This window comes from Geomonas oryzae (assembly GCF_004117875.1).
In the GTDB taxonomy this organism is placed as follows: Bacteria; Desulfobacterota; Desulfuromonadia; order Geobacterales; family Geobacteraceae; genus Geomonas; species Geomonas oryzae.
On sequence record NZ_RAHW01000001.1, the window covers coordinates 797,164 to 1,027,363 of the forward strand.

188 protein-coding genes, 2 tRNA genes, 2 other RNA genes, 1 pseudogene and 1 riboswitch (1 of these 194 cut by a window edge) are annotated in these 230,200 nt (G+C 62.7%); of the genes and pseudogenes, 115 read left to right on the plus strand and 78 right to left on the minus strand.

The annotated features are described in order from the left end of the window. The 4 genes from D6Z24_RS03595 to D6Z24_RS03610 form a co-directional block, all read left to right on the plus strand. Positions 1-119, plus strand: partial view of a glycine cleavage system protein R gene (locus D6Z24_RS03595; protein ID WP_129125158.1) — the 3' end only. The gene continues 448 nt to the left of window position 1, outside the view; 119 of the gene's 567 nt are visible here — the last part of the coding sequence; its start codon lies off the left edge, out of view; its stop codon occupies positions 117-119. Between the two features lie 7 nt (positions 120-126). Next, a complete protein-coding gene (gene def / locus D6Z24_RS03600) occupies positions 127-633 on the plus strand; it encodes a peptide deformylase (protein ID WP_129125159.1) in 507 nt (168 codons plus the stop codon). Between the two features lie 135 nt (positions 634-768). After that, positions 769-1,485: a cytochrome c biogenesis protein gene (locus D6Z24_RS03605; protein WP_129125160.1), complete on the plus strand. Its 717-nt coding sequence runs from the start codon at positions 769-771 to the stop codon at positions 1,483-1,485. Between the two features lie 69 nt (positions 1,486-1,554). Beyond that, positions 1,555-2,232, plus strand: coding sequence for a cytochrome c biogenesis protein ResB (locus tag D6Z24_RS03610; protein ID WP_129125161.1), 678 nt, complete (start codon positions 1,555-1,557; stop codon positions 2,230-2,232). Positions 2,233-2,266: 34 nt separating this feature from the next. On the opposite strand, the gene D6Z24_RS03615 is transcribed toward D6Z24_RS03610, so the two are convergent. Next, positions 2,267-2,848: a peptidylprolyl isomerase gene (locus D6Z24_RS03615; RefSeq protein ID WP_129125162.1), complete on the minus strand. Its 582-nt coding sequence runs from the start codon at positions 2,846-2,848 to the stop codon at positions 2,267-2,269. Positions 2,849-3,008: 160 nt separating this feature from the next. On the opposite strand from D6Z24_RS03615, the gene D6Z24_RS03620 reads away from it, so the two are divergent. From D6Z24_RS03620 to D6Z24_RS03630, 3 genes are all read left to right on the plus strand, one after another. Further along, complete coding sequence (locus tag D6Z24_RS03620) at positions 3,009-4,418, plus strand: phosphoglucomutase/phosphomannomutase family protein (protein ID WP_129125163.1); 1,410 nt, start codon at positions 3,009-3,011, stop codon at positions 4,416-4,418. A 94-nt stretch (positions 4,419-4,512) separates the two neighbouring features. Then, a complete protein-coding gene (locus tag D6Z24_RS03625) occupies positions 4,513-5,004 on the plus strand; it encodes a roadblock/LC7 domain-containing protein (protein WP_129125164.1) in 492 nt (163 codons plus the stop codon). Between the two features lie 26 nt (positions 5,005-5,030). Continuing rightward, positions 5,031-5,618, plus strand: a complete 588-nt coding sequence (locus D6Z24_RS03630; RefSeq protein WP_015722650.1) for a GTP-binding protein — start codon at positions 5,031-5,033, stop codon at positions 5,616-5,618. Positions 5,619-5,790: 172 nt separating this feature from the next. On the opposite strand, the gene uvrC is transcribed toward D6Z24_RS03630, so the two are convergent. The 4 genes from uvrC to D6Z24_RS03650 all read right to left on the minus strand — a co-directional run bounded on the left by uvrC (position 5,791) and on the right by D6Z24_RS03650 (position 10,173). Then, positions 5,791-7,626: an excinuclease ABC subunit UvrC gene (gene uvrC / locus D6Z24_RS03635; RefSeq protein ID WP_129125165.1), complete on the minus strand. Its 1,836-nt coding sequence runs from the start codon at positions 7,624-7,626 to the stop codon at positions 5,791-5,793. Positions 7,627-7,811: 185 nt separating this feature from the next. Then, positions 7,812-8,393, minus strand: a complete 582-nt coding sequence (locus D6Z24_RS21925; protein WP_129125166.1) for an RNA-binding protein — start codon at positions 8,391-8,393, stop codon at positions 7,812-7,814. 179 nt (positions 8,394-8,572) lie between these two features. Then, positions 8,573-9,775 (minus strand): c-type heme family protein, encoded by a 1,203-nt coding sequence (locus D6Z24_RS03645; RefSeq protein ID WP_129125167.1) that lies wholly within the window; start codon positions 9,773-9,775, stop codon positions 8,573-8,575. A 149-nt stretch (positions 9,776-9,924) separates the two neighbouring features. Beyond that, positions 9,925-10,173, minus strand: a complete 249-nt coding sequence (locus D6Z24_RS03650; RefSeq protein WP_129125168.1) for a cytochrome c3 family protein — start codon at positions 10,171-10,173, stop codon at positions 9,925-9,927. A 205-nt stretch (positions 10,174-10,378) separates the two neighbouring features. On the opposite strand from D6Z24_RS03650, the gene D6Z24_RS03655 reads away from it, so the two are divergent. From D6Z24_RS03655 to D6Z24_RS03715, 13 genes are all read left to right on the plus strand, one after another. After that, the gene (locus tag D6Z24_RS03655; RefSeq protein ID WP_129125169.1) at positions 10,379-11,152 is read left to right on the plus strand and encodes a ParA family protein; all 774 of its coding nucleotides are present in this window, start codon (positions 10,379-10,381) and stop codon (positions 11,150-11,152) included. After that, positions 11,145-11,984: a ParB/RepB/Spo0J family partition protein gene (locus D6Z24_RS03660; protein ID WP_129125170.1), complete on the plus strand. Its 840-nt coding sequence runs from the start codon at positions 11,145-11,147 to the stop codon at positions 11,982-11,984. The genes D6Z24_RS03655 and D6Z24_RS03660 overlap by 8 nt, the downstream gene beginning before the upstream one ends. A 495-nt stretch (positions 11,985-12,479) precedes the next feature. Next, the gene (locus D6Z24_RS03665; protein ID WP_129125171.1) at positions 12,480-12,905 is read left to right on the plus strand and encodes a F0F1 ATP synthase subunit B family protein; all 426 of its coding nucleotides are present in this window, start codon (positions 12,480-12,482) and stop codon (positions 12,903-12,905) included. Position 12,906: 1 nt separating this feature from the next. Next, entirely contained in the window at positions 12,907-13,503 is a 597-nt protein-coding gene (locus D6Z24_RS03670; RefSeq protein WP_129125172.1) for a F0F1 ATP synthase subunit B family protein, read from the plus strand. Continuing rightward, positions 13,500-14,042, plus strand: a complete 543-nt coding sequence (gene atpH / locus D6Z24_RS03675; protein WP_129125173.1) for an ATP synthase F1 subunit delta — start codon at positions 13,500-13,502, stop codon at positions 14,040-14,042. Before D6Z24_RS03670 ends, atpH begins: the two co-directional genes overlap by 4 nt. A 9-nt stretch (positions 14,043-14,051) precedes the next feature. After that, complete coding sequence (atpA, locus tag D6Z24_RS03680) at positions 14,052-15,560, plus strand: F0F1 ATP synthase subunit alpha (protein ID WP_129125174.1); 1,509 nt, start codon at positions 14,052-14,054, stop codon at positions 15,558-15,560. Between the two features lie 20 nt (positions 15,561-15,580). Next, on the plus strand, positions 15,581-16,444 hold the full coding sequence (gene atpG / locus D6Z24_RS03685; protein WP_129125175.1) for an ATP synthase F1 subunit gamma: 864 nt from the start codon (positions 15,581-15,583) through the stop codon (positions 16,442-16,444). A gap of 51 nt (positions 16,445-16,495) precedes the next feature. Next, entirely contained in the window at positions 16,496-17,908 is a 1,413-nt protein-coding gene (gene atpD, locus D6Z24_RS03690) for a F0F1 ATP synthase subunit beta (protein ID WP_129125176.1), read from the plus strand. A 94-nt stretch (positions 17,909-18,002) separates the two neighbouring features. Then, complete coding sequence (locus D6Z24_RS03695) at positions 18,003-18,419, plus strand: F0F1 ATP synthase subunit epsilon (RefSeq protein ID WP_129125177.1); 417 nt, start codon at positions 18,003-18,005, stop codon at positions 18,417-18,419. Positions 18,420-18,648: 229 nt separating this feature from the next. Further along, on the plus strand, positions 18,649-20,037 hold the full coding sequence (locus tag D6Z24_RS03700) for an MATE family efflux transporter (protein WP_129125178.1): 1,389 nt from the start codon (positions 18,649-18,651) through the stop codon (positions 20,035-20,037). Positions 20,038-20,147: 110 nt separating this feature from the next. Further along, positions 20,148-21,182: a retropepsin-like aspartic protease family protein gene (locus D6Z24_RS03705; protein WP_162605064.1), complete on the plus strand. Its 1,035-nt coding sequence runs from the start codon at positions 20,148-20,150 to the stop codon at positions 21,180-21,182. A 92-nt stretch (positions 21,183-21,274) separates the two neighbouring features. Further along, entirely contained in the window at positions 21,275-22,249 is a 975-nt protein-coding gene (locus tag D6Z24_RS03710) for a DMT family transporter (protein WP_129125180.1), read from the plus strand. After that, entirely contained in the window at positions 22,249-22,536 is a 288-nt protein-coding gene (locus D6Z24_RS03715; RefSeq protein ID WP_129125181.1) for a hypothetical protein, read from the plus strand. Before D6Z24_RS03710 ends, D6Z24_RS03715 begins: the two co-directional genes overlap by 1 nt. Positions 22,537-22,539: 3 nt before the next feature. On the opposite strand, the gene D6Z24_RS03720 is transcribed toward D6Z24_RS03715, so the two are convergent. The 5 genes from D6Z24_RS03720 to D6Z24_RS03740 are packed head-to-tail and all read right to left on the minus strand — an operon-like array spanning position 22,540 to position 27,784. Then, positions 22,540-23,610: a protein-glutamate methylesterase/protein-glutamine glutaminase gene (locus D6Z24_RS03720; RefSeq protein WP_129125182.1), complete on the minus strand. Its 1,071-nt coding sequence runs from the start codon at positions 23,608-23,610 to the stop codon at positions 22,540-22,542. Beyond that, on the minus strand, positions 23,607-24,518 hold the full coding sequence (locus D6Z24_RS03725; protein ID WP_129125183.1) for an HDOD domain-containing protein: 912 nt from the start codon (positions 24,516-24,518) through the stop codon (positions 23,607-23,609). The genes D6Z24_RS03720 and D6Z24_RS03725 overlap by 4 nt, the downstream gene beginning before the upstream one ends. 10 nt (positions 24,519-24,528) lie before the next feature. Next, the gene (locus tag D6Z24_RS03730) at positions 24,529-25,401 is read right to left on the minus strand and encodes a CheR family methyltransferase (protein WP_129125184.1); all 873 of its coding nucleotides are present in this window, start codon (positions 25,399-25,401) and stop codon (positions 24,529-24,531) included. Positions 25,402-25,411: 10 nt separating this feature from the next. Next, entirely contained in the window at positions 25,412-27,244 is a 1,833-nt protein-coding gene (locus tag D6Z24_RS03735; RefSeq protein WP_129125185.1) for a chemotaxis protein CheA, read from the minus strand. A gap of 42 nt (positions 27,245-27,286) precedes the next feature. Continuing rightward, positions 27,287-27,784: a chemotaxis protein CheW gene (locus D6Z24_RS03740; RefSeq protein ID WP_129125186.1), complete on the minus strand. Its 498-nt coding sequence runs from the start codon at positions 27,782-27,784 to the stop codon at positions 27,287-27,289. A gap of 313 nt (positions 27,785-28,097) precedes the next feature. Between D6Z24_RS03740 and D6Z24_RS03745 the strand changes: the two genes are divergently transcribed. Together D6Z24_RS03745 and D6Z24_RS03750 are read left to right on the plus strand one after the other, a co-directional pair. After that, on the plus strand, positions 28,098-29,504 hold the full coding sequence (locus D6Z24_RS03745) for a sigma-54-dependent transcriptional regulator (protein ID WP_129125187.1): 1,407 nt from the start codon (positions 28,098-28,100) through the stop codon (positions 29,502-29,504). 11 nt (positions 29,505-29,515) lie between these two features. After that, a complete protein-coding gene (locus D6Z24_RS03750; RefSeq protein ID WP_129125188.1) occupies positions 29,516-30,304 on the plus strand; it encodes a lytic transglycosylase domain-containing protein in 789 nt (262 codons plus the stop codon). Between the two features lie 196 nt (positions 30,305-30,500). Here D6Z24_RS03750 and D6Z24_RS03755 read toward each other — a convergent pair whose 3' ends face one another. The 3 genes from D6Z24_RS03755 to D6Z24_RS03765 all read right to left on the minus strand — a co-directional run bounded on the left by D6Z24_RS03755 (position 30,501) and on the right by D6Z24_RS03765 (position 32,601). After that, positions 30,501-30,998: a ferritin-like domain-containing protein gene (locus tag D6Z24_RS03755; RefSeq protein ID WP_129125189.1), complete on the minus strand. Its 498-nt coding sequence runs from the start codon at positions 30,996-30,998 to the stop codon at positions 30,501-30,503. 96 nt (positions 30,999-31,094) lie between these two features. After that, complete coding sequence (locus D6Z24_RS03760; RefSeq protein WP_129125190.1) at positions 31,095-31,883, minus strand: TatD family hydrolase; 789 nt, start codon at positions 31,881-31,883, stop codon at positions 31,095-31,097. A 4-nt stretch (positions 31,884-31,887) separates the two neighbouring features. Further along, positions 31,888-32,601 (minus strand): PilZ domain-containing protein, encoded by a 714-nt coding sequence (locus D6Z24_RS03765; RefSeq protein ID WP_129125191.1) that lies wholly within the window; start codon positions 32,599-32,601, stop codon positions 31,888-31,890. 129 nt (positions 32,602-32,730) lie between these two features. Here D6Z24_RS03765 and D6Z24_RS03770 point away from each other — a divergent pair, with 129 nt between their 5' ends. From D6Z24_RS03770 to D6Z24_RS03800, 7 genes are all read left to right on the plus strand, one after another. Beyond that, complete coding sequence (locus D6Z24_RS03770; protein ID WP_162605065.1) at positions 32,731-34,314, plus strand: peptide chain release factor 3; 1,584 nt, start codon at positions 32,731-32,733, stop codon at positions 34,312-34,314. 93 nt (positions 34,315-34,407) lie between these two features. Beyond that, complete coding sequence (locus D6Z24_RS03775; RefSeq protein WP_129125192.1) at positions 34,408-35,325, plus strand: DMT family transporter; 918 nt, start codon at positions 34,408-34,410, stop codon at positions 35,323-35,325. Between the two features lie 24 nt (positions 35,326-35,349). Beyond that, a complete protein-coding gene (locus tag D6Z24_RS03780; protein WP_129125193.1) occupies positions 35,350-35,652 on the plus strand; it encodes a Rieske (2Fe-2S) protein in 303 nt (100 codons plus the stop codon). Between the two features lie 116 nt (positions 35,653-35,768). Continuing rightward, positions 35,769-36,077: a 50S ribosomal protein L21 gene (gene rplU / locus D6Z24_RS03785; protein WP_129125194.1), complete on the plus strand. Its 309-nt coding sequence runs from the start codon at positions 35,769-35,771 to the stop codon at positions 36,075-36,077. A 72-nt stretch (positions 36,078-36,149) separates the two neighbouring features. After that, entirely contained in the window at positions 36,150-36,407 is a 258-nt protein-coding gene (gene rpmA / locus D6Z24_RS03790; protein WP_129125195.1) for a 50S ribosomal protein L27, read from the plus strand. 78 nt (positions 36,408-36,485) lie between these two features. Next, positions 36,486-37,502, plus strand: coding sequence for a GTPase ObgE (gene obgE, locus D6Z24_RS03795; protein ID WP_129125196.1), 1,017 nt, complete (start codon positions 36,486-36,488; stop codon positions 37,500-37,502). 210 nt (positions 37,503-37,712) lie between these two features. Further along, positions 37,713-38,648 carry an HD-GYP domain-containing protein gene (locus D6Z24_RS03800; RefSeq protein ID WP_129125197.1) on the plus strand — a complete coding sequence of 312 codons (936 nt, stop codon included), beginning with the start codon at positions 37,713-37,715 and terminating at the stop codon, positions 38,646-38,648. Between the two features lie 159 nt (positions 38,649-38,807). On the opposite strand, the gene D6Z24_RS03805 is transcribed toward D6Z24_RS03800, so the two are convergent. The 16 genes from D6Z24_RS03805 to D6Z24_RS03880 form a co-directional block, all read right to left on the minus strand. Continuing rightward, positions 38,808-40,202, minus strand: a complete 1,395-nt coding sequence (locus tag D6Z24_RS03805) for an NADH-quinone oxidoreductase subunit N (protein ID WP_129125198.1) — start codon at positions 40,200-40,202, stop codon at positions 38,808-38,810. 68 nt (positions 40,203-40,270) lie between these two features. Continuing rightward, complete coding sequence (locus tag D6Z24_RS03810; protein WP_129125199.1) at positions 40,271-41,752, minus strand: complex I subunit 4 family protein; 1,482 nt, start codon at positions 41,750-41,752, stop codon at positions 40,271-40,273. Positions 41,753-41,786: 34 nt separating this feature from the next. After that, positions 41,787-43,664 (minus strand): NADH-quinone oxidoreductase subunit L, encoded by a 1,878-nt coding sequence (gene nuoL, locus D6Z24_RS03815; RefSeq protein WP_129125423.1) that lies wholly within the window; start codon positions 43,662-43,664, stop codon positions 41,787-41,789. Between the two features lie 2 nt (positions 43,665-43,666). Next, positions 43,667-43,975 (minus strand): NADH-quinone oxidoreductase subunit NuoK, encoded by a 309-nt coding sequence (nuoK, locus tag D6Z24_RS03820; RefSeq protein ID WP_129125200.1) that lies wholly within the window; start codon positions 43,973-43,975, stop codon positions 43,667-43,669. Then, a complete protein-coding gene (locus D6Z24_RS03825) occupies positions 43,972-44,457 on the minus strand; it encodes an NADH-quinone oxidoreductase subunit J family protein (protein ID WP_129125201.1) in 486 nt (161 codons plus the stop codon). Before D6Z24_RS03825 ends, nuoK begins: the two co-directional genes overlap by 4 nt. Before the next feature lie 145 nt (positions 44,458-44,602). Then, positions 44,603-45,133 carry an NADH-quinone oxidoreductase subunit NuoI gene (nuoI, locus tag D6Z24_RS03830; RefSeq protein WP_129125202.1) on the minus strand — a complete coding sequence of 177 codons (531 nt, stop codon included), beginning with the start codon at positions 45,131-45,133 and terminating at the stop codon, positions 44,603-44,605. A gap of 126 nt (positions 45,134-45,259) precedes the next feature. Beyond that, the gene (locus D6Z24_RS03835) at positions 45,260-45,709 is read right to left on the minus strand and encodes an ankyrin repeat domain-containing protein (protein WP_129125203.1); all 450 of its coding nucleotides are present in this window, start codon (positions 45,707-45,709) and stop codon (positions 45,260-45,262) included. A 44-nt stretch (positions 45,710-45,753) separates the two neighbouring features. Then, entirely contained in the window at positions 45,754-46,743 is a 990-nt protein-coding gene (nuoH, locus tag D6Z24_RS03840) for an NADH-quinone oxidoreductase subunit NuoH (protein ID WP_129125204.1), read from the minus strand. Then, positions 46,740-48,695, minus strand: a complete 1,956-nt coding sequence (locus D6Z24_RS03845) for a 2Fe-2S iron-sulfur cluster-binding protein (RefSeq protein ID WP_129125205.1) — start codon at positions 48,693-48,695, stop codon at positions 46,740-46,742. Before D6Z24_RS03845 ends, nuoH begins: the two co-directional genes overlap by 4 nt. Positions 48,696-48,868: 173 nt before the next feature. Continuing rightward, complete coding sequence (locus tag D6Z24_RS03850) at positions 48,869-50,128, minus strand: complex I 51 kDa subunit family protein (protein WP_129125206.1); 1,260 nt, start codon at positions 50,126-50,128, stop codon at positions 48,869-48,871. A gap of 176 nt (positions 50,129-50,304) precedes the next feature. Then, the gene (gene nuoE, locus D6Z24_RS03855; protein ID WP_129125207.1) at positions 50,305-50,778 is read right to left on the minus strand and encodes an NADH-quinone oxidoreductase subunit NuoE; all 474 of its coding nucleotides are present in this window, start codon (positions 50,776-50,778) and stop codon (positions 50,305-50,307) included. A gap of 21 nt (positions 50,779-50,799) precedes the next feature. Further along, positions 50,800-53,184, minus strand: coding sequence for an NADH-quinone oxidoreductase subunit B/C/D (locus D6Z24_RS03860; RefSeq protein ID WP_129125208.1), 2,385 nt, complete (start codon positions 53,182-53,184; stop codon positions 50,800-50,802). After that, entirely contained in the window at positions 53,181-53,582 is a 402-nt protein-coding gene (locus D6Z24_RS03865) for an NADH-quinone oxidoreductase subunit A (protein ID WP_129125209.1), read from the minus strand. Before D6Z24_RS03865 ends, D6Z24_RS03860 begins: the two co-directional genes overlap by 4 nt. Positions 53,583-53,689: 107 nt before the next feature. Next, a complete protein-coding gene (locus D6Z24_RS03870; RefSeq protein ID WP_246014571.1) occupies positions 53,690-55,039 on the minus strand; it encodes a GspE/PulE/PilB domain-containing protein in 1,350 nt (449 codons plus the stop codon). A 170-nt stretch (positions 55,040-55,209) separates the two neighbouring features. After that, positions 55,210-55,617 carry a GreA/GreB family elongation factor gene (locus tag D6Z24_RS03875; RefSeq protein WP_129125211.1) on the minus strand — a complete coding sequence of 136 codons (408 nt, stop codon included), beginning with the start codon at positions 55,615-55,617 and terminating at the stop codon, positions 55,210-55,212. A gap of 149 nt (positions 55,618-55,766) precedes the next feature. After that, complete coding sequence (locus tag D6Z24_RS03880) at positions 55,767-56,300, minus strand: acyloxyacyl hydrolase (protein ID WP_129125212.1); 534 nt, start codon at positions 56,298-56,300, stop codon at positions 55,767-55,769. Positions 56,301-56,500: 200 nt separating this feature from the next. Here D6Z24_RS03880 and D6Z24_RS03885 point away from each other — a divergent pair, with 200 nt between their 5' ends. Next, positions 56,501-56,872: a hypothetical protein gene (locus D6Z24_RS03885; RefSeq protein WP_129125213.1), complete on the plus strand. Its 372-nt coding sequence runs from the start codon at positions 56,501-56,503 to the stop codon at positions 56,870-56,872. Between the two features lie 86 nt (positions 56,873-56,958). Here the strand turns inward: D6Z24_RS03885 and D6Z24_RS03890 are convergent, their stop codons facing one another. Continuing rightward, positions 56,959-57,432 (minus strand): peroxiredoxin, encoded by a 474-nt coding sequence (locus D6Z24_RS03890; RefSeq protein ID WP_129125214.1) that lies wholly within the window; start codon positions 57,430-57,432, stop codon positions 56,959-56,961. A gap of 135 nt (positions 57,433-57,567) precedes the next feature. Between D6Z24_RS03890 and D6Z24_RS03895 the strand changes: the two genes are divergently transcribed. Next, positions 57,568-58,098 (plus strand): hypothetical protein, encoded by a 531-nt coding sequence (locus tag D6Z24_RS03895; RefSeq protein WP_129125215.1) that lies wholly within the window; start codon positions 57,568-57,570, stop codon positions 58,096-58,098. An 81-nt stretch (positions 58,099-58,179) separates the two neighbouring features. Here D6Z24_RS03895 and D6Z24_RS03900 read toward each other — a convergent pair whose 3' ends face one another. Continuing rightward, complete coding sequence (locus D6Z24_RS03900) at positions 58,180-59,379, minus strand: protoporphyrinogen/coproporphyrinogen oxidase (protein ID WP_129125216.1); 1,200 nt, start codon at positions 59,377-59,379, stop codon at positions 58,180-58,182. A gap of 150 nt (positions 59,380-59,529) precedes the next feature. On the opposite strand from D6Z24_RS03900, the gene D6Z24_RS03905 reads away from it, so the two are divergent. Continuing rightward, positions 59,530-60,420, plus strand: a complete 891-nt coding sequence (locus D6Z24_RS03905; RefSeq protein ID WP_129125217.1) for a DnaJ C-terminal domain-containing protein — start codon at positions 59,530-59,532, stop codon at positions 60,418-60,420. Positions 60,421-60,500: 80 nt separating this feature from the next. Here D6Z24_RS03905 and D6Z24_RS03910 read toward each other — a convergent pair whose 3' ends face one another. From D6Z24_RS03910 to mfd, 3 genes are all read right to left on the minus strand, one after another. Next, positions 60,501-61,460 (minus strand): peptidylprolyl isomerase, encoded by a 960-nt coding sequence (locus D6Z24_RS03910; RefSeq protein WP_129125218.1) that lies wholly within the window; start codon positions 61,458-61,460, stop codon positions 60,501-60,503. Between the two features lie 95 nt (positions 61,461-61,555). Continuing rightward, complete coding sequence (locus tag D6Z24_RS03915) at positions 61,556-62,488, minus strand: peptidyl-prolyl cis-trans isomerase (RefSeq protein WP_129125219.1); 933 nt, start codon at positions 62,486-62,488, stop codon at positions 61,556-61,558. A gap of 57 nt (positions 62,489-62,545) precedes the next feature. Further along, entirely contained in the window at positions 62,546-66,019 is a 3,474-nt protein-coding gene (mfd, locus tag D6Z24_RS03920) for a transcription-repair coupling factor (protein ID WP_129125220.1), read from the minus strand. Positions 66,020-66,228: 209 nt separating this feature from the next. Between mfd and D6Z24_RS03925 the strand changes: the two genes are divergently transcribed. The 8 genes from D6Z24_RS03925 to D6Z24_RS03960 all read left to right on the plus strand — a co-directional run bounded on the left by D6Z24_RS03925 (position 66,229) and on the right by D6Z24_RS03960 (position 73,808). Beyond that, positions 66,229-66,567, plus strand: coding sequence for a hypothetical protein (locus tag D6Z24_RS03925; RefSeq protein ID WP_129125221.1), 339 nt, complete (start codon positions 66,229-66,231; stop codon positions 66,565-66,567). 123 nt (positions 66,568-66,690) lie between these two features. Then, positions 66,691-66,781, plus strand: a tRNA-Ser gene (locus tag D6Z24_RS03930). 33 nt (positions 66,782-66,814) lie between these two features. Further along, positions 66,815-66,913, plus strand: an RNA gene (ffs, locus tag D6Z24_RS03935) — signal recognition particle sRNA small type. A gap of 77 nt (positions 66,914-66,990) precedes the next feature. Further along, positions 66,991-68,769 (plus strand): DNA polymerase III subunit gamma/tau, encoded by a 1,779-nt coding sequence (dnaX, locus tag D6Z24_RS03940; RefSeq protein WP_129125222.1) that lies wholly within the window; start codon positions 66,991-66,993, stop codon positions 68,767-68,769. A gap of 49 nt (positions 68,770-68,818) precedes the next feature. Then, positions 68,819-69,133 (plus strand): YbaB/EbfC family nucleoid-associated protein, encoded by a 315-nt coding sequence (locus tag D6Z24_RS03945; protein WP_129125223.1) that lies wholly within the window; start codon positions 68,819-68,821, stop codon positions 69,131-69,133. A 141-nt stretch (positions 69,134-69,274) separates the two neighbouring features. Then, entirely contained in the window at positions 69,275-69,868 is a 594-nt protein-coding gene (recR, locus tag D6Z24_RS03950; protein ID WP_129125224.1) for a recombination mediator RecR, read from the plus strand. Positions 69,869-69,946: 78 nt separating this feature from the next. Further along, complete coding sequence (nifJ, locus tag D6Z24_RS03955) at positions 69,947-73,495, plus strand: pyruvate:ferredoxin (flavodoxin) oxidoreductase (RefSeq protein ID WP_129125225.1); 3,549 nt, start codon at positions 69,947-69,949, stop codon at positions 73,493-73,495. Positions 73,496-73,607: 112 nt separating this feature from the next. Beyond that, on the plus strand, positions 73,608-73,808 hold the full coding sequence (locus D6Z24_RS03960; protein ID WP_129125226.1) for a cold-shock protein: 201 nt from the start codon (positions 73,608-73,610) through the stop codon (positions 73,806-73,808). Positions 73,809-73,876: 68 nt separating this feature from the next. On the opposite strand, the gene D6Z24_RS03965 is transcribed toward D6Z24_RS03960, so the two are convergent. Beyond that, positions 73,877-74,560, minus strand: a complete 684-nt coding sequence (locus tag D6Z24_RS03965) for a pentapeptide repeat-containing protein (RefSeq protein WP_129125227.1) — start codon at positions 74,558-74,560, stop codon at positions 73,877-73,879. 221 nt (positions 74,561-74,781) lie between these two features. On the opposite strand from D6Z24_RS03965, the gene uvrA reads away from it, so the two are divergent. The 4 genes from uvrA to D6Z24_RS03980 all read left to right on the plus strand — a co-directional run bounded on the left by uvrA (position 74,782) and on the right by D6Z24_RS03980 (position 79,595). Continuing rightward, positions 74,782-77,619 carry an excinuclease ABC subunit UvrA gene (uvrA, locus tag D6Z24_RS03970; RefSeq protein ID WP_129125228.1) on the plus strand — a complete coding sequence of 946 codons (2,838 nt, stop codon included), beginning with the start codon at positions 74,782-74,784 and terminating at the stop codon, positions 77,617-77,619. Between the two features lie 23 nt (positions 77,620-77,642). Continuing rightward, a complete protein-coding gene (locus tag D6Z24_RS21595; protein ID WP_198419501.1) occupies positions 77,643-77,807 on the plus strand; it encodes a hypothetical protein in 165 nt (54 codons plus the stop codon). 75 nt (positions 77,808-77,882) lie between these two features. After that, entirely contained in the window at positions 77,883-78,452 is a 570-nt protein-coding gene (locus D6Z24_RS03975; protein ID WP_129125229.1) for a hypothetical protein, read from the plus strand. 156 nt (positions 78,453-78,608) lie between these two features. Continuing rightward, positions 78,609-79,595, plus strand: a complete 987-nt coding sequence (locus D6Z24_RS03980; RefSeq protein WP_129125230.1) for a serine/threonine protein kinase — start codon at positions 78,609-78,611, stop codon at positions 79,593-79,595. A 66-nt stretch (positions 79,596-79,661) separates the two neighbouring features. Here D6Z24_RS03980 and D6Z24_RS03985 read toward each other — a convergent pair whose 3' ends face one another. The 6 genes from D6Z24_RS03985 to D6Z24_RS04010 are packed head-to-tail and all read right to left on the minus strand — an operon-like array spanning position 79,662 to position 83,914. Continuing rightward, positions 79,662-80,162: a PCI domain-containing protein gene (locus D6Z24_RS03985; protein ID WP_129125231.1), complete on the minus strand. Its 501-nt coding sequence runs from the start codon at positions 80,160-80,162 to the stop codon at positions 79,662-79,664. After that, positions 80,159-81,502, minus strand: a complete 1,344-nt coding sequence (locus D6Z24_RS03990; RefSeq protein WP_129125232.1) for a GGDEF domain-containing protein — start codon at positions 81,500-81,502, stop codon at positions 80,159-80,161. Before D6Z24_RS03990 ends, D6Z24_RS03985 begins: the two co-directional genes overlap by 4 nt. A gap of 51 nt (positions 81,503-81,553) precedes the next feature. Continuing rightward, positions 81,554-82,066 (minus strand): shikimate kinase, encoded by a 513-nt coding sequence (locus tag D6Z24_RS03995; RefSeq protein ID WP_129125233.1) that lies wholly within the window; start codon positions 82,064-82,066, stop codon positions 81,554-81,556. Between the two features lie 56 nt (positions 82,067-82,122). Continuing rightward, positions 82,123-82,431 (minus strand): hypothetical protein, encoded by a 309-nt coding sequence (locus tag D6Z24_RS04000; RefSeq protein WP_198419502.1) that lies wholly within the window; start codon positions 82,429-82,431, stop codon positions 82,123-82,125. Positions 82,432-82,467: 36 nt separating this feature from the next. Then, positions 82,468-83,250, minus strand: a complete 783-nt coding sequence (locus tag D6Z24_RS04005) for a rhomboid family intramembrane serine protease (RefSeq protein ID WP_129125234.1) — start codon at positions 83,248-83,250, stop codon at positions 82,468-82,470. Further along, the gene (locus D6Z24_RS04010) at positions 83,237-83,914 is read right to left on the minus strand and encodes a hypothetical protein (protein ID WP_129125235.1); all 678 of its coding nucleotides are present in this window, start codon (positions 83,912-83,914) and stop codon (positions 83,237-83,239) included. The genes D6Z24_RS04005 and D6Z24_RS04010 overlap by 14 nt, the downstream gene beginning before the upstream one ends. Positions 83,915-84,085: 171 nt before the next feature. Here D6Z24_RS04010 and D6Z24_RS04015 point away from each other — a divergent pair, with 171 nt between their 5' ends. After that, positions 84,086-85,645, plus strand: a complete 1,560-nt coding sequence (locus tag D6Z24_RS04015; protein ID WP_129125236.1) for a hypothetical protein — start codon at positions 84,086-84,088, stop codon at positions 85,643-85,645. 13 nt (positions 85,646-85,658) lie between these two features. Then, the gene (locus D6Z24_RS21490) at positions 85,659-86,948 is read left to right on the plus strand and encodes a LysM peptidoglycan-binding domain-containing protein (protein ID WP_162605066.1); all 1,290 of its coding nucleotides are present in this window, start codon (positions 85,659-85,661) and stop codon (positions 86,946-86,948) included. Between the two features lie 6 nt (positions 86,949-86,954). Here the strand turns inward: D6Z24_RS21490 and D6Z24_RS04020 are convergent, their stop codons facing one another. From D6Z24_RS04020 to D6Z24_RS04040, 5 genes are all read right to left on the minus strand, one after another. After that, positions 86,955-87,674: a lytic transglycosylase domain-containing protein gene (locus D6Z24_RS04020; protein WP_129125237.1), complete on the minus strand. Its 720-nt coding sequence runs from the start codon at positions 87,672-87,674 to the stop codon at positions 86,955-86,957. A gap of 208 nt (positions 87,675-87,882) precedes the next feature. Next, on the minus strand, positions 87,883-89,232 hold the full coding sequence (gene gdhA / locus D6Z24_RS04025) for an NADP-specific glutamate dehydrogenase (RefSeq protein ID WP_129125238.1): 1,350 nt from the start codon (positions 89,230-89,232) through the stop codon (positions 87,883-87,885). 360 nt (positions 89,233-89,592) lie between these two features. Next, on the minus strand, positions 89,593-90,663 hold the full coding sequence (locus D6Z24_RS04030) for a type IV pilus twitching motility protein PilT (RefSeq protein ID WP_129125239.1): 1,071 nt from the start codon (positions 90,661-90,663) through the stop codon (positions 89,593-89,595). A gap of 33 nt (positions 90,664-90,696) precedes the next feature. Then, positions 90,697-92,424: a response regulator gene (locus D6Z24_RS04035; protein WP_129125240.1), complete on the minus strand. Its 1,728-nt coding sequence runs from the start codon at positions 92,422-92,424 to the stop codon at positions 90,697-90,699. Positions 92,425-92,550: 126 nt separating this feature from the next. After that, positions 92,551-93,387 (minus strand): triphosphoribosyl-dephospho-CoA synthase, encoded by an 837-nt coding sequence (locus tag D6Z24_RS04040; RefSeq protein WP_246014553.1) that lies wholly within the window; start codon positions 93,385-93,387, stop codon positions 92,551-92,553. 317 nt (positions 93,388-93,704) lie between these two features. Between D6Z24_RS04040 and D6Z24_RS04045 the strand changes: the two genes are divergently transcribed. From D6Z24_RS04045 to priA, 5 genes are all read left to right on the plus strand, one after another. Next, the gene (locus D6Z24_RS04045) at positions 93,705-96,203 is read left to right on the plus strand and encodes a penicillin-binding protein 1A (protein ID WP_129125241.1); all 2,499 of its coding nucleotides are present in this window, start codon (positions 93,705-93,707) and stop codon (positions 96,201-96,203) included. A gap of 218 nt (positions 96,204-96,421) precedes the next feature. After that, the gene (locus tag D6Z24_RS04050) at positions 96,422-96,706 is read left to right on the plus strand and encodes an HU family DNA-binding protein (RefSeq protein ID WP_015718556.1); all 285 of its coding nucleotides are present in this window, start codon (positions 96,422-96,424) and stop codon (positions 96,704-96,706) included. A 451-nt stretch (positions 96,707-97,157) separates the two neighbouring features. Then, positions 97,158-98,522 carry a DEAD/DEAH box helicase gene (locus D6Z24_RS04055; protein WP_129125242.1) on the plus strand — a complete coding sequence of 455 codons (1,365 nt, stop codon included), beginning with the start codon at positions 97,158-97,160 and terminating at the stop codon, positions 98,520-98,522. Between the two features lie 142 nt (positions 98,523-98,664). Beyond that, positions 98,665-99,852, plus strand: coding sequence for an FprA family A-type flavoprotein (locus D6Z24_RS04060; protein ID WP_129125243.1), 1,188 nt, complete (start codon positions 98,665-98,667; stop codon positions 99,850-99,852). Between the two features lie 169 nt (positions 99,853-100,021). Beyond that, a complete protein-coding gene (priA, locus tag D6Z24_RS04065) occupies positions 100,022-102,280 on the plus strand; it encodes a replication restart helicase PriA (protein ID WP_129125244.1) in 2,259 nt (752 codons plus the stop codon). Between the two features lie 193 nt (positions 102,281-102,473). Here priA and D6Z24_RS04070 read toward each other — a convergent pair whose 3' ends face one another. From D6Z24_RS04070 to D6Z24_RS04080, 3 genes are all read right to left on the minus strand, one after another. Then, on the minus strand, positions 102,474-104,324 hold the full coding sequence (locus D6Z24_RS04070) for a cytochrome c3 family protein (RefSeq protein WP_129125245.1): 1,851 nt from the start codon (positions 104,322-104,324) through the stop codon (positions 102,474-102,476). Positions 104,325-104,715: 391 nt separating this feature from the next. Beyond that, positions 104,716-106,572, minus strand: a complete 1,857-nt coding sequence (locus D6Z24_RS04075) for a B12-binding domain-containing radical SAM protein (protein ID WP_129125246.1) — start codon at positions 106,570-106,572, stop codon at positions 104,716-104,718. After that, on the minus strand, positions 106,569-107,129 hold the full coding sequence (locus D6Z24_RS04080) for an MXAN_5187 C-terminal domain-containing protein (protein WP_129125247.1): 561 nt from the start codon (positions 107,127-107,129) through the stop codon (positions 106,569-106,571). Before D6Z24_RS04080 ends, D6Z24_RS04075 begins: the two co-directional genes overlap by 4 nt. 151 nt (positions 107,130-107,280) lie before the next feature. Here D6Z24_RS04080 and glmU point away from each other — a divergent pair, with 151 nt between their 5' ends. The 14 genes from glmU to D6Z24_RS04150 all read left to right on the plus strand — a co-directional run bounded on the left by glmU (position 107,281) and on the right by D6Z24_RS04150 (position 122,819). Continuing rightward, entirely contained in the window at positions 107,281-108,654 is a 1,374-nt protein-coding gene (gene glmU, locus D6Z24_RS04085) for a bifunctional UDP-N-acetylglucosamine diphosphorylase/glucosamine-1-phosphate N-acetyltransferase GlmU (RefSeq protein WP_129125248.1), read from the plus strand. A gap of 88 nt (positions 108,655-108,742) precedes the next feature. Continuing rightward, positions 108,743-110,572, plus strand: coding sequence for a glutamine--fructose-6-phosphate transaminase (isomerizing) (gene glmS, locus D6Z24_RS04090; protein WP_129125249.1), 1,830 nt, complete (start codon positions 108,743-108,745; stop codon positions 110,570-110,572). Positions 110,573-110,745: 173 nt separating this feature from the next. Then, a complete protein-coding gene (locus D6Z24_RS04095) occupies positions 110,746-111,339 on the plus strand; it encodes a TetR/AcrR family transcriptional regulator (RefSeq protein ID WP_129125250.1) in 594 nt (197 codons plus the stop codon). Positions 111,340-111,761: 422 nt separating this feature from the next. Then, entirely contained in the window at positions 111,762-113,066 is a 1,305-nt protein-coding gene (locus D6Z24_RS04100; protein ID WP_129125251.1) for a multiheme c-type cytochrome, read from the plus strand. Between the two features lie 79 nt (positions 113,067-113,145). Continuing rightward, on the plus strand, positions 113,146-114,402 hold the full coding sequence (locus D6Z24_RS04105) for an OmpP1/FadL family transporter (protein ID WP_162605067.1): 1,257 nt from the start codon (positions 113,146-113,148) through the stop codon (positions 114,400-114,402). A 78-nt stretch (positions 114,403-114,480) separates the two neighbouring features. Beyond that, on the plus strand, positions 114,481-115,167 hold the full coding sequence (locus D6Z24_RS04110) for a hypothetical protein (RefSeq protein ID WP_129125253.1): 687 nt from the start codon (positions 114,481-114,483) through the stop codon (positions 115,165-115,167). 69 nt (positions 115,168-115,236) lie between these two features. After that, entirely contained in the window at positions 115,237-115,746 is a 510-nt protein-coding gene (locus D6Z24_RS04115; protein WP_129125254.1) for a DsrE family protein, read from the plus strand. Between the two features lie 159 nt (positions 115,747-115,905). Continuing rightward, on the plus strand, positions 115,906-116,319 hold the full coding sequence (locus tag D6Z24_RS04120) for a hypothetical protein (protein WP_129125255.1): 414 nt from the start codon (positions 115,906-115,908) through the stop codon (positions 116,317-116,319). Between the two features lie 219 nt (positions 116,320-116,538). Continuing rightward, positions 116,539-117,903 (plus strand): glycosyltransferase family 87 protein, encoded by a 1,365-nt coding sequence (locus D6Z24_RS04125; protein ID WP_129125256.1) that lies wholly within the window; start codon positions 116,539-116,541, stop codon positions 117,901-117,903. Between the two features lie 30 nt (positions 117,904-117,933). Continuing rightward, positions 117,934-118,452, plus strand: a complete 519-nt coding sequence (gene dcd, locus D6Z24_RS04130) for a dCTP deaminase (RefSeq protein ID WP_129125257.1) — start codon at positions 117,934-117,936, stop codon at positions 118,450-118,452. A gap of 228 nt (positions 118,453-118,680) precedes the next feature. Next, on the plus strand, positions 118,681-119,361 hold the full coding sequence (locus tag D6Z24_RS04135; RefSeq protein ID WP_129125258.1) for a response regulator transcription factor: 681 nt from the start codon (positions 118,681-118,683) through the stop codon (positions 119,359-119,361). Continuing rightward, on the plus strand, positions 119,358-120,716 hold the full coding sequence (locus D6Z24_RS04140) for a sensor histidine kinase (RefSeq protein ID WP_129125259.1): 1,359 nt from the start codon (positions 119,358-119,360) through the stop codon (positions 120,714-120,716). The genes D6Z24_RS04135 and D6Z24_RS04140 overlap by 4 nt, the downstream gene beginning before the upstream one ends. A 51-nt stretch (positions 120,717-120,767) precedes the next feature. Beyond that, complete coding sequence (locus D6Z24_RS04145; RefSeq protein WP_129125260.1) at positions 120,768-121,997, plus strand: hypothetical protein; 1,230 nt, start codon at positions 120,768-120,770, stop codon at positions 121,995-121,997. Positions 121,998-122,084: 87 nt separating this feature from the next. Then, entirely contained in the window at positions 122,085-122,819 is a 735-nt protein-coding gene (locus tag D6Z24_RS04150) for a LamG domain-containing protein (RefSeq protein WP_129125261.1), read from the plus strand. Here D6Z24_RS04150 and D6Z24_RS04155 read toward each other — a convergent pair. After that, positions 122,806-124,557, minus strand: coding sequence for a response regulator (locus tag D6Z24_RS04155; RefSeq protein WP_129125262.1), 1,752 nt, complete (start codon positions 124,555-124,557; stop codon positions 122,806-122,808). The two genes, D6Z24_RS04150 and D6Z24_RS04155, sit on opposite strands and share 14 nt — an antisense overlap. Before the next feature lie 186 nt (positions 124,558-124,743). Between D6Z24_RS04155 and D6Z24_RS04160 the strand changes: the two genes are divergently transcribed. The 8 genes from D6Z24_RS04160 (at position 124,744) to D6Z24_RS04195 (ending at position 132,307) form a co-directional block, all read left to right on the plus strand. Continuing rightward, positions 124,744-125,403, plus strand: a complete 660-nt coding sequence (locus D6Z24_RS04160; RefSeq protein WP_129125263.1) for a Crp/Fnr family transcriptional regulator — start codon at positions 124,744-124,746, stop codon at positions 125,401-125,403. 158 nt (positions 125,404-125,561) lie between these two features. Further along, positions 125,562-126,464, plus strand: a complete 903-nt coding sequence (locus tag D6Z24_RS22120; protein WP_129125264.1) for an NADH-quinone oxidoreductase subunit B family protein — start codon at positions 125,562-125,564, stop codon at positions 126,462-126,464. Continuing rightward, positions 126,461-127,177, plus strand: coding sequence for an NADH-quinone oxidoreductase subunit C (locus tag D6Z24_RS04170; RefSeq protein WP_129125265.1), 717 nt, complete (start codon positions 126,461-126,463; stop codon positions 127,175-127,177). Before D6Z24_RS22120 ends, D6Z24_RS04170 begins: the two co-directional genes overlap by 4 nt. Then, entirely contained in the window at positions 127,174-128,256 is a 1,083-nt protein-coding gene (locus D6Z24_RS04175; protein ID WP_129125266.1) for a hydrogenase large subunit, read from the plus strand. The genes D6Z24_RS04170 and D6Z24_RS04175 overlap by 4 nt, the downstream gene beginning before the upstream one ends. Before the next feature lie 9 nt (positions 128,257-128,265). After that, positions 128,266-128,619, plus strand: a complete 354-nt coding sequence (gene hypA / locus D6Z24_RS04180; protein WP_129125267.1) for a hydrogenase maturation nickel metallochaperone HypA — start codon at positions 128,266-128,268, stop codon at positions 128,617-128,619. Between the two features lie 168 nt (positions 128,620-128,787). After that, positions 128,788-129,354: a 4Fe-4S dicluster domain-containing protein gene (locus D6Z24_RS04185; protein WP_129125268.1), complete on the plus strand. Its 567-nt coding sequence runs from the start codon at positions 128,788-128,790 to the stop codon at positions 129,352-129,354. Beyond that, positions 129,351-131,258 carry an anaerobic carbon-monoxide dehydrogenase catalytic subunit gene (cooS, locus tag D6Z24_RS04190; RefSeq protein WP_129125269.1) on the plus strand — a complete coding sequence of 636 codons (1,908 nt, stop codon included), beginning with the start codon at positions 129,351-129,353 and terminating at the stop codon, positions 131,256-131,258. Before D6Z24_RS04185 ends, cooS begins: the two co-directional genes overlap by 4 nt. 143 nt (positions 131,259-131,401) lie before the next feature. Then, positions 131,402-132,307, plus strand: a complete 906-nt coding sequence (locus D6Z24_RS04195) for an ATP-binding protein (protein ID WP_246014554.1) — start codon at positions 131,402-131,404, stop codon at positions 132,305-132,307. 92 nt (positions 132,308-132,399) lie between these two features. Here D6Z24_RS04195 and D6Z24_RS04200 read toward each other — a convergent pair whose 3' ends face one another. Both D6Z24_RS04200 and D6Z24_RS04205 read right to left on the minus strand, forming a co-directional pair. Next, a complete protein-coding gene (locus tag D6Z24_RS04200; RefSeq protein ID WP_129125270.1) occupies positions 132,400-133,545 on the minus strand; it encodes an ATP-binding response regulator in 1,146 nt (381 codons plus the stop codon). Between the two features lie 45 nt (positions 133,546-133,590). Next, on the minus strand, positions 133,591-137,016 hold the full coding sequence (locus D6Z24_RS04205) for a CHASE domain-containing protein (protein WP_129125271.1): 3,426 nt from the start codon (positions 137,014-137,016) through the stop codon (positions 133,591-133,593). 391 nt (positions 137,017-137,407) lie between these two features. Here D6Z24_RS04205 and D6Z24_RS04210 point away from each other — a divergent pair, with 391 nt between their 5' ends. From D6Z24_RS04210 to D6Z24_RS04240, 7 genes are all read left to right on the plus strand, one after another. Further along, complete coding sequence (locus D6Z24_RS04210; RefSeq protein WP_246014555.1) at positions 137,408-138,091, plus strand: response regulator; 684 nt, start codon at positions 137,408-137,410, stop codon at positions 138,089-138,091. Positions 138,092-138,184: 93 nt separating this feature from the next. Continuing rightward, positions 138,185-140,392, plus strand: a complete 2,208-nt coding sequence (locus D6Z24_RS04215; protein WP_129125273.1) for an ATP-dependent helicase — start codon at positions 138,185-138,187, stop codon at positions 140,390-140,392. Between the two features lie 54 nt (positions 140,393-140,446). Beyond that, positions 140,447-141,181, plus strand: coding sequence for a glycine zipper family protein (locus D6Z24_RS04220; protein WP_129125274.1), 735 nt, complete (start codon positions 140,447-140,449; stop codon positions 141,179-141,181). Between the two features lie 133 nt (positions 141,182-141,314). Then, positions 141,315-142,283: a 4-hydroxythreonine-4-phosphate dehydrogenase PdxA gene (gene pdxA / locus D6Z24_RS04225; protein ID WP_129125427.1), complete on the plus strand. Its 969-nt coding sequence runs from the start codon at positions 141,315-141,317 to the stop codon at positions 142,281-142,283. 161 nt (positions 142,284-142,444) lie between these two features. Continuing rightward, on the plus strand, positions 142,445-143,419 hold the full coding sequence (locus tag D6Z24_RS04230; protein ID WP_129125275.1) for a transglycosylase domain-containing protein: 975 nt from the start codon (positions 142,445-142,447) through the stop codon (positions 143,417-143,419). 203 nt (positions 143,420-143,622) lie between these two features. Next, on the plus strand, positions 143,623-144,696 hold the full coding sequence (locus D6Z24_RS04235) for a response regulator (protein ID WP_129125276.1): 1,074 nt from the start codon (positions 143,623-143,625) through the stop codon (positions 144,694-144,696). An 18-nt stretch (positions 144,697-144,714) separates the two neighbouring features. Further along, a complete protein-coding gene (locus tag D6Z24_RS04240) occupies positions 144,715-147,138 on the plus strand; it encodes a diguanylate cyclase domain-containing protein (RefSeq protein WP_129125277.1) in 2,424 nt (807 codons plus the stop codon). Between the two features lie 339 nt (positions 147,139-147,477). Here D6Z24_RS04240 and D6Z24_RS04245 read toward each other — a convergent pair whose 3' ends face one another. Next, complete coding sequence (locus D6Z24_RS04245; protein WP_129125278.1) at positions 147,478-148,482, minus strand: hypothetical protein; 1,005 nt, start codon at positions 148,480-148,482, stop codon at positions 147,478-147,480. A 301-nt stretch (positions 148,483-148,783) separates the two neighbouring features. Here D6Z24_RS04245 and D6Z24_RS04250 point away from each other — a divergent pair, with 301 nt between their 5' ends. The 3 genes from D6Z24_RS04250 (at position 148,784) to D6Z24_RS04260 (ending at position 152,882) form a co-directional block, all read left to right on the plus strand. Then, positions 148,784-150,442, plus strand: coding sequence for a GspE/PulE family protein (locus D6Z24_RS04250; protein ID WP_129125279.1), 1,659 nt, complete (start codon positions 148,784-148,786; stop codon positions 150,440-150,442). A gap of 12 nt (positions 150,443-150,454) precedes the next feature. Then, positions 150,455-151,525, plus strand: a complete 1,071-nt coding sequence (locus tag D6Z24_RS04255; RefSeq protein ID WP_129125280.1) for a type IV pilus twitching motility protein PilT — start codon at positions 150,455-150,457, stop codon at positions 151,523-151,525. 181 nt (positions 151,526-151,706) lie between these two features. Further along, entirely contained in the window at positions 151,707-152,882 is a 1,176-nt protein-coding gene (locus D6Z24_RS04260; protein WP_129125281.1) for an aminotransferase, read from the plus strand. Between the two features lie 12 nt (positions 152,883-152,894). On the opposite strand, the gene D6Z24_RS04265 is transcribed toward D6Z24_RS04260, so the two are convergent. Further along, a complete protein-coding gene (locus tag D6Z24_RS04265) occupies positions 152,895-153,734 on the minus strand; it encodes an alpha/beta fold hydrolase (RefSeq protein ID WP_129125282.1) in 840 nt (279 codons plus the stop codon). A gap of 273 nt (positions 153,735-154,007) precedes the next feature. Here D6Z24_RS04265 and D6Z24_RS04270 point away from each other — a divergent pair, with 273 nt between their 5' ends. Genes D6Z24_RS04270 through D6Z24_RS04280 form a run of 3 tightly spaced genes read left to right on the plus strand, consistent with a single transcriptional unit; the run spans position 154,008 to position 159,017 of the window. Further along, positions 154,008-155,108 carry an ABC transporter substrate-binding protein gene (locus D6Z24_RS04270; protein ID WP_129125283.1) on the plus strand — a complete coding sequence of 367 codons (1,101 nt, stop codon included), beginning with the start codon at positions 154,008-154,010 and terminating at the stop codon, positions 155,106-155,108. Positions 155,109-155,125: 17 nt separating this feature from the next. Beyond that, a complete protein-coding gene (locus D6Z24_RS04275; protein WP_129125284.1) occupies positions 155,126-156,214 on the plus strand; it encodes an ABC transporter substrate-binding protein in 1,089 nt (362 codons plus the stop codon). Next, complete coding sequence (locus D6Z24_RS04280) at positions 156,207-159,017, plus strand: response regulator (RefSeq protein ID WP_129125285.1); 2,811 nt, start codon at positions 156,207-156,209, stop codon at positions 159,015-159,017. The genes D6Z24_RS04275 and D6Z24_RS04280 overlap by 8 nt, the downstream gene beginning before the upstream one ends. Before the next feature lie 229 nt (positions 159,018-159,246). Here the strand turns inward: D6Z24_RS04280 and D6Z24_RS04285 are convergent, their stop codons facing one another. Both D6Z24_RS04285 and D6Z24_RS04290 read right to left on the minus strand, forming a co-directional pair. Next, entirely contained in the window at positions 159,247-161,667 is a 2,421-nt protein-coding gene (locus tag D6Z24_RS04285) for a methyl-accepting chemotaxis protein (protein WP_129125286.1), read from the minus strand. A 161-nt stretch (positions 161,668-161,828) separates the two neighbouring features. After that, complete coding sequence (locus D6Z24_RS04290; protein WP_129125287.1) at positions 161,829-164,567, minus strand: phosphoenolpyruvate carboxylase; 2,739 nt, start codon at positions 164,565-164,567, stop codon at positions 161,829-161,831. Positions 164,568-164,729: 162 nt separating this feature from the next. Between D6Z24_RS04290 and D6Z24_RS21600 the strand changes: the two genes are divergently transcribed. Then, entirely contained in the window at positions 164,730-164,897 is a 168-nt protein-coding gene (locus D6Z24_RS21600) for a hypothetical protein (protein ID WP_198419503.1), read from the plus strand. 104 nt (positions 164,898-165,001) lie between these two features. Here D6Z24_RS21600 and D6Z24_RS04295 read toward each other — a convergent pair whose 3' ends face one another. The 8 genes from D6Z24_RS04295 to tsaA form a co-directional block, all read right to left on the minus strand. Then, the gene (locus tag D6Z24_RS04295; protein WP_129125288.1) at positions 165,002-165,421 is read right to left on the minus strand and encodes a hypothetical protein; all 420 of its coding nucleotides are present in this window, start codon (positions 165,419-165,421) and stop codon (positions 165,002-165,004) included. Positions 165,422-165,609: 188 nt separating this feature from the next. After that, positions 165,610-166,833: a multiheme c-type cytochrome gene (locus D6Z24_RS04300; protein ID WP_129125289.1), complete on the minus strand. Its 1,224-nt coding sequence runs from the start codon at positions 166,831-166,833 to the stop codon at positions 165,610-165,612. A gap of 102 nt (positions 166,834-166,935) precedes the next feature. Beyond that, positions 166,936-167,559, minus strand: a complete 624-nt coding sequence (locus D6Z24_RS04305) for a LysE/ArgO family amino acid transporter (protein WP_129125428.1) — start codon at positions 167,557-167,559, stop codon at positions 166,936-166,938. Positions 167,560-167,578: 19 nt separating this feature from the next. Continuing rightward, on the minus strand, positions 167,579-168,166 hold the full coding sequence (locus tag D6Z24_RS04310; protein ID WP_129125290.1) for a class I SAM-dependent methyltransferase: 588 nt from the start codon (positions 168,164-168,166) through the stop codon (positions 167,579-167,581). Between the two features lie 136 nt (positions 168,167-168,302). After that, on the minus strand, positions 168,303-168,719 hold the full coding sequence (locus D6Z24_RS04315; protein ID WP_162605068.1) for a cytochrome c3 family protein: 417 nt from the start codon (positions 168,717-168,719) through the stop codon (positions 168,303-168,305). A 95-nt stretch (positions 168,720-168,814) separates the two neighbouring features. Beyond that, positions 168,815-169,141, minus strand: a complete 327-nt coding sequence (locus tag D6Z24_RS04320) for a hypothetical protein (RefSeq protein ID WP_129125292.1) — start codon at positions 169,139-169,141, stop codon at positions 168,815-168,817. A gap of 183 nt (positions 169,142-169,324) precedes the next feature. Further along, complete coding sequence (locus D6Z24_RS04325) at positions 169,325-169,825, minus strand: chemotaxis protein CheX (RefSeq protein ID WP_129125293.1); 501 nt, start codon at positions 169,823-169,825, stop codon at positions 169,325-169,327. A gap of 336 nt (positions 169,826-170,161) precedes the next feature. Beyond that, complete coding sequence (gene tsaA, locus D6Z24_RS04330; RefSeq protein WP_129125294.1) at positions 170,162-170,680, minus strand: tRNA (N6-threonylcarbamoyladenosine(37)-N6)-methyltransferase TrmO; 519 nt, start codon at positions 170,678-170,680, stop codon at positions 170,162-170,164. Positions 170,681-170,995: 315 nt separating this feature from the next. On the opposite strand from tsaA, the gene D6Z24_RS04335 reads away from it, so the two are divergent. After that, a complete protein-coding gene (locus D6Z24_RS04335; RefSeq protein WP_129125295.1) occupies positions 170,996-171,856 on the plus strand; it encodes a PhnD/SsuA/transferrin family substrate-binding protein in 861 nt (286 codons plus the stop codon). Further along, complete coding sequence (locus D6Z24_RS04340; RefSeq protein ID WP_129125296.1) at positions 171,843-174,140, plus strand: ATP-binding protein; 2,298 nt, start codon at positions 171,843-171,845, stop codon at positions 174,138-174,140. The genes D6Z24_RS04335 and D6Z24_RS04340 overlap by 14 nt, the downstream gene beginning before the upstream one ends. Positions 174,141-174,145: 5 nt before the next feature. Here D6Z24_RS04340 and D6Z24_RS04345 read toward each other — a convergent pair whose 3' ends face one another. After that, a complete protein-coding gene (locus D6Z24_RS04345) occupies positions 174,146-177,115 on the minus strand; it encodes an ATP-binding protein (protein ID WP_129125297.1) in 2,970 nt (989 codons plus the stop codon). A gap of 367 nt (positions 177,116-177,482) precedes the next feature. Between D6Z24_RS04345 and D6Z24_RS04350 the strand changes: the two genes are divergently transcribed. After that, on the plus strand, positions 177,483-178,319 hold the full coding sequence (locus tag D6Z24_RS04350) for an FkbM family methyltransferase (protein WP_129125298.1): 837 nt from the start codon (positions 177,483-177,485) through the stop codon (positions 178,317-178,319). Positions 178,320-178,537: 218 nt separating this feature from the next. Then, positions 178,538-179,470 carry a DMT family transporter gene (locus D6Z24_RS04355; protein ID WP_129125299.1) on the plus strand — a complete coding sequence of 311 codons (933 nt, stop codon included), beginning with the start codon at positions 178,538-178,540 and terminating at the stop codon, positions 179,468-179,470. Between the two features lie 271 nt (positions 179,471-179,741). On the opposite strand, the gene D6Z24_RS04360 is transcribed toward D6Z24_RS04355, so the two are convergent. Further along, positions 179,742-180,884 carry a hypothetical protein gene (locus D6Z24_RS04360; protein WP_129125300.1) on the minus strand — a complete coding sequence of 381 codons (1,143 nt, stop codon included), beginning with the start codon at positions 180,882-180,884 and terminating at the stop codon, positions 179,742-179,744. Between the two features lie 349 nt (positions 180,885-181,233). On the opposite strand from D6Z24_RS04360, the gene D6Z24_RS04365 reads away from it, so the two are divergent. The 7 genes from D6Z24_RS04365 to D6Z24_RS04395 all read left to right on the plus strand — a co-directional run bounded on the left by D6Z24_RS04365 (position 181,234) and on the right by D6Z24_RS04395 (position 192,719). Next, positions 181,234-184,161, plus strand: a complete 2,928-nt coding sequence (locus D6Z24_RS04365) for a beta-propeller fold lactonase family protein (protein ID WP_198419504.1) — start codon at positions 181,234-181,236, stop codon at positions 184,159-184,161. A gap of 78 nt (positions 184,162-184,239) precedes the next feature. Beyond that, the gene (locus D6Z24_RS04370) at positions 184,240-185,709 is read left to right on the plus strand and encodes a metallophosphoesterase (protein WP_129125301.1); all 1,470 of its coding nucleotides are present in this window, start codon (positions 184,240-184,242) and stop codon (positions 185,707-185,709) included. Positions 185,710-185,954: 245 nt separating this feature from the next. Further along, complete coding sequence (locus D6Z24_RS04375; RefSeq protein ID WP_129125302.1) at positions 185,955-188,210, plus strand: nitric-oxide reductase large subunit; 2,256 nt, start codon at positions 185,955-185,957, stop codon at positions 188,208-188,210. A gap of 283 nt (positions 188,211-188,493) precedes the next feature. Beyond that, a complete protein-coding gene (locus tag D6Z24_RS04380) occupies positions 188,494-188,952 on the plus strand; it encodes a YaiI/YqxD family protein (RefSeq protein ID WP_407925405.1) in 459 nt (152 codons plus the stop codon). A gap of 209 nt (positions 188,953-189,161) precedes the next feature. Further along, positions 189,162-189,590 carry a hypothetical protein gene (locus tag D6Z24_RS04385; RefSeq protein WP_129125303.1) on the plus strand — a complete coding sequence of 143 codons (429 nt, stop codon included), beginning with the start codon at positions 189,162-189,164 and terminating at the stop codon, positions 189,588-189,590. A gap of 608 nt (positions 189,591-190,198) precedes the next feature. After that, positions 190,199-191,062, plus strand: coding sequence for an EamA family transporter (locus D6Z24_RS04390; RefSeq protein ID WP_281275015.1), 864 nt, complete (start codon positions 190,199-190,201; stop codon positions 191,060-191,062). 367 nt (positions 191,063-191,429) lie between these two features. Next, entirely contained in the window at positions 191,430-192,719 is a 1,290-nt protein-coding gene (locus tag D6Z24_RS04395) for a right-handed parallel beta-helix repeat-containing protein (protein WP_129125305.1), read from the plus strand. Positions 192,720-192,791: 72 nt separating this feature from the next. On the opposite strand, the gene D6Z24_RS04400 is transcribed toward D6Z24_RS04395, so the two are convergent. The 7 genes from D6Z24_RS04400 to D6Z24_RS04430 form a co-directional block, all read right to left on the minus strand. Continuing rightward, positions 192,792-192,868: transfer RNA gene (locus tag D6Z24_RS04400), tRNA-Pro, on the minus strand. 142 nt (positions 192,869-193,010) lie between these two features. Continuing rightward, entirely contained in the window at positions 193,011-195,617 is a 2,607-nt protein-coding gene (locus D6Z24_RS04405; RefSeq protein WP_129125306.1) for a DUF7933 domain-containing protein, read from the minus strand. A 128-nt stretch (positions 195,618-195,745) separates the two neighbouring features. After that, positions 195,746-202,561: an OmpA family protein gene (locus tag D6Z24_RS04410; protein WP_129125307.1), complete on the minus strand. Its 6,816-nt coding sequence runs from the start codon at positions 202,559-202,561 to the stop codon at positions 195,746-195,748. Between the two features lie 19 nt (positions 202,562-202,580). After that, positions 202,581-203,840, minus strand: a complete 1,260-nt coding sequence (locus D6Z24_RS04415) for a hypothetical protein (protein WP_129125308.1) — start codon at positions 203,838-203,840, stop codon at positions 202,581-202,583. Positions 203,841-203,893: 53 nt separating this feature from the next. Next, positions 203,894-205,357: a hypothetical protein gene (locus tag D6Z24_RS21930; protein WP_129125309.1), complete on the minus strand. Its 1,464-nt coding sequence runs from the start codon at positions 205,355-205,357 to the stop codon at positions 203,894-203,896. Positions 205,358-205,566: 209 nt separating this feature from the next. Then, positions 205,567-206,064 (minus strand): DUF11 domain-containing protein, encoded by a 498-nt coding sequence (locus tag D6Z24_RS04425; protein ID WP_162605069.1) that lies wholly within the window; start codon positions 206,062-206,064, stop codon positions 205,567-205,569. 191 nt (positions 206,065-206,255) lie between these two features. Then, positions 206,256-206,340: riboswitch (cyclic di-GMP riboswitch) on the minus strand. A 382-nt stretch (positions 206,341-206,722) separates the two neighbouring features. After that, positions 206,723-207,328, minus strand: coding sequence for a hypothetical protein (locus D6Z24_RS04430; protein WP_129125311.1), 606 nt, complete (start codon positions 207,326-207,328; stop codon positions 206,723-206,725). Positions 207,329-207,700: 372 nt separating this feature from the next. Here D6Z24_RS04430 and D6Z24_RS04435 point away from each other — a divergent pair, with 372 nt between their 5' ends. From D6Z24_RS04435 to D6Z24_RS04475, 9 genes are all read left to right on the plus strand, one after another. Then, positions 207,701-209,068, plus strand: coding sequence for a UbiD family decarboxylase (locus D6Z24_RS04435; RefSeq protein WP_129125312.1), 1,368 nt, complete (start codon positions 207,701-207,703; stop codon positions 209,066-209,068). A gap of 27 nt (positions 209,069-209,095) precedes the next feature. Next, positions 209,096-209,965 carry a 4-hydroxybenzoate octaprenyltransferase gene (locus D6Z24_RS04440; RefSeq protein WP_129125313.1) on the plus strand — a complete coding sequence of 290 codons (870 nt, stop codon included), beginning with the start codon at positions 209,096-209,098 and terminating at the stop codon, positions 209,963-209,965. Next, positions 209,962-210,573, plus strand: coding sequence for a UbiX family flavin prenyltransferase (locus D6Z24_RS04445; RefSeq protein WP_129125314.1), 612 nt, complete (start codon positions 209,962-209,964; stop codon positions 210,571-210,573). Before D6Z24_RS04440 ends, D6Z24_RS04445 begins: the two co-directional genes overlap by 4 nt. A gap of 90 nt (positions 210,574-210,663) precedes the next feature. Then, entirely contained in the window at positions 210,664-211,740 is a 1,077-nt protein-coding gene (gene mqnE / locus D6Z24_RS04450) for an aminofutalosine synthase MqnE (protein WP_129125315.1), read from the plus strand. A gap of 74 nt (positions 211,741-211,814) precedes the next feature. Beyond that, positions 211,815-212,879 (plus strand): cyclic dehypoxanthinyl futalosine synthase, encoded by a 1,065-nt coding sequence (gene mqnC / locus D6Z24_RS04455; protein WP_129125316.1) that lies wholly within the window; start codon positions 211,815-211,817, stop codon positions 212,877-212,879. A gap of 185 nt (positions 212,880-213,064) precedes the next feature. Then, positions 213,065-214,117 carry a histidinol-phosphate transaminase gene (gene hisC, locus D6Z24_RS04460; RefSeq protein WP_129125317.1) on the plus strand — a complete coding sequence of 351 codons (1,053 nt, stop codon included), beginning with the start codon at positions 213,065-213,067 and terminating at the stop codon, positions 214,115-214,117. A 169-nt stretch (positions 214,118-214,286) separates the two neighbouring features. Further along, positions 214,287-215,420 (plus strand): ribonuclease D, encoded by a 1,134-nt coding sequence (locus D6Z24_RS04465; RefSeq protein ID WP_129125318.1) that lies wholly within the window; start codon positions 214,287-214,289, stop codon positions 215,418-215,420. 164 nt (positions 215,421-215,584) lie between these two features. Further along, on the plus strand, positions 215,585-216,289 hold the full coding sequence (locus tag D6Z24_RS04470) for a DUF72 domain-containing protein (RefSeq protein ID WP_129125319.1): 705 nt from the start codon (positions 215,585-215,587) through the stop codon (positions 216,287-216,289). Between the two features lie 96 nt (positions 216,290-216,385). Then, entirely contained in the window at positions 216,386-216,712 is a 327-nt protein-coding gene (locus D6Z24_RS04475) for a hypothetical protein (protein ID WP_129125320.1), read from the plus strand. Positions 216,713-216,845: 133 nt separating this feature from the next. Here the strand turns inward: D6Z24_RS04475 and D6Z24_RS04480 are convergent, their stop codons facing one another. Together D6Z24_RS04480 and prmA are read right to left on the minus strand one after the other, a co-directional pair. Beyond that, the gene (locus D6Z24_RS04480) at positions 216,846-217,586 is read right to left on the minus strand and encodes a 16S rRNA (uracil(1498)-N(3))-methyltransferase (protein ID WP_129125321.1); all 741 of its coding nucleotides are present in this window, start codon (positions 217,584-217,586) and stop codon (positions 216,846-216,848) included. 3 nt (positions 217,587-217,589) lie between these two features. Continuing rightward, positions 217,590-218,510 carry a 50S ribosomal protein L11 methyltransferase gene (gene prmA / locus D6Z24_RS04485; protein ID WP_129125322.1) on the minus strand — a complete coding sequence of 307 codons (921 nt, stop codon included), beginning with the start codon at positions 218,508-218,510 and terminating at the stop codon, positions 217,590-217,592. Between the two features lie 270 nt (positions 218,511-218,780). Between prmA and D6Z24_RS04490 the strand changes: the two genes are divergently transcribed. The 3 genes from D6Z24_RS04490 (at position 218,781) to D6Z24_RS04500 (ending at position 221,849) form a co-directional block, all read left to right on the plus strand. Further along, positions 218,781-219,593: a pyruvate, water dikinase regulatory protein gene (locus D6Z24_RS04490; protein WP_129125323.1), complete on the plus strand. Its 813-nt coding sequence runs from the start codon at positions 218,781-218,783 to the stop codon at positions 219,591-219,593. A 35-nt stretch (positions 219,594-219,628) separates the two neighbouring features. Next, the gene (locus tag D6Z24_RS04495) at positions 219,629-220,303 is read left to right on the plus strand and encodes a response regulator transcription factor (protein ID WP_129125324.1); all 675 of its coding nucleotides are present in this window, start codon (positions 219,629-219,631) and stop codon (positions 220,301-220,303) included. Between the two features lie 166 nt (positions 220,304-220,469). Continuing rightward, entirely contained in the window at positions 220,470-221,849 is a 1,380-nt protein-coding gene (locus D6Z24_RS04500; RefSeq protein WP_129125325.1) for a DegQ family serine endoprotease, read from the plus strand. Positions 221,850-221,937: 88 nt separating this feature from the next. On the opposite strand, the gene D6Z24_RS04505 is transcribed toward D6Z24_RS04500, so the two are convergent. Beyond that, positions 221,938-222,981: a ribonuclease Z gene (locus tag D6Z24_RS04505; protein ID WP_129125326.1), complete on the minus strand. Its 1,044-nt coding sequence runs from the start codon at positions 222,979-222,981 to the stop codon at positions 221,938-221,940. A gap of 152 nt (positions 222,982-223,133) precedes the next feature. Beyond that, positions 223,134-223,315, minus strand: a non-coding RNA gene (gene ssrS, locus D6Z24_RS04510) — 6S RNA. Positions 223,316-223,470: 155 nt separating this feature from the next. Between ssrS and D6Z24_RS21775 the strand changes: the two are divergent. The 5 genes and pseudogenes from D6Z24_RS21775 to D6Z24_RS04540 all read left to right on the plus strand — a co-directional run bounded on the left by D6Z24_RS21775 (position 223,471) and on the right by D6Z24_RS04540 (position 229,599). Then, positions 223,471-224,064: pseudogene (locus D6Z24_RS21775) on the plus strand (DUF507 family protein). Between the two features lie 160 nt (positions 224,065-224,224). Next, on the plus strand, positions 224,225-224,515 hold the full coding sequence (groES, locus tag D6Z24_RS04525; protein WP_129125329.1) for a co-chaperone GroES: 291 nt from the start codon (positions 224,225-224,227) through the stop codon (positions 224,513-224,515). Positions 224,516-224,579: 64 nt separating this feature from the next. Then, on the plus strand, positions 224,580-226,223 hold the full coding sequence (gene groL / locus D6Z24_RS04530; protein WP_129125330.1) for a chaperonin GroEL: 1,644 nt from the start codon (positions 224,580-224,582) through the stop codon (positions 226,221-226,223). 237 nt (positions 226,224-226,460) lie between these two features. Further along, positions 226,461-228,146: a HEAT repeat domain-containing protein gene (locus tag D6Z24_RS04535; RefSeq protein ID WP_129125331.1), complete on the plus strand. Its 1,686-nt coding sequence runs from the start codon at positions 226,461-226,463 to the stop codon at positions 228,144-228,146. Between the two features lie 16 nt (positions 228,147-228,162). Beyond that, on the plus strand, positions 228,163-229,599 hold the full coding sequence (locus D6Z24_RS04540) for an HD-GYP domain-containing protein (RefSeq protein ID WP_129125332.1): 1,437 nt from the start codon (positions 228,163-228,165) through the stop codon (positions 229,597-229,599). Here D6Z24_RS04540 and D6Z24_RS04545 read toward each other — a convergent pair whose 3' ends face one another. Next, on the minus strand, positions 229,600-230,193 hold the full coding sequence (locus tag D6Z24_RS04545) for a hypothetical protein (protein ID WP_129125333.1): 594 nt from the start codon (positions 230,191-230,193) through the stop codon (positions 229,600-229,602). Positions 230,194-230,200: the final 7 nt, after the last annotated feature.

Sequence of the window (230,200 nt, forward strand, 5' to 3'; positions counted from 1 at the left end):
TCGAGGCCGCGCTCCCGCAGGGGCTCACGGTGGAGGATGCGTCCGCCCTCCTGGAAAAACTGAAAAAGGAGTTGAGCGTCGAGATCTCGGTCCGTCTCATAACACCGGTCTCCCTCTGATCTTTATATGGCAGTCAAAGAGATAGTTACCTACCCCGATCCCATTCTGAAGCAGGTCTGCGCCCCGGTGCAGGCCATAGACGATGAGGTCAAAACCCTCATCGAAGACCTGGTGGACACCATGCACGCCGGACCCGGTTCGGTCGGCGTCGCCGCGCCGCAGATCGGCGTGTCGATGCGGGTCTGCGTGATCGACGTCTCCAAGAACCGGCACGGCAAGGAGAACAACCACGGGCTCCTCTTGATGATCAACCCGGAGATCGTCGCGAAAAGCGGCGCCGCCGTGATGAGGGAAGGGTGCATGAGCGTCCCGGACTACACCGGCGACGTCGAGCGCGCCACCGAGCTCACCCTGCGTTTCACCGAGCCTGACGGCAAGGTGCGCGAGTTCGACGCCTCCGGTTTCGAGGCGGTCGCCATCCAGCACGAGATGGATCACCTGGACGGCTTTTTGTTCCTGGACCGCATCGCCTCGCTGAAGACCGGCCTGTTCAGGCGCAAGAATTACAAATAGAGCGCTGCCGCCACTCCTCCCCCTGGAGGGGGGAGGTCGGGAGGGGGGAAGCCTCAGAAAGACGCTGCGCGCCCCCTCCCTAGCCCTCCCCCTCCAGGGGAGGGTATGTCAACCGCATAAGCTCCTGGAACTTCCATGAAACCGCTTCTCATCACATCGGCGCTCTTGTTCGCCGCGTCGGTCCGGCGCCCGGTCTTCGTGGCGGGCCTTGCCTGCAGCCTCGCCTATCTTGCCTCGCGCGGCGTGGCGCTGGGGCGTCTGCCGCTCATCGGGCCGCAGGACACCCTCGCCTTCTTCTCCGGCTCGATCGGGCTCATGGCGCTCCCCTTCGTCTATGACCGCCGGCTCTCCGGCGTGCGCTGGTTTTGCTGGGGGTGCGGCGGGCTTGCGGCGCTCTTCGCCGCACTGGCGCTTCCCTTCCCGACCCTCAACATGCCGCTTCCCCCCGTCCTCGACACCTACTGGTTCGAGCTGCACGTGGCGCTCGCCTTCTTCGCCTATGCCCTGTTCGGCATCGCGGCGCTGCTGGGGGTGTTGTTTCTGCGCGGTGCGGGAAGGCCTGCGCTCGATCTGCAGTACCGGGCGGCGCTGGTCGGTTACAGCTTTTTCTCGCTCTCCATGGTTTGCGGCGGCATCTGGGGGTATTACGCCTGGGGCACCTACTGGCTCTGGACCGCGAAGGAGCTCTGGACCTCGATTCTCTGGATGTTCTACTCGCTCTACCTGCACCTGCGCCTGAAGGGACCGGCGTGGGAGCGCGGCTTCGCCTGGCTGGGGATCGCGGGGTTCGCCATCACGCTCTTCACCTATCTCGGCGTCAGCATGCTGATGAGGAGTTCGCACAGCTTTTAGTCGGACGGTCAGACCGGTCCTACTGGTCTGACTAGTCCGACTGGTCTGACAAGAAGAGGAAAAACGCCCTTGCTGAAAAAACTCTACGCCACCTTCTGCTCGCTGAACTTAGGCCTCTGGCTCATGACCGGCGTCATGGTCACCCTGGCCATAGGCTCCTTCTCGAGCGCAAGCTCCGAGGGGGGCGGGTTGAACGACATGCCGCTTCTCTTCTGGCTGCAGAGGGCACCGCTTGGCTACTCCTGGTGGCTCTGGCTCTGCATCGCCTGCATCGCCGTCCTCTTCGTGAACGCGCTGGTCTGCTCCATCGACGCCCTCAGGAAAAAGGGGCGCAGCGTGGCGCCGCACCTCATGCACGCGGGCTTCCTGCTCATCGTCCTCGCCCATCTGCTTTCCGCCTACGGGGGCTTCAAGCAGCAGCTGCAGCTGCCCCAGGGGGATTCCTTCGGCTTCCCGGACGGCGAGCGGGTCGTGGTTGAGCGGATCACCGGGGAGGTCGGGCCGATGGGGATGATGAGCGGCTACCGCGCCGACCTCAGGACCGCGGACGGGGTGCACGGCGTGCAGCCGAATCACCCCCTTTTCCATAAGGGATACGGCATCTACATAAAGGACGTGGCGCTCAGCCCGGTGCCGGTGGCGCTCTTCGAGGTGCACCGGGAGCCGGGGGCGCTTGCCGCGTTCGTGGGGGCTTTGCTCTTTACCGTGGGGAACTTGATGCTGCTCGCGCAGCGCAGGGGGAGATGAAACGGAAAGGGGCGCCTTGCGGCGCCCCTTTTGATTACTTGATCACCTTCATGTCCTTGATCACCATCGGCTGCACCGGGACGTCCGGCATGCCGTTCGAACCTATTCCGGTCCTCGTCGCAGCGATCTTGTCGACCACGTCCATCCCCTCGACGACCTTGCCGAAGACGGCGTAGCCGTAACCCATCGGGCCGGCCGTCGGGCGGTGGTTCAGGAAGTCGTTGTTCACCACGTTGATGAAGAACTGCGCGGTGGCCGAATCGACCACGTTGGTGCGCGCCATGGCGAGGGTGCCGCGCTCGTTCTTCAGCCCGTTGGCGGCCTCGTTCTTGATCGGTGCCTTGGTCTGCTTCTGCTCAAGGTCCTGGGTGAAGCCGCCCCCCTGGATCATGAACCCGGGGATGACGCGGTGGAAGATGGTCCCCTTGTAGAAGCCGCTCTTCGCGTAGTCGAGGAAGTTCTTGACGGAGATCGGCGCCTCTTTCTGGAACAGCTCGACCTTCACGTTCCCCTGGTTGGTCTCGATGAGCACTACCGGGTTCTTCGCTTCAGCTGCCATGGCACCGCCGGCGAGAAAGAGCCCGAGCACCAACGCATGGATGAATCTCTTCAGCATGTTTTCGTACCTCCTCTGGGATTGAAAAATGGGTGGCATCCTTATAAGCCAATAACCGGCGCCGGTCAACCCTTCCCGGCGGATTAGGACAAGTTAAAGGTTGACAGATCGGGCGGCGCCATGGAAAATGCGCAGTCATTAATATAAAGGGAGGATTCTCTTGCAGATACAATTCGGCACCGACGGTTGGCGCGGCGTGATCGCGGACACCTTCACCTTCGAAAACCTGTCGCTGGTGGCGCAGGCGACCATGGACTACATGCACCGGGAGGGGCTTGCCGGGAAGGGGCTGGTGATCGGCTACGACCGCCGTTTCCTCTCCAGGGAGTTTGCCGAGCGCGTGGCGGCCATTGCCGCCGGCAACGGCATCAAGACCTGGCTTGCCCAAGGCTACACACCGACCCCCGCCCTTTCCTGGGCCGTGCATGAGAAAAAAGCCGGTGTAGGGGTCATGATCACCGCGAGCCACAACCCCCCACGTTACAACGGCTTCAAGGTAAAAGAGTCCTTCGGCGGCTCAGCGCGCCCCTCGACCACCAAGGTCCTGGAGCAGATGGTTGCGGAAAACATCGCCGCGGAGCGCCCGGTGCAGGCGACGATGCTTGCCGAGGCGCTTGCTGCGGGACAGGTGGAGCAGTTCGATGCCGTCGCCCCCTACCTGATCCAGCTCGGGCACTACGTCGATCTGGAACTGATCCGTTCCTCCGGCATCAAGGCCGTGGTCGATCCCATGTTCGGCGCGGGATGCGGCGTGCTCCCCACCCTCGTCCCGGGCCTTGAAGAAATCCACGGCATCGAGAACCCCTCCTTCGGCGGACACCCTCCCGAGCCGATCGCCGAGCACCTGTGCGAACTGGCCGCGCTGGTGCAGGGAGGCGCCTTCCAGGTCGGCCTCGCGCTGGACGGCGACGCGGACCGGATCGGTGCCGTCGACGAGACCGGGGAATTCTTCTCCTCGCACCGCATCTTCACCGTTTTGCTGCGCCACCTCTACGAGAGGAAAGGGCTGCGCGGCGGCGTGGTGAAGACCGTGTCCACGACGCAGATGATCGACCTTTTGGCCCGGAAGTACGACCTGCAGCTTTTCGAAACCCAGATCGGTTTCAAGCACATCTGCGAGATGATGCTCGAAAACGACATCCTGATGGGGGGTGAGGAGTCCGGGGGGCTTGGCGTGAAAGGGCACATCCCGGAGCGTGACGGGATCCTGATGGCGCTTCTGCTCCTCGAGGCGATGGCGATGAGCGGGAAGGGGCTGCGTGCACTCCTCGAGGAGACGATGAACGAGATCGGGCACTTCCATTACTCGCGCATCGATCTGCCTATTGAGGCCGAGGCGAAGAAAGCGCTGCTGCAGAAGATGCAGACCGGGGAGATCACCAGCATCGCCGGTTTCGACGTAGCGGGGCGCAATTTCAGCGACGGTTTCAAGTTCATCTTCGAGGACGGCGCCTGGCTGCTCATCCGTCCTTCCGGGACCGAGCCGGTGCTGAGGCTGTACAGTGAGGCGGGTGATCCCGCCAAGGTGGCGCTGCTTCTGGACGCGGCCAAAGGTATTGCGAGCGTGTAAGGGGCGGTTATCGCTAAGGCAATTACCTTGAAATGGCTGAACGCTTCTGTTATAGATAAGTTCGCATCAACAGTACCTGCCCAAGGAGCCATTCATGTCGAATCCTCAGTTGATTATGTACGATGAGGAATTCAAACAGATAAACGTAGTGCTTGACAAGCTGCTGCGCGAAGCCAACGCCAAAGTCATCTTCCTGGTCGACAAGAACGGCCAGTTGATTACGGGCTGCGGTGAGACCGAGCGCTTTGACACTACCTCGCTCGCTTCGCTCACCGCAGGCAACATCGCGGCGACCGGTGGCCTCGCCAAGCTGATCGGGGAGAAGGAGTTCTCCATCCTCTTCCATGAGGGCGAGAAGGACAACCTGCACATCTCCATCGTGGCGGGAAGGGTGATCCTGGTGGTGCTCTTCGATACCAGGTCCTCTCTGGGACTCGTCAGGTTGAGGGTGAAGAAGGCGTCGGAGGAGTTGACGGCGATCTTCACGCGGCTTTTGGAGAAGAGCGAGGAGAAGGAGAAGACCGGCGACAGCGAGTTCCCCTTCGCCGAGATCACCGACGACGATATCGACAACCTGTTTAGCTAGGCAGTAACTATAAGAGGTAAAGCCGGATGTCTTTCATCAACTACGCTTCTCGAGAAATCAACTGCAAGATCGTCTACTACGGCCCGGGTCTCTGCGGCAAGACGACGAACCTGCAGTACGTCTACCAGAAGACCGCTGCTGACGCGAAAGGGAAGATGATCAGTCTTGCGACCGAGACTGAGCGCACCCTTTTCTTCGATTTCCTTCCCCTCGCCCTGGGCGAGATCCGCGGTTTCAAGACCCGCTTCCACCTGTACACCGTCCCCGGGCAGGTCTTCTACGATGCGTCGAGAAAGCTGATTCTGAAGGGTGTGGACGGCGTGGTTTTCGTCGCCGACTCGCAGGAAGAGAGGATGGACGCCAACATCGAGAGCGTCGAGAACCTGCGCATCAACCTGATCGAGCAGGGGTACGACCTGGACAAGATCCCCTACGTGGTCCAGTACAACAAGCGCGACCTTCCGAACGTGGTGAGCGTGGATGAGTTGCGCCGCGAGCTGAACCCGACCGGCGTCCCCGACTTCGAGGCCTGTGCCACCACCGGCGAGGGGGTCTTCGAGACGCTGAAGGCGATCGCCAAGCTGATCCTGTTCGACCTGAAGAAAGGGAAGTAAACCGGACCGCGAAGGCGGCGGTTGCGAGATAAAAAGAAGGGGGGCGCCGGTTGAACCGGCGCCCCCTTTTTGGTTTCAGCTCCCTCCCCCGGAGGGGGAGGGTTGGGGAGGGGGAAGAGGGCGCGGTTGTAGGCCTTCCCCCCTCCCAACCTCCCCCCTCCGGGGGGAGGAGCTAGTCGGACTCCTTCCGGGGTTCCAGTTTCTCTCGCAGCGCCTTTGCCGCGCTCTCGGTCATCCCCGGCGCGGCCATCAGTTCCTCCAGCGTCGCTCCCCGTACTCCTTTCAGACTCCCGAAGTGCTTCAAGAGCGCTTTCTTCCTTTTCGCGCCGATCCCCGGCACCTGGTCGAGCTCGGAGCCGGTCATGATCTTGCTGCGCACCGCCTTGTGGTAGGTGACCGCGAAGCGGTGCGCCTCGTCGCGGATGCGCGCGAGAAGGAGCAGCGGAGCGGAACTCTGCCGGAGCACGATCGGGTTCTTCCTCCCCGGTCGGAAGACGCGCTCGTCGCTCTTCGAGATCTCCTCGCTTTCCATGTCCCTGAAGGTGCGGCTCTTGGCGAGGCCCGCGGCCTCAACCCCTGAAACGCCAAGCTCTTCGAGCACCGCGTTCAAGACACCCAACTGCCCGAGACCGCCGTCGACCACGATGAGATCGGGCTGCTCCTCGGTGGTCTCCGCCTTGAAACGGCGCGACAGCACCTCACGCATCATGGCGAAGTCGTCGGACTGCAGCACCCCCTTGATCCGGTAGCGCCGGTACAGGTTCTTGTCGGCCTTGCCGTCGATGAAGACGACGCGGCTCCCCACCGCCATCTCCCCCTGGATGTTCGAGATGTCGTAGCATTCGATCCTTCTCGGGGGGCGGGAAAGGTGCAGCTTGTCGGCCAGTTCGCCTAGCAGGGTCTCGGACGAGCTCTCCTTCGCCAGACGCTCCTTGGCTGCCGTCTCCGCGTTCTTCTGCGCGAGCTTCACCATCTCCAGCTTGGGGCCGCGCTGCGGCGCCGCTATGCTCACCTTCTTTCCGGCCTTTTCGGAAAGGAGCTCCTCGAGCGGGCCCGGCTCGGGTATCGCCATCGGGATCAGCACCTGGGGGGGGATCGGTGCGTCCAGATCGTAGTACTCGTTCAGGAACGAGGCGAGCCCTTCCTCGGTTTCCATCTCCCACTCGAAGAGGAAGCTGCGTCCGCCGGTCACGGTGCCTCCGCGGATGTGCAAGAGGGCGATCTGCATCCGGTCCCCGTCGCGGTGCAGGCCGAATACGTCGCTGTCGCCCCCCTGCGCCACCATCTTCTGGCGCTCCACGGTAACCTCGATGGCGCGCACCAGGTCCCGGAAGCGGGCCGCGTCCTCGTAGCGCATCTCCTGGCTCGCCTGGTTCATCTTCGCGCGGTACAGGCGGGCGATCTCGGTGTTCTTCCCTTCCAGGAAGAGGGCGGCCCCCTCGGCAAGCGCCGCGTACTCCTCCTTGCCGATCATGCCGCAGCAGGGGGCGGAGCACTGCTTGATCTGGTAGTAGAGGCAGGGGCGCTTTCTGGCCATGCAGGTCGCCAGCGGGTAGTGGCGCAGCGGGAACATCTTGTAGAGCTGCTTCAGCACCTCTTTCGCGGCGGTGGCGGAGGAGTAGGGGCCGAAGTAGCGTGCGCCGTCGGAAGGGATCTTGCGCACCAGCGAGAGGCGGGGGAAGTCTTCCTTCATGTCCATGCGCAGCGAAAAGTAGGTCTTGTCGTCGCGCAGGTTGATGTTGTACTTCGGCCGGTGCTGCTTGATCAGCGTGTTCTCGAGGATGAGTGCTTCCTTCTCGGTGTCGGTGACCAGGTAGTCGACCGATTCGACGAGTTGCACCATGAAGCGGATGTGAACGCGGGAGTCGCGGGTGTCGCCGACGTAGGCCCGGACCCGGTTTCTCAGGTTGCGTGCCTTGCCGACGTAAATGACGGTGCCGTCCGAGGTCTTCATGAGGTAGACGCCGGGGGAGGTGGGGAAGTTCTTGATCATCTCCTGGGTAATCATGAGGCGTAGTATAGACGGTTGCTGATTAGAAGGGAAGGTGGGACGTGCGTAGGAGGGGATATGCTCCTCCCCCCGGAGGGGGGAGGCTGGGAGGGGGGAAGCTATCGGCTACAGGCATCCTCTTCCCCCTCCCCGACCCTCCCCCTCCGGGGGAGGGAGAGACTTAGAGAGCGGGGAGCAAGCGGCTAGCGCTTCCCACTCCTGCCGCCGGGCTTGGGACCGTTGCCGGGACGCGCGGCGGGCTTCGCTCCTGCGGGCCTTGCCGCTCCGGCTTTGGCTGACGCAGGCTTCGAACCGGCCGGTCTGGCCGACCCGGCTGCGGGCTTGGTCGTCGCGGGGCGTGTGGCGGGTTTCGCTGCGGCCTTCGCGGCAGGTTTCGCAGCCGGTTTAGCTGCAGGCTTTGCCGGAGCCGGTGTTGCCGCTGCCGCTTTCTTTTCAGCCGCCTTCTTTTCGGCCGCCTCGACGCGCCACCTCGGGAGCCCCTTGGCGCCGCCGCCGCCCGCCTTCATCTTCTGCGGGTTGGCGTAGGAGACTGTGATCTGCTTGTCGAGTAGCCATGCGCCGTCCAGGGAGTCGATCGCGTCCTTGGCTTCCGCCTCGGTGGACATCCTCACGTAGCCGCACCCTTTGAACTGGCCGGTCGTCGGATCGGTGATGAGGTGGATGGAGGTCACCTTGCCGGAGACGGAGAACAACTTATTGATTTCATATTCGGTGATATCGTAGGACAGGCTTCCCACGTAAAGTTCCTTGCCAGCTTTTGCCATTTAACGGTTTCTCCTTGATTTGGTCGGCACACTCTAGCACAACACGCCCCGGCGCCGCAAAGTTTCTCTCGCGCCGCCCCTTTAGCCGCTTGTCCGCTTGCTCCTTGCTTCCAGTTCTCCCCCTCCCGCAAGGGGAGGGGGACTTTACGATTGCGACATCGTCACCGGAAAACGGGAGTTCAGGCGTCGCGACGCTCCCTGAGGATCGCTGTGAAAAGCGGTTCACCATCGGTCTTCGAAGCCGACACCACCATCTCCACCGGGACGACTTTCCCCCCTGCGCTCACCACCCGTTGCCGCGTGGTCTCCTCCTTGAATTCGCCGGGTTGTTCGATGCGCGCCTTCAGCTCCTCTCCCCCCTCGAGGAAGTCGAAGACGGTTTCCCCGAGGAGCATCTGACGGTTCCGGCCGAGGAGAGCTTCCGCCTTCTCGTTGGCGATGACGATCTTGCCGTCCTTCAGGAAGGTGATCACGGCCGAGGCGGCGACCTCGATGAAGCGGCGGTAACGCTCGTCCGCCTCACGCGACTGCACCGTGCGGCGTGAAAGCTCGTCCATCAGGTCGTCGAAGGCCCCGATGAGCATGCCGATCTCGTCGTGAGACTTCTGCGGAAGTTTCTCCTCAAAGTTCCCCGTCCTGGTGACGTTGATGATCGCAGCGGAGAGAAGGCGGACCGGCTCGATGATGAGCCGGCTCATGATGAACGCCATGACGATGGTGACGATGAGGAAGACGGCGCCGCGCGCCATCATGTCGAGTTTCAGGTTCGCGCCGAGCTGGGCGTAGAGGTCCTTGACCGGTACGGTGACCGATACGGCACCGATCACCTCGCCCACCTTGTAGTTGTAGGAATAGTGGCCGGGGGGGAAGCGTTTTCTGACGAAGTCCGGGGCGCTTTGGTAGCTGCCGTGGCACTCGAGGCAGGAGGCGGTTGCGCGCATCGGCAGCAGGTAGCGGAAGACGCTGGAGTCGCCGCTTTCCACGATGCCGTAGGACTCGGCGGCGGGCTGGGTGATGAACTTGGTGAGTTGGGCGGTCTCGTAAGCGTCCGGGCGGTTTTCCGGGTTGCGGTAACGCAAGGAGACCTGGCGCACGTAGAACTTGCTGTTCTGGGTGACCCGTCTCGCCACCTGGGTTGCCACCACCTGCGGGACGAGGCCGTAGTTGCGTTCCGGTTCGTCCTTCACCACCGACGACATGTACTCCCGCGTTTCGATCAACTGAGTCGCCAGGCTGCGTGCGTTATCCACCGCGAAGCGGAGGATGAACTCTTTCTGGCGCTGGTAGGTGAAGATGCCGGTGGCGAGGAGGAGAGCTATCAGAAGCAGCGACATGAGTCCGAAGAACTTGCTGCGGATGGACAAATCTGAGGGGCGGGGCATGTATCCTCCTGAAATCCATGGCACTAAAGTCCCAAGTATAACGGAGGAGGTGCGAACTGCAAAAAAAAGCCCCATCCGCGGAGGGGCCGGACGGGGCAAAAAGAGTGTTTGTGGGGTTTTAACGTAGAACGCAGAACGTAGAACGTCCGTTATTTCTTGTGGCACTCGAAGCAGATCTCTTCGGTCTCGCGGCGCTTGATCTGGGCGGCCTTGTCCTTGGGGACCCCTTTGCCCATCAGCTTCTCGCCCATCTTGTGACAGTCGAAGCAGTTTCTCCCCTTCAGTGCCTTGTGCATCTTGACCATCGCCGGGTTTTTGCTGTGACAGACGTTGCACTCGAAGCCATAGGCGGCGCCGGCGCTGAGTGACAGCAGCAGAACGGGAATCAGTTTCTTCATGGGAGGCCCCTTCGTTTTTCAGGTTTCTATCCAGCTTCAGCGCGGGCAGCATAAACCCTTGCCTGCGTGGGCGCCTTGACCAAAGTCAAGGAAGCGGCGGCTTCGCTTCCTGAGAAAACGCTTTTCATAGCCCCGTCAGTATGGTAGTTTTCCATGCTTTGCATTGTGGGAAAGACTCGGATCATTCACAAATCGAGAAGAAATCATGGCTAAGATCATCTGTGTGGCGAATCAAAAGGGTGGGGTGGGCAAGACCACGACGGCGGTGAACCTGGCAGCATCTCTGGCCGTTGCCGAGCGGCGCGTCCTCCTGGTGGACATGGACCCGCAGGGGAACGCGGGAAGCGGCGTGGGCGCCGATAAGGATGTCCTCGAAGAGAGCATCTACGATGCCCTGATCAACGATGCACCCGCAGCGCGCATCGTGCTGAAGACGGAACTCCCCTACCTGCACCTGTTCCCGGCCACCTCCGACCTCGCCGGCGCCGAGCTGGAACTCGTGAGCGTGACCGACCGCGAGAGGAAGCTGAAGAAGATTCTCGATTCCCTCGCCGGCTCCTACGACTACATCTTCATCGACTGCCCTCCTTCGCTGAACCTCTTGACCATCAACGCGATGACCGCGGCGCACTCCGTGCTGATCCCGCTGCAGTGCGAGTTCTACGCGATGGAAGGGCTCTCGCAGATACTGAAGACCATCAACCTGATCCAGCAGGGGCTGAACAAGTCGCTCGCCATCGAGGGGATCCTCCTCACCATGTTCGACGCGAGGAACAACCTCTCGCGCCAGGTCGGCGAGGAGATCCGGACCCACTTCCCCAGGGAGACCATGCAGACCGTCATCCCGAGGAACGTGAGGCTCTCCGAGGCGCCGTCGCACGGCAAGCCGATCTGCCTGTACGACATCACCTCGAAGGGGGCGACGAGCTACATGGATCTGGCCAAGGAAATAATCGCGCGCGAGGTGTCGCATGGTTAAGAAAATGGGACTCGGCAAGGGGATGGGGGCGCTGCTCCCGGTCGTGGAGGACCACGGCAAGAAGTACTTCTCCTGCCCGATCGAAGAGATCAAACCGAACAAGGAACAGCCGAGAAAGACCTTCGTCAACGAGAAGCTTGAGGAACTGGCCGCCTCCATCAGGGAGAAGGGGATCATCCAGCCCCTCGTGGTGGTCAAGAAGGCGGGGCACTACGAGCTGATCGCCGGCGAGCGCCGCTGGCGTGCGGCCCAGAAGGCGGGGCTCAGGGAAGTCCCGGTGGTGATCCAGGACGTCTCCGAGGAGACTGCCCTGGAGATGGCGCTCATCGAGAACATCCAGCGCGAGGACCTGAACGCGGTCGAGGAGGCCGAGGCCTACCACGCCCTTTTGGAGCGTTTCTCGCTTTCCCAGGAGGAGCTTGCGAAGAGGGTCGGCAAGGAACGCTCGACCATCGCGAACGCCCTGCGTCTTCTGCGCCTTCCGGTGGAGATCAAGCGCGACGTCGCGGAGGACCGCATCTCCATGGGGCACGCGCGTGCGCTTTTGACCTTGGAGGACGCCGAGGAGCAGAAGGCGGTGCGCGACGAGATCGTGAAGGGGCATCTGTCGGTGCGCGAGACCGAGGCGCTCGTTAAGCGCAGGAAGGCGGGCCCGCCGAAGAAGGCGGCGAAGCCGTCGCTCGACCCGGACCAGAAGGATCTCGTCGAGCGCATGCAGCGCCATTTCGCCGCCAAGGTCGCGCTCAAGCGCTCCGGGCGCGGCGGGAAGCTGGAGATCAGCTTCGGCGACATGAAGGAGCTGACCCGCATCGTGGAGCTTTTGAACCTCTAAGTGGGTGTGGTCCCCATCTCCCAAATCCCCGCCCCCGGAGGGGGAGGGTCAGGGAGGGGGCGCGCAGCGGCTTTGTTCCGGCTTCCCCCCTCCCAACCTCCCCCCTCCGGGGGGAGGAGTTAGGGCGTGCCATGTGAGAAGTCGCTCCTTCCTTTTTCCTCAGTAGCACCTGCCGTACCTGTTTCAGATTCACTACCCATTGGGTAGCAGTTCCGAACGTCGTTCCAAATGTCATACACGATCCTGTCTACAAAACCCGCGCTAACTCTCGGTTCACGTCCTTGAGACCGCTTCCGGGTGGTCCGATTGGTCCAGTGGTACAGCCACAAGACATTGATGTTTGGCCTTGTCAAAGTGTATACAATTCTTCGCACAAACGGATAAATCGCTTGACACAAAAAGCATTTATGTGATAGCAATCACCTGTTTTGCGCGGACCCCAAACAGAGTCAAAGGCGTATACGCCTTTAAAAATGTTCGAATAGAGGTGGTTTGGTGATCAATTTAGACATCGCATTTGTATTCCAGCTGGTGAACTTCCTGGTGCTGGTACTGCTCCTGAACGTCTTCCTCTATAAGCCGCTCAGGAAACAGCTCGCCGACCGCGCCGCCCAGGTCGCCGGGGCGAAGCAGAAGAGCGCCGAGGTTGACAGGGAGGTCCAGGAGAAGCTGGCCGCTTACGAGGCACGCATGCGCGAGATCCGCGCCGGCGCCGCCGACGAGCGCGGGGCTCTGAAGAAGGAGGCCCAGCAGCAGGAGGCCGCCATCCTCGACAAGGCCCGTGCCGAGGCTACCGAGTCCCTGGCTTCCATCAAGGCGAAGGTCGCCAAGGAGGCGGAGGAAGCACGCCGCGTCCTGACCGCGAGCGCCGAGACCCTGTCCGCTGAAATCTGTGAAAAAGTTCTGGGGAGGAGCCTGTAGCATGAAGAAACGTACCCTGGTTTATACCCTCTCCGTCAGCGCCCTCGTCCTCGGCCTGGCCGCCATGGGCTTCGCCCAGGAGGCTGCCGAAGGCGGTCACCATGCGAACTCCGGCGCCCAGATGAAGGACTTCATGTGGCGCTGCATCGACTTCGCCGCCCTCGTCGCCATCGCCGTCTGGGCCCTCAAGAAGGCCGACGTGAAGGGGACCCTGGCCGCTCGCCGCGAAGGGATCGAGAAGACCCTCAAGGAAGCCGTCGAGGCGAAGGAAGCCGCCGAGAAGAAGTTCGCCGAGTACTCCACGCGTCTGGACGAGGCCAACAAGGAGATCGAGGTGATCTCGGCCAACATGAAGCGTGAAGGCGAACTCGAGAAGGAACGCATCATCGCCGAGGCTAAAGAGGCCGCCGCCCGCATCAAGGCTCAGGCCGAGGCCGCCGCCGAGCAGGAAGTCCTCAAGGCGAAAGACGAGCTCCGCGCCGAGGCCGCACGCCTCGCGGTCGAACTGGCCGAGCAGAAGATCAAGCAGAACATTGCAAAAGGCGACCAGGACAAGCTGGTGGGCGACTATATCTCGAAGGTGGTGACTCTACATTGAGTACTAACGCTATTGCCAAACGTTACGCCAAGGCACTCGTGCAGATTGGCTCGGAAGCAGGGAGCGTGGAAGGGTTCAACGGCGAACTGTCCCGCTTCAGCTCTGTCCTGACCGACAGCAACGAGCTTTCCGCAATCTTTGCGAACCCGGCCTACGGCATCGAAGAGAAGAAAGAGATCCTCAAGGACCTGGTGGCCAAGCTCTCCATCTCCCCGATGATCTCCAACCTGCTCATGCTCCTCCTCGAGCGCAGCCGCATCTCGGTGCTGCCGCAGATCGCGGAGAGCTACGGCGTCTTCGCCGACGAGCTTTCCGGCGTGATCCGTCCGACCCTCTCCTCCGGGCTGCCGCTCGACGCGGCGCAGGTCGAGGAGATCAAGGGGGCGCTCGCCAAGTCGACGGGGAAAAAGGTTGAACTGAAGGTTGTGGTCGATCCGGCGCTCATCGGCGGCGTGGTCACCCAGATCGGCGATAAAGTCTTCGACGGCTCGGTAAGGACACAGTTAGCTAACATTCAGGATATATTACAGAAGGGGTGAGACGGTTCTATGGAAATCAAAGCGGAAGAAATCAGCGAGATTATCAAGAAGCAGATCAAGGATTACGGCAAAGAGGTGGCGGTAGCCGAAACCGGTACCATCATCTCCATCGGTGACGGTATTGCCCGTATCCACGGTCTTGACAAGGCGATGGCAGGCGAGCTCCTCGAGTTCCCGCACGGCATCACCGGCATGTGCCTCAACCTCGAGGAAGACAACGTCGGCGCCGCGATCCTCGGTGAGTTCTCCGAGATCAAGGAAGGCGACACCGTCAAGCGTACCGGCAGGATCGTCGAGGTCCCGGTAGGCCAGGCTCTCGTCGGCCGCGTCGTCAACGCTATCGGCCAGCCGATCGACGGCCTCGGCCCGATCAACACCGACACCTTCGGTAAGGTGGAAGTGAAGGCCCCCGGTATCGTCAAGCGTAAGTCGGTTCACCAGCCGATGCAGACCGGCCTCAAGGCTATCGACTCCATGGTTCCGATCGGGCGCGGTCAGCGCGAGCTGATCATCGGCGACCGTCAGACCGGCAAGACCGCCGTCGCCATCGACACCATCATCAACCAGAAGGGCGGCGACGTCGTCTGCATCTACGTCGCGATCGGCCAGAAGCGCTCCACGGTTGCCCAGGTCGTTTCCAAGCTGAAAGAGCACGGCGCGATGGACTACACCATCGTCGTTGCCGCTACCGCTTCCGAGCCTGCTCCGCTGCAGTTCATCGCACCGTACACCGGCGTAACCATGGGCGAGTTCTTCCGCGATGCCGGCAAGCACGCCCTGATCATCTACGATGACCTCTCCAAGCAGGCCGTCGCTTACCGCCAGCTTTCCCTGCTGCTTCGCCGTCCGCCGGGGCGTGAAGCTTACCCGGGCGACGTCTTCTACCTCCACAGCCGTCTCCTCGAGCGTGCGTGCAAGGTATCCGACGATTGCGGCGCCGGTTCGCTCACCGCTCTGCCGATCATCGAGACCCAGGCAGGCGACGTTTCGGCGTACATCCCGACCAACGTCATCTCCATCACCGACGGCCAGATCTACCTGGAGAGCGACCTGTTCTACTCCGGCGTACGCCCGGCCATCAACGTCGGTCTGTCCGTGTCCCGCGTCGGCGGTTCCGCACAGATGAAGTCGATGAAGCAGGTTGCCGGTACCCTCCGTCTGGCGCTCGCTCAGTACCGTGAGATGGCGGCATTCGCCCAGTTCGGTTCCGACCTCGACAAGGCCACCCAGATGCAGCTCGCCCGTGGTGCCCGTCTGGTCGAGATCCTGAAGCAGCCGCAGTACAAGCCGCTCTCCAACGAGAAGCAGGTTCTCGTCATCTTCGCCGCCAACAACGGCTACGTCGACGATTACCCGGTCAACTCGCTTGGCAAGTACGAGCAGGAACTCTACGCGTTCTTCGACGCAAGGAAGGCGGACGTCCTCGCCACCCTGCGCGACAAGAAGGCGATCGACGACGACCTGAAAGCTCAGATCATCGCCGGCCTCGAAGAGTTCAAGAAGGAATTTACTGCCTAAACCAAGGACGGACTTAGCGAATGGCAAACCTTAAGAGCATCAAGAAACGGATCGTATCCGTAAAAAATACCCGGCAGATCACCAAGGCCATGAAGATGGTCTCGGCCGCCAAGCTGCGTCGCGCCCAGGAGAACGTGGTCGCTGCGCGTCCCTACGCGGGTAAGCTCGCTGAGGTGCTTGAGCGTCTCGCCAAGACCCAGGAGTCGGATGCCAATCCGCTCATGGTGAAGCGCGACGGCGGTCGCGCCCTCCTGGTGGTGGTGACCTCGGATCGCGGCCTGTGCGGCGGCTTCAACGCCAACCTCTCCAAGGCCGCCGACCGCTTCATGAAGGAGCGCAAGGGCGACTTCAAGGAAATGACCCTGATGACCATCGGCCGCAAGGGTTATGAGTTCCTGAGGAACCGCCACACGGTCCGCAAGCATCACGGCAACATCTTCTCCACCCTCTCTTACCAGACCGCGGCGCTTTTGGCTGGCGAGCTGATCGAGGGGTACCTGGCGGAAGAGTACGATGAAGTCTTCATCATCTACAACGCGTTCAAGAGCGTCATGAGCCAGGACATCACCCTGGAGCAGCTGCTGCCGATCGCGGCTAAGGCGGATGGAGAGGACGAAATCGGGACCGAGTACATCTACGAGCCGTCCAAAGGCGCGCTTCTTGACGAACTGCTTCCCAAGCACATCGAGGTACAGGTCTTCAAGGCCCTCCTCGAGTCGGTGGCTTCCGAGCACGGCGCCAGGATGACGGCGATGGATGCGGCCTCCAAAAACGCCACCGAGATGATCGCCAAGCTGACCCTGATTTACAACAGGGCTCGTCAGGCGGCCATCACGACCGAGCTGATGGAAATCATCTCCGGCGCTGAATCGATCAAGGGTTAACACTTATAAAAATATGTGGCCCTCTCGGCCGCAAAAGGAAGAGGTTTAAACATGAGTCAGAACTTCGGAAAAATTTCGCAGGTCATCGGCGCAGTTATCGACGTCGAATTCGAGCCGGGCAAGCTTCCCCCGATCTACCAGGCTCTCAGGGTAACCAACCCCGCGATCGACGACCAGGAGTTCAACCTGGTTCTCGAAGTCGCACAGCACCTGGGCGAGAACGCCGTCAGGACCATCGCAATGGACGGTACCGACGGTCTGGTTCGTGGCCAGCAGGTCCTCGACACCGGCAAGCAGATCTCCGTGCCGGTCGGTCGCAAGACCCTGGGCCGCATCCTCAACGTCATCGGCGAGCCGGTTGACGAGATGGGTCCGGTAGGCAACGAGAAAGAGTACGGCATCCACCGCGAGGCACCGGAATTCGTGAACCAGTCGACCAAGGTCGAGGCGTTCACCACCGGCATCAAGGTCGTCGACCTGCTCGCACCGTACGCAAGGGGCGGTAAAATCGGCCTCTTCGGCGGCGCAGGCGTCGGCAAGACCGTTCTCATCATGGAGCTCATCAACAACATCGCCAAGCAGCACGGCGGTTTCTCCGTCTTCGCCGGCGTCGGCGAGCGTACCCGTGAAGGGAACGACCTCTGGATGGAGATGAAAGAGTCCGGCGTTCTCGACAAGGCCGCCCTCGTGTACGGCCAGATGAACGAGCCCCCGGGGGCGCGTGCCCGCGTTGCTCTCTCCGCGCTCTCCATCGCAGAGTACTTCCGTGACGAGGAAGGCCAGGACGTGCTCCTCTTCGTTGACAACATCTTCCGCTTCACCCAGGCAGGTTCCGAGGTGTCCGCGCTTCTGGGCCGTATCCCGAGCGCCGTCGGTTACCAGCCGACCCTCGCTACCGAGATGGGTGAGCTGCAGGAGCGCATCACCTCGACCACCAAGGGTTCCATCACCTCGGTTCAGGCGATCTACGTACCGGCCGACGACCTTACCGACCCGGCTCCGGCAACCGCCTTCGCCCACCTCGACGCGACCACGGTTCTTTCCCGTCAGATCGCCGAGCTCGGCATCTACCCGGCGGTGGACCCGCTCGACTCGACCTCCAGGATCCTCGATCCGCAGGTCATCGGCGAGGAGCACTACGGCGTAGCCCGTCAGGTTCAGTACGTACTCCAGAAGTACAAGGACCTCCAGGACATCATCGCGATTCTCGGTATGGACGAGCTTTCCGAAGAGGACAAGCTGGTCGTTGCCCGCGCCCGTAAGATCCAGAAGTTCCTCTCCCAGCCGTTCCACGTTGCAGAGGCCTTCACCGGTTCCCCGGGCAAGTACGTCGAGCTCAAAGACACCATCAAGGGCTTCCAGGAGATCATCGCCGGCAAGCACGACGACCTCCCGGAGCAGGCCTTCTACATGGTCGGCACCATCGAGGAAGCCATCGAGAAAGCTCAGAAGCTCGCGGTGTAATTAATCTGGTACGGCTGAAGGTTGAAGGTTAAGGGGACCGGCTCCGCCAGGTGCCCGTCCCCCTCTCCCGCAACCTTTGCCTCAAGAGGTTTATATGGCTGAAAAACTGAAGGTTGAACTGGTAACCCCGTACAAGAAGGTCCTCTCCGAAGAGGTCGACGAGATCACCGCGACCGGTGCTCTTGGCGAGTTCGGCGTCCTTCCGGGCCACGCCCCGTTCCTCACCTCGCTGAAGATCGGCGAGCTGGCCTACAAAAAGGACGGCGTGCTGCATCACCTGGCGCTCAACTGGGGCTACTTCGAAGTGGAGAACGACCAGGTGACCGTGCTGGTCGAGACCGCCGAGCGTGCCGACGAGATCGACCTGGAGCGTGCGAAGGCCGCTCTCGGCCGCGCCGAGACCGAGCTCAAGTCGCTCACCCCGGAAGACAAGAACTTCCGCATCTACCAGGCCGCTCTCGAGCGCGCCCTGATCAGGGTGCAGGTGGCCGGCAAGGCGGGCGGGCGTTAAGCCTCACGCGACAAGAAACAAATGAAAAGAGCGGCTCGTCCGCTCTTTTTTTTTGTCCTGGGAGCGGGTAATCTTAAAGCTTTCCGGCTTGGCCCGGCCAAGCGTCCACCGGCGTCCACCGGCGTCCGACCCGTCCGACCCGTCTGACTGGTCTGACTTGTCTGACTTGTCTGACTGCCGGAGAAAGCCGGCTTGCCCGGACAAGCCCGCAGCAAAGTACGAGGCACCCATGCAAGAACCCGGCTACGACCTGCTCAAGAACCCCATCCCCGGGCTGATCCGCAAGATCGCCCTACCGACGAGCATCGGCTATTTCTTCAACACCATGTTCAACGTGGTGGACACCTTCTACGGCGGGCGGATCTCCACCGACGCCCTGGCGGCGCTCTCCCTTTCCTTCCCTGTCTTCTTTCTGATCATCGCCATAGGCGCAGGCATCTCCACCGGGGCCACCGCCCTTATCGGCCACGCTCTCGGGGCGGGAGACCGGGAAGGTGCGCGCCACCTCTCCGGCCAGACCGTCTCGTTCGGCCTCGTGCACGGGGTGCTCCTTGCCGTAGTCGGTCTTGTCCTGGCGCCCCTGCTCTTCGACCTGCTGGGCGCGAAGGGGGTCGTCAAGGACCTTGCCCTTCAGTACATGAACTGCATCTTCACCGGCAGCATCTTCTTCCTGGTGAACTACGTCCTGAACGCGATCCTGAACGCGACCGGGGACAGCCGCAGTTTCCGCAACTACCTGGTACTCGGCTTCTTCCTGAACCTGGCTCTCGATCCCTGGTTCATGTACGGCGGTTTCGGCATCCCAGCCATGGGACTCCCCGGCATCGCGTGGGCCACGGTGCTGGTGCAGGCTATCGGCAACGCCTACATGCTGGTGCGGGTGAAACGAGCCGGCATGCTCTCCCGCTTCCGGTTGCGCGAACTGCTACCGGACCGTCACGCCTACTTCATGCTGGCGAAGCAGGGGTTCCCCTCCAGCCTCAACATGATGACAGTGGCCATCGGCATCTTCGTGATCACCTGGTTCGTGGGACGCTTCGGCTCCGACGCGGTGGCGGCCTACGGCATCGCGACGCGCATAGAGCAGATCGCCCTGCTCCCGGTGATGGGGATGAACGTGGCGACGCTGGCGCTGGTCGCCCAGAACAGCGGCGCACGGCAGTATGAGCGGGTGGTGCTGACCATACGGACGGCGCTGCGCGCCGGCATCATCCTCATGACTTTCGGCACCGCGGCCGCCTACCTCTTTGCCGGACCGCTGATGCGGATCTTCAGCAAGGACGCGAAGGTGGTGGCCATCGGCGTCGGTTACCTGCATATCGAGTGCTTCGTCTTCATCGCCTACGTGATCCTTTACACAAGCGTTTCCGTGCTGCAGGGGCTGAAGCGCCCCGTTTTCCCGCTCGTTATCGGGCTCGCCCGGCAGATCGTCTTCCCGATCCCGGTTTTCTACCTCCTGGCGGATATGCTCGGACTTGGGCTCTCCGGTATCTGGTGGGGTATTCTGCTCGTCACCTGGGGAGCGGCGCTGATAATCATGGGGTACGTGGTGCGTCTGGCCGCGGCGATGGACGGCGAAAACCTGGAACTGCAAAAGGCTGACGCGCCGGGAGAGTGATCCATTATGGTCTCGGGACGGTAGGCGCTTATTGCGTTAGAATGTCCTGTCGTCACGCGGGTGACGGATGCGGTTCAAACCACTGGACGCGGCAGGTACGGGTGATCTCCATGGATATCGAGCATCTGTGCGCGGGGATAAAGGAAAGGGTCGCCCTCGAGATGCGGGAGGGGGGAGACGCGGCGAGCAGGCAGGAGCTGCTCCTGGCCGCCCTGCTCGACATCGGAAAGGTTGTTCTCCCGGAATTGGGGAAGGCGCTGGAGCCGGGTGAGCGGCGCCGGGTGCAGGACGCGGTGCTGGAACTCCTTGGCGTCGTGGCGATGCCGGTGGTGAGAAACGGGGACCAGCGGGGCGTCGAGGTGTTCTCCTTACTCGCGGCGGAATGCCCTGATCCTCTGATCGGGAAGAAGCTCACCGCCTACGCGAAGGAGCTGTCGGGGAAGGCGGTCTCGCACCAGGAGCGGAGGCTCGCGAAAGCCTGGAAGTTCGTCGGAGGTGCGCTGGTCCTTGGTCTTGTGTCAGCGGGGGGATACCTGTTCCTGCCGGACGCCACACCGCCCACCTCGCGCAAGGCTGTCGCGCAGGCGGAAGTCCCGCAGGAGAAGGGGCTCCGGCCGGGGCAGGGTGGGGCTCAGGCGGCGGCACCTGCACCGGCGGGGACGCAGGAGGCCGATGGTGGGAAGAGGAGCTCGGTGGAGACCGCTGCCCCGCGCGCGGACAAGCAGCTCGCCGGTGCTGCGACGTCATCCATGCCGGAGGGAAGCACCCGGGTACGCGTGGTCGATAACCAGGTGCTCGTCCCGGTCACGGTACGGCACGGCGGGGTCTCGGTACGGCTTGAGCTCTTGCTGGATACCGGTGCGACGCGGACGGCGCTGCACGAAACTGTTGCCACCAGGCTCCCTATTGATTTACCCTCTGCGAGGACTGCGCTGGCGGAGCTCGCCGACGGCCGCATGGTCCGTTCCAAGATCGTGAAGATCGACGCGCTGACCGTGGGCCCAAACACGCACGGCCCGATGGAGGTGGAGCTCATCTCCTACGGCGGCGCGACCGGCATGCACGACGGCCTGCTCGGCATGGACTTTTTGCGCAGACACCGCTACCAGGTCGACATGGAACATGAGATGATCCGCTGGTTTTGACCGGCAGATACGGGAGGATGCTTGGAACGGAAGGGAGCGGCAAGCGTGTGGGGTGGCTTCGGCGACGCCACGCGGCATAAGGGGCAGAGGGGATGAGCGGTACTTTGAAGTCGGTGTATCTGAAGCTTGTGCTCACGACGTTTTTCTGGGGGGGGACCTTCGTGGCGGCGCGCCTTGCGGTCCGTGAGGCACCTCCCTTCTTCGCGGCAAGCAGCCGCTTCGCCATCGCGGCGCTTTGCCTGGTCGCTCTCACCGTCTGGCACGCGCGCAGGGAGAGCCGGAGCTTTCCCGCGCCGAAAACCTTCCGGGAGTTCGCGCTCCTGTTCAGCTTGGGGCTCACCGGCATCTTCTGCTATAACGCGGTCTTTTTCACCGGCCTAAAACTCACCACGGCGACCAGCGGCGCGCTCATCGTCGCCATCAACCCGCTCTTAACCGCGGTGCTCTCGGCGCTCTGGCTCAGGGAGCGGGTTTCCGCCACCCAGGCTGCGGGACTTCTCATCTCCCTTGTCGGCGTCTCCATCGTCATCTCAAAAGGGTCCTTCGCGGTGATCGCCAACTTCGCCTTCAACAAGGGGGACCTCATCATGCTCGGGGCTCCCCTTTGCTGGGCGCTCTACTCGATCCTCGGCAAAAAAGCGCTCGGCGCCTTCACGCCGCTCGCGGCGACGGCTTACGCCGCTGTTTTCGGGACTATGCTGCTGGTGCCGGCGGCCGTGGTGGAACATGCGGTGCTCGGTGGACCGTGGCCCGCCTTTTCCTGGGTCGGCTGGCTCTCCATACTGCAGCTCGCCCTCCTCGGGACGGTGGCGGGGTTCGTCTGGTGGTACCAGGGGGTCGGGAGGATAGGGGCGTCGCGTGCGGCCGTGTTCGTCAACCTGGTACCGTTCTTCGGCGCCCTTCAGGCCGCGTTGCTTCTCGGCGAGAAGATCGTGCTGCCTCAGTTGTTCGGAGGGATGCTGGTGGTGGCCGGCGTGTATTTTGGGGGAAGCCTCAAGGGAAAGGTGCAGAAGGCATCTGCGGAGCGGGCGGTCGAGCAGTCGGCTGAAGCGCGGGAAGCCTCCTGATGCGTCGAGCGCTGCGCACCCTGCACCTCATCTGTCTTGCCCTGCTGCCGTCGAAGGGGGGAAAGGCGCAACCCTCCGCCGTGGGGGAGGAGCGCGCGTGCGAGCCGGGCGAGATCCGTGGGGGGATGGGGCTGTTCCTGGATGTGCGGGGGGAGTTGCGTCTTTTCTTCGCGGAGGTGCGGGCGATCGCCGCTCCCTGCCTCTTGTTCCGCCTGAAGCGGGAGGGGTTCTCCCGCTGCAGCGTCACGGTAAAAAAGCGCGGCCTCCTGGTGGAGGCCAGGCGTTAGCGTCTAACCTATCTTGCCGATCTCGAAACCGATCTGGTCGAGCGGAAGCACCACGTCGGCCACCTTCCCGTCGATGCACGCGCGCGGCATCCCGTAGATCGTCGAAGTCGCCTCGTTCTGCACCAGGGTCAGCCCACCTTTTTCCTTCAGATGTTTCATCCCCTTGAACCCGTCGTTCCCCATCCCGGTCAGGATCACGCCGAGCATGGCGCCGTTGCTGGCGTCCGCGAGCGAAGTGATCATCTGGTCGACGGAGGGGATGTAGATGTACTGCGGGAACTCGCTCGTCGGCGAGGTCTTCACCACGATGTTGCTCCCCTGTTTGACCAGTGTGGTGTGCATGCCGCCCGGGGCGACCAGCACCTGCCCTCCCTTGACGATATCGCCGTCCGCCGCCTCTTTGACGGTGAGGGAGCACTTGGCGTTCAGCCGCTCGGCATAAGGACCGGTGAAGGCCTTGGGCATGTGGATGGCGACGACGATGCCGTGCGGGAAGTTAACCGGGATGCGGGAGATGACCTCCTGGAGCGCCACCGGCCCCCCGGTCGAGGCGCCGATGCCGACGCAGCCGATGCGGCGGTGGGCGAACTGGGAGGGGCGCACGGCGGGCGCGGGGGTCACGCGTTGGACGAGACCTACGCCCGGACGCTTCGGGATGCTGCTCACCGAGGCTTCCTGGACCTTCTCGAGAAGCGCCTTCTGGAACACCGCCTGGGCGTCCTTGGAGTCGCTGACGTTCTTTGGGACGTAGTCGAAGGCGCCTGCCTCGAGCGCCTCGAAGGTGGAGCGGGCACCCTCGCAGGTAAGGGTGGAGACCATGATGACCCGGGTGGGCTGCTTCGCCATGATCTGTTTGAGCGCGGCGATGCCGTCCATGCGGGGCATCTCCACGTCCATGGTGATGAGGTCGGGTTTGAGGGCCAGGGCCTTGTCGACCCCTTCCATGCCGTCCGCGGCGATGCCGACGATCTCGACGCCGGGGGCCTTGGAGAGGATGCCCCTGATCGCCATGCGCATGAAGGAGGAATCGTCGACGATCAGCACCCTGAGTTTTTTCGGCATTGCGGGCATCATGACGGTTCTGAGGCTCCTATCCCCTGGAAAATCGACTTGACCATGTCCTGGATTTCCGGGACGCGGTCGTCTAATTCGTAGCAGAAACGTTCGACGTCGAGATCGACCAGGCTCGGGGCGTAAGCCTTGAGGATGGCCCAGGCCTTCTCCTCGGCGAGGTTGAAGGAGACCCAGGAGGTCCCGCCGTAATCGAGCTGGCGCACCGAGCAGAAGAGGTCGGCCAGGTTGACGATGGCGCAGAGCGTCGGGTCGATGGTCGCGTCTTCCGGCGCGTGGTGCAGAGCGATCACCTCGCAGTAGTCGGCCGGGAAGTTCCACTTCTTCGCGATGCAGTAGCCGATCTCGCTGTGCGAGGTGCCGAGGTACTCCGCCTCCTTGTCCACCAGGCGGAAGGGCTGCCCCTTCACCGAGTCGAGGAGTTCACGGAAGGCGTCCTTGCGGTAGAAGGAGAGAAAGACTTCCCCGATGTCGTGCACGATGCCGACCAGGTAGGCCTTCTCGGTATCCGGATAGCGCACCCGCTGGGCGATGATCTTGGCCACGACACCCACGCCGAAGGAGTGCTCCCAGAAGGAGCGGACGTCGAAGATGCCGTCCCTTCCTTCGAAGACGTCGACGAAGGAGCAGGTGAAGGCGAGCTCGCGGATGTGGCGGAAGCCTAAGTAGATGAGCGCCCTTTTGACCGACTTGATCTCGTTCGCCGGCTTGTAGAGCGGGGAGTTCACCATCTTGATGACTCGCGCCGCGAGGACCTGGTCGGCCAGGATCATGTCGGCCACCTCGTCCAGCTCGACACCGGGGCGGTCCAGGAGCTCGATCACCCGGGTGGCCACGTGCGGGATGGTGGGGAGGTCTATGAAACTCTCGACCATCTCCTGGGCGGTCTGCATCATGGCTTTTTTATCCATTGCATCGTCCTCACTTGTTGTAGGTGAACCCGCCGGGGAAGTGTACGGTCTTGAATTTGTCGTTCACCCCGTGCAGCGACTCGGACTGCCCCACGAAGAAGTAGCCATACGGCTGCAGGTTGTTGTAGAAATGCTGCACCACCTTGCTCTTGGACGAGGTGTCGAAGTATATCAGCACGTTGGCGCAGAAGATGAAATCGAAGCTCTTCATGAAGAGCATCTTGTTGTCGTCGTAGAGGTTCAGCTGGCTGAAGGTGGCCAGTTTCTTCACCTCGGGTGAGAGCACGAACTTCCCGGGAGCCTCTTCCTTGAAGTACTTCTTCAGGTAGTAGTCCGGGGTGTTGCGCACCGAGTAGCTGTTGTAGACCCCTTCGCGGGCCTGGGCCAGCACCGTCTCGTTGATGTCGGTCCCGACGATCTCGATGATCCAGTCCTTCAGGAGGGTCTGCCGCTTTTCGAGGAGGATCATCGCCATGGTGTAGGCCTCTTCCCCCGAAGAGGAGCCGGCGCTCCAGATGCGCAGCTTCTTGAAGCCGATCTTCCCTTTGGCCGCGACGATCTCCGGGAGGAACTTGTTCTCCAGTGCGTTAAGCTGGGGCATGTTCCTGAAGAAGCAGGTCTCGTTGGTGGTGATCTCATCGAGGAGCTTCGAGAGCTCGCTGCGGCCGGTGGCCGGGCTGCGCACGAACTGGTAGTAGTCCGCGTGCGTCTTGCAGCCGGTCCCTTCCATCCTGCGCGCGAGCCTGCTCTCCAGGAAATACTTCTTGCTGCTGTGGAAGTAGATGCCGCAGACGTTGTATATGTAGTCCCGAAGCTGTTCGAAATCCTTGTCGGAAATCTTCGGGGCGCTCTTCGCGTCAAATGGTTTCATGTCTAAGGCCATTGTTGTCCCCTCAGGCTGCCCCGCCCCCGACCAGTCCGATCGGATCCACGATCAGTGCCACCCTGCCGTCTCCCATGATGGTCGACCCGCCGATCCCCGGGAGGTTTGCCAGGAACTTGCCCAGCGACTTGATGGCGACCTCCTGCTGCCCTAGGAGCCGGGTCACGATCAAGCCGATTCTTTTTTCCGCGACGCCGACGATAACCACGTAGCAGGTGTCGCGCTCGGTGTAGACCTCGCTCACGCCGAAGGCCTGCTGCAGGCGCAATAGCGGCAGCACCGAGTCCCTGAGCTTGAGCACCTCCTGCCCGCCGATCATGTGGAATTCCTTCTTGCTCACCCGCATGGTCTCGATGACCGAGGCGAGCGGAATCGAGTAGACCTCGCCCTCGACCTCGACCAAGAGCGACTGGATGATGGCCAGGGTGAGCGGCAGCTTCAGGATGAACTCGCTGCCGTGGCCGAGCTCGTTCTTGATCTCGATGATGCCGTTCAGCTTCCTGATGTTGGTGCGCACCACGTCCATGCCGACGCCGCGGCCGGAGAGGTCGGTGGTCTGCTCCTTGGTGGAGAAGCCGGGGAGGAAGATGAGGTCGAGGATCTCCCGGGTCCCCATGGCGGCCACCTGTTCCTCGCTGACGAGCCCCTTGTCGATAGCCTTCCTCGCGATCTTGTCCGGGTTGATGCCGCGGCCGTCGTCCTTGATGCTGATGACGATCTGGTTTCCCTCGTGGGCGGCGGAGAGCACCACGGTGCCGGTGCGTCCCTTGCCGGCGGCGAGGCGCTCGTCGGGAGTCTCCAGGCCGTGGTCCAGCGCGTTACGGATCAGGTGGATCAAGGGATCGCCGATCTCGTCCACGACGGAGCGGTCCAGTTCGGTCTCCTCACCGTAAATGATGAGGTCGACTTCCTTGCCGAGGTCGCGGGCTAAGTTCCTGACGATGCGCGGGAACTTCTTGAAGACCTTCTCAACCGGAAGCATGCGCATCTTGAGGACCTGCATCTGCAGTTCCGAGGTGACGAAGTTGAGCCTTTTGGATAGCTTGCCGAAATCATCCCCGAAGCCGGTGGGGTCCAGGCCGGTCTGGAAATCGCTGTAGAGCTGGATCATGCGGTTTCTCTCCAGCACCAGCTCGCCCACCTGGTTCATCAGGTCGTCGAGGCGCTTCACGTCGACCCTGACCGTAGAGTTGTCGGCAAGATCCTCGCCACCCTTGGGAGGGGCGGGTTTGGCCGCTTCCTTGACCGGCTGCGGTTTGGGCTGGGGGGGAGGAGCCGCCTGCTGCGGAGCTGCCGGCTGGGGTGCCGCCTGTTTAGACTCTGCCGCGGCGGGTTCGGGCTCGCTCACCGGTTCCGGCCCGGCCGCGGTGGAGGGCGCGGCGCCGGCGGCTGCAGGTGCGCTTTCCTCCTTGGGCGCAAACACTGGGGCGAGCACGGTCGCCTCGACCGCGTTCTCGGAGAGAAACGGGATCAGTTTGGCTATGGTCCCCTCGAGGTCCCGCTCGACGATCTCACCCGCCTTTATGTCGGCCACGAGAGTCTTCACCAGGTCGACCGCCTCGAGGATCACGTCCATGATCTCCGAGTTCAGCCTGAGCTCGACTTTACGCAGGCGGTTCAGGACGTCCTCGGTCTTGTGGGTGACCTTGACGAGCATGTCGAAGCCGAGGAAGCTGGAGGCCCCCTTAACGGTGTGGATGGACCGGAAGATCCGGTTCATCAGGTCCGCGTCTTCCGGGCTCTTCTCCAGGGAGATCAGGTCGTCGTCTAGTTTTTCCAGGAGTTCGGTGGTTTCGGCTAGGAAACCGTCAAGTAGCTCCTGATCTTCGCAATCTATGGCCATGTTGCGCTCCGGGAAGGGGAAACCGTTTCCCCTGTTGGTGCCTTATCCTACGTTGCTGAACAGCCGCCTCTCGTCGGCGGTGAACATCTTCTCCAGGTCGAGCAGGACGAGGAGCCGGTTAGCCTGGTTGATGACGCCGGCCATGCATTCCTGCTCGATGCCGCTGGAAACGACAGGGGGAGGAGGCTGAATCTCTTTTTCCGAGATGCGGATCACCTCGGAGACCTCGTCCACGATGAAGCCCATCAGCTCGCCCACCACCTCCATCACCATGATGCGGGTGCGCTTGTCGTAGTCGTTCTCCATGAGGTCGAACTTCTTGCGCAGGTTGATGATTGGAATGACCTTGCCGCGCAGGTTGATGACCCCTTCCACGTAGTGCGGCGTGTTGGGGACGCGGGTGATGTTGAGCATCCGGATGATCTCACGCACCATCAGGACGTTGATGCCGTACTCTTCCTTCTCGAGGTTGAAGCTCACCAGTTGGATCAGCTCGCCCCCGTACTCTTCGCTCTTTACCTTAGTGAGTGCGGTCTCCATGGACCCTCCCTCTGCGCTGAAATCTCTACGGGCGCGGGCGCCCGCCATACTGTGCTATTCGGCCATGCCGGATAAAGGTTGAATATTTTTTTTCTCTAACGAATTCAAGCGGCTTCTCCGACAAAGGCCCGTCCCGAGCGGGTCGAACCCCGGGCGTTGCCGCTCCGACACCCCGGTAAGCAAAAAATTGACATGGCTGACTTCCCGGGCAAGTCATTTAATTGACATTGGGGGGAGAACTCGCTATAGTTTCGATCGGACCGTTTTTGTATCGGCTTATTTCGAGGCAACTTTAACGAAATCCGGGGAAATGATGGAAACGCCGAAAATACTGATAGCAGACGACGATAAGAAAACCAGGGACTTCGTAGCCGCTTTCCTGAGCTACAAGGGGTACCAGGTTTACCAGGCCTTTGATGGGCAGGACGCCCTGCAGAAGATAGAAACGCACGACGTGCAGATGGTCATCACGGACATCATGATGCCGCGGGTGAACGGACTGGAGTTCATCCGGCAGCTGAAATCGCTCCGTCCGGAGATCGTCACCATAGCCTACAGCGCCTTCGCCAATAACGAGATGACGGCCAATCTCCTGAAGGCGGGGGCTTTTTTCTATCTTGAAAAGCCCTTCAATCTCGAGGAGTTGGAGACGCACGTCAAGCGCGGTCTCGAGCACCAGGCGCTGCAGAGCAAGAGCTTCCGGTCCAAGCCTTGCATAAAGAACAGGGCGCTTCTCAACAACATCATCGGGGAAAGCGAGAAGATGCTCTCGCTCTTCGAGATGATCGAGAAGGTCGCCACCTCCGATTCCACCGTGCTGATCCAGGGTGAGTCGGGGACCGGGAAGGAGTTGGTGGCGCGAGCCATCCATGACCTCTCCAACCGCTCTGAGAAAAACTTCGTCGCCCTCAACTGTGCGGCCATTCCCGACGAGCTTCTGGAGAGTGAGCTCTTCGGCCACGTGAAGGGCTCCTTCACCGGTGCCGTCGCCACTCGCGTCGGCCGTTTCGAGATGGCCGACAAGGGGACCCTGTTCCTGGACGAGATCGGGGACATGAAGGCGAACCTGCAGGTGAAGCTGCTGCGCGTGCTGCAAAGCCGGGAGCTGGAGCCGGTTGGCTCCACCAGGTCGAAAAAGGTGGACGTGAGGATCATCGCTGCCACCAACCAGAACCTGGATCACATGGTGGCGTCGAAGGAGTTCCGCGAGGATCTTTATTACCGCCTCTCGGTGATTCCGATCATGCTCCCCCCGTTACGGGAGCGCGGCGCCGACGTTCCACTGCTTTTGAACAGCTTCCTGGAGAAGTTCAACAGGAGCAAGCAGCGCAAGGTACAGGGTTTTGACAAGCAGGTCCTGGAGATACTGGGGAGCTACGACTGGCCCGGCAACGTCCGTGAACTGGAGAACCTGGTCGAGCGCCTGGTGATCATCAAGGGGAGCGGGGTGATCAACATCCACGACCTTCCCGAGAAGTACCGAGGCGGCCGCAGCACCCCGGCGGTGCACGGCGAGCACATGATCAACCTCCCCGACGACGGTTTCTGCCTGAACAGCGCCGTCGAGGAGTTCGAAAACCGGCTGATCCTGCAGGCTCTGGAGCGCAGCGGCGGCAACAAGAAGGAAGCCGCCGAGCTTTTGAACCTGAAGCGGACCACGCTGATAGAGAAGCTGAAGAAGAAAAAACTGGTCTACGGGGAGCATCCGGTTTCCCCGTAACAGGGGGTCTGATGTCGATAAATCCGGTAACCACGGCGCCTGGCGGCGTCGAAGCAACCAAGAAGGGGATAGCCGCGTCCGGGAATACGGGTGCGGCTGTTCCGTTTGAGGAGATGCTGGCATCGAAAACGTCCGGAGGCGAGGTGACGCCGGAAGCGGCGGCCGAAGTGCTGCGCCTCAAGATGCTGAGTTCCGCCCTCGATATCGGCCGTGATGCTGATGCGCCTACGGCGCCGTCGCGTTCCGAGAACGTGCAGGGGTTGTTGAACCGTTTCCTCGAGCAGCTCCCATCCGGGAGTGCGGCGGCCGGGGGCGGAGAGCCTGTCGTCGGCCATGGTCCCGAGGCGGCCTTCCAGGCGCAGCAGTCGAATTTCGCGGCCGGGCGTCTGCCGGAGGTACCGGTTGCCGGTTCGGACAGCGGCACGGATGCAATCATAGAGAAGGCGAGCAGGCGTTACGGCGTCGACAGCGGGCTGATCCGCGCCGTGATCAAGGCCGAGAGCGGCTTCAACCCGCGGGCCGTGAGTTCAGCCGGTGCGCAGGGGCTCATGCAGCTGATGCCGGCCACCGCGCGCGGGCTGGGTGTCACCGACCCCTTCGACCCCGAGCAGAACGTCATGGCCGGGACCCGCTTTTTGAAGGACATGCTGCAGCGCTACAACGGCAACGTGGATGAGGCCCTGGCCGCCTACAACTGGGGCCCCGGCAATGTGGACCGTCACGGCACCGAGAGCCTCCCCCGCGAGACGAGGGGGTACCTGGCGAAGGTGAAAGGGTACTACGCCCAGTACGTGGCCTAGAAGCAGCAGCCAGAGCAGCTCAGAGCCGGCGAAAAACAAAAGCCTCCGCACCAAAAGGTGCGGAGGCTTTCTTTTTATTGCACTTGCAGCGTCCATCAGGTCCATTAACGTCCACCAGGTCCACCAGGTCCACGGTATGCCGCTCCCTCGGCCGGTGCCGGTGCCCAGGTGACCGGCGCCCTTCGGGCGCCTTTTCCTACTCCCTCACATAGATGTTCTGATCCGAGCTGTGCACCATGGTCATGACGCGCATGTACTCGTCCTCGATCATGTCGTAGTGCCCCTGGGTCTCCTTGATCACCGTTTCGAACACCTTGCGCACCAGCGGGTCGACCACGTCCTTCACCAGAATGGTGTAGAAGTCGATACAGGCCTTTTCCTCCTTGAGTGCTATCTCCAGCGCCTTCTGCTCGTGGCTGTCCGCCGCGATCGCCTGCTCCAGGGCGAGGTGGGTCGCCGATTGCTTATCCGGCGGCGAGGCGAGGTAGGTGTCGATGTCGCCGAGGTCGCCGCCGCGGTAGTAATCGAAGAAGGCCCTCAGGTGATTGACCTCTTCGCTGGCCAAAAGGTCGAATACCTTTTTCGACCGTTCGTCCTTGCTCACCGAAGCCGCGCGCCGGTAGAAGTCCATGCTCTCCTTCTCGGTCTTGATCGCCAGCTTCAATGCTTCCTGCAGTGTGTACTCCTTGAACATGGCTGCACCTCCGTAGGCTTCAGTGGGATTGCTTGGCAAAGAGTATATCGAAGCGTCTGGGGAGGTCAAATGCCCGAAAAAACGAGTGAATACGGCCTAATGTCTGGTTTGGGGGCGCAGGGAGGGGTCGAGCTTGAAGAGCCGCCTCGCGTTATCGGAGGTGATGCGGGCGAGTTCCTCGACCGGGATGTCGCGGATCTGCGCAACCCGCAGCGCCGTCGCCAGGAGATGGGCGGGAACGTTCACCTCCCCGCGAAAGGGCTCCGGCGGGAGGTCCGGCGCGTCGGTTTCAAGCAGTAATCGTTCAAGGGGAACGGCGGCTGCGACGTCGACCGGTCGTCTGGCGTTCAGATAGGTTACGGTGCCGGAGAGGGAGATGTGCAGCCCGAGCCGCAGGCAGGTTCTTGCCGTTTCCGGGCTGCCGGAAAAAGAATGCATGACGCCGCCGAAGGCGTGGATGCCCGCTTCCCTTATTATGGCGATCAGGTCGTCGAAAGCCCGGCGGCAGTGCAGCAGTACGGGAAGCCCCGCTTCCCTGGCGATCTCCAATTGAGCCCGGAAGGCCTCCTGTTGCACTTCGCGGGATGGGGAAGGGAGCAGGTAGTCGAGCCCTATTTCGCCGATGGCCGTGGCGCATTGAGCGTAGCGTCTGAGTTCCGAGAGGGTTGCGGGGGTGAGCCGGTCGGCGTGCATGGGGTGCACGCCATAGGCTGGGAGGGCCTGGCGGTAGCGGAGGGCGACGGCTTCGATGTCCGGCCACCCTTCCGGGGCAACGCCCGGGACCAGGAAGGCGGTCACACCGGCGTGCTCCGCCTCCGGTATGAGCGTGTCCAGGCGGGGGCGGAGTTGCGGATCATCCAGGTGGCAGTGACTGTCAAAAAACATGGAGTCAGGTGGTGACGCCGGGGTGATCCTTGAGCTCCTTGATGATCTCCACCTGGCGCTGGAATATGTACTGCGATATGTTGAGTTCCTCGGAACGCGTCGGCGCTATTTCGAAGACGAGACGGCAGGTGCCGTCCCTGTCGATGACCTTCAGCAGTGATGCCGCGATCACGATGGTACCGGTAGGAAGGGCGATGGAGAGTTCCCCTTTCTGGCTCAGGGGGAGCCCCGGGTTGCGTTCGACATCCATCGTCATGCCGGTAAGCGACATGTCGTGCAGCTTGCCGCGCACCGTCGCCTCGAGTTCGGGCGCGGAGAACCAGGCCTTGATGGTCACCCCAAGCTGCACGCGCACCGACATGCGGCGGTCGGCGCGGACCAGCGTGTAACCGGGATTGGACAGTATGACACGCGATTTCTCGACGTTGACGTAGGTTACCGAGGCGACCACATCCCTGCGGAAATGGCTGCTCTTCAACACGGTGAGTTTTTCCTGGGCTATGACAACGGCCTGCACCTGGTGCACCAGCAGTTCGGCGTCGTTTTCTTCGATGGTGAGGACTTCCGCACCGTAGCTTACCGGGACTTCACGGTAGAAGTTGAGGAGCCTGAGGTCGTTTTTGAGCTTCCCGGAGCGTATGGCGGCCAGGGTCGCGAGGATCTCGGTGCGGTCACGCTGCTCGTCGGCTAGTTGCAACCTCTGGTAGTTGTCGTTCATGGTCGGTTCCACCCGAAAAAAGTTATTGCTCTTTAGGCGCTTGCTGTGCAATTATGCCGATTTGTAACGCTTGGCGAAGATACCCTCTTCGCCTTTCGTTTGTCCAGAGAATTTTAACGGGAGTTCAAGTTGATACGGTACAACGAACAAGAGATAGAGAAGCGGCGCACCTTCGCCATTATCAGTCACCCGGACGCCGGTAAGACTACCATAACCGAGAAGCTGTTGCTATTCGGCGGTGCCATCCAGCAGGCGGGCGAGGTCCGGGCGAGAAAGTCGGCACGGCATGCCACGAGCGACTGGATGGAGATGGAAAAACAGCGTGGTATTTCGGTCACTTCTTCGGTCATGAAGTTCACCTACCGCGACTTCGAGATCAACCTCCTGGACACCCCCGGCCACAACGACTTTTCCGAGGACACCTACCGCACCCTGACCGCGGTCGACTCGGTGCTCATGGTCATCGACTCCGTGAAAGGTGTCGAGAGCCAGACGAAGAAACTCCTCGAGGTCTGCCGACTGCGCAACACCCCGATCATGACCTTCATCAACAAGCTGGACCGCGAGGGGCGCGAACCGCTCGACCTGCTCGACGACATCGAGAGCACCTTGAAGATCCAGTGCGCCCCCATGACCTGGCCGATCGGGATGGGAAAACGCTTCCGCGGCACCTACCACCTCTACACCAAGGAGATCACCTTCTACGATCCGGAGGCGGATCGCGGCGTCGGCGAGGTGATCACGGTGAAGGGGCTGGAAGACCCGCTCCTCGACGAGCTTTTGGGAAGCCAGGTGGAGGAGTTGCGTAACGACGTGGAGCTCCTCGAAGGGGCGGCGCACCCGTTCGATGCCGAGGCGTACCTCGCCGGCAAGCAGACCCCGGTCTTCTTCGGCTCCGCCATCAACACCTTCGGCGTGCAGCAACTGCTCGACTCCTTCGTCGAGAACGCTCCGTCCCCCTTGCCGCGCGAAGCGACCACCCGCACCGTGTCCCCCTACGAGGAGCCCTTCACCGGGTTCACTTTCAAGATCCAGGCGAACATGGACCCGGCACACCGCGACCGCATCGCCTTCTTCCGCATCTGCTCCGGCAAGTTCGTGCGCGGCATGAAGGTGAAGCACCTGCGTCTTGGCCGCGAGGTACAGATCTCCAACGCGACCATCTTCATGGCCCAGGACCGCACCAACGTCGACGAGGCGTATGCGGGCGACATCATCGGCATCCATAACCACGGCACCATCAAGATCGGCGACACCTTCACGCAGGGCGAGGAGCTGAAGTACACGGGGATCCCGAACTTCGCGCCGGAGCACTTCCGGAAGGTGCGCATTCTGAACCCGCTCAAGTCGAAGTCCCTGGAGAAAGGGCTCGTGCAGCTGGCCGAGGAGGGGACCACCCAGGTCTTCCGTCCCCTGATGGGCGCCGACTGGATCGTGGGCGCGGTGGGTATGCTGCAGTTCGACGTGGTCATGCACCGCCTCGAGCACGAGTACGGCGTCAAGGCGACCTACGAGCCGGTCTCCTACGTCACCGCCCGCTGGGTCACCGGCGACCGGAAGAAGCTCGATGATTTCCAGAAGAAGGAGGCGATGAGCCTCTACCTGGACGGAGAAGGGAACCTCGCCTACCTGGCCGGGAGCCAGTGGCGCCTGGACAACACCATGGATAACTGGAAGGACCTCACCTTCCACGCCACCCGCGAGCACAGCTAGACGCGAGGCCACAACCCGTCCGACTTGTCTGGCTTGTCCCACTGGTCGGACCGTCTGACTGATTGGTACAAGATCTCAGAGGGCACTGCGACAATGGACAACCAGGCAGAAAAAACCACGGTAGTCGCAGCGCCGGCCGCACGCAATGCCGGCGGGGCCCTGCTCGTCCTTGCTGCCGCCACCCTTTGGGGGACCTCCGGCACTTCGCAGGCCCTGGCGCCGGAAGGTGTCAGCCCTTGGAGCGTCGGCGCATTGCGCCTGCTGGTCGGGGGGGCGGCGCTCATGCTGCTCGCCGTCCTGAAAGGCGGCCTCGGCAAAGGGCGTTGGCCCTTCTGGGGCACGCTGGCTGCGGGCGGTTTCGTTGCCATTTACCAACTCACCTTCTTCACCGCCGTGAGCAGGACCGGCGTGGCCGTCGGCACCCTGGTCGCCATCGGAAGTTCGCCGGTCATCGCCGGCATCCTCGGCTTCGTCGTCAGGGGAGAACGCCCGGGACGTGCGTGGGGGATCGCCACCGTGCTCGCCTTGGCCGGTTGCAGCCTCCTGGTCACCGGCGGAGGCGGGGTCGCCATAGATGTGGTGGGCGTCCTCCTCGCTCTCGGCGCAGGCACTTCCTACGCCTGCTACACCATGGCCATCAAGGTGCTCCTCCCCGGCCGGACCTCCGAGGCGGTAATGGCGGTGGTCTTCTGCCTGGGCGCCCTGCTCCTGGCCCCCGTCCTCTTCATGGTGGACCTCCATTGGGTCGCGCAGCCGCGGGGGATAGGCGTCGTGCTCTACCTCGGCGTGGTGGTCACCGCGGTTTCCTATTGTCTGTTCGCCATGGGGCTGCGCAGTGTGCCGGTCGCCTCGGCGGTAACCCTTTCGCTCGCAGAGCCGCTTATGGCGGCGCTCCTTGGAATACTGTTCTTGGGCGAGCGACTCACCCCTAAGGCACTGGCCGGGATCCCGCTGCTCTTCGCGGGGCTGGCCGTACTCGCTTATTCCATGTCCGGTAAAAGGGCTGTTTGAACTAAAAGGTAAGGAGGCATTTCCATGGTATTCGCAGCGAAAGTTTCCGAGATTCCCGAGTTCGGCAAGAAACTGGTTGAGGTGGGGGGGGAGAAGGTTCTCCTGGTGAAGACGAAGGGGAAGGTCTACGCCTGCGAGCATGAGTGCCCGCATCAGGGGGCGCCGCTGCAGGGTGCGCTGGTCAAGGAAGCCGGCAAGCTCTCGTGCCAGCGTCACGGCTACCGCTTCGACCTGGAGACCGGCATCTGCCCAGAACATCCGGAGTGTCCTCTTACGGTCTATCCCGTAGAGATTCGCGGTGACGAGGTATTCGTTGATCTCGGGTAGTCTGTGCTTCCCTCACAGAAAAAACGCCCATGTCACAAAAAAATGTTGACTCAAAAGACTTTTCAAGATAAGTTTGACCGCTCAATTGTAAATCCAGAGTAAAGGTGGTGAAGTTCATGTACGCAGTAGTCAAAACCGGAGGGAAGCAATATAAAGTTTCCGAAGGCGACTTTCTGAAAGTCGAAAAACTGGAGGGTGCGGTAGGCGATACCGTCGAGTTCTCCGAAATCCTGATGGTTGGCGGCGATAAGGTTGTTATCGGAACACCTTTAGTGCCCAGCGCCTCTGTAGTCGGCAAAATCGTCGAGCAGGGCAAAGACAAGAAGATTCTGGTCTTCAAGTCCAAGCGCCGGAAAAACTCCAGGAAACTTAACGGGCACCGTCAACTCAGGACTATCCTCAAGATTGAGAAGATCAACGCCTAGGTAATATTTTAAACGGCGGTGCGGCAGCCGCGATTTTAGAATCAGGGCCGCTACCGGCAGAAGGAGCAGAAAATGGCACACAAGAAAGGCGTCGGTAGTTCCAGGAACGGTCGCGACTCCGACGGCCAAAGGCTTGGTTGCAAGAAGTTCGGCGGCGAGGCCGTCAAGGCTGGGAACATCATCTACCGTCAGCGGGGCACCAAGATCCACCCGGGCAACAACGTGGGTCTCGGCAAGGATTACACGCTGTTTGCCCTGATCGAGGGCGTGGTGAAGTTCGAGCGCATGGGTAAGGACCGCAAGAAGGTCTCCGTTTACCCGGCCAACTAGCCAGCGCAGCAAGACGAAAGTGTGAAAGCCCGGAGCCGCAAGGTCCGGGCTTTTGCCGTTTGCACAGGAAAAATCTTAATGAGTTTTATTGATGAAGTAAAAATTTACGTGAAGTCCGGCGACGGCGGCGCAGGGTGCGTTTCCTTCCGGCGCGAGAAGTTCATCCCGCTGGGCGGCCCGGACGGCGGCGACGGCGGCAAGGGTGGCGACGTGGTGGTCAAGGTATCGCCGCATCTTGCGACGCTGCTCGACCTGCGCCAGCACCCGCATCAGAAGGCAGGCCGCGGGAAAAACGGCATGGGGAGCGACCGGCACGGCGCCAACGGCGAGGCCAAAGAGATCCTTGTGCCTCGTGGTACCGTGATCAAGGACGCGGAGACCGGTGAAACGCTCGCCGACCTGACCGAGTCGGATTCCTCGATCGTGCTCCTCAAAGGGGGGCGCGGCGGCCAGGGGAACGCCCGCTTCAAGACCGCGACGCACAAGGCGCCGAAGTTCGCGCAGCCCGGCGAGCCGGGAGAGGAGCGCTGGATCCGGCTTGAGCTGAAGCTCATGGCGGACGTGGGCCTTCTGGGGATGCCGAGCGTCGGGAAGTCCTCGCTCATCAGCAAGATCTCCGCGGCGCGCCCGAAGATCGCCGAGTACCACTTCACCACGTTGAAGCCGAACCTGGGCGTGGTGAAATACAAGAACTACCGCACCTTCGTCATGGCCGACATCCCGGGTCTCATCGAGGGGGCAAGCGAGGGGGCCGGTCTCGGTCACCGCTTCCTCAAGCACCTGGAGCGTACCGGGCAGTTGCTGCACCTGCTCGACCTCTCCTGGATGCCCGACCGTGACCCCATCGCCGAGTACGAGGCGATCAACCGCGAGCTCGCGCTCTTCAACCCGGAGCTCGCCGAGAAGCGGCAGACCGTGGTGATCAACAAGATCGACCTGCCGCACGTCCGGGAAAACCTGGAGAAGGTGCTCCCTTACTTCGAGGAGCGCGGCATCAGGGTCTTCCCGATTTCGGCCGCGACCGGCGAGGGGATCGCCGAGCTTCTGGATGACATCGCCTTCAACCTTTGGGGCGAACCGGAGGAGACCTGGTAAGGGGTAGCACATAGTGGAGTGTTGAAGGGGGAGGGGCGCAAGCTTCTCCCCCTTTTTCTTTGTGAGGTGCCGGCGCGGAAGGGGGCTACGGGCGGCAATTGCGAAAAGACATGATAGACTACGATATTTGTGATTTCTAATACATTGTAAGTGGTCGGACTGTGACAGGTGCTGAACCGGGAGCCGGACAGAACTCTTCAGGAGGTCGGCATGTACAGGATGATCCAGCTGGAATCCTTGGTCCCCGAAACTTTGCCGGGCGTGTCGCTGTTCATCAAGCACGGTGATAACCACGTGCTCTACAAGAATCCGGATCTCTCCTTCACACAGTGGGATAAGGAGCGGCTGCTGGATAACAACGTGACGCACCTCTACGTGAAATCAGCCGAGATGTCCATCTTCAACCAGTACGTAGAAGCCAACCTCGCGGCGGCTCTGAACGACGAGAACCTGGAGCCGGAGGTCAAGCAGGCGATGCTGTATCAGGCTTCGGTCAACTACGTTCAGGAGATATTCGACAGCCCCGCGATCGCAATCAGGCAAAACGTGGAGCGTTGCAGGAATTTGATCCAGCATATATTGGATGACGTGATGAAGTCGAACGGTGTCATGCCGGCACTCAGCAGTCTGGTCGACCACAACACCTACACCTATGTTCACTCAGTACAGGTTGCGACTTACTCAATAGCCTTGCATGTCAGGATGTTCGAGCTGAGTAGCGACGAGCTCATGGACGTCGGGATGGGGTCGCTCTTCCACGACTACGGGAAGGTCTACGTTCCGAAGGAGTTGCTGGACAAGCCGGGGAGGCTGACCGCGAGCGAGTTTCAGGAGGTAAAAAAGCACCCAGTGTACGGTTTCAGCACCCTGAAGGACCTCGATATCTTCACACCGGTGGCCTTGGGCATCGTCAAGCATCACCATGAAAAGGAGAACGGCAGCGGCTATCCCGACGGCCTTTCCAGCTACGACATCGCGCGGAGTTCCAAGATAACGGCGATCGCAGACGTCTTCAGCGCTCTCACCACGACGAGGTCCTATCGCCAAGCGCTTTCCAAGGAGAGCGCCTTGGAGATCATGTACGGCGAGATGGACGGTTCCTTCGATCTGCAGTACCTGAACTCCTTCCGGGACAGTCTCAACTGACAGTGCCCTCCCTTGTTGAACAATAAAGCCCCGCCGGTAACAGGACCAGCGGGGCTTTTATGTATCTCAGTTGTGACCAGCTTAAGAGTGAGTCGCGTGGCGTCCCCGCCCACGGAGGGGGAGGGGCGTTCGGCGCTGACAGGGGGCGAACGGATCGATCTAGCGCAAGGCGGTTTCCACCATTTCCAGGAGCGGTCCGGGATAGACGCCGATGACGAGAATGGCGGCTGAAGCGGCGCAAAGGGCGAGCCCCTCGGCGAAACCTACCGGCTTGGGAGCAGGGGCCTCGGTGCGATGCATGTAGAGTTGCGCGACCACCCTGAGATAGAAATAGGCGGAAGCCGCAGCGCTCAGGATGCCCACGACTGCGAGCGGGACGATGCCCCCTTTGAGGGCCGAATAGAAGATGAAGAACTTTCCGATGAAGCCTGCCGTCGGAGGGATGCCGGCCAGCGAGATCATGGCGAGGGCGAGTACGCCGCCACGGACCGGGGTGCTGAAGCCGATTCCGGTGAAATCGGTGAGCTGCTCGCGCTCCTCTTCGAAGGAAAGCGAAGAGATGGCGCCGAAGGCGGCCAGGTTCATTGCCGTGTAGATGGCGCCGTAAAGAAGCACCGCCGCATAGCCGTCCCGGGAGCCGGTCAGTAGCGCGAGAGCCAGGTATCCCATGTGGGCGACGGAGGAGTAGGCGAGCATCCGCTTGATGTTGGTCTGCCTGAGCGCGGCGAGGTTTCCGAGCACCATGGAAAGAACGGAGAGGGCGGCAAGCGGGACGCGCAGTTCGGTCATCGGGGGGAAGTGGCCGAGCAGGATGAGAAGCAGAGCCGCGGCGGCGACCTTCGAGCTCGTGGAGAGGAAGGCGGCGACGGGTGACGGTGCGCCCTGGTAGACGTCGGGCGTCCAGAGATGGGCGGGGACCAGCGAGAGCTTGAAGGCCATGCCGAGGATGAGGACACCCCACCCGGCGGAGATGATGGCCCTGTTCTCGGGGCGCGCAAGTGCTGCGGAAAGCGCGAGGGTTCCGCTACCCGTGAAGATGAGGGCGAAGCCAAAGGCGGTGAAGGCGGCAGCCACGGCACCCATCAGGAGGTACTTTAGCCCGGCCTCTCCCGATTCGGCGCGGTTGAGGTCCATGCTGACTAAGATGTAGAAGGCGAAGGAGACCGACTCCAGCGCAAGGAAGAGGATCAGCATGTTGGTGGCGCAGGGGAGCACGCACATGGCGAAAAGCGCGAAGAGGACGGTTGCGGGATATTCCTCTCCCTTGAGGATGCGACGCTCGTTGTAGCCGTGAGAGAGGAGCAGGGTCAGCGCGGCGGCGAAGCTGAAAAGGGGGATCAGCAGTTGGGCAAGCGGCGTGAAGGCGAGCCCCGGGATGCACTGGATCGGTGCCGGCGCCGTGAAGGCAGCCCAGATCCCGGCGGCAGCAGAAGCGGTGACTCCGATGGCGGTAAGGCTCGAGGAAAGAAGCAGCGGTCCGCACAGCAGCACGAAAAGCGCAGCGCAGCCCGTGATCACAATCGGCATGAGGCAGTAAAGTTCGGTAAGGGTCATTCTAAATGCTCCAAAAGCTAAACACAGAGGTTTCAGAGGAACGACTTCCGTGCTCTCTGTATTCCGGGTTACTTATTCAGCAGAAGCTCCAAAGGCGCTTTGAAGAGGTCCAGCACCGGCCCGGGGTGCACGCCAAGATACACCACCACCACGGCCAGCAGCACCAGCACGCTTCCTTCCCTAAGCGATACCTCCGCGAGAACCGTCGGCTTGCTCTCCTTCCCGAAAAGCACCTCCTGCACCAGGCGCACCGTGTAGATGAGCGTCAGGACGCTCCCCAGAAACGCACCCAGTGCGGCGGCGGGGGCAACCTTGAAGACACCTACCAGGACGATCAGTTCACTAACGAAGTTGTTCAACCCCGGCACCCCGGCGGACGCCATGTTGAAGACGAGGAAGAAGAAGGCGAGCACGGGGACCTTGCCCCATACGCCGCCGAAGTCGGAAAGGTCGCGGCTCTCCGCACGCTCGTCGAGCATGCCGACCACGACGAACAGCGCACCGGTGGTGATGGCGTGGTTCACCATCTGCATGAGCGCTCCGGAAACCGCCACCGGGCTCCACGCGGCGATCCCGAGCGCGACGAATCCCATGTGGCTCACGCTCGAGTAGGCGAGCATCCGCTTCATGTCACGCTGCGCGAAGGCGACCCAGGCGAAGTAGCAGATGCCGATCACGGCAACCACGTAGATGAGCGGCGTGAGGGCGCGGGAGGCCTCGGGGAAAAGCGGATAGGCGATGCGGATGAGGCCGTAGGCGGCGGTCTTCGAGAGTAGGCTCGCGAGCATCAGCGTACCGGCGACGGGGGCGTCGCAGTATGCATCGGGCTGCCAGGTGTGGAGCGGGAAAAGCGGGAACTTGATGGCGAACGAGAGCAGGAACGCGCCGAAAAGCCAGAGGCCCAGTTGGTACGGGACGGTCGTGTGCATCAGCGCCGGCAGCGCGAAGGTGTAGCTACCGGTCTGGGCGCCGTGCATCAGGTAGAGCGCGATGATGGCCAGCAGCATGAGCAGCGAGCCGACGAAGGTGTAGAGGAAGAACTTGATGGTCGAGTAGACCGGCCTGCCGGTTCCCCAGACGCCGATCAGGAAAAGCATCGGGATCAGCATCGCTTCCCAGAAAAGGTAGAAGAGGAAGAGGTCGAGGCTCAGGAAAAGCCCTTGCACCGCCCCCTGCAGGGCGAGGAGCAGTGACAGGTAGAGCCCCTGGCGCTCCTTCACATTCCAGGAGGCGATAACGGCGACGATGGTGATGAAGGCGGTAAGGAGGACCATGACGAGGCTGATGCCGTCCATCCCGAGGGTGAAACGGATGCCGAAACGGTCGATCCAGCCGTGGTCCTGGTACAGGAAGAACCCTGCGGGTGCGCCGAAATGCGCCGCCTGACGATCGAGGGCGAGCGGGGCGCAGGCGAGGACGAACTCGGCCAAGCCGAAGGCGAGCGCGAGCAGGCGCGCGGCAGCCCCGCTTTGCCGAACGGCAAAAACGAGCAGCGCCCCCACCAGCGGGAGGAAGATAAGCAGCGAAAGTATCGGGATGAGAGATGTCATCAGAGGTCCCGTTGGCGCGTCTGCGCCGGTTGCGTTACAGCACGAGCCACGCGAGGTAGCCCAGGATGAGGGCTCCCCCGGCGGCGAAACTGATCAGGTAGACGGCGACGCGCCCGGTGCTCCAGCGCCCGAGCCTTCGTCCGACCGAGCCGATCCCCTCGCCCAGGCCGTCCAGCGAGTCGTCGATGATCCCTTCGTCCATGCGCTCCCACAGGATCCCGGCGAGGGCGCGGTAGGGGCGGACGAAAAGGACGTTGTACAGTGCATCGAAATACCAGCCGTTGGCGAGGAACGAGATGAGCGGTGAGGGAGGCGACTGCGCCTCCTGCATCCGGTGCGCGCGTCCCTTGCCGTAGCGCAGCCACGCCGCCGCGAGTCCCGCGAGTGCGAGCGCCCCGGCCACCGCCTGCATGACGATCTCCTGCTCGTGCGTCGCCTCAACGGCGCCGCCGCCTGGGATCGCGGCGAAGAGGCGGGTGAGGAGCCCCTCGCCCATGTATCCCGGCAGGTTCAGCACGCCGCCGAAGAGTCCGAGTATGGCCAGGGGGATGAGCACCGCCTGCATCACGCCGAGGCCGGAAGTGCGGTGCACGTGCCCGTTGCCCCCCCCGAAGACCAGGAAGACGAGACGGAAACTGTAGAAGGCGGTGATGAGTGCGGTCAGGAGTCCCAAAAAGTACAGGGACTGGTAGAGCGCCCCCCCCTTGTGCCAGACCGCCATGAGGATGCCGTCCTTGCTGAAGAAGCCGCCGGTGAGCGGCAGGCCGGCTAGGCAAGCGGCGCCGGCGAGGAAGTTCCAGAAGGTGAGCGGCAGCGTCCGCCTGAGCCCGCCCATCTTGAAGATGTCCTGTTCGTGGTGCATGGCGGCGATGACGCAGCCGGCGCCGAGGAAGAGGAGCGCCTTGAAGAAGGCGTGCACCAGCAGGTGGAAGGTCGCCGCGGTGACCGCTTCCGCGCCGACGCCGAGCATCATGTAGCCGATCTGGCTGATGGTGGAATAGGCGAGCACCCGTTTGAGGTCGCGCTGCGCAAGGGCGCAGGTGGCGCCGTAGAAGGCTGTGACCGCGCCGGTCACGGCGATGGCGGCAAGCGCTGCCTGCGAGGCTGCAATGAGCGGGTACATGCGCGCCAGGAGATAGACACCGGCGGTGACCATGGTGGCGGCGTGGATCATGGCTGAGACCGGCGTGGGACCGGCCATCGCGTCCGGAAGCCAGACCATGAGCGGGACCTGGGCAGACTTGCCCATGGCGGCGATGAGGAAAAGGATGCCGAGGAGGGTGAGTACGGAGACCGGCATCAGGAAGCCCATGCCGTTCAGCTTGGTCACCGAAAGGGTCCCGAAAAGCTGGAAGAGCCAGGCGAGCGCGATCATGAAGGCGGTGTCGCCGATCCTCGTGGTGATGAACGCCTTTCTCCCCGCGTCGGCGTTGTTCGTGTCCCGGTACCAGAAGCCGATCAGGAGGTACGAACAGAAGCCGACACCCTCCCAGCCGAGGTAGAGAAGCGGCAGGCTCTCGGCGAGAACCAGGGTCAGCATGGCGAAGACGAAGAGGTTCAGCAGGGCGAAGTAGCGCGCGTAGTCCTCGTCCTCGCGCATGTAGAAGACGGAGTAGAGGTGGATCAGGCCGCACACGAAGCCGATCATCACGGAAAGCGAGAGCGAAAGGGGGTCGAGGTAGAGCGATATCGGGATGACGAGGTCGAAAGCAGCGAACCAATCGGCCAGCGTGACCACGGTCGGCGCCGTGTAGGAGAGGGCGGTGAGGAGCGCACAGACGAAGCTCCCGAAGACGGCGGCGCAGGCGAGGCTCTCCACCAGCACGCGCGGCAGTTTCCTCCCGGCGACGGCGCAGGTGAGCCCGCCAAGAAGCGGGAAGAGGAGCATCAATGTCAGGTAAGTTGCGAGCATCATTATCCCTTCATCGAATCGAACCGGTCCGTGTTGACCGTCTGCTTGCGCCGGTGCAGGTAGACGACCATGGCGAGCGCAAGCGACACCTCGGCCGAGGTGAGCGCCATGAGCATCAGCGAAAAGAGCTGTCCGTCGGCGATGCCCCAGTGCGCAGAGCCCCCGACGAAGGTTAGCATGACGGCGTTCAGCATGATCTCGATCCCGATGAGCATCATGATCACGTTGGCGCGCCAGGCGACCACGCAGCCAAGCCCCATGGCGAACATGAGCGAGGCGACGATCAGGATGTGCGACAGCGGTACGCTCATTTGCGCCTCCCGAGGTACAGCGCGCCCACCAGGGCGAAGAGGAGCTGCATGGAGACGATCTCCACGGCGACCCCGTACTGTTTGAAGAGCGTGTAGGCGAACTGGCGCACCGGGATATCGGTGAAGCCGGGGGGTACCGCCCGCACGTGGGAGAGAAGCAGCACAGCCAGCGCGCCCACCACCACGACCACCAGGGCGAGGGCCGGCCACCAGTCGGAGAGGCGCGGTTTGGGCAGCTTCTCGGGGGATTCCAGCTCCAGCATCATGATGACGAACAGGAAGAGCACCATGATGGCGCCCGCGTAGATGATGACCTCGAAGGCGGCGATGAGCGGTGCACCCAGGAGGTAGAACATCAAGGCCAGCGCGAAGAACGAAACCACCAGGTAGACGATGGCCCGCACCGCCTGCCGCGCAGTGATGGCGCAGAGCGTTCCGATCAGCAGTATCGCCGCCAGTATGTAGAAAATGATCGCTTCCATCTCTCTCCAAAGTATCCAGATTCCCTCTCCCCCCGGGAGAGGGTGGCCGAAGGCCGGGTGAGGGCGTTGCCACGAAGTAAGATCTCGCCTAATGCAGCGCCCTCACCCCGCCCCTCTCCCAAGGGGAGAGGGAGGCTTGATCCCCCTACGGCATCAGGCTCCTCGGGTCGAAGGGGGCCTGCTCGCCGTCGCCGCTACCGCGCGGCTGCACCACGCCGATACCGGCATGGCGGTAGAAATTGTAGTCGGGGTCCTTTCCTGTCCCGTCGATCAGCAGATCTTCCTTCTCGTACACCATGTCGATCACCTGGCGCCTGCAGTTGAACATCTCGGGCGACATCTGGATGGCGAGCGTCGGGCACGCCTCGGCGCACAGGCCGCACAGGATGCAGCGCGAGAAGTTGATGCGGAACCAGGCGGCGTAACGCCTGCCGTTCTCGCCTTCGGCCGCCGCCATCGATATGCAGTCGACGGGGCAAGCCCCGGAGCACAGATAGCAGGCGACGCAGCGCTCGGCGCCGTCGGGATCGCGGGTCAGGACGATGCTGCCGCGGAAGCGCTCGGGCATGGGCCGACGCTCCTCGGGGAACTGCACCGTGACCGGCTTCCTGAAGATGTGGCGCAGGGTGATGGAAAGGCCGGTAAAGATCTCTTTTATGTCGGTCAGTATGGACATCTGTTCCCGATGTTGTTGTTGCCGAAAGTTGCCTGCCGGCTTTTCAAACTTCGGCAGGGTTCGCCGCGCTCGGAGAGGCGGCCGGGGCCCGGCAGACAGCGCGGGGCTGTCTGCCGGAAGGAGGTGTTAGTTGGGCCGTAGTGCCTTCAGCAAGACTTCGAGGGTCTGTTTGTGACGGTTGTTCTCTGCGTAGGCCAGGGCGGTGGTTCCGGAGTATGACAGCGCCATGGGGTCGGCGCCGCTGTCGACCAGCAGCTGGCTGGTCTGGGTGCAGCCGTAGTTGGCTGCCAGCATGAGAGGCGTGTGGCCGTCACGGTCGCGGGCATCGACCTCGGCCCCCTTTTGCAGCAGCAGGCGTACCACGTCGGCCCTGCCGTGCGCCGCCGCGAAATGCAGCGGGGTCTTTCCCTTGTCGCTTCTGGCGGTGATGCTGGCGCCGCGCTCCAAAAGCTCGCTCACCTCCGTCAGATTGCCGGCCTTTGCCGCGTCCATGAGTGCGGTGTGGCCGTTTTTGTCCACCGCATCCACCTGTGCTGTAAACCCTGCCCCCAACTCGACTTCCACTGTTGTCGTCATCGCAGTTCCTCCTTTGTTGAATGCATTGCCCAGTACAACGCCCCCTATCGTAAAGCCAGCCACCAACCGGTGACCAGAATATTGAGAAGAGCTAGCGGTGTCAGGAACTTCCAGCCCAGATGCATGAGCTGGTCGTAGCGAAGGCGGGGCAGGGTTCCCCTGACCCAGATGAACAGGAACGAGAACAATCCGACCTTGATGAAGAACCAGAGGATCGGCGGCAGTAGCGGGCCGCGCCATCCGCCCAGGAAGAAGAGCGAGGCGAGCGAGCCCAGAGAGATGATGTTGATGTACTCCCCGACGAAGAAGAGCCCGAAGCGCATACCGGAATACTCGGTATGAAACCCGGCGACCAGCTCCCCTTCCGCCTCGGGGAGGTCGAAGGGGATGCGGCGGCACTCGGCCAGGATGCTGACCAGGAAGATCGCGAAGGCGAGCGGCTGGTACACGATGAACGGCATATCCGCCTGGGCGTTGACGATGTCGGCGAGGCTCAACGACTTGGCCAGCATGACCACGGGAACCAAGGAGAGCCCCATGGAAAGCTCGTAGGAGATGAGCTGGGACAGGCCGCGGATGCTCCCGAGGAGCGCGTACTTCGAGTTGGAGGCCCAGCCGCCCAGGGCGACGCCGTAGACCGCGACCGAGGAGAGCGCCATGAAGTAGAGCACACCCACGTTCAGGTCGGCGACCTGCATGGTCACCTTGTGTCCCATGATCTCGACCGGCGCACCCAGTGGGATGATGGCGAAGGTGAGGATGGCGGGAAGCGCCGCCATGGCCGGTGCCAACGAGAAGAGGAGGCGGTCCGCGGCGCTCGGGATCATGTCCTCCTTGGTGAGCATCTTGATCACGTCGGCCAGCGGCTGCAAGAGGCCCCAGGGGCCGACGCGGTTCGGACCGATGCGATCCTGGAGAAAGCCGAGTATGCGCCGCTCCGCCAGCACCAGGTAGGCTGCGTAGGTGAGGATGACGGCGAAGACGAAGACGATCTTCCCGAGCATCAGCGCTATGTCGACGGTATCCCACGTCATGAGTCGGTCCTTGGATCGCCCTGCAACAGGTTGAAGACGCGGACCCCTTCACTTTCCGGATCGAGGTCCTTCAGTTTGCTCCATCTCCCGGTGAGGGGCTCCTCGATGGTGCGTCCCCCCAGTCTCTCGATGAGCTGCGCCATGACGCGCCAGGCGTCCCGCTCCGCGCCGCCGGGAACCTCTTTTCTGTGCACCCGCGGCGGGTGCTCGGCGACCGCGTCGGCTGTGGAGCCGTAGTACTTCGGGTCGAGCCCCCTCAAGGGGAGTCCCGGCACCCGGGTCCGCTGGAAGCGCTGCGCGCGTCCTTCGTAGTTGATGGCGGTGCCGTCCGACTCGACCCAGGTGGTGGTGGGGAGAAAGACCGGCGCCTTCGCGGCAGCCGCGCCGGTACGCCAGTCGGCACAGGCCACCACCTCGACGTCGACGATGAGCCCCTCGGGAAGGTCGGCTTCGAAGCAGACCACACCCTTTATCTTCCCGGCCGAAGCCAGTTCCGAAAACGCCTGCCCGCCGAATTCCAGGGAGAGGAGCCCTCCCGCCATGGCGTTGGGACCCGGCTGCAGCATCACGAGCTTGGCTCCCCCGGACGCGAGCTGGTCCAAAAGGTCCGCATCCTTCTTCCCGGCGCCTGCGATGACCACCCCCCTGCCGCCCCCCTCGAACGGGACCTCGTCCAGGGTGGCTACCGCGGTGAAGGTGAAGGGAAGCTTTTCTCTGGCCGGAATCGGATCGCCGTCCACCAGGTAGATCTGTGCCCCGGCGAGAAAAGCCTTGCGCACCGCCAGGGCCAGCATGGGGCCTTCCTCCATGAGATCGAGGGCATAGAGCGCGATGCACTCAGCCTTTTCGATGTCGCGCAGGTAGGCGCTGTTCTTCTCGTTTAGGAGTCTTGCCGCCGCCGCGCTGCCGGTGAGCTCTCCCCCGTCAGTGAAATAGCAGAGCCTGGCGCCGTCGACGGTGCGGGCGAGCTGCGCCAGCAGGATCATCCCCTCCAGGGAGAGCCTTGAGGAGCCGACGAAGGCGAGGCTTTCGGCACCGTTTTGGGCGACGAACTTGCCGATCGCCTTGGCGGCCGCATCGATGGCGACGTCGTAGCCGCAGGTGGCGCCGTCCAGGCGCGCTTCGCGCGGGCGCTGCGGGTCGTTCAGGTACCCCTTGTCGAAACGGGCGCGGTCGCAGATGAACCAGCCGTTCACCTGGTCGTTGCGGCGTCCCACGATCTTGATGGTCTCCCTCTGGAAGTTCTGCGGTGCGGTGTTGCAGCCGACCGAGCAGTGCTGGCAGACCGAGGGGGCGAACTGGTAGTCCCAGTAGCGGGCACGGAAGCGTCCGGTCTTGTCGGTGAACACCCCGGTCGGGCAGATGTCGACCAGGTTGCCTGAGAAGGGAGACTCGAGCGCCCCCTCCTGGAACCTGCCGAAGTAGACCCGGCCGGCGCTCCCGGTCACACCGAAATCGGTGCCGCCGGCGTAATCCTGGTAGAACCTGACGCAGCGGTAGCACTCGATGCAGCGGTTCATCTCGTGGTGGATCGTCTCGCCCAGGTACTGGTTCTGGAAGGTCCTCTTCTTCCCCTGGTAGCGACGCCGGCTGTGCCCCCCGGCGATGGTGAAGTCCTGCAGGAGGCACTCGCCCCCCTCGTCGCAGACCGGGCAGTCGTGCGGGTGGTTGATCATGAGCCACTCGATCACCAACTGGCGCATCCGGAGCGCTTCGGGGTCGGTGGTCGAGACCACCATGCCGTCCTGGGCCGGGAGGGCGCACGACATCTGGATTCCCTTCACCGGGCCGTCCAGGAGTTTGACGGCGCAGAGCCGGCAGGCCGCGGCGATGGCGAGCGCAGGATGGTAGCAGAAGTGCGGGATGGTGATGCCGACGCTTCGCGCCGCCTCCAGCACGCTCGTTCCCGGCGCGACCTCAACCGGTATGTCATCGATGATCAGTTTGGGCATCGTCCTCTTCTTTTGTGGTTTCTCTCTCCCCTTTGCCAGGCTTCAGAAATTCCGAGGACAACGTCCGTTTCCTCGAAGTAGAAAGCCTGCCCAAAAGTCCCCCCCTTTGCGAAGGGGGGACAGGGGGGATTTGCTCTTAGCTTCCAGTGGCTGAACGGGAATTCCAGGTACCGCTACTTCAGCGGGCACCTCTTCTTCACGATATGCTCCCGCACCTCGTCCTCGAAGTCGCGTAAAAGCCCGTCCAGTGGGGCCATGGCGCCGGGGGCTAGGGCGCAGAAGGTGTAATTCAGGTACTTCACGTGCTCGCGCAGGATGGCGATGTCGTCCTCCTCGCCGCGGCCGTTCTCGATCCTGGTGAGGATCTCTCTTACGAAGGGGAGACCCTCGCGGCAAGGGGTGCACCAGCCGCAGGATTCCCGGGCGAAGAAGGTGATCAGGTTCAGGGTCGCCTCCACGAGGCAGTGGCTTTCGTCGAAAACGATCACGCCGCCGGAGCCGAGCCGGGAGCCTGCCTTTGCCACCGTGTCGTAGTCCATCGGAAGCTTCATGTGCTCAGGTTTCAGGAACTGGGTCGAGGCGCCACCCGGGATGCAGGCCTTGAACTTCCGCCCTTCGCGCATGCCGCCGCAGGCGTCGAGGACCGCCTCGAGGGTGGTCCCGATCGGGAGCTCGACACATGCGCGGTTTTTGACCGAGCCGCTCACGCAGAAGAGCTTGCTCCCGGCCCCTTCCGGGTTCAGCGCGAGTCCCTTGAACCAGGCAGACCCGTTGGCGATGATGGCCGGGATGTTCGCGAGCGTCTCCACGTTGTTCACCACGGTCGGTCCCTGCCAGAGCCCCTTCACGGCGGGGAAGGGGGGCTTTTGCCGCGGGTTCGGCCGTCTCCCCTCGAGGGCGTTGATGAGCGCCGTCTCCTCGCCGCAGATGTAGCGGCCGGCGGAGAGGTGCAGGTCCAGGTCGATGGAGTGCTCGGTCCCGAGGATCTTCTCCCCCAGGAGTCCCGCCTTTTTTGCCTCCTCGATACCGTGCGCGAGGTTCGCCGCCGCCTTCTCGTAGCCCTTGCGGATGAAGATGAAGGCGTGGCGCACGCCGAGCGCGTAGCAGGCAAGCGTCATCCCCTCGATCAGCGAGTAGGGGTTGTGCTCGAGGAGCACCCGGTCCTTGTAGGTGCCCGGCTCCATCTCGTCGCAGTTGCAGATGAGCCAGCGCGGCCCCGGGAGGTCGCGCGGCACGAAGGACCACTTGCGGCCGGTCGGGAAACCGGCGCCGCCGCGGCCGCGCAGTCCGGAGTCGATCACGGTCTGCTGCACCTCGGCAGGGCTCATCCCTGTGAAGGCCTTCTTGAGCCCCTCGAAGCCACCTTCCTCGCGGTACTCGTCGAAGGTGACCACGCGGTTCGCGCGGTTATGTCGGAAAAGCGGGAGTGTCATATGTTCCTGTCTGCCAGCCCTCACCTGGAGGGGAGTCGGGCGAATGATTGTTTGCCCCTACGGTGACTTGCGCGGCTGTGGCAGCGCCCTCATCCGCCCCTTCGGGGCACCTTCTCCCGGAGGGAGAAGGCTCATACCTCCTCGCCCTCCGGGAGAGGGTCGGGGTGAGGGTGCTTCTAGATCTTCTGCCGCTCCATCTCAAGTATTTCGTCCACCAACTCGGGAGTGAGCTTCCCGTACGGAATGCCGCCGACCGACATGGCCGGGCCGTCGCCGCACATCCCCATGCAGCAGCAAGGGAGCAGGGTGAACATCCCGTCCGCCGTGGTCCCGCCGAGGGCGACGCCGAGTTTCTCCTTCAGGTGCTCGATGATGCCGTCGCAGTCGACGCACCAGCAGGAGATGGAATCGCAGACGTGGATCACCTTCTTTCCCACCGGGCGGCGGTAGATCATCTCGTAGAAGGTGGCGAGCTCTTCGACCTGCAGCGGCGAGAGCCCGAGAAGGCTTGCCGCCTCCTCGACCGCCTCGTCGGTCAGCCAGCCGTAATGGGCCTGCAGCTCCTTCATCACGTCCACCGCGGCCTCCCGCGCGGTGATGGCGGAGGCGACCCTGGCCTCCAGCGCTTTTTTAAGTGTCTCCGGTATCATCCCGAGTTCTGCTCCTTGTTGTTACCGGTCCAGGTCCGCCAGCACGAAGTCTATGGAACCGAGGATGGCGAGAAAGTCCGACACGAGCCAGCCGCGGCTCAAAACGGGGAGCGACTGGATGTGCGGGAAGGTCGGCGTCCTGATCCGCATGCGGTAGGCGGTGTGCAGGCCGTCCGAGACGGCGAAGTAGCCGCACTCACCCTTGGGTGCCTCGATCGGGGCGTAGCACTCCCCCTTGGGGGGCGACATGCCGCGCGTCGCGTTCACGAAGTGGTGGATCAGAGACTCTATGTCGTTCAGCGCGTCCCGTTTCTGCGGGAGCGTGTAGCGGTAGTCCTGGGAAATCCAGCGGCCGTCCGGCATCCCCTCGGCCGCCTGCTTCACGATGGCGAAGGACTGCCGCATCTCCTCCATGCGCACGAGGTAACGGGCATAGCAATCGCCACCCTCGGCGACGGCGACGTCGAACTTGAAGCGGTCGTAGCCGCCGTAGGGCATCTTCTTCCTGAGGTCCCAGTCGAAGCCGCAGGCGCGCAGCATAGGCCCGCTGAGGCCCCATTCCATCGCCTGGGCAACGGTGATCGCGGAGACCTCCTTGAGGCGCGCGGTGAAGATCGGGTTGCCGGTCAGAAGCTTTTCGTACTCGGCAAGGCGCGGGGGGAACCACTCCAGGAAGGCGCGCACCTTCTCCTGCCACCCCGGCGGGAGGTCGTCGGCGACGCCGCCGATCCTGAACCAGGCCGGATGCATGCGACCGCCGGTGATCAGCTCGACGATGTCGAAGATCTTCTCGCGGTCCGTGAAGGTATAGAAGACCGGGGTCATGGCGCCGATGTCGGCGGCGAAGGTCCCGAGCCATACCAGGTGGTTCGCGATCCGGAACAGTTCGCAGAGCATGACGCGGATGTAGGTCGCGCGCTCGGGGATCTCGATGCCGCAGAGCTTCTCGACCGAGTTCAGGTAGGCCAGGTTGTTCTGCACCCCGGCCAGGTAGTCGACCCGGTCCGTGTACGGCATGTACTGGTGCCAGTTCTGGCGTTCGCCGATCTTCTCGGCGCCGCGGTGGTGGTACCCGATCTCGCTGTCCATGTCGACGATCTCCTCGCCGGAGAGCTTCAACACGAAGCGGACCACGCCGTGGGTCCCAGGGTGCTGGGGGCCGAGGTTCAGGATGAGGGTCTCGTCGTCGACGCGGTCGAAGAAGTCGCTGGCGGGAAGCGCCTTGCGCCGGCGCGCCTCGTCGGCGGTGTATGGGGGCATCTCGGTGGCGCGGGAGGGGTGCTCCTTCCTGAGCGGATGACCTTCCCAGTCCGGCGGCATGAGGATGCGGGTCAGGTTTTTGTGCCCGGCGAAGCGGATGCCGAACATGTCGTAGGCCTCGCGCTCGTACCAGTCCGCGGCGGGGAAGACGGAGGTGACGCTCGGCATCTCCGGGTACGCCCCGTCGAGTTCGGTCTTGACCCGGATCCTCCCCGGGGTGTCGAAGCAGGTGAGGTGGTAGTTCACGGTGAAGTCGCGGAAGCGGTCGCGGTCGCGCCGGCATGATTCGTCGACGCAGGCGATGTCCTCGAGACGACGAAACGGAGCGGAACCACGCTTCTTCAGGTGCGCGAGGAGTTCCGGCACCAGCCGGGCGGGGGCGCGCAGGGTGAGCATGTCGCAGGCCGCCGTATCGACGGCCACCTCGCCGCCGAAAGCTGCCTGCAGTTCGCCTTCGAGGCCGAAGTCGGGGTAGGGTAGGCGCGGCTGTTTCGGGCGCCAGAGCTCATCGGAGCGGGGCGCCGCGAAGTACGGGTGCTGCATGGCGCTGCCGCGGATGGCGGTCCCCTCCATGCCGGGGCCGCGGGTGTCGCGCGACTTGGTGACGCCGTCGACGAGGATCGGGGCGACCGTTCCCTGCGTCCCCCCCTGCATGCGGAGCACGGGACGCGTCGGGCGCTCCTCGGTCCTGATCTTTTGCTGCAGCAGCATGAGCCCTTCCAGGAAGGATTCCGGGCGCGGCGGACAGCCGGGGATGTAGAGATCGACGGGGAGGATCTGGTTCACCCCCTGCACGACGCTGTAGACGTCGTACATCCCGCCTGAGTTGGCGCAGCTTCCCATGGAGATGACCCACTTGGGCTCCGCCATCTGGTCGTAAAGCCTGAGGATACTGGGCGCCATCTTCTTGAAGACGGTTCCCGCTATCACCATGAGGTCCGCCTCGCGCGGGGTGCCGCGCAGGACCTCGGCGCCGAAGCGCGAGACGTCGTAGCGCGAGGTGAAGGAGGCCATCATCTCCACGAAGCAGCAGGAAAGCCCGAAGAACATGGGCCACAGCGAGTTCGCCCTCCCCCAGTTGATCAGGTCGTCCAGGTTGGTGAGGAGGACGTTTTCCGTTATTTTTTCGTCGGCCCTCTCGGTCAAGGTTTACCTCGCTCGCGGACGGCTGAAGGTCCCCATTCAAGGCCACCCTTGATCCAGAGCCAGACGAGCCCCAGCATGAGGATGATGATGAAGGCGGTGATGTGGACGAGGCCGGGGATGCCCAGAAGGTCCCAGGCGGTGGCCCAGGTCAGGATGAAGGCGCCCTCCACGTCGAAGACGATGAAAAAGATGGCGATGAGGTAGAAGGGAACGCGTGAGGCGTGGCGGGCGGCCCCGGTGGGGACGACGCCCGATTCGTACGGGATGTGCTTGTCAGCCGAGTCCTTGCCGGAGCCGAGGAAGTACGCCGCGGCTAAAAGCAGGGCGATGAGCCCTACCGCGACGGCGGTGTAGATGGCGAGTGGAATGAACTCTGCCTGCTGAGCGGTTACTGGCATGCCGACCTTTCAATGAGAGTATCAGGGGATTTTGGTACCCGTATAATCTAGCGTAGGGCGGATGAAAGTCAATTTGTCCCGCGGTTAATTTAGTCTTTCATTAGAGTCTAGGTCATCATGATCTTGCTCTTCAGGATGAGTATCTCGAAGGCCATGGCTGCCTTTGCGATGAGCTTCTGAATTTCGGGAAGTTTTTCCTCGAGAGGGGTGCTCCCGCCGCCGACATAGAGGACGGCGACGACGCGCCCCATCATCACGAGCGGGACCAGGAGGTTGTTGAAGGGAGTCCCGCCACCAAGGGCCTCCATGATCGCCTGGTTCCCAGCGGTTGCGGGCATCGGGCCGAGGAAGAAGTTCTTACTCTGGTCCACCACGTTCAGCACCGACGGCTCGCTAAGGGTGAGCTCCAGTTCCTCGAACTCCGGCACCGGCCTGTTGTCCACGCGGGCTACCCAACCGGAGGCACGGCCGCCGCGCAGAAGGAAGAAGGCGACCCGGCGGAACTGGGAGCCCAGGTACCCGGTGACCAGTTCCGCGATCCAGTCCCGGTCATCCGGCTCGGCAAGTCCGGCAAGCACGCTCTCCAGGGAGTAATCCTGCTCCGGTTCTTCAATCTCCTCGTAGACCTCGGCGGCGGGGACTGCGGTCGGCTCCGCCGCGGTTTGCGGTGCAGCGGGCTCCGCGGCAGGCGTGGGAGCGGCCACACCTTCCGGCGCCACCGGTGGAATGGCTGCGGCCGGGGCGGCTGCAGCCGGAGCCGGTGTGGCCGACTGCGGCGCCGGGGCGGCCTGCGGCTCTTCGATCTGTTCCAGGACTTCCAGGCAACTCAGGTCCTCGAGGACCGGAAGGTCGAGGATATCGTCCTCTTCGTGGGCCGTCCATAACTCGAGGGTCGGCTTCGGGGGCGCGGGAGGAGGGGTGGCGGCGGCCGCACGGCTTGCCGGTGAAGCGGCTTGAGGAGCGGACTGATGCGCGGCATGGTGCCGGTTCCTGCTTCGGCTCCCCCCTTCCACGCTTATGTAGCGCACCTCACGCTTGATACGGTAGTACTTCTCCATCGCCGTGACGATGCGCAATTCCGGGGCGATCACCGGCATGATGATGAGGCCGGTGGCGAAGGAAATCTCGTCAATGGCGTGGAAGTCGGTAGGGTCGACCATGGCCAGGGTGAGCTTGCGCTTGTTCAGCTCGATGGGGACCACGCGGTATTTCTTCACGTAGTCGTAAGAGATGAGCTTGATGACGTCGTCGGGGATGTCGAGCAACTGTTCCGGGACAGCGTGGGGGACTCCGGTCTTCTGGCTCAGAAACTCAGCCAAGTCGCGCTCGTCGAGGTACCCCATCTCTACGAGGTTGGTGCCGAAGCGACCGCCGAAAATGGCTTGCCCCTTGAGGGTCTCCTCGAGCTGGAACGGCGTGATCTTCCCCGCCTGGACCAGCATTTCGCCCAATCTCATCTTCTCCAAACCGTCCTCCGCCATCACATGAAATCGCATCGCAAGACCGGTCAGGCCGCACCAGGTGCAGGGGGGCCGAACTGCCGTTTTGGGGCGGCATACCGTGCCGGTCAGGCGCCAATTTAGAGCCGCTTCACGTAGATGTCAATAGCAAAGGGGGGCGTTGTCGCTCAGCAGAGGTCGACTATCTCGTACGAGGCGCTACCTATTTCCACCGTGTCGCCGGGGGACTTGCCGATCAGCTCTCGCCCCATGGGGGAGCTCGCAGTGATGACGAGGACTTCCTGGTGGTCCAGCAGCAGTTTGAGGCCACCTTCCTGCGGGCCGATGAAGACCGTTTTCAGCGCTCCGTCGTCCCCTTCCAGGGTGACCAGCGCGGTGAGGCGGATCTCGGCCGAGGCGTCGAAGGGCTGCAGCGACAGCCCGCGGTAGGCCTGCAGGGCGAGCTTTATCTCCTGGGCTCGGTTTGCCTGCCCTTGCGCCACGTAAGAGGCCTCCAGGCTCAGGGTGTCGTATTTGTTGTCGGGGATGTTTTCTTCGTGGATGGCCGCTTCGTGGGCCGCCTTCGCGGCCTTCATCAGGGTGTCCAGGTCATGGGTGAGGCGGTCGATGATGAGACGGTGCAGTTGCTTCTTTTTGTTCGCTACGATGGGAAACCTTCCTGAGAGATGTTTAGGTCACCTGTCGGGTGACGGCGACAGATACTATAACGCGCGGAGGAATCTGTCTAGGGGTACCAGTTGATTCCGATCAGATGCATGTTGATGCCCGGGTTCGGGCCGCCGTTGAAACCGGCGTTGGACATGTGCTGGAAACGGTAGGAAAGGCCGAAGCCGGGTGTGACATGGTAGATCAGTTCGGCGTGCGAGACGAACTGCTGGATGCCGTTGTAGTCCTTCAATCCGAAGCGGTCGCGGGAAATGATGGCGACGCTGACACCGAGGTCGAGCTCCAGCGGGAAGGCCGGATTGCCGAACCTGAAGGCGGGCCCGAGGGTGCCGATGAACCCGTTGTCTTCTTCCGTACTCAAAGTCCCTGCCGTGATCGCTGCCTCGGTCCATACACCCCAACCTGCCTTGTTGCGCAGGCCCCATGGGAGTTGGTAGATCCCAAACGCTTCGACGAGATAGGCGTTATTCTCGCCGTCTGCAGATACCCCCCCTCTGACCCCCACCGGACCCCAGTTGCCGGCTGCAGCGGATCTTTCCGTTACGGGAAGCAGAACGAGTGCTGCGATTATCAGAAGGAGTGTGCTTTTCATGATGTATCCCCACGCGGTTAGGGCATGCTAACTCATAAGGTGTATCCGCAATTTGAAGAAATTCAAGCAGGTTTCACGATGGCCCGGATGCATGTCGTAGGAAAGCCCATTAGTTGCGGAAAAATATCGCAGGAGGTACTATTTAATAGGCGGTAAACAGGCAGGAGGAGGCTGTTGATGACAGCCGGAGGGAGGTGGCCATGAAAGGATACCAGCTGGTAAAAGAGATCAGAGATGCGAAGAGCGCTCACCCCGACATGGTATTCATCAAGTGGTGGCGCAATGAGGAGGACTTCATCGATTTCGACCTGCTTGACCGATTCCTGCAGAACCTGAAAGAGAGCGAAAGCATCGACGGATTCGAGCTGATCAACGAGGATGAGATGTGGCGCACTCTTGAAGCAAGATGCCGCGGGCGGGTGACCAGGGAACAGCGTGACGGAGAATGGGTGTTGCACTGGACGCCTCCGCCTGACAGAAAGGTCGAGGAGGCTCAGAGAGAGTTCCCCTACACGGCAGAGTCACTGGTGAAGATTCTGGATTCGGAAACCAACTACAACTACGTGGACTGACAGGCAGGCTCAGCGTCCGCGCGCCTCCGCTTCTGCTGACGATGAGGGGCGAAGACTTACGTCTTCGCCCCTTTTATCGTCCGGGTTCAGCCTCTGGCCAGCATCTTGAAGAAGTCGAGCACCTTGTCAGGGTGTTCCGAGGCCTTCGCGATCTTCGTCCAGTGCCTGATTACGGTTCCCTCAGGCGAGAGCACCACCGTGGAGCGGATCACCCCCATGGTGGTCTTGCCGTACTGGACCTTCTCACCGAAGGCGCCGTATGCCTTCATCACCGACGCGTCCGGGTCGGAGAGGAGGGTGAACGGGAGCTTGAAGTCCGCGACGAACTTCTCGTGCGACTTCAGCGAATCCCTGGAAATGCCTACCAACACGACCCCCAACTGGAGGAAAAGCGGCTGCAGCTTTGCAAAGCCGACCGCCTCGGCGGTTCAGCCGGGGGTGTTGTCTTTAGGGTAGAAGAAAAGCACCACGAGTTTCCCCGCGTACTCCTTCAGCGAATGCTCCTTCCCGTCGCTCCCCTGGAGCCTGAAATCGGGCGCCTTCTGGCCTTCTAGTGACATACCTGCCTCCTTGGATGTGGTTCTCATTAGCTGGTTAAACATAGCAGACTGGGCATGAATGGCAAGGGATAAGGCTGCGGTTGTCAGCTCGGTCCTTTCAGGTTATGCTGTGGCCGGTTTTATGGGAGGGGGAGCATGGGCAGCATCATGGAGGTGGCGGGCGACCCGGAACGTTGGCATCACTTTGCCGGGGTCCTGCTAGTGATAGCGATGGCGGTGTTGCAGGCGCGGGTCGGGAGGGCAGGTGCCTTATGGCAGATCTGCTGGGCCCTTCCGGGGACGCTGCTGCATGAGCTTTCCCACCTGGTGGTGGCTACCGTGACCGGTGGCAGGCCCGTGGGGTTCAGCATCATACCGCGGCGGGAAGGCGATGGGCGCTGGGTGCTGGGGTCGGTGACCATCAGTAACGCCGGGGTCATTTCCGCGCTACCCTCGGCGCTTGCACCGCTTTTGCTGAACGTGGTCGCTTACTATCTGTATCTGGGGTGGAACACGTGGTTTCCCCCGGACCTGCCGCACACCCTGCTGATGTACGTTGCCATTTATGTTTTCAGTTACAGCTCGATTCCGTCGGGGCAGGATGTGAGGGTTGCCCTTTCCAATCCTGCGGGGGTGCTGCTCTACGGCGGTGCGGCCGGGTTCTATTTCTGGCGGGCGGGACTTTAGGGGCGGGTGCGCCAGGCACGAAAAAGCCCGCCCCACTTTCGCGGAGGCGGGCTCGCCTTGCCTTTTATCCCAGCCGCTCGCTTATAGCGTCGCCGCCATCCTTTCGAACTCACTCTTGGAACGCACGATGCAGTCTTCCACCGCCATCCCGGCAAAGTAGTTGCCGGTAACGTACAGGTCCGTTCCCTGCAGCAGACGGTCGATCTCATCGGTGAGCGCCTTGTGGCCCACAACCGGCGACGGGAGCTGGCTCTCTCGCTCGACTACCTGCTCGAGATCCTCGATGCTTACCTTCAGCACCGAAGCGATCCGCTTCAGCTTCGCGTCGAGCGGCAGCTTCCCGGACTTGAAGTGGAAACTGAGTCCCCGATAGCTGTCGTGGGCGACGGTATCCCGGGAAACGGCGGAGTAGAATTCCTCACCGATCGGGATCAGACCGGCCAGAAGCGGCAGTTGCAGTTTGCTCTTCTGAACCGCCACCCCCACCGTCTCAATGGTTTCCAGCTTTAGCGCGGAAAGTACCTTGCCGAGCTCGGGGGCGATGCCGGCGGCCAGCGCCGCACTCGCCGGCGGCGGGGCGGCCAGGGTGAGCCTCGGCGCACGGTAAACGGTCCCGTCGGAGAGTTCCACCTCATAACCGGACGCATCCTTGGAGACGCGGACCACCTCCACGCCGGTCTCCAGGGTGATGCCGCGGGCCGCGACGAGTCCGTCGATGACGCTGTTCAGCCCACCTTTCAGGGTGAAACTCTTGATGACGTCCTTTCTTCTCGGACGCTTGTTGAAAAGCATGTCTGCGGGGAAGTCGTCGGCGCGCTGCGAGATGACCGCGTTGAAGGCGGGACCGAATACGTTTTTATAGTTCTTCCGTCCCACGATGCGCCCGTAGTACGATGCGACGCTCTCCCCCTCCTTCTTCAGGGTGAAGAGCTGCCAGGCCGAGGTGAAAAGTTCGACGAAAGAGAGCTGTGAGGGGATACTCTTGACCTCGTTGCCGACCAGCATTTTGAAGGAGACTTTTTCCCTCGGAAGGATGCTCTGCATCAGCCCGTGGCGCTCCATGAGCTCGAGCAGCCCGCCGTAAGAGTTGTAGCAGGTGTGGGCGCCGAGTTCGAGCCAGAATCCTTCGGCACTTCCCTGAAAGCGGTGGGAATGGAAACATCCGCCCGGACGATCGCTCTTTTCAAGGACCAGGGTGTTGAGTCCCTTGGCGGCTGCATGACTGGCGAAACTGAGACCGCTGATTCCTGCTCCTATCACGATGGCGTCGAATTGCTTCATCTGGCGGCTCCTGTTTTTAAGGGTCGTTAATTGCAGCCTATATAAGCCCGCCCGCGCGGAGTTGTCAAGGTTTACAACATGTTGACAACAGTGGGGGCAGCAATTACATTCTGGGGAGCAATTCCCAGGATCACTGAAAGGACTTCCGTTATGGCACAGAGAGATTACTACGAGGTGCTCGGCCTGAAAAAAGGCGCCTCGGTCGACGAAATCAAGCGGGCCTACCGCAAGCTCGCGGTGAAATACCACCCGGACAAGAACCCCGGGAACAAAGAGGCCGAGGAGCGCTTCAAGGAGATCAACGAGGCGTACGCCGTCCTCTCCGATCCGCAGAAGAAGGAGCAGTTCGACCAGTTCGGCTCCACCAATTTCCACCAGCGCTTCTCGCAGGAGGATATCTTCAGGGGCTTCAATGTGGACGACCTGTTCCGCGACCAGGGGTTCGGTACGGACGACATCTTCTCGCGCATATTCGGGGACGCCATGCGGCGCCAGCGCGGCGGCCGCGGCAGACCGGCCGCAAGGGGCGAGGATTTCTCCATGGAGCTCCAGGTGACCTTCCGGGACTCCTACGACGGCGCGGAAAAGCGGGTCGCCTTCATGCGCGACGGCTCCCGCGAGGAGCTGTCGGTCAAGGTCCCCCCCGGGATAGAGAACGGCGCGCGGCTCAGGGTGGCGGGACGCGGCGGGCCGGGGCGCATGGGCGGGCCTTCGGGAGACCTCTACCTGACCGTCCTGGTCAGCGCGGATCCCCTGTTCCAACGCGAGGGCAACGACATCGTGCTGAACCACGAGGTGCGTTTCTCCGAGGCGGTTCTCGGGGGACAGATCGAGGTGCCCACCATGCAGGGGGCCAAGCGGATCAGGATCCCCGCCGGCATCCAGGCCGGCACCAAGGTCCGTCTCAAGGGGCTCGGCTTCCCGTTGATGGGTGGGTCGGGGCGCGGCGACATGTACGTGCGGGTCGCGGTGCACGTGCCGGAAAAGCTGACCGCGCGCCAGCGCGAGCTGCTGGACCAGTTGGCGGCGGAAGGGCTCTGACCCCTCCGGCACCGGCCAAAAAAAAAATCCCCTTCGCCGCGGACCGGCGAGGGGGATTTTTCGTTTCTGGGGAGCAGAGGCTAGGGCTGCTTGATGTCGATGCTGGCGGCGTTGCGCAGATCCTTCACCCACTGGTTGAAGCGCTCGTCCGACTTCTTCTTGTAGAGCTGCTCCTCGATGGAGTCCTTGACCTCCTCGAAGGGGCGACCCGCTTCGCGGCTCTTCTGCTCCAGCTTTATGATGTGCAGCCCGGCCGGGCTGCGCACGATGGAGCTTACGTCGCCGGGCTTCATGGCGGCGACGGTGTCGCCGATTTCGGGCAGCATGTCGCTCTTCTTGAAGCTGCCTAAGTCCCCTCCGTCCTTGGCTGCGGCGGAGTCCTGGGAGTACTTCTTGGCGAGGGCGGCGAAGTCCTCGCCCGCGCGCGCCTTCGCGAGCACCTCGTTGGCGAGCTTCTCGGTGGCGGCGGCATCTTCCGGTTTCGCTTTGGGATCGAGCTTGAAGAAGATGTGCCGCGCGTGGAAGGTCTCGGCGCCGCCGTAGCTGTCGCGGTGCGAGTCGTAGTACTCGCGCATCTCGCGTTCACCCACCTGGATCTTGGAACGGACCTCCTGGCTCATGAGCCGCATCCGCTCCAATTGCTCTTTCAACTGTGCCTTGTACTGCGGGAAGGTGAGCCCCTGGGCCGCCAGGGCCTGTTCCAGCGCCTCCTGGGTGAGGTTGTTCTGCTTCTTGACGTCCTCGATGGAAGCGCGCAGTTCGTCCTCGCCTACCTTGATGTCCAGCTCGCGGATCTTCTGCTCGACCAGCTTCTTGTCCACAAGCCGGTTCAGCGCCGCACTTTTCAGCCCCATCTTCTCCGCCGGCGGGAGCTTCTCGCTCTCCTTCAGCATCTGGGCGTATTCCTTGTCGAGGTCGAGGGTGGTGATCACCTCGTCGTTGACGACGGCGGCGATGCCGCTGATCTGTTTTGCCTGGGAGGGGAAGGGGGATACTGCCAGGAGGGCCAGCAGGGTGCAGGCCATGATGATCTTAGCCATGGTGTCTCTCTATAGCCGCTCAGGCGGCGTTTGTGCAAAAACGGCCGGACTTGCGCCCGGCCGTTGGCTGTTTCGGTTATTCCTAGTTATTCCGACTATTTCGCCTGGGCGGGCTGGCCGGCTGCCGGCTGTGCACCCTCTTTGGCGCCCTCAGGTGCCTTGAGCCCTTTCAGCGCGTCTTCCTTCACGCTGATCTTCGCCTGCTTCTTCAGGTCGTCCTTGAGTTTCTTGAAGGTCTCCTGCTGCTTCTCCGGGAGGAGGGCCGCCTTGATCTGGTCCTTCACCTCTTCGAGGGAGCGCGCGCCGGCGGGGCGCTGGCCGGTCACCTTGATGATGTGGTAGCCGAACTGGGTCTTCACGATGCCGGAGGTCTGCCCTTCCTTCATGCCGAATGCCACCTTCTCGAAGTCCGGGATCATGGAGCCTTTACCGAACCAGCCGAGATCGCCACCTTTCTGGGCTGCGCCGTCGATGGAGAACTTCTTGGCCAGGTCCTCGAAGTTCGCACCGGCCTTAAGCTGCTTCTCGATGTCCTTCGCCTGGTCCTCGGACTTGACCAGGATGTGGCTCGCCCTGATCTGTGCGCCGGTCTGGAACTTGTCCTTGTTCTTGTTGTAGTAGTCCTGCATCTCGGCGTCGGTGACCTTGCCGATCTCTTCAACCTTCTTCTTCAGGAACGCCTCTACGATGACGCGCTTTTTCAGGTCTTCCAGGCGGGCGGCGACGTCCGGGCTCTTGTCGATCCCTTCCTTCTGTGCCTGCTGCATGATCAGCTCGCGCACCACCATGGTGTCGATCATTTCCTTCTTCCCTTCCGGGGTCTCGGTCATCGGCTTCAGGTACGGGGGAAGAGCGGCCTGCTCTTTGTAGAAATCGTTGTCCGTGATGGTGGCGCCATTCACCTCGGCGAGGACGACCCCTTTACCCGGGCCTTCCTGTTTCGCCCCGGTAGCCGCCTCTTTCTTGCAGCCGGTCACGGCAACGCAGAGAGCGAGTAAAAGTACGGTGGCAGATTTGCTGAATTGCACGGTTAGCTCCTTTTATAAGTTCCGTAAATGATTTCCAATCCGGTGAACGCTAGCATATCAGACTAAGCATTTCAAGACATTTCTGGCCTCCGCCAGCACCCCGTCAAAGGAGCTGTCGGCGACCCGAACGTAGAGCCGGAAGTCCGGCGTAAAGCGGTATTTTCCCTTCTCTTTGCGCAAGAGACCGGTGATGGCGTCGGGGGAAACCGGGGTCCTCTCGTGGAAGGCGAGGGCGATCTCGTTGCCGGCGAGCTCGATCTCCTTGACGAGGAGCCGCTTCAGCCCGACGCGCAGGCGCATGACCTCGATGAGGTAGAGCGCCGCCGGAGGTAGCGGTCCGAAGCGGTCGGCGAGCTCCTCCTTGATGTCGTCGATCTCCGCCTCGTCGGCGGGCTGCGTGAGTTTCTTGTAGATCATGAGGCGCTGGTTCGGATCCCTCACGTACTCCTCCGGGATGAAGGCCGGGACCTTGAGCTTGATCTCCGGCTCGACCCGCTCCGGGAGCTCCTCACCCTTCAGGGTGCGTACCGCCTCGTCCAGGAGCTCGGTATAAAGCTCGAAGCCGACGGCAGCGATGTCTCCGCTTTGCCGCGCGCCCAAAAGGTCGCCGGCACCGCGGATCTCGAGGTCGTGGGTGGCGATGCGGAAGCCCGCCCCCAGCTCGGTCAACTCCTGGATGATCTTCAGCCGCTCGCGCGCGTCCGTCGAGATCGACCCCTCCCCCGGGATGAGGAGATAGGCGTAGGCGCGGGTCTTGGAGCGGCCGACCCTGCCGCGCAGCTGGTAGAGCTGGGCGAGGCCGAAGGTGTCGGCGCGGTTCACGATGAGGGTGTTGGCGGTCGGGATGTCCAGGCCGCTCTCTATGATGGTGGTGCACAGAAGGAGGTTGGTCTCGCCGTGCATGAAGGAGAGCATCACCTGTTCCAGCTCCTTCTCGGCCATCTGCCCGTGCCCTACCGCGATCTTCGCTTCCGGGACGATGCGCCTCAGCTCCTCGGCCATGGCGCCTATGGTCTGCACCCGGTTGTGCACGAAGAAGACCTGGCCGCCGCGCCTCAGCTCCCTCAGCACCGCCTCGCGGATCAGCTCGTCCGAGGAGCGGGAGACGAAGGTCTTGATGGCGAGCCGGTCCACCGGCGGGGTGTCGATGATGGAGAGGTCGCGTATCCCCATGAGCGACATGTAAAGGGTGCGCGGGATCGGCGTCGCGGTGAGGGTGAGGATGTCCACCACGGCCCTGAACTGCTTGAGCCGCTCCTTGTGGGCGACGCCGAAGCGCTGCTCCTCGTCGACGATGAGAAGCCCCAGATCCTTGAAGACGACGTCCTTCTGCAGGAGGCGATGCGTGCCGATGACGACGTCCACGTCCCCTTTTTTCACCCCCTCGAGGATCTCCCTTTGCTGCTGCGCGGTGCGAAAGCGCGACAGCATCTCCACGCGGACCGGGTACTCCTTGAAGCGCGCCGCGAAGCTCTCGGCATGCTGCTGGGCGAGGACCGTGGTCGGGACGAGGATCGCCACCTGCTTGCCGTCCAGGGTCGCCTTGAAGGCGGCGCGCATGGCCACCTCGGTCTTGCCGTAGCCTACGTCGCCGCAGACCAGGCGGTCCATGGGGCGGGTGCTCTCCATGTCGGCGATGACCTGGTCGATGGCGGCGGCCTGGTCGGGGGTCTCCTCGAAGGCGAAGGATGCCTCGAAGGCGCGGTACATGTCGTCGGCGGGGGAGTAGCGGTACCCCTGCTGCACCTCGCGCGCGGCGTGGATCTTCAAAAGTTCGGCGGCCATCTCCTCGATCTCGGCGCGGGCCTTCGCCTTCGCCTTCTCCCATCCCGCCCCGCCAAGCTTGTCGAGCCTCGGCTCGATCCCCTCGGCACCTACGTAGCGCTGCACCAGGTTTATGCGGTCCACCGGGAGGTAGAGCTTGTCGCCCCCGGCGTACTCGAGGAGCAGGAAGTCCCCCTCGAGGCCGGTGAGGCTTAGGTGCTCAAGCCCCCGGTAAAGGGCGACGCCGAAGTCGACGTGCACCATATGGTCGCCGGGTTTCAGCTCGGCGAGCGAGGTGAGTAGCTGCTTCTTCTTCGCCTCGGAGAGGCCGCGCCGCTTCACCCTCTTGCCGAAGATCTCCTCCTCGGCAACCACCACAAGGCGCTCTTCCTCGAGACGGAAGCCGCGCGAGATCTCGCCGATGACGATCTCGACACGCCCCGGCGGGCGTCCCGCCGCGACCTCGAAGCGGTCGGAGGAGTGCTCCAGCGGCATCCGGTAGTGGGAGAGGAGCTCGTAGAGCCTGCGCGCCTGCCCCGCCTGGTGGCAGGGGACGAGCACGCGGTTCCCGGCCGCGATCCATCCGACCATCTTCTCGGTGAGAGGCGCCAGCACCCGCTCCCCTTCCGGGGTGGCGTCGAGCTTCAGGTCCTGGTTTCCGGCGCACTTCAGGCGGAGCTTCTCGCCCCCCTCACCCTCGATCTCAAGGCGCGGGAATTCGAGACGGCGCCCGGCAAGAAGGAGGCGCTGGAAGTCGTCGTCGCCCAGGTAGAGCTCGGCGGGGTCCCCCGTGATGGCGTCGCGCAGTTCGGCCCGCCGTACCGCGCTGTCGAGCTCCTCCCTGAAGCGCTCGGCCGCCTCGCGGATCGCCTCGGGATCGACGAGGACGCGCACCGCTCCTGCGCCGGCGTAGTCGAAGACGGTTTGCAGTCCGGGGTGGAAAAGGGGTTGCAGGAAATCGACCCCCGGCGGGTAGATGGCATGCTGCAGCTGGTCGAGGAGCTCCCGGCGCCGGTCCGCGCCGATCCCCAGGTGGTCGCAACGCCGCTTGAGTCTCGGTGCCAGCTCCTTCACCACCTCCGCGGAGAGGATCACCTCGCGGGAGGGAAGCAGCACCAACTCGGGGAGCGGTTCTAGAGAGCGCTGGGTCACCGGGTCGAAAAGGCGCATGGTCTCGACCAGGTCGCCGAAGAACTCGATCCTGACCGGCATCTCCCGGTCGGGTGGGAAGATGTCGAGGATGCCGCCGCGCACCGAGAAGGTGCCCCGGTCCTCGACCAGGGGTACGTGGGAGTAGCCCAGCTTCACCAGTTTCTCGACCAGACTCTCTCGCTCGAGCTCCTCGCCCGCCACGAGGTACTGGCACACCCCACCCAGGGTGTCGCGCGGGATCACCCGCTGCATGGCGCTTGCCACCGGGAGGACGAGGGCGCGGACCGCGCCGTCCATGAGGCGCACCAGGGCGTTCAGCCGTTCCCCCACGATGTCGGGGTGCGGCGAGGCCGCCTCGAAGGGGGTGACGTCCCAGGCGGGGAGGGGGAGCACGGTCTCGGGGTGCGACGAGAAGAAGCGGAGTTCCCGGGTGATCTCGTCGGCGCTTTCCTGGTCGGCGGTGAGGACGATGAGCGGCGGAGCGTCGTCGGCGGCGAGCCGGGAGAGTAGGTAGGCCGGGGCCGACCCCGCGAGTCCCGCCACGCTCACCTGGCAGGAGGAAAGGGAGAGCTTCTCGCTTAGCTGTTTAAGATACTGCGGTACGGGCATGGTCATCGTCGCAGGGGGGCCTTTCTCGTTGGTGGGTGGAGCGGACAGCACGGTCCGAGCATAGCAAAATCGGGGCCGATTATCCAGCCGGTTGCGCCGCAAACTTTTGTCCCGGACCCCAAATAAAAGTAAAGAAAAAAATGGAGCAGCCGAATAGCTCTGTGAAGGTCGGGAAACGGTGTAAGTGCAAACCTTCATTAAGGATTGGTGAGCTTATGAAACAAGAAGATGTCCTACACTCCGACGTGATCAACTACTTCACCACGGAGTTTGCCGCACTAGAGGAAAGGCTCAAATCGGGGGGGCTTGACGACTACCGGGAGCGCGTCCTGGTGAGCCGCAAGATCAGCGAGGCGGTGCACCTGCTCTCCCCCTACGTGAGGAGCGATCCGAGGGCGCGTCGCCTGGTAAAGGACGCGGAGGCGCTCAGGATGGAGCTCCTGTCGGTCCGTTCCATCATCGCGAAACAACTCTTGAAAAAGGAGAAGCAGTCCCTGCTGCAGGCCATCTTCATGCGCAAGAAACGGCGCGGCCCCGACGAGCTCGCCGGTTGACCGGAGCGTCCTGGTGCCGGGTCCGGCGCACAGCTTCTGCCGGGGCTGCCGGTGTATTTCGTCCCCATGAAGAATTCCCTTTACAATTAACTCGGCGTGTATTATATATCTCCTCCTTGTTGTGGAGAGATGTCCGAGTGGTTGAAGGAGCACGCCTGGAAAGCGTGTGTACGTTAATAGCGTACCGAGGGTTCGAATCCCTCTCTCTCCGCCATATTTATTTATACCCATTGCGGATAGACCTGATAGCTGGGTCCCGCGCAACGGAAGGTTATGAACCCCGTCAGGTCCGGAAGGAAGCAGCGGCAGTAACCGCCCCCGTGTGCCGCGGGGTAGCCCAGCTATCAGCTCTTTCCGCAACCCCCCTGCCCCCCACGCCCCACGCGAACCATGAACCACTTGTTGCCATAGAGGTACGCCGCCTTGTCCTATCTCGTTCTCGCTAGAAAATGGCGCCCCCAGACCTTCAGCGACCTGGTCGGCCAGGAGCACGTCAGTCAGACCCTGAAAAACGCCATCGACGGCGGCAGGGTGGCCCATGCCTTTCTTTTCACCGGCGCACGCGGCGTCGGCAAGACCAGTTCCGCGCGCATCCTGGCGAAGGCGCTCAACTGCGAGAGCGGGCTGACCGTCGAGCCGTGCAACAGCTGCACTACCTGCCTCGAGATCACCGACGGGAACTCGGTCGACGTCTTCGAGATCGACGGCGCCTCGAACACCGGCGTCGACGACATCCGCGAGCTGCGGGACAACATCAAGTACCTGCCGTCCCGCTCGCGCTACAAGATCTTCATCATCGACGAAGTGCACATGCTCACCACCAACGCCTTCAACGCGCTGTTGAAGACGCTTGAGGAGCCCCCGCCGCACGTCAAGTTCATCTTCGCCACCACCGAACCGCACAAGGTCCCGATCACCATCCTGTCGCGCTGCCAGCGTTTCGACTTCAAGAGGATCGCGCTGCCGCGCATCGTCTCGAGGCTGCGCTACATCGTCGACCAGGAGGGGGTGCAGATATCTGACGAGGCACTCGCCGTAGTGGCGCGAAAGGGCGACGGGAGCATGCGCGACTCGCTCTCCACGCTCGACCAGGTGCTCGCCTTCTGCGGCGATTCCGTCACCGATGCCGATGTGGCGGCGCTCCTTGGCGTCGTGGACCGGCGTCTCATCATGGACGGCTGCCGCGCGGTACTGGACAGCGACGTGAAAGGGGCGCTCGAGATCGTGGCCCAGGTGGATTCTTTCGGCTACAGCATGCGCCAGTTCTGCCATGAGCTAATCAACCAGTTCAGGAACATCGCCATTTTGAAGGCGGTGGGCGAGCCGGGAGAGCTTCTGGAGCTTTCCGACGCCGAGCTTGCCGAACTGCGCGGCTTCGGTGAAAAGAGCGCGCACCAGGATCTGCAGCGACACCTGAGCATCCTGCTGAAGAGCGAGGCCGAGATGGCCCACGCCGGCTTCCCGCGCCTGATCCTTGAGTTGGCGCTGATGAAGATGGCGGCGCTGGCGCCGGCGATCCCGGTGCAGGAGCTTCTGCGTCGTTTGGACACCCTGGAGCAGGGAGGCCCCATAGCGCCGCGCAGCGATGCCCCGCGCCCGCAGGCCCCTGCGGCACGTCCCGCGCCGCAGCACGCCGCCCCGGCGCGTCCCGCAGCCGCCCCCGTCGCCGCCGCGTCGGCGTCCCATGCTTCCCAAAACTCCAACGGTTCCCATGCCTCCCATTCAGCCCCGGCAGCCCAGGCTTCACCGGCAGCTGCAGCAACCGGTTTCGCCGGTGCCGCCACCGCCGATCTCTGGGGCGGTTTCGTCCGTGCAGTGAAGGCGAAGAAACCCATGCTTGGCGGCGCCCTGGAGGAGGTCTACCCGGTGCGGGTGTCGCAGGGGCACCTGGAGATCGGCTGTCTGCAGGGGAGCTTCCAGCTGACCCGCCTGCAGGACCCCGACCAGATCAACGAGTTGAAGGGGCTTGCCCAGGCGCACTTCGGGGTGCCGACGCAGGTCAAGGTGGTCGCGCTCAGCGCCCCCCCCTCCGATGCCGCCCCGACCCTTTCGGAAAAAAAAAGCCTTGAAGATGCCGAGCGAAAGGCAACCCTGAGGCGCGAGGCCGAGGCGCACCCGCTGGTGGCCGCCGCGGTGGAGATGTTCGACGGCGAAATCGCCGAGGTGCAGGAATTACCGCGAAAAGAAGCGACAAAATCATAACGATGTTCCGCGGTACGCTGCGACAATAAAAGATAAATTGGAGGATAAGATGTCTAAAGGTTTGGCGCAGATCATGAAACAAGCGCAGATGATGCAGCAGAAGATGGGGAAGCTGCAGGAAGAGGCGGCGGAGCGCACCGCCGAAGTGACCACCGGTGGCGGTGCCGTAACGGTGGTTGTTAACGGCAAGAATCAGGTGCTTTCCCTGGTTATCAAGAAAGAAGCGGTCGACCCGGAAGACGTAGAGATGCTGCAGGACCTGGTGATGACCGCCGTCAACGAGGCGCTCAAGAAGGTGCACCAGGCGATGGCGGAGGAGATGAGCAAGATCACCGGCGGCCTGAGCATTCCGGGACTGTTCTAGGTACTTGGCGCCCGCGCGGCGCCTGACGCAAGGGAGAGGGTGTATGCCGGTTGGTGTGCACCCTCTAATTATAAAAATCTACGATCAAATTTTTTTTGGTAAAAATAACCAGTAAAAACTTGTTTTATCCGTGGTGGGAATATGCTACATTTTTCGGGCTCGCTGACCAGGCTGGTGGGAGAATTGAAGAAACTGCCTGGCGTCGGTGAAAAAAGTGCCTTGCGGCTCGCGTTTCATCTGCTTAAATATCCCGGCAATATCGAGGCGTTAGCCGAGAGCCTCATGCAGGTGAAGGAAAGGGTCCGTTTTTGTTCCGTCTGTTTTGCCATCACCGAGGACGATCCCTGCTGGATCTGCTCCGGTGAGCGGGACGCCGCCACGCTCTGCGTGGTGGAGGAGCCGCAGGACCTGCTCGCACTGGAGAGAAGCCGCGCCTTTCGCGGTCGTTACCACGTGCTGCAGGGTGCTCTTTCACCGTTAAACGGCGTTACACCGCGTGACCTCAGGATCGCAGAGCTTATGCAGCGGCTTGAGGGGGGCGAGGTAAGGGAGGTGCTGATCGCCACCAACTTCAGTGTTGAAGGGGAGGCGACCGCCCTCTACCTCACCAGGATGATCAAGCCGTTGGGGATCAAGGTGACGCGTCTGGCGCACGGCATCCCCATCGGAAGCGATCTGGAATACGTGGATGCGGCGACGGTGCAGCGGGCGGTGGAGGGACGGTCGGAGCTGTGATCCGCCGACCGATGGAAATGTAGAACGATCTTTTACCGTAAAGCCAATGCAAGATTTTCAAACTACAGGAGGAAATCAATGTCCCGCAGAATGGTAACAATCGACGGTAACACCGCGGCAGCCCACGTGGCACACGCCACCAACGAGGTGATCGCCATCTACCCGATCACCCCTTCTTCCGTCATGGGGGAGATCTCGGACGAGAAGAGCGCCCGGGGGGAGAAGAACATCTGGGGGACCGTCCCTTCGGTCGCCGAGATGCAGTCGGAAGGGGGCGCCGCCGGTGCCGTACACGGCTCGCTGCAGGCGGGCGCACTGACCACCACCTTCACCGCGAGCCAGGGGCTCCTGCTGATGATCCCGAACATGTTCAAGATCGCCGGCGAGCTCACCTCGACCGTATTCCACATCTCCGCCCGCGCCATCTCCGCGGCCGCGCTCAACATCTTCGGTGACCATTCCGACGTCATGTCGGCCCGCTCCACCGGCTGGGGCATGCTCTGTTCCAACAACGTGCAGGAGGTCATGGACTTCGCCCTGATCGCCCAGGCCGCGACCCTCAGGGCCCGCGTCCCCTTCATGCACTACTTCGACGGCTTCAGGACCTCCCACGAGGTGCAGAAGGTCGAGGAACTCACCTTCGACGACATGAGGGCGATGATCACCCCGGAGCTGGTCCAGGCGCACCGCGACCGTTGCATGACCCCGGACCGCCCGGTGATGCGCGGCACCGCACAGAACCCGGACGTCTACTTCCAGGGACGCGAGACCGTCAACCCCTACTACCCCGCCTGCCTCTCCATCGTGCAGGAGGAGATGGACAAGTTCGCCAAGGTGGCCGGCCGCCAGTACAAGCTCGCCGAGTATGTCGGTGCCCCGGACGCAGAGCGCGTCATCATCGTGATGGGCTCCGCCGCCGACACCGTCCAGGAGACCATGGCCACCCTGAACGCCGCCGGCGAGAAGGTAGGTCTTTTGAAGGTCCGCCTCTTCAGGCCGTTCCCGGTCGCCGCCATCGCCGCGGCGCTCCCCGCCTCGGTCAAGAAGATCGCCGTACTCGACCGCACCAAGGAGCCGGGCTCCCTGGGCGAGCCGCTCTACCTCGACGTCAGGACCGCGATCGGCGAGGCGATGGGCGACGGGCTCACCAACTTCAAGCAGTACCCGATCATCGTCGGCGGCCGTTTCGGCCTCGGCTCCAAGGAGTTCACCCCGGGCATGGCCAAGGGGGTCTTTGACAACCTGAAGCTCGACAAGCCGAAGAACCACTTCGTGGTCGGCATCATCGAGGACGTGACCAACTCCTCCCTCGAGTACGATCCGAAGTTCGTGAACCCCTCCGCCGGCACCTACGCCGCCATGTTCTACGGCCTGGGCTCCGACGGCACCGTGGGCGCCAACAAGAACTCCATCAAGATCATCGGCGAGACCACCGACAACAACGTCCAGGCGTACTTCGTGTACGACTCCAAGAAGGCGGGCTCGGTGACCACCTCGCACCTGCGTTTCGGCAAGAACCCGATCCACGCACCGTACCTGATCGACCAGGCCGACTTCGTCGCCTGCCACAACTTCTCCTTCCTCGAGAAGTACGACATGCTGGCGAACGCGAAGGAAGGGGCCACCTTCCTCCTCTGTTCCCCGTTCGAGCACGACAAGGTGTGGGACTCCATGCCGATCGAGGTGCAGCAGCAGGTGATCGCCAAGAAGCTCAAGTTCTACGTGATCAACGCGATCGAGCTCGCCGAGAAGCTGGGCCTCGGCGCCAGGATCAACGTGATCATGCAGACCGCGTTCTTCAAGATCTCCAACATCATCCCGCTCGACACCGCCATCACCGCGATCAAGGACGCCATCAAGAAGTCCTACGGCAAGTCCGGCGAGAAGGTCGTCGAGATGAACAACAAGGCGGTGGACGCGGCCCTCGAGAACATCTTCGAGGTGCAGGTGCCGGCTACCGCCACGAGCGCCCTCAGAAAGCCCCCGGTCGTCGGCGCCCACGCCCCCGACTTCGTCCAGAACGTGACCTCGACCATGATCGCGGGCCTGGGCGACCAGCTCCCGGTATCCAAGATCCCGGCCGACGGCACCTTCCCGACTGCGACCTCGCAGTACGAGAAGCGCAACATCGCCGTCGACATCCCGGTATGGGACGAGGCGCTCTGCATCCAGTGCGGCATCTGCTCCTTCATCTGCCCGCACGCCTCCATCAGGATGAAGGTCTACGACGCAGACAAGCTCGCCGGCGCACCGGCCACCTTCAAGTCCGCCGACGCCCGCGGCAACGAGTTCAAGGGGATGAAGTGCTCCGTCCAGGTAGCCCCCGAGGACTGCACCGGCTGCGGTGCCTGCGTGGCGAACTGCCCGGCGAAGTCCAAGGAGGATCCGAAGCACAAGGCGATCAACATGAAGTTCCAGGCGCCGCTCAGGGCAAGCGAGGCGGCCAACTACGACTTCTTCTTGAACATCCCCGAGACCGATCCGAGCCTCGTCAAGGTCGAAACCCTGAAGGGGAGCCAGCTGGCGCGTCCGCTCTTCGAGTACTCCGGTGCCTGCGCCGGCTGCGGCGAGACCCCGTACCTGAAGCTCCTCTCCCAGCTCTTCGGCGACCGCGCGCTCATCGCCAACGCCACCGGCTGCTCCTCGATCTACGGCGGCAACCTCCCGACCACCCCGTGGGCGAAGAACGCGGACGGGCGCGGCCCGGCCTGGTCCAACTCGCTCTTCGAGGACAACGCCGAGTTCGGCTTCGGCATGAGGCTCGCCGTCGACAAGTTCAACCAGGCCGCCCAGGAGCTCCTGGACCAGGTTGCCCTCCCGGCGGAACTGGTAGCACAGATCAAGGGTGCCGACCAGCAGAACCAGGCCGGCGTCGAGGCGCAGCGCGCACGCGTCGAAGCGCTGAAGCAGGCGCTTGCGGGCAGCAAGGAGCCGGCGGCACAGCAGCTCCTCTCCCTTGCCGACTACCTCGTGAAGAAGTCGGTCTGGATCGTGGGCGGCGACGGCTGGGCCTATGACATCGGCTACGGCGGCCTCGACCACGTCATCGCCTCCGGCAAGAACGTGAACCTCCTCGTGCTCGACACCGAGGTCTACTCCAACACCGGCGGTCAGGCATCCAAGTCGACCCCGATGGGCGCGGTGGCTCAGTTCGCCGCGGGCGGCAAGCCGCAGGCCAAGAAGGACCTCGGCATGATCGCCATGGCCTACGGCAACGTGTACGTGGCCAAGGTCTCCCTCTCCAACCCGGCACAGTGCGTCAAGGCGTTCATCGAGGCGGAGGCCTACGACGGGCCGTCCCTGATCCTCGCGTACAGCCACTGCATCGCGCACGGCATCGACATGGCCACCGCGGTGGAGACCCAGAAGCGCGCGGTCGCCTCCGGCCACTGGCCGCTGGTCCGCTACAACCCGGAGCTCGCCGAGCAGGGCAAGAACCCGCTCGTCCTCGACAGCAAGGACCCGAGCATCTCTCTCGAGGAGTACGCCTACGGTGAGAACCGCTACCGCGTACTGAAGAAGAACAACCCGGACGCCGCCGCTGCACTCATGGCGCGCTCGGCGGAACTCACTGCACGCCGCTACGATCTGTACAAGCGGATGGCCGAAATGGAGTTCGAGAAATAAGAAAGAAATCTAACAAAAGCGCTTGACAGGGACCAGACCCGTGCATAAACTCTTTACCTGTGCCGGGGATGGTCCCGCTTATCACGAAAGAGAAGTAACAGGAGAAGTCGTAATGGCTAAAGGTGTAGTTAAGTGGTTCAATGACAGCAAGGGTTTTGGTTTCATCGAGCAGGAGAACGGTGAGGATGTGTTCGTACACTTCTCCGCGATCCAGTCCGAGGGCTTCAAGTCCCTGGCAGAAGGCGATTCCGTAACTTTCGACGTGCAGCAGGGGCCGAAAGGTCTCCAGGCGGCCAACGTAGTCAGGGTTTAAAGCTACCTTTAAACGACAAAAAGCCCCCGGATTGCTCCGGGGGCTTTTTTTTGTGGCGTAGCCTGCCGCTACTCGATGCAGGTGCCGACCGAGCCTGAACGGCAGATGGTCTTGTCGGTCCAAAGCGCCCCCTCCAGCTTGGCACCCGCCATTCGGGTTCCCCTCAGGCGCGCCTGGTTCAGCGAGGCGCCGCGCAGGTTGGCGCCGGTCAGGTCGGCGAGTTCGAGGTCGGTCTCCGCAAGGTTGGCCCGCTCGAGGTTCGCGGACTGCAGGTTGGTGCGGTTGAATTTGGCGCCCGCCAGGTCGTACCCTACCAGGTTCAGGCCGCTCAAGTCGGCGCCGGAGAAGTCGCGCGTGGAGGAGAGTATCCTCTGCACCTCGGGCTGGGTCATGCGCCGGTCCGTGACCTTCGCCTTGACCGCCGCGCCCCCCCCCTTGGCCTTCGCGCTTCTCTTACCCTTCGCTACCTTCCTTTTCTTCCCCTTGGCCTGTTTTTTACCGCCTTTCTTTTTGCCGACCTGGGCCGCGGACTTACCCGATTCCACTTCCTTTGCGAGGGCGGCCAGCTTCGCCTCGGCCGCCTTCAGGGTCTGTGCCTCGGCGTTGTCCTTGGCCGCATTATCTTTGGCGGGGGCCTCCTTGGCGGGGGCGGGTGCAGGGGCGTCGGCCCCCACTGCGAGTACGGGATAGCTCGCGGCCAGCCAGGCGGCGAGGGTGATGCGTGCGATATGCGCTGCAAAAGGGCGGTTCATGGGCGCCTCCGTAACGTGTTCCGACTCCCCGGACTGGTCCCGGGGGTGTGCTTGTTCCCTTATCGGCAGGGGTGCGAAAAAACTGAAAGGTGTTTACCTTGTGGTATGGACGAAATTCTCATTATAATGGAGGTGCCGTCCCGACAATAAGCGGGGCGGTGTGCTATATTTAACAGTCGCGCGCCCGGCGCGCCACGCAGATAATATTCATCGGGAGCATCATGGCAACGAACAAGATCATCGTAAAGGGTGCCTGCGAGCACAACCTCAAATGCATAGACGTCGAAATCCCGCGCGACCAGCTCGTGGTGATCACCGGCATATCCGGCTCGGGGAAATCGACGCTCGCCTTCGACACCATCTACGCGGAGGGGCAACGGCGCTACGTCGAGTCCCTCTCCGCCTACGCCCGCCAGTTCCTGGAGCAGATGGAGAAACCCGACGTCGAATCGATCGAGGGGCTCTCCCCGGCCATCTCCATCGAACAGAAGACTACCAGCAAGAACCCCCGGTCGACGGTGGGGACCGTCACCGAAATCTACGATTACCTCCGCCTGCTCTTCGCCCGCATCGGCAAGCCGCACTGCTACAACTGCGGCCGGCTCATCACCTCGCAGACTGTCTCGCAGATGGTGGACCAGATCGCGGCGCTCCCCCAGGGGGCGAAGCTGACCCTGCTTTCTCCTATCGTGCGCGGCAGAAAAGGGGAGTACAAAAAGGAACTGGCGCAGCTCAGAAAGGACGGTTTCGTCCGGGTCGTCGTCGACGGCGAGACCCACGACCTCGCCGAGGAGATCACTCTCGACAAGAAGAAAAAACACGACATAGACATCGTGGTGGACCGCCTGGTGGTGAAACCCGGCTTCGAAAAGCGCCTGGCCGATTCTCTCGAGACGGCGCTATCCCACGCCGACGGGATCGTGAAGGTGGCACTCTCCGAGGATGAGAGCCGCGGCGTGAAGGAGGACACCCTCCTCTTCTCGGAGTCGGCGGCCTGCATCGAGTGCGGCATCTCCTATCCCGAGATGACCCCGCGCATGTTCTCCTTCAACAACCCCTACGGCGCGTGCCCGGACTGCACCGGTCTTGGGACCCGCATGTACCTGGACGCCGAGCTCGTCATCCCGGAGCCTGAACTCTCGCTCGCCGACGGCGCCATCGCCCCCTGGGAGAAGCGCTTCTCCGGGTGGTACCAGCAGACGCTCGCCGCGCTCGCCAAGGCCTACGGCTTCGACATGCACGCCCCCTTCAAGAGCCTCTCGAAGAAGGCGAAGGACGTGATCTTGAACGGCTCGCAAGGGGAGCAGGTCGAGTTCTGGTGGATCGACGAGACCGGGAAGAAGCACAACTACAAGAAGGCCTTCGAAGGGGTGCTGAACAACCTGGAGCGGCGCCACCGCGAGAGCGAATCGGAGCAGGTGCGCGAGGAGCTCGAGAAGTACATGGGGGTGATGCCGTGCCCGACCTGCGAGGGGGCGCGCCTTAAAAAGGAGGCGCTCCACGTGACGGTGGGGGAGAGAAACATCCGGCAGGTGACCGCGCTTTCCATCAAGGACAGCCTCGCCTTCTTCGCCGCGCTTTCGCTCACCGACAAGGAGGAGGACATCGCGCGCAGGATCCTGAAGGAGATCCGGGAGCGCCTGAACTTCCTGGTCAACGTAGGGCTCGACTACCTCTCCCTGGACCGCTCCTCCGGCACCCTTTCGGGGGGTGAGGGGCAGAGGATCAGGCTCGCGACCCAGATCGGCTCCTCGCTCGTAGGCGTCCTCTACATCCTCGACGAGCCCTCCATCGGGCTGCACCAGCGCGACAACGGACGCCTGCTCTCGACGCTTCGGCACCTGCGCGACATCGGCAACACGGTGCTCGTCGTCGAGCACGACGAGGAGACCATCACCGAGGCGGACTGGGTCATCGACATGGGGCCGGGGGCAGGGGTGCACGGCGGCGAGGTCGTGGCCGAGGGGACTCCGGCCGAGATCATGGCGAACCCGCACTCGCTGACCGGGCGCTACCTCTCCGGCGCGCTCACCATCCCGCTCCCCAAGAAGCGCAGGAAAGGGAACCGCTTCCTGCACATCGAGGGGGCGGCGGAGAACAACCTGAAGAACGTGAGCGTCGACGTGCCGCTGGGGGTGATGACCTGCATCACCGGCGTCTCGGGTTCCGGGAAGTCGTCGCTCATCATCGACACCCTGTACAAGACGCTGAACCAGCGCCTCTACAAGAGCCGCGAGAAGGCGGGGGCGGTGCGGGCGATCCGCGGCACCGAGGTGCTCGACAAGGTCATCAACATCGACCAGTCACCCATCGGGCGGACGCCGCGCTCGAACCCGGCGACCTACACCGGGCTCTTCACCGAGATCCGGGAGATCTTCGCCCAGCTGCCGGAATCGAAGGTGCGCGGCTACAAGCCGGGACGCTACTCCTTCAACGTGAAGGGGGGGCGCTGCGAGGCCTGCTCGGGGGACGGCATCATAAAGATAGAGATGCACTTTCTCCCCGACGTGTACGTGGAGTGCGAGGTCTGCAAGGGGGCCCGTTACAACCGTGAAACCCTCGAGGTGCGCTTCAAGGGGCACTCCATCGCCGAGGTCCTGGACATGACGGTTTCGCAGGCCCTCGTTTTCCTGGAGCACATCCCGCGCATCAGGACGAAGCTGCAGACCCTGGAAGAGGTAGGGCTCGGCTACATAAAGCTCGGCCAGTCGGCCACGACCCTCTCCGGCGGCGAGGCGCAGCGCGTGAAGCTCGCGAAGGAACTCTCAAAGCGCGCCACCGGGCGTACCATCTACATCCTTGACGAGCCGACCACGGGCCTTCATTTCGCCGACATCGCGAAACTCCTGGAGGTGCTGCACAAGCTCGTCGAGGCGGGCAACACCATCGTGGTGATCGAGCACAACCTGGACGTCATCAAGACGGCGGACTGGATCATCGACCTAGGTCCTGAAGGCGGGGACCGTGGCGGCGAGATCATCGCGGTCGGCACTCCGGAGCAGGTGGCGCGCGTCGAGCGCTCCTACACGGGGCAGTACCTCGCGAAGATGCTCCCCTAGTCGACGGGGACGGGGAGGAGACCATGGCAAGCGGCGAAAAATGCGGCCACACCGGTGAGGAAAGAAAAGGTTGCGCCGCCTGCCGGGAGGAGGAGCCCGAGCCGTTCTGGTGTCCTGACTGCAACAAGGGGGTCCCGGAGAAACGGTGCCCGTACTGCGGACTGAAGGCCAGGAAAAAGAAGGTATAGCACGGGGCGCTTTAACGAGAAAGTACGTTATAATCTGCTCATTGTTTTTCAGGCGGTGTACGGAAGGAGTTTCTTATGTGCAACGCATCGCTTCTCAAAATCATGCTGTTTCTGCTGCTGCTGACACAGGTCGGCTGTTCCAACCTGCTCCCCAGGTCGAAGGCGATCACAGAGTCGCCTTGGCAGGAGTACGAAGCGGCGAAGGCCTCCTTTGACAGCATCGTCGTCGGGAAGACCACCGTAGAGGACCTGCAAAAGATGGGGTTCGACATCAAGTCTTCGCCCAACATCCGGGTCCTCAACTACCTGGACATCGCCGCCATGCTGCAGGGGATGCCGGCGAAGGACCTCGACCCGGGGCTGCAGGCGTGCCTGAGGGCGCGCGAGGATTGCCGCGCCTACGTCTTTGAGCCCAAACGCAGCTACAGCAAGCGGGTCGGCAACTTCTGGCTCGATATCCTGAACTTCAAGCGCAAGACTCACGAGACCGGCTGGCGTTTCAAGGCACTCGTCGTTTTCGTGAACCACCATGTGGCGTACAAGCTTTCCAGCGGCGAGCCGAAGATCGACCAGATGACGGACCAGGTCAATCCGCTCGGCCCGCTGCAGGCCCCTGCCGACATGATCACCAGGGCGCTCTTCTGACAGGACCGGGCAAACGGTTACACAGCCTGCAGCGTGACGGACGTTGCAGGCTTTTTTATGCCCGCAAGTCGAGGCCCATGGTTGCCCGACTCATCTCTTGGTTCCCGCGGCAATTGATGCTATTGTGCATCGGTCAAAATCACGCAGGAGAGTCCTATGCATGACGCGCAGCACCCGTTCCATACCCTGACCCCGAACTTCATCATGGACGCCGTGGAGAGCCAGGGGTTCCGCTGCGACTGCCGCACCTCGGCCCTCAACAGCTACGAAAACCGCGTCTACCAGGTGGGGATAGAGGAGGAAAAGCCGCTCATCGCCAAGTTCTACCGGCCCGGGCGCTGGAGCGACGAGCAGATCATCGAGGAGCACCGCTTCACCCTCGAACTCGCCGGACACGAACTCTCCGTGGTGGCCCCATGGCTGAACCAGGCCGGTGCGAGCCTTTTCCGTTACAAGGGGTTTCGCTTCGCGCTCTACCCGCGCCAGGGAGGGCACGCCCCCGAGTTCGACAACGACGCGAACCTCCTGATCCTCGGCCGCATGCTGGGCCGGATCCACAGTATCGGGGCGGTGCGCCCCTTTGAGCACCGCCCCGCGCTCACAAGCGGCGACTTCGGCTACGACAGCGCGGCCTTCATCGCCGAGCGTTTCATCCCGGACGAGTATCGCGAGAGCTATCAGGCGGTGACGCGGCAGCTTTTGCAGGGGGTCGACGACGCCTTCGCCTCGGTACCGCAGCTCGCCTGCGTCCGGGCTCACGGCGACTGCCATGCCGGGAACATCCTGTGGCGCGACGACGCCCCCCATTTCGTCGACTTCGACGATGCGCGCATGGCGCCGGCGGTCCAGGACCTCTGGATGATGCTCTCGGGAGACCGGCCGCGCCAGCTGGCGCAGCTCGCCCAGTTCGTCAAGGGGTACCGCGAGTTTTACGACTTCAACCCGGCCGAGCTGCGCCTGATCGAGCCCCTGCGGGCGCTGCGCATGATGCATTACAGCGCGTGGCTTGCCCGGCGCTGGGACGATCCCGCTTTCCCCGTCGCCTTCCCCTGGTTCAACACGGTGCGCTATTGGGGCGAGCATCTGCTCCAGTTGCGCGAGCAGCTGGCGGCGCTGGATGAGCCGCCGCTGGAACTCCCCTGACCTGCAAGAAAAAAGAGGCGACCCATTGGGCCGCCTCTTTTTTTTTACACGTCGCGCCGCACCGCGCTAGCGGGACTTCTTCTCCAGCTCCTGGTCGAGGTGTTTCAACTGCTCGATGCGCTGGCTCAGCTCCTCTATCTCGCGGTTGAGCGATTGGTTGTTGGCGCGCAGGGCGCGGTTTTGTCGTTTCTGTTCTTCGGCCAGGTTCACGAGGTCGGTCACCGGAGCCGCAAGCAGGGTCCACTGGCTCGCGGGATACTCCTTCTTCAGCCGACGCAAGAGGCGCTGTGCCTGCGCCGATGCGGGACGGTCCGCCTTGGTTTTCATGGTCAGAAGGGCCAGCCGGAAGAGCGCCTCGTCGGTTACTCCCGCCACGCCGGGTGCGTTGCAGACCGCGGTCAGAAGCCCGGCGGCGCCGGTGGCGTCCCCTTCCTGGAGCAGGGTGTTAGCCCGCGCGAGCTGCCTCGATCCGCTGTAGCGGTCGAAGAGGTTCGCCTCCCCGGTACGGGTGCCGGCGCACCCTCCGCAGGACAGGAGGAGCAGGACGAGTAGCAGCGTCTTTCTCATGCGTTCTCCCTTTCCGGGGTCCCGATCAGGTAGGTGCTTCCTGCCTTCCCCTTGGCCCGGTCCTTCACCTTGGCTGCGGCCCTTGCGATCTCGACGGCGGAGGCGAACTGGTCCCTGCCGCAGACGATCACGGCGATGGAGATGGTAGTCACCGGGAAGAAGCGCTGCACGCCGTAGCGGTCGCTCCCCTCGATCCCGCCGGCCCTCAGGTCTTCTGGGGAGTAGTGTTTGGTCACCTCGGCATTGAAGCTGCGGATCACTTCCTCGCAGACCTGTTTTACCCGGTCCACCGGGATCACCATGACGAAGTCGTCCCCCCCCACGTGCCCGACGAAGCCCTCGCTCCCCCCGTTCTCTTTCACCGCGGCCTGGATCAGGTCGCCGGTCAGGCGGAGCAGCTCGCTTCCCTTTGCGTAGCCGTAATGGTCGCCGTACGGCTTGAAGTTGTCGAGGTCGGCGTAGCAGAAGGCGAAGGGGGCGCCTCCTTGCAGCCGCTCCTCGAGCACCCGTTCTATGGCGATGTTCCCGGGAAGCCGGGTGAGCGGGCTCGCGTCGAGGCTAACCTGTTCGAGGACCTTGAGCCGCGCCGCCATCTTGGTGAAGTCGCGGGCGAGGTCGCTGATCTCGTCGCCGTAGGGGACTTCGGGGCGGTAGTCGAAGTCGCCGGCGGCGATCCGGTGCGTGGCGCTTTGCAGTTCCCTGATCGCTCCGAAGGTGCGGTAGGTGACCACCGGGGCGACGCCGATGGCGAGGAGGAAGCCGGTGCAGGATATGGCTATGGTCCACCAGACGGTCCGTTTCTGCTGTTCGTCGGCGCGTGCGAGCACCACCTTCAGCTTGTCTCTGCGTTTCAGGTAGCTCGTGTCGATGGCGTTCAGGACCCTGAGCGCCGGGGTGCGCAGCGCTCCGTTGCCCGCCGATTGGCCGGAGAAGAGCTTTTCCGACGCCTTCTGGTATTCGAGATAGAGCCGCTTCAGCTCCTTGATGTCGGCGGTGGGGGGCGTCCGTTCCAGCATGGTGAGGCTCGTCTGCGCCTCGGCCTGCCGCTGGAGAAAGAGATCTATGAACGCGGGGTCCCTGAGGATGATGTATTTTCCGGCGAAACTCTCCTGTGCCAGTAGCGAGGAGCGCAACTCGATGAGAGCGCTGATGACGGGTAACTCGTCGTTGGCGATATCCCGGGAGATGTTGGTGCTGCGGTAGATGTTGTAGGAAGAGAAGACCAGGGCCGCGGCGGTGAAGAGCGCCATGGCTGCGTAGCCTGCCGTTATCTTCTGGATCAGGGTCAGGTTGGACAGACTGAACCGTGAAGACGTTCTTGTGCTGGCTGTTTCAGACATGGGTATAGATATTAGGGCACGGCACCGGCAAAGTCAACGCGGCGGTTGCTGTCAGTGGTGTGATGTGAGACGGCACTGGGACAGTACCCTGGTTGCGGCCTCTTCGAGAGTCTCGTCGTTCAGCAGTACGACGTGGTGAGCATGCTTCTGATACAGTGCGAAGCGCCGTTCGTACAGCTCATCGAGACCGCCTTCACTCATCCCGACGATGCCGCGCGGTGCTTCGCTTGCTATGCGTTCATGCAGCTTTTGAACCGGGAGGGCGAGGAAGACGATGGTGGAGAGCGAGGCGAGGTGACGCATGGCGGGCTCCGAATAGACCACGCTTCCCCCGGTGGAGATGACGACGTGGACGTCAGGGGCAAGCGCCAGCACGGTCTCCTCCTCGACCCGGCGGAACTCCTCCGCGTCAAGCTCGTCAACCACCGCCTGCAGTTTTTTCCCGAAGCGCTGCTCGATGCAATGATCGGTGTCGATGAACTCCCAGCCGAGCCGCGCGGCGACGGTGCGGCCGATGGCGCTTTTGCCGGAGCCTGGCATCCCTATCAAGGTCAGTCGTTCCATGTCACCCCCAGCGGCGGGTGTGCGGCGATTTCCCGCACGAGGCCGGGACTTAGCGATTACTGCCGCACCGGCAGCAGGGTCGCCTCCAGCAGGGCGCGCAGCGCCTTGTCGCTTCCCGCCTCGCGGTTCACGATGGCCTTGCGCTCCCTGCGGGAGATGAGGATGCCGAGGTGCTCGGCGGCCTCGACGGTGCCGCCGGCGATGGAGGCGGAGAGCTGGCAAAGGATCTGCACCGGCAGACCGTTCCGGTACCCCTGCACGAGTTTGCCGATCTCTTCGTGGCGCTGCTCGTAGCTCCAGGTCTGGTAGACCTCGTCGCCCAAGTTGTTCAACTTCCCCTGTATGCCGCTCAGCTTTTCAAGCATCCCTTGTTTCTCCTGTGCGCCGTTGTCCGGTAGCGCCTATTTCTTGTGTTCGTGGCTGAAGATGTGATCCCTGCAGTAGCCGTATTGCCCGTTGCACTTGGGACAGTAGCGGAAGTCCATATCGGGGTGCGTCTTCTCCGTGATGCCGCAGGTGGTGCACCGGTGCACGAGCACCTCTTCGCGCGGGGCGAAACGCACCTTCTTGGCGATCTGCCTCTTGCCGTGGCGCAGGTTCAGGTAGATGTCGTGCGCGAAGAAGATCAGGTAGTTGGCCGTGGCGGCAAGCACCATGACCCGGGCGGGCCACCCCCCGAAGACGAGCTGGTAGGCGTAGCCGAGCCAGGTGAGCAGTGCGAGCCACTTGATGCGTACCGGGATGATGAAGAAGAGCAGTATCTGGAACTCCGGGAAGAGCGTGGCGAAGGCGAGGAAGACCGAGCCTGCCAGGAAGGTGTTGTTCACCGGGTATGCCGGTATCAAAAAGGACGCCAGGAAGGTGATCAGGCACCCCAGAAGGAGGTAGACGTTGTACCGGAAGGCGCCCCAGTGCTCTTCAAGGGTAGAGCCGAGCATGTAGAAGAAATACCAGGCGATCAGGGTGAAGATGAGGCTGGAATTCGGCGGGTCGAACGGGATGGTGAAGATGCGCCACCATTCACCCGACATGAAGAGGTCGGCGGAGAAATAGGTCGCCATCCGGTCCAGCTTCCCCGTCATGTACATGAGGTAGAAGAAGGATTGCCCCGCGATGAGGTAGATGGTGAGATTCGGGATGGCGTAGCGGCCGAACTTCCGGTCCAGTCGATCAATTATCTTCATGGCGCTCGAGATGTTCCTTTGCTTGCAGTTGTGTCGGGGCCGGGTGCCCGGTGCCTGCGCTGCGGATCTTCGCCGCTGCGGCCTTCCCGGGGAACCTGAGGGCCATGATGGCGTCCCGGTCGTCGGGAGTGATGATCTTCAGCTCCGCCAGCTCGTCCAGGTCCACGGGGCGGGCGTGCTCTACGGTGAAGGCGAAGTCCTCGGTGTCGAAGTCGGAGCCGGCCCGGTACGTGCTGCGCACGATCTGCTGCAGTGCCGTGGGATGTGCCGCCATGTGCGCACGCCAGGCGTCGCGTTGCTCCTGTTTCATCCCGTAATACCAGATGTGATGCGAGAACTCGTGCAGCATGAGAGAGCAGAGCTGGTCGCGGGTGTACTCCTGGTAGAGGTTGCGGTAGATGGTTTTCGAGTCGCGCCGGTAGGCGCCGAGGTGGTACTTCACCTCGCTCGGCATCATGACCTCCTCGAAGGAGGCGCCGGAAACACTGAGGGTGCTGCGCTGCGGGTCGTAACGGTCGAAGAGAAGACAAAGAAACGGGTCCTCACGGGAGAGTTTCTTCGCCAGGTCTCCCTGCCCCCAACTGATGGGGACATAGGTCGTGCTGCAGCCGGCCAGCATGAGCGCAAGCACCAGCATGGACAGTTTTTTTACGACAGGGTGCATTGGGACTCCCGGCGGGCGGCGCTACCGACCCGGCGGAAATGTAACACATTACCGCCGGACAGCGCAACCAATCGCGCTGTGGCCATCTTCTAAAGCCTTCACATAAATGAATGCTGTTGATTATTCGTTTTACCTCCCCTAAAATGTGCCGTTAAAAAACAAGGGGAAACAGTGACGCGCGTCCTACTCATTGCAGACACCGAAAGGGTGCAACGTATCTTCCAGTCCATGGCGGAGCAGGGGTCCCTGCAGTTGCAGACCGCCTCGACCCTCCCCCTGGGAGAGCTCGAACTTTCCGCCTCTTCCCCGGAATTCACCTTCGTACAGAGCCGCATCTCCGGTTTTTCCGGTGACATCCTGTTGCGTCATCTCGACAAGATGCTTCCCTCCGGCGGGAAACTCGTGCTTTTGGCCGGAGACAGCGAGGACGCCCTCCAGGCCAAAAGGCAGGGGAGGACCTCGCTCGACCTCACCATGACCGATGCCTTCCTGGAGCGAAGCGTAGCCGCGCTTCTGGCCGGGATTGCGCTCCCTGAGCCGCCGGAAAAGGAGCGGCCGGTAGAGGTTACCCAAGCGCAGGAGCCGCAAGCCCCGGAGCCGCAGATACCGGAAGCCGCTGCGGCGGCAAAGCGTACGCCCGCGAAGGTCAAGGGCGGCGCGCCCGTCCCTGATGCGGCGCCGGTCGGCGCTGGTAAAGAAGAGGGGCGCCAGGAAGAGGAGGAGGCTGAGGCGCCTCCCTTCGTTCCGTTCCAGCCGAAGGCCTGGGAGCCGGAGGCCTTCACTCCCAAAGCGCCGGAATCGGAAGTACCTGAACCGCAGGTACCCGAGGAGTATCCCCAGGTGCCGCGCGCGGCCGGGAAAACGGCTGCTTCGGCGTTCGAGGAGGTCATGCAGCGGGCTGAGGCGGACATCGCGCCGATAGATGCCTCCATGCTAGAGGTGGAGGACCACGTCGAGGTAGGCAGGAAAGTGTTGGACGCCGCTTCCCGGCAAACGCCGTCCACTGCGGCAGCCGACGAGACGCCGGTGGTGGGCGGGGGATATTACGCCGGGGAGACCGTGGCTGAGGCGCTTCGCAAGGCCCAGCAGACCAAGCGGCGCAGGCCGTACCTCTTTATCGTGCCGGTGCTGCTTCTTCTCGCCGTGCCTCTGGTCTCCTACCTCGCGGGAAAGATGTCGGCCCCTCCTGAGAAGCCTTTGGCTAAGCCCGCTGCGCCCCGCAAGCCCGGGAGCACGCCCACTGCCGTGCAGGCTGCTCCGAAGGCGGCAGCACCGGTGCAAAGCTCAACGCCTGGGGCGCCCCCCGCAGCAAAGGTGCTCCCAGCGCCGCCTGCTCCGTCCGCTTCCGCCAATGCGCAGGCAGCACCTAAAAAGGGAATCGAAAAGCTCCCGGAGATGCTGGAAGGGACCAAGCTCGATGCCGAGTACGGCAGGAAAAATCCGGGCTGGGTGCGCTACATCGGCCTGAGGGCAGAGTACAAGCTTTTCAAGGAGAACAACCTGTACCGGGCCATACAGGTGATACCGGTTTCCGGCGGGGTCATCTCCGATGACTTGTTCAAGAGGGTGCTGAGGCAGTTCGGTGCCGTGGAGAGCTACCGCGTCGAGTCGAGCGCTCCGAAAGACGGGTACGTCATCGAGCAGTGTTCCGCCCCCGGGAACCTGGCGCTCACCATCTACCGCAACAAGGACAGCAGCAAGATAAAGGCCCTGGTGGTCTACTACCGTTGATACGAGGCTACCGATGATCCATGCCAAAAAGGGCGCGCTCCTTGCCACCCTCCTTCTGCTTCCCGCCCGACTGAACGCGGCTTCGCCTGAATTCCAGATCGACCTTAAGGAACTGGAGCGGCAACAGCAGCCGGCGCCGGCCAAGCCGTCACCCAGACAGGCGCCCAAGAGCAAGAAACAGGCTCCCGTCAAGAAGGAACCGGCCGCCAAGGCGGCCCCCGCGGCGAAGAAGGCCCGTCCTGAGGCGGCGCAAGGGGAGTATGTTCGTTACACGGTGCGGCCGGGGGACCACATCTTCAAGATCCTGGTGGCTCGATTCGGCCTGTCCAACGAACAGGCGGAGCGCCTCATCCCTTCCATCGTCGAGATAAACGGCATACGCAATATCAAGTCGCTTGAGGTAGGGAAGACCCTGCTGATCCCGGCGGCGGCGCTCCATGAGCACGCGCCGAAGGCCGCTAAGGAGGCTAAGGAGGCGAAGGAGGCGAAGGAGGCGAAGGAGGCGAAGGAGGGCAGGGAGAAGAAGAAAGCCGAGCCCGCCAAGGTTCCGGCACCTGCTACCGCGGCGGCTCCCCGGGCCCCCGAGCCTGCCGCCGAGGCACCTCGTGCTCCGGAACCTGCCGTTGCAGCTCCGCAGACACCGGCCGCTAAACCGGTGCCCGCACCGGTTCCTAAACCGGGTCCTGCGCCTACATCCGAATCTGCGTCGCCCCAGGCGCCGACTCCGGCAGCGGCGCCGGCAGCGGCACCGACTCCTGCTCCGGCACCCAAAACAGCTCCGGCCAAGGTTGCGCCGCCCCCGCCTGTCATCCCGGCCGTCCCGCAGGCGACCACGTGGGTCTGTCCGGTGAACCAGCATGACACGGCGAGTATCGTCGATTCGGTACTGAACGCGCTTTCCGCCAACTGGAGCCGTAACAGGATCATCCATTCGGGTGACGGTGCGGCAACCCCGTTCAGCATCAGGGTGGACCGTTACTTCGAGTACAAAGGTGGGCGCTACATCGTCAGCATAGGCGAGAACGACCCGTACAACTACACCCTGATCAGAATATTGGAGACGGCGGGGTACCGTGCGCTCATGCTGGGCGGAAAAGAGGAATTCAAGGTAGTAGCTGAAAAACTGTTCAAGCTGGTGGGTTTGACGGCGGGCTACGGAGAGCACCCACTGCAGGAGGGGGTGCGGGGACCAGGATTCCTGCTGCAGCAGGACGATGCTGCGGGGAAACGTGTGCTGATCACCAACGCGCCGCCCCCTGCCGGGTACAAGTGGGTCATGCCCAAGGGGTGCGGCGCAAAATAAAAAAGATCAAGGGATGGGGATCGCCGAGCGTTCCCCGTCTTCCGTGTAGTAACCGATATTGTCGTGCGACATCGCGTTGTCCTGCGCGGTGGGAATCTCCGGGAAGGTCGTCTTCGCGGTGGTTTCAGCAGACTGCGGCTTTTGCTGCATAACTTCTTTCGGGGCGGGAACGCTCCCCTTCGTCTTCACCTTGAACTCCTCGCCCTTCCCCTGTGCCGCATTGTCTACCCAGCCGTCTACCTTCTGCCGCACCAGTGCTTCTATGCTGTCCTTGAGCGGCGTGTAGGCCGCCTCCTGCTTCACCGGCTTCACGCGCTGCAACTGATCGAAAACCCGCTTGGAATAACGGTCACGCTTGTCCGGTGTCTGGCTGTTGTAGCAGCCGATCGCCTTCCAGTTGTAGCCGTACTTCTCGATGCACATGGAGAGTATCCATGCGCCGGTCTTCACGCTGTTACACGGGTCGCCCAGTGAGTTCCAGCGCTGCTTGCCGATGGTGGAGGCCCAGCTGGAATTGATCTGCATCAGGCCGAAATCGTAGGTTCCGTTGGTGTTGTAGTTGACTGCGGCGGGGTTGAAATTGGACTCGACCTTGGCGATCGCCCGCAGGATCTGCGGGTTGATGCCGTACTCGATGCCGGCTTCCTCGAAGCAGAAGGCCGAGGCGTCTGTTGTCAGCGCCAGGGTCAAGGCGGCAGCCGCGTAAAGCAGTCTGGCTTTACCCATCTTCAGGTTCCTCTTCAGTGGGGTAGGGGCGTCAACCGGCGGGGTGGCCGGAGCGCGACCCGGTTCATAATACATTTTCCGCGGCGCCGTGTCACCCCGTAATGTTCCGCGCCCGGGCTCACTCCTCACTCATCTCCTTTTGACACCACAAAAAAAGGCCCGGCGTTGCGGCCGGGCCCTTCTTCGTTGCGTGATGCGGCAGCCTGGACTAGATCAGCCCGTGAGCCACCATGGCCTTGGCGACCTTGATGAAACCGGCGATGTTGGCGCCGTTCACGTAGTTGCCCGGGGTGCCGTACTCCTCGGCGGTCTGGTAGCAGGTGTCATGGATGTTTTTCATGATCTGGGCCAGACGCTGCTCGGTGTACTCGAAGGTCCACGCGTCGCGGCAGGCGTTCTGCTGCATCTCGAGCGCCGAGGTGGCAACGCCGCCTGCGTTCGCGGCCTTGCCCGGGCCGTAGGCGATGCCCGCCTCGAGGAACACCTTGACGCCTTCCGGAGTGGTCGGCATGTTGGCGCCTTCGCCGACGGCGATGCAGCCGTTTTTGACCAGGGTGGCGGCGTCCTTGCCGTTGATCTCGTTCTGGGTTGCGGACGGCATGGCGACCTGGCAGGGGATGTCCCAGATCTTGCCGTTTGCGACGTATTTCGCGTCTTTGTGGTACTTGGCGTAGTCCTCGATGCGGCGACGCTCGACTTCCTTGAGCTGCTTGACCAGGTCGAGGTCGATCCCCTTCTCGTGGTAGATGACGCCGTTGGAGTCGGAGCAGGTGACGCACTTGCCGCCCAACTGGTGGATCTTTTCGATGGTGTAGATGGCGACGTTGCCGGAGCCGGAAACCGAGCAGGTTTTGCCCTCGAAGGAGTCCTTGCGCACCTTCAGCATGGCGTCGACGAAGAAGCTGGCACCGTAGCCGGTCGCCTCGGTGCGTACCAGCGAGCCGCCCCAGTCAAGGCCCTTGCCGGTCAGGACGCCGGGCTCGTATCGGTTGGTGATGCGCTTGTACTGGCCGAACATGTAGCCGATCTCACGCCCGCCAACGCCGATGTCGCCTGCCGGGACGTCGGTGTGCTCACCGAGGTGACGGTACAGTTCGGTCATGAAGCTCTGGCAGAAACGCATGATCTCGTTGTCGGACTTGCCCTTCGGATCAAAGTCGGACCCACCCTTGCCGCCGCCGATCGGAAGGCCGGTCAGGGAGTTCTTGAAGATCTGCTCGAAGCCTAGGAACTTGATGATTCCGAGGTAGACGGAGGGATGGAAACGGAGCCCGCCCTTGAAGGGGCCGAGAGAGCTGTTGAACTCCACGCGGAAACCGCGGTTGATGTGCACGTTGCCTTGGTCGTCCTGCCAGGGTACCCGGAAGATGATCTGGCGCTCCGGCTCGCAGATCCTCTCGATGATCTTGCGCTCTGCGAATTCGGGGTGCTTCACCAGGACGGGTCCCAGCGATTCCAGTACTTCGCGGACGGCCTGGTGGAACTCCACCTCGCCGGGGTTTCTCTTCAGTACTTCCTGAAAAATCGGTTCTACTTTCTCGTCGATCTGCGGCGACATACATCCTCCTTGGTCATGTAATGACTGCATTTGATCACTCTTTAATCAGCATCGGGAAGATACTCCCCGCCTCTGCCTAAAATGCGGACTCATTTATGCACGAGATGAACCATTTTTGTGCACGTATGCAAATAAATTAGGCATGTCGCGGGAAGTATGCTGAATTTGGAGGCAAAACGCGGTCGGGTGTCCGTGCGCGGCTGCTGTAAAAATGATCAGTCGGCCGGAAGGAGTTTACATTACTTACTCTTTTTAATTTTGGAATCTACACTGGCGGGTGCGTGAGGGTTCGGCAAGGAGATGAAAAAAGGGGAACGCGGAGTGATCCGGCGCTCCCCTTGGAATGCGGCTGCGGTAGCGTCAGTTGGTGAACATGAGCTTCCGCTCGAGGTCCATGGAGTGGGAAAGGCGCTTTGCCTCCTCCATGGTGATCTGTTCCTGTTCGTGGAGCTGGATCAGGTGCTGGTCGAGGGTCTGCATCTGGTATTGGCTGCGGCCGTTCTCCATGTGCGCCTCGATTTCGTCGAGCCTCCCCTCCCGGATGCAGCTTTGGATGGTTGTGGTGGCGCGCATGATCTCGAGGACGGGGATGATGGCCTCGCCGGTCTTGTTCATCACGAGGCGGATGGAGACGGTCGCCACCAGGATATCCGCCAGGCGCTGCCGCACTATCTCCTGGGCGTCGGGGGGGAAATGCCCGACGATCCTGTTGATGGTCGACACCGCACCCTGGGTATGCAGCGTAGACATGACCAGGTGGCCCGTCTCCGCGGCCATGAGGCAGGATTCGATGGTGTCGGTGTCGCGCATCTCGCCCACCATGATCAGGTCCGGGTCCATGCGCAGCGCGGCCCTCAGCGCCGAGCTGAAGCTGTCGGTGTCGATGCCGACCTCGCGCTGGATGATGCAGCTTTTCTCGGAGCGGAAGAGGAACTCGATGGGGTCCTCGATGGTGATGCAGTTGTAGCTGAAGTTCTCGTTGATGTAGCGCAGCATCGAGGCGAGCGTGGTCGACTTGCCGTTGCCGGTGGGGCCGGTTACGAGGATGAGGCCGTTCGGGGCCTTCACGATCTCGCCGAGTACCGGGGGGAGGCGCAGTTCGTCGAAGGTCCCTATGTGCGCCGGGATCACCCTCATGATGATGCCGAAATGACCGCGCTGCCGGAAGATGCTGACGCGGAAGCGCGCCCCGCTCGGCAGCGAGAAGGAGGTGTCGAACTCCTTCTGGTCCGGTTCCCAGCGGCGGCCGTGGTGCGCCATGATCTGCGCGGCGATGAACTCGGTGTCCTCGGCGGTGAGGCTCGGGAGCTTGGAACGGATGATCTGCCCCTTCCCGCGGAAGAAGGGCGGGTTGTCCACCTCGAAATGCACGTCGGAAACCTTCTTGCTGAAGGCTATTTCAAGAATCTGGACGAAGATCTTGGCATCCATGGTTGCCCCTTTTGTGCTCTCGGCACGCCCACCCTACTTCTGGGCGCAGCGCTTGCGGTACAGGATGTTGTCGATAACGAGCCCCGCGTGCTGCGCGAGGATCTCTAGAAGCGGCAGTTGCGGGTCGGTCCCGGCGCCGGCGCCGAAGTCGGCATAGATGAGGGCGATGACGCGTCCGAAGCTTTTCACCGGGAGGAGAAGGGCCTTGCCGCTGATCGGAGCCCCGACGGCACCGTAGATGGTGTCGCGCAGCGACTGGTCCGCGTCGCCGTAGCAGAGTTCGCCGCCCAACGCCTTCCGGTACAGCGACTCCTCGGGTGCGCTCAGGCGAAGCTTGACCGAAGTGATGGCTCCGTCCGCGCCGATCCCTATGGCGCGCTCTGCGATGAGTTCCGAGCGGACCACGACCAAAGTGACGCCGCGGCGAAAGACGCCGCAGACGGCCTGCAGCAGCGCGAAGGTGACCTCGGCGGCCTCGCGCTGCTCGGCAAGGGCGAAGAACTGCGCGCGGAACTGCGCAGGGAGCTGCGAGGCGGGGGCGCCCGTCTGTCGTTTCAGGCATGCCGCAAGTGCCCGGCACCCGGCGATCAGGTCGGCGATGAAGCTTTCGCCGCGATCATCGCGGCAGGCGCGCGGCAGCACCGCCGTCACGCCGCACTCCTGCGCCGAGGCGGCAAGCTCGAAGTCGTCCGGTGCGGCGAAGAGCACGATGGGGAGGGCCGGGTGGCGCTCGCGGACCTGCTGCAGCTGTGCGGCGACGTCGCGGCCGTTTCCGGCGCGGTCCTCCCCTGCATCCAGAAGAAGCAGCGGAGACCTGTCGCGGGAGCGGGTCTGTTCGATAAAGGGGGCGAGTTGGAGGGGGTCGTCGGTGGCGCAGACAAAGCGCGGGCCGCACACCGCCGAGACGCACTCACGCATGAGCCTGGATGAGGTGACGAGGATCGCTCCGAGCGTCGCTTCCGCTTCGGCGGCACGTGCGGAAGCACCTTCCAGATAGTCGAAAAGCTCCTGCCGCTCGTGTGCCGGAATTTCGGAGAGCTCGTGCTGCAGCTTTCCGGCGATGGTGTCGGGGGTCTCCTCCTTGATGGCGGAGAAGTACCTCGGGATACGGCTTTCCAGCTCTTCCAGTTCCTCGAGGCCGAGGTCGGCGGCAGAGATCCCGGAGCGGGACGGGGGTTCGGAGCCCGACTGGGGTTCGGGGGCGGGCGGCGCGCCGAAGATGGACTCCGGGGTCAGGGTGCCGTCGCGCTTACGCTCGTCGTAGATGCGCAGGGCGTCCATCAGGATGCTCTGCGTGTTCATGTGGATCTGCGTGTTCGCCTTTTCCGGGAAGTAGCGGTAGTCATCGGAAACTACGATCTTGTTGACGTCGAGGCAGAAAGTCCCCCTGGTCCAGGTGAGGACATCGACGATGGTCATCTCGATGAGCGCCTCGAGCCCCTGGTACGCCGCCTGGGTCTCGACGATCCCTTCCTCAATGAGCATCTGGATGATCGGCTTGCGTTCCGAGCCGGCCTTTTGCTGAGCCTTCAGCGCCTGCTCCAGGGCCTCGCGGGTTAAAAGCCCCATGTCGATCATGACCTGACCGATGCGGATGCTGTTGTTGACGTGGTTGGCGCTGACGATGAAACCGTCCCGGAAGACGAGCTGGCTCTCCCCCTTGCCGCTTTTGAGCGTGAGGGTGCCGGTCTTGCCGGTTTGATGCAGCAGTTGGATGACATCCACTAAGGGAAGGTGTTCCAAATCGCCTTCGAAGGACATGGCGGTACCCTTGTTAGCCTGGCGGCGGGTGTGCAGGAGCGGGTTCAGCGCGGAGATTCTAACATGGGGTCGGGGCTAAGTAAACGGGAATTGCTGGGGATTTCGCAAAAACGGAGGAGGGGTGCATCAGGCGGCTTCGAGTTCGCCGGTGTGGCTCAACCAGGCAAGACCCAGGGCGAGGAGCCCGGCCACGCCCCCCATGGTGAGGTTACGGCTCGCGTAGTGAGCGTTGCGCTCGGCCAGGAAGGCAAGGAAATCATCCCTTTGCGCGACCATGCGCTCTAGGTGCCTGCCGTCCTCCCGGATCGTTTTCAGTCCGCTGCGTCCGCAGCGGCGGAGCGCCGTGCTGTCCTCGACGGTCTGCATGAGCCTGCCTAGCATGGCGAAGATGGCGCTGCCGCGGTTGCCGCCGCTTGCCATCTCGCGTCTGAAAACGGGGAGCGCTTCGTCGAAGAGGCTCGGCAGCCCGGCCAGCGCCTCCTCCCTGAGGCCTCCTCCCTGGAAGCGGTTTCTGATCCGGTGAGCGGCACCTGGCTCCCCCTGGTCGAAGAAAAGGGAGGCCAGCCGGGTGATCGAAACGCGCAGCGCACCTTCGTCGCGTCCGTTGCTGCAGGCGCTGGCGCAGAGCATGAGCCCGGCCAGGAAGATGTACCCCTTGTGACAGCTGGTGCCGATGGCCCGCTGCACCGCGCTTTCCGCGGCAACCCCGAGGCGAACCTGTTCGTTCAACTCCTCGCCGCGCGCGACGGCGTCGCAGAGGTCGAGCAGGTACAGGGAGACGATCTTCAAGGAGGTCTCCATGCGCTCGACCGAGAGCTCGGGATGCGACCCGCTGTCGCAGAGATCCACCAGCCCCGGTTTCGGGGTGAGGTAGAGCTCCATGAAGGCGCCGCGCACCAGGTTATGGGTCAGTCTTGCCAGGTGTGCCGTCATCGCTTCGGGAATGTCTCGGGACTTAGTCATATGCACCGGGGAATAATAGCATCGTTTCGCACAAGAACGTAATGTGTATACATTATGCGGCGATAAGGCGCCCTCCCCGAACGGCTGCTGCCGCGGTGAGAAGGCCTCCCCATCCCACATTAACCTTGAATTACTGAGCCCATCTGGGATAATCTTCACTCCTGGCGCCCCACCGGGGCGCGGCACACCAGATGCACCCGCAGGTTCCCGACCGGCTCCACCCAGCCGCAGGCAAAGGAGCTTCTCCACCTCGCCCGCACCGGCCTTCCGGGTATACCCCAGCGTACGCATCAATCCCGATCGGAGATCCTCTCGACATGGAAACCTACAAGGCGCAGCCGCGCCAGCAGCGCAGGTTGAAAAAGTCTTCCCCACTGAAGTACCTCCTCTGGGGCGCCGCCGGCGGCTCCACCATCATGCTCTTAGCCCTCATCGGCTATTTCTTCTACCTTCTCGGCGCACTGCCGAAGGTCGATCGCCTGGCCGACTACCGTCCGCCCATCCTTTCCCAGGTCTTCGGCCAGGACGGCACCCTGGTCGGCGAGTTCTACCTCGAGCGGCGCACCGTGGTGCCGGTGGACAAGATGCCCAAGCGCCTGATCCAGGCCTTCGTGGCGGCGGAAGACTCCAACTTCTACCAGCACAAGGGGATCGACTACATCGGCGTCATGCGGGCGGCCTTCAAAAACGTGATCTCCATGCGCAAGAAGGAGGGGGCTTCGACCATCACGCAGCAGGTCGCGAAGTCCATGCTCCTCACCCCGGAGAAGAAGTTCTCCAGGAAGCTGAAGGAGGCGATCCTCGCGAAGAGGATGGAGGAGCGTCTCACCAAGGACGAGATCCTTTACATCTACCTGAACCAGATCTACCTCGGAGCCGGGGCCTACGGGGTGCAGCTCGCCTCGGAAACCTACTTCGGCAAAGAGGTCGACAAGCTGAACCTGGCCGAGATGGCCATGCTGGCCGGGCTCCCGAAGGCGCCCAACAGCTACTCCCCCATCAAGCACCTGGAGCGCGCCAAGGAGCGCCAGGGGTACGTCCTGGAGCGGATGGTGAAGGAGGGGTACATAACGCAGGCCGAGGCCGATTACGCCAAGACCACCCCGATCGTGATCCAGCCGCTCAAGAAGGTTAATGCGGAGCAGTCGGCGTACTTCCTGGAACAGGTACGCCAGCAGCTCGTGGAGAAGTACGGCGAGGAGCGGCTTTACAAGGACGGGCTGAAGATCTACACCACCATGAACGCCGAGATGCAGAAGGGGGCCTACGACGCGGTGGTGAACGGTCTGAAGGCGGTGGACAAGCGCCAGGGCTTCCGCGGGGCGGCGAAGTACCTGACCGAGGCCGAGGTCGATCCCTTCTGCAAGAAGGTCGAGGACGACATCGACGATCTCTCGCTCAAGCAGGGGTCGGTTTACCAGGGTGTGGTGACCGGGGTGAACCCGGCCAAGCAGGAACTGACGGTCAGGGTGGGCGAGCGGACCGGCACCGTGCCCAAGAAGGGTATGGACTGGGCCGGGCGTCTCGAGCTCGTGAACAGCTACGGCAAGCCGGCCGCCAAACGCGCCATCGGCCTCGGCGCGGTGCTGGAGCTGCAGGTCAAGGAGCCGGACAAGAACCGCGCCGGCGCCGTCTTCGCCCTCGACCAGGTGCCCGAGGCACAGGCCGCTCTCATCGCCATCGATCCCACCACCGGCGGCGTCCGCGCCATGGTCGGCGGGTACGACTTCAAGAAGAGCCAGTTCAACCGTGCCATGCAGGCGAAGAGGAACCCCGGTTCCGCCTTCAAACCGGTCATCTACGCGGCGGCCCTCGAGCACGGCATGACCACGGCGAGCATCATCGACGACTCGCAGGTGGAGTACGAAAGCGGCGGCGACAAGGCGTGGAAGCCGAAGAACTACGACAACGTCTACCGCGGCCCGGTGACCATGCGCGAGGCGCTCACCAACTCGATCAACGTGGTGAGCGTCAAGATCCTGGAGCAGATCGGGGTCGGCTCCGCCATCGATTACGCCAAGAAGCTCGGCATCACCTCGCCTCTCGCGGCGAACCTCACCCTTGCCCTTGGTTCCTCGAGCGTCACACCCATCGAACTCACCAGCGCCTACGCCGTGTTCGCCTCGGGTGGCTACCGCACCACGCCGTACTTCGTCACCAAGGTGCTCGACCGCGACGGCAACGTCCTCGAGGAGGTCCAGGAGCCGAAGGTGCCGGTGTTCACCCGGATGTCGAGCGCGGCTCCGGATGCCGCAGGGGAGGGGGACGGCACCGGGGACGGTGGAGACGCGAAGCCGATCGAGCTTAAACAGAACAAGCCGGTCCCGGTGATGTCGGAGGCGACCGGCGGTGCCGTGCCTGCCATCCCGCCTGAGACCGCCTTCATTATGACCAACCTGATGCAGAGCGTCGTATCCAGCGGCACCGGCAGCAGGGCCCGCGCCCTGGGGCGGCCGGTGGCAGGCAAGACCGGCACCACGAACGACATGAAGGACGCCTGGTTCGTCGGCTACGTGCCACAACTGGTGGCCGGGGTGTGGGTCGGCTACGACCAGGAGAGGAGCCTGGGTTCCGGCGGCTCGGGCGGCCAGGCGGCGGCGCCGATCTGGACCGAGTTCATGCAGCGCGCTCTCGCAGGGGTGCCGGTGCGATCCTTCCCCACCCCGGGGAACGTCACCTTCGCCCTCATCGACCCGCGCAGCGGCAAACTCGCGCGTGAAGGGACCCCCGGCGCCGTGCAGGAGTGCTTCGTTTCCGGGACCGAGCCCACAAGCTACGCTGCCGAGCCCGCCGAGGCCGCGGCCCCGGTGCAGTAAGTTTTCGGAATCACAGGGTTTTTCCGGTCGGCGCGGGGCTGTTTCGTATGGCTTAACCTGCCGCGGTAAACCCTTGCCAGGAGCGGCTTCGCGCCTTAAAAACGGGCTAAAGCCGCGCCAGTCGCGGGAAAAATCACGGGGGAATCAAGAAAACCCTTGCAAATTACCGATATATGATTATAGTGGCGTTAATTTAATCCAGCCAAGGAGGGTCTCACATGACTAAAGCAGAACTGGTCGAAGCAGTGGCGAAATCCGCAAACATCCCCAAGGCCGCAGCCGAGAAGGCCGTCGGTGCATTCATCTCCACCGTGAGCGGCGCACTGAAGAAGGGCGACAGGGTAACTCTGGTAGGCTTCGGCAGCTTCGAAGTGGCTAGCCGCCAGGCACGCACCGGCAGGAACCCGCAGACCGGCAAGGAGATCAAGATCGCCGAAGCCAAGGTTCCCAAGTTCCGCCCGGGCAAGGCACTGAAAGACGCTATCGCAGCCAAGAAGAAGTAATCACGGACCAGCCAGCGACGTGCCCCTCCACGACTGTTGCAACGTCCCGGCACGCACCGAAAACCCCGCCCTCACCGGCGGGGTTTTTTCGTAAACGTATACGTTTCAATAAAAACTTGCCTTTTGTCCCCCTCCTGTAGTATTGCTCTCTGACTGACTGACATCAGTTCCAACGGGGGACCTCCCCCTCCCATCGATCCAACCCCTCGCATTCAGGTATATCCCCACGAGAAATGCGGCAGCAACCATGGTTGGCGACGATGTAAGGTTTGCCGGTCATATTGCGTGTTGCCGATCCATCTATTTAGCTAAGCCTGCGACAATCGCTGTCGCGGTGGGTTTGGCACGCCTCACATTAACCGCCCTCCGGCGAAGAAGCCGCGTCCGTCCCACGGGGATGTCCGGGACGCAGCACGGTCGCTTATTGCCTCGAGGGAAGTAAAGGAAACACATGTCTTTTGAAGCACTGAAACTCTCCGCACCTCTTGTCAAAGCAATCAACGCCTGTGGCTACACCGAGCCGACCCCGATCCAGGCCGAGTCGATACCGCTCGCGCTTTCCGGCCGCGACCTGATCGGCAGCGCCCAGACCGGCACCGGGAAGACCGCCTCCTTCGTCCTCCCCGCTCTGGAGCGCCTGCTCGTTCCGTCGCCGGTGCGCGGCAAAGGGCCGCGCGTCCTCGTGCTGACGCCGACCCGCGAACTCGCCATCCAGGTGGTCGACGCGGTCAGGACCTACGGCAAGTTCATGCGCGTGCGCTGCGGCTCCATCCTGGGCGGCATGCCCTACCGCGACCAGATGATTCTCCTCTCCAGCCCGGTCGACATCATCGTCGCCACACCGGGGCGCCTGATCGATCACCTGGACCGCCGCACCATCAACTTCTCGCGCCTGGAGATGCTGGTTCTCGACGAAGCGGACCGCATGCTCGACATGGGCTTCTCCGAGGACGTGGACCGCATCGCCGCCGCGGCACCGGAGGAGCGCCAGACCCTTCTTTTCACCGCGACCATGGACGACGCCATGGCGAAACTCGCCCAGCGCCTGCTGAAGGACCCCGCCCGCGTAGCCGTGGAAGGAAAGCAGATCACCAACCAGCAGATCGAGCAGCGCCTGCACGTAACCGACGACATGCGCCACAAAAACCGCCTGCTGCAGCACCTGGTCTCCGACGCGAGCGTCACCAAGGCGATCATCTTCTCCGCGACCAAGAAGGACGCCGACCAGCTCGCCTTCGAGCTCTACTCCCAGGGGCACGCCGCAGCCGCCCTGCACGGAGACATGTCGCAGGGGGCGAGAAACCGCACCATCACCAACATGCGCCGCGGCAAGGTGCGCCTGCTGGTCGCCACCGACGTCGCCGCCCGCGGCCTCGACGTCTCCGGGATCAGCCACGTCATCAACTACGATCTGCCGAAGTTCGCCGAGGACTACGTGCACAGGATCGGCAGGACCGGCCGCGCCGGCGCCACCGGGATCGCCATCTCCTTCTGCTCCATGAACGAAGTGGCCTACTTGGACCGCATCGAGCGCCTGACCGGCAAGCCGCTGCCGCAGCACGTCATCGAGGGTTTCGAGCCGACCCGTCCCTTGAGAAGGAACAACGGCGGCCCCGGCGCCAGGAAAGGGCGTCCCGGTTTCGACCCGAGGAAGAAGCCGTTCGGCGCCAAGGGGCGTCCCGGCCAGGGCGAGCGCGCAGGTCACGGCGGACGTCCCGGACAGGGGGGGCGTCCCGCCCCGGCAGGGCGCTCGGGAAGGCGCGACGCGCAGGTGGTGGTCGAGTATCGCCGCGGCAGGGACGGCGCCGGAAACTAGCCTTTTCCTTGCTTTAAGCTTTTGATTTTGGTACAGTTCGCAACTGTGTATACGGCCCCCCGGCGCACCGCCGCGGGGCCGCTTGTCAACTGAGCGCCGGCCGGCATCGGCCGCCATGAACGATAGGACAGGGGGTAGCGGCATGTCTGCAGCAGTCGAGTTAGGGAAGGGTCTCCACTGGATCGGGGTCAAGGACCCGAGCCTCGCCGTCTTCGACGATCTCTTTCCCACCGAACACGGTACCACGTACAACTCCTACCTCATCCAGGGGGAGAGCAAGATAGCCATCATCGATACCGTCAAGGCCAAGCGCTTCGACGAGTACCTCGAGAAGATCCGTTCCCTGGTCGATCCCGCGAGCGTCGACTACATCGTGGTGAACCACTCCGAACCGGACCACTCCGGCTCCCTCTCCAAGCTGCTGCAGCACTGCCCGAAGGCGACCGTGGTATCCAGCCAGGCGGCACGCACCTTCCTCGGGAACCAGATCCACGTCCCCTTCGAAGCGAAGATCGTGAAGGACAACGACCAAATCGAGCTCGGCGGGCGCACCCTGCGTTTCATCGCCGCGCCGTTTCTGCACTGGCCGGACACCATGTTCACCCTGCTCGAGGAGGACCGCGTCCTTTTCTCCTGCGACGCCTTCGGCTCCCACTACTCCCCCGAGGCCCTCTTCGCGGACGAATGCCCCGATTTCTCCGGCGAGACCCGCTTCTACTTCGACTGCATCATGCGTCCCTTCAAGGAGCGCATCCTCCAGGCGGTGGCGAAACTCGACGGCGTCGAGCTGAACATGCTCTGCCCGAGTCACGGCCCGGTCTACCGCGCCGACGCGAGGAAAGCGATCGACATGTACCGCAAGTGGTCCGAGCCGAAAGCGGCCGGGCGCCGCATCGCGGTGTTCTACATCTCCCCGCACGGCAACACGGAGCAGATGGCAGAGGCGGTGGCTAAGGGGGCAGGCGAGGCCGGGGTGCACGTCACCCTTTGTCACATCAACCATGCCTCCGTGGCCGACATCCGCGACCTGATGGAAGAGTGCGACGCGCTCATCTTCGGCACTCCCACCATCAACCGCGACATCCCGAAGCCGATGTGGGACGTGCTCGCCTACCTCTCGACGGTAAGCCTCAAGGGAAACGTCGGCGGCATCTTCGGCAGCTACGGCTGGTCGGGCGAGGCGTGCCGCATGGCGGAGGAGCGGCTGAAAAGCATGAACTTCAAGCTCCCGCACCCCTTCGTGCGCTCCCCCTTCATGCCCAAGCCCGAGGTGATCGCCGAGTGCGAGGCCCTCGGACGTGCGGTGGCAGAAGAGGTCCTCAAGAAGTAGGGTCGCCGGACCGCAGCAGGCAAAGCAGTTCCCGTAGCGTTCCCTCCCCCGGAGGGGGAGGGGCAGGGAGGGGGCGCGCAGCGTCCCGTTCCCCCTTTTCCCCCCTCCCGGCCTTCCCCCTCCGGGGGGAGGAGCTCTGATCCCTTACCCGCAAGAACTTCTCTACTCAATGCAGACAGCCCGCCAGCACATCGTAGAGGTCGCCATACCCCTCCCCCTGGAGGGAAGCTTCCATTACCACGTGCCCGAACGCCTCTCGTCCGCCGCGCTGGCCGGAAAACGCGTCCTCGTACCCTTCGGTCGCCGCAAGGTCACCGGCTACCTACTGGGAGACGCCGACGACCCTGGCACCGGCGAGCTCAAGGAAGTCCTCGACGTCCTCGACGAGGAACCGCTCTTCACCCCCTCCGAACTCGACTTCTACCGTTTCATCGCCGGATATTACCTGCACCCGCTGGGCGAGGTGATCAAGATGGCGCTTCCCGCCGGGATCAACTTGGTGAGCCGCTACCGCTGCGAGGAGTCCGAGGATGGCACCCCGGTCCTCAAGGAATATCTGGCAGGCGGGAAAAGCGTGCGCACCGAGCGGATCTACACGGCCGACCCGGAGTGCGCGGCGCGTCCGCGCGGCAAGGGGCTGGAAATCCTTGAATACCTTCTCGACGTGGGGCCGTGCTCCGGACCCGAGCTCAGGGAGCGCTTCGGGAGCTGCACGGCGCAGCTCGCGCGCCTGGTGGAACTCGGCGCGGCAAGGCTCTCCCAGCGCGAGGTGTACCGGGACCCGTTCAAGGCGCAGAGTTTCGGACACGACGCCCCCTTGCCCCTGAACTCCGCCCAGGGCGCGGCGCTCGCACGGCTCACCGCCGCCCTGGACGCGGGCTCCTTCGCACCTTTTTTGCTGCACGGGGTTACCGGGAGCGGCAAGACCGAGGTCTACCTGCAGACCATCGCGACCGCCCTGGCCGCCGGGAAGACGGCGCTCGTACTGGTACCCGAGATCGCCCTCACCCCGCAGTTGGTCGGGCGCTTCAAGCGCCGCTTCGACTGCGGCATCGCGGTGCTGCACTCCGGGCTTTCCGACGGGGAGCGCTACGACGAGTGGCGCCGCATCCGGCGCGGCGAGGCCGCCATCGTCATCGGTGCCCGTTCCGCGCTCTTCGCCCCCTTGCAGGGGGTAGGGGTGATCGTGGTCGACGAGGAGCACGAGGGGAGCTACAAGCAGTCCGAGGGGGTGCGTTACAACGCCCGCGACCTCGCGCTCGTGCGCGGCAAGCAGGCCGGCGCCGTCGTCATCCTCGGCTCGGCCACCCCGCTCGTCACGAGCTACCACGCCGCGATGCGCGGCCGGCTCGGCTACCTGCACCTCCCGGACCGGGTGCGCGAGCTCCCGATGCCCGAGACGACCATGCTGGACGCCCGCAACCAGAAGGGGGAGACCTTCCTCCCCGAACTCGTCGAGGCGATGGGGGCGAACCTCGACGCCGGTGGGCAGACCCTTCTCTTCCTGAACCGGCGCGGCTTCGCCACCTACCTCGTCTGCGAGACCTGCGGCCACGTGCTGCGCTGCCCGAACTGCGCCGTCACGCTCACCTTTCACCGCATCAAGGGAAAGCACGTCTGCCACTACTGCGACTTCACCATGCTTCCCCCCGCCAGCTGCCCGGACTGCAAGAGCGGTGCGATCACCCTCCTCGGGCGCGGCACCGAGCGGGTCGAGGACCAGGTCCAGAAACTCTTCCCGGACGCCAGGGTCTCGCGCATGGATCGGGACTCGACGAGGGGCAAGGGGGGACATGCACGGGTCCTGAAGGAGCTGGAGGAGGGGGCGGTCGACATCCTGATCGGGACCCAGATGATCGCCAAGGGGCACGACTTCCCCGGTGTCACCCTGGTCGGGGTGCTCTCCGCCGACGCCTCGCTGAACCTCCCCGACTTCAGGAGCGCCGAGCGCACCTTCCAGTTGGTTACCCAGGTGCTGGGACGGGCCGGGCGCGGCGACAAGCCGGGACGCGTCTTCGTGCAGACGCTGGCCCCCGGGCACTACGCCCTCACCCATGCGGTCGCCCACGACTACGAGGCGTTTTACCGCGAGGAGATCGCCTTCCGTGAGGAGGTGGGGTATCCCCCCTTCGCGCACCTGGCGGCGCTCACCTTCTCGGCGGTGGCTGCGCGTCAGGGGGAGAGCGCCGCGGACGAGGCGGCGGCCTTGTTGCGCAAGATCAAGCGGGAGACGCGCTTGAGGGTCGAGGTGCTAGGGCCGGTGACCGCGCCGCTTGGGAAGGTGCGCGGGAGGTTCCGCTGGCAGATCCTGCTGAAAGGGGTGGAGCGCGCCGACCTGCACCGGCTCCTCTTCCATTTCCGCGGCGGTTTCAGCCACCCCTCCACGGTGCGGCTCACCATCGACGTGGACCCGGTGGACATGCTTTAGACACTCCTCCCTCTCCCCTCGGGAGAGGGCCGGGGTGAGGGCGTTGCCACGAAGTAGGTCCGGTGCAGACTGCACCGCCCTCACCCCTTCCCCTCTCCCGGCGGGCGAGGGGGCATTTAAAACCCGATAGCCAAAACAAAAAAGGGGCCTCCCATCCGGGAGGCCCCTTTTTTACTGCAGGTTCAGCAGCCGCTTAGTGGTGCGGGTGCATGAAGGCGTAGATCATCAGCATCAGCAGGGTGATGCCGGTGAACAGCGCGGTGAAGCCGAATGCCTTCAGGCAGAAGTCGTAGAAGATGCCGGAAGACTTCTTGGCCGCGAACTGCTCGGTGATCCCGTCCTTCTCGTAACGTGCCCACTGATCGCCACGCTCTTCGACGAACTCGTGCTTGGACATCTGGCCGTTGAAGATGACGAAGTCCATCGGGAACTTCTCCGGACGCCCGTGGGTGTTGAAGAAGTGGACCGAGAAGATGAAGCCGGTCGCCAGCAGCGCCTCGTCGGAGTGGACGATGGTCGCTACGTTGAAGGCCCAACCCGGCAGGAACATGCCGAAGAACTCGGGGAACCAGAGCATGAGGCCGGAGCCGCCGATGGCGAACATACCCCAGAAGACTGCGATGAAGTCGAATTTCTCCCAGTAGGTCCACCTTTCAAAGGTCGGCTTGGGACCCTTGAAGAAGAACCAGCGGACCATGCCGATCACGTCGCTGATGTCGCGCAGGTTCGGGCAGAGGGAGTCAGGTCCGAAGAGCCTCTGGATCGGGTTGCCCTTGATGTCCTTCCTGATGAAGAGGAAGTGGATGCTCATAAAGAGCGCCATCGCGAAGTAAACGAAGGTGATGCCTGCGCAGATCCTGTGGAAGAAGCCTGCGTGGGGTGCCCCGCCGTAAAGGTCCATGAGGAACTTAGCCCATACCTGGTCGCTGAACTTGAGCGGCAGACCGGTGAGGGAGAGGCCGAGGAAGCTGATGATGACCAAAAGGTGCATGAACACGTGGACCCTTTTGAAGCGGCGGTACTGCTTGTGCCCTTCGGGTACGTGGTGCAGGATGATGCCTTCTTCGAGTGCTGCCGCCTTCTCACGGTTCTCCACGAAGCCGCGGATCATCCAGAGCAGGGTGTGGATCCAGAAGACGGTGAAGGTACCGACCAGCAGGCCGGTCATCGCGATGAAGGTGTAGAACAGGATGGGGTACTTCTCGCGGTCGTTGTGCTCACCGTGTGCGTAGAACTTGGTGAAGAGCTGGCTCCCCTTGCTGTGGCACTTGCTGCAGGTCTGGACCAGGTTCGCCGGGTTGACCGAGGACTTGGGATCCTTGGAGGGGAGGATGGCGTGCGCGGTGTGGCAGTCGGCGCAGCCGGCAACCTTCTCCGGATAGCCGAGGCGGTAGTTCTTGCCGTGGTAGCTCTCCATGTAGCTCTTCACGGCCACTTCGGAGATGTGGTTACGCTCGACGAGTTTCTCGTCGGCGTGGCAGCGGAGGCAGACCTTGGTGTGGAACTCGCGGTTCTCCTTGGAGGTCGGGTCGCCAAGCGCCTTGATCTCGTGCAGGTTGTGGCAATCGTTGCAAGCTGCCGAATCCTGGTTCCCGGCGAGGACGCCCTTGCCGTGTACGGACTGGCTGAAGCCGCGCTCGTCTTTGTGGCACTGGGTGCACTTGACGATGACCCTACGCTTGTCCTTGTTCCAGTAGGTGTGGCTGTGCATGTCGGTGTGGCACTGCGCGCACCCGACGCCCTTCTCGCTGTGGATACTCCTTGCGTGTTCGGCCGCTTCCTTCTTGTGGCAGCGCACGCACTGGACCTTACCCACCTTGATCTCGCCTTTCATGTGCTTGGCGAGTTCAACGATCTCGATGTGGCAGCTGGTGCAGCCGTTTTTGCCGTGCACCGAGTTGGCCATCTGCTCGGCAGAAATCTTGTTGCCGTGGCAGCCAAGGCAGGTTGCCGGGTCGATGGCCAGGCCCTGTGCTGCGAAACCGGGCCGGGCTAGTGCGAGGAGCAGTAGCAGCGGGATGAGGCGTGTGAAGACTTGAACCATTGTGATCTCCTGTATTTAGGATCGTTTTAGAACGCTTTAATCTGGGCCGGCGCTCGCAACGGCGGCTACTTTAATACGCGCGGCTTAAGAAATCAACTGAAAAAGCGTCAATTAATAAGCAGGATACAACTTCTCGTTCAATTATTTTCACACTGCTTTGTGGGAAATATCCGGTGTAAACACCGATGTGGGAAAACTAAGCCAATCCTTGTAACCGGCAAGCCTTATTGAGTGGGGATCGGTGGAGTATCTGGCAGGATGACAAAACAACTATTAATCACTCTGAATCAAGCAGAAGAGTTTCTACTGGAACCTTTAGCCCATTTAATGACATCGGACGCCGGAGGAGGCGAGGCGATGAACTTCGGGAAAGAAGACTAAAATGGTCCCATTAATCCCGCGGGGAGGATGTGAGCCGCACGATCCCCTCGGCGATGGCGAACTCGAGGAACTCGCGACCTTCTGCTTCGGACAGCCGAACCTCGCGGCACAGCTGCCGGGCGCTCTTCTTCCCGTCCAGCGCCTGCAGCAGTTCGAAGTAGGCGGGAGAAACCGATTCGGTGCAGACCTCGCCGTGCGCGGGGTAGATGACGGCGTAGGAACCTGTGGCCTGGAAGCAGGACGCGAAGTCGGCCAAGTCCGGCTCCCCCGCATCCAGGATTTCCAGCACCTCGTAGTTGAAGCGTGCAAGGGTGGTGCTGGCGGAGAGCTCGAGCGCTTCGCGCAGCGGGTCGAGCCCGCGCAGACGCTTTGCTGAGGGGGGCTTTGGCGGCGCTGCCATGAGCGCAGTCGCGTAGTGGTGGTGGTAGTCGGCCAGGTCGAGGGCCAGCGGCAGGAGCTTCGTCTTTTTCCGCTCGTGGAAGATCCGCTCCAGGAAGGCGCGCTGCATCGCCCACACCGCCTCTTCCGGAATCTCGGCCTCCGCAGCCTCCCCCATGAAGGCCGCGAACTCGGCGAGGAAGGCGCTCGGGGTGAGGCGCAGGGCCGCCACCACCGAGTTGAACCAGGCAACCGCCTTTCCCCTGCTGTAGAAGAGGTCGCATGCGGCGGCGAGCCTCCCCGCCTCATGCAGGTCTTGCGTCGTGAAGCCCGGCGTGGAGAGGACGGTGTAAGGCGGGGCGTCGAGGTGTCTGAGGCCGAGCGTATCGGCCTTGCCGTAAAGCCGCGTCCCGGGCAGTACGGCGAGCGGGAAGATGTCGAGGTGGTTCGGGTACAGCGACAGGGCGAAGTCGAGTGAAGCACGGAAAAGCTCCGGCGTGTCCCCCGGCAGTCCGAAGATGAGGTCGAAGCCGAAGATGGCGCCGCTTTGGTTCAAGAGAAAGACGCGGTTCACGAAATCGTCGCGGTCGAAGCCGCGTCCCACCCCGCGCAGCACGTCGGCGTCGGCGCTTTGCAGCCCGATCTGCAGAGAGCAGGTGATGGAGGCGAAGAGTCCGGCCATCTCGGCGTCGATGAACTCGCTTCGCACCTCGAAATGGAAGTGGATGTCCGGCGCCACCTTCCTGATCAGGCGCAGGATCTCCTTCGCCCGCTTGGGCACCTTGTTGAAGGTGGAGTCGAGCACGAACACCTGGGGGACCTTGAGACGGGCGAAAAGGCGCAGCTCCGCCTCGACCCTCTCCATGGAAAAGCGGCGCACCCCGCCTCCCCCCTTGTGGTCGAAGCAGAACGAGCAGGCGAAGTCGCAGCCGCGCGAGAGCTGCCAGAGCGCGCCGCCGACGGCCGAAGGATCAAGCCTCCCCGAGAGGTAAGGGGACGGGATCGTCTCCAGATCGGCGGGGGAGGGGAGAGAAGCGGAGGATGCACCCGGAAGCAGGACTCCGGGGATGCCGCCCGGTTGCGCACCCTCCAGGAGACGGCGCACCGCCTGCGGCAGGGCAGCTTCACCTTCGCCGCGGACCACGAAATCGAAGGCGCCGTCGAGAAGGCCGGCGGGGTTGGCGGTGGGCTCGGCGCCACCGGCACACAAGATGGCGGCGGGAAGCAGCGGGCGAAGGGCCCCGGCAATGGCGAGGGCGCATTCGCGGCTCCAGACGTAGACCGAGAAGGCGACTACATCGGGCGCGTGGGAGGCGACGGTCCTGGCGCACGCGGCGGGATCATCGTCGGAGAAGAACTCGAGGATCTCGGTGTCGACACGCCCGGCGAGGGCTGCGTCGGACAAAAGCGCTTCCCGGAGAAAGGCGCAGGCAAGCGGCACCGCTTGCGGCGACGGGTACGGGTGAATGGCGATGAGGGCTATTTTCATGCGTTCTTCGGGCGGGCCTTGAGGGAGGGTTTGCCACCCTCGATGACGACGACGAACTCGACGTCGCGGCAGCGGTACTTCTCCATGAGTGCGGGTTTTTGCCGGTTGATCGCCTCGGCGAGTTTCTCGCGAGTCACGTTCTCGACCGGGAGGTTGCAGGCGCGGCGGGCGCTCACGTACTGCTGGTAGATGTTCTCGATCTGTGCGTCCTGTGGGGGAGCTGCGGTGACGTTCCTCTTCTCCGCCTTCTCGGCACGTTCGGCCTGGTGCAGCGACATGCGGAAGCGGTCGCGCTGGAACTTCCCCTCCTCGATGAGGCGGTTGGTGCGGGCCCACTTCTGCTTGTGCACGCTGAGCGTGGAGACTAACGATTCGTACTTGAACCTGTGGCTGGTGTTCGGGATGCTCACGTTCTGGTAGCGTCTTACCGCGCGCTCCACCGTGTCGAGCAGGCGCAGCGGTTCCCGCTTTTCGATGCCGAAAAAGTACTGTTCGTACTTGATAATCAGCTCGCGCAGGTCAAGCTCAAGCTTGGCTATGTCCTCGGCGACTCCCATGAAACCTCCACCGCAGGACTATAGCCGTAAGTGACGGATTAGTAAACGATAAAAAGGGCGCGCTGCGTGGAAAGCGGGCGGCGAAACAGCTTGACCTAAGTGGGCATTGTTGTTAAAAAAGAACAATTTGCTCGGGCGCAAGGGGGAAACCATGAACAAGACATCAGCAATAGTGCTGGCAGCCGGTATGGGGACCAGGATGAAATCGGATCTGGTCAAGGTGATGCATCCGGTCGCCGGCCCGCCCATGATAGAGTGGCCCGTAGCCGCAGCCTTCGCTTCCGGCGTCGAGCGCTGCGTCCTCGTGGTGGGGCACCAGCAGGAGAAGGTACGCAACTACTTCGCCGGGCGCACCGAGGTGAGCTTCGCGGTCCAGGCCGAGCAACTCGGCACCGGGCATGCGGTAGCCTGCGCCATGCCCGAAATTGACGGGGATGCCGACACCGTCCTCGTCCTCTGCGGCGACACGCCGCTTTTGACCGAGCAGAGCCTGTGCGCCATGCTGAAGGCGCACGCGGAGAGCGGGGCCTGCGTGACCGTCATGACCGCGACGGTGGAGAACCCGTTCGGCTACGGCCGGATCGTGAAGGACGCGGCGGGCAACGTGGTGGCCATCACCGAGCAGAAGGACGCAAGTGAAGCCGAGCGCCTGATCCGCGAGGTGAACGCCGGGGTGTACTGCGTGGAGCGTGCCTTCCTCGCCGAGGCGGTGGCCAGACTCGACAACAACAACGCCCAGAAGGAATACTACCTGACCGACGTGGTGCGGCAGGCGCGGGCGAAGGGCCTTTGCTGCCGCAGCTTTCAGGTGGACGATCCCTGCGAGATCTCCGGGGTGAACGACCGGGTGCAGATGGCAGAGGCTTCCCGGGTGCTGCGCCGGCGCATCAACGAAGGGCTGATGCTCTCGGGTGTCACCATGGTCGACCCGGACGCGGCCTACATCGAGCGCGGCGTGCGGATCGGGCGCGACAGCGTGATCCATCCCGGCGCCGTGATCCGCGGCAACACCGTGATCGGCGAGCGCTGCCGCATCGAACAGAACACCCTCATCGTCGACTGCCGCATCGCCGATGACGTGGCGGTGAAAGCGGGGAGCGTGCTCGAGGAGTCCGTCGTCGGTCCCGATGCCGCCATCGGCCCCATGGCGCACCTGCGCCCGGGCACCGAGCTCTCGGCCCACGTGAAGATCGGCAACTTCGTGGAGACCAAGAAGGCCTTCATGGGGGAGGGATCCAAGGCCTCCCACCTCACCTACCTGGGCGATGCCACCATCGGCCGCGACGTCAACATCGGCTGCGGCACCATCACCTGCAACTACGACGGGGTGAACAAGCACAAGACCGTAATCGAGGACGGCGTCTTCGTGGGGAGCGACGTGCAGCTGGTCGCCCCGGTCACGGTAGGGAAAAACTCTCTCATCGCCGCGGGAACCACGGTGACGAAGGACGTCCCCGCCGACTCGCTCGCCATCGCCCGCTCGCCACAGGTGAACAAGGAGGGGTGGACCCTCAGGAAAAAATAACTGTTGCTGCTTCCCGCTAGATGTTATCCTGTAACGTCTTGGGGAACTCCCCTTTATTAATTAAGAAATCGACGAAACGGAGTCATACATGTGCGGAATCGTTGGATTCACCGGCCACCAGGAGGCCACCTCCATCATCATTGAAGGGCTGAGAAAGCTCGAGTACCGTGGCTACGACTCGGCCGGTATCTGCACCATCAGCGATGGGAAGGCGAGCATCCGTCGCAGCGAAGGGAAGCTCTCCAACCTGGAGAAGCTCCTTGCGGCGAGCCCGGTCGTCGGTACCGTCGGCATCGGGCACACCCGCTGGGCCACCCACGGTCGTCCTTCCGAGATCAACGCCCATCCGCACCAAGCCGGTCCTATCGTCGTGGTGCATAACGGCATCATCGAGAACTATCTGCAGCTGCGCGAGGAGCTGAAGGCGCAGGGGCACGTCTTCAAGAGCGAGACCGACACCGAGGTCATCGCGCACCTGATCGACCAGTACATGAAAGGGGCGGGGGACTTCGAGAGCGCGGTGCGCCAGGCGCTGGGCGTTTTGCGCGGCGCCTACGCCATCTGCATCGTGAGCGAGAGCGAGCCCGACAAGCTGATCGCCGCGAAGCACGGCGCCCCCATGGTGGTGGGGCTTGGCGAAGGGGAGTTCTACATCGCCTCCGACATCCCGGCGATCCTCTCCCACACCCGCTCCATGATCTTCATGGAGGACGGCGAGATGGCCGTCTTCAAGGGGGGGAGCGCCCGGTTCAGCAACGTGCAGGGGGACGCGCTGGAGAAGACGCCGCGCCACATCGACTGGTCGCCGCACATGGCCGAGAAGGGTGGCTACAAGCACTTCATGCTCAAGGAGATCTTCGAGCAGCCCCGCGCCGTGCGCGACACCATCGCCGGCAGGCTCCGCGAAGAGCAGGGTGACGTCTACCTCGAGGACCTCTCCCTCAGCGACGAAAAGCTGAAAGACATCAACCGCATCTGCATCGTCGCCTGCGGCACTTCCTGGCACGCGGCGCTGGTCGGCAAGTTCCTCATCGAGGAGTACTGCCGCATACCGGTCGAGGTGGACATCGCCTCCGAGTTCCGTTACAGAAACCCTGTGGTGGACGACAACACCCTGGTGATGCTGATCTCCCAGTCCGGCGAAACCGCCGACACCCTGGCCGCCATGCGCGAGTCCAAGCGTCGCGGCGGCGCCTGCGTCGCCATCTGCAACGTGGTGGATTCCTCCATCGCCCGCGAGGCCGACGGCGTCATCTACACCCACGCCGGCCCCGAGATCGGCGTAGCCTCCACCAAGGCCTTCGTCACCCAGCTGATCGCGCTCTACCTCTTCACCATCCGCCTGGGGCGCGCCCGCGGCGCGATGGACGTGGAAAAGGGGAGAAAGCTCATCTCCGCCATCGTGCGCGTCCCCGCCCTCATGGAAGAGGCGCTCAAGCTGAACGAGCAGGTGGAAAAGGTGGCGCGGAACTACCTCTCAGCCCGCGACTTCCTGTACTTGGGGCGCGGCATGAACTACCCGATCGCCCTCGAAGGCGCCCTGAAGCTGAAGGAGATCTCCTACATCCACGCCGAGGGGTACGCGGCCGGCGAGATGAAGCACGGCCCCATCGCCCTCATCGACGAGCACATGCCCGTCGTCGTGCTGGTCCCCAAGGGGGCGACCTACGAGAAGGTCTTCTCCAACATGGAAGAGGTCATCGCCCGCGGCGGCCGCGTCATCGCGGTCTGCTCGAAGGGAGACGCCGAGGTGGCCGACAAGGTCGAGGTGGCGCTGGAGGTTCCGGAGGACGGCGAGGAAGTGATGCCGATCATCATCTCGATCCCGATGCAACTCCTCGCCTATCACGTCGCCGTCCTGAAGGGAACCGACGTCGATCAGCCGAGGAACCTGGCAAAGAGCGTCACAGTCGAGTAGGGCAGGATCAGCTTGGGAAATTGCCAGGTAGGGTAAATGAGTTGTGGCCAGTTACTTTCTAAGTGAGGCCACTGCAGTTGCATTGAGCATGGCTGATTGGGGGAGATAGTTTACTGTCTCCCCCTTATTCAGTTAAGATGTCACGCTGAAACATGATCGGCAAGGGGGGGGGAATGGGCAGACGCCCTAAAAATATCAGTGACAACGAGGACCTCCGCGAGAAGATCCTTAATTCCGCCTTGGTGCTTTTCACCACCAAAGGGTATTTCAACACCTCTACTCAAGATATTCGCCGTGATGCGGATATCAGCATAGGTGCTGTCTATCACCACTTTTCAAGTAAAGAGGAAATAGCAAAAGTACTTTACAGCAACCTGCTTGAGAAAAGTACAAGCGCTTTTGAAGATATAATGAAGCGTCACGATACAGCTCATGACCGGTGCAAGGCCATCATGGCACTGCTCTTTGAGTTGACGGAGAGCAGGCCTGCAGAGATGGAGTTCATGCTCTACGCTAAACACCGTGAGTTCATCCCTTCGGCTACCCCCATCTGTTCTTCCAAACCTTTAACCATGATGCGTGAAATAGTCCAACTCGGCATCGCCAACAAAGAGATCAAAGACATGGAGCTCGTCATTGCCACCAGCTGTCTCTTTGGCGGCATGTTCCGCCTGATCAACCTGCGTCTGGACTGCACAATCGAAGGGCCTCTCTCCAAGCATCTCGATTCCGTCTGGGATAGCGCTTGGCACGGAGTTGCCCGCTAAAAGCCTCCCCCCTCGTCAGCTGAAAAAAGCGCCGGCAACTTTTTTTGTTGTGTTTTTTTTACGGGTGCGGTACAAACCGAGCGCTCGTTCTTTATCTGCGGCCGACCCTTGAACGATCCGGAGTGGGAGCGGCAGGTACAAAACGGTATGGCAGTGCATGTTGACGCTGGCGGTCCAGATTAGCCTCGCTGACGCGTCACGCTGAAGTTTTCTTGGGCTGCCGGCCTCAGACGGCCGCTTTTCCTGCGGCCACGTCGTCCCATCAGTTTATCCAGCTACAGATCGAGCGCTCGGTTTGTAGGGGCGCGGGCCGGTTCTGTATATAGTCACCGCGGTACCCCAAGGCGAGAAAGGAGACGGTTCGGAGTCTAAACGCATTCGGGAAAGGTCACACCCAAGTATTCAACAAAATGGAGGAGTAAATGGGAAAGCTAAGCACGATCTTGATCACGATTCTTATGGGTTTTTCACTGTCAAACTGGGCGATTGCCAGCTCAGCAGGTGGGGAAGGCAATAAAAGCGTTCAGCCGAAATCATATGCCAATCAGCGGAATACCACCGGCTGTCTTGGCTGTCACGGCCAACTTGATTATCTGAGGTCTGTCGTAAAGGATGCCAAAGACGGCTACGGCCATCCGGTGTCGGCGGAAACCGTTGCCCAGGGTCTCTACGTCGCGCCGGAATTTGTCAACGATCGCATTCACGGCAGGCAATCCTGCGAGTTTTGCCATGGCGGCGACCCTAAAGCCACCGACGCGAAAAAGGCGCATGCCGGCATGACGAAGAATCCTACCGCGGACGGCGGGAAGAAATTGTGCGCATCCTGCCACCAAAAGACGGTCGACAACTTCCAGAACTCCATTCATTTCAAGATGTCAGGAGTGAAGGCCAAGCTGACCGACCGCATGGGAAACACCCCCCACAAGGCGGATGTGGTCGGTAAGATCATGGCGGAAGATTGTCTCAACTGCCATGCGACCTGCGGCACCTGCCATGTGGGTCAGGCTCCGGTAGCTAATGCCGGACTTCAGAAGAACCACCGCTTCATACGTCGTCCCGACAACCTCCAGGTTTGCATCCCCTGCCATCACCTGGCCGGCGCCGGCTTCTTCACCCAGGAGAAAAACCTTCATGTCTCCGTAGGCATGGATTGCGTCTCATGCCACAACACGGCGCAGCAGTTCCATGGTCGGGGAGGTGCCGAGGAGCCCCAAGGTATGATGACGCCCGGCCTGATAGAAGCATCGTGTCACAACTGCCACCAGCAGGTCGATAAATCCAACGACGCCCACTCCATGCACACCGACTTTGTTTCTTGCCAGGCCTGTCACGGGACGGAATACGAGTCGTGCATTTCCTGCCACCGCCGCACTCCTGATGCCGAGCACATATTCAAATTGGGCATGTTCAACGGCAAGGTCTACCCGTTCGTACACACTACCGGCAACATATCCGCGGATATGTTCGCCCATATGGACATCAAGTTGAACCAGAAGGATCTGGAAGCCAAGCCGACCTGGGCCCCTTACCCGACGCATTTCCTTCAACTCACCCCCAAGCACAAGAAAGGGGCGGAAGTCATGTGCGAGAACTGTCACGGCAATCCGGAACTGTTTCTTAAAGATGAAGACCTCACCTTCCCCAATCTGGAAAAAGGGTTCGTCATGAAAGCGCCAGCGGCATTGTCCGCCAAGGAATTGGACAAGTACAAGAAAACGCGCAAATAAGAGTCAGGAAAAGGCCGTCCCTATGAGAATCCCTCAGAGGGACGGCCTCATTTTTATCACCAAACGAAGGAGCGAGCACATGCAACGAAGAACCCTGCTGGTGTTACTTATGCTGACCTCATTGCACATCCCAGTCACGGCGTTTGCCACCAACGGTGACAACCTGATCGCCGTCGGACCAATCGCCCGGAGCATGGGTGGGGTAGGCATTGCTGCCCCTCAGGACGTAATCAGCGCCACCTTTGCCAATCCCGCAGCAATCTGCACCGGGCCCTACTGCCCGAGTTCGGGGTTTGATTTTGCAGCCACACTCTTTGCTCCCAAAATTGACGGGAGGGTAACGATTGGTGGTTCAGGTCCCCTTGCCGGAAATCACCAATCCCGCGCCGATGAAAAAACGTACCTCGTGCCGGCCTTCGGCATCTCCACTCCGATTACACCACGGCTTCGGATGGGACTTTCCGCCTATGGGGTGACCGGACTCGGAGTCGATCATCGCAACTCTGAGTTGTCTGGAGGAATGCTGGCGGCCGACTCCACTCAGTTGATGATACTCAAGGTAGCCCCGACGCTTGCCTGGCAGGTTACGGACAGGGTGTCGGTGGGTGGAGCCCTTCATATGGTGAATTCGCAGCTCGATCTGAATCAGGGGACGTCATCTTCATACGGTGTCGGCGGTCAGCTCGGGATCATCTTCAAACCGACGGATGCCGTGTCCCTCGGAGCGACCTACCAATCGGAGATGCACGGAACGAAGCACAAGAGCGTGTACAACCTTGACGAAATGACCACCGGCAGCAAAGACCAAGACGACTTCACCCTCCAATCGCCGCAAACGATAGGTGTTGGCGCGGCCTGGAAGCCAGCTGGCAATCTCTTGCTCGAGGTGAACCTGAAATGGCTCAATTGGTCGGATGCAAAAGGGTATGACGTCCTGGGGTGGAATGACCAGTTGGTCTATGCGCTTGGAGTGCAATACAGCCCGTCTAACTCGCTTGCCTTGCGGGTTGGCTACAACTACGGAAAGAATCCGATCAAAGGGCGCTCCTTCAATGGCGACGGAATCGTGAATGTCCAAGGGAAAGACGTTAACGCTTACGGGTTTGAAACGCTGCGCGTTATTGGGTTCCCCGCAATTGTCGAGCATCACGTCACCCTGGGTGCTGGGTATAACCTTACCGAGTCAGTTGCCATCAACGTGGGCTACATGCACGCGTTTCAGACAAGCGTCAAATCTGACGGCACTTTGCCGTCCGCCTTTGGAGGAAACCCGGTAGAGCTGGAATCAAAACTGAGTGAAGATGCCGTCGACTTCTCACTAGCATGGCGGTTTTAAGGGCCTAAGGTCAGGGACAAGCCGTGCATCCAATGGGAGCGGGCACTCTTGCCTGGAAACATTTACCGGAGTTGATTTATGCATAGAGTCGTCTTTTGGGCGCTTTTAGCCCTAGGTATCCATACCCCCCCGGCTTTCGCCATGCCCTGTCATTGTTTTCCGACGCGGTCCTTTGACTCTGCAAAACCGGCGACTGCTGACCCCTACTTTTTGGCAACCACCCAAAACGCCTTCATGGCGGTGCTATTCAGCCAGGAAAAGAAGGATATCGTTTTGACCAAACAGAAGCCGGGAGTCACCGCTGAAGGGGTGTGGGTCGCACACTGGCTTTCACTGAAGACCGGCAAGGAGTTCGGAGAATTGCTGAGAGCAAAGCGCGACAAGGGCTCTTGGCGCGGCGCTGCAGCCTCCCTGCATATCGACATGCGTAAGCTGCCACCAGAGTTCGCAGCGACCTTGAACAGAGGTGTCGACGAAGGGGTGCTTTCCAGCTTCATCGTCAATAGTTTGTTGGTTGAAAAGGTGCTAGTGAAGCACGGGGACCTCGAGGCCCTGCGCGGGGACGGTGCCACCGACCAGGAGACGATCATCGTTTCGCTCCTGGCGCGCAAAACCGGCCAAAGCCCCGGTCAACTTTTTAGGAAGGTAAGAAAGGGTGAGGCGAGTTGGGGCGAATTGCTGCAGAAAGCGGGCATAGACGGTGGGAAGATGGTGGATGAAATACGTGCCTTGCTCACAAGTGATGCACGAATGAAGCGTAATTGACGCCCTCAGGGCGCATCGCCGGGTATGCCAAGGGCTTTCTGCGGGGGAAACAAAAAAGGAGAATGGACGATGATAAGAAGCGCAGCAAAAATAGTGATGATGGTGCTCTTTGTCTTTTTTACCATCACAACAGGCATGGATGCCTGGGCCGCACAAGCAACCGATGCCGCCGCACTCAAAGGGGTGAAACAGGGGAAGGGGATCTTTTTGATTAGCTTGGATAACCCACAGAAAACGGCACAATATCTGAAGATTATCGAAGGTACCCACCAGAGCATGGCGGCCCAGAAAGTAAGGCCGGATTTCGTCATCGTATTTGTCGGCCCTACCGTTCGCTTTTTGACAACCAAACCGGATGACGAGTTGGGGGCGAAACAGCAGGAATCTCTTGCCTCGATCGCCGCTACCGTCAAAAGGCTTAAAAATATGGGGGTCAAGATGGAGATATGCCAAATAGCCACGAACTTCTTCAAGGTGTCCAACGACTCGTTGTTGCCGGAACTAAAGCTTGTCAACAACGGCTTTATATCGTTGATCGGGTATCAGGCCAAAGGATTTGGCCTCGTACCGGTCTTTTAGCGGGGACGAGTGCGTTTGGTGGAAGAGCGCAAACTGTTTCGGTCGTGAATGTGGCGTTTCATTGGTCCACTCTCCCCCCGTATATGCTGTAAAAGGTGTGTAGGCATGAGAGCGCCCCGGTATCCGGGGCGCTCTCATAGCAAAGGAGGAGCTCAAACTGTGAATTTGCAATCAACCCATGACGCCGTCACGCACATGGATGGTTCTGACAGCAGATACATAAAGCTCATCAGTGTGGTTGACGGGATCATACGGGAGGTGGAACTTGGGCGTCTGGAAATGGTGGAACAAGAGCTTCAAGGCTTGCTCAAGAATTCTATTGAGCTGATGGAAGCTGAAAACTATTACATGTCGGGTCTGTGTTACGATGGGTATTTAGCCCACAGCTATGATCATCTACGGTTATGCAGGAAGATAGGAACGCTCTGCTTCAAATGGCACCGTTGTCTTTGCAGCGTGGATGAACTGCTGAACCTTCGGAGTGGCCTGCATGTACACTTTTCAAGATATGACCTGGCGCTGGAGCACTATCTTGTGACTGGTGAAGTTCCCTTGCAGGTGGCTGAGCGGTAGCACTCAAGGCACCAGGCTGCTGTCGCCATCTGCGCTTCGCCGTTTCTCGTCCTGTTGGGGCTCGACTTCCTGCAGCAGCTTGACCTCTGTTCCAGAGGTAGTATTCTATCGGCTCGTTCACTCACTCTTTCAAATAGGGCGCAAGCTGGGCTGAAACGAGACCTTGCATACGCTGATCTTGGTGTGATGACATCCTGACGTAATGTGAACGGAGGGGGTGTGGCAGAGTCCGGACATGTCATAAAGAGGATAGTCGTCTCGATGCCGTCGTTCGTCAAGCCGGTCCTGGCGACTCTCATTGCCATCCTCGGAGTGCTCTCCATCCAGCGCGTGATCCAGTACTTCGCGCCCGACTTCATCTACCAGAAGGATTTTATCCAGGAGTACCTCCTGGCAAAGGCCGTTCTCACCGGCACCGATCCCTACGCTCCACTTCCCGACCTGGCGGCCCGCTTCCTCGGACCGCTCGCCAACGAGGTTTTCCTGCATCCGACACCCCATCCCCCGGCCGTCGGACTGCTCTTTGCCCCGCTTGGCCTTCTTTCCTACCAGCATGCGGTGCAGACGTGGTTCGTCATCCAGCTCGCTCTCGTGGCGGCGTCGGTGTACGGCGTGTTGCGCTGCCTCGCGGTGCGGCCGACGCCCTTCGCGGTGGCCACCTGCTTCTTTCTCGCAGTCTCCTGGAGCCCGTTTTTTCAGGACCTGGTGCTCGGCCAGTTGATGACCCTGAAACTGGCCTTGCTTGTCGGCGCCTGGTACTCGATAAGAAGCGGCCGGGATACCGGCGGCGGCGTTTTCCTCGGTGCCGCAATCGCCGTGAAATTCATCGCGTGGCCGCTGGTACTTCTCCTTGCCGTGCAGAGACGCTGGAAGGCGGTGGCCGCGGCGGCGGTAACCGTCATCGCGGCCAACGGCGTCGCCGCCATGGTCATCGGGAGTGACGCCGTCACCGCCTACTACACCAAGGTCGGGCCCCAGGTCTCCTCGCTGTACCGCGGACACGCTTCCAACTTCTCGGCCTGGAGCCTTGCCGCGAGGCTCTTCGCTGGAACGGACTCACCTGTTATGTGCGGCGTCAAGGCGGCCCCGGCGTGGAGCTCACCCGAACTCGCCGGGCCCCTCGCGTGCGTCGCGCCGGTAGCGCTGCTCGGTGTGGGTTTGTTCGCCGCCGCTCGCCTGGCGCGATTTTCCATCGATGCCGCCTTTGCTTTCATGGTCTGCGTCAGCATCCTGGTCTCTCCGGTCGCCTGGAACTGCTATCTCGTCCTGTCAGCCATCCCTGCCGCCTTGGTCGCGAAACGGCTGGTTGAGCGGCAGTTCCCGGTGGGCCTCACCAACGCAGCCATCATGGCCGGGGTGCTTTTGATGGTGCCGCCGGACACGCTGAACCGAGCGATGATCGCCATGGGCGACCCTGCCCTTGTCGTGCCGTGCCGCCCGGTGGTCCCCTTCCCGGTCACCGCGATCAGCTTGGTCCCGCTCGCCGGGGTACTGGGGCTTATGTGGCTTGTGTGGACCCTGGAACGCCTGTCCGTGCGGAATGAGGTGGTGGATGTACAGAGGGCGAAGGGGCTGCCCGGATAAGGAAGCCAGTGCACACCAGGGAGGTGGAAAATGTCGATACTCGTAGGCCGGGAGATAACGTCGGCGATCGGACGCGGGGAGATAACCATAGAGCCGCTGGACCCTTCCCAGATCGGGCCGGGATCCGTAGATCTCACCCTCGGAAACGACTTCAGGATCTTCAAGAAGCAGACCGGGCTCTGCCATGTGCACAACGAGTCGGATTTCGCCGACGTGACCGAAGCGGTGTCCGTGGCGGAAGGGGAGTTCATCACCATCGCACCCTGCGAGATGGTGCTAGGTATCACCAGGGAGCGCATAACGCTTGCGGAGACCATCGCCGGATGGCTCGAGGGACGCAGCCGCTTCGCCCGTTTCGGTCTGGCGGTTCATGTCACGGCCGGGTTCATGCAACCCGGAATCTCGAACCGGCAGGTGCTGGAAATCGTGAACCTGGGGCACAAGCCGCTGGCGCTCTATCCGGGGACGAGAATCTGCCAGTTCGTTTTCGAGCGCTGCATCGGAACGGCTACATATCACGGGAAGTTCTTCGATCAGCTGAAGCCTTGATCCACGCCTTTGCTTTACGCGCCGCCAGACAACGGTGCCTTCCTATCTCCCGTCCGGGTATTGTTGCAAGGCCGGCTTCAGGTCAACTTCTGCCGTCATCAACCGGGCGGACCGGCCGTGCATCGGTAAGCCTGCGCCCTGACGGCTATTCTTACTTCTTTGTCAGAACAACTTCAGTTGAGCCGGATGACAATTTCGCTGATACTGCGAACAGTTCAAGGAGCGTGCATGCACGTGTTGGTGATAGAGGACGAGAAGAAGGTGGCCGATGCCTTGAAGGTTGGGCTCGAGGCCGAGCAGTACCAGGTGAGCGTGGCGTACACCGGTGAAGATGGGTTCTATCAACTGAGTGCCGGCTTCTTCGATTTGGTCCTGCTCGATCTGATGCTGCCGGGGCGCGACGGGCTCGAGATCCTGACCACCATGAGAAAGCGCGGCTTTGAGACTCCGGTGCTGATACTGACCGCGCGCGACTCGATCGAGGATCGCGTTCTCGGGCTGGACAGCGGTGCCGACGAGTACCTGGTGAAGCCGTTCGCGTTCCCGGAGCTGTTGGCCCGCATCAGGCTGATCCTGCGCCGGGAAAAGAAGGAGACTCAGGTGAAGCTCTCCCTGGGGGAACTGGAGATGGACCTAGTGGGGCGGAAGGTGAAGCGCGACGGCGAGGTAATCGAGCTGACGGTCAAGGAATTTCAGCTCCTCGAGTACCTGTTGCGCAACCAGGGGAGCGTGGTGACCCGCGAGATGCTGGCGCGGGACGTCTGGCAGGTGAAGGAACGATCGACCCCGCTCGACAACGTGATCGACGTGCACGTCGCCAGGCTCAGGCGCAAGGTGGACGGCCCGTTCGAGCGTAAGCTGCTCAGGACGGTGCGAGGGCTCGGGTTCACCATGGAGCAAGGGCAATGACGCTTAGACCGCGCAGCATACGGTTGCGCTTGACCGTCTGGTACGCCGCCGCCCTGGCCGCCATCGTGATCGCCTTCGCGCTCGGGGTCTACCTCTTCGTCCGCGCCAGCCTGCTGCGCGAGATGGACGCCCAACTGGCGCGCGACCTCGTCACGGTGACCCGGGTGCTGCGCGAGGAGCCGTTCGAGATCAACGAACTGGCGCAGCACGGCTCGGTGGAATTTTTCCAGGTGAGCCAGGGGAACGTGGTCGTCGCCGAGACGCCCGGGTGGAGCAGGGAGGTGCTGGAGAAGGCGCTCGCCGGGATGCCGGAGAGCCCCGCGCGCTCCTGGCGTTCACAAGGGGGGCAACCCTTCCGGATCAGGAGCACGGTGCTGCAGTTGCCGGGACAGCCGCGTGTCGTCGTCGCCGAGAACGAACAGACGCTGAGAAAGAGTCTGGAAAGCATCGCCATCATCCTGCTCGTGGGAAGCCCGCTGGCCGTGCTCGCGGCGGTGTTGGGCGGGTATCTGCTGGCGGGGCGGGTCCTCGTTCCCATCGAGACGATGACGGCGCGGGCAGGTGCCATAACGGCGGAGCGGCTTTCCGAGCGGCTCCCGGTGGAAAACCCCGACGACGAGTTCGGCCGCTTGGCGCTCATGCTGAACGGCACCTTCGCACGGCTGGAGGATTCCTTCGAAAGGCTGCGCCGTTTCAGCGCCGACGCCTCGCACGAGTTGCGCACGCCGCTCACCGCACTCAGGAGCGTGGGAGAAGTAGGGTTGCAGCGGGAGCTGGATGTCGCCGGCTGCCGCGAGGTGATTGCCAGCATGCTGGAGGAATCGGACCGGCTGACCAGGTTGGTGGACAGCTTGCTGACCTTGAGCCGCGGCGACGCGGGGGTGCTCACTGCGACGCGGGAGCGGGTGGATCTCAGGGAGATGGCGGCGGAGGCGGCGGAGATGATCGGCGTGCTGGCGGAAGAAAAGGGGCAGGTGATCGGAATGCAGGGTGAACAGGGCGTCTGTGCGATGGTGAATCCCGAGATGCTGCGCCAGGCGCTGATCAACCTTTTGGACAATGCGGTGAAGTACTCACCGCAGCAGGGACGCATCGAGGTTCGGGTGCACCGGACGGAGCGGGGCGAGGCCGCGTTGGAGGTGCAGGACCAGGGGCCGGGGATCGCGAGGGAGCACCAGGAACTGATTTTCGACCGGTTCTACCGCGCCGACCCGGGACGGTCGCGCGAGCAGGGGGGGGCGGGGCTGGGGCTTGCGATCACGCGGCAGGCGGTGGAGCTGAACGGCGGCAGGATCGAATTGGAGAGCGAGGCGGGGCAGGGCTGCAGGTTCACCCTACTGTTCCCGCTGGCATAAATCACCTTGGACGGGGTAACAAAGGCGGCGCTGCCCGCCACAGGAGGAAAAATGAAAAAGACCATCGTATCAGGATGCACCGGGGCCATTGTCATGCTGTTGGCCGGGGCGACGCTGGCCGCTGCCGCAGGGATGAACTTCCCGCAGGGGACCGCGACCCCCGCTGAGACCTGTGGTGCTTGCCACAAGGCGATCTACCGCGAGTTCGCCTTCGGCTTCGGCAGCGACCTGCACTACCAGCCGACCACCATCCCGCAGAAGGAAGGGGAGGCGATCCCGATGCCGGCCGGCGTTTCGGCGACGGCCACCGCCCACGCCTTCGCCGGGGCCGAACGGTATCCGGTGCATGCCCGGGAGGCCGAGGAGGAAGGTCGTTCCTGCAACGTCTGCCATTATCCCGAGCCCTTCGCCGTCCCCGACATCAACGTGGTGGAGATGACCAAGCCCAAGGCGCGCGGCAAGGAGAAGGAGGCGGTCGGCATCACCTGTGCGAGCTGCCATCTCACCCCGGAAGGAAAGATCCGCTCCGCACATGCCGTTAATGCCCCGCACGACACGGTCGCCGATCCCGCCATTCAGACTTCGGCCATGTGCGCCTACTGCCACAGCATGGGCAAGCGCGCGGTCGGCAAGCAGACCCAGACCTTCTTGGAGTGGCGCGACGACTTCTTTAAACCGGGGCTGGGCAAGCAGCAGTGTCAGGATTGTCACATGCCGCGCACCATGCGCAAGGTCGCCGAGGATTATGACAACCCGGAGCGCCCGGTGGCTCGCCACCTGTGGACCGGTGGGCGTTCCCAGCAGCGCCTGGCGAGCGCGCTCAGCATGGCGATCAGCCAGCCCGACGAGGGTAAGGCAGATCTCGCCTTCCACCTGATCAACATCGGCGCGGGACACTCGGTTCCCACTGGTTCCAACCGTCGCGCAGTCTACCTGAACGTCACGGTCCTGGACCGGATGGGCAAGCCCGTAGCGACCAGGGAATGGATGTTCGCCCCTTCCTACGGCCCCCGCCCGGACGACAGGAAATTTCTCGAGGAGGACAAGAAGCGTCCCGATGCGATCGCGGCGAGTCAGGCCGATGCCCAAGGGCCGCATGAGGCGATCATAAGGGCCGGCGAGGAGCGCATCCTCACCTGGACCCCGGCGTTGCCGAGCGGCGATTATACTGTGAAGGCGCGCCTCATCTACGACCTGAACCGTTACAACAGCCGCACCTATGCCGACGACCAAACCGAGATGAACGGGGCCACCCTGGCCTTCAAGATCAAGAAGAGCTGAGCAATGGGCGCGCCGGGAGTGATAGCGTTTGCTCCCGGCGCGCCGAAACCGATGGTAACGCATTAGTACCGGCAGGAGTGATGACAGATGAGCCAGGTGGAGAGGACCTTCAGGAAAATATTGACGATACTGGCGACGGCGACGGCCTTGGCAATGGTCACAACGGCGTTACCGGCCCTGGCCAAGGGGCAGATCGGTTTTGCCGGGGAGAAGCCGGGAGCAGAAGCGCGGAGTTTCAGCGCGCTGGTCGGGACGTGGCACGTGGACCGGGACGGGATCCGCGCCGTCTACGCGGTCGACGGCCGAAGCTGGGAGCAGGGCGTCCTGGCTCCGGCTGCCCCCGTCAAGGCGAAGGCGCTCTACGGAGCGGGCTCGCAACAGTTTCTCACGGGAGTGGAGCGGTACCGCTACTTCCCGCTGTCGATCTGCAACGAGGTCAGAAACTTCCGCGGCGGGAGCATCGAGGTGGCCTTCAAGGGGGTGAGCGGCACGATCGACCAGGCGGCGGGGATCGCCTTCGACATCAAGCCGAACGGGGACTACCTGTTGCTGCGCGCCAACGCACTGGAGGACAACCTGGTCCTGTTCCGTATGGAGCAGGGGCGGCGGGCAACGGTGCAGTGGGCCGGCAAGGTGCCGGTTCCATCCGGCCGGTGGCACGATCTCAAGGTCGTCGTCGAAGGGAAGAGGATCCTCGGATACCTGAACGGGGTGAAGTATGTGGACGAGCCGTGGAGTGAACCGGTCGACGGTCGCATCGGCCTCTGGTCGAAGGCCGATTCCTATGTTTTCTTCGACAGGTTCACCGTCACGGAGAGATGAATTCCGAGGGACAGCAGGGCTTAAGCCACCTCGCCATCACTGCCCGGAGCTGCTCGAGGCTGAAGGGCTTGCTGAGATAGTCGTCCATGCCGGCGCCGAGACAGAATTCGCGGGAGCCGGCCATGGCGTGGGCGGTGAGGGCGACGATGGTGGTATGCCTGCCGGTGCCGCGCTCCTTGAGGCGTATCGCGTGAGTCGCCTCGTAACCGTCGAGCTCCGGCATCTGGCAGTCCATGAAGACGAGATCGTACTCCTTGCAGGAGAGCGCGGCGATCGCCTGCACCCCGTTTTGCACCACGTCGACCTGGCACCCGAGCGCGGTGATCATGGCGTGGGCCACTTCGCAGTTGACCGGGTTGTCTTCGGCCAGGAGCACGTGCGCGGCAAAGGCCGCCGCGGAGTTTTCCTCCCCCGCGCACGCTTCCAGGCGGGGCAACTCTCGCCGAAGCTCGGGTGCCTGGGGGGCCTTGCCGAGAAAGACGATGAAGCTGAAGGTGGAGCCGCGCCCCGGCTCGCTTTCGACGCCGATCTCGCCTCCCATCAGCTCGACCAGCTGTTTCGCGATGGCGAGCCCGAGACCGGTCCCTCCGTATCGGCGCGTGGTGGAGCCGTCCACCTGGGCGAAGAGGTCGAAGACGGTGCCGAGCGACTGCGCCGGAATGCCGATGCCGGTGTCCTTCACCTCGAACCCGACGCAATGCCCGGCTCCGCTTTCCTCCACGAGATTGACCCGGACCTCGACCGCCCCCTGCTCGGTGAACTTTAGGCCGTTGTTGATGATGTTGATCAGCACCTGGCGCAGGCGGTTCGGGTCCCCTACGGCGTGGCGCGGAACCTCCGCCGCCACCTCGAGCTCGACCGCCACCCCCTTGCGCCGCCCGACCTCGCGGTACAGCTCGACGGCCCCCTGCACCGCGTCGTGCAGGTCGAAGGTGATTCTCTCCAGCTCCAGCTTCCCCGCCTCGATCTTCGAGATGTTGAGGATGTCGTTGATGATGGCGAGCAGCGACGCGCCTGAGTGGTGCAGCATCTCGGCGTAGCCGCGCTGCCTCTGGTCCAGGTCGGTGCGCAGCAAAAGCTCCGCCATGCCGAGCACGCCGTTCATCGGGGTGCGGATCTCGTGGCTCATGTTGGCGAGAAACTGCGACTTCGCACGGTTCGCCGCTTCGGCCGCCTCCTTGGCCTGCTTGAGCTCCGCGATGATCGCCTTCTGGTGCAGGTTTGCCCGGGAGAGCTCCGCGGTGCGCTGGGACACCTTCTCCTCTAGGTCGCTGTTCGCCTGACGCAGTTCCATCATGATGCGCGTGTTCTCGACGGCGAGGTCGGCCAGGGTGCGCACCAGGTCGTCGTGCTCGCTCATGAGGCGACGACGCTCCAGCGTCTTGTTCACGGTGGCGAGCACCATCTCGAGGTCGTCGAAGGGCTTGAAGAGGTAATCCTGGGCCCCAAGGCGCAGCGCCTGCACCGCGGTCTCAAGCGACACGTGGCTGGTCATGATGATGACGTCGACGCCGGGGTGGGTCTCCCCCATGGCGCGCAGCACCTCGATGCCGCTGATCCCCGGCAGGCGCACGTCGAGCATGACGAGCTTGTGCGGCGTCCGCTGCAGTTCCTCGAGGCACTCCTCGCCGGTCGCGACCCCTGAGCTGTCGTACTCCTCCTTGCTGAAGAGTTCGACCAAGACCGAAGTCACCACCTCGTTGTCGTCGACGATCAGGATGTCGCGTCCCGTTCCCATGAATCGCTCCCCGTTTAAAATCACATTGGAGAAGGCTAACAAAAAAAGAGCCTGCGGCAAGATTTGAGCGGGCAGGTGTTGCCTTGCAGTCACCGGCCGTATACGCATAGGGCGCGTCACCCGTCTTGCCTTTTGCGTTCGGGCTGCTTCATAATGCGCCCGTAACTCTCCTTGGAGGAGCTATCGATGCATAAGAAGATGAAGCTTTCCGACGCGGACCTCCTCTCGCTCTTCCAGGCCGATCCCGACTTTCAGGCAGGCTTCACGCCGCGCCGCTACGACAGAAAGACCCTCATCTATTCCCCCTTCGAGGAGAAAAACCTCGTCTTCGTGGTGCGTAGCGGCAGGCTGCGCATCTACCTCGCCTACGAGGACAAGGAGTTCACCCTGGCTCTCCTGGAGAAGGGAGACGTCTTCAGCACCCACACCCCCGCCTTCGTGCAGGCCCTCGAGGGGGCCGAGATCCTTGTCTGCAGCACAACGACCTTCCGGGAGGCGCTGGCCCGCCGCCCTGAATTCTCTCTCACCATGGTGAAGGTGCTGGGCGAACTGCTGCAGAGTTCCATCCAGACCATAGAGGGGCTTGCCTTTAAGGACGTCCGGCTGCGCCTGGTGGAATTCCTTGTGGGTGCGGCGGCGGACCGCGGGCGTGTGACCCCGGAGGGGACCGTGGTGCAGTTAGGCCTCGGCACCGAAGACATCGCCCTCCTGGTCGGCACCACCCGCCAGACCATCTCGCAGATCGTCAACGACTTCATCAAGGCAGACCTGTTGCAGAAGATCGACCGCAAGACCCTCCTCATCAAGGACCTGGACGTGCTCAAAGAGATGAAGGAAATTCCCTGATCCCGTCGATAGTTCATTGCCGGAACCACATCCAGTCGGTCCGGTAATTCCTGCCTAAAAAAGAAAAATCCCGAATTGTCGGCTCTCCGACAGACCGCACGCTCTTTTTCCCCTACATTGCCTCCCATGCTGCAACTTGTCCGCAATGGGAGATCTTGATGCACATCCAGGCAGAAGGAACTGCGATAAAGCCGGTGCGGCTCTTCCGCATCAACACCGGGTCCTGCAACGGCTGCGACGTGGAACTGGCGGTGACCTCGGCGGTGACGGAATTCGACGTGGAGCAGCTTAACTGCCGCTACACCGAGTCGGCACACGAGGCGGACATCGTTCTCGTAACCGGGCCGCTGACCGTCCGCGCGAGGGAAGAGGTGCTGCGGCTCTACGCTGAGACGCCGCGGGAAAAGGTCACTGTCGCAGTCGGCGTATGCCCTGTGTCCGGAGGCGTTTTCCGCGGCAGCTACGCGGTCGATGGTCCGCTCGAGCGCTACCTGCCGGTCGACGTGAACATCCCGGGTTGTCCGCCGCGTCCCCAGGCCCTGCTGGCGGGGATCCGCGAAGCGCTGGAGATCCGCCATGCCCGGCACGAGGGGGGGGAGCCGAAACGGGCGCCGGGGGATCGGAAGCAAAGTGACACCGACAACTTTCCCGCCCGAGGCAGGCTCAGTTTCGACGCCGGCGCCTGCGTGGACTGCCGCATGTGCCGCCATGTCTGTGCCGCCGGCGCGATCCGCTTCGAAGAGGGAGAAAACGGCGTCCGCCTGACCCTTTGGCATAACAGCTGCGTTTTCTGCGGTCTTTGCAGCTACTACTGCCCCACCGGCGCCCTCTCCGTTACCGGCGACTGGCGCCTCGACCACCCCGCCGCTCACACCTTCCGTCAAGTCGAGCGGGGCGAGGTCCCCTACGCACCCTGCGCCGGCTGCGGCGAGCCCATCATCCCGGCCGCCCCGCAGCTCCTGCACGACGCCTTCCGCCGCCCCAACCCCGACATCGAACGACTGAAAAGCCTCTGCCCGGCCTGCCGGCAGCAGATGAGCATAGGAGTGCCCAGACGATGAGCGATTGCATCAAACTGACAAACGACGATCCCGGAAAGAATCCCCTCTCCCTCCGGGAGAGGGTGGCCGCAGGCCGGGTGAGGGCGTTGCCGCGAAGTGAGGAGCTCGTTACTGCCGATGCCCTCACCCCGGCCCTCTCCCGGGGGGAGAGGGTGCCCGAAGGGGAGGTGAGGGATGGCATTCTGACCGGGTTCATCACTAAGGTCGCCGCCGCAATGACCTGCGCGGCGGGCGAAGAAACGGTGATTGAATGGCGCCGGGACCGCAAGGGGGTCCTGACCGGCTGGTGCTGGCTCCCTTGCGGCGAGTCCTTGCTCCCGGCGGCGCGAGCCGTGGCGGAGCTCAAGGGCCGGCTCGCCATGGTGACCGCATACCTTCCGGAAAGGGGCAAGGAGAAGGGCGAGCGCGAGATCGCCTACCACTTCGACCTGGACGGCGCCACGCTGACTCTCACCGTTATTCTCCCGCTTCAGTGGGCGCGGGTTCCCTCGCTCACCCCTATCTTCCGCAACTGTGACTGGCAGGAGCGGGAGCTGATGGAACTCTACGACGTGCAGGTGGTGGGGCATCCCGACCCGAGGCGCCTGTTCCTCGATCACTCGCTACCCCACGCCCCATTCGAGCGCCTGGTGCCTTATTCCACCTTCACCAATGCGGCGACCGGCAAGGCTCTCTGGGACAAGGTCCTGGCCGGTGAGCGGGAGGACGCATGACGACCAAGATCATCGAACTTGGGCCGCACCAGTTGGCCCTCGAGGAGCCGATGTACTTTCGGGTGCAACTGGATGGGGACCGGGTCGCCGACCTGGACGTTCTCCCAGGTCAGGTGCATCGCGGCATGGAACACCTGGTGATGCGCCGCAACTTCTACCAGAACATCACCCTGCTGGAGCGCCTCTGCTCCCTTTGTTCCAACAGCCATCCGAGCACCTTCTGCGCTGCGGTGGAGGAGGTGGCCGGCATCGCCATTCCCGAGCGGGCCGAGTATCTGCGCGCCGTGGCCGACGAGATCAAGCGCATCGCCTCGCACCTCTTCTGCTGCGCCGTGCAGGCGAACGTGATTGGGGAAACGGCACTTTTTCGGCGCGTCATGGAGGTCCGCGAGATCATGCAGCGCGCCAAGGAGGCGATCTACGGCAACCGCATGGACCTGGCGGCGAACGTGATCGGCGGCGTGCGCTACGACCTGAGCGCCGAGGGGGCCGCTTTCCTCGCGCGGCAGATGGAGGCGATGAAACAGCCGCTGGACGAGCTCTACCTGCAATACGGGAACAACCCGGCACTCCTCGTGCGCATGGCCGGGGTCGGGGTGCTGCCGCGCGAGGCGGCGCTGGAGTACGCCGTGGTGGGGCCGGTGGCGCGCGGGTGCGGCATCGACTACGACGTGCGCAAGAAGAGTCCTTACTGCGCCTACGACCGGCTGGAGTTCGAGGTCGCCGTGCAGGAGGCGGGGGACGTCCGGGCGCGCAACCTGGTGCGTCTTGCCGAGGCGCGCCAGTCGGTCTCCCTCATCGAACAGTGCCTCAAGGGGCTTCCCCGCGGTCCGGTATGCGCAGACACCCTCCCCGAGATCCCGGCGGGGGAGGCGATTGCCAAGTCCGAGGCGCCGCGGGGCGAGCTCATGTACTACCTGAGGACGGACGGTTCGGACATGCCGGTGCGTCTCAAGTGGCGCGTCCCCTCCTACATGAACTGGGATGCCTTAAAGGTGATGCTGAAGGGGGAGCCGGTTGCGAACATCCCGCTCATCGTCAACAGCATCGATCCCTGCATCGCCTGCACGGACCGTTAGGGGGGCGCCATGCACGAGATCACCCTCGTTACCGGGCTTTTCGAAATCATCAAGGAGCAGGTGGCGGCGCGCGGCATCGAGTCCATCTCCAAGGTACGCCTGAAGGTGGGGGCGCTCGCGGCGGTCGAGCCGATGACGCTTACCGCCTGCTTCGAGGTGGTGGCCGAGGGGACCGTGGCCGAGGGGGCGCAACTGGAGATCGAGGAGGTGCCGCTCACCGGCCGATGTCGCGGCTGCGGGGCGGACTTCAGGATAGAAAAGTTCAGCTTCATCTGCCCTTGCTGCGGAGGAGGGGCGGTCGAGATGACCGGCGGGAGGGAGCTGTACCTGGAGAGCCTGGAAGCAAAGATGAAACCGCTTTGAGTCCCTCGCCCTCCGGGAGAGGGTGCCCGAAGGGCGGGTGAGGGCGCTGCCCCCTGCCGATATTTTGCCACTGCCTACACCCTCGCCCTGCCCCTCTCCCAGAGGGAGAGGGAATGTGGACGAGTGGGTGGAAGATCGAATGTAATCAGGACATGCAAAGGAGACCAAATGAAGCGACAACGTGAAAATGCCATCGTCTTTGCCTACCCGGAGCGCTGTCTCGGCTGTCACGGCTGCGAACTCGCCTGCGCCGTGGCCCATTCCGGCACCGGGCTGCACCAGGCGGCGCTCTCGGGACTCACCCTGAGACCGCGCAACAAGGTGGTGGCGGCGGGAGGCGTCATGATGCCGGTGCAGTGCCGCCAGTGCGAGGACGCACCCTGTGCCGCGGCGTGCCCCACCGGGGCCATGCTGCAGGAAAGCGGGCAGGTCGGGGTGCGGGAGAAGAACTGCGTCGGGTGCAAGGTCTGCGTCATGGTCTGCCCTTTCGGCGCGATCAGCGTGAAGCACGAGGGGAGCGAGCCCGAGAGCTGCCGCACCAACGGCGGTATCGCGCGCAAGTGCGACCTCTGCGCCGGTACCGGACGCGAGGCCCCGGCCTGCGTGGAGGGGTGCCCGACCAAGGCGCTCTCGCTTGTCGACCTGGAAGAGTACCGTCAGACCCTTATCGAGGCGCGGGCCGCCGAGCTGGCCCAGTCCCTACAACATCTCAAATCAAGGAAGGCAAGGATATGACCATGAAGCTCAGCACCGATCCGTCCGCGGCGACCCTGTTGCCCATCGCGAAAAAAGAAGGGATCTCCACCGTCTGGGACCGCCACCGCGCCATGCAGCCCCAGTGCGGCTTCGGCCAGTTGGGCGTCTGTTGCCGCATCTGCTGGAAGGGCCCCTGCCGCATCGACCCGTTCGGCGACGGACCGCAGCGCGGCATCTGCGGCGCGGATGCCGACACCATCGTCGCGAGAAACGTGATCCGCATGATCGCGGCGGGCGCGGCGGGACACTCCGAGCACGGCCGCCACGTGGCGCTCGCCCTGCAGGGAGTGGCGGAGGGGAGGCTCCCCGCCTACCAGATCCGCGACGAAGCGAAGCTGCGCGCCGTCGCGGCGAAGCTGGACATCTGCACCGAGGGACGGGACATTCCGGCCATCGCCGCGGCGGTAGCCAAGGCGACCCTCGAGGACTTCCAGAACCAGGACCACGACGCCCCCTGCAACTGGATCGAGGCCACCCTCACCAAGAAACGGCTGGAGCGGCTGCAGGCCCTGCACGTACTGCCGCACAACATCGACGCGGTGATCACGCAGATCATGGGGCGCACCCTGGTGGGATGCGACGCCGACCCGGTCAACCTGATCCTGGGCGGCATCAAGGGAGCCCTCGCCGACTTCGACGGCATGTGCCTTGCCACTGAACTCTCCGACGCCCTCTTCGGCGCTCCCGCCCCCGTGGTGACCGCGGCGAACCTCGGCGTCATCAAGCCGGACGCGGTCAACATCGCGGTGCATGGCCACAATCCCCTTCTGAGCGAGGTGGTCTGCGAGGTTGCGGGGCTGATGGACGAGGAGGCGAGGAAGGCAGGCGCCAAGGAGGGGATCAACATCGTCGGCATCTGCTGCACCGGGAACGAGGTGATGGTGCGCCACGGCATTCCGCTCGCGGCGAACTACCTCTCCCAGGAGCTCGCGCTCGTCACCGGCGCGGTGGACGCCATGGTGGTCGACGTGCAGTGCATCATGCCCTCGGTGAGCGAGATCGGTGCTTGCTTCCACACCGCCGTGATCACCACGATGGCGGAGAACAAGATCCCTGGCGCAACGCACGTCGACTTCAAGGAGGAGACCGCCTTGGAGAACGCGCGCCGTATCGTCGCCACCGCCATCGAGGCGTACAAGAGGCGCGACCCGCGCAGGGTGAACATCCCGGACTTCAAGCAGACCGCCATCGTCGGGTTCGGCGTCGAGTCCGTGGTGGGGGCGCTGGCCACCCTGAACGCCGAAGATCCGCTCCAGCCGCTCATCGAGAACATCGCCAACGGCAACATCCGCGGCATCGCTCTTTTCGCCGGCTGCAACTCGACCCAGGTGGCGCAGGACAGCAGTTTCGTCACCATGGCGAAGAAACTCGCCGCCAACAACGTGCTCATGCTCGCTACCGGCTGCGGCGCCGGGTCCTTCGCGAAGCACGGCCTGATGACCCAGGAGGCGACGCTCGAGTACGCAGGCGAGTCGCTCAAGGCGGTCCTGACCGCGATCGGTACTTCGGCCGGTCTGAACGGGCCGCTCCCCCTGGTGCTGCACATGGGGTCCTGCGTGGACAACAGCCGCGCCGTCCAGGTGGCCGTGGCGGTCGCCGACAAGCTGGGCGTCGATCTCGATCAGCTTCCTCTCGTTGCCTCGGCGCCCGAGGCGATGTCGGAGAAGGCGGTCGCCATCGGGACCTGGAGCGTCGCGCTCGGTATCCCGACCCATTTGGGCACCATGCCGCAGGTGACTGGGTCGGCCAAGGTGACCGAGCTCCTCACCCGGACCGCGAAGGATCTGCTGGGGGGATACTTCCTGGTCGAGCTTGACCCGGAGGTCGCGGCGGACAAGCTCCTGGAGGTGATCGAGGAGCGCAGGAAGGGGCTGGGGATATAGGCGCCCGAGTTTCCCCCTCCCCTTGCGGGAGGGGGACAGGGGGTGGGGGAATTCGCCATCAGCGGTGCCGGTTGCAGCTTCACCCACCCCCCCCAGCCCCCTCCCGTCAAGGGAGGGGGAGACGAGACAAGGAGATAGAAAGGATGTGCGACCATCACAACCACGCGCATGACCACGACCACCATCATAACCATCATCACGATCATGGACATGGCGGCCATCATCACGACCCCCATCTCCACGCCGTACCGCAGCGCGGGCCGGGGCTGAAGATCGCCATCACCGGCAAGGGGGGCGTCGGGAAGACCACCTTCGCGAGCCTCCTCTGCCGCGTCTTCACCGACGACGGCGGCCGCGTGCTGGCCGTCGACGCCGATCCCGACGCAAATCTGGCCGCAGCACTCGGCATCCCGGCGGAACGTGCGGCGGACCTCCAGCCGGTGGCGCGCATGAAGGAGCTCGCCGAGGAGCGCACCGGGGCCGCCGGCGGCTATGGCTCATTCTTCAAGCTGAACCCGAAGGTGAGCGACCTCCCGGAGCAGTTCTGCCTGGAGCACGAAGGGGTCCGTTTCCTCTGGATGGGCACCCTGGAGCAGGGGGGACGCGGCTGTGCCTGCCCGGAAAGCACCCTGGTGAAGCGCCTCATGGGGCACCTTCTCCTCGAGCGTGACGAAGTGGTCATCATGGACATGGAGGCGGGGCTCGAACACCTGGGACGCCGCACCGCCGAAGCGGTGGACGCGCTGGTGGTCGTGGTGGAGCCGGGGCAGCGCAGCCTTCAGACAGCGCACCAGATCGTGAAACTCGCCGGGGACTTAGGCATCGAGGAGGTTTTCGTGGTGGGAAGCAAGGTGCGCGACGCGGAGGACCTGCGCCTCATCGAAGCGGCGATACCGCCGGAGCGTCTGCTCGGGAGCATCGCCTTCTGCGAGGAGGTGCGGCGCGCCGACCGCGAGAACGTCGCTCCGGACCGGCTGAGCCCGCAAGCGCTCCGTGAGGCGCGGGGGATAAAGAACCGGCTGCTGGAAAGGCGCGGTAAGTCGGCGTAGCTTTCAAGTCGGGATCACGGGGCGTCCGGCTCCGAAAAGGCGTGGACTCGGGCACTGGTGGGGTGGCGGTGCGTGGAAGTGGGACGGACAGATCAGGTGAGGGGGATGCCACTTCCGGCGTCCCCGCTTTCCCTGAGCGGGATGACGGCGCGGACCGTGGTGCCGGCGCCGGGGCTTCCCTTGATTTCGAAGCTGCCGCCCCAGCGGTGGGCGCGCTCCTGCATCCCGACAAGGCCGAGGGAACGGTTGTTGGCGGGCGCGCTGCCGATGCCGCAGCCGTTGTCGGCCACCTGCAGCAGGGCGCGCTCCTCGTCCAGGTCGAGCAGTATCTCGACACGGGTGGCGCCGGAGTGGCGCATGACGTTGGTCATGCTCTCCTGGAAGATCCTGAACAGCGACACCTGGCGCTCCTTGTCGATGGCGGTGTCACGCCGCGGGACAGCGAGGGTGCACTCCACGTGCCGGTTACGCATTTCCTGCACTTCCGCCTCTATCGCCGCAACCACACCGAGCTCGTCCAGCATCCTCGGGCGCAGGCCGGTGGTCAGGCGCCGCACCGTCCCGATGGTTGCGTTGATCACCTGGTCCATGGCCTCGATCTTACCTGCGACCGGCGTGTCTCCCTCGGGAGAGCGCCTTTTGAGCCAGGCGAGGTCGAGTTTCAAGGCGGTCAGCAGCTGCCCCAACTCGTCGTGCAGCTCCCTTGCGATCTCGATCCGCTCCTGCTCCGCTACCGTTTCCACCCGGGCGGCCAATAGCCGCAACTGCTGGTTGGACTTCTGCAGTTCCCCGGTGCGCTGGGCCACTTCCCGCTCCAGAAGCTCGTTTTTGTTGCGCATGAAATCGGCGGCGGCCTTCAGGTTCAATTGGGTCTTGATGCGTGCGAGGACGATGGGGGGGCTGATCGGCTTCGTGATGTAGTCGGCGGCACCGAGTTCCAGGCCGCGACGCTCGCTCTCCGGATCCGATTTCGCGGTAAGGAAGATGACGGGGATTTCTCTCGTGGCGGGATCGCTTTTCAGGAGACGGCACACCTCGTAGCCGTCGAGCTCGGGCATCATTATGTCGAGCAGGATGACGTCGAGAGGGCGTGCGTCCCGCGCGATCTGCAGGGCCTTCGCCCCGTTGGTGGCCACCCGCACCTGGTAGTCGTCCTTGAGCAGCTGTCCCATGAAGGCGAGGTTGTCCGGGGTGTCGTCGACGATGAGGACCGTCGGGCGCTCGTTCTTCCTGTTCATCAAACCCTCCTCGTTTCATTGCCCTGCCGCAATCGGCATCCGCTCTTACTTCGGGGCCTGTTGAAACCGCTCCATCATCGCTCCCAGCTGAACCAGCGCCCGGTCGAAGGCAAATGCCTCGACGTGTCGCGCGAGCTCCCGGGTATCGTCCAGCCCCGTCTCGGACAGCATGCCGCGCAATTCGTCGAAGCACTGTACCGCCTCGATGTCGTCATTGGCAAGCAGGTCATGCAGCCGCTGCATGCCGTCACGCAGCCGGGGCCAGGGAACGGCCGCCTCCGGCACCGGGTGCGCTCCCGGAAGGGACTGCAGGAAGGGGGAAACCTCGGCGACCTTCCTCTGCAGGTTCCGACAAAGCGGCAACAGGCCCTCCCTGGGCTGCTGCTCCCTCACCGCCATTTCCACCTCCCCCGCGGCCCGCTGAATGGCCGCGAGCCCGAGAGCCCCCGCGGTACCCTTCAGGTTGTGCGCGAGATGCCGTACCGCTGCAAGGTTCCCCTGTTCGACCGCCTCCTCGATGATCATGGCGTCCGCCGCGTGCGAGCTGCTGAAGCGCGACAGCATGGCGACGAGGCGCGCCGCATTGCCGCGGAAGCTGCGCAGCGCCGTCGCGACGTCCAACCCCGGAATGGCCATGATGAGGTCGTTGGCGCTGGTACCCTCCTCGTTCGTGATCCGGCCTTCCACCAGGCGCGGCGCGACGGCCGGCTTCGGCAGCCAGTTGAGCAGCGTGGCGTAGAGCTGGTTCGGATCGACCGGCTTGCTTAGGTGGGCGTTCATACCGGCGCGGCGGCACGCCTCCACGTCGTCTTCCAGGGCGTTCGCCGTCAGCGCGAGCACGGGTGCCGACCCGTACCCGGCAAGCTGTCGCAGTTGCTGCACCGTTTCGATCCCCCCCATCACCGGCATCTGCAGGTCGAGCAGCACGAGGTCGTAACGCTTTTGCCGGGCGAGTTGCAACGCCTTCTCGCCGTCGACCGCCGCATCCACCTCGAGCCCCACATGCTGTAAAAGGTCGATGATCACTTCCCTGTTGAGCGGGTTGTCCTCGGCAAGGAGGATCTTCTGGCCGGCATGGGGGGCAAGGCGTGCCTCCACGTCAACCGCCTCGGCCCGCGCCGTTGCCGCTGCTACGCTGCGATCGGTGACCTCGGCGCCGTCCACCAGGCCAAAAGGTGCCTCGAAAGAGAAGGTGCTACCGGCACCGTGGGTGCTCTCGACCTGGATGTGCCCACCCATCAGTTCCGCAAGGCGCTGGCAGATGGCGAGCCCTAGGCCGGTCCCGCCGTAGCGCCTGGTCGTGGAGCCGTCCCCCTGCTCGAAGGCGTTGAAGATCTTCTCCTGCTGCTCCGGTGTCATGCCGATGCCGGTGTCGCGCACCGAGAACCTGAGCCAGACCTGCTCCCCTTCGCAACGCATTTTCTCGCCGCGCAGCTCGATGGTCCCACGCTCGGTGAACTTGAACGCGTTGCTGACGAAGTTAAGCAATATCTGCTCCAACTTAAGGTCGTCGCCGTACACCCGGCGCGGGATGTTGCGTACGTCGACGATAAAATCCACCTGGGCCTGCTCGATCCGGTCCGCGAGTACCGAGCGGATCGTTTCGATGATGGAGGGGACGCCGAATACGGTAGGTTGCAGAGTCATTTTCTTGGCATCGATCTTCGAGAAGTCGAGTACGTCGTTGATGATGCCGAGCAGGTGCCGGGCGGCCCGGTCGATCTTGCAAAGCTGCTGGCGCTGCCGGCCGGTGGCGTCGCGGCGCATGAGATAGGCGATGCCGATGATGGCGTTCATCGGCGTGCGGATCTCGTGGCTTACGTTGGCCAGGAACTCTCCCTTGGCCTGGTTTGCCGCGTCTGCCTGTTCCTTCGCCTGCATCAGGGCTACGGTCTGTTCGGATACCCGCCGCTGGATGACCGATGTGCGTCCGGTCATGGCGAGCATCATGACCTGCAGGAGGGCGGCGAAGAGGAGCCCGATGATCCCGACGCTCCAGGCGATCCAGGACCGGTGCTGGGCCAGGTACTCGGCGGTGGGGAAGATGTCTACGATCCACTGGCGGTCGGCGATGGTGAGTTTGCCGTGCCAGGCGTAGGAATCGGCGGGCTGCCGCGCACTTACCGACTGGAAGAGGACGCGTTTTGGCGCAGGCGCCGCGGGATCGCTGACCCGCAGTTCGAGCCCCTCGGGCAACTGGTCGCGGACGGCGATGCGGATCATCTCGTCAACCTTGATGACGGCGACGGCGAAGCCCAGAGGCGAAGCGGGGTCGGTCGCGACCGCCGCCCCGGACCCGCGGTAGGCGGGGTGCATCAACAGTACCCCGACCCGTTTCTGCTGCTCCTGCACGAGCTGGATCGGCGCGGTGACCGCAGGGCGCCCGGTACTGAGGGCCTTGTCGATGGCCGCGCGGCGTATCGGTTCCGAGTTGATGTCGAAACCTATCGCGGGGAGGTTCCCGGCGATGGGAGCGATGTAGCCTACACAGACGTAGTGCGGGCGTGATCCGGCGGAGACGAGTTCTTTCCTGCCGTTTCTCTCGGTGATCCTGAAACTGCCGGTCGGTGATTTGGCCGCCATCGCGCTTTCGAAGCGGCTGCGGTCGGCTTGGGGCACGAAGGGGTTGAAGCTCAGCCCGAAGATGTCCGGGTTGTCGCGCAAAGTTATGCTGGTGAAATACTCGAACTGCCGGAAGGTCATCTCCGGGTTCATCTCGATCACCCGGCGCAGCGCGGCGAGGGCCTCCTGGTGCGCGATCAGGCGGTGATCGAGCAGCCGGGTCAGCTTTCTGCCGTGGTCGGCGATCTGTGCCTCCTGCTGTCTTTGCTCCCAGCGTGCGATGCCGAGGTAGGCCGCCGCGACCAGGATGAGCGTTACCGTCATCGGGACGGTGACGTTCAGCAAACGCTCCTTCCATGGAGATTCCCTGAGCAGGAAGATCAGGGTGAGCGGGGCGAATAGCACCACCCCCAACGTGTCGCCGCTCCACCAGCTCCACCAGGAGAAGGCAAGATCTTCGTTCGGGATGATGCCGGCCAGGTGGAGCGACGCGATTCCGACCGTGGCCGAGATGAGACAGGCGACCGGGCCGCTGCAGATGAGGAAGCAGGCGATATCCCGCTCGGATTCGAGCACGCGCCACTTCTCTCCCAAAAAGCGGATCGCCAGGGCTGCCGCGGCGTAAGCCTGCAGTGTCGCCCCGGTGCCGAGAAGCACGGCCACTACCGCAGAGTCCGCGTCCAACGTGCCGTGGTAACAGGGGGCGGCAAGGTTGATGAAGAGGGAGCCGAGCCAGATGCCGGGGAGGATGCGGTTGCCGAAGTAGAGCGTCGCGGCGACCGCGAGGCCGGCGGCGGGAAAGACCGGGCTCGCATAGCCCGGCGGAATGGCCAGGGCGAGGCCGAGGGCGCCTAGAACGGCGTAGGCCAGGGCGACGAGCGGTATGCGGGTCATGCTGTTTGCTGTCATAAAAGCGCTGCTCCATGCACGTGGGGACTGGCTCCGCAGGTGCCGGTCCCCTTTTCTATTGCAGCCGGGGAAAGGGCCGGGGGGGCGGCGGAAGATGATGCCAGATCAGGAAAGCTCTTGAAAGGTAACAATAATTGCTCCCGCCATATATAAGCTGCGGGCCCATTTTGATGTCGGAGTTTCTCTTACTTGTGGTTACGATGCTCTCACGACCGGAAAAGTCGAAAGTCCGGCACTTTGTGGGGTTTTTAAGGGTGGTCGGGGGGCGCCCTGCAGGCGCATGTGCGGACAGGCGCGGCTCCGTGGACTTCAGTACCTTGACTTGGCGTACGGTAAGTCGTATTTTATTTGAAAAATTTCTATATTCAAAATTTGTCCTCGCAGGGAGAAGATGCCATTGCAACCCACCATTCTGCTCGTTGACGATCTGCAGATGTTCCTCGAAATCGAGAGAGATTTTTTCCGGCATGCCGATGTAAAAATCGTTACCGCGCGCGACGGCGTCGAGGCGCTGGAGGCGGTGCAATCCCACAGTCCCCGCGTCGTTTTCATGGACCTGCAGATGCCCAACATGGATGGTGCGAGCTGCTGCAAGGCGATCCGCGCCACCCCGTCGCACGGCGACACCCCCGTCGTGATCGTCTCCTCAAGCTCATCGGAGTCGGACCGCGAAGAGAGCCTTGCCGCCGGCTGCAACTACTTCCTCACCAAGCCCGCCGGGCGCGACCGGTTTCTGGAGATCGCCCGCGAGTTCATCCCGGACATCGACCGCCGCGAGAAGCGCATCCCCTGCAGCCTCCCGGCCACCCTTTCCTGCAACGGGGTCTCCGCGCCCTGCACGCTGCACGACCTGGGTGTGGAGGGGGCGTATGTCGCTACCGACCTCGTCGCCAAGTCCGGGAACGTCATCCATGTCTCCTTTACCCTCCCCGACGGCACCGCCGTCGATACCCCCTGCAAGGTGGTCTGGACCTACGAGAGCGGGAAGACCCGTCCCAAGGGGATCGGCGTCAGGTTCGCGCTGCTCCCGAAACCGCTGCGGGGAGCGCTGGCCCGGGCCCTGGAGGAGCTGTAGGGAGATTCCCTTTTGACCTGAACGGGGCTTAGGTGGTATAAAGAGGCGCTTCCTCCCGGGGCGCCTAAGCCCCGGCGGGCCTTAAGGAAAACCATGAAACTGCTCCACAACCTGAACCCTCCGCAGAAGGAGGCCGTGCAGCACGGCGAGGGACCGCTCCTGGTCCTTGCCGGCGCGGGCTCCGGCAAGACCCGCGTCATCGTACACCGCATCGCCTACCTGATCCACGAGCGGGGCGTCCCCCCCTGGCAGATCCTGGCCGTCACCTTCACCAACAAGGCCGCAGGCGAGATGCGCGAGCGCATCCGGCACATGCTGGGCGACGGCGAGACGCCGCTCGTCTCCACCTTCCATTCCACCTGCGCCCGCTTTCTCAGAAACGACATCAAGAGCCTGGGCTACGACCCCAATTTCGCCATCTACGACGACAAGGACTGCGAACGCCTCCTGAAGGACTGCGCGGCCGAGCTGAACCTGGACGAGAAGCGCTATCCGGTGAAGCTCTTGGGAAGCTCCATCGACGAGTTCAAGAACCAGGGGATGACCCCTTTCGACGTCCCGGCCGATTCCCCCTATCAGGCGACGCTCGCCCGGGTGTACCGCTGCTACCAGGAGCGTCTCAAGCGCTGCAACGCGGTCGACTTCGGCGACCTGTTGCTCCTCACCGTGCAGCTCTTCGAAGAGCACCCGGAGGTGCTGGAAAAGTACCTGAAGCGCTACCGCTGGATCATGGTCGACGAGTACCAGGACACGAACCCGGTGCAGTACCGCCTGGTGCAGCTCCTCGCCGGGGAGAGGCAGAACCTCTGCGTGGTCGGCGACGACGACCAGTCCATCTACGGCTGGCGCGGCGCCGACATCCGCAACATCCTCGAATTCGAGAAGGATTTCCCGAACGTCAAGGTAGTGAAGCTCGAGCAGAACTACCGTTCCACCAAGAACATCCTGGACGGCGCCTGGCACGTGGTGCAGAAGAACCGGGGCAGAAAGCCCAAAAGGCTTTGGACCGACAACCCGGAAGGGGAAGCGATCGTCTACCGCACCCTCCCCAACGAGTGGGAGGAGGCGCGTCTGGTCTGCCGCGAGATCGAGCGCTTCCTCTCCGAGGGGGGGGATCTCTCCGAGGTCGCCGTCTTCTACCGCACCAACGCGCAGTCCCGCGTCATCGAGGACGCCATGGTGGCGGCGAGTGTCCCGTACCACATGGTCGGCGGCGTCCGGTTCTACGCCCGCCTCGAGGTGAAGGACATCCTCGCCTACCTGAAAGTGCTCGACAACCCGGCCGACGACGTCTCGTTAAAGCGCATCATCAACACCCCGCCGCGCGGCATCGGCAATACGACGGTGCAAAAAATCGCCGAATTCGCCAACGAGAAGGGGATCCCGTTCCACGACGCCATGCTGGAGGGGGCCTACGGGCCGCTGCTCCCCGCCGCCGCGAAGGGAAAGGTCGCCGCCTTCGTGAACGAGATGGAGGGTTACAAGGCCCTCTCCGAGAAGCTCCCGCTCTCCGAGCTCACCGCCGCCGTCATCAACGATTCCGGATATTACGCGCGCCTGAAGAGCCTTCCCCGCGACGAGGGGCAGGACCGCATCGAGAACCTGCAGGAATTGGTGACCGCCATGCAGGTCTACGAGAACGGGCCGGGCGAGAAGGGGCTTGCCGATTTCCTGGAGCAGGTGGCGCTGGTTTCCGACCTCGAGCACGAGGGGGACGGCAAGAAGGCTTCCGCTACGCTTATGACGCTGCACTCGGCCAAGGGGCTCGAGTTCCAGCTCGTCTTCATGATCGGCATGGAGGAGAAGCTCTTCCCCCACGCGCGTGCCCTTGAGAATCCGGAGCAGATGGAGGAGGAGAGAAGGCTCTGCTACGTCGGGATGACCCGGGCGAAAAAACGCCTGTTTCTTTTGAACGTGCGCCGGCGCCACATCTTCGGCCAGGAGCAGATGAACGCTCCGGCCCGCTTCATCGCGGACATCCCGAAGGAGCTCCTGGACGGGGGGGACCTCTGGCAGCGTTCCGAGCCCTCGCGCGACTTCTCTTCCTCCTCGCACAACCTGGCCTCCCTCTTCGAGGACGAGATGGAGCCGGAGGTGGCGGACAACGAGGTGCGCATGGTCCCGGAAGACGGCGAGGACGGCATCTGGGTGGGGATGAAGGTGCGCCACGCCCAGTTCGGTCCGGGCACCATCCGGAAGATCGAGGGGGAGGGGGACAACCAGAAGGTGATCGTCTGGTTCAACTCGCTCGGCGGGCCGAAGAAGCTCCTCGTGCGCTTCGCCGGGCTTGAGCGGGCCTGAAAACGGGTATATAGTTACTGCGGTGATACTAATGAGAATGCAAGGAGGCCAGTCATGAGAAAAGTAGCCGCCATGATGATCGCGATGATGCTCTTTTCCGGATGCACCCATTACAAGAGCCAGTACGTTTCCTTCCGTCCCCCCGAGGCATACGTGAACCACATGGAGCAAAGTGGTGTCTCCCTCGGAGGCGAGGCGTACGCGACCGCGGACTCCGCAGAGCAGGCCTTCGGTTTCGACATCAAGGGAGCGGGGCTTTTGCCGGTCATGCTCGTCATGGACAACAAGAGCGGCAAGACCCTGGAGCTCATGGCAGGGCAGACCTTCCTGGTGGACGAGGGGGGGAACTACTGGCCCATGGTCACCAACAAGGTCGCCTTCGACCGCCTGGAAAGCTCGACCCAGTTCGCCTCCTTCTTCGGCAAGGGTGCCGGCAAGGGGGCGCTGCTAGGCGCCGCGGCGGGTACCGTGCTCGGCGCCGCACTCGGCATCGTGTCCGGCAAGAGCGTGGCGGGGAGTCTCGGCAAGGGGGCCGCGATCGGTGCGGCAGGCGGCGCCATCATCGGCGGCACCCAGGAGGGGACCTCCAACGAGCGCGAGAACCGCATCTCGGACGACCTGAGGAGCAAGGGGCTGGAGGGACGTCCCATTCCCGCCGACAGCCTTTCCAACGGCTTCATCTTCTTCCCGGGCGAGGCCCCGAGCGCCAAGGAGCTGAGGCTGCAGTGGCGCGAGCGTGAGACCGGCCAGGTGCAGAAGCTGATCCTGCCGCTCAACGTGCGCAAGTAGGCTGCAAGGGGACTGGCTCCGTCAGGTGCCTGTCGTCCCCCTTTGGGAAAGCGGATAGGGGCTCAAAGGCCCCTATTCCTTTGTGCGGGCTTTAAAGGAGAACCCTTTGGAAAAACCGATCATAGCCCTAACTATGGGTGACCCGAGCGGCATCGGGCCGGAGATCATCGCCGCCGCGCTTGCCGACCCCGCCGTCACCGCGCTTTGCCGGCCGCTGGTCCTTGGTGACCGCGGCGCCATGGAGCGCGGCATCGCCGTCGCCGGCGTCGACCTTGCCGTCGTCTCAGCCCCGGACCTCATCCCTCACGCGGAAGCGGTCACGGGGACGCTCTACCTGCGCGAGCTCTCCTCCCTGGAACCCGGCCAGATGGAATTCGGCCGCCCCACCCCCGCCGGGGGTGACGCCTGCTACCGCTACATCTGCGAGGCCGCGAGGCTCTGCATGGACGGGACCGCGGCCGCCATGGCGACCGCCCCCATCAACAAGGAGTCGATGAACAGCGCGGGGCATCATTTCCCCGGCCACACCGAACTTCTCGCCGAGCTGACCGGCGGCCACGAAGTGGTGATGATGCTGGCCGGCGAGCGCCTGCGCGTCACCCTGGTCACCATCCACGAGGCGCTCTCCCGGGTCCCGGAACTCGTCACCTTCGAGCGTGTCCTCTCCACCATCCGGATCACCAACGCGTCGCTATCCCGCTGGTTCTGCAGGACACCGCGCCTGGCCGTGCTCGCACTCAACCCGCATTGCGGCGAGGGGGGGATGTTCGGCGACGAGGAAAGCCGCATCATCGCGCCCGCCATCGCGCAGGCCAGGGCGGAAGGGATCGATGCGAGCGGACCGCTCTCCGCCGACACCCTTTTCCACTTTGCCGCGCAGGGGGGGTACGACGCGGTGGTCTGCATGTACCACGACCAGGGGCTCATCCCGCTCAAGCTGCTCCACTTCGACGACGGGGTGAACGTGACCCTGGGGCTTCCCATCATCCGCACCTCGGTGGACCACGGCACCGCCTACGATCTCGCCGGCACCGGCCGAGCGAGCGCCGCCAGCATGAAGGCGGCCCTCGTCATGGCGGCGCGGATGGCGCGTCCAAGATGACAGCGACTATCCCATTACCCTCTCCCCTTGGGAGAGGGTGCCCGAAGGGCGGGTGAGGGCGTTGCAGCCAGCCGTGATCTTTGCCATTGACACCTCCCTCACCCCAACCCTCTCCCGAGGGGAGAGGGAGCTGTGGACCCACTTTAAAGGAATCGCATCACATGAACATGAAGAAATACCTCCGCTGGGGCGCCGCACTGCTCGCTCTTTATGTCGTCTATGTCGTCGTCTCATTGTTTTTCCTCCCGCCGGTCACCGCGCTCAAGAACAAAAAGACCAACATGACCATCCAGGTGAAGGACTGGCAGGGTAACTATCACCCCCTGGTGGTGGGGCCGAAGAACAAGTACTGGACCCCGCTCTCCCAGATTCCCTCCGAGATGAAGTGGGCGGTAATCCTCGCCGAGGACGCTTCCTTCTACAAGCACGAGGGGGTCGACGTGAAGGCGATAAAGGAGGCGATCAAGTACGACCTGGAGAAGCAGAGCTTCGCCCGCGGCGCCTCCACCATCACGCAGCAGGTGGCCAAGAACCTGTTCCTCTCCCAGGAAAAGACCCTGACCAGGAAGGCGAAGGAGCTCTACCTGGCGAAGCGGATGGAGCAGGAACTCACCAAGGGGCGCATCATCGAGCTCTACCTGAACGTGATCGAACTGGGGCCCATGGTGCACGGCATAGGGCACGGCGCACGCTACTACTTCGGCAAGTCCGCGGCGGCGCTCACCCCGCGCGAGTGCGCTTTCCTCGCCGCCATGCTCCCCGGCCCCCGCGTCGCCTACAACCCGTACAAGAACCTGGACAAGGTGCTCAAGCGCTCGAACATGATCCTGCGGCTTTTGGCCAACAAGGGGGTGCTCTCCTCCGGGGAATACCAGGCGGCACTGGCCGAGATGCCCAACATCGGCCGCCTGCAGAGAAAGGTCGACGAGAGCATCAAGCAGGTCGAGGTCATGGCGAACCGCACCAGCGCCACCGTACCGCAGGGCTTGTCGGACGAGCCGGGAACGGGGGGCGCCGAGACCTCGGGAGGTGCAGCCGGCGAGCAGCCTGCCGCAGGCGAGCCCGCGCCGGAAAAAGCCCCGGACGCAGGCGCTCCTCCCGCGAAGGAGGAGGCCCCGGCGCAGGAGAAGCAGTAGCGTCCCGGGAGTTCCCCCCTTCCTCGATCAGATCATCACCATCGAAAGGGGACTGGCACCTGCGGAGCCAGTCCCCTTCTTCACTTTCGTCCCCCTCCCGCCGCACCTCTTAGCCTTCCCTTAGAAAACTCCCCCTCAAGTTCCCATTAAATCTGCCGACATTACGTAAGGGAGCACGCATCGCCCAAACATCCGGAGAAGCTATGGAAACAACTGTGTCCGGTCGCGTCATCCTGGTTGACGACGACCCTTACGTCCTGGAGAGCGTCGCCCTGCTCCTGTCGGTGAGCGGCTTCGAGGTGCATCCCTTCTCGAACGGCATGGAGGCGTTGGAACTTTTGCGCCAGTCGCCGCCGGACGTGGTGCTGACCGACGTCAACATGCCCCAGATGACCGGTATCGACCTCCTGGAACAGGTGCACGAGTTCGACAAGGATATCCCGGTGATCCTGATGACCGCGTATGCGGAGCTGGAGATGGCGGTCTCGGCGATCAAGAAGGGGGCGTTCGACTTCATCATCAAGCCCTTCAAGACCCCGTACCTGATCTACGCCGTCGAGAAGGGGATCAACTACCAGCGCCTGGTCCTGGTCGAGAAGAACTACAAGGCCGAGCTCGAGCGCCAGGTCCTCGACAGGACCCGAGAGCTTGGGGAGGCGCTGGTGCAGATGCGCGCCATGAGCCGGGAGACCATCGAGAGGCTCACCGCGGCGGCGGAGCTTAGGGACGAGGACACGGGCAAACACATCGCCCGCATCGGCTTGTACGCGAAGCGGCTGGCCGAGCAGCTCGCCATGCCGCGCGATTTCATCGACGCCATCGCCATGTCGGCGCCGATGCACGACGTCGGCAAGATCGGCATCCCGGACGCCATCCTGCTCAAGGCCGGGCCGCTAAACGGCGAGGAGTTCGAGATCATGAAGGGGCACACCACCATCGGCGGAAAGATCCTCGCCGGGTCGAACCACATGGTGCTGCAAATGGCGGCCTCCATCGCCAATACCCATCATGAGCGCTGGGACGGCAGCGGCTATCCCGCGCGACTCGTCGGGGAGGCGACCCCCATGGAGGGGCGCATCGTCATGCTGGTGGACCAGTACGACGCGCTCCGGAGCAAGCGGGTCTACAAGCCCGCCCTTGACCACGACAGGACCGTGGAGATCATCACCAAGGGAGATGGCAGGACCATGCCGCACCATTTCGATCCGGAGGTCCTGGAGGCCTTCGCGGGGGCGGCGGGAGACTTCGAGCAGATTTTCGCCACCCACACCGACTAAACGAAGCAGACGACGGCAATGTCGAGGTTCAGCCTGAAAATAAAGCTGGCTGCGGTGGTCTTCATCCTGGTCGGCACCGTGAGCACCGGGGTCGCCGGGCTGGGACTCCTGTTCTTCATCCAGGAGTTCAAGGCCAGCACCGCTAGTCGCCAGTTCTCCGTGGTGAGCGCAATGGCCGGCGAGCTCGACGACCGCATCACCGCGGCGCAGCGGGAGCTCACCGCCGTCGCACTCAGTATCCCCCCCTCCATGGCGGGTGACGCCGCCGAATTGCAGCATTTCCTCGACGCCCGCCTCGACCTGCACCAGGTTTTCAGCGACGGCACCGCCTTCTTCTCGCCTGCCGGCACCCTCTTGGCCTACGCGCCGGGGGAGACCCCCCTCATCGGAAAAAGTTTCGCCACGCGCGAGTACTTCGTGCGCACGATCTCCTCAGGCAGGCCGTACATATCCCCACCCTTCACCTCGGCCCGGGGCGAGGGGCGTCAGGTCGTGATCTTCACCGCACCGGTCATGGGCGCCGACGGCAGCGTGATCGGGGTGCTGGGGGGTAAGGTGGAACTCCGGGAGGAGAATTTCCTGAGCCGGGTGGCCCGCATGCATGTGGGGGACGGCGGCAACTTCTTCCTCTTCAACGATAACCGCCAGATGATCGCGCACCCGGACCGGGAAAAGGTCGGCCTTCCCATGGTGCACAAGGGAGAGAAGGAACTCTTGGACCGGGTCATCGCCGGTTACGAGGGGAGCGGAGAGATGCTGAGCCCCTCGGGCGTCGCCGGCATCTACTCCTTCAAACGGCTGAAGACGACGGGGTGGATCCTCGCGGCGGAGCGCCCGCTCACAACGGCCTACGAGCCGATCGCCCGGGCGGAAAGGCTCGTCCTCTACAGCCTCTGTGCGCTACTGCCGCTGGCGCTCATCACCATCTGGCTCTTCGTCGGCCGTCTCACCGCTCCGCTTCTGATGTTCGCCGGCCGGGTGCGCGAGTCCGGGCGCGACGGGACCCCGTTCACGCCTATCCCGCTGCAAAGCGGGGACGAGATCGGCGAGCTGGTGCAGGCCTTCAACGCGATGATGCAGGAGCTGGCCAGCCAGCGGCGCCTGCTGGAGCGGGAGAAGAGCTTCGCTGAAGAGCTGTTGCAGCATTCCGCCGTTCCCTGCTTCGTCATCGATGCCCAGCACCGGGTCATCATCTGGAACAGGGCGATGGAGGAGCTGACCGGCGTGGGGGCATCGCGTCAGGTCGGCGGGGCCGAGCCGTGGCGCGCCTTCTACGGGCAACCGCGCCGGGTGCTGGCCGACGTGGTGGTGGATGGAGCGCTGCAGGAGATGGCGGATCTCTACCCCTGCTACGCGGACTCGGCCCTCATCCCGGAGGGGCTCCGGGCGGAGGGGTGGTACCGGCTCAAGGGGAAACAGCGCTACCTCTGCTTCGACGCCGCCCCGATCCGTGACGCCGAGGGGAACCTTCTGGCGGCGATCCAGACCCTGCAGGACGTGACCACGCGCGCCAACACCGAAGAGCAGTTGAGGAACATGGTCGAGGCGATCGGCGAGAGCGAGGAGCGCTTCCGCCGCCTGGTGGAGCTCTCCCTCGACGGCATCGCCATCCTCGTGGACCGCTGCTTCGTCTTCGTCAACCCGGCGGGGTGCGAGATGCTCGGGTGCGGGGTTCCGGAAGAGCTCATGGGGCGCGAGATGCGGGAGTTCATCCAAAGGGAGTCTGAGGAGGTCTTCCTGGAGCAGATGGGCTACGCGGAGTCGAGCGACACCACCGCGCCGTGGGTCGAGGAGAGGCTCTTGCGCAGCGACCGGACCGCCATCGAGGTGGAGCTCGGGGTGGGGCCCTTCGTGTACCGGGGACAGAAAGCGCTGCAGGTCATCTTTCGGGACATCACCGAGCGAAAACTCGCCAAGGCGCGTCTGGAAACGCTTGCCCACTACGACTCGCTCACCTTCCTGCCGAACCGGGTGCTCTTCTTCGATCGGTTGAACCACGTGGTCTCCGAGGCGAAGCGCTACCATCACCCGATGGCGCTCATGTACCTGGATCTCGACTGCTTCAAGGAGGTGAACGATCGCTTCGGTCATGCCGCGGGGGACGTGGTGCTCGTGGAGGCGGGACGCCGCCTCAAGGATTGCGTGCGCGCCTGCGACATGGTGGCGCGCATGGGAGGGGACGAGTTCACCATCATCCTGAGCAAGATGGCGGAGCCGCAGGACGCGGCGGTGGTTGCGGAGCGGATCATCGCGGCGTTCTCGATCCCCTTCCAGTTGGAAGGGGAGGAGGCGTCGGTCGGGGTGAGCATCGGCATCTGCATCTACCCCGTCAGCGATACCGATATGGATGGCATGGTGCGTTGCGCCGACGGCGCCATGTACCGCGCCAAGCAGGACGGCAAGAACGTCTACCGCTACTGCGAGGCGCCGTTGGGCGCATAGGTTCGTTGTCGAATCCGCAACGACGGCAGGTGTGTCAAGAAGCGCTGCAGGTGACCTCGCGCTCCCCCTCTTGCGAAGGGGGGACGGGGGGCAGGCTCCCCCTTTGCGAAGGTTTCGGGAACTCCGTGGAACGAGGACAGGTGTGTCCACGAAGCGCTGCAGGTGACCTCGTGCTCCCCCCTTTGCGAAGGGGGGACGGGGGGGATTTTTTGCTCTGTAATTCCCGAAGCATCGTTCCTACGGTCCACCGTGGGAACGATTTTCCTTTGGTCTCACTCTGACGTCGGCTTGCGCGCCAGGTGCTTCGGCAGCTCTTGCATGATCTAATCAGACCATCGTTTAAACCCTGAGGCTCTCCACCGCCGCCTCGTCCAAGGCGTTGGCCGTTACGAACTCGCTCTCGACGCCGTCGCAGGTGACTGCGATGGTGGCGGTTTCACCCGGCTCCGCCTTGGTGTAGCGCAAAAGGATCTGTGCCGCGCGCTCGAGGAGCTCGGGAGAGCTCTCCCCCATGAGCGCCGCGAGCGGGCTCTTGCCGTCCTTCCAGCGCAGCGCCGCCTCGCCCGCCTGAATGTTGCGCTCGACGAGATCGTTCTCCGCCTCGTTTCTACCGACGATAACCTTGGTGCGACGGCCGATCCTGAAGTGGCGCCCGAGTTTCAGGAGCCTGAAGTCCCTCATGTTCAGTTCGTCCGAGTTGTCGAAGACGTCGCGGATCTTGCCGACAAAGGAGAGCTCGGTCAACAGGCACCCGCCGGCCGGGCAGGGGTAGTTTTTCACGTCGAGCTCCTCGGCGAGCTCGAACTGCTCCTTCCTGGAGCGCCCCGAGATGGAGAGGAGCTTCTCGCGGTCCACCCACCCCTGCTGCTCGGGGATGGTCGGGTTGAAGTGCTTCGCCGAGAGGGGGCGCAAGAGGAGCCCCTCGAGGCCGCTCTCGCGCTCGATCACGCGCAGCGTGTCGCGGCGCTGGCTCATGGGGCGCTGGCCCAGCACCTCGCCGGTGATGACGAAGTCGGCGCCCGATTCCTCCATGTACTGTTTCGCCTTCTGCAAAAGGAAGATGCGGCAGTCGACGCAGGGGTTCATCCCCTTGCCGTAGCCGTGCTTCGGGTTCCTGACGATCTCGAGGTAGTCGGTTCCCTTGTGCATCACCTTGATGGGGATCTTGAACTCCTCCGCGACCCGGACCGCTTCCGACTTGCAGCCGGCGTTCTTTCCGGTGCAGGTGCAGAAGGGAGAGGTGAAGTTGAGCGCCTCTACTGCGATCCCCTGTTCGAGGAGCACCTTCACGGCGAGGGTGGAATCAAGTCCGCCCGAGAGCAGGGCGATGGCTTTTCTCTGCATGCAAACTCCTTATTCAATTGACAATTGAGAATTGGCAATTGACAACTTGTTGTCTTTTTCAGTAATGATGGCAGTGACTTGCAACGCGACTTACGGATAGTCAGGAAGGGGATCTGCGTTGAGGTTCTGCTTGTAGAGGTACGTGGCAATAGGCTTCTATGCCTGCATCAAACGTGGCATTGTCAATTGTCCACTGTCAATTGTCAATTGATTTGTGTCTTGCCATTGTCAATTGTCATTCGAAGCGTTTTCGGGTACATTTCCGTGGCACCGCCATCTGCAGGAACCCGGAGGTAATGCAATGAACGGGCTTGTCAAGGAAGGATCCATCGGTGAGGTCCTTTTCAAATCGCAGATCATCACCGAACATGAGTTGAGGGCCGCCCTCGAGGCGCAGAAGGTCTCGGGATGCCGGGTCGGCGAAGCGCTGGTCCGCATGGGGGTGGTCACCCAGGAGGACATCGACTGGGCGCTCGCCAACCAGCTGAACATCCCCTACGTACGCCTCAAAAAGGAGAACATCGACCCCGCCGCCGTGGAGAAGGTCCCGGGTGAGCTGGCGCGGCGTTACAGCCTCTGTCCGGTGGTGCTTACCGGCACCGAGCTCTCGGTCGCCATGGCCGACCCGCTCGACAAGGGCGCCATCGAGGAACTCTCCCGCGTCACCGGGTGTCACGTCAACATCTCCGTCGGTCTCATCCGCGAGATCCGCGAGATGCACGAGATCCTCTACGGGCCCGACGTCACGGAGCCGGAACTCGGTTTCTCCTCGGGGCTTTTCAGCGCGGCCGTTCTCTCCTCGATCAACACGGACCTCACCTGCGCGACCCTTTTGAACCACCTCCTCTTGCGCGTGGTGCAGCAGAAGTTCGACAGCCTTGCCCTGCAGCCCCTGGGGGAACGGGTGCGCTTTCTCGCCCGCGCCGGGAGAAAGACCACCGAACTCGGCAGCCTCGCCGGGACCCACTACGCCCTTCTCACCGAGCGCATCCGGCGCCTCTGCTCGCTCCCCGCTGCCACCCAGGGGGCGGCGAACGGCGTGCTCAGGTTCGTGTTGCAGGGAAAGAAGATCCCCTTCCAGGCGCTCCTCATGGCTGGGGACGGCGGCGAGTACGTGACGCTCAGGCTGCACGTGAGCGCGCCGCAGCTAACCTCCTTCGACGACCTGGGGCTCGCCCCGCGGCAGCGCGCCGACCTCGACGCCCTTACCGGCGTCCGCGACGGTCTCATCCTCTTCTACGGCAGGGAGCCGGAGACGCGCGGCAGGCTCATCGACCTCTTCCTCGACTCGTGCGACCACACCGACCGCAACGTGATGATCGTGGGTGAGCGGCTCGGGCGCGGCAGGGTGCGCTTTCCCCGCCTCCCCCTGGCGCGTTGCATCGCCGACGACACCGCCGCCGTGGTGACCCGGGCCATGGACCACGATCCCGACACCCTCGTCATCGAGGACATAACCGAGCTTCCCGCCTTCATCGCGGCGAGCAAGGCGGTGATGCGCGGCAAACTGGTGCTTGCCGGGATCTCGCACGGGAGCAAGGGTGAGGTGCTGAAACAGCTTCTCTACCTGATCCAGAAGAACTTCCTGATCCCGACCCATCTGAAGGGGGTGATCGGCTGCCGCAGCGTTTTCCTCCTCTGCCCCGAGTGCAAGGAACGCTACGTACCCGCACCGGAGGAGTCGGCCGCACTGAGGCTTCCGGCTGCCGAGCGCGCCTCTTTCCGCCCCGTCGGCTGCCCGGCCTGCGACCAGACCGGCTACCTGGGGAGGAAATACCTCCTGGAGGTGCTCCGTTTCGACGGCGAGCTCCTGGAGGCGCTTGAGATGATCCGCAACAGCGACGAGATGCTCCGCTACTTAAGGGAGTCCGGCTTCCGTGGCGTGGCCGAAGAGGGGCTCGAGCTCCTCGAGCGCGGGGAAATCTCCCCGGGCGAATATGTCGCCTCGATACTACTGTGACGGAGATGAGATATGGCAAGGATTGATGCGCTGTTCAAGCTGATGCACGATGCCGGGGCTTCCGATTTGCACCTCTCCGCGGGCTCTCCCCCGATTTTCCGTTTGCGCGGCGAAATGGAGCGTCAGAACTTCAAAACGCTTTCCCACGAGGAGCTTAAGGCGATCCTCTTCGAGATCCTGACGCCGAAGCAGCGCGAGACCTTCGAGGAGAAGCACGACCTCGACTTCGCCTACTCGGTACCTGGGCTGGCGCGCTTCCGCGGCAACTACATGTTGCAGCACCGCGGCATCGCGGCCGTGTTCAGGATCATCCCGAGCAAGATCCTCTCGGCCGACGATCTGGGTCTTCCCGACGGTATCAGGAACATGACCAAGCTAAGGAAGGGGCTCGTGCTCGTCACAGGGCCTACCGGGAGCGGCAAGTCCACCACCCTTGCCGCCATGATCGACCTGATCAACAGCACGCGGCGCGAGCACATCCTGACCCTCGAGGACCCGCTCGAGTTCATCCACGAGAACAAGATGTCGCTCTTCAACCAGCGCCAGATCGGCGAGCATTCCGAGAGCTTTTCGAGCGCTTTAAGGGCGGCGTTGAGGGAGGACCCGGACGTGATCCTGGTAGGCGAGATGCGCGACCTGGAGACCATCGGCCTCGCCATGAGCGCCGCCGAGACCGGGCACCTCGTCTTCGGCACACTGCACACGAGCTCCGCCGCGAAGACGGTGGACCGCATCATCGACGTCTTTCCGAAGGACGCCCAGGAACAGGCGCGCGCCATCCTCTCCGAGTCGCTCAAGGGGGTCGTCTGTCAGCAGCTTTTGAAGACCGCCGACGGGAAGGGGAGGGCGGCCGCCCAGGAGATCATGGTCTGGAACCCCGCGGTCGGCAACCTGATCCGGGAAGGGAAGACCTTCCAGATCCCATCGATCATGCAGACCGGTCGAAAGGACGGGATGCAGCTTATGGACCAGCACATCCTCGATCTTTTGAAGACCAAGCGTGTGAGCCCGGAGGAGGCGTACCGCTGCTGTCAGGACAAGCGGCAGTTCGAGCAGTACCTCACCACCCCCCCCGAGCATTAGTCTTTTGTGGACGGCCCCCCGGAAACGGAGGGGCCGTTTTTTTGTCCGAGGGTCGGACCCGTCCGACCCGTCCGACCCGTCCGACTGGTCCGACCCGTCCGACTGGTCTGACGTTGAACGTTGAACGTTGAACGTTGAACGTTGAACGTTGAACGGCTTTTGCCGTTGCAGGAGCTGCCGCATGAAGTTCCCGGTTTCCCCCCTGGTGCGTGGAGTGCACCCGCCCCCCATCTCCGAGGTGAAGGGATGGCTCGCCGCGGCGAGCCCGGAACTCCCCCTCATCGACCTCTGCCAGGCGATCCCCGACTACCCGCCCCCCCCCGAGCTGATCGACCACCTGGAAGAGGTGATGCGCGACCCGCTCACCTCGCGCTACAGCATCGACGAGGGGCTCCCCGAGGTGCGCGATGCGGTCTGCCGCGGCTACCGCGAACTCTACGGCGCCTGCATCGACCCCTCCCGGATCTGCCTCACCATCGGCGCGAGCCAGGCGCTGTGGCTCGCCATGGTGACCCTGTGCCGCGCGGGGGACGAGGTGATCGTGCAGCTCCCCGCCTACTTCGACCACCCCATGGCGCTCGCCTCCTTGGGCATCCGCTGCGTCTTCGCCCCCTTCGACGAGAAGACGGGGGGACTCCCGGACCTCGCCGCCATAGAGGCGCTCATCACCGACAAAACACGCGCCATCCTCATCGTCACGCCGAGCAACCCGACCGGTGCGGTGACCCCGCCGGTCACGGTGCGCGAGCTCTACGCGCTCGCCCGCCGCCGCAACCTGGCGCTCGTCCTCGACGAGACCTACAACAGCTTCATCACCGGCGGCGTGAGACCGCACCGGCTCTTCGAGGACCCGAACTGGGGGGACCACTTCGTCCACATCGCCTCCTTCGGCAAGACCTTCGCCCTCACCGGCTACCGTGCCGGGATGCTCGCCGCCTCCAAGGAGTTCATCGGCCACGCCCTCAAGGTGCAGGACACCATGGCGGTCTGCCAGCCGCGGGTGACCCAGCACGCGGTCAAATACGGTTTCGAGCACCTGGGTGAATGGGTCGCGCGCAACCGGGTCATGATGGAGCGGCGCCACGAGGTGTTCCGTGCCGAGATGGAGAAGGCGGGCAACCCGTTTCGCCTGGTGGCGAGCGGGCCGTTCTTCGGGTGGGTGGCGCATCCGTGCAGCGGGAAGACCGGCCGCCAGGTCGTGAAGCGGCTGGTGGAGGAGGCGGGGATGCTGCTTTTGCCGGGCGAGGTGTTCGGCCCCGGCCTGGAAGGGTACCTGCGCCTCGCCTTCGGGAACGTCACCGAAGATGCCATTCCCGAGGCGGTGCGCAGGTTCAGGGAGTTCGAGGTGTCGTCCTAGGCTCCTTGCTTCCTACAGCGCTTCCTGCAGAAAGTCGATCAGCCCGTCGTTCACCTCTTCGGCGTGGGTCCAGTTGAGGCCGTGCGGCGCGCCGGCGACCACGACGAGGCGGCTTCCCGCCACCGCCTCGTGCGTCCGGCTCCCGGTGGCGGCGAAGGGGAGGATCCGGTCGTCGTCGCCGTGGATCACCAGGGTGGGGATCTTGATGCTCAGAAGGTCGTCCCTGAAATCGGTGAGCCAGGAGGTCACGCAGGCCAGGGTCCCGATGGGGGACGCCCCCGCCGCGATGTTCCAGCCAAGACGCAGCACCTCCTCGCTTACCTGCCTCCTCCCCAGGGCATGCACGTTGTAGAAATTCCCCAGAAAGCTCGTCAGAAAAGAGAGCCGGTCGCGCCCGATCCCCTGCCGGATCCCCTCGAAGATGCTCCCGTCAAGCCCGGCGGGGTTCTCCGGCGTCTTCAGCAGAAACGGGGGCACCGCCCCCATGAAGACCGCCTTTTGCACCCGCTCGGCACCGTAGCGGCCCAGGTAGCGCGCGACCTCGCCCCCACCCATCGAGAAACCGACCAGCACCGCGTCGCGCAGGTCGAGTGCGTTCATCAGCACGTTTAGATCGGCGGCGAGCGTATCGTAGTCGTACCCGGTGGACGGCCTGCCCGACCCCCCGAACCCGCGCCGGTCGTAAGTGACCACCCGGTACCCTGCCTTCAGCAGCGCCGGCACCTGTTTCTCCCATGACCGGCTGCTAAGCGGCCAGCCGTGGATCAAAACCACCGGCTGCCCCTGTCCCATGTCCTCGTAGTACAGGTCGATGCTGCAGGAGTTCTCCTTCCCCACGGTGATGAAACTCATCGCTATCCTCCTTCTGGGGCGCTTTTTAGGCCCCGGCTTGGATGGGCGCTGCGGCACAAGCTGTTCAGATACAGCATTTTACCTTCAAGTCAACCTTCCTCCACACTTTCCCAAGCGGTGCGCAATCACCTATTTCCTTGTCCACTTCCCTTGTGTCATCTTATATTGCCAAACCCGCACTATCTGTGTGGAAAATGCTCAAGCTATCTCTGTCCATCGCCGATCAGTAAACCAACTTCACGTGTCATTGATTCTGTCTCAAACAGGCGACTGATGAACCAATCTCCTATTGCCATCCGCTATGCAGTCAAAGTGATCTGGGTGATGCTGCTTCTGCAGTTCTTTGCCGTTGCGGCTGCCGGTGCGCCCTTGGCTTCCAAAGTAACAAGGCCCGCCGCGGAGCCGACGGTGATCACCTTCGTCTATTTCCCGATGGCGGTCCCCGTCGCCGTTCTCGGGGAAACGCTGAAAAGGGACCGCCTGCTCAAGCGGGAGCTGGAGCGGGCCGGCTGCAGCATCGCGTTTCGCACCCTGGCCAAGGGAGCCGATGCGGTCCCGCTGGTGCACAGCCGCCAGGTCGACGCGGTGATGTTCTCGGACATGCCCGCCATCGAGGCGGCAAGCTCGAGCGACCTCGTCATCGCGGGGACGGTGAAGCGGAGCTATTCCTCGGTGCTCGCGCGCAGCAACGTGGTGCTGGAGCAGCTGGCCGGGAAAAAGGTGGGTAACGTTCCCGGTTCCACCTCCCACTATGCCTTGTTGCAGGCGCTCGCCTCGGTCCGCCTCTCGGAGCGCGAGGTGAACCTGGTCCCCATGGAGTTGCAAAAGCTGCCGGAGGCGCTGGCACAGGGGCGTATCGACGCCTTCGCCGCCTGGGAGCCGACGCCGACCATGACCATGAAGAAGTACCCGGGACAGTTCTGCGTCATCTACCGTCAGGTGAGCCTTTCCTTCTTCGCCCTTTCCGGAGGGCTGCTGCAGGTTAACCGTCCCGCGGCGGACGCGCTCTTGGCGGCTCTCATCCGGGCCGTGCGCTGGCTCAAGAAGGGGAGCAACCTGAACACGGCCAGCCGCTGGGCGGTCCAGGGGATGACGGCCTTCAGCGGCAGGAACGCGGAGGTCACCGCCGCCGACATCGCGGCGATCACCCGCAGCGACCTCCTCGACGTCCCCGCGGCACCGCTCATCTCAGCCGCGGACCGTGACCCGAACTCGAACCTGCTGCGCGAGTTCGACTTCCTGAAGAGCATCGGCAGGATCCCGGCCAACGCCTCGCGTGAGCGGGTTCGTTCCAGCATCCGTCCCGATCTTCTGGAGTCCGTCCTCGGCAGGCGCTCGCGGTTTCGCCTGACCACCTTTGACTACGCGCCGTGAGCGCCGGAGGATAACGTATGCCAGCCACTCCCGCCCGCAGGGCGTGCCACGCCCTGCTTCGTTTTCGCCGACTGCATCTTGCGCTTCTCGTGCTGCTCGTCCTCGTTCCCGCCGCGGTAGCGGCGAAACCGGTGCCGCTTGGCTTCAGCTACCAGCCGCTCGCCTCTCCGGGGGGGGCGCTCGCCGCGGCGCTGCAGCGCGACCGCATCCTGCGCGATGCACTTGTCCGCCAAGGCTTCCAGCTGACCATGCTCCCGGTGCGCGACGGGGGCGAGGCGGTCACGCAGCTTGCCCAGGGACGCGCGGTGCTCTCCACGATTGGGGATATGCCCTTCATAAAGGCGGTCGCCTCAGGGATGCCGCTTTGCGCCGTGACGCTGCTCAAGCAGAACTACGTCTCCGTGATCGGTCCCAAGGGGATGATGGCCGCCGATCTGAAAGGAAAGCGGATCGGCAACGCCTTCGGGACCACCGGGCACTTCGCGCTCATGAAGACCCTGGCCGGAAGCGGGCTGGGCGAAGCGGATGCGGTGCTGGTCCCGATGGAGGTGAACGAGATGGAGGACGCCCTCCTGAAGGGGAGCATCGACGCCTACGCGGCCTGGGCCCCCACCCCGGAACTCACCCTCGCGCGCTATCCTGACCGCTTCGCCGCCATCGGCAAGCAAAAAAGCGTCGCCTTCCTCGCCATGAGCGGCAAGGTCGCCGAGCTCCACCCGGAGGTCCCCCGCCTGCTCGCCGCGGCGCTGACGCGGGCCCTGATGTGGGTGGAACGGGACCGGGGCGCGCTGCAAAAAGTCGCACAGTGGAATGCGGCGGACATCGCGGCCCTGAACGGCAAACCGCTGCCGCAGGGCGCCCAGGCGCGCCTGGTCCAGGACCTGCGCTCGGATTTTAAGGCGGTAGGCAGGGTGCCCCGGCTCCCGAGGGGGATCGAGGCGGACGGCTCGAGCCTTTGCGACGAGTTCCTCTTCCTGAAAAAGCTCGGCAAGGTGCCCGCTTCGGTGCAGTGGTCCATGCTGAAGGGAAGCTTCAAGTTCGAATACCTCGACCATGTGATGAAAAACCCGAAACAGTACCGCCTCACCAGGTTCGACTATGACTGAGGAAACGGCCGCACATCCCAGGCCGCGCATGCCCTGGCACTCCGGGATCGGCGGACGGGTCGTCATCACCTTCTGCACCCTCTCCCTGTTGGTCCTCATGGCGGTGCAACTGAGCGAGCTCTACGGCCTTCCCTTCGGGGTGACCAAGGGGAGGGTCGCCGACAGCACCGCCAAGGAACTCACCGTCCTTTCCTCCATCGCCGACGGCAACAAGAAGCTCATCACCTCCTGGCTCGAGGAGCGCCACTCCGACACCCTTTCCGTCGCCAGTGCCCCCGCCGTCAGGTCCCTCGCGGTGCAACGGGTCCGCGCCGGCAAGCAGCCGGCGGACCGGGCGCTTGGCGAGTGGCTGGAGGTGGTGCGCTCCGCTTACCGCTACGAGGCGGTCCGCATCGTCGACCCCCAAACCGGTGCGCTGGTGGCGGGAGGTACCGATGACCTCCCCGATCCCCCGCTCGCCCCGGCGCTCCTCGCGGAAGCTTCCCGCCCGGGTAGCGACGAAACCGTGAGCTTTCTCCCGGGCGGCCCCGGGCGCAGCGCGCGGCTGCACCTGATCAGGCAGGTAGGCCAGGACCTGACCCCGGACGAGCGGCCGGTCCTGCTCCTTGACTTTTCCGTGGACCTGGACCAGGTCATGAAGCCGCTTCTGGAAGGTTCCATCGCCGGGGTCCTCGGGCGCTCCGGAGAGGTGGTCATGGTGGACGGCAAACGCCGCTTCCTCATGACCACAAGGCACCCGATGCCGGGGGGAACCCCCGCGATACCGCTTGTCACGGTGGACGGCGGCAAGGCGACGCGCCTTGCCACGGAGGGGAGCGAGGGGGCGATCAGGACGCTCGACTACCGCGGTGCCCCGGTGCTCGCCGCCTTCAGGCACATCCCGTTAAACCCCGAGGTCTCCTGGGGGATGGTGGTGAAGATCGACGAGGCCGAGGCGATGGCGCCGGTGCGCCGGCAGCTCAAGCGCGCCCTCGTCTTCAGCGCGCTCGGGATCGCGGTCACCCTTTGCTGCGCCCTCGTGGTGGCCCGGGTGCTGGGGCGCCCCCTGGAGCGGATCGCCAGGACCGCGGCGGAGATCGAGGGGGGCGACCTGACCCTCAGGGTCCCCCTGGAGGGGACCAGGGAGACCATCGAGCTTGCCTATTCCTTCAACGCCATGGTGGACCGGCTGAAGCAGTCGCAAGAGGGGCTCGAACAGCGCGTGGTCGAGCGTACCCTGCAGCTTGAGGCGCTGAACCGCGAGCTGCAGCAGGAGATAACCGGGCGGGCGAGGGTGGAGGAGCGCCTCAGGGAGAGCAACGAGAAGTTCGCCGCCGCCTGGGACAGCGCCCCCGTGATGATCTCGCTCACCTCGCTCGACGACTGGCGCTTTCTCGACGTGAACAACAAGTTCTGCACCACCTCCGGGTTCATCCGGGAGGAGGCGGTCGGTAAGACGGCGGTGGAAATCGGCTGGATCCGCCCCGAGGACGCCGTCGTCATCCGCGAGAAGCTCGCCCGCGAGGGGCGGATCCAGGACCTGGAGATCACCTGCCGCACGAGAAGCGGGGAACCCCTCCTCTGCCGGCGCTGGGGCGAGGTGATCACCCTCGCCGGACGCAAGGCGCTCCTTTCCATCGTCATGGACATCACCCAGTACCGGAAGGTGGAAGAGCAGTTCTACCAGGCGCAGAAGATGGAGTCGGTGGGGAGGCTCGCAGGCGGGGTCGCCCACGATTTCAACAACATGCTGAGCGTGATCCTGGGGCACGCCGAGCTTTGCCTGATGGACCCGGAGCACTCGCCGATGCAGCGCCGGCACCTGGAGGCGATCCGCGACGCCGGTGCACGCTCGGCCGAGATCACCAAGCAGCTTCTGGCCTTCGCGCGGCGCCAGATCGCCGAGCCGAAGGTCCTCGACCTGAACGGGACGGTGGCCGGCATGCTCCGCATGCTGGAGCGCCTGATCGGGGAAGGGATCGAGCTGGTCTGGATCCCCGGCGCCGGACCGTGCCGGGTGAAGATCGACCCCGCCCAGGTGGACCAGATGCTCGCGAACCTCTGCGTCAACGCCCGCGACGCCATCGCCGGGATCGGCAAACTGACCATTCGTACGGAAAACGTCGTCCTGAGCGAGGCGGAGTGCCGCGGCAAGGGGGACCTCATACCCGGCGCCTACGTGCTCCTGTCCGTCACCGACACCGGGGAAGGGATCGACGAGCCGCTCCTCGAGCACATCTTCGAGCCCTTCTTCACCACCAAGGAGATGGGGAAGGGGACCGGGCTCGGCCTCGCCACCGTGTTCGGCATCGTGAAGCAGAACCAGGGGGGGATCCGGGTGGAAAGCCGCAAGGGGGAGGGGACCACCTTCGCTATCTTCCTCCCGGCGGTCGAGACCGGGGCAGCCGAGGGACCGGAGGAGAAGGTCGTCGAACCTATCCAGGGGGGGGAGGAGACCATCCTCCTCGTGGAGGACGAGCCGTCGGTCATCGAGATGAGCCGCACCATCCTCGAGAACCTGGGGTACCGCCTCATGGTGGCGAGGGACCCGGAGGAGGCGCTGCGCCTTGTGGCGGAAGCGAAAGGGGGGGTCGATCTCCTGCTGACCGACGTGGTGATGCCGGGGATGAACGGCCGCGACCTCGCACAAAGGCTCCAGGCCCTGAGACCGGGACTCAAATGCCTTTTCATGTCCGGCTATACCGCCGACATCATCGCCGACCACGGCGTGGTGCACGACAGCGTGAACTTCCTGCAGAAACCGTTCGATGTCAGAAGCCTCGCCGCCAAGGTGAGGTCGGTCCTCTCCGGCGCCGCATCCTGAGGCCGACCGACAACTGCCTCGTAATGGCCGGACCAAGGAATCACCCGGGCCCCTTCGCAACAAAGGTTCTTCCCGAAACTTCGGGGGAATCGCCCTTTGAGGTCTCTCCCTCCTTTGACGGGAGGGGGGCTAAAGGCACTTGTTCCCCTTAATTACGGGATCAAACCAATAAAAAAGGCCCCCCGGCACGTGCCGGGGGGCCTCCTTCATTTCCAGCGCGTACTTCGGGTCACACCCTGAACCATTCCACCATCCCCTTGAGGTCACCGGCCAGGTGCGAAAGCCCCGCGGAGGACTCCCTGATGCCGCTGCAGGCGGTGCGCAGCTCGCGGGTCAGCCCCGCGATCTCGTCCACGTTGTGGGAGACCTCGCTGCTCGATGCCGACTGCTCCTCGGTGGCGACGGCGATGCGCCGCACCATCTCGTTCACCTGCTCAACGTAGGTCGCGATGCGGTCGATCGCATCCCCGGTCCCCTGCACGCGCTCGACGATGGTGTCCACGCACTTGCGCTCGTCCCCCATCTTGGTAACCGACTTGTTCACGCTCTCCTGCATCGCTTTTACGGTCTGGTTGATGTCGGCGGTGGCGACCGCGGTACGCTCGGCGAGCTGGCGTACGCTGTCGGCGACGACGGCGAAGCCCCGTCCCTGCTCACCGGCCCGGGCCGCCTCGATGGCGGCGTTCAGGGCGAGAAGGTTCGTCTGGTCGGCGATGTCCCTGATCAGGACGCCGATCTCGCTGATCTGTGCGGACTGGTCGCTCAACTGCTCCACCATGAGGGCCGTTTCCGCGAAGCTTCCGGCGAAGTGCCGGAGCTCTTCCGCGGTCAGCTGCATCGCGTCCTTCCCCTCCTTGGCGATCTCCATCATGGTGTCCGCCGCGTTCGCGGTGTCCGCCGTGTTCCTCGCCATGTCCATGGTGGTCGTGGTCATCTCGGAGATGGCGGTGGCGGAACCCTCTACGCGCTGAGCCTGGCGCGCCGCGCCGTCCTCCAAAACCCCGGCGGTGGCCGCCATCTGCTCGGAGCTCGCGGCGAGGGTGCTGGTCGCTTCGCCGATCCTCCCCACCACGTTTCTAAGGCTCCCGAGCATGCGGGCCATCGCCCCCTGCACCCTCCCCACCTCGTCCGCGCTCGTCGCCGCGATCTCGACGGCCAGGTTCCCCTCGGCCGCCTGCTCCGCCATGGCGATCAGCTCGCCTATCGGGCGGGAGATGGTGCGGAAGATCCACATGCCGACCAGGTTGCCGACGACGGCGGAAACGAGCGCGATCACCACGATGAGGGTCATGCTGTAGCGCACGGTGCGGTTCACGGTCCCTATTGCCTGTTCCTGCCCCTCCTGGGCCACCGAAACGGTCTGTTTCCCTTTTTCCGCCTGCTTCGCGACCACGTCGCGCAGCCTGGCCCCTCCCTGTGCCGCCTTTTCCTGGAGCTGCATCTTCTGGTGCAGCTTGGCCACGATGCCGTCCTTGGCGAAGACGGTGTCGCGCACCCCGGCAAGCGAAGCGGCCACCCCGTTCAGGTTCCTGAGCTCGCGCTCGGCGCCCGCCGCCTTCAAAAGCTGGGCGACCGACTTTTCCACTACGGTGAGGCGGGCGTAATCCTTTGCGAACTCTGCGGCGACGGCATCAAGCTCCTTCGGTGTGTTGGCGAAGAAAAGCCGCCCGGAAAGCCCCTCGAGCGACTTGCCGAGCGAGACGAGCTCGGTGTTGTAGGAGAGGACGTTCACCGCGGTGTTGGCCCGGGAGAGATACCCCGGCAGCTTGTCCGACATTTTCCCGACCTGGACCTGGGCCCGGTCGACCTCGTCCTCGATGCGGTCCTCGACCTCGGAAAGCGTCGCGAGGGCCTCCTTCAACACGGCATCGGCACGGCTTGCGTCACCCCCCTCGACGGCCAGTTTGACGAACTGGTCCGCCTTGGAGGTGAACGTGGCGAAGAGGCCGCCTATCTGCTTGTTCTGTCTGATGTTGCCGTTTTGCTGGATCCTTTTCAGCCCTCCCTGGTACTGGGTTACGCGTCTCTTCTCCGGGGAGCGCTGTATGTCGTAGAGGAGGTACCTCATGTCTTTGAGCGAGACCTTCAGCGTCTCTATGCTGGCGATGCTTCTCGAACTCTTGTCCGTCTCGTCGTTTGCCTTGGTGTAGGCGGCCGAACTCGACTGCTGCAGGCTTCTGACCTTCGCCTCCAGCTCCTGCAGGCGGCTGCTCGCTTCCTGGCTCTTCTGCAGGATGAGGGCGTGCGCCTGGGTCGAGTCCCGCTCCGATGCGAGCCGGGCCGTCATGGTGGCGAAGAGCTCCTGGGCGATGCTGTTGAAATCGGTGGACGCCTCGAGCTTCTCACCCGAGACCGCCTCCAGCTTTTCCTGTGAGCCCCTGACTTCGGCGAGCGATTTCTCCGCCTCCGTCTTTGCTACGGCGAAGTCAGTCTGGCTGCGGGCCGCCGCCACCTTCACGAGGTCGGCGGTCGCCCCCTGCAGGGCGCGCTGGAACTCCAGGGTGCGGACCTGGTACGGCGTGCTTTTCTCGGTCAGGTACGAGAGTTTGCCCCTGATTGAGTTCATGCTCAGAAAGCTCGCGACGGAGACCGCCGCAACGGCTACCACCACGATGGTGGCGTTCAACATCAGCTTTGCTTTGATGGTCATCACAATGCTCCTTACTCAGGGGACGGCGGTCCGTGACGGGATATTTCCCCGTATTCAGTGGGACTTTTCGGCGTAACGCCCCTTTTCTTAAGAGCAAAGCGGGCCTTCTCTAATGGGGAATTAAGGAGGGGGGTGGTGCGGATTCCCCTACGCGGAGGGGGTCAACCGGTGGTGCCGAGGCCGGCGGCGATGGCGTGCACCGTTTCCAGGAGACGGAAAAGGAGTTCTTGCGACATCTCACGGTTCTGCCGCATCCCCTCCTGGCGCCATTGACGCAGGAGGGCGATCTGGCGCTCGTGCAGCACGCGCAGCGCGTCGGCGCGGCGGGCGAGCGGGACGTGGACCGCGGGGCGGCGCTCCGCCAGGGGGCCGCCGTAGATCTCTTCCAGGACCCGCACGGTGCGCCGGTACTCTGCGTGGATGGCGGCGAGGATGGGCTCCCTGAGCCCGTCTTCCTGCACGAGCCCCGCGTACGCCTCCATGATGGCGGGGTCGGCGCTGGCGATGCTGGTGGCGGCGTTGCTGATGATGTAGTGCAGGGCGGTCCAGCTCTGGGTCGAGCGGACGAACTGCGCGAAGAGCGGGGCGTCCTCGAGCATCAGTTCCTCCAGCGCCGAACCGATGCCGTACCAGCCGGAGAGGAAGTAGCGCGCCTGGCTCCAGCTGAAGACCCACGGGATGGCGCGCAGGTCGGCGAGGGTGGCGTGGTCGGTGCGACGGGCCGGCCGGGAGCCGATGCTGCTCGACTCGATGACGTCGATGGGGGTGGCCTGCCGGAAGAAGGTGACGAAGCCGTCGCGGGCCAGGAGCTTCTCGTACTCGCTGCGGCTGCGGTGCGCCAGACGGTCCATCACCGGTTCCAGCGGGTGCCCGGTACCCGGTTCGCGGCGCTCGGGGATGCTCACCCCGGCGGTGCCGGCGAGCAACAGTTCCAGGTGGTAGGCGGCATTCAACGGGTTCGAGTACTTCTGCGAGATCACCTCGCCCTGCTCGGTCAGGCGCAGGTCGCCGCCGGCGGACCCTTCCGGGAGACCGCGCAGGAAACGGCTCGTCGGCCCCGCGCCGCGGCTGATGGTGCCGCCTCGGCCGTGGAAAAAGCGCAGCCGCACGCCTTTGCGCCGTCCCACCTCGAGCATCGCCTCCTGGGCCCGGTACAGCCCCCAAAGGCTCGCCATGATGCCGCCGTCCTTGTTGCTGTCGCTGTAGCCTATCATCACCTGTTGCACCGGTCTCCCGCCGTGGAGCTCGGCGAGGGTGCGCCCGGTCACCGGGTGGTCCAGGAAACGCTCCAGGATTGCGGCGCTTCCCTCCAGGTCGTCGATGGTCTCGAAAAGGGGGACGACCGGGAGGCGGCAGGCGAACCCCTGCGTCCCACGGACGGCAAGCCCCGCCTCGCGCGCGAGCAGGTAGACCACGAGGAGATCGGAGACGCCTCGCGTCATGCTGACGATGAGGGAGCCGAGCCCCGCGCCGCCGAAGGAGCCGAGATGGGCGGCGAGCACGCGGTAGCAGCTGAGGACGCTTTCCGCCTCGCGTACCGGCTTCGTCCCCGGGAGCAGGAAGGGGCGCGACGAGGCGAGCTCGCGGTCCAAAAAGGCGATGCGCTCCTCTTCGCTCCACCGGAAAAAACCGCTCTCCCCCGTCGCGGCGGTCATGAGCTGCTCCAGGGCGGCGTCGTGGAAGGCGCTGTTTTGCCTTATGTCCAGCGAGGCCAAGTGGAAGCCGAACACCTCGACGCTGCGCAACACCGGCACCACGTCGGCTGCGGCCAGGCGGGCGGCGCCGCGCGCGACCAGGCTGTCCCGCAAAAGGCGCAGGTCGTCCTCCAGCTCGGCGGCCCGGCAATAGCGGGAGCCCTCGGCTCCGCAGAGTACCTCGCCGTCGCCGGTCACCTCCACCGGGAGCCTCGCGCGCATCATGTTCACCATCTGGCGCCACGGCTCCTCTGGGTTGCGCCTGAGTGCCTCCTCCCCCGGCGCACCGGTCGAGGCTTTCAGCTCCTCCAGGCGCCGCGTAAGCTCCGGGGGAGGGGCGAGGAGGCGGCGCGATATGCTGAGCCGACTGCCAAGCGTGGTGAGCTGCCCGTGCACCAGCATGAGCGCGTTCAGCCTAAGCTCCCTCAGGGTCGCCTCGGTCACCTCCGCGGTCACCAGCGGGTGCCCGTCCCGGTCCCCTCCCACCCAGGTGCTGAAGGAGACGCGGGGGAGGCGCTCGGTCAAAAGCGACAGTTCCCCCTTGAGCCCCGCCTCGCGCCAGGCCCGGCAGACCCTGCGGTCCAGGATCGGGATCACCTGCGGGAAGATGTCGCGCAGGTGGTAGATGATGGTGGCGAGTTCGTTCAGCACCTTCGGCTTTTCCAGGTGCACCTCGCCGGTGCGCCAGAGCCGCTCCAGCATCGCCACGATCTCCTCCCGGATCTCGTCGCGCTCCGCGGGGGTCCAGACCGTGTTTTCCCTTTTCACGAGGAGCAGGTAGAGTTCGCGCAGGTGCCTCAGCACCGATGCCCGCTTCGCCTCGGTCGGGTGGGCGGTGAGCACCGGTTCCACGCGGATCTCCCCGAGCATGGCGGCGATCTCCTCCTCGGGCACCCCGCTTCGGGAGAGCTTCTCCAGGACCCTCCCCCAAAGACCCGGTTCGGCGACCAGCCCCTGGCTCGTTTCGAGGGCCCGTCTCGTCTGGACCGCGACGTTTTCCTCCGCCATCCCGAGGAGCTGGAAGGCGACCGACCAGGCCCTGACGAACTTGCAGTCCTCGGAGGGGGCGACCGAGCCGCTCTTGGGAAGGCAGGAGGCGAGCCGGGACTCGCCCAGGCCGTGGAACATCTCCGCGAGACACTCCATGAGGTAGTCGAGGTCGCGCTGCAGTTTGTCCTCTTTGCCGGTTTCCTCAAGGGACGTCATGGCACACCCCCTTTGATCCTCGATCCCGCGCAGCATGCCCGTTGCGATGCGGACCGTCATGAATGATACCCGAGATCGGCCCCCTGCAAACCCCGGAGCGGCTTGTTCATGTGAGAGCCCGTGTGCTACACTTCTTATTAAGAGGGGGAAAGGAGGCGTACCATGAAAACGTTACTGCTCGTGCTTCTGGCGATCGTAGCGATAATCCTGACCGCCTGGCTCGTGCTGATTCCCGCCGGAGTGGTGGCAGGTTCGATCAAGGCCTTCCGCCATGGCGAGCACGGTCACTGGGGCCACTGGAAAGGGTGGCGGCACCACGGCCCGCACTAGGCAAAGCCAAAGCGCATGATCGCTGAAGATAAAAAAAGGCCCTCGGCTCGATTAAAGCCAGGGCCTTTTCCTTTTCGGAAAGCTTTCTGGAGGCTCGCTGCTGGTTACGGAACGCTGCGGAAGCCGCCTTTGTAGAAGTCCTCATCGCGCCCGTACGAGTAGGAGAAGTCCAACTCGTCGAGGCACTCCTTGTTTTCCACCGGGATCTCGATGGTGAAGGGTTCGGTGCCGGCGAAGCGCCCGGTGAAGGCCTTGGTCTCTTTTGCCATGACCTTGCCTTTGGCGTCGATGAGCTTTGCGGTGAGCTGGAGCGAGGTGTAGGGGAGATCCTGACGCACGTTTTGAACCGTGCCGTCGATCCTGACCCCTTTGTCCGTTTCCTGTGCCTTCCACACGATGGCAACTTCATGGTTGCTGAACTGGTGGGAGGCATAGGCTGGGTTGGCGTCCTGCTTCGTGTGGGTGGACGCACAGGCGGTGATCATGGAAAGCATTGTCACTGTCAAAGCGAGTTTTTTCAGCATAAGTCACCTCCGTTCATTGATGGGGCGCTTCACAAAGAGCGCTCTGAGACTCTTTGAGTGTAACGCGAATACAACGGCGGGCAACTTTGCTATTTTACGCGTTGCGTTTATGGTAACTCCCATGCCGCGCGCAACAAAAAAGGCGGGGCGCCTCGCGACGCCCCGCCTCTTGTTTGATCCCTTTCCGGCTACTTCTTGTGCTCCGCCTCGCGGGTCATCGCCGCGGCCTCGGTCCTGATATCCACCAGGTCCTTCTGCAGCTCGGCTAGGCCGTACCAGGTGACGTAGTCGGGGTTCATGTGGAACGCCCCCTGGAAGGCGCGCATGCGGTGCTCCAGGAACATCACGTAGAGGGTCTGCTCGATCGGCGTCCTCGTGTCGTAGAAGGTGAGGAGGTCCGGGTAGGCGGGCTGCCCCTTCTGCGGCTTGATGACCCCCTTCTCGTAGAGACCGGCGACGATGGTGATCGCCTCCGCCATCAGCTTGTCGGCTTCCTTGATCATCTGGTCGGCGTTGCCGAGCTGGGTCTTCGCGTAGGTGGCGCTGTGGCACTTGCTGCAGATCCCCACCATCTTGTCGCGGGACGCCTGCCACTCCTCCTTGGAGAGACGGGCGACCTTACCGGCTTTCACCAGGTCGAGGCGCGCGGTCGGCTTCCCTGCCGGGTCGAGCACACCGAGACCCTTAAGGATGGTGACGCGGTAGCCCATCCACTCGGCGTCCTCCTCGGGGAGGCGCAGCGCCAGGAAGCCCCAGGAAGTCATCACGTTGTGGTCGCCGTCCCCCATGTGGCAGGTCTGGCAGGTGGGCGCGCGGCCGGTATCACCTTCCATCTGGTAGATGGAGCCGTGTTTGGAGTTGGACCACATCTCCCACTGCGGGTGGTCGAAGCCCATGTGGCAGGTGCGGCAGGCTTCCGGCTTCTTCGCCTCGGCCTTGCTGAACTTGTGACGGGTATGGCAGGAGTTGCAGGGGGAGCCGTACTGCCCGTCGGCGCGCGATTTCTCGTCGCGGATACCGACCTTGTGGCAGCCGCCGCAACCCTTCATCCCCTGGATGTAGGCGTGGGGCTGGAGCTTGTTGGTCGGCATGGCGTCCATGGCCACCCAGGCGGCGGCATGTTTGCCGGAAGCGTACTGGTCGTGCTGCTTGGTGTGGCACTCCTTGCAGGTCTTCTCGGTCGGCATGCTCACCTTGGCGACGTCGGCGGCGCTTTGGTGCGCCTTGCCGTGACAGCTGGAGCAGTCCACGCTGCCGCTCTTGCCCATTTCCCCTTCCAGGAAATCCTTTACGATGTTGGGCGTCACCTTCTCGTGACAGGTGATGCAGTTGCTCTTCCCGGCGAAGGCCGCCCCGGCGAGCATGAGTACCAGCGCCAGCGCCCCTCCCAGCTTCTTACAGCAATCGATCATGAAATACCTCCCCTTTGTGAATAAAAAAACAGGGGAACATGTAAACCACATGAAAACGGTCTTTTCCTTGACCCAGGTCAAAAAAGCGAACGGGGGAGGGGGCTAGCGTGCGGGAAAGGCGAGCCTGAAGGCGATGATCCACATGGTGCAGCCGACCATGATGTCGAGCATCCGCCAGGCCTTGGGCTTGCGGAAAAGGGGAGCGATGAGGCGTGCGCCGTAGCCGATGCCGTAGAACCAGGTGAGGGAGGCGGCCATGGCGCCGACGGCGAAGGCGAGACGGGACACTCCCGGGTACTGCCCGGCGAGGCTTCCCAAAAGAAGCACCGTGTCCAGGAAGGCGTGCGGGTTCAGGAGGCTGAAGGAGACGGTCATGAGCGCCACCTGCCTGAGCGGTACTTCGGAAACGGTGCCGTCTTCCGCCTCCAGCGCGCCGGGCCTCAAGGCGGCGGCGAAGGCGCGCAGGCCGTAGGCGAATAGAAACAGGACCCCTCCCCAGAGCGTCAGCTTCAGGAAAAGAGGGGAGGAGGCGACTACGGTGCTGAAGCCTCCCGCGCCGAGCGAGATGAGCAGGGAGTCGCAGAGAAAGCAGATGGTGCAGACGGTGAAGACGTGCTGCCGCTTGAGCCCCTGGCGCAGCACGAAGGCGTTCTGGCTCCCGATGGCGATGATGAGACCGGCACCGAGGCCGAAGCCGCTTAGTAGAGGGGAAAGGAGCTGGGTCATGTTGCGCACGGATCCCTTGTCAGCGTTTGACGACGAAGAGGAGACCGCGTTCGCAGCGCTCGTCGGGCCTGCTGCTCTTCGTGAAGTGGTAATGGGGGAGGTCCAGCTCCCGTACCCTTTGCGTGATGAGCGCCATGTTCGGATAGTCGACGGTGTTGTTGGTGTCGTGGAAGAAGAGGATGCCGCCCGGGCGCACCACGCGCAGGTGCTCGTCCACCCAGGTGCCGCTGTTCACGTGGTCGGCGTCCGAAATGAGGAAATCGTAGGCGTTGTCGGGGGAGTTCACGAGGAAGGTGCGCTCTTCCATCGGGGCGACCACGTTCACCCCGGCCATGCGCAGGTTACCCGCCACGTCCTCCATGTCGCCGCCGCGCGCGTCGCCCCAGTTGTCGACGCAGGTGAGCTTCCCTTTCCCGTTGTAACGCAGCGCGTGGATCAGGCTCACGGTGAGATAGCCGGTGCCGATACCGAGTTCGAGCACGTCGTCCGGCTTTTGCGACAGGAGGGTGCCGATGATGAACATGTTGTGGTTGCGGTCTATGGCGACCTCTCCCGCGCCGGACTCCATCGTGTTGAGCAGTGCGAAGTAATCGTTCAGGGGCTGCATTTGCTTCCTCCGTAGCGCCGAGGTTTGATAAGGGATGCCGGCAACTTAGAACCGGCGGCTTCTTTTTGCAAGGGAAAAAGCGGATGGGGTAAAACGTCAAGGCCCGGAGGGTAATCCGGGCCTTGCTTGATGGGGACTATTTGTCGTGGCAGGTGATGCAGAGCGCACTGTTCTTGTCGCTCTTGATCAGGTGCCCCTTGGCGGGGTTCAAGGGATCATGGCAGGTGAGGCACCCCACGGCGCCGTTCACCATGATCATGTTGCGCTCCTGCGGCGAGATCGGTTTGTACCCCTGCTTGTTCACGTAGCTTTGATAGATCATTCCGATGGGGTGCTCCCCGTCGAATGAGTGCACATGCATCGTCTTGTTGGACGCGTTGTTGCGCAGGTTCACCCGGACATCCGGCCCTGCGGCGCCGTCGTGGCAGCCGATGCATTCCCTCGACAGCGGGTCGATCTCCGGCGGTGCGTCGGCCGGTGCCGGACCCGCGTTGGCTATGACAAGCGCCGCCGCTGCTGCGATCAGTGCGCTTTTTCTATTGCTCCATGGCATGTTTGCCCCCTTGGCAGGCCGGTTCATAAAATACGTGCTGTCCGATCTCTTCGGCGGCACTCCGGCGGGACTTTAGGGGAGAAGCCTTTTCCGGTTTACCTGGTCCTGGAACCCCATGAGAAGCTCACCAGGGCGAAGGAGCGCTCTCCCGAGGTCTCGCCTTCGTCCGCGTCGGCCGTCTCCTCCCGGTCATCGATCCGGCTGTTCAGCTTCGCCTTTTCCACCTTGGCAAGATACGCCTTTTGCGCCTCGACCGACTTTTGCAGCATCAGGGAGTAAGGGCAGATCCCCTTGGTCGACGCGGCCGCCGCCGGGGTCTCGTCGGCACGGGCTGCGGTGTTGAGCCCCTCCAAGGCAACGGCGGTAAGGGTGAGTGTCAGTATGGTGAAAAGCTTTGCTTGAAATCTTGTCAGGGGTCTCATGGCTTCCTCCTGTTCGGTGCGTGTTGACCGTACCGTTACAAGTAAGATGCCAGCGTGCCGTGAAAACGTCAGTGCGATAAATCGTGTAATTACTGGAACTTATCCTGGAACTTGAAAATCCATTTCGTGCCGGGTGTTCAGCCTCTGCACAATCGCGACAAAAGGGGTGTTCAGGTTCTGATATCAATCCCGTTCCACGGCGAGCGCCGCGATGAACCACTCGTCCTCCAGATCGAAGAGCAGCGTCATCACCTCCGGTTTCTTGGCCACGTGGATCACGTACTGCTTTCCAGAGACGATGGAAGGGGTGGAAAGCCGGATCGCTAAGGACTCCTCGGAGAGGTAGCGCTTGAAGGCGCCGGCGAGGACGTTGGCGACTTCGCCCAGGGCGTCCTCCACCTCCTCGTCGGTGGGTTCATCGATATCGAGCATCTGGCAGGCCATGCGATGCGCGAGGTGCGTCGAGACGTGCAGGCTCACCAGGCCGTTGTATTCTCCGGCAAGGCCGACCAGGCCGCTGATGCAGTCGGCGAAGTTGGAGGCGGGATCGACCGAGAGAGGCAGGTGCAGCAGGTGGTCCATGCCGAGGAGGGTCGAGAAGATCTTTCTCGTCTCCTGGATGAGCGATTTTTCCAGAGCCGGTCCGTCGCTGCCGATTCTTGCAAGTAAATGATCAGAAAACATGTTTTTTCTCCATCCCCGGTGAAGTGCGGCTGCACCCGTTGTCCCGCACGAAGACAGGAAAGGGGCGCGGCCGGTGTATCGACAGGGGGTAGAGCAGGGGGCGTGCCATCAGCCAAAGGTGCGGCGGACGGGGAGTTTGCGTCGTGCGTCTGTGGAGCGGGTGTCCCGGAGGGGGACGGTGTGGTTGCTCCGGGGACAATTGTGGGGACGTCGGCGATGCCGGAGGGGAGATATGACGTTGTCGAAAGGCTATTTTGCCCGACTAATGTGGCGCTTGTGTGGTAAACAGCGCCGTGGCCCGCGGATGGCGGTGGCAGCGCACCGGGGTGCGGGCGCCTATCTCGGCCTGCGCGGACCGGGTGCGTAGCCGCGGCCGAGCGCGGCATCGAGCTCGTCGATCCATCCCGCCTTTGCGTCGGGAAACGCGTCGGCGTAGGGGACGTAAGGTTTTATGTCGAGGACGGGCGTCCCGTCCAGAAGGTCCACGCCGCGCAGGTGCAGCGTTTTTCCTTCGATCCCGACCAGCTCGACGGCTGACAGTCCGATTGAGTTTGGGCGGTGCGGCGACCTGGTGGCCAGCACTCCCCGTTTCGGTCCCCCACGTGGCGGTTTGACGCTGCTTCTCCACCCTTCGCTCAGGTGAAAGGCGAAGATGAGCCAGAGCCTGTCGAAGCCGCTCAAGTCCTGAATGACCTTCTCGTCCAGCCATTCCTCGAGCACAAGGGTTGCCGATGCGGGTTCGCCGCTCTGCGTTCCCTCCACCACCGTGCCCTGGTGCGGTGCGTCGATGCGGCGTGCATAGGGGGATTTTAAAAGCCCGATGGGGCGGTAGGTGAAGTTGGTTTCTTGAATCATGTATTACTCTCTCTAAGGCCCCGGATTCTAGAACAGCCGGTATGAAAACGCAATACGTCCTTGAGTAAATCTATCGTGACCGGTCATTGGAATGACCTGAAGAGCATCGCTCCATGTGCCGACGTGGATAGCAACGGTAAAGTCGGAATCGCTGAACTGCGCAGGATGATAGACACCTATCTCGGGCGATAACGGCATGGCACTGGATCTGGCGCAATTATTGTTATCATATCTTCGGTAAAGGTTTCTTTCGAAATCACCTATGAGTAGGCCGATGCCGGTGTGTTATACCTATTCGGGACACGAGGTGTTTCGATGAATAGACTTGCCGCCGGCTGTTGTCTCTTCCTTAACCTGTTACTGACGGCGCACGTTGCCTGTGCTGCATCACAGGATACGTATACCTTCGCCGTCGTTCCCTATTACAGTCCCGAGAAGATCTGGACGCTTTTCACACCGGTGGTGAATTATCTCAGCAAGACCACCGGTGACAAATGGCAGCTCCAGCTCTACCCGAATCACGCCGAATTTCTCAACGACATCTGCAACGGAAAGATCTCTGCGGCCTTCACCGGTCCGGTTCCGCTCGCCCGCGCCTATGAGGCCTGCGGCGCAAGACCCGTTCTGGTCGCGCTCGCTCAAAACGGCAAACCGGTGTACCACTCCGTTTTCGTGTCGAGCGATCAGGCGATCCGGAACCTGCGCGACCTGAAAGGGAAGCGGGTAGGCTTTTTCAAGGGCTCCACCGCGGCACACGTGGTGCCGGTGAGGATGCTCAAGGATGCCGGGGTCTACATGCCGGACATATCCCCCGTGTTCCTCAGCAGCCAGGACAAGCTCGTATCCGCACTGCTGACCGGCGACATCGCCGCGGCTGGAATAAAGGAGAGCCTCTACCAGAAGGTCTCCCGTGAAAAGCTGCATGTCCTCTCCCGTTCGGAACCCCTGCCCAATTTTGCCGTCTGCGCCCTCCCCACGTTTCCCGCGAAGGTGCGCGACCGGCTCGTTTCATCCTTGCTGAAGCTCAAACCCCTTACCAATGCCCGGGACAGGGAGCTCGTCAGCCACTGGGACGACGAGGTGAAGCACGGTTTCGTCACCCCCGACCGGGACTTCCTCGTCGGTGTCTTCCGAATCCGCGACATGTTCAAGGACGCAGGTAATGGCATTCGATAGAAAAAGCCTCGGCTTCAAGCTGATAGCCCCCAGCCTCGTCGTCATCGCCGTCGTCTTCTTCGCTCTGCTTTTCCTCATCAAGTCAATCACCGTCCGGGTCCACGACGACTACGTCCGCTTTACCCTCGCCTCCGCCAACGGCGAAGTGCGCAAGGTCCTCACCACTGCCGCCAACGACCTCACCGCCGCCCTGCTCGCCGGAAATGACGAAGTAACCGAAGCGAAACAAAAAAGCGTGATGGAGGCGCTGCGACTGCTCTGGTCCGCACCCGGCCACGGCGGCGTCCTCATGGACTCCAAGGGAGCCGTGCTCTATACGACGCTACCCATCCCCGTCACACGGATCGTCGCGGCCCAGGCGGCGGACGGGTACCGTTCCATAGAGATCGGAGACGAGGTCGTCGGAACCTTCGGCCAGCTCTTCCCCATGTGGGGATGGAAGGTGGTGACGGTAAGCAGGGTCCGCAACACCCTGCTGCAGGAAGGCAAGATCGGCATGCTTGTTCCGCTCGTCGCCACCGGCTGCGTTCTCATGGTCTTCGGTATATTCCTGGTGCTCAGGAAAAACCTGCAGCGCCCGGTGGAGAGCATGGTTGCGGCGGTAAGTTCATCCAGAAGGGTGGAGCCGACCGGCGTTACCGAATTCGACATCGTCGGGAACGTAGTCAACGACGCCTTCCAGCGTCTTACGGAACAGACGGAGATCTTGCGGCAGGAGCTGGCGGAGCGGACGAGGATACAGGAAGAGCTCAGGGCCAAGGACGAACGGATACACAATCTGCTCGACTGCACGGAGGAAGGGATCTTCGGTGTCGACCCGGACGGCGTCTGCACCTTCTGCAACCGGTCGTGCCTGCAACTGCTCGGCTACCGGCAGGAGGAAGACCTCCTGGGCAAACGGATTCACGACCTGATCCACCCGCCGGGGGTGAGCGGTGAAACCGTCGCCGGCGAGGACTGTCCGGTCTGCAACACGTTTCGGACCGGGGCCGGTGCCCATCTTCCCGCCGAGGTGCTGTGGCGTGCGGACGGCACGGCGCTGGAGACCGAGCTCTGGGCGCACCCGGTGGTGGACGACGGCAGGATATGCGGCGCGGTGGTCACCTTCATCGACGCGACGCAGAGGAAGCTGCTCGAGGACCAGCTGATCCAGGCGCAGAAGATGGAGTCGATCGGCAGGCTCGCAGGAGGCATCGCCCACGACTTCAACAACCTGTTGACCCCAATCATGGGGTACTGCGAGCTGCTGCGGCTCGACCTGCCGGAAAACACGCTGGTTCAGGAACGCTGCGGGAACATGATGAAAGCCGCCGGAGGGGCGAAGGAGCTGGTGCAGCAACTGCTTAGCTTCAGCAGGAAGCAGGTCCTGGAGATGAAGGTGATCGACCTGAACCAGGCGGTCGGCAACTTCCAGAGCATACTGCGGCGCACCATCCGCGAGAGCATCGATCTCAAGATGTCGCTTGCGGAAGGAAGCTATCCGGTAAGGGCGGACAAAAACCAGATCGAGCAGGTGGTGATGAACCTCGTGGTGAACGCGCAGGACGCCATCGGCGAGCACGGCGTGGTAACCATCGAGACGGCACCGGTGCTTCTGGACGACGAGTACGCCCGCCTGCACAAGGACGTCATCCCCGGGCGGTACCTGATGCTCGCCGTCGCCGACGACGGTTGCGGCATGGACCAGGAGACGCGGCAGCGCGTCTTCGAGCCGTTCTTCACCACCAAGGGGATCGGCAAGGGGACCGGGCTCGGCCTTGCCACCGTCTACGGCATCGTGCGGCAGCATGGCGGCAACATCTGGGTGTACAGCGAACCGGGCAAGGGGACCGTCTTCAAGTGCTACTTCCCGCTCGCGGAGGGGGCGGCGGTTGCCGAGCGCGCCGATGCCGGCGACAAGGTCAGCCTGGAGGGAGCAAGGCGGACCATCCTCCTGGTCGAGGACAACGAGATGGTGCGCCTGCTTGTGGCCGAGCTTCTGGCGCAGGCGGGGTTCGAGATGCTGATCGCCGGAGACCCGAAGGAGGCGCTGAAACTTTCCGAGGGGCGCCGCGTGGATTTGCTCGTCACCGACGTGGTGCTCCCGCACATGTCCGGCCCGCAACTGCACCGAAAGCTCCTGCAATCCGATGCGGGACTGAAGGTTCTCTACATGTCCGGCTACACGAGCAACGCCATCGTGCACCAGGGGGTGCTTGACGAAGGGACGCACTACATCGCGAAGCCCTTCGCGCTGAACGAGTTCGCCCGCAAGGTCGCCGAGGTGCTTGCCGCTTCAAGTTGAGACCATTACGGGTCGGCGACGTCGTGCTCCTCCCTGAGCGGCTCGTCTTCCGCGTCCCCTTGCGCCGGTGTTCGGGGGGGGAGGCTGAAAAAGGCCGGGTCCTCGAACTGTCTGAGCTTCGCTACCTGCGTTTCATCGTCCTCATCCGCCGTGCAGATGATCCGCCACTCAAGAAGGGCGTCCAACCGGTGCGTGATGTCCCAGAGGATCAGCGTGGAGGCATCCTTGTCGTAATCATAGGCGTGCCACCTGGTCGGCGTTTCGGTCCAGATGATCCGTTCAAGCGATATCGTCTGGCTGAACTTGTTCGTGTTGAGGTTGTAAAAGGTCCCTTTCCCATCCGATAAACACAGGAGGGCGACGTGGGTTTCGGTGCATACCCCCTGGACGCCCGATTGGCAAATGAGGCCTCCCGCGATCGAATCGGGATACTGTTTTATGATCTTCAGCTTGGAGTTCAGCACCTTGACGGTTTCTTCTCTGATGTAGACCTGGAGCTTCTCGCAGTCCACGGCGAAGGTCTCCATCGGGATGGTGCGGGCCGTCCGGCTCTGGCCGGGGGGGATGTCAAGGTTGCTGTTGAGGAGAAAGGTGCCCGTATCGGTCCCCAGGAACATGGTGTCGGGGTGGTACGATCCCCTGGCGACGCAGCTAACCTCGCCTTTGGCATGGAAGGTTCTCACCGCGGTGCTGACGACGTCGAGGCTCTGTCGTACCACCCTGATGTTTTCTCCCTCAACGATGCATGCGTAGTAATCGTTGTCCTTGCTGCTCGACATGAGTACGCCCCGAAACCAGGCGTTCTCTTCATAATTGAAATTTTCATTCATGAGTACCTCGGCCACAAAACATGCTCCCGTCTCCGACAGCTTGGCCCGCCACATGTGGTTGGGGCTGACCTTGTTGCCGAAGAGAAAGAGGTCCCTGTCGGGTATGGAGTCAAGAAAGCCAAGATCCTTGAAGTGCGGGGACCGGTACCGCGCTGCGGTGCGTTTTGCGACGTTGACCACGAGGATGGTCTCATCGTCCTCCCTGAACAGCGTGTGCAGGAGCGATTCGCCGATCAGGGGCAACGGGAAGCGCGGCTTGGTCGCCAGATCCATGTCCGCGTCCGTCGAGGCGATAACGGTAATTGGTTCGACTTCTATGGCGAAATAATCGGCGATTTCCCGGTCGATATCGGCGAGCTTTTCCTCGTTGCCGATGCAGCCGCGCAGCGCGGCCGCCCTCGCGGCATTGCCGATCAAAAGGGCGCGGCGGTAGTCTTCCAGGTTGTCAACTTCGGTGTTGATGTAGGTGTGACAGCTGAGCGCCATGTCGATACTCTTGCGAGCTCTCGCTGCCTCGTCCGCGGGGAGTTTCGACGTCACCCTGCGTGAACGGCCGGCGAAGTTCCTTGCTTCCGCCAAAGACCCGGCATACATGATCTGCGTCAGCAGGCCCCTGGCAGCGTCTCTCACGGACTCCCAGTTCAACTCCAGCAGGAGATCGTATTCATCGGCGAAACAGGAATAACCGTTGAAGTACGCTTTGAGCTTCTCCAGGCGATCCAGACATCCCTCGGGCTTGCCTGCCAGAAGCTGTGCCTTCACCGCGACGAAGCTGAGCCATATCTCCCTGGCCTCCTCATCCGGCACCTTCATAAGCCTGCGGTTTCCCCGGAGCACGGAAAACAGCGGCGACACCGCGAGGGCCTCCTCTAGTATCCCGGTCCCCCCCTCGCGTGACAGCCACATCAGGATGTCGAAGCAGGCGGGCCAGTCTTCGGCGGCGGCGAGGGCGCGCAGTTCGCACAGGCGCTGTTCGACCGATTGAAGTTTCAGTGCACTCTTTTCCTTCTCGATGAGGGCTCTCACCCGGCTCGCGCCGTTTCTGTCCAGTTCCTGCAGCTCGACGAGCCGTTTCAGCCTCTCTTGCGGTGATGCAGACCTCTCATACTCCAGCCATAGCGCCTTGATCTCCTCTTCCGTCCGTGTCGCCTCGATTTCGCGGAGCAGGCCGCGTCCCTCCGGATAGTGCGGGTAGCGCGCAAGAGCCTGCCGGATCAGCGCTTCAGCCTGATCGAGGTCCCCTGCGGCCAGAGCCGGCCGGGCCTGCAGCAGAAGCGGCTCCGCCTCCGCCCGCATGGACTGCTCGATCTTGTTCCGCAGCTCGGTTTCGGCCGGCAGGATCCCCTCTTTTGCCTCGGCAAGCTTCAAAAGCGACAGTGCGGCGGAGAGGTTCCCGTCACGGAAGGATATGTCGGCGCAGGCGAAAAGCGCGCTCTTGCCGAGGGTGTCGGGACGGAGGTTTTCGAAAAGGGCCCTCGCCTCGGGAATCATGTCTCTGCCGTAACAGGTGAGCGCCAGGAGCTCGCGCACCTGCCGGTCCGCCTGGACGTCGTCCGGTTGGGCGAGGATGGTTGCTGCTGCGCTTTCGTACGCGCCCATCTCCTCCACGAGGATGCGCACCGCCTTGATCAGGGGCGTCAACTCGTTTCGTTCCCGGACCCGGATGGCCGAGAGGGTTTCCTCAGCGCCGCTGTAGTCGTACTCGACCAGCAGGCGCTGAGCGAGGGCCAGGGCCTCCCGTGCGGGAGTGCCGCTCTTCACCTGTTTCTGCTTTTTCTTGGGGGGGGGCTTCGTCGTCGCCTGTGCCTGGATCGGTGCCGGTTCATCGATGGCGTCGAGTGCCTTGACCGAGAGCACTCTGATATGGGTATGGCAGGCGTCGATGGTCGAGTTGTATCTGTGTCTGATGAGCAGGATGTCGTCGCTGTAGGGGTGAGGGATGAGCCGGAAGTTCTGGCCGTAGTTTTCCAGGAGCAGGTTCTGCAGGGAGTCCTTCAACCGGTAACCCGTTTCGCGGTCGGCCTCTGAAAGCTGGAGCGAGGTGGGGTTGACCTGCTTGATGAGGGAGATGATCTCTTCGGCTCCGGGGAGCCGCGAGGAACCGAGCACTGCCTCCGCACGCCGTACGTGCTTTTCCCATAACATAAGAGCGTTCCCTCCTGTCAGTAAAATTAAATGGAACTAATTTTACTCTCTTTGCTCGACGGCGCAAGAACGCGGTTCGTGTTTATGACAGTGGGAGACGGTGTCCCCGGAGGCGATCGTTGACAGACGCAGTATCAAGGGATGTGTAAGGCTTGGTTGAGCGGGCACGGTCCAAGGTGCGTGTGCGGAAAACGGCTCCGTTCAGGAGTGATTCGGTCCGCCGGGTCGCAGATGTGTCTGCCCTGAGTCGAGGGAAGTGTGTTCTCTCTTAAAGTGCGGCTTGATCCTTCCGATAGGGATTGATGCGGCCGGTAAACGGCCTGCCGCGTGCGGTACGACTTTTCAGCGGGAAAGAGCGAGGTGCGGGATGTTACTGAAGGATCTTTTCAAGCTGGCGATTCCCCCTGGCGCCACCGTTTTCGACATCGGCGCCTTCGAAGGGGAACTCTCGCTTTTCTTTGCTGCGTTGGCGGGGAAAGAGGGGCGGGTGTACTCGTTCGAGCCTCACCCCGAGCACTTCCTTGCGCTGTCGATGCGCGCATGCGAGGAGCCGTGCGCCAACGTATTCCCTTACTGCCGGGCCATTTCGGCCACTGCAGGTCATCAGGTGCTTTTCCTCGCGCCTGATGCGACCGCGCAATCCTCCAGCATCCTGCCGGAGCTGGGAAGCGAGAGCCGGCTCGGAGCGGGGGTGCGTCGCTGCCTGGTGGAGACCGATACGGTGGATGATTTTTCGCGCTCGATCGGCCGAGTTCCCGACTTCATCAAGATCGACACTGAAGGTGCCGAACGCCTGGTGCTTGAAGGGGCGCGCCGCGTAATAGAATCATCATTTCCCACCCTTGTTTTCGAAGGCGTTTTCGGGTTCAATGCCGAACGTGGTGCGTTCCCCTTCGGTGAGGCGGTCCCGTCCCATGTCGCGTGGCTTGAATCCATCGGTTATCGCATCTGTGTCGTCGACATCGACTACCTCATCAGTGCCTGGGTCTCGGAAGGATCCCGACTTTACGCAACGAACTACGGGCTTTTGTCGCTTACCTCAGCGGAGTTCTCTCAGTTGCCGCTCACCGGCTGCAACCTGGTCGCCTTCCACGGGTCGCGAAGCAATGTATATGAGCAACTGGACGCTGCCGTTTCCGATCGCCTGCTGGACCTCATGACCCGCGTCGGCGTACCGCTTGGTGCCTCTTCCGGCCTTGGCTGATCAACAATCGGTTTGACAAGGCGTACCGGCAACTGATATAGGTCCCGCATGTATCTTCCCTTCTCAAGCATACTGCCCCCTCCCGCAGCCATTCTCGCCTAGCAAGGCAGTCTGGCGGCTACCCTTCCGGTTCGCATCCCGCGTTCACACTACAGTTGCGCCTTTCTGCCTTGATCTCTGAGTGTTTCTTTTCCCTCTGAGCTTCAAGGAGACTTCATATGCAGTCACTGCACACGTCCCGCGCAGCGTCGCGCCGCGGGCTTTTACTGATCATGCTCGCCGCGGTACTTTGGGGTACCGTCGGCATTTCCACCAAGACCATTTATCAAATCGCCGCCACCAATCCGCTTTCCATCGGTTTCTTTCGTCTTGCGTTCTCCATCCCCGTCTTGTTCGCGGTCTGCTGGGCGAGGCTTGGCCGAGAGATGTTTCGGATCGCCCGGGCCGACCTCGGGCTGATGACGCTCGTCGGTTTGCTGACCGCTTTGTACCAGGCGTGCTACTTCGGAGCCGTCGCCCGTACCGGGGTCGCAGTGGCAACGGTGATAACGCTCTGCACGGCGCCGGTCATGGTCGCCGTCGTTTCCGCCGCTTTGACGAAGAAGGGGCCCTCGAGGGGGACGCTTTCGGCCCTGGTCGGCGCTCTTTCGGGAACCGGCCTGCTGGTTTTGTCCCAGGAACAGTCAAAGCTCTGCGGTGCGGACGCAAGCGGCATTGCGCTGGCCTTTGTCTCGGCCTTCAGCTACGGGATGATGACCATCGCCTCGCAACGACTCGCAGCGCGTTACGACTCGTTTCAGTCTCTTGCGGTCAGTTTCGCCATCGGTGCGGCGATACTGTTCGGTGTCGCCAATTTCCACGGCATGGTAACGACCTATCCTCCCTTTGCCTGGACGGTTCTTGTCTACCTAGGCGCGGTACCGACGGCGCTCGCCTATGTCCTCTTCTTCAGGGGGATGCGCTTCTCCTCGGCGACGGCGGCGAGTATCTGCACCCTCCTGGAGCCGTTGGTCGCGACTTTGCTGGCCTGGTTCCTCTTCGGGGAGCGCTTCTCTTCGATCGGATTTCTGGGGATTGCCCTGCTGATAGGGTCTCTGCTGCTGTTGTACCTGCAGGGTGCGCTGAGGCTGCGAAAAAAAGGCGGGTGGTGACCTGTGGGGGCTGTTTTCCGGGCAGCCGGCGGAAAGAGCCGAAAACTATGAGGCCCCTGGCTTTCGCCAGGGGCCGAAACAACTGCTCGAGGTTCGTCCCCCTTTTTGGGCCATCCGAGAATTTAGGAATGGCGAAAAGTATTGCAACTAAAACTCTACAGGTGATCTCGCGCTCCCCCCTTTGCGAAGGGGGGACGGGGGGGATTTACGCTCCGTTCCCGGCATCTCAGCCGTAACGCGCGCATGCTTTCGCGAAGCTCCCTGAAAATTTCTATTTTGCCGTTATGACGAGGGTGGCGCTGGTCACTTCTTCCTTTACCGGCTTGGTCTGGAAACGGTCGGTGCAATAGAAGAGTTTCGCCTTCACGGCGTACTCGCCCGGTGCCAGAGCCGGGTCCCAATGAAGCGTCCGTTCCTCACCGGCACGAATGGAAGACTCGTGCGGTCCCATGACGTCGGTGGTCTGCCCGTCCGTGGTCGGGGCGAACATCCATTCCTTCCGGCTCGTGCTTACTCCCTTTTTATCCGACACCTCAACCTGAAGGTAGACGGCACGCGACGGCTCGCCGGTCGGCACGGAGTGTCCCGCTCCGATATTCACGACCGCGAAGTCGAGCGACGGCTTGTTTTCATACGGCTGAACGATGGTGACGCTAAGGGAGCTCAGATGACGCTGCCTTGAATGGGCGCCCGTCCAGGTGTGCCGCCCGACGCTGCGGGGGGGAACGTCGAAGTCCTCGGCGGTCTTGCGAAGCGTCCGGGGCATGTGGCAGTCCTGGCACTGGTCTTTTCCAAGGCCCGGCTTGTAGTAATCTTCCTGCCATTCGAGGAAGGTCTGGAACATCTTCCCTGGGACCCGTTTGTCGGAGGACTGGAAGCCGTGGCAGTGGCCGCACATGACGGAACTCTGGAGCGCAGGCTCGACCACCGTTTTATGCGGGGCGCCGCTCGTGCTGTGTGACGCGCGGATGTTGCCGTCGGGAGTAAGGTGGCAGCTTGCACAGGTGAGCCCGCCGTTGGCCGCCGCGGCGGTTTTTGGCTTTACTTTGCCGTCGGCACCTTTGTCGCTGATGTTGAAGGCGTCGGGGAAATGGCAGCTGTCGCAGTGAAAGTCCTTCTTGTCCTGGCCGCGCGACTCGGAAAGAGCGGTGGCATGAGCCGTCGCCGAGGAGCTGACCTTGGCGGGCATGGCGAGGTTGCCGTGTTTCGTCTGTGCATGGGCACTACGGTTATCGCTACCGGTGCCGAGGGTGTACTCCCGGTAGATGGCGCCATGGCAAGCGCCGCACGTTTCAGAGGGGGTTGCCGTCCCCAGCGGAAAGGTGAGGTCTTCCGCAAAAGCGACGGGGCTCACGGAAAAGAGCACGATAAACGAGGACAAAGCGGCCAAGGTTAATTTCAATCGTTCAAGCACTGGATTCTCCTTTTTTTCATTTGGAACAAAACCTCTTCCTATTGGCACATCACTACATGGTTCCCGCGTCAAGGACTCAACGCGGGAGGCGATCCCCTCTTCTAACTGCACGGCCGGCAGGATAAGCGTCAGATTATGCCTCCAGGGGCCTCATCGTACAGGTGCAGTTTTAAATCTGTTTGCAGGGGCAGATTGGCCTTCGAGTCGTGACTGCGTTTCAGGCTCCGGATCCGTCAAATAGAAAATAATTTTAAAGAAATTCATAATGCTGACCGACTTGGAGAACTGTTGTCTCGAATATTGCCGACCGGACTGGATTGAGGAGCTATTTGACAAGAGGAGGTTTTTTATGAAACCCGGCTTATGGTTCGCCTTTGTACTGACTGCAGCACTCTCTTTGCTCTCGGGTTGCAACGGCAGCAGCAGTGTCGGTGATGCGCAGTTCCTTCCCAATATGAACCAGTACATCACGCCGCTTGCCCCGTCGGGCTCCCGATTCGAGCCGTTGAACCCCGGTTTGGCGGACAAGCCGGACTGGCTCGCGGGCCAAGCGGTAACGGCGGTCAAAAGCCCCGACGGCAAAACCCTTCTGGTACTGACCAGCGGCTACAATCGCGTTTATACATCCACCCCCAGTACTCCCTACCCTTGGTACACGCCGGACTCCAACGAGTACGTTTTCATCTACGACATCTCAACCGGCACGCCGGTGAAAAAGCAGGTGGTGCAGATTCCCAACAGCTACAACGGGATCGTCTTCGATCCGTCGGGCAAGGCCTTCTATGTGAGCGGCGGGGTGAGCGACAACGTGCATGTCTTTACCCGGATCGCCGACGGGGCCTGGGGAGAGGTGAACACACCGCTTGCCCTGGGACACAACAATACCGGGAACGGTCTTCCCTGGAACGCCAACTTCGGGAACGGTTCGATAAACCTTCAGATCGGAGTGAAGCCGTGCGCCGCCGGGGTGGCCGTTTCCGCCGACGGCAAGACGCTCGTGGTTGCCAACTACTACAACGACTCCATAACCGTCTTCAGGGGAGGGCTGAACAACTGGACGCCGGCAGCGGAACTGGATCTGCGTCCGGGCAAAAGCGGCGGGACCAAGGGCGTTGCCGGGGGGGAATATCCCTTCTGGGTGGCCGTGAAGGGGAGCGAGGCGGACGGGACCGCGACGGCTTACGTGTCGAGCATCCGTGACAGGGAAATCGTCGTCGTCAGCCTGAATGGCGCACCGGCCGTGACGGGGCGGATCAAGGTCGTCGGCCAGCCCAACAAGATGGCGCTCAACAAGGACCAGTCGCTGCTTTACGTGGTCGAAGACCAGTCGGATTCGGTGGACGTGATCCGCACCGCCGACAACGCGATCGTCGGCACCATACCGGTCATCGCACCGGCGTCGGTAGTGCCCGCTTCGCTGGAGGGCCTCAGTGGCGCAAACCCCAACAGCGTCACCTTGTCGCCTGACGAGAAAAGGCTCTTCGTGACGAACGGCAACCTGAACAGCGTCGCGGTGGTGGAGCTGAACGACACCAGGGCAAGCGGCGAGGTGATCGGGCTCATTCCCACCGGGTGGTATCCCAACTCGGTCTGTACCAGCGCCGACGGCAATTGGCTCTACGTGATCAACGGGAAATCCGCGACGGGACCGAATCCCGATTTCCGTTACAGCTACGGACCTCCATCCCGCCCGAACGGTTTTCTTACGAACCACTACAACCCGCAGTTGACCAAGGCCGGGCTCCAGAGTTTCCCGCTTCCCGCCGCAGCCCAACTGCCGCCGCTGACGGCGCAGGTGATCTCCAACAACCGCTTCTCCTATGCGGACGGCGCGAGGGACCGGGAGGTCATGAGCGCACTGCAGGCCAACGTGAAGCACGTCATCTTCATCATCAAGGAAAACAGGACCTACGACCAGATCCTCGGCGACCTGGAGGTGGGTAACGGCGACCCCGCACTGGCGGAGTTCGGCGAACGCTACACGCCGAACCAGCATGCCGTGGCCCGGACCTTCGTGACGCTCGACAACTTTTACGACACGGCCGAGGTGAGTAACGACGGCTGGGCGTGGACCACGGCGGGGCGCGCGCCGGACGTGGTCGAACGCCAGTATGCCGTCGCATACGCGGGTAGGGGGCTCAGCCTGGATACGGAGGGGACCAACCGCAGCGTGAACGTGGCCTACGCGACCCTTGCCGAACGAAGGGCGGCCAACCCGCTCACCCCGGACGACGACGACCTGCTCCCGGGACAGACCGACGTGGCCGCGCCGGACGGCCCCGGCAACGAAGTGAACAAGGGGTACCTCTGGGACGCGGCACTGCGCAAAGGGCTCTCGGTCAGAAACTACGGGTTTTTCCTGGACACGACACGCTACAACGTCCCGATGGCCGCCGGCGGCATCGCCCTGTTGAAGGACCCCGCCTCCGTCAATGTTCAGGTGGCGTACCCCTCCAGTGCCGCGCTTGCCCCGTGCACCGACATCTACTACCGCGGCTTCGATAATTCCTTCCCCGATTACTATCGGTTCAAGGAATGGGAGCGGGAATTCGACGGCTATGAGGCGGACGGGAACCTCCCGGCGCTGAGCCTCGTCCGTCTCATGCACGACCACACCGGGAACTTCAACACCGCGATCGACGGGGTGAACACCCCCGAGATACAGCAGGCCGACAACGACTACGCCGTCGGGCTCCTCCTCGAGAAGATCTCGAAAAGCCCCAGGTACAAGGACAACACGCTCATCTTCGTCATCGAGGACGACTCCCAGGACGGCGGGGACCACGTCGATTCCCACCGCAGCATCGCCTTCGTGGCGGGTGCCTACGTGAAACGGGGGGCGCTCGTCTCCTCCCACTACAACACGGTGAACTTCCTGCGCACCATAGAGGAGGTACTGGGGCTTCGACCGATGAACCTGAACGACGCACTCGCCCGGCCGATGACCGACATCTTCAACACGACACCGGCGCCCTGGAGCTTTACCGCCAAGCCCGCCCCGATCCTCTACGGCACCACCTTGCCGCCTTTCGTCAATCTTCCGCCGCTTAGCAAGACGGCACAGGTGCCGAAACCGACGCACGACGCCAAATACTGGGCTAAGGTGACGAAGGGGATGGATTTTTCCTCGGAAGACAAGTTCAACTTCGCCAGGTACAACCGCATCCTCTGGAAGGGATTGATGGGAGAGCGCCCCTATCCCGCGAAGCCAACGGGGAAAAACCTGCGGCAAAACCGCAAAGAGCTGCTGGCCCGCTACACCGTGGCGCTAAACTAGCGCCGGGTGGGAGTGCATGCCGGGGCGCGACACCGGCCGGAGGTACAGCTTTAGATCTCAATCATCCAGGAGGATGGCATGGCAGAAAATGGGGGGAATGGATCAGGGAGGTACGGCATCAGCAGGCGGGACTTCGTGAAATACTCGACGGGGACCGTCGCGTGCCTGTACCTCGGGGCATTAACCGCCGCCTGCGGCAGCTCGACCCGCAACAGCGATTTTCCGGTAGTAGTCTTCTCCGACGTGCACTTCAACCCTCTGTACGACGGGACGCTTTTCCAGGCGCTCGTCGCAGCGGATGCGGGCGGATGGGATGCGGTCTTCAAGACATCGGCCATCACATCCCCTTCGGCCTGGGGGAAGGATTCCAACTACCCCTTGCTCGAGGTCGCCCTGGAAAGCCTGAAGGCGTCGCTCGGTGCGAGCCCCTTCGTGATTTTCACCGGGGACATTCTCGGGCACGGTCTGCCGCAGATGTTTTATTCCCATCTGAACGGGAGCACGAATCCCCGCGATGCGTCGGACACTGCGGCGATGCAGGCCTTTACCGATAAGGCGGTCACCTTTTTCATGGAAAAGGTGCGCGCGGCCGTCGGAAAAGTGCCGGTCTTTTTCGCGCTGGGCAACGGCGACTCCTACACCGGGTACGGGCCGGACGGCACCTTTCTTTCCAATACGAAGGAACTCTTCCACACGACGTTTCTTACCGGCATCGGCGACCGTCAGGCATTCGAGAGGACCTTCACATCCGGCGGATATTACTCCGTGGAACCGCCCGGAACCAACCTGATGGTGATCGGGATGAACACCATCATTTTTTCTCCGCTGGTGGCGCCGACTCCCGGCGCGAATGACGACGCGGTGGCGGAGCAACTGGATTGGCTCGACTCGAGGCTTGCCGCCGCTACCGTTGCGGGCAAAAAAGTATGGCTGCTGATGCACGCGCCTCCCGGTGCCGATCTCGGCACGACGGCGCAGCCGGCCAACCTGGACGCAGACGGCCATATTTCCACCGCCACCATGATGTGGGTGGCCCAGTATCAGACAAGGTTTCTGCAGATAGTCGCCAACTACCCGGGGGTGATCTCACTTACCCTTGCCGGGCATACCCACATGGATGAATATCGCGTGCTCCCCTCTTCGGACACGGTGGAGATAACGCCGGCCATAGCGCCGTACTTCGGGAACAACCCGGCATTCAAGGTCTTCACCATTTCCGGTCGTACCCTCAAACCAATCGATTACAGCTCCTTCAACTGCGACCTTGCCGGCGCTTCTTCGACCTTCTCGCGCTATTACACCTTCTCCGCTGCGTATTCTCTGAACGGAGATCTCGACGCTTCCCTGGCAAGGCTCACTCCGGCCTTGGTAACAAGCAGCCCCGACCAGGCGCTTTACCGGGGGCATTATTATTCGGGCCATAATGCGCCCGCTTCAGTGAGTGATACGTTCATCAACCCGATCACCGACAAGAATTGGCCCATCTACTGGAGCGGCATTGAGCATATGGGACAGCAGGAGCTTGTCTCGAGCGTAAATGCTTACTGATCATGCAGATGAGTGCCCATGCCCGGCTCTGTGCGCCACGCTCACCCAATGCCGTGATCGTGGGATAGCGGTTCCGGGTAATGGGCACTTCCTCACCCCATGTTTGACACACGAAGAGAGCCTGTTACATTCTTCACTTGTTGCCATTCGAAATCCCCTCCTCCAAATCTCCCATAATAGTAAAGCCTAGTGCAGAGTCGAAGTGTTGAACCGGTTGTCGTCAAAACCTAGTAATGGAGGTTTCCATGAACGTGCGCGATAAAAACTTGGTTCTTTCACCCCGGTGGCTGGTGACTGCAGTGGTCACCTTCCTGTTCGGATTTTCCGTGATGGGCTATCTCGCCTACCGCAACGCCTACGAGGGGCCGCCGGTCCCGCGGGAAGTGCGGGTGACGGACGGCACGGTGCTCTACACCGGAGACGACGTCATTGCCGGGCAGCAGATCTTCCAGAAACTGGGGCTCATGCAGTACGGGACCATCTTCGGTCACGGCGCATACCTCGGCCCGGACTTTACCGCCGAGTACCTGCACCTGAGCGGCGAAAAGCAGACGGGGTATCTTGCGGGGCAAGGACTTTCCGCCGCGGATGCGGCGGCCAAGGTGCGCGCAGAGTTCAGGGAAAACAGTTATCTCCCGGAGAGCGGTCAGCTTACCTTTTCTCCCGCCAGGGCACGCGCGCACGCGGAGCTCATCGACTACTACCGCGGCTGGTTCGGACCGCTTGAGACGCAGCAGGGGTTGAAGCGGCCATATCTCAGCGACCCCGAGGAAATCAGGAAACTCACCGCCTATTTCTCCTGGGCCGCCTGGACCAGCACCGCACAGCGCCCGGGCACCGAGCACTCCTACACCAACAACTGGCCCCCGGACAATCTTGCGGGGAATCGACCCACCGCCGGAGCGCTGTTGTGGAGCGTGCTGAGTCTCATCGCCCTTTTGTGCGGCACCGGCGCAACCCTGTTCGCGTTCGGGCGCTACGACTTCCTGGGCTGGCATGCGGCGGACCAATACTCGTCGAAGATGGAGACACCGGAAAAGGTGCAGCTTACCCCGTCGCAGCGCACGGTCGCCTGGTACTTCCTGGTGGTTTCCGGGCTCTTTCTCCTGCAGGGGCTTCTGGGCGGGGTGAACGCTCACTACCACGTGGAACCCGCGGGTTTTTACGGGTTCTCGCTGGAGAATTTCCTGCCCTACAACCTCTCGCGCATGTGGCACGTGCAGCTTGCGCTCTTCTTCGTCGCCTCGAGCTTTCTCGCCATGGGGATCTTCCTGACCCCGATGATCGCTGGGAAGGAACCGCCGCATCAGGAGAAACTGGCGCTAGTCCTTCTCGGTGCGCTCGTGGTCGTGGTCGTGGGGAGCCTGGCGGGGGAGGCGATGAGCCTCAAGGGGGCCCTTTCCACGGGCGGCCCCTGGTTCTACGTAGGCTCCCAGGGATGGGAGTACCTTGATCTGGGGCGGTTGTGGCAGATCCTGCTGACGGTCGGGATGCTGATCTGGCTGGTGATCCTGGTGCGCGGTATGAGGGAGAGGCTGCGCGGGGAGCACCCGGGAAACATGCCGTGGCTGTTCGTGTACAGCGCAGTCTCCATCCCGCTTTTCTATGCCGCCGGCATGCTCTACGGCAAGACGACCCACTTCAACCAGATCGAGTTCTGGCGTTTCTGGGTGGTGCATCTCTGGGTGGAGGACTTCCTCGAGCTCTTCACCACCATAATGGTCGCCTACGTCTTCATGCTGATCGGCGTGGTGCGCGTGCGGGTCGCCACCACCATCATCTACCTCGATATCATCCTCTACTCCATAGGCGGGGTGCTGGGGACCATGCACCACCTCTACTTCAGCGGACAGCCCGAGGTGCACATGGCCTTCGGCGCGTTCTTCTCAGCCATGGAGGTCATCCCGCTGCTTCTTCTCACCTACGAGGCGTGGAAGTTCATGGGGCTGGGGGCTCCGACCGGCACTTCCATGCTGAGCACCACAGCCGAGATGTTCCCGCACAAGTGGGCGGTGATGTTCCTGATCGCCGTCGGGTTCTGGAACTTCCTCGGTGCGGGCGTTTTCGGCTTCCTGATCAACCTGCCCATCGTGAGTTACTACGAGATCGGCACCCAGTGGACCGCCAACCACGGCCACGGCGCCATGATGGGGGTGTACGGCATGCTCTCCTTGGGCTTTTTCATGTTCGTGGCGCGCTACTTCGTCCCCCTTGACCGCGCCAGCAACCGCGCCATGGCCATCGCCTTCTGGTGCACTAACCTGGGGCTCGCCTGCATGCTCTTTCTCAACCTCTTCCCGGTGGGGCTGCTCCAGTTGAGAAAGATCCTCGCCACCTCCTACTGGGAGGGGAGGCAGCCGGAATTTTTCGCCGATCCCATGGTGCGCGTATTCGAGTGGCTGCGCCTGCCCGGCGACACCCTCTTCATCGTTGGGATCCTGCCGGTGGTCTATCTTGCCGTGCGCATGTTCCTGAACCGGAACCGGCCGCGCGTCATGTAGTTGTTCCTTCGAACCGAAAGCTGAAAGAGAAAAGGCCTTGCCTGTGGTGAGGCCTTTTTTCGTCGTGCTCTGTCAGAGGTCGGTTCTTCTGCCTGGATATGTCTTGGAGGATCAACGCCTGTTGCGTATAATCCGCTTCGCCGAGAGGATGTCCACATCCCCTCTCCCTCCGGGAGAGGGCCAGGGTGAGGGCGACGGCAGCTGCGACTCCTCACTTCGGGGCAACGCCCTCGCCCGGCCGCTAGTCAGCAAGGAGAAGATTTTGGTGGAAAGCAAGGTAACGATATGGATCGACGCGGATGCTTGTCCTCGTGTGATAAAGGAAATTGTCTTCAGGGCTTCGGAACGCTTACAGATGCCGGTGTACCTGGTTGCCAATCAAAGTCTCTCCAAGCATGAGACCAAGCTGGTCAGGTCCGTGGTGGTAGGCAAAGGGTTCGACGTCGCCGACGACTACATCGCCGAACATGCCGGTCCCGACGACGTGGTGATCACCGCGGACATCCCCTTAGCGGCGAGGATTGTCGCCAAGGGTGCCGTCGCCATTGATCCGCGCGGCGAGCTGCTCACCGAGGAGAACGTAGGCGAGCGTCTCGCCATGAGGGACTTCATGATGGAGTTGCGGGATGGGGGACTCGTGTCCGGAGGGCCTGCCCAGTTCAGCCTCACCGACCGTCAGCGTTTCGCCTCGTCGCTCGATCGTCTGCTGACCCAGATGCACAAGGGAAAGCGCCAGGTTTGAAGAGGGTGACGTTCAGCTAATTCGGACATGGCGGTGCCTGCAAGTGGAGGTCACCACCGTCTCCCCTGCTGCGTCCTTGCCACGCCGAAGAAATGCGCTAATCTTTGGCCTTGTTTGATTCGCCGCCATGATACTGCACCGGCGTTCACCGCAGGCCGGGAATGGCGCCCCCTAAAACTGACGCCGGTCGAACCGGATCATCGGTATCGTTGACGAACCCGACAACGGAAAGGAGGTGGATCAAAGACCGCATCAAACGCACATTTCCGAAGAACGACAAGGAGTTCCTTTCCGAAGCATGGCGGCTTCTTGATATCGTCATGAAACTGGTGCTGTACCAGTCCCGACCAAGACAGATCCCCGCCCCGGATATGCTCCGCAGTTTGTTGCAGCGGTTGCAGGACAGTATCGTGGGCGCCTCATTCAGGGACACGCGCCAGGTCGCACTGCGGAACCAGACGATGAGGGAAATCTCGGCCGCGTTCGACAAGATCTTCAGCTATCTGGAATCGGTGGCGAGCGAGGCGGATTTTGCAGCGTTTCGTCTCGACGGTCTGACCATTGTCAATCCGGGCGGGCGGAAGAGAGCCCGGCCCTCTCCTCCTTCCGAGACACCTGAGGACGCCGTCTACTCGTAATGGGCGGTGCTTCTTTCAAAATCGAACCTTCTGAAAGCTAATTCGCTCTCGTGTAGTGCATTCCTGCCTCCTCGTGATACGTTCCCACCCGTTTCGCATGCATCCCCTGATGATCTGAAATCGGCACTTCGAGCATGAAATTCATTTCCGCCTTCTCGGAATTAATTTCCGTGGCTGGTTAAAGCATTCGGTCACGGCGGTAGACCATTACTGCTTGTTAAAAACGCGTTCCGCAGCTACCGGAATCCATTTACCTTCCTTACGAAGTTCGTTCCGACCCTTTGGGAATGCATTTCCAGCCGATCAATTGAACTCCCTCCTGGCTGTAATGCATTACCACCTTTGGGAAATCCTTTCCCGAGCGATAATAACCAAAAAACCCTCGGATTTCCCCAAGGGCGCGGGTTTGGCGGATTTGGTGTCGGTGGGAAGGCCCAGGACGCCCGTCGTTGACAAACATCGTATGCCGGGGTAGGCTCCGGCAGCGGCAATTGTCGGGCGCAGACGGCCGGAAAATCCGAGGTGCTTCCGCCATAGGATTGATATCCCGGCGAAAGATTAAGAAGGCATTTTAAAGACGGGGTTGGTCGAGTATGTATAGCGGTGTCATGTGCATGATTTTATCCATGGTCTCCATCACCACAGGGGCAACACTTGCAAAAATCGTTTTTCCCGTGATCGGCCCCGAATTGACGACTCTCCTGCGCCTTGGGCTGGCGGCAGCGGTGCTTGCCGTTTTGTTCCGTCCATGGCGGCACCATCCCAGCCGGAAGGAACTGATGTGCATCCTTCCTTATGGCGCCACGCTGGGAGCCATGAACCTGCTGTTTTATTTTGCCATCGCGCGGATTCCTCTGGGCATCGCTTTGGCCTTGGAATTCATGGGTCCCCTGGCAGTAGCGCTTTACGGGATGCGCCGGCGTCAGGATTTGGCGTGGGTGTTGTTCGCGGTAACGGGTGTCGCTTTGCTGCTGCCTATAACGGACTTGTCCGCCCACCTGGACCCGCTGGGAGGGGTGCTGGCACTCGGAGCAGGAATATTCTGGGGCGCCTACATTTTGACCGGACGGCGCTTGGCGCTCATCGGGAAAGAAGACGGTATGCGGGGCGGAGTTATGGTGGCGTGGGGGATGCTTTCAGCTGCGTTGGCGGTGTCCCCCGTGGGATTGATCGCCGGAAACGTCGTGCAGATGGATACCCGCCTCTGGATGCAGGTCTTCGGTGTCGCCGTTCTGTCGAGCGCCATTCCCTACTCGTTGGAAATGGTTGCGCTGAAGCAACTTCCCACCAAAATATTCGGTATTCTGACCAGTTTAGAGCCGGTAATCGGCGCCGTTTCCGGCTTCTTGTTCCTCTCGGAGCACCTCTCCGCGATGCAAGCACTGGCCATCGGCCTCATCGTGGTCGCATCGGCAGGGAGTACGTATGCCGAAAGCCGGCGCAGGTATGTCGAAGCAGTGGCTTTACCTTGAGGTGGTCGGAGCAGACCTGCGATGTCGTGCCGAAGCTCTAGCTAGTCTTAAAGTAAGCGAAACACCGGTTCGACTTGCAGTCGATTGAGCGATGTGCGGGACCGGAGGATGACCAGAACGAACACGAAAAGGCCCTTGGAGAAATCCAAGGGCCTTTTCTATTGATGGTCGCAGTGAGAGGCTTCGAACCTCCGCCTAACTGCTCCCGAAGCAGGTGCGGTGAACAGACCATGCAATCCGATGGGTAGTCCGAGGGTGCTGCGGGTGGGAGGTCGCGGGTCGGGTGTTGACATTTTGTTACCGAGGCCTAATGTTTGCGTGGCGCCATGGTCTGGTGCCATCACTACCCGATCAAAGGAGGTAAACCATGAGAACGTCGACAAAAATCCTGCTGCTCGCCGCTATCGGATTGTCGGCTGGGTGTGGAGATTCTACCCAGTCCGGGGCACTGTCTACTCAAAGTGCCGCTGACCAGGTAACACAAACAACGGTCTACCGAGTAGACCTGGATGCGCGGCCCGGTGGCGACGGGAAATCCTGGGCGACGGCATTCGACTCCCTTCAGGCCGCTTTCCCGCAGAACCTGCCGATAGGGTCCGAGTACGAGGTATGGATCAGGCACGGCACCTACCACCTCCCGGCAGAACTCCATGTCAGCGGTTCGCCGCGCATCTACGGCGGCTTCGACGGCAGGGAGACGGAACTGTCGCAAAGGGACTGGGAAAAGCACAAGACGGTCATCGACGGCGACAACCGGTTCCGGGGGATCGTGAAAGAACAATCAGCCGGCAGCCTGATCGTCGACGGAGTGGAAATCACTCGCTGTCTGGATGGCGCAATCGTCAAGGCTTCCATCTCCGGAAGCCTCGAGGTGAGCAACTGCAAGCTTACCGACAACAGGGACGGAGCGGTATTTATACATGAGGGGACTTTTCAGATCAAAAATTGCGAATTCACGGGGAACGTCTCCTCCAACGATGGCAGCGCCATCAGCGGCGGCGGCACAAGGGGAAGCATCGAGGGGTGCTCGTTCACCAGAAATATGTCCGCAGGGTCCGGAGGGGCCATAAACTGCTACTATCTCGACAGGATCCTCGACTGCGCCTTTATCGGTAACAGCGCCGACCTCGATGGCGGCGCGATCTGGATGAACAGGGGGATCAACCAAGGATTCATCAACTGTCTCTTCAGCGAGAATCAGGCGCAGCACGGCGGCGCAGTCTACTGCCCCCACATGTTCCCGTCGGGCTTCTTCACCAATTGCACATTCGTCCACAACCAGGCCAGGGTCGGCGGTGGGGCGATACACTGCGACTCCCCCGTTGGGGAGAGCGGGGTGCGCCTTCAAATTGCCAACTCCATCATCTGGGGAAACCTTCCGGATCAGATAGGAGTGCTGCGCTCCGATAGCGTCGAGGTCACCTATTCCGACATCATGGGGGGCTTTGCCGGCGCCGGCAACATCAACGCCGATCCGATGTTCAGGCGGGGCAGGTTTTTACTACGGCAGCACTCTCCGTGCATCAATGCAGGGACCCTCGATGCGACCGATCTTCCTGAGACTGATTTTGAAGGGAACCCGCGAGTCATCGACGGCACTCCGGATATGGGGTACGTCGAAGCCCGCTGGCTCATACCCGACGAAGTGAGGCGCTGATCTTGGATGGGAGGAGGATCAGAACCACAACGAAAAAGGCCCTTGGATTTCTCCAAGGGCCTTTTCAATAAATGGTCGGAATGAGAGGATTCGAACCTCCGACCCCCTGCTCCCGAAGCAGGTGCGCTACCAGGCTGCGCTACATTCCGGCTTTGAAACTCTGACGGGTCAATCAGGAGGAGAGATATAACAGCTTTCCCGCCTCTATGTCAAGCACTTTGAAAGGGTCAGGGGTGATTATTCACTTTTTTCTATCTCCGACTCTGCCAATACCTTGGAATCACGTCGTTGTTACTTCACTTTCACCCGGTATTGCAAGGTGAAGCTCCCGCCGGACCGGATGTTGCCGGTCATCGGGATGCGCCAGCCGGTGACGTTGCCGTCGTACCCGAGCGGCGCGCCGCCTGCGCCGGTCGCCGGTAGATAGGTCCAGGTCGCACCTTTATCGCTCGAATACTGCGGCGTCCCGAGCGACACGCCGGATGCAGGTGCGCTGTCGGTGAAAGCGAAGGGTGTGCCGCCGCCCAGGAAGAGGGAGGTGTAGGGACCGAGATCATCGGTGAGGACAACGTTGCTTCCGGCGCCGCTGCCGCTGTTCACCAACTGGATGGTGTAGATGACGTCCTGTCCCGAGTTTACGTTGGCGCGGTCGGCGGTCTTGAGGATCGATATGAGCGGCATCGCGGAGACGCTGACGGCGGCGGAGGCGCTGGTCCCGGAGAGAGAGAGGGGACCGGTGGCGAGAGGGGCGGCGGTGGTGTTTGTCAACGTTCCGGTGCTGGTTGCGGTTACGTTCATGGTGACCTGGCAACTGGCGCCGGGTACGAGTGACGCCGCGGAGAAGCGGACACCGCCGTCGTTCGCGGTGATCGGACCGCCTGAGATGTTGGTCACGCTGCCGCAGCCCACAGGGATGAAGGTTGTGCTCGTGTCGCGCAGCACCATCCCGGCGGGGAAGCTGTCGGTCACGCTGACGCCGGTCAGGGGGGCTGCGTTGGCGGCCGGGTTGGTGAGAACGAGCGTGAGGCCGACCGGTGCACCGGGGGCGACATTGGCGGAACCGAAGGATTTCGCCGTCGCCGGAGGGGCGAAGACGTTGAGCGTGGCGCTGGTGCTGCTCGTGTCGAGTCCTCCCCCTTGGCCGCTGAACCTCGTGCTGTTGTTGAGGTAGGAGGCCGCCGCATCGCCGCGCACCGTCGCGCTGAAACTGCAGGTCGAGGTGCCCTGGGTCATCGCTCCGGATGAGAGGGCGACGGACGCGGCGGTGTAGGAGGGCGTGCCGCTGCAGCCGGTGCCGGATATGCCGGTGACGCCGGTCACCGTGAGCCCCGCAGGGAAGGTGTCCGTGAAGGCAATGGTAGACTGGGCCGGTTTCGAGGTCGGCTCGTTCAAGACGTTGAAGGTCAGCGTGCTGCTTCCCCCAACCGCTATGTTGCCGCTCGTGTAGCTTTTCGTGAGCGTCGGGCGCGGCGTGTTGGTGAAGGTGCAGGTGAGTTCATCCCCCGCCTTCGGCGCGAAGGTGTAGCTGGCGGCGAAAAGCCGGCTCGGAAGGCTTGCTGCGGGGGTGGCACCCGTGCCGGTGTACGCGTTGCTGCAGGTGAGGGTCGCCGCGTATTTTGAAGCTACGGTGGTCCCCGCCGACTTCACGTCGTTCAGGGTGAGTGCGGCATCCGGGGAAGAGTTGAACACGGTGCTGACGCTGCTCAGGGTGCCTGAGGTGGTGGCCGAGGCGGTGCCGGAAAGGGTGCCGCCCCCGGTTGCGCTTACCGTGAACTGGTCCCCGGTGCTGATGCGACCGGCAACGTTTTTCACCAAGGTGATGCGCGGACGCTTCATGTTAGTGACGGTGCAGGCCGCACCACTGTTTGTGGTGTTCAGCGTGGCGCTGATGCTGCGGTCCGCGGGGCTTGTGCTTAGGGGGGGGCTCCCGGCGACCGGCGCGCAGCTGATCGCGGCGGTGCTGTCCCAGTCGCCGCCGGCAGCCGTTTCGGTTATGGTGAGGGTCTGGTCGGTCGCTAGGGCGGCGATGAAGACGCGTGCCGTCTCGTTGTCGCGCAGGGTGAAGCTTACGCTGTTGCTTGCGGTGGCGACGGTCGACGGAGTATAGGTCCCCCCGGTGGCGGAGGTCCCAGACAGGGTGGCTCCGGTGAGAACGATCACCTTGGAGCCTGCCGGGCCCGTGGCGGTGAAGGTGAACGCCTGGGTGCTGCCGTCAGGGACGGTCTGCTTGGTCACGTCGACGAACGCGCCGCTATAGACCGAGACGTTGCCCGCTACGGTGGCGACCCCGGCATTGCACTTGGACGGTGAGCCGTTGCTGACGTCGCCGGGGCCGGTGCAGACGTTTCCGGGGTTTTGCCAGTAGGTCACGACGTAGGGGATCCTGAGGGCGCCGGTGCTGTCACCGGTACAGAGAACCTTTATCTCGTCGACGGTCGTGGTGAAGTTGGCCCCACCCTTGAAATCGCCGCAGCCGTCTCCGTCCAGGTTGAGCCACGGGCTCGGGGTGGTGGGGAAGGTGGCTACGGAGCAGATGTTCCCCGGAGTGGTGTCACGCGGATCGTTTCCCTGCTGCCCGACGAAGAAGCCGACGTCGTAGCGGTCGGTGTTGGTGCCGGAGAGCCCGAGTTCCACCTTGAAACGGAAGTCGCCCCCCAGGGTGCAAAACGGTGGGGTGTTGGCCTGAGCCGTGAACACGGGGGCTATGGTGAATTCCCCGGCGGTGCAGTTAAGGCCGCCGGTGCGGTAGCCGACGCAGGTCTGATCCTGCCACGCACTGGTGGTGAGAGCCTGACCGAGGGAGGGCGCGGCCATGACGCAGAAAAGAGCGGCAAGGGAGGCGCGACGCCATGATCGTAACCCGGAATGGCTTTTTTGTTTGTGGAAACATTTGAGCATCTACTTCTCCTACAGGTAAAGCCGCGAGGGAGCCCCTTACCCGGCCTGAGGCCGCCCTCGCGCGCTTCCCAGTCACAGCTTATATGCGCAGGGACGGAGGGCGAGGGGGTAACGACGGTCTGCTGGTGTTACTCGCCGCGATTCAGCGCGGCCAGCCCTTCCTTCACGCTGTTCTGGTCGAACTTGAAGCGGAACTGGACGAAGGGGCCTTGGGCTGTGTAGTTCGCGGCAGAGAAATCCGCATCGCGGAAGCCGAGCAGGTTGTAGCCCAGGCTGAGCCACGCGTTCTGCATCACGTTGCAGCCGACCGAGGCGCCCAGGCTGTAATTCGCCTGGCGGGCCTGCCAGTTGTGCAGCACCGAGCTGCGTATCCCGATGTCCCAGGTGTCGCTCAGGTCGTGGCGCCCCTCGATGCCGATAAGATCGGTGTAGCCGCTGAAATCGTCGTCGTCCAGTTGTTCCAAAACGTACTTCGCGCCGTACTGAAGCGAAAGCTGGTTGCGCTTGTCCGGGCGGAAGTTCGCGTTCAGGTTGTTGATTATCCTTTTGCCCTGGGTCGAGCTCCCGCTGCTCTTTGCGTCCTTGAAGGTCAGGTCGAGGCGGTCGAGCACGATCCAGCGGGTGACCGGCGGCCGGTACGCCATCCCCAGCCGCAGATCGGCATCGGTGGTACGGGAACCGTCGATGCCTCTGGTCTGCAGCACCTGCAGCCTTCCGGTCCAACCCCAGTAGAGTCCCTGCTCGTTGGTGAGTCCGGAGATGAGCCCCCATTTGTCTTCGCTCTCCCCGTCGCGGTACTCGATCCGGTTGGACCACAGGAGTCTCTTCTCCTGGTAGGTGGCGCCGAGCGATACGGCGCTGAAGTCCTCGCCGCCCGAGGCGCTGGGGACCTTGGCGTCGAACTGGTAGCCGGTGCTCCTGCGGATGGTCTGGTTGCGGTCGAGGCCGCCGTCGACGGACCAGAAGCTGTTCACCTGCCACCTCTGGGCAAGTCCTACGGTAGCGAAGGTCCTCTGGTCGTTTTCTTTGCGGTCGCTGCCGACCGAGCTCGAGAAGGTCCCGCCGGTCCAGGGGGTGGATTTCATCCCGACCCTGGTGGTGTTGGTATCCGAGGTATCGCCGCTGGTGAGTTCCTGCTGGGCGAAGAGCAGCAGCGACGGCATGACCTGGAAGTCGGCGCCCAACACGGTACGGGTAGGATAGTCCGCGTTGTTGTTCTTGCTAAGCAGTGCCTGCTCATGCTCGGCACGCAGGGTCAGGCGCTGGTTCAGGGTCTTCCAGCTTCCCCCCACGGTACCCAGCACCGAGGTGGCGTTGTTGCCGCCAGCCAGGGTGTCGTTGGCGTAGCGCAATCCCGCTTTCCCGGTGAACTCCTTATCGGCGTAGCCTGCCTGCGCCTCGACAAAATCCCTGATGCTGTCGCCGATCAGGTTGTACTGGCGGTAGAACTGGCTTTCCAGGGTGAACCTCTCGCTCAGCCGGTAGCTTCCCTCGGCGCCGAACTTGCGGGTGCCGGACTCGGTCCCCTTCTGCTGTCCCAGGCCGAACCCTTCCTGCTGTTCACGGTAGTACGCCTTTCCCTCGAGCTTCTGATCGATGTGGGTGATCTCCGCCAGGTAGGCGTTGCCGCTCTCCTTCTCCAGCGGGGTGTCGCGCCTGGACGTGGCGATTTCGGCGCGCGCCTTGGTACCCGGCCCGACGTTCATGCTGGCGTCGGCGCCGTAGAGCGTGCTGTCCCCGCTTATGTGCCCCTCGCGGATGTAGCTTCCCCCGATGCGCAGGTTGCCGTCCATGAGCTTCACGCCGGCCCGCCCGCCGTAGGTGAGTGCTTCGCCGCCGGCATCGTTCACCTCGTAGTCGACGACGATGTAGACCGGGTTCAACTGGTCGTCCTTGCTGAAGACCGGGCTCTTGAAGAAGATGGTCCCCGCTTCGTAATCGATGCTGTAGTCGATGAACCGGGAGAGTGTGCGGCTTTCGACCACGCGTTCGCTGTGGAAGCGGTCGCGGGATTCGATGGCGATCTGCTCGGAGTTGATCACCAGTCCTTTGCGGCTCAGGCGATAAAGGCCGGAGGTGCCGTCGCCGCGCAACTCGTCCTTGACGAAGGACTGGCCGGTCTCGCTGCCGAAGGCGGTCACCTCATATTCCCTGGAGCGGTATTCGGTCTTCACTCCGTTCAGCCTGCGGCTGTAGCGGGAGAGCTCGGTGACCGACAGGCCGGTGTCGAAGTCGCCGAAGACGGCGCTGAACTGGTCGCGCTCCACCTTCAGGAAGAGTTTCCTCTGGCTGGAGGCGTCGTAGGCCTGGGCCGTCGCGTCGCCGTAGAGCGTGTAGAAGGCGTTAGGGTCGATGTTCTGGAACAGCGAGTTACCGTTCGGACCGGTGCTCTTCTTGGCGCTGTCGTAGGACATGGTGAGGAGCCACTCCCCCTTGATGCTCCCCTTGGCGTAGAAGGCGAGGCGCTCGTCGTCGTAGAGGTGCTCGTCGGCCCCGGCATCCTTTAGGTTCTGCATGTGGCCGGTCACGGTATTGTAGCCGACGGTCCCCTCGGCAAGGCCGACCAGGATCCAGTCGCGCATCTTCGGTTTCACGTAGGTCTCCACATCCAGGGTCGCCTTGTTGTAGGAGAGCTGGGTGCGATACGCGCCGCTTGCGGTAACCGGCTGGAACTTGATCCACCCCTGGGCATCCACCGAGGCGAGGCCGCTGCCTGCGCTGACCGCGATGGTGCCGGGCTCGATGTAGGGGCGCAGTTCACCACCTTTGAGCACGAGCTGGGCGTTTGCCGGAACCGGCTTGCCGTCCTGGTCCATGAGCTCGATGCGCACCATGACCGGGGTCCTGCCGTCGGCGACGTTACCGTCCGCCGAGACGAGGCGCAGGGCGGCGATCTCCCCGGTTCTGATCACTTTCACGCTCTGGTCGAAGCGGGCCGTGCCGAAGGTGTCCGTCCCCTTGAGCTGGAGGACGTGCTCGCCCTTGTCACCGAAGTCCAGGCCGATGTAGGTGTAGAGGCTCTTGTCGCTCTCCCTGTCTTTCAGCTTGAAGCCGATCTTGTCAGCCGGGATGGTCTGACCGTCCAGGATCAGTACCGGGGTGAGGGCCGAGTTGAGCACGACCTGAACCGCGTTGATCTGAGAGGCGAGCACGGTGCCGTCGGCGAGGGACAGGATGCCTTCCTTCTCGGTTACGTGCAGGTCGTTCGACTTCTCTTGGCCGGCAACGGCCTTTCCTTTGGCGACTTTTTCCTCGAACTCGACGCTGGTCTCCTCGTTCGTTTTCGCCGGGGTCTGTGCAGCCTGGGGCTGCGGCGCGACATCGGGGCGGTTGATCTCTTCCATGCTGTCGGAGAGTTCCGCAGTGGCGCTCAGCGTCTTAATCGCCTTTCCGGCGGCGTCGCAGATCCGGATGGTGACGTTGGTGTTGGAGTTCTCCTCCTTGACGTCGGGGTCGAGGAGCGACTGCAGACGCAGGTCGAATTTGCCGTCCTCCGGGAGCTTGTCGAAGTGGTACACAAGCTCGGTGTCGGTGACCTTGGGGTCGGCGGTTTCGCTCGCGCACAGGCGGGAGGTGCCGTTCATGTAGAGGAGGCTCTTCGGAAGCGCGAGGTTCACCGTGACGTTCTTGAGCGCCTGGTCCATGCCGGCCAGCTTGATGCGGTGGTGCACGACACCCTCGTTGAGGGCCGCGTAGAGCTCGACGTGCTCGGCCTTGAGGGCAGCGGCTGCGGCGGCGGCAGGTGCGGCCTTGGCTGTCGAGGCTGTCGTGGCTGTCGTAGCTGTCGGACTGGTCGGACTGGTCGGACTGGTCGGACTGGCGGCAGCTGCAGCTGCAGACGCTGCCTGGGCTGCCTGGGCTGCCTGGGCTACCTGGGCTACCTGGGCTACCGCTGCCGGTACGGTTGTGGCGGCCGGTGCGGGTGCAGCCGCACTTGCCACCGCAGGTGCGGCGGCCGGTTTGCTCCCGGCCAGCGGCTGCTTCTTCACGCCGCTTCTGTCTTTCACCATGGTCACCCGGCTGGTCTGCACCTGTCGGGAGAGCGAAACCTTCACTTCCACACGACGGTTCTGCGCGCGCCCGGCTTCGGTCCGGTTGCTCGCTACCGGCTCCTTCTCGCCCCGCCCGGTAAGATAAAGCGCCTCAGGCGGAAGGTGCAGCGCGGCGGTCAGGTAACGCCCGACGTTCTTCGCGCGTGCGAAGGAGAGGACGGTGTTGTCCGCATAGACGGCGCGGCTGCGCGGGGAGATGCGGACCTGGTCGGTGTGCCCGGTCACGTCGATCCGGTCGATATTGTATTGCTTGAGTAGGTCGGCCAGCGCTGCGAGCTGCTTGCGGTCCTCTTCGTTCAGTTCGGCGCCGAAGGTCGGGAAATGCGGGCGCAGCACCATCGGCGGCAGCGAAACGCGGCTCTCTTCACGCACGAGGGTAAGCATGTTGTCTGCCTCGGGGGCGACGACATCCTTGGCGTCGGGGGCGTCGAAGGTGAGGGCCGCCCTCGTCTGCAGTGAACCCGGAGCGGCACCATCGATGCCTGCCTTGAAACGCAGCTCTTTGCTCCAGGTCGCGTCGGCTGCACCGAGTTCGAAGACGAGGCCGTTGCCGGTGATCTCTGGATCGCTTTGTGGCATGCCGCTCAGGTTGCTGCTTCCCTTGCGGTAGATCACCCCCTGCGGCAGGGTGACAGCGAGACGCAACTTCTGAAGGGGCACACCAGCGGCCTGCATCGGTATCTGGTATTCGATGACCTCGCCGCTTTGGGTGCTGATCATCTCCAAGGCAACCTCGCCCTGGTACCTCGGATCCTCGTTCTGCGGGGTGGACGCGTTGGACGCGGGGGGGCCGGTGACTGCTGCGGGCCCGTTGGGCACTACAGTAGGTGCCGCGATCGGCGCTGCGGTCGGTGCTGCGGTCGGTGCTGCAGTCGGTGCTGCAGTCGGTGCTGCGGTCGGTGCTGCAGTCGGTGCTGCAGTCGGTGCTGCAGTCGGTGCTGCAGTCGACGAGGGGGTGTTGGCCTTGTCGCCCAGCCGGGAGAGGTAGAAGTCGGTGCGCCACATGGTGCCGCCTTGCAGCTCGGCGAACTGCGAGTAGGCACGCCCGGCGAAACGGCTGTTCTTCTCGCACTGCTGCACTTGGTAACCCTCTGGTAGTGAGTCGATGTCGAGCTGCACTACGTGCGTGCCCGAGGCCACTCCCTCGAAGTGGAACATGCCGCGCTTGTCACTCACCACGAAGGTGCCGTCCTCGAGGTAGATCCCGACTCCTTCCATCCCCTTCTTGTTGTCCTCGGGGTTCTCGCCGCAGGCGCCCACGAAGACGCGCCCCATGATGATGTTGCGGCTCTGCATGAACGGCTCCTGCACCGTTACGGAAGCGGTGGCCGGTGTCGCGCCGACGGCTGGTGTGCTCGTGGCGGAAGCGATGTTCACCGCGGTGCCTGGTCTCGCGCTTGTCCCGACCACGACGACATAACGCAGAAGTGCGGTGGTTTTCGGAGCGAGGTCCCCGATCCTGAAGGTCAGCGTGCTGCCGTCGGCGGAGATCGCGGGATCTGCTACGGCGGAGCCGTTCAGACGGACGGACCCCTTCTGGTAGCGGAACCCGGCGGGGAGCTTGTCGGTGATCACGGTGTTGAAAACGGTGCCGACCGAATCGGTGTTCTGCACCGCGACGTCGTAGCTCAGGTACTCGCCGGTGGAAACAACGCTCTTGCCGGCACTCTTCTTAAGCCAGAGGGTGCCGATCTTCGGATCGATCGGGAGGTCGACACGGATCGCGGGGCCCGCCGGTACCACGAAGACCTCACCGCGCGACCCCGGCTCCAGGATCTTATACGGCGCCCCGGAGAGGGTTTGCAGCTTCGCGGTGTCGACGGTGGAGGGGGCGGTGTAGCGGTCCGGCGTCGTTACCTTGAGGATGTAGTTGCCCGGAGCGACGTAAGGGAAGCGGTACCCCCCCGGGCTGAAAGCGTAGGTTCTCCCCTCGCTGTCGTGGGCGATGCCGCCGGATACGACTTTGTTCGGGAAGAGGTTGCCGGCGACGCCGTTGTCGCCCAGTACCGTAGCGCCAAGCCCGGTGCCGGCGTCGATGAGCTCAACGGTTACCCCGTCGACCGGTCGTCCGGTAACCGAATCGAAGACGATACCGAAGGGGTCGACGATGGCGGCAGCCGCAGAGCTGTCACTGCCGTCCATCTTGTCTACATACCGCGCCTTTATGTCGGAGGCCTCGGCCACGCTGAGAACGCCGTTGCCTGCGACTCCCGCCTGGGACGTGGTCTGGATGTAGCCGACGAAGATGCCGGTATCGGGACCGGTTTCCGTGAGCAGCAGGGTTTCGCTGTCGCCGGTAGCGGGATCGGTAATCGTCACCTTCACACTTTCGGCGCTTTCCCTGTCCAGGTTCTGGTCCGGATCGGTGATCCTGACGAAGAGGGGTTCGCCGGCGTGGAACGTGTCGGACGCGGATAGCTGCACCGGCGTGGAGAGGTCGATGGTGCTCTCGGTTCCGGAGGTGACCGGTGCGGCGAGCTTGGCGAGCGTGCCGGTCGCGTCGTAGAAGGAGGTGGCTGGGACGGTGACGCTGCTCGCACCTGTCACGCCTGGGGAGTACTTGAGGAACTCCGCGGTCGAACTGGTGCGTGCCATCACCGTCACAGTTACCTGGGTCGCAACTTCCGGAAGCTGGCTGCAACTGAAGGTGGCGCGGTTCACGATCCGGTCGCCGTTGACGGCGGCCAAACCCTCCCTTCCCCCGAACATCAGGAGAAGGGAGAGGATGAGAAGTGTCAGCGAGGCAGGGATGAGGCGCAGCTTCGGACGCAACTCGAGGGCAGCCCGCGGCGCAGACGCACCGCGGCGAGGCCGGCGACTCTTAGCGCCGGCAAGCTCCCCGGCCCGAAGGCCGGGGAGACTGCTCAAGATGTTGCAGATCCGTTTCATCATCACGCTGCCGTTATGCTCCCTACTTGATCTTCACGCGGTAAGCCACGGCGACCCCTTTGCCGATCGGGATGGTTCCGGCGGTGGTGGCGTTGGCGCCATCTCCGACGTTGACGATCAGGTTCGGGGAGTTCACCGCCACGTAGCTCGCCTGGTTGGCGCCGATGGCGCCGGCGGCGATGGTTGAGGCGACGGCGTTGGTGTCGATGTAGAAGATCGGACGGGAGCCGGTGTAAGCCGGCAGCGGATCGGTCACGTAGGCGGTCGGTATGTGGTCCGAGACCGCGCACGTGGTGAGGTCGAAGGTGCTGGACCCGCTGTTGGACACCTCGATGACGTACTCGATCACGTCATCCGGTTTCCCGGTAACCCCGCCGGTGAAGTAGGGAAGCGAACCCGCGCCGGTGTTCCCCTCGATGGAGGAGTTGTAGTGCGGGGTACCGCTGCCGGTGACCGGCGACGTCACGTTCCTGGAGTACTTCTGGAAGGTGATGGTCGGCGGCGTGGAGGTCCACTTGTTTGCCGGCGCGGTGGTGGCGGAATTGGTCGGGAAGTTGGTGGCCGTGACCTCCGCCTTCACCGTGGTGGTGATGTCCAGGCCGAGCGTGGCGATGGTGCCGGGCTTCGCGGTGAGGGTCACCTCCTGGCGCTCGCCTATCTGCACGCCGGCACCGAGGACATCGGCCGGGGCGATCGCCTGGGTGTTGGCCCAGTTGATGGTGAAGGTGTTGTTCGCCGAGTTGTACTGGGTCGAGGTCACCTTCGGGGTGTAGGTGTGGCTGTTCACCGTGAAGACGATGATGTCGTTCACGGCGATGCCGTTCACCTCGGCGTCGGCGGTGACGGCGCCCCCGATCGGTGCCGGGACCACGATGGAGGTGGTGGTGCCGGTGCCGGCGGTGATGGTCGCTCCGAGTTTGATGCTGGTGCCGCCGGTAACGGTTGCACCGGTGGTGTTGCTCGCAGCCGCCACGGACGGCGTGACGGTGTAGTCAGCCGGGCCGTTTGCGGACGAAGTTACCGTGACGGTGTTCGAGATGGCGGGGGTGTCGGGGCCCTGGTAGGCGCCGCTGCCGCTGGTGATGGTGACGTTGGGGAGCGACGGCACCAGGTCGACCTTGACCGTGACCGAGCTCTCGGCGGTGAGCCCCCCGTTATAGGAAAGGACCGCCTTGTTCACGATGGCGGTATTGGCGGCCGTGCTGGCGAACGCAGCCTGGGCGCACAACACCGCCGTAGCGGCCAGCGCGGGCGCCAGCCACTTCTTGCCGAAAAACTTCATGGGATGCCTCCTGCGGCGTCCCGGTCACCATGGCGACCGGGACGCCCGAACGGTTAGTCGATCCTGACCTGGTAGAGGATGGTGTAGGTATCGAGCCAGGTGCCGCCGTTTGCTTGGCACGCGCTCTGCGTCGACTGTGCTCCGTTGCTGCAGGAGGGCACGGTGCCCCCGTTGCCCTGGGTCGAGGTGTCACCCAGGTAGAAGTTGATCGCCTTGGTCGCCGCGGTTCCGGCTGCGTCGCCGAACCCGGTCTTGATGGCGGTCGGCTGGGCATCAGCGTCCACTGCGGTGGTGACCGCTACGGTTTTGCCGAGGCTGTCGGTGATGGTGGCGAAGACGCTGCCGCCCGCTTTGTCACCGTAGGTGTTGTGGGTGACGAGGGTGGTGTAGGCCGGTACCGCGTCCTTGATGCTCACCATGGCCGCCTGGCCGCCGTTGTTCTTGACGGTGATGCGGTATTCCAGGATGTCCTGCGGATTGCCGGTGGCGGTCCCGCCCCAGGTAGTGTTGGCGACGTTGCGCACCTCTTTCCTGATGGAGAGCTGGCTGCGTTTATAGAAGCCGGCGGTGCAGGTGAGGTCGGTGCTGTTGCTGCCGTTGGTGGCGTTGACGGTGTAGCCGACGTATCCGTCAGCGGTCACGCTCGACGCGCTGGCTTTTACGTCAACCTGCACCAGCACCATTTCCCCTACCGGCACACCAAGGGTGGGGGCGGTAGCCGGGGTGGTGAAGGCCGGGGCAACGCTGCCGCCGCCGAAGGTGAACGAGGTCCCGTTGAGGGTCACGGTGGTGTTTTCATAGGCGGCGAGCTTCAGGTAACCCTGCACCTCCGCCTGGGTGTCGGAGAGTTTGCCGCTGGTATAAGCGGTGGTGCCGTCAGCGTTCGCATGGGACGCCGGGGTGCCCTGGAATACTTCGGCTACCTTGAAGGCGCGCTTGACCTTGCCGCCGACCGGGCCGATCTCGACGAGGACGATGTCGTTCGCTGCGAAGCCGTCCAGCGAGCCGCCCGGGAAGAGGAGAGTCTGGGAGTCCTTGACGCCGACGGGGATGGCGCTCCCGAGTATCCTGGATGCGGGGTTGGTCGCCTCGACGCCGCCGTTGTAGGTGAGGGTCGAGTAGGTCCTGGTGATGTCCGTTACGTTTGCGGTGGTGCTGGGGGTGTTGTCCCCCATGGTGAGGCTGTAGGTGTCCGCGCCGTTGGCGGTTGCGCTGAGGGCGTAGATCGCGGAAACGGTGCCGCCGGAAACGGTGTCGACGGAGGCCAGGCAGCCAAGGCCGGCGACGGTCCCGCCGGAGGGGGCGGTGGTCGCGTTGAGCGCGGATTTGACCAGGTTTACCGTGGTGGTGGTGGAGGCTGCTGCGGTGAAGGTGTTCTTGCCGCTGGTGTCGCTGTAGGTGACTTCGACTACGTTGACCACTTTAGCGCCGGCGGAAGTGTTGGCGAGTGCCGTAGCGGGAACGGCGGCTGCCGCCACGGCGCTGAGCGCCAGGACGGCAAAGAGGTTGCGTTTCATAAGATCTCCTTTTTGTACTGCATCATTTCAATAAAAAAATAAAAGGTCCTGCTGTTACTGCTGTTACTGCTGTTACTGCTGTTACTGCTGTTAGTGCTGTTAGTGCTGTTAGTGCTGTGTCTGTGGGGCTTCGGGTTAGTCTTGTGTCATATGCCTCCTTTGTACGTAACTTGACTTTTTGTCTGCCTCTAGTCGTTCTGCGTTTATAACTATTTCACTTTTACCTTGAAGCTGACCGATCCCTTGCCGCCTGCAGGCACTTGGGGGATGGTCCAGCGCACATCGGTGTAATCGTCCGGGGACGCTACTTTCTTCTCCGGTTTCCCGGTGCTTCCCTTCACCTCGTAGGTGAGCAGCGTCGGCTTCTTGAAGGTTTTCCCCTTGTCGATGGAGAAGGAGAGGTCGCCGGTTTCGCTCGCGCTGCCGGGGATGTACGAGGTTCCGGCCGGGATCGGATCACTGATGATCACGTCTTTGGCGGCATCGGTGCCGGAGTTCACGTAGTTGAGGGTGTAGATGATCTCCTCGCCCGGCTGAACGCCCTTCGCCGCGATCCGCTTCTTCACCTGCTTCCCTTTGGCGGTTACGCTCACCTCTTTCTCGGCCTTGATGGTGATGGCCACCTTGGGCTGTGCCCATGCGGACAGCGGCATTGCCGCCAGCATGAGACCGACGGTGCCTGCCAACAAATTGCTTGTTCTTTTCATTTTTTCTCCTTGTTGTGACGCTTGATGCTCTTTGTTTACCTTTCTTGTCTGCATAAGTGCCGCTTATACGGCAGCTTTCACGCTTTCATACTTCTGATACAAAAATGCCCGTCTGCATATTAAATGGAGACGGGCATCTCTGACCGTTGGGAAAGCGCAGCTTTCCCTTGCGGGCCTGACTCCAGATGCTCTTCGGTAACCCGGCTATCCCCTGCTGCTTGCAGTGGACCCGTGGCTTTGCGTCGCCGGATTGCTCCGGGTTTGCCGTTATCGGAGTAAGCTATGTCTTTGCGTGGACTATGGAACCATGCCTTCCTTTTATCGGTTGAAAACTGGTTATACCAATATTGTCGAGCGCTTACGGAGTCGATCTCCAGTGGCGCTTCCTGTTGTGCTTAGATCTCCGCCATCTTATGTCCTACAAAATCGCGCCACAATACCAAATTGCTTGAAAAATATAAAGTTATTTTTCCAATGAGAGGTGGGGCGAATGCGTCGGCGCATCTGTCTTGGCGCTGTGACAGGTGGCGCCCTGGTTCATTCATGAGTCGTTTTTCGATCAGGGGGCAGTCTGGAGGGGAAAAAAGAAACCGCCGCCGGCAGGGTTGCTGCCGACGGCGGTGGTTTGTCAGGCTTTTTATGGGGAGGTGACGTTTGTTTAAGGGGCCGGTGCCGGGCCGTAGCTGTCGATCACGAAGTCGAAGCTCGCGGCGACCGTGTAGGTAGGCTTGGCCGGGTTGTTGTCGTCTTCGATTATCGCGTTGTAGCTGCCGCTCACCCTGTCCCCGGTGTTGCTGCCGTAACGGGTGAAGCTGATCGTGCCACCGATCGTTCTGATCAGGGTGGACGGTTGCCCGTTGAGGAAGTAGACGCTGCCGGGGAAAGCCGGGGCCGCTCCGCCGCTCCCCAAGGAGTACGCCACCTGCGGCGTGATCGCTGCGCCGGGGTTGATGTCGATGCGGGTGACCGTCTTGTAGTCCGGATCCGTGAGGCTCGTCGCGATGGCGGCGCGGAACACGATGCCGAGATCGGATTTGCTGGAGGAGAGGTAGGTCACCTTTTCCAGCCCGTAGCCGTCGCTCGTGATGGTGTAGGAGTTGCTCGGCGCGGTCGGAGTCGTGTCGACACCTGCAGGGGCGCTGCCGCCTCCGCCACCGCCGCAACCGGCGATGACCACCAAGGCAATCGATAGAAGAAGCGCCCTGGTCCTGGCGCTGAATGAGCTTTTGCGGGATGCGTAGTTTGTGGTGGTGTAGGTGTTCATGGAAGCCCCCCTGTTTACGTGGTTGCTACCTCTATTACATACACGGTGCCAGAATTTTCTCATGTGAAAGAATCGTCGTATGTAGTTCACTTATCGGCATTAATTCTTCTGAACTGGAGAAATTTTGCTCGCTATTTTCAAAAAGTTGATGTTCAGCGCTTGCACAGCTTTGAGGGGTGCTGTACCAAACTTGGCTAGCAACATGCCTCTGCCGACTCCGGGGTGATGGTTCATGAACAGCTGCGCATTCCGGAGAGTGGGACTGGGGCCGTGCGAGAGGCTTTTGATGCCCCGGTCGGGGGGAAGAAAAACGTTGTCATCGCCCGGTGGAAGTGTTAAAAACTTGCAGTTCAGGTTATTTGCGGAGTGTGCATGGCCATCAGGGACTTACGCGGCTTTCTTGCCGAGCTGGACGCGGCGGGAGAACTGCAGCGGGTGGATGCGGAGGTCGATCCCGAACTGGAGATCGCCTGCATCACGGACCGCCAGAGCAAGCTCCCAGGCGGCGGTAAGGCGCTTCTCTTTGAGAGCGTAAAGGGAAGTTCACACCCGCTGGCAACCAACCTCTTCGGCTCACCCCTGCGGATGGCGCTCGCGCTTCAGGTTGAGAACCTCTCCCAACTGACCGGCAAGATGGAACACCTGCTTGAGTCCCCGGACCTGGCACCGGCGCCGAGCCTGGTGCGGCACCCTTCCTGCCGGGAAGTGGTCTGTCGTACTCCGGACCTGGGACGTTACCCTTTCCTGAAGAGCTGGCCCGGCGAGCAAGGGCGCTTCATCACACTTCCCCTCGTCTTCACGCGCGACCGCGATACCGGCGCCACCAACTGTGGCATGTACCGGGTGCGCATCTTCGATGACCGGTCAGCGGGCATTAGGTGGAAGCCGGGAAGCGGCGGCCACGCGCACTGGCAAAAGTACCGCGATGCGGGCGAACCCATGCCGGTCGCCATCGCGGTGGGTGCGGCTCCGGCACTGACCCTGGCTGCCGCGCTCCCCCTGCCGCAAGGTGTGGACGAGGTTTCCCTCGCCGGCTACCTGGAAGGGGCACCGGTGGAGATGGCGCACTGCCTCGATTCGGATCTCCTGGTTCCGGCCCTGGCCGAGATGGTGATCGAAGGGGTGATCGAGCCGGGAGCGACCCGGGCCGAGGGGCCTTTCGGGAACCACACCGGCGCATACGATCCGGGGGAAGAGGTTCCGCTGCTGCGGGTGACCTGCATCACCCACAGGAAAGATCCCATCTGCCAGGCCACCGTGGTCGGCCCCCCGCCCATGGAAGACTGCTACCTCGCCAAGGCCGGCGAGCGGCTGCTGCTCCCGCTTTTGCGGCGCGGCTGTCCCGAGATCGTCGACCTGGTCATGCCTTTGGAGGGGATCTTCCACGGCTGCGCCATCGTCGCCATAGAGAAGAAGGCGCCGGGGGACGGGCGACGGGTGCTGGAGAGGCTGCGCAGCGAGGGATGGCTGAAACGGGGGAAGCTCCTGGTGGTCGTGAATCGGCCCGAAGGGGAGCTGACCCTTGCTGAAGGGTTTTGGCAGGCGCTGAACGCGGTTCGATTTCCGCGCGACCTGGTGGTGACGCCTGACGGCTGCCTCGGGGTCGACGCGACAGGCAAGCTTCCCGAGGAAGGGGGGCTTGCTTCGGATAAAGTACGGCAGGACGCATCGGTAAGCGCCCGGGTGGAGAAGAGGTGGCGGGAGTACGGCTTCTTTGACGGCGACGGGCGGGAAAGGTAGTTAATGAGCAGTCAGGCAGGAGTAGAGATGACGATATACGCCAGGGTAAGAATTTTCCTGGAGATGATAAAGTTCAGCCACACCATTTTCGCGCTTCCTTTCGCCTTTACCGGTGCCGTGCTGGCCGCCCGCGGGGTGCCGACGCTGGCCCAGGCCGGGTGGATCATCCTCGCCATGGTCGGTGCGCGTACCGCAGCAATGGGGCTCAACCGGGTGATCGACGCCGAGATCGACGGCAGAAATCCGCGCACCGCCGGGCGCGCCATTCCGGCGGGCCTTCTGGGGCGCGGCGCCGTGCTCTGCTTCATCGTCATTTCCGTGCTGCTCATGCTCTTCGCCGCGCGCATGCTGAACCCGCTTTGCCTCTACCTTTCACCGGTGGCGCTCGGTTTCATCCTGCTCTACTCGTACTGCAAGCGTTTCACCTCGCTGGCGCACGTGGTGCTTGGCATCTGCCTTGCCGGCGCGCCGCTCGGCGCATGGATCGCCATTCGCGGCAGCGCCGATCTCCCCGCCTTCCTGCTCGCCTTCGCCGTGCTGTTCTGGGTGGCCGGTTTCGACATCCTCTACGCGCTGCAGGACATGGACTTCGACCGCGAAAGCGGGTTGCACTCCATTCCCGCGAGACTCGGCGTCAACGGGTCGCTCTGGACCTCGCGCATCTTCCATGTCGTTTCCTGTCTCTTCCTGATCGGCCTTTATTTCCATCTCGGGCTCGGGCATTTCTTCCTGGCCGGTGTAGTCGCCACCTGCGGGATGCTGTTGTATGAGCATTACCTGCTGCGGGGCGGAGACCTCGCCTGTCTCGACGCCGCCTTCTTCAACATGAACGGCTACATCAGCGTAACCCTCTTTTTCGCCACTCTGCTGGACACGATGACCGCAGGTGCGCTGTGAGCAAGCGGCACTTCGTCGTCGCCATAACCGGTGCCTCAGGCAGCGTGTACGGCCTTAGGGTTGTCGAGGAACTGCTCAAGGGGGGTGCCCGGGTCAGCGTCCTGATCACCGCGGCGGGGTTCGCCGTCCTGCGCGAGGAGTGCGGGCTTTGCTGGGGGGGGACGGCGGCAGAGGTGCAGGAGCAGTTGCGCGGCCGGCTGGGGTACGAGGGTGACGGGCTGCGTTACTACGCCTGCGACGACCTTTTCGCCCCCATCGCCAGCGGTTCTTCCGCGCCGGATGCCATGCTGGTGGTTCCCTGCTCGATGGGGACGCTCTCGCGAGTCAGCTGCGGCAACGCCGGGAACCTGCTCGAGCGCGCCGCCGACGTGATGCTCAAAGAAGGGCGCCCGCTCGTGCTGGTGCCTCGGGAGACCCCCTTCAATGCGATACACCTGGAGCACATGCTGAAGCTCTCCCGGTTGGGTGTGCGCATCGTCCCCGCGATGCCCGGCTTCTATCACAAGCCGCAAAGCCTTGAGGATCTGGTGGACTTCGTGGTGGGGAAGGTGCTGGACAGCGTGCAGGTCGAGCACAATCTCTTCAAACGCTGGGGCTCCGAAGGATAACTGGGCCTTGCAGCTTGGCCAGCTTGGCCAGTCAGACCAGTCAGACCAGTCAGACCAGTCAGACGTCCGACAAGAAAGGAAAAAGCAGCAATGACTTTTGCAGAAATAGCAGAAAAAGTGCATTCCGGAGTGCGCATCGACGAAGCCGAGGCGCTCTTTCTCTTTGAGTACCCCGACCTCCTGGCGCTTGGTGAACTGGCCCAGACCGTGAACGAGCGGCGTAACGGCCGCAAGGTCTTCTTCAACGTCAATCGCCACATCAACCACACCAACATATGCGTGAACCGCTGCCGCTTCTGCGCCTTCTTCAGGAGGCCGGGCGAGAAGGGCGCTTACCTGATGTCACTGGACGAGGTGCGCACCCGGGCCGAGGAGGCGCTGCAGCAGGGGGCTACCGAGATCCATGTAGTGGGCGGGCTGCACCCCGATCTCCCCTTCGAGTTCTACCTGGAACTGCTCGCTACCATCAAGGCGGTCTCCCCCGATCTGCACGTGAAGGCCTTCACCGCGGTCGAAATCGCTTACCTGGCCGACCTCGCCAAGCTCACCATCCCGCAGACCCTCGAGAAGCTTAAAGAGGCGGGGCTCGGTTCGCTTCCCGGCGGCGGCGCCGAGATCTTCGCCCCGGAAATCCGCAAGCAGCTCTGCCCCGAGAAGATAACCGGCGCAGAGTGGCTCTCGATCATGAAACAGGTGCACGAGGCAGGGCTTAAGTCGAACGCCACCATGCTCTACGGGCACCTGGAGAGCGTTGCCGACCGCGTCGACCACATGCGTCAGTTGAGGGAGCTGCAGGACCTGACCGGCGGCTTCCAGGTTTTCATCCCGCTTGCCTTCCAGCCCGAGCACTCGGAGCTTAAGATCGGCGGCAGCGGCACAAGCGGCGTCGACGACCTGCGGACCCTGGCGGTCGGGCGGATCTATCTCGACAATTTCGCCAACGTGAAAGCCTACTGGGTCATGCTCGGGGAGAAGATCGCGCAGGTCGCGCTCTGCTTCGGCGTCAACGATCTCGACGGGACCGTGGTAGAGGAGCGCATCGGTCACGATGCCGGTGCCGAGACGCCGCAGGCGATGAGCCGCGACGCCATCGTCGCCATGATCCGCAAAGCGGGGCGTATCCCGGTCGAGCGCGACACGCTTTACCGCGAACTGCGCGCTTATTAGTTGACCGCGTCCACCAGGTCCACCGGGTCCACACCCCGGTTGCCCGCGAGCCGAAAGAAAATGGCAGGTTCACCATGCTCAACACCATAAATGAAAAAGTAGCCTCCGGCGCCGAACTCACCCGCGAAGAAGCCCTCTGGTGCCTCACCGAGGGTGACCTCGTCGCCGTCGGCCGCATCGCCGACACTATACGCCGCACCATGCACCCGGATGGGTGCGTGAGCTTCGTGGTCGACCGCAACGTGAACTACACCAACGTCTGCGAGTCGCAGTGCAAGTTCTGCGCGTTCTACAGAAACGCCGAGGCCCCCGACGCCTACCTGCTGGAGAACGGCGAGATCATGGCGAAGATCCAGGAACTCGTGGACCAGGGGGGTACCCAGCTCCTGATGCAGGGGGGGCTGCACCCTTCCCTCGACGTCACCTACTTCGAGAAGCTCTTCCGCGAGATCAAGCGCCGCTTCCCCGGCGTGCAGAACCACTCGCTTTCTCCCGCGGAGATCACCCACACCGCGAGGCTATCCGGGCTCTCCATCCCCGAGACGCTCGCGCGCCTCAAGGAGGCGGGGCTCGATTCCGTTCCGGGGGGCGGCGCCGAGATCCTCGTGGACAGCGTGCGCGCCGAGATCTCACCTAAGAAGATCGGCTGGCAGGGGTGGGCGACCGTGATGCGCGAGGCGGCGAAACTCGGCATGTCCACCACGGCGACCATGATGTTCGGCAGCAAGGAGCGCGTCGAGGACATCGTCGAGCACCTGTTCCGGGTGCGTGACCTGCAGGCCGAGGGTGGCAGTTTCACCGCCTTCATCCCCTGGACCTACCAGCCGGGGAACACCGAGCTCGGCGGCGAGACGGCGAGCGGCGTCGAATACCTGAAGGTGCTGGCGCTCTCACGCATCGTGCTGCGCAATATCCGGAACATCCAGGCGAGCTGGGTGACCCAGGGGGCCAAGATGGCCCAGGTCGCCCTCTTCTTCGGCGCGAACGACGTCGGGGGGACCATGCTCGAGGAGAACGTGGTCGCCGCGGCGGGATGCCGTTTCCGCATGTCGCAGCAGCAGATGATCGAACTGATCAAGGGTGCCGGCTTCACGCCGGTCCGACGCACCACCCTCTACCGGGAGCTCGAGCGCTACTGATGGGGCAATGGAAAATTGACAATTTACAATGTCGTTGGCGTTGGGGCTGGCGCTTGCCCCCGGCCCGGTCCGGCCACCAAGCCGAAAAACTTGTTGTTTCATCGCCAATTGTTCAATCGTCCATTGTCAATTGACGTTCAATTTGGTTATATTCACACCCTGAATCTGCCAGCAAAGGAGTTGCCATGAGTGCCCTGCGAAAAAACATCGCAGATATGGCAGGCTATGTCCCCGGCTTCCAGCCCGAAGATGCGGCCTCCTACATCAAGCTGAACACGAACGAGAACCCCTATCCGCCGTCACCGCGGGTGATCGAGGCGATAAACGCCGAGGTCGGCGAGGGGCTGCGCCGCTACCCGGACGCCGCGAGCCGTCTGGCCCGTGAGGAAGCCGGCAGGCTGTACGGTTTCGATCCGTCATGGATCATCATGGCCAACGGTTCGGACGAGGTGCTGAACAACCTGATCCGCGCCTTCGCCGGCGAGGGGGAGGAGGTCGCCTACATCCATCCCTCCTATTCTTATTACGGGACGCTTGCCGAGATCCAGGGCGCCAAGGTACGTACCTTCGGACTCTCCGAGGCGTTCGAGCCGCAGGGGATTCCGGAGCGCTACGATGCGAAGCTCTTCTTCCTCACCAACCCGAACGCGCCCCTTGGCTTCACCTACAGCCAAAAGTACATAGCGGATCTGGCCGGCCGGCTCTCCGGCGTGCTCGTCGTGGACGAGGCGTACGCCGATTTCGCCGAGGAGAACTCGCTCGAGCTCGTGCGCTCCCTTGACAACGTCGTGGTCACCCGGACCTTCTCCAAGAGCTATTCGCTCGCCGGGATGAGGCTTGGTCTTGCCATCGCACGCCCCGAGGTGATCGCTGCGCTCAACAAGATCCGCGACCACTACAACCTGGACCGCCTGGCCCAGACCGCCGCGGCTGCCGCACTGAGCGACCAGGAGTACTTCCGCGGCTGCGTCGCGAAGATCAAGGAGACGCGCGCCTGGTTCACCGCCGAGCTTGAAAAGATCGGCTACCACGTTATTCCATCCAGCGGGAACTACGTCTTCGCTTCTCCCCCCGACCGTGACGGCACCCGTGTCTACCAGGGGCTCTACGACAGAAAGATCCTCGTGCGGCACTTCACCGACCCGAAGCTCAGCCACGGCCTGCGTATCAGCATCGGAACGAAAGAGGAGATGGAGCGCACCGTGCAGGCCCTGGTCGAGATCGGCCCGGGGCGGTAACCGCTTCCGGAAACCAGAAATTTTTTAGCAAAAAGAAATTCAGGCACTTGTGCAGAAGGTGAAAAAGTTGTAATCTTTGCGGCTGGCGCGTCGACCGGCTCAGCCGATCGGCATCTTGCCAGCTAACTATCTTGACCGCATACAGAGATGCAGAAACGGACGGAGACTTTTGCAGAACAGACATAATGCTACAAATCCCGCAGCGGCATACCTCATCACCGACCAAAAGACCCTGGATGAACTCGTTGAGCGGCTCGCGAAAGAGACGGTTCTGGCTTTCGATCTCGAGGCCGACTCGCTGCACCACTACACCGAGAAGGTCTGCCTGATCCAGGTCTCCTCCGAACAGGAAAACCGCCTGATCGATCCGCTGGCCGACCTCGACGTGAGGGTGCTTGCTCCGATCTTCGCCAACCCCGCCATCAAGAAGATCTTCCACGGCGCAGACTACGACATGCGCTCGCTGTACCGCGACTTCGGCATCGAGGTCGTGAACCTGTTCGACACCATGATTGCCAGCCAGTTCCTCGGCGAAAGCGAGTTCGGCTTGGCGGCTCTCTTGAAGAAGCGTTTCGGGGTGGAGTTGGACAAGCGTTACCAGAAGGCGGACTGGAGCAAGCGCCCCTTCTCGCCGGAGATGCTGGAATACGCCATGAAGGACACCTCCCTCCTGATCCCGCTTTACCGTCAGCTCGAAAAGGAACTGGTCGGCAAGGGGCGCCTCACCTGGGTGGAGGAGGAATCGGAGCTGGTGGCCGGGGTGCGTTCTCCTTCCCGCGAGGGGGAGCTCATGTGTCTGCGCTTCAAGGGCGCCAACAAGATGAAGCCGCGCGAGCTTGCCGTTCTCGAGGAACTCCTTAAGTTTCGGGACGAGAAGGCGCGCACCGCCGACGTCCCCCCCTTCCGTATCCTGAGCAACGACCTGCTGCGCGAGCTGGCGGAGAAGCAGCCGAGGAACAACTTCGAGCTGGTCGGCATCCACAGCATGTCCTCGAAGCTGATCGAGCGGCTGGGTCGCGGCCTGCTGCAGGCGGTCGCCGCCGGCCTCGCGGTACCGCAGGACAAGCTCCCCCAGGTCCAGCAGTCGCGTCGTCCGGTGCTGGACCGGATCCAGGACGAAAAAGTGAAGCGGCTCAAGGTCTGGCGCGAGGCGAAGTCGGCCCAGCTCGGACTCGGCGTAGGCCTCGTCGCCAACAACACGCTTCTGGAGGCCCTGGCCGAGCCCGGCTCCTCTCAGAACGCGCTTTTGAAGCGCTGGCAGCGCGAGGCGTTCGGTGATGAGCTCGCGTCGCTCATTTCCTAAAAGACCGTACCTATCGATGTGCCGAAAAGGCGGGTTCCTGTGAACCCGCCTTTTTTCGTAAATGAGTCTCGCCGCCTGCTGTTTTCCATGAGAACTCCTTGTGCGGGGCAAGGGGTGCTGTATAAATATGAAGCTGGAGCGGGAAACGATCGGCGGAGGAGCAGATGGCTCTTTACGTAGGGACCAGCGGATTCTCGTACGCGGCATGGAAGGGGAACTTCTACCCCGAGCACCTTGCGGGGCAAAACATGCTCGCTTTTTACGGCACGCGTTTCAACGGTGTTGAGATCAACAACACTTTCCACCGGATGCCGAAGCTCTCGTTGCTGGAAGGGTGGCGCGGTGAGGTCCCGGAAACTTTCCGTTTCGCGCTCAAGGCGCCGCAGAGCATCACCCACGTTCGGCGCCTGCGCGAGGTCGACGACGCGGTCTCTTACTTCTTCGACGTGGCCGGGGCGCTGGGAGAGCGGCTGGGGGCGGTGCTGTTCCAGATACCGCCGAGCCTGAAGAAGGATGTCCCCCTGCTGCACGACTTTCTGTCCCTCGTTCCTCCCGGGCGCCGGGTCGCCCTGCAGTTTCGCAACCGCTCCTGGCTTGACGACGAGGTCTTCTCCCTCCTGCAGCGAAACGACGCGGCGCTCTGCCTGGTGGACAGCGACGATGACGAAGCCATGCCTGCGGTGGCGACCGCCGGGTGGGGGTACCTGAGACTCAGGCGCCAGGAGTACGGGGCTGCGGAATTGGGGAAGTGGGTGGACCTGGTCAACAGGCAGGGGTGGCATGACGCTTTTGTCTTCTTCAAGCATGAGGATGCCGCAAAGGGGCCGATGTTCGCGCGGCAGTTTCTCGATATCGTTGCTGGTGGATGAGGAGGCCGGGGCAAGGAGCGTGCCCCGGAGTACGACCGATCAATACAAGACCAAGGGCCGGTGCCGGCTCGAGGAAGGCAAATAAGGGAGGTACGGATGAGTATCTGGAGCGTGGCGAAGATCGCGGCGACGAAGATCCCGTGGGGGAGGGTGTTCGAGAACCTCCCGGTGGTGGTGGAGATGGCGAACCGGGCCAAGGGGCGGTTCATGGGGGAAGGCGCTGCAAGCGACCTGGAGGCGAGGTTGCAGCAGCTCCACGAGGAGAACCGCAGGCTGGAGAAGGCGCTTCTTGAAACCTCCGGGCACTTGCAGCTTGCGGTGAAGACGCTGAAGGTGGTAATGGCCCGTCAGAAGGTTTTGATGGGGGCTACGGCGGTTTCGTTGCTGGTCGCCATTGCAGCGCTGGTGGTGGCGCTCAACTGAGCAAGGGGAAATAGATCTCTTCCTCACCGCGCCTGTATCGTCGGCCGCAGCGATTTTCCCCCTCCCCGGCCCTCCCCCTCCGGGGGAGGGAGGTGCAGAGCGGACTCCCTTGACGCAACCGATTATTTCTCTCCTACCTGATGTCGCCCCAGTGGAACTGCAGGATCGAAACCATGGCGAGCCCGGCGGTCTCCGTGCGCAGGATCCGCTTGCCGAGGGTGACCGGGGTGAAGCCGCAGGCGAGCGCTTCCTTTACTTCCTCAGGACTCAACCCTCCCTCTGGGCCGACGACGATCGCCACGCTCTTTGGCTCCGTGTGACGGGCCAGCGTTTCCCGCAGCGTATTCTCGTCCTCCCCCTCCCATAACAATAGCTTCACGTCCTGCCGCGATTCCTTGAGCACTTCCTTCAGAGTCCCGCCTATCGCCACCCTCGGCGCGCCGCCACGCCCCGACTGTCGGGCCGCTTCCTGCACGATCTTCTCGAAACGCGCAAGTTTTCCTGCCGTCTTCTCACCCCGGAATTTAACGATGGAGCGCGCGCCGTCGAAGGTGACCACCTCGGAGATGCCGAGTTCGGTGCACTTTTGCAGGATCAGGTCCAGCTTCTCCCCCTTCGGGAGTCCCTGGTAGAGGGTGATGCTGAGAGCGGGTTCTTCTACGGCAGGTGCGGCGTTCGCGGCGATGCGGACGGTGAGGGCTTTTGCCCCCACCTCCGCGATGGTACCGCAATGCCTTACCCCGCAGGCATCGATGAGCTCGACCTCGGCCCCTTCTTTGAGCCGCAGCACGCGAGCCATGTGCCGGTAGAGCTCACCGGTGACGACCGCTTCACCGTCACTGATGGCGTTGTCGCCCAGGAAAAAGCTGCGCATTCGCTACCGGGACTTTCTCAGGGTGAGGCATGACCACTCGGCCTCCCTGGGGTTTTCCACGAGGGAGAGCGAGGGGAAGCCTGCGAGGACGAACTCTTCCTTCTCGGTCAGGATGCCGGAAAGGATGAGCCATCCGCCGGGGGCGACGCGGGAGATGAGCTGATCGGAGAGGCGCACCAGTTCCTCGGCGAGGATGTTGGCGACGACCACGGGGTAGCTCCCCGGCAGCTTGCCGAGGTCCGTGGTGGACGCGGCCACCCGGTCGGCGACACCGTTCAGCTCGAGGTTTTCCTGGGTGACGCGCACCGCCTCGGGGTCGATGTCGACGGCGGTAATGGCGCCGGCGCCGAGAAGGGCGGCGGCTATGCTGAGTACGCCGGAGCCGGTTCCGACGTCGAGAACGGGAGAGGGGAGCACGCCGTCGCAATGGTCGAGCGCGATCCGCTCCATCGATTCGAGGCACATCTTAGTGGTGGGATGAGCGCCGGTGCCGAACGCCATGCCGGGGTCGATCTGGATCACCAGGTCGCCTGCCACTTCCTGGTACTCTTCCCAGGTCGGTTTGATGACCAGGCGCCTGCCGATGCGGACCGGCTTGAAATGTACCTTCCAGTTGTTGGCCCAGTCCTCGTTCTTGATGACGGTGACGACGGGAGGCTTGTAGACGTACCCCTCGAATTCGGGGCCGCGGGTGGCGAGGAACTGCTCAACCTTGATGCGCATGTCCTCGAGGGAGTCGTCGAGAGGGAGGTACCCTTTCACGGTCTTCACGCTGCTATCCTCGAGGGAATCGAGGGAAAATGTGTCGAGGTGCATGTTGTCGATGCCGACGCCGTTGCCGGTCAGTTCGACGAGAAAGTCCGCTAATGTGTCCACCATTTCGGCGGGGACGTCGCAGGCGATTTCGGCCCAGTCCGTGATCATAATGAGTTTTCTTCTCCTTTGGGGTTTGCGAATGCCGGATTAAACTAGCAGAGAAATAAAGGAAATGGCAATGAAAACCTTGACATCCAAAAAAAGTCGGGCGTAATTATAATTAAAATTTTTCGGGCATGTGCCGATAAGAAAAATCGAGAAGCTTTTCCCATTAAATTTTAGTTTTGCCTAAAATGAAAAAACATGGTATATATCTAATGAATTTGGCCGGGCGGGCGTAAAGAACCGAGTAAGGCCGCGGATTTTGGGTGATTAAAGATGTATCACGTCTATTTACTTTCGGATGCAACGGGTGAGACGGTCGAGCGGGTGGCGCGGGCCGCGCTGACCCAATTCAAGGACGTGGACGTCCGGCTGCGCCGGGTCGGGCAGATCAGGAACCAGGATGACATCCTGAAAGCCCTGGACGAGGTCGCCAAGACCCCCGGCATCATCTTTTACACGCTGGTCAACACGGAACTGGCGCAGTTCGTAAGAAACGAATGCGAGGCAAGGCAGCTCGATGCGGTGGATCTCATCACGCCGCTTCTCTTCAAGCTGGCCGAGTTCCTGGAAATGAGGCCGCAGAAGCTTCCCGGCCTGCAGTACGAGATGAACTCGGAGTACTACCGCCGCATGGAGGCGGTGGATTTCACGGTAAAGCAGGACGACGGCCAGGAGCCGCGCAACCTGCACAAGGCCGACATCGTTCTGGTCGGGGTATCCCGCTCCTCCAAGACGCCGCTTTCCATGTACCTGGCACACAAGGGGTACAAGGTGGCGAACGTCCCGATCATCCAGGGGATCGACCCGCCGCCGGAGTTGGAAGAAGTTGAGCCGGAGCGGGTGGTTGGCCTTATCATCAGCACCCAGCGGCTGGTAGACATCCGTTCGGCGCGCCTGAGAAACCTCAGGCAGAGCCCGCGCGGCAGTTACGCGGATTTCAGGCTGGTCGAGGAGGAGCTGGCGTATTGCCGGCGCTTCTACCGGGCCCACCCCGCATGGCTGGTCATCGATGTAACCAACAAATCCGTTGAGGAGTCCGCGGCAGAGATCTTGAGCCGGCTCCATGGTGATATCAGGCACGATTAGAGGTCGACATAATTAACAAAGAGAGGGAAAACAACATGAAAATTCTGGTGGTTGAAGACGAGAAGAAGGTTGCCAGCTTCATAAAGCGCGGGCTCGAAGAAGAGCAGTACGAAGTCACCACCGCGGCAGACGGTGAAGAGGGGCTGAAGCTTGCGCTCGAGAAGCCGTTCGACCTGATCGTGCTCGACTGGATGCTCCCGAAAAAGGACGGCCTGTCCGTTCTGAAGGAGCTCAGGGAGCGCAAGAACGTCACCCCGATCCTGATGCTGACTGCAAAGGACTCCGTAGAAGATATCGTGGCTGGTCTTGATTCCGGTTCCGACGACTACCTGACCAAGCCGTTCGCGTTCGCCGAGCTGCTCGCCCGCGTCCGTGCACTGATGAGGAGGAGCGAGCTCGACCGCGGCGCCGAGATCCGTTTCGCCGACCTGCGTCTCGACCCGGTCACCCACAAGGTGTGGCGCAAGGACAAGGAGATCGACCTTACCGCGAAGGAGTACGGCCTGCTCGAGTACTTCATGCGCAACCCGCACCAGGTGCTCACCAGGACCATGATCGCCGAGCACGTCTGGGACTACACCTTCGACAGCTTCACGAACATCATCGACGTCTACGTGAACTACCTGCGTAAGAAGATCGACCGCGACGCCGACAAGAAGCTCATCCACACCGTGAGGGGCGTAGGCTACATCCTCAAAGAAGAAGAATAGACAGAGGCCGAAGGCACCTGTCCTGCTGAATGAAACGGACCTTTTCCAGTCGAAACACGACCGGGAGGGGTCCGTTTTTTCTTTGTAAGCGGGGAAGTGTCGGGAGTCTTGACAAAGTCCGGGAGCGGTATTAGCTTTACCCTACTCAAACCCTCAGGAGGTAGCCATGCAGGCAGCAATCGTAGCAAGATTCCTGGTGTTAAGCTTATTCCTCTCTTCCCTTTTCTCAGCAGTGGCGGGAGCCTCAACCCTCACCCCCGACTTTGCCAAGCTGGCCAAGAAACTAAAGCCGGCGGTAGTCAACATCAGCACTTCGAAAACGGTAGGCATGAAGAAGCACCCGAACGTAGGTCCCGGCGGCGACCCCTTCCAGGATTACTTCGAAAAGTTCTTCGAAACGCCCAGGCAGCACCCCTACAAGCAAAGGAGCATGGGCTCCGGCTTCATCATCAGCGATGACGGTTACCTGATCACCAACAACCACGTGGTGAAGGACGCCGACGAGATCAAGGTGAAGCTTTCCGATGGCCGCGAATTCAAGGGCGAGGTCAAAGGGCGCGACGACAAGCTCGACCTCGCGCTGATAAAGATCGCCGCCAAGGGGCATCTGCCGGTGGCACCTCTCGGGGACAGCGACAAGAGCGAAGTGGGCGACTGGGTCATGGCGATCGGCAACCCCTTCGGCCTTGCGCAGACGGTGACCGCGGGTATCATCAGCGCCCAGGGGCGTGTCATCGGCAGCGGGCCCTATGACGACTTCATCCAGACCGACGCCTCGATCAACCCCGGCAACTCCGGCGGTCCGCTCTTCAACACCGACGGCGAGGTCATCGGGATCAACACTGCCATCGTCTCGGGCGGCCAGGGGATCGGTTTCGCCATCCCGATCAACATGGCCAAGGACATCCTTCCGCAGTTGAAGGAGAGCGGCAAGGTGACCCGCGGCTGGCTCGGCGTATCGGTGCAGCAGGTGACCCAGGATCTCGCCCAGTCCTTCGGCATGGAAGGGGAGGCGGGGGCGCTCGTCGCCGAGGTGATCAAGGACAGCCCCGCCGAGAAGGCCGGCGTCAAGGGTGGGGACATCATCCTCGAGTACGACGGCCACCACATCAAGGAGATGAGCGAGCTGCCGCGCCGCGTTGCCGCCACTGCGGTCGGAAGAACGGTGAAACTCGTGGTGCTGCGTGACGGGAAACAGGTGCCGCTGCAGGTCACCATCGAGAAGCTGAAAGACGGCGAGGAGGAAGACGCAGCGGTGAGCGGCGACCGTCTGGGCCTCAAGGTGGCCGATCTTTCGGCGGAGCGCGCACAGCAGATGAAGCTCCAGGGCGAGAAGGGGGTGCTTGTCACCGACGTCGATGCGGATAGCCTGGCCGAGCGTGCCGGCATCGTCGAGGGGGACGTGATCCGGGAGATCAACGGCGTCAAGGTCACCAGCGTGAAGGATTACAGCAAGGCGATTGCGGCCGTGAAGAAGGGCGGTTACCTGAAGATGCTGCTCAAAAGGGGCGACGCCTCGCTGTTCGTGGCCCTCAGGATCGACTAGGCGCCGCGCAATAAAGTCAGGAGACAAAAGGAAAAGGGGATCCGGTGTGCCGGGTCCCCTTTTTTGTCCTGCGGAACATGCGGCGCCCTCACCCCCGGCCCCTCTCCCGGGAGGAGAGGGGGGCTTGCTGGGCCCCGCCTCCGAAGGCTTCCGCCACTTCCCGGCGCAGCTCCTCCTCGGCGCCCAGGTGCCGCGGGGAGAAGTGGAAGGGGATCACGCGCGCCGCACCCGCCTCGCGCGCGAGCGTCCCGGCCTGCCTGGCGGTCAGGTGCGCGCGCTCGCGTGCCCTTTCCCGGTCGATATCGAGAAAGACCGCCTCGATGAAGAGGTAGTCCGCCCCACGGGCCAGTTCCGCGATGCGGCGGCGGTTTTCCGGCGTGTACGCGGTGTCGGTCACGTAGGCGATCTTCTCTCCCGGGACGACCTGCAGCACCTGCTCCTTCAACTCGCCGAGGGAGAACTCGCGCATCCCGCCTTCGGCTGCCGCAATCGTGAAGGCGGTATCGTCCGGCGCGCCGCGCAACACGGCGCGCTTCACCTCGGAGAGCCACGCCCCAACCGGCAGGCCGAGGGCTGCGAGCCTGTTCTTCATGAAGTTCACGTGCAGCTTCTCCTCGAAGGCGTAGCCGAGGCAGGGGATGCTGTGCTCAAGGAAGGTGACGGTGAGCCTCAGGTTCTCCTCCTCGTGGACCACGCCGTCCCGGAACGGGAACTCTTCCTCATCTTCCCGCGTGAAGACGCGCCGGGAGTTGAAGCGGGCGCGTCGCGCCCGCCCTTCGGGATGCAGTTCGGTGACGGTGATGACGAACTCGGTCGGATAGCTCTGGATCAGGTTCCAGCTGTAGGAGGCGAGCCGGTGCTCGACCTGGCTCAGGATGCCGGGCGGCCCGAAGAGGCGCAGCGTCATATCCCGCCCGAGCATGATGCGCAGCATGAGATCGAAGCCGATGAAGTGATCGATGTGGGTGTGGGAGATGCAGACGTCGGTAAGCCTTAGGATCTTCCGTGCGCCGAGGGAGGCGATCTCGCCCAGGTCGAAGAGGAGCGCACGGCGGGCGAACTGGAAGTCGACGTAGACGCCGGGGTCGCCAAAGGGTGGGTTGACGAGCCTGGGGAGGAAGTGGGGAGTCATGCGGCCTCCTTTGGAGCCGTTCTACGTTCTATGTTCTACGTTCTACGTTGCGTGGGCGACCGGGAGGCGGGGCAACTCCTGCTATATATCCATATGGGGCTTAGCGCAAGACGAAAAAAGGGGATCCGTTTCCGGATCCCCTCAGTGCTACAGCTCTCTCCGCCTTGTCGTTTGGTTGGGGGGCCTCACAGCGAGTTCCCATTCAGGTGGGCTCCTGTAGGTCGCTTTAGGCAATTCCCGCGCAATGGGGCAGCTCACCACGACCGAAACAGGCTCCCGTACAATAAATTATTCCGCAGGGGCGTTAATAACCTCACGGACAACGCAGAGAGAGCGAGTAAGTGGCTGTATTGTAGCGTTGCCCAAATGTGAAAGCAACATTGTTTTCTTTAATGTGAAACGTTGCGGCCCTGTCCCTAAAACTGTTGCAATTTTGCCCGGTTGACGTAGAATGCGCCGAACCAAAAATCCTCATAAACGGGAGGGAAGATGCGTCTTAAAGAGGAGCAGATCGCACGTCTGGCTGAGAAGGTTCTGGGCGACCTGGAACGGGCCCAACTCGTGGAGCAGAAGCAGGGGCGCGGCGCCGTCCTTACCGCGATCAAGGCGGCCATCGCGCAGGATCTGAAGCGTGAAGAGGACCTGGAGCGCGATGCCGAGGCGCTTCTCGAACAGACCCTGAAGGCGACGGGAGGGGCGGGGATCGACCGGCACAAGATGCTGAAGATGATCAAGGACAAACTGGCCAAGGAGAGGAAGATCGTCCTGTGAGGACCGGCCTCGCCGGTAAAGCCAACCAAGGAGCCCACCATGCACATCTCTGAAGACCGCATCTCGCACATAGCCCACAAGATATACGACAAGCTCTACAACGACGACCTGGCCGACTTCCCGGACGAGCGGCGCGCCCTGGAATCGATCAAGGGGTCCATCGAGGGGTTCTTCTCCATCATGGAGCAGGTGGACCAGGCGGTGCGCGCGAAGCTCTCCTCCTACAGCCAGGCCAAGGTTCCCGGGAGCCGGGAATGGGAGATCCTGTACCAGAAGTTTTATGCGGAGGAACTGGCGAAAAGGAAGTGGTGACGCGGGTATAACACGCGGAAAAATAATTTGGAGAGCGCCCTTGATTTTTGGGGGCATGCTGTTTATATTTAGCGGGTCTTTAGCACTCAGTAGTTTTGAGTGCTAATATTTTTTCAATATCAAGAGATCGTATGCATCTCAAGGAAAGGAGAGGAAAAGCATGAATCTTAGACCGCTGCAGGACCGCATCATCGTGAAGAGGGTTGAGGAAGCTACCATGACCGCCGGTGGGCTTTACATCCCGGAGACCGCCAAGGAAAAGCCGCAGCAGGGCGAAGTCGTGGCAGTCGGCAACGGGAAGAGGGGCGAGGACGGCAAGGTGTACCCGATCGATCTCAAGGTGGGCGACAAGGTGCTGTTCGGCAAGTACGCTGGGAGCGAAGTGAAGCTCGAGGGGGAGGATTACCTCATCATGCGCGAGGACGACATCCTCGGCGTTATCGAGAAGTAATTCCTTCAAGCCCGCGCCATCACGCGCATCGTGATTCATAAAATTTCCAAGGAGGATATATACAATGGCAGCAAAGATCATCAAGTTCGACCAGGAAGCACGCAACTGCATCCTCAAAGGCGTCAACACCCTGGCAGATGCCGTTAAGGTGACCCTGGGCCCCAAAGGGCGCAACGTCGTCATCGAGAAGTCCTACGGTGCACCGCTCATCACCAAGGACGGCGTTACCGTCGCCAAGGAAATCGAGCTGGACGACAAGTTCGAGAACATGGGCGCGCAGCTGGTGAAGGAAGTCGCCTCCAAGACCTCCGACGTAGCCGGTGACGGCACCACCACCGCAACCGTTCTCGCCCAGGCCATCTACCGCCAGGGCGCCAAGCTGGTCGCTGCCGGCCACAACCCGATGGAGATCAAGCGCGGTCTCGACCAGGCCGTAGAGGCGCTGGTCGCCGAGCTGAAGAGCATCTCCAAGCCGATCAAGGACCACAAGGAAATCGCGCAGGTCGGCACCATCTCCGCCAACAACGACAAGACCATCGGCGACATCATCGCCGAGGCCATGGAGAAGGTCGGCAAGGAAGGGGTCATCACCGTCGAGGAAGCCAAAGCGATGGAGACCACCCTTGAGACCGTCGAGGGTATGCAGTTCGACCGCGGCTACCTCTCCCCGTACTTCGTGACCGATCCGGAGCGCATGGAAGCGGCCATGGACAACGTCGCCATCCTGATCCACGACAAGAAGATCTCCAACATGAAGGACCTCCTCCCGGTTCTCGAGCAGACCGCCAAGTCCGGCCGTCCGCTCCTGATCATCGCCGAGGACATCGAGGGCGAGGCGCTGGCCACCCTGGTGGTCAACAAGCTGCGCGGCGTGCTGAACGTCTGCGCCGTGAAGGCCCCGGGCTTCGGCGATCGCAGGAAAGCGATGCTCGAAGACATCGCCATCCTCACCGGCGGCAAGGTCATCTCCGAGGAAGTCGGCTTCAGGCTCGAGAACACCACCCTCGACATGCTCGGCCAGGCTAAGAAGATCACCGTCGACAAGGACAACACCACCATCATCGACGGCTACGGTGCCGAGGCGGACATCCAGGGTCGCGTCAAGATGATCCGTGCCCAGATCGAGGAGACCTCCTCCGACTACGACCGCGAGAAGCTCCAGGAGCGTCTGGCGAAACTGGTCGGCGGCGTCGCCGTGATCAAGGTCGGTGCGGCTACCGAGATCGAGATGAAGGAGAAGAAGGCACGCGTCGAGGACGCGCTGCACGCGACCCGCGCGGCGGTCGACGAGGGTATCGTCCCTGGCGGCGGCGTGGCTTACCTGCGCGCCCTCAAGGTGCTGGACAACCTCCAGCTTGCCCCCGAGCAGCAGTTCGGCGTGAACGTGATCAAGCGCGCCCTCGAGGAGCCGATCCGTCAGATCGCCCAGAACGCGGGCGTCGACGGCTCCATCGTGGTCGACAAGGTGAAAAACGGCCAGGAGGCCTTCGGCTACAACGCGGCCGAAGACGTCTACGTCGACATGATCCAGGCCGGCATCATCGACCCGACCAAGGTCTCCAGGAGCGCGCTGCAAAACGCCGCTTCCGTGGCCGGTCTCATGATGACCACCGAGGCCATGATCGCCGACAAGCCGAGGGAAGAGCCGGCAATGCCGGCGATGCCGGGCGGCATGGGCGGTATGGGAGGCATGGGCGGCATGATGTAACCAAAGCCGTAACTTGGCAGTAAAGGGGGGGGATGACCGCAAGGTCGTCCCCCCCCCTTTTTTTTACCCGGCAAGGACGCCCTTTGGACGGTTTCTATCCCCTTTGCAGCTTTCCCGCATTTTTCATGAGAACGTCGTCTTTACATGCCCCCCTCCCGCCGCGTATACTACCCGGGGCAAAGATGAGAACGACTCGGGCCGGGAACACATGAGGCATGGCCGCCGCCAGGGAAGGGCATGACGCAAGAGACGCTGCAACAAGAAGACACCATAGGCAAAGAGGAACACGCCTCGGTGGTGCAGATCATCCAGACCATGGTGAAGACCTCCAAGGCGCTCAGGATCTATCTGCCGAACAACCCGGTCCTCATCGGTTTCATCTCCGAACTCGGCACCAGGATGACGGTGCACTTGGCGCGTTACGGCGAGCTGAGCCTGGAGGTCGACCCCTTCGCCCTTCACTGCCAGGGCGCCAAGGTGTACGAGAACACCGATCCCAAGGAGAGCATCGCGAGTCGTCTTTACGCCGACGGCATCAGGGCCCTGTTCTTCGACCAGGGGGTGCAGAGCGCGGAGCTCACCGCCTTCCTCGGCATCGCCGGTTTCGACCGCACAAGCAACGACGACGACATCGTCACCCAGCTCTGGGAGCGGAACCTCCAGCACATAGGCTACCTGACCGAGGAGGATTTCCGGGATGGTGCTCCGAGCGAGGAGGCCGGCACCTCCGGGGACCAGCGCGAGGCCCTGGGGCGTATCCGCCAGGCGCTCGCGGAGCAGCCCCCGCCCGCGCCGAGGATGATACCGAAGCATCTCCTCATGCTGAACGTCGACGAGGAGAAGTGGCTGCAGGGCGCGCTGGAAGCCGAGGGGCGCTGCAGCGGGCTGGAAGACGTCATCGGCGTCCTGGCCGCTACGGTGGCGGGGACCCGGGACCCCGAACTCTACCGTGACTTCATCGCGATGATGGAGACCCTCGCCGTCACCTTGCTCCTGGCCGGCGACATGGGGCACGCCCTGAAGCTGGTCCGATTCCTCGACCGGATGAGGCAGCGCAGCGGTATCGCGCAAGAACAGCGGGCCCCGCTCGAAGCGGCGCTCGCCGCGGTCCTCTCCGATGCGACGGTCCGGACGCTGCAGGTCTCCCTGGACACCGCCGACGCCCCGACCGGGTACGGCGAGCTGAAGGAGCTGCTCCTGATCCTCGGGCTCCCCGCTCTCCAGCCGATCTGCGAACTGCTCGGAAGGGTGGAAAAGCTCAAGGTGCGCAAGCTCCTGGTCGAGGTCCTGGTCGAACTAGGTCGCGACGATCCCGCCGTTTTCCGCCCCTTCCTGAACGACCCGCGCTGGTACCTGGTACGGAACCTCGTGCTGATCCTCACCCTGATCGGCACACCCGAGGCGCTCAGGATGATCCTCGGGCTGACCTCGCACCGGGAGGCGCGCATACGGCGCGAGGTGCTCGGGTTTCTCGAACGTACCGACGACGAAAAATCCAAGCCGTACATCCTCAAGTACCTGCGCGACGAGTCGAGCGCGCTGCGCATCAAGGCGCTCCAGGTATTGGCGCGTGAGCGGCTCCCTTTTGCCTTTAAACCGATCTTCGCCCTGGCCGCGGCCGACGATTTCCAGGAGCGTCCCTTCCCGGAGCGGACGGCGATCTGCCAGGCCCTCGGGGAGCTGGGGCAGGAGCGTGCCATCCCGATGCTGCGCGAGCTGCTCATGAAGCGCTATTGGTTCAACAAGGGAACTGAAAAGGAGGCGTTGCAGCTCGCCCTGGCGGGGCTTGCGCGCATCAGGGGCTCCGCCGTCCTTCCCATTCTGGAGGAGGCGCGCAGTCAAAAAAGGGGGGGCGAGTTGCGCGAGCTTCTCGACCAGGCGGTGAGCGAAGCGAGGGCGGCCAAGGACGGTAGAAAGAGATGAGGGGGAGCGCGTGGTCGTGAGCGTCGAGACAGACCGGGAACGTCTGGGAACCGAAATGGCGCGGCTGGGAAAAACCCTGGTCTCGCACCTCTTCGTCCTTTTGAAGAATTGCGCCAACTACAGCCCCGGTCATGCGGCCGTCCTGCAGCGGGTGACGAACCTGCTTGCCGTGGTGCGGGAGATCGCTGCGAGAAGCGAGGACGCCTCTCTCCAGCTGACCGGAGCGCATCTGTACCTTGGCGAACTGCGGCTCAAGCCTGACATCGCCAGTTTCGAGGGGCCCCGCTACATCATCGAGCTCATGCAGCGTCACCAACTCGGGAGAATCACCTTCGCTCCCGACGTGAGCGCGGAGGACGTGCAGCGTCTCGCGTACCTGTTGCGCGAGCCGGAACCCGGCGACGCCCCGTACCAGGGGTTTATCGATGCAGCCAAGGAGCGGGGGATCACGGGGCTTGAGTTCGATATCCTGCGTGCGGAAGAGGTGCTGACCATTTCGACGCGGCAGCGTCGGGTGAGGGGAGGGGGGCACACCGCCCGCCCGCTGTACCGAAAGCTGCTGGCGACGATGGACGAGGTCGCGGCGGAGGTGGCCTCCGGGCGCCGCCTGCGCCTTAGGGAGTCGAAGCGCGTGGTGCAGCAGGTGATCGACCTCCTCTACACCCACGAGGCCGACCTTTTGGGGCTCAGCACGATGCGTTCCCACGACCGCTCCACCCAGCACCACGCCGCCAACGTCTGCATCCTCTCGCTCGTCATGGGCAAGCGCCTCGGGATGAACAAGTTCCATCTCTGCGAGCTGGGGCTTGCCGCGCTCTTCCACGACATAGGGTACTGCGATCTGCCGCCGGAGTTGCTGGACAAGCCGGGGGAGCTTACCGCCGAGGAGCGGGAGGTGATGGAGAGGCATCCCCTGTACGGGGTGAGGAAGGTGATGAACCTGAAGGGGCTCGACGATCTTTCCGCCCGCATCATCACGGGGATCTTCGAGCACCACCTGATGGCGGATTTCTCGGGCTACCCGCGGATCGGGTACCGGAAGCTGGGGCTTTTGGGGCGCATCATCAGCATCGCGGACAGCTACGACGGCCTCACCTCGTCACGCGTGAGCGGCAGAAGCGCCTATCCACCCCACAAGGCGCTCAGGGTGATGCTTTCCCAAAGCGGGAGATCCTACGATCAGGCGCTCTTGAAACTCTTCGTCGGCTGCGTCGGCATCCACCCGGTCGGCTCGCTCCTACTTCTCGACGGCGGGGAACTGGCCGTCGTGGTCGGCAACAGCGAGGACCCCGCGCAGTGGGACAACCCGCTCGTGCGCATCATCGCCGACCGCGGCGGTGAGTGGGTGGAGGGGGGAGAGGTGGTCGCTCTCGGCTCCCCCGGCTCCCCCCAGGCCGTTACCGCCACGCTCGACGCCTACCATTACGACCTCGACGTGAGCAGGTTTTTCTAGCTAGTCGTAGACCACGACCAGCTTCGGAGGCGTTGCGTTGGATTCGCTGAACTCCACCAGCCCCTGGACGGTGAAGTCGCGGTTCTCCAGGATGCGGAGCTGTAAGTCGTTAAAACCTCGCCTCTGGGCCTCGCGCATCAGGGACGTGACGTTGAAGGATACCTGGTTGAAAGCGTTCGGGGCCGGCAGGGTGTACAGGGACGAGGCGTAGACGGTGAGCCCTTCCTGGTAGAAAGACGGGAGGAGTCCTGTCGGTTGGAAGGAAACCAACTCCATTTCCAGCGGGATGTCGTCGGTGGGCGGAACGAGCGTAAAGGTCAACGTCGCCGAATGTATGAAGGCATCCAAGGGAATGGCATTCAGCGGAAAGCTCAGGAATCCCCGGTACTCTCCGGTGCCGGTCACCCCTACCAGGACGGTTGCCCCCTGCGTAACCGTGCGAGGGTCGCCGTTTAACGGCTCGAAAATATCCCCGTCGACGTTCAAATCGCTCTCGATGGTCGTTTCCAATACCGGCCTGTCGCTTCCGCCGCCGCATCCCGCCAGTGCGAAAAGCACCGCCGCCAGCACCAGCCATAAAATCTTCCTCTTCATGTAGACC

Bases quoted from the DNA above. Each gene is read 5' to 3' on its own strand.
- D6Z24_RS04150 (WP_129125261.1), top strand. From the start codon at position 122,085: ATGAGCCAGGTGGAGAGGACCTTCAGGAAAATATTGACGATACTGGCG.
- obgE (WP_129125196.1), top strand. From the start codon at position 36,486: ATGAGTTTTATTGATGAAGTAAAAATTTACGTGAAGTCCGGCGACGGC.
- D6Z24_RS03800 (WP_129125197.1), top strand. From the start codon at position 37,713: ATGTACAGGATGATCCAGCTGGAATCCTTGGTCCCCGAAACTTTGCCG.
- D6Z24_RS04355 (WP_129125299.1), top strand. From the start codon at position 178,538: ATGCAGTCACTGCACACGTCCCGCGCAGCGTCGCGCCGCGGGCTTTTA.
- uvrC (WP_129125165.1), bottom strand. From the start codon at position 7,626: ATGATTACCCAGGAGATGATCAAGAACTTCCCCACCTCCCCCGGCGTC.
- D6Z24_RS21925 (WP_129125166.1), bottom strand. From the start codon at position 8,393: ATGGCAAAAGCTGGCAAGGAACTTTACGTGGGAAGCCTGTCCTACGAT.
- D6Z24_RS04005 (WP_129125234.1), bottom strand. From the start codon at position 83,250: ATGAAGATAATTGATCGACTGGACCGGAAGTTCGGCCGCTACGCCATC.
- D6Z24_RS03980 (WP_129125230.1), top strand. From the start codon at position 78,609: ATGCATGACGCGCAGCACCCGTTCCATACCCTGACCCCGAACTTCATC.
- nuoI (WP_129125202.1), bottom strand. From the start codon at position 45,133: ATGTCCATACTGACCGACATAAAAGAGATCTTTACCGGCCTTTCCATC.
- D6Z24_RS03905 (WP_129125217.1), top strand. From the start codon at position 59,530: ATGGCACAGAGAGATTACTACGAGGTGCTCGGCCTGAAAAAAGGCGCC.
- mqnC (WP_129125316.1), top strand. From the start codon at position 211,815: ATGCTCAACACCATAAATGAAAAAGTAGCCTCCGGCGCCGAACTCACC.
- D6Z24_RS04175 (WP_129125266.1), top strand. From the start codon at position 127,174: ATGACGACCAAGATCATCGAACTTGGGCCGCACCAGTTGGCCCTCGAG.
- D6Z24_RS04020 (WP_129125237.1), bottom strand. From the start codon at position 87,674: ATGGGTAAAGCCAGACTGCTTTACGCGGCTGCCGCCTTGACCCTGGCG.
- D6Z24_RS21595 (WP_198419501.1), top strand. From the start codon at position 77,643: ATGGCAAGCGGCGAAAAATGCGGCCACACCGGTGAGGAAAGAAAAGGT.
- D6Z24_RS04110 (WP_129125253.1), top strand. From the start codon at position 114,481: ATGCATAGAGTCGTCTTTTGGGCGCTTTTAGCCCTAGGTATCCATACC.
- D6Z24_RS04325 (WP_129125293.1), bottom strand. From the start codon at position 169,825: ATGTTTTCTGATCATTTACTTGCAAGAATCGGCAGCGACGGACCGGCT.
- nuoL (WP_129125423.1), bottom strand. From the start codon at position 43,664: ATGCTCGCAACTTACCTGACATTGATGCTCCTCTTCCCGCTTCTTGGC.
- atpA (WP_129125174.1), top strand. From the start codon at position 14,052: ATGGAAATCAAAGCGGAAGAAATCAGCGAGATTATCAAGAAGCAGATC.
- D6Z24_RS03745 (WP_129125187.1), top strand. From the start codon at position 28,098: ATGGAAACGCCGAAAATACTGATAGCAGACGACGATAAGAAAACCAGG.
- cooS (WP_129125269.1), top strand. From the start codon at position 129,351: ATGACCATGAAGCTCAGCACCGATCCGTCCGCGGCGACCCTGTTGCCC.
- D6Z24_RS03750 (WP_129125188.1), top strand. From the start codon at position 29,516: ATGTCGATAAATCCGGTAACCACGGCGCCTGGCGGCGTCGAAGCAACC.
- D6Z24_RS04220 (WP_129125274.1), top strand. From the start codon at position 140,447: ATGAGAAAAGTAGCCGCCATGATGATCGCGATGATGCTCTTTTCCGGA.
- hisC (WP_129125317.1), top strand. From the start codon at position 213,065: ATGAGTGCCCTGCGAAAAAACATCGCAGATATGGCAGGCTATGTCCCC.
- D6Z24_RS04140 (WP_129125259.1), top strand. From the start codon at position 119,358: ATGACGCTTAGACCGCGCAGCATACGGTTGCGCTTGACCGTCTGGTAC.
- D6Z24_RS04240 (WP_129125277.1), top strand. From the start codon at position 144,715: ATGTCGAGGTTCAGCCTGAAAATAAAGCTGGCTGCGGTGGTCTTCATC.
- D6Z24_RS03925 (WP_129125221.1), top strand. From the start codon at position 66,229: ATGAAACAAGAAGATGTCCTACACTCCGACGTGATCAACTACTTCACC.
- D6Z24_RS03735 (WP_129125185.1), bottom strand. From the start codon at position 27,244: ATGGCCATAGATTGCGAAGATCAGGAGCTACTTGACGGTTTCCTAGCC.
- nuoH (WP_129125204.1), bottom strand. From the start codon at position 46,743: ATGACGTGGGATACCGTCGACATAGCGCTGATGCTCGGGAAGATCGTC.
- D6Z24_RS04275 (WP_129125284.1), top strand. From the start codon at position 155,126: ATGCCAGCCACTCCCGCCCGCAGGGCGTGCCACGCCCTGCTTCGTTTT.
- D6Z24_RS04290 (WP_129125287.1), bottom strand. From the start codon at position 164,567: ATGACGTCCCTTGAGGAAACCGGCAAAGAGGACAAACTGCAGCGCGAC.
- D6Z24_RS04070 (WP_129125245.1), bottom strand. From the start codon at position 104,324: ATGGTTCAAGTCTTCACACGCCTCATCCCGCTGCTACTGCTCCTCGCA.
- D6Z24_RS04535 (WP_129125331.1), top strand. From the start codon at position 226,461: ATGACGCAAGAGACGCTGCAACAAGAAGACACCATAGGCAAAGAGGAA.
- D6Z24_RS04210 (WP_246014555.1), top strand. From the start codon at position 137,408: ATGCCATTGCAACCCACCATTCTGCTCGTTGACGATCTGCAGATGTTC.
- nifJ (WP_129125225.1), top strand. From the start codon at position 69,947: ATGTCCCGCAGAATGGTAACAATCGACGGTAACACCGCGGCAGCCCAC.
- D6Z24_RS04170 (WP_129125265.1), top strand. From the start codon at position 126,461: ATGAGCGATTGCATCAAACTGACAAACGACGATCCCGGAAAGAATCCC.
- D6Z24_RS03730 (WP_129125184.1), bottom strand. From the start codon at position 25,401: ATGGCCTTAGACATGAAACCATTTGACGCGAAGAGCGCCCCGAAGATT.
- dcd (WP_129125257.1), top strand. From the start codon at position 117,934: ATGTCGATACTCGTAGGCCGGGAGATAACGTCGGCGATCGGACGCGGG.
- D6Z24_RS04425 (WP_162605069.1), bottom strand. From the start codon at position 206,064: ATGAAAAGAACAAGCAATTTGTTGGCAGGCACCGTCGGTCTCATGCTG.
- D6Z24_RS03645 (WP_129125167.1), bottom strand. From the start codon at position 9,775: ATGCCCCGCCCCTCAGATTTGTCCATCCGCAGCAAGTTCTTCGGACTC.
- D6Z24_RS04500 (WP_129125325.1), top strand. From the start codon at position 220,470: ATGCAGGCAGCAATCGTAGCAAGATTCCTGGTGTTAAGCTTATTCCTC.
- D6Z24_RS03810 (WP_129125199.1), bottom strand. From the start codon at position 41,752: ATGACATCTCTCATCCCGATACTTTCGCTGCTTATCTTCCTCCCGCTG.
- D6Z24_RS04160 (WP_129125263.1), top strand. From the start codon at position 124,744: ATGCATAAGAAGATGAAGCTTTCCGACGCGGACCTCCTCTCGCTCTTC.
- D6Z24_RS04080 (WP_129125247.1), bottom strand. From the start codon at position 107,129: ATGGGAGTCGCCGAGGACATAGCCAAGCTTGAGCTTGACCTGCGCGAG.
- tsaA (WP_129125294.1), bottom strand. From the start codon at position 170,680: ATGATTCAAGAAACCAACTTCACCTACCGCCCCATCGGGCTTTTAAAA.
- D6Z24_RS03850 (WP_129125206.1), bottom strand. From the start codon at position 50,128: ATGACACTCCCGCTTTTCCGACATAACCGCGCGAACCGCGTGGTCACC.
- D6Z24_RS04250 (WP_129125279.1), top strand. From the start codon at position 148,784: ATGAACGGGCTTGTCAAGGAAGGATCCATCGGTGAGGTCCTTTTCAAA.
- D6Z24_RS03825 (WP_129125201.1), bottom strand. From the start codon at position 44,457: ATGGAAGCGATCATTTTCTACATACTGGCGGCGATACTGCTGATCGGA.
- D6Z24_RS04270 (WP_129125283.1), top strand. From the start codon at position 154,008: ATGAACCAATCTCCTATTGCCATCCGCTATGCAGTCAAAGTGATCTGG.
- glmU (WP_129125248.1), top strand. From the start codon at position 107,281: ATGAACAAGACATCAGCAATAGTGCTGGCAGCCGGTATGGGGACCAGG.
- D6Z24_RS04055 (WP_129125242.1), top strand. From the start codon at position 97,158: ATGTCTTTTGAAGCACTGAAACTCTCCGCACCTCTTGTCAAAGCAATC.
- D6Z24_RS21490 (WP_162605066.1), top strand. From the start codon at position 85,659: ATGATCCATGCCAAAAAGGGCGCGCTCCTTGCCACCCTCCTTCTGCTT.
- mfd (WP_129125220.1), bottom strand. From the start codon at position 66,019: ATGACCATGCCCGTACCGCAGTATCTTAAACAGCTAAGCGAGAAGCTC.
- groES (WP_129125329.1), top strand. From the start codon at position 224,225: ATGAATCTTAGACCGCTGCAGGACCGCATCATCGTGAAGAGGGTTGAG.
- D6Z24_RS03885 (WP_129125213.1), top strand. From the start codon at position 56,501: ATGAAAGGATACCAGCTGGTAAAAGAGATCAGAGATGCGAAGAGCGCT.
- D6Z24_RS04135 (WP_129125258.1), top strand. From the start codon at position 118,681: ATGCACGTGTTGGTGATAGAGGACGAGAAGAAGGTGGCCGATGCCTTG.
- D6Z24_RS03695 (WP_129125177.1), top strand. From the start codon at position 18,003: ATGGCTGAAAAACTGAAGGTTGAACTGGTAACCCCGTACAAGAAGGTC.
- hypA (WP_129125267.1), top strand. From the start codon at position 128,266: ATGCACGAGATCACCCTCGTTACCGGGCTTTTCGAAATCATCAAGGAG.
- D6Z24_RS03715 (WP_129125181.1), top strand. From the start codon at position 22,249: ATGCGTCGAGCGCTGCGCACCCTGCACCTCATCTGTCTTGCCCTGCTG.
- D6Z24_RS21930 (WP_129125309.1), bottom strand. From the start codon at position 205,357: ATGAAACGCAACCTCTTTGCCGTCCTGGCGCTCAGCGCCGTGGCGGCA.
- D6Z24_RS04285 (WP_129125286.1), bottom strand. From the start codon at position 161,667: ATGACCATCAAAGCAAAGCTGATGTTGAACGCCACCATCGTGGTGGTA.
- D6Z24_RS04205 (WP_129125271.1), bottom strand. From the start codon at position 137,016: ATGACAGCAAACAGCATGACCCGCATACCGCTCGTCGCCCTGGCCTAC.
- D6Z24_RS03655 (WP_129125169.1), top strand. From the start codon at position 10,379: ATGGCTAAGATCATCTGTGTGGCGAATCAAAAGGGTGGGGTGGGCAAG.
- D6Z24_RS04430 (WP_129125311.1), bottom strand. From the start codon at position 207,328: ATGAACACCTACACCACCACAAACTACGCATCCCGCAAAAGCTCATTC.
- D6Z24_RS03755 (WP_129125189.1), bottom strand. From the start codon at position 30,998: ATGTTCAAGGAGTACACACTGCAGGAAGCATTGAAGCTGGCGATCAAG.
- D6Z24_RS04545 (WP_129125333.1), bottom strand. From the start codon at position 230,193: ATGAAGAGGAAGATTTTATGGCTGGTGCTGGCGGCGGTGCTTTTCGCA.
- D6Z24_RS04370 (WP_129125301.1), top strand. From the start codon at position 184,240: ATGGCAGAAAATGGGGGGAATGGATCAGGGAGGTACGGCATCAGCAGG.
- D6Z24_RS04475 (WP_129125320.1), top strand. From the start codon at position 216,386: ATGAGTATCTGGAGCGTGGCGAAGATCGCGGCGACGAAGATCCCGTGG.
- D6Z24_RS04375 (WP_129125302.1), top strand. From the start codon at position 185,955: ATGAACGTGCGCGATAAAAACTTGGTTCTTTCACCCCGGTGGCTGGTG.
- D6Z24_RS04340 (WP_129125296.1), top strand. From the start codon at position 171,843: ATGGCATTCGATAGAAAAAGCCTCGGCTTCAAGCTGATAGCCCCCAGC.
- D6Z24_RS03700 (WP_129125178.1), top strand. From the start codon at position 18,649: ATGCAAGAACCCGGCTACGACCTGCTCAAGAACCCCATCCCCGGGCTG.
- D6Z24_RS04040 (WP_246014553.1), bottom strand. From the start codon at position 93,387: ATGACTAAGTCCCGAGACATTCCCGAAGCGATGACGGCACACCTGGCA.
- D6Z24_RS03605 (WP_129125160.1), top strand. From the start codon at position 769: ATGAAACCGCTTCTCATCACATCGGCGCTCTTGTTCGCCGCGTCGGTC.
- D6Z24_RS04490 (WP_129125323.1), top strand. From the start codon at position 218,781: ATGTATCACGTCTATTTACTTTCGGATGCAACGGGTGAGACGGTCGAG.
- D6Z24_RS03630 (WP_015722650.1), top strand. From the start codon at position 5,031: ATGTCTTTCATCAACTACGCTTCTCGAGAAATCAACTGCAAGATCGTC.
- rpmA (WP_129125195.1), top strand. From the start codon at position 36,150: ATGGCACACAAGAAAGGCGTCGGTAGTTCCAGGAACGGTCGCGACTCC.
- D6Z24_RS04345 (WP_129125297.1), bottom strand. From the start codon at position 177,115: ATGTTATGGGAAAAGCACGTACGGCGTGCGGAGGCAGTGCTCGGTTCC.
- D6Z24_RS04230 (WP_129125275.1), top strand. From the start codon at position 142,445: ATGAACATGAAGAAATACCTCCGCTGGGGCGCCGCACTGCTCGCTCTT.
- D6Z24_RS03865 (WP_129125209.1), bottom strand. From the start codon at position 53,582: ATGCCAGTAACCGCTCAGCAGGCAGAGTTCATTCCACTCGCCATCTAC.
- mqnE (WP_129125315.1), top strand. From the start codon at position 210,664: ATGACTTTTGCAGAAATAGCAGAAAAAGTGCATTCCGGAGTGCGCATC.
- D6Z24_RS03720 (WP_129125182.1), bottom strand. From the start codon at position 23,610: ATGATGCCCGCAATGCCGAAAAAACTCAGGGTGCTGATCGTCGACGAT.
- atpG (WP_129125175.1), top strand. From the start codon at position 15,581: ATGGCAAACCTTAAGAGCATCAAGAAACGGATCGTATCCGTAAAAAAT.
- D6Z24_RS04405 (WP_129125306.1), bottom strand. From the start codon at position 195,617: ATGCTCAAATGTTTCCACAAACAAAAAAGCCATTCCGGGTTACGATCA.
- D6Z24_RS04200 (WP_129125270.1), bottom strand. From the start codon at position 133,545: ATGAACAGGAAGAACGAGCGCCCGACGGTCCTCATCGTCGACGACACC.
- D6Z24_RS04255 (WP_129125280.1), top strand. From the start codon at position 150,455: ATGGCAAGGATTGATGCGCTGTTCAAGCTGATGCACGATGCCGGGGCT.
- D6Z24_RS03835 (WP_129125203.1), bottom strand. From the start codon at position 45,709: ATGACGACAACAGTGGAAGTCGAGTTGGGGGCAGGGTTTACAGCACAG.
- prmA (WP_129125322.1), bottom strand. From the start codon at position 218,510: ATGATCACGGACTGGGCCGAAATCGCCTGCGACGTCCCCGCCGAAATG.
- recR (WP_129125224.1), top strand. From the start codon at position 69,275: ATGCTACATTTTTCGGGCTCGCTGACCAGGCTGGTGGGAGAATTGAAG.
- D6Z24_RS21600 (WP_198419503.1), top strand. From the start codon at position 164,730: ATGAAAACGTTACTGCTCGTGCTTCTGGCGATCGTAGCGATAATCCTG.
- D6Z24_RS04195 (WP_246014554.1), top strand. From the start codon at position 131,402: ATGTGCGACCATCACAACCACGCGCATGACCACGACCACCATCATAAC.
- D6Z24_RS03945 (WP_129125223.1), top strand. From the start codon at position 68,819: ATGTCTAAAGGTTTGGCGCAGATCATGAAACAAGCGCAGATGATGCAG.
- D6Z24_RS03765 (WP_129125191.1), bottom strand. From the start codon at position 32,601: ATGAACGACAACTACCAGAGGTTGCAACTAGCCGACGAGCAGCGTGAC.
- D6Z24_RS03870 (WP_246014571.1), bottom strand. From the start codon at position 55,039: ATGAGATTGGGCGAAATGCTGGTCCAGGCGGGGAAGATCACGCCGTTC.
- D6Z24_RS03615 (WP_129125162.1), bottom strand. From the start codon at position 2,848: ATGCTGAAGAGATTCATCCATGCGTTGGTGCTCGGGCTCTTTCTCGCC.
- D6Z24_RS04265 (WP_129125282.1), bottom strand. From the start codon at position 153,734: ATGAGTTTCATCACCGTGGGGAAGGAGAACTCCTGCAGCATCGACCTG.
- D6Z24_RS03990 (WP_129125232.1), bottom strand. From the start codon at position 81,502: ATGTCTGAAACAGCCAGCACAAGAACGTCTTCACGGTTCAGTCTGTCC.
- D6Z24_RS04010 (WP_129125235.1), bottom strand. From the start codon at position 83,914: ATGCACCCTGTCGTAAAAAAACTGTCCATGCTGGTGCTTGCGCTCATG.
- D6Z24_RS04505 (WP_129125326.1), bottom strand. From the start codon at position 222,981: ATGACTCCCCACTTCCTCCCCAGGCTCGTCAACCCACCCTTTGGCGAC.
- D6Z24_RS04215 (WP_129125273.1), top strand. From the start codon at position 138,185: ATGAAACTGCTCCACAACCTGAACCCTCCGCAGAAGGAGGCCGTGCAG.
- D6Z24_RS03625 (WP_129125164.1), top strand. From the start codon at position 4,513: ATGTCGAATCCTCAGTTGATTATGTACGATGAGGAATTCAAACAGATA.
- D6Z24_RS04245 (WP_129125278.1), bottom strand. From the start codon at position 148,482: ATGCAGAGAAAAGCCATCGCCCTGCTCTCGGGCGGACTTGATTCCACC.
- glmS (WP_129125249.1), top strand. From the start codon at position 108,743: ATGTGCGGAATCGTTGGATTCACCGGCCACCAGGAGGCCACCTCCATC.
- D6Z24_RS04310 (WP_129125290.1), bottom strand. From the start codon at position 168,166: ATGCAGCCCCTGAACGATTACTTCGCACTGCTCAACACGATGGAGTCC.
- D6Z24_RS03780 (WP_129125193.1), top strand. From the start codon at position 35,350: ATGGTATTCGCAGCGAAAGTTTCCGAGATTCCCGAGTTCGGCAAGAAA.
- D6Z24_RS04300 (WP_129125289.1), bottom strand. From the start codon at position 166,833: ATGATCGATTGCTGTAAGAAGCTGGGAGGGGCGCTGGCGCTGGTACTC.
- D6Z24_RS03670 (WP_129125172.1), top strand. From the start codon at position 12,907: ATGAAGAAACGTACCCTGGTTTATACCCTCTCCGTCAGCGCCCTCGTC.
- D6Z24_RS04185 (WP_129125268.1), top strand. From the start codon at position 128,788: ATGAAGCGACAACGTGAAAATGCCATCGTCTTTGCCTACCCGGAGCGC.
- D6Z24_RS03880 (WP_129125212.1), bottom strand. From the start codon at position 56,300: ATGAAAAGCACACTCCTTCTGATAATCGCAGCACTCGTTCTGCTTCCC.
- D6Z24_RS04470 (WP_129125319.1), top strand. From the start codon at position 215,585: ATGGCTCTTTACGTAGGGACCAGCGGATTCTCGTACGCGGCATGGAAG.
- rplU (WP_129125194.1), top strand. From the start codon at position 35,769: ATGTACGCAGTAGTCAAAACCGGAGGGAAGCAATATAAAGTTTCCGAA.
- D6Z24_RS03740 (WP_129125186.1), bottom strand. From the start codon at position 27,784: ATGGAGACCGCACTCACTAAGGTAAAGAGCGAAGAGTACGGGGGCGAG.
- D6Z24_RS04395 (WP_129125305.1), top strand. From the start codon at position 191,430: ATGAGAACGTCGACAAAAATCCTGCTGCTCGCCGCTATCGGATTGTCG.
- D6Z24_RS04410 (WP_129125307.1), bottom strand. From the start codon at position 202,561: ATGATGAAACGGATCTGCAACATCTTGAGCAGTCTCCCCGGCCTTCGG.
- D6Z24_RS03725 (WP_129125183.1), bottom strand. From the start codon at position 24,518: ATGGATAAAAAAGCCATGATGCAGACCGCCCAGGAGATGGTCGAGAGT.
- D6Z24_RS03775 (WP_129125192.1), top strand. From the start codon at position 34,408: ATGGACAACCAGGCAGAAAAAACCACGGTAGTCGCAGCGCCGGCCGCA.
- D6Z24_RS03650 (WP_129125168.1), bottom strand. From the start codon at position 10,173: ATGAAGAAACTGATTCCCGTTCTGCTGCTGTCACTCAGCGCCGGCGCC.
- D6Z24_RS04260 (WP_129125281.1), top strand. From the start codon at position 151,707: ATGAAGTTCCCGGTTTCCCCCCTGGTGCGTGGAGTGCACCCGCCCCCC.
- D6Z24_RS04000 (WP_198419502.1), bottom strand. From the start codon at position 82,431: ATGCTTGAAAAGCTGAGCGGCATACAGGGGAAGTTGAACAACTTGGGC.
- atpD (WP_129125176.1), top strand. From the start codon at position 16,496: ATGAGTCAGAACTTCGGAAAAATTTCGCAGGTCATCGGCGCAGTTATC.
- D6Z24_RS22120 (WP_129125264.1), top strand. From the start codon at position 125,562: ATGCACATCCAGGCAGAAGGAACTGCGATAAAGCCGGTGCGGCTCTTC.
- D6Z24_RS04480 (WP_129125321.1), bottom strand. From the start codon at position 217,586: ATGCGCAGCTTTTTCCTGGGCGACAACGCCATCAGTGACGGTGAAGCG.
- D6Z24_RS04295 (WP_129125288.1), bottom strand. From the start codon at position 165,421: ATGCTGAAAAAACTCGCTTTGACAGTGACAATGCTTTCCATGATCACC.
- D6Z24_RS03960 (WP_129125226.1), top strand. From the start codon at position 73,608: ATGGCTAAAGGTGTAGTTAAGTGGTTCAATGACAGCAAGGGTTTTGGT.
- pdxA (WP_129125427.1), top strand. From the start codon at position 141,315: ATGGGTGACCCGAGCGGCATCGGGCCGGAGATCATCGCCGCCGCGCTT.
- priA (WP_129125244.1), top strand. From the start codon at position 100,022: ATGCAGACAGCCCGCCAGCACATCGTAGAGGTCGCCATACCCCTCCCC.
- D6Z24_RS04415 (WP_129125308.1), bottom strand. From the start codon at position 203,840: ATGAAGTTTTTCGGCAAGAAGTGGCTGGCGCCCGCGCTGGCCGCTACG.
- D6Z24_RS03995 (WP_129125233.1), bottom strand. From the start codon at position 82,066: ATGGAACGACTGACCTTGATAGGGATGCCAGGCTCCGGCAAAAGCGCC.
- uvrA (WP_129125228.1), top strand. From the start codon at position 74,782: ATGGCAACGAACAAGATCATCGTAAAGGGTGCCTGCGAGCACAACCTC.
- D6Z24_RS04050 (WP_015718556.1), top strand. From the start codon at position 96,422: ATGACTAAAGCAGAACTGGTCGAAGCAGTGGCGAAATCCGCAAACATC.
- nuoE (WP_129125207.1), bottom strand. From the start codon at position 50,778: ATGATACCGGAGACACTTAAAAAAGCGCTGGAGGCCAGGGTCGCCTCC.
- D6Z24_RS04045 (WP_129125241.1), top strand. From the start codon at position 93,705: ATGGAAACCTACAAGGCGCAGCCGCGCCAGCAGCGCAGGTTGAAAAAG.
- D6Z24_RS03910 (WP_129125218.1), bottom strand. From the start codon at position 61,460: ATGGCTAAGATCATCATGGCCTGCACCCTGCTGGCCCTCCTGGCAGTA.
- D6Z24_RS04035 (WP_129125240.1), bottom strand. From the start codon at position 92,424: ATGTCCTTCGAAGGCGATTTGGAACACCTTCCCTTAGTGGATGTCATC.
- D6Z24_RS04235 (WP_129125276.1), top strand. From the start codon at position 143,623: ATGGAAACAACTGTGTCCGGTCGCGTCATCCTGGTTGACGACGACCCT.
- D6Z24_RS03975 (WP_129125229.1), top strand. From the start codon at position 77,883: ATGTGCAACGCATCGCTTCTCAAAATCATGCTGTTTCTGCTGCTGCTG.
- D6Z24_RS04155 (WP_129125262.1), bottom strand. From the start codon at position 124,557: ATGGGAACGGGACGCGACATCCTGATCGTCGACGACAACGAGGTGGTG.
- D6Z24_RS04030 (WP_129125239.1), bottom strand. From the start codon at position 90,663: ATGGATGCCAAGATCTTCGTCCAGATTCTTGAAATAGCCTTCAGCAAG.
- D6Z24_RS03900 (WP_129125216.1), bottom strand. From the start codon at position 59,379: ATGAAGCAATTCGACGCCATCGTGATAGGAGCAGGAATCAGCGGTCTC.
- D6Z24_RS03705 (WP_162605064.1), top strand. From the start codon at position 20,148: ATGGATATCGAGCATCTGTGCGCGGGGATAAAGGAAAGGGTCGCCCTC.
- D6Z24_RS03660 (WP_129125170.1), top strand. From the start codon at position 11,145: ATGGTTAAGAAAATGGGACTCGGCAAGGGGATGGGGGCGCTGCTCCCG.
- D6Z24_RS04115 (WP_129125254.1), top strand. From the start codon at position 115,237: ATGATAAGAAGCGCAGCAAAAATAGTGATGATGGTGCTCTTTGTCTTT.
- groL (WP_129125330.1), top strand. From the start codon at position 224,580: ATGGCAGCAAAGATCATCAAGTTCGACCAGGAAGCACGCAACTGCATC.
- D6Z24_RS04075 (WP_129125246.1), bottom strand. From the start codon at position 106,572: ATGAAAATAGCCCTCATCGCCATTCACCCGTACCCGTCGCCGCAAGCG.
- def (WP_129125159.1), top strand. From the start codon at position 127: ATGGCAGTCAAAGAGATAGTTACCTACCCCGATCCCATTCTGAAGCAG.
- D6Z24_RS04365 (WP_198419504.1), top strand. From the start codon at position 181,234: ATGAAACCCGGCTTATGGTTCGCCTTTGTACTGACTGCAGCACTCTCT.
- D6Z24_RS04105 (WP_162605067.1), top strand. From the start codon at position 113,146: ATGCAACGAAGAACCCTGCTGGTGTTACTTATGCTGACCTCATTGCAC.
- D6Z24_RS04100 (WP_129125251.1), top strand. From the start codon at position 111,762: ATGGGAAAGCTAAGCACGATCTTGATCACGATTCTTATGGGTTTTTCA.
- D6Z24_RS04390 (WP_281275015.1), top strand. From the start codon at position 190,199: ATGTGCATGATTTTATCCATGGTCTCCATCACCACAGGGGCAACACTT.
- D6Z24_RS04440 (WP_129125313.1), top strand. From the start codon at position 209,096: ATGACGATATACGCCAGGGTAAGAATTTTCCTGGAGATGATAAAGTTC.
- D6Z24_RS03985 (WP_129125231.1), bottom strand. From the start codon at position 80,162: ATGAGAAAGACGCTGCTACTCGTCCTGCTCCTCCTGTCCTGCGGAGGG.
- D6Z24_RS04145 (WP_129125260.1), top strand. From the start codon at position 120,768: ATGAAAAAGACCATCGTATCAGGATGCACCGGGGCCATTGTCATGCTG.
- D6Z24_RS04315 (WP_162605068.1), bottom strand. From the start codon at position 168,719: ATGCCATGGAGCAATAGAAAAAGCGCACTGATCGCAGCAGCGGCGGCG.
- D6Z24_RS04280 (WP_129125285.1), top strand. From the start codon at position 156,207: ATGACTGAGGAAACGGCCGCACATCCCAGGCCGCGCATGCCCTGGCAC.
- D6Z24_RS03895 (WP_129125215.1), top strand. From the start codon at position 57,568: ATGGGCAGCATCATGGAGGTGGCGGGCGACCCGGAACGTTGGCATCAC.
- D6Z24_RS03760 (WP_129125190.1), bottom strand. From the start codon at position 31,883: ATGTTTTTTGACAGTCACTGCCACCTGGATGATCCGCAACTCCGCCCC.
- D6Z24_RS04335 (WP_129125295.1), top strand. From the start codon at position 170,996: ATGAATAGACTTGCCGCCGGCTGTTGTCTCTTCCTTAACCTGTTACTG.
- D6Z24_RS03965 (WP_129125227.1), bottom strand. From the start codon at position 74,560: ATGAACCGCCCTTTTGCAGCGCATATCGCACGCATCACCCTCGCCGCC.
- D6Z24_RS03875 (WP_129125211.1), bottom strand. From the start codon at position 55,617: ATGAAGGCCGCGAAGGCGGCCCACGAAGCGGCCATCCACGAAGAAAAC.
- D6Z24_RS04495 (WP_129125324.1), top strand. From the start codon at position 219,629: ATGAAAATTCTGGTGGTTGAAGACGAGAAGAAGGTTGCCAGCTTCATA.
- D6Z24_RS04435 (WP_129125312.1), top strand. From the start codon at position 207,701: ATGGCCATCAGGGACTTACGCGGCTTTCTTGCCGAGCTGGACGCGGCG.
- nuoK (WP_129125200.1), bottom strand. From the start codon at position 43,975: ATGAGCGTACCGCTGTCGCACATCCTGATCGTCGCCTCGCTCATGTTC.
- D6Z24_RS03805 (WP_129125198.1), bottom strand. From the start codon at position 40,202: ATGACCCTTACCGAACTTTACTGCCTCATGCCGATTGTGATCACGGGC.
- D6Z24_RS04320 (WP_129125292.1), bottom strand. From the start codon at position 169,141: ATGAGACCCCTGACAAGATTTCAAGCAAAGCTTTTCACCATACTGACA.
- gdhA (WP_129125238.1), bottom strand. From the start codon at position 89,232: ATGTCGCCGCAGATCGACGAGAAAGTAGAACCGATTTTTCAGGAAGTA.
- D6Z24_RS03845 (WP_129125205.1), bottom strand. From the start codon at position 48,695: ATGCCCAAACTGATCATCGATGACATACCGGTTGAGGTCGCGCCGGGA.
- D6Z24_RS04350 (WP_129125298.1), top strand. From the start codon at position 177,483: ATGTTACTGAAGGATCTTTTCAAGCTGGCGATTCCCCCTGGCGCCACC.
- D6Z24_RS04060 (WP_129125243.1), top strand. From the start codon at position 98,665: ATGTCTGCAGCAGTCGAGTTAGGGAAGGGTCTCCACTGGATCGGGGTC.
- D6Z24_RS04305 (WP_129125428.1), bottom strand. From the start codon at position 167,559: ATGACCCAGCTCCTTTCCCCTCTACTAAGCGGCTTCGGCCTCGGTGCC.
- D6Z24_RS04095 (WP_129125250.1), top strand. From the start codon at position 110,746: ATGGGCAGACGCCCTAAAAATATCAGTGACAACGAGGACCTCCGCGAG.
- D6Z24_RS03710 (WP_129125180.1), top strand. From the start codon at position 21,275: ATGAGCGGTACTTTGAAGTCGGTGTATCTGAAGCTTGTGCTCACGACG.